The organism is Nocardia sp. NPDC059691 (genome assembly GCF_042733915.1).
In the GTDB taxonomy this organism is placed as follows: domain Bacteria; phylum Actinomycetota; class Actinomycetes; order Mycobacteriales; family Mycobacteriaceae; genus Nocardia; species Nocardia sichangensis.
In genome coordinates, this window is the sequence record NZ_JBHWFB010000008.1 from 168,290 (window position 1) to 371,267 (window position 202,978).

The 202,978-nt window shown below is 69.3% G+C and carries 182 protein-coding genes, 1 other RNA gene, 1 pseudogene and 1 riboswitch (1 of these 185 only partly in view); of the genes and pseudogenes, 85 read left to right on the top strand and 99 right to left on the bottom strand.

Annotation, left to right across the window (positions count from 1 at the left end; all coding sequences use genetic code 11):
- The 7 genes from cobC to ACFV2O_RS19370 form a co-directional block, all read left to right on the top strand.
- On the top strand, window positions 1–815 hold the 3' portion of the coding sequence (gene cobC, locus ACFV2O_RS19340) for an Rv2231c family pyridoxal phosphate-dependent protein CobC (protein WP_379252986.1). The gene continues 226 nt to the left of window position 1, outside the view; the window shows 815 of its 1,041 coding nt (coding positions 227–1,041); its start codon lies beyond the left edge, outside the window; its stop codon occupies window positions 813–815.
- 337 nt (window positions 816–1,152) lie between these two features.
- Entirely contained in the window at window positions 1,153–2,265 is a 1,113-nt protein-coding gene (locus tag ACFV2O_RS19345; protein WP_379252987.1) for a Nif3-like dinuclear metal center hexameric protein, read from the top strand.
- 136 nt (window positions 2,266–2,401) lie between these two features.
- Window positions 2,402–3,046: a hypothetical protein gene (locus ACFV2O_RS19350; RefSeq protein WP_364427725.1), complete on the top strand. Its 645-nt coding sequence runs from the start codon at window positions 2,402–2,404 to the stop codon at window positions 3,044–3,046.
- 72 nt (window positions 3,047–3,118) lie between these two features.
- Complete coding sequence (locus tag ACFV2O_RS19355) at window positions 3,119–3,856, top strand: C4-type zinc ribbon domain-containing protein (protein WP_356965065.1); 738 nt, start codon at window positions 3,119–3,121, stop codon at window positions 3,854–3,856.
- Window positions 3,857–3,887: 31 nt separating this feature from the next.
- On the top strand, window positions 3,888–5,081 hold the full coding sequence (locus ACFV2O_RS19360; RefSeq protein WP_364427731.1) for a bifunctional RNase H/acid phosphatase: 1,194 nt from the start codon (window positions 3,888–3,890) through the stop codon (window positions 5,079–5,081).
- Between the two features lie 314 nt (window positions 5,082–5,395).
- On the top strand, window positions 5,396–7,867 hold the full coding sequence (locus ACFV2O_RS19365) for an FAD-dependent monooxygenase (protein WP_379252988.1): 2,472 nt from the start codon (window positions 5,396–5,398) through the stop codon (window positions 7,865–7,867).
- A gap of 178 nt (window positions 7,868–8,045) precedes the next feature.
- On the top strand, window positions 8,046–15,281 hold the full coding sequence (locus tag ACFV2O_RS19370) for an amino acid adenylation domain-containing protein (protein ID WP_379252989.1): 7,236 nt from the start codon (window positions 8,046–8,048) through the stop codon (window positions 15,279–15,281).
- A gap of 7 nt (window positions 15,282–15,288) precedes the next feature.
- Here ACFV2O_RS19370 and ACFV2O_RS19375 read toward each other — a convergent pair whose 3' ends face one another.
- Complete coding sequence (locus ACFV2O_RS19375; RefSeq protein ID WP_379252990.1) at window positions 15,289–16,104, bottom strand: helix-turn-helix domain-containing protein; 816 nt, start codon at window positions 16,102–16,104, stop codon at window positions 15,289–15,291.
- Window positions 16,105–16,233: 129 nt separating this feature from the next.
- Between ACFV2O_RS19375 and ACFV2O_RS19380 the strand changes: the two genes are divergently transcribed.
- From ACFV2O_RS19380 to ACFV2O_RS19390, 3 genes are all read left to right on the top strand, one after another.
- Entirely contained in the window at window positions 16,234–16,641 is a 408-nt protein-coding gene (locus tag ACFV2O_RS19380; protein ID WP_379252991.1) for a hypothetical protein, read from the top strand.
- A 184-nt stretch (window positions 16,642–16,825) separates the two neighbouring features.
- On the top strand, window positions 16,826–17,407 hold the full coding sequence (locus ACFV2O_RS19385) for a GNAT family N-acetyltransferase (protein WP_379252992.1): 582 nt from the start codon (window positions 16,826–16,828) through the stop codon (window positions 17,405–17,407).
- Entirely contained in the window at window positions 17,404–18,363 is a 960-nt protein-coding gene (locus ACFV2O_RS19390; RefSeq protein WP_379252993.1) for a hypothetical protein, read from the top strand. Before ACFV2O_RS19385 ends, ACFV2O_RS19390 begins: the two co-directional genes overlap by 4 nt.
- A 4-nt stretch (window positions 18,364–18,367) precedes the next feature.
- Here ACFV2O_RS19390 and ACFV2O_RS19395 read toward each other — a convergent pair whose 3' ends face one another.
- From ACFV2O_RS19395 to ACFV2O_RS19410, 4 genes are all read right to left on the bottom strand, one after another.
- On the bottom strand, window positions 18,368–18,829 hold the full coding sequence (locus ACFV2O_RS19395; RefSeq protein WP_355072794.1) for a GNAT family N-acetyltransferase: 462 nt from the start codon (window positions 18,827–18,829) through the stop codon (window positions 18,368–18,370).
- 48 nt (window positions 18,830–18,877) lie between these two features.
- Window positions 18,878–19,450 carry an NUDIX hydrolase gene (locus tag ACFV2O_RS19400; RefSeq protein WP_379252994.1) on the bottom strand — a complete coding sequence of 191 codons (573 nt, stop codon included), beginning with the start codon at window positions 19,448–19,450 and terminating at the stop codon, window positions 18,878–18,880.
- 32 nt (window positions 19,451–19,482) lie between these two features.
- Entirely contained in the window at window positions 19,483–19,770 is a 288-nt protein-coding gene (locus tag ACFV2O_RS19405) for a hypothetical protein (protein ID WP_355072797.1), read from the bottom strand.
- Between the two features lie 93 nt (window positions 19,771–19,863).
- On the bottom strand, window positions 19,864–20,751 hold the full coding sequence (locus ACFV2O_RS19410; RefSeq protein ID WP_355072799.1) for an alpha/beta fold hydrolase: 888 nt from the start codon (window positions 20,749–20,751) through the stop codon (window positions 19,864–19,866).
- A gap of 36 nt (window positions 20,752–20,787) precedes the next feature.
- On the opposite strand from ACFV2O_RS19410, the gene rnpB reads away from it, so the two are divergent.
- Window positions 20,788–21,201: RNase P RNA component class A (rnpB, locus tag ACFV2O_RS19415), an RNA gene on the top strand.
- A 97-nt stretch (window positions 21,202–21,298) separates the two neighbouring features.
- On the opposite strand, the gene ACFV2O_RS19420 is transcribed toward rnpB, so the two are convergent.
- Window positions 21,299–21,667 carry a hypothetical protein gene (locus ACFV2O_RS19420; RefSeq protein ID WP_379252995.1) on the bottom strand — a complete coding sequence of 123 codons (369 nt, stop codon included), beginning with the start codon at window positions 21,665–21,667 and terminating at the stop codon, window positions 21,299–21,301.
- A 452-nt stretch (window positions 21,668–22,119) separates the two neighbouring features.
- Between ACFV2O_RS19420 and ACFV2O_RS19425 the strand changes: the two genes are divergently transcribed.
- Complete coding sequence (locus ACFV2O_RS19425) at window positions 22,120–22,434, top strand: hypothetical protein (RefSeq protein ID WP_228827325.1); 315 nt, start codon at window positions 22,120–22,122, stop codon at window positions 22,432–22,434.
- Window positions 22,435–22,450: 16 nt separating this feature from the next.
- Window positions 22,451–23,902 (top strand): RNB domain-containing ribonuclease, encoded by a 1,452-nt coding sequence (locus ACFV2O_RS19430; RefSeq protein ID WP_379252996.1) that lies wholly within the window; start codon window positions 22,451–22,453, stop codon window positions 23,900–23,902.
- A 294-nt stretch (window positions 23,903–24,196) separates the two neighbouring features.
- Here the strand turns inward: ACFV2O_RS19430 and ACFV2O_RS19435 are convergent, their stop codons facing one another.
- From ACFV2O_RS19435 to panB, 5 genes and pseudogenes are all read right to left on the bottom strand, one after another.
- Entirely contained in the window at window positions 24,197–25,084 is an 888-nt protein-coding gene (locus ACFV2O_RS19435; protein WP_379253114.1) for a CHAD domain-containing protein, read from the bottom strand.
- Window positions 25,085–25,105: 21 nt separating this feature from the next.
- Window positions 25,106–26,053: pseudogene (pip, locus tag ACFV2O_RS19440) on the bottom strand (prolyl aminopeptidase); the annotation flags it as partial.
- 13 nt (window positions 26,054–26,066) lie between these two features.
- On the bottom strand, window positions 26,067–26,516 hold the full coding sequence (locus ACFV2O_RS19445) for a hypothetical protein (RefSeq protein ID WP_379252997.1): 450 nt from the start codon (window positions 26,514–26,516) through the stop codon (window positions 26,067–26,069).
- 91 nt (window positions 26,517–26,607) lie between these two features.
- Complete coding sequence (locus tag ACFV2O_RS19450; protein ID WP_379252998.1) at window positions 26,608–27,465, bottom strand: phosphotransferase; 858 nt, start codon at window positions 27,463–27,465, stop codon at window positions 26,608–26,610.
- A gap of 17 nt (window positions 27,466–27,482) precedes the next feature.
- Entirely contained in the window at window positions 27,483–28,337 is an 855-nt protein-coding gene (panB, locus tag ACFV2O_RS19455) for a 3-methyl-2-oxobutanoate hydroxymethyltransferase (RefSeq protein WP_379252999.1), read from the bottom strand.
- Window positions 28,338–28,524: 187 nt separating this feature from the next.
- Between panB and ACFV2O_RS19460 the strand changes: the two genes are divergently transcribed.
- From ACFV2O_RS19460 to ACFV2O_RS19470, 3 genes are all read left to right on the top strand, one after another.
- A complete protein-coding gene (locus ACFV2O_RS19460) occupies window positions 28,525–30,063 on the top strand; it encodes an alpha/beta hydrolase (RefSeq protein WP_379253115.1) in 1,539 nt (512 codons plus the stop codon).
- Between the two features lie 164 nt (window positions 30,064–30,227).
- The gene (gene glnA / locus ACFV2O_RS19465; protein WP_379253000.1) at window positions 30,228–31,565 is read left to right on the top strand and encodes a type I glutamate--ammonia ligase; all 1,338 of its coding nucleotides are present in this window, start codon (window positions 30,228–30,230) and stop codon (window positions 31,563–31,565) included.
- 58 nt (window positions 31,566–31,623) lie between these two features.
- Window positions 31,624–34,635: a bifunctional [glutamine synthetase] adenylyltransferase/[glutamine synthetase]-adenylyl-L-tyrosine phosphorylase gene (locus ACFV2O_RS19470; RefSeq protein ID WP_379253001.1), complete on the top strand. Its 3,012-nt coding sequence runs from the start codon at window positions 31,624–31,626 to the stop codon at window positions 34,633–34,635.
- 57 nt (window positions 34,636–34,692) lie between these two features.
- Here ACFV2O_RS19470 and ACFV2O_RS19475 read toward each other — a convergent pair whose 3' ends face one another.
- Window positions 34,693–35,028, bottom strand: coding sequence for a helix-turn-helix domain-containing protein (locus ACFV2O_RS19475; protein WP_355072814.1), 336 nt, complete (start codon window positions 35,026–35,028; stop codon window positions 34,693–34,695).
- Between the two features lie 106 nt (window positions 35,029–35,134).
- Between ACFV2O_RS19475 and ACFV2O_RS19480 the strand changes: the two genes are divergently transcribed.
- From ACFV2O_RS19480 to ACFV2O_RS19500, 5 genes are all read left to right on the top strand, one after another.
- Entirely contained in the window at window positions 35,135–35,461 is a 327-nt protein-coding gene (locus tag ACFV2O_RS19480; protein ID WP_040865768.1) for a hypothetical protein, read from the top strand.
- A gap of 2 nt (window positions 35,462–35,463) precedes the next feature.
- Complete coding sequence (locus ACFV2O_RS19485; RefSeq protein WP_379253116.1) at window positions 35,464–36,111, top strand: cysteine hydrolase; 648 nt, start codon at window positions 35,464–35,466, stop codon at window positions 36,109–36,111.
- A 572-nt stretch (window positions 36,112–36,683) separates the two neighbouring features.
- A complete protein-coding gene (locus tag ACFV2O_RS19490) occupies window positions 36,684–37,382 on the top strand; it encodes a class I SAM-dependent methyltransferase (RefSeq protein WP_379253002.1) in 699 nt (232 codons plus the stop codon).
- Window positions 37,383–37,520: 138 nt separating this feature from the next.
- On the top strand, window positions 37,521–38,465 hold the full coding sequence (locus tag ACFV2O_RS19495) for an endonuclease/exonuclease/phosphatase family protein (RefSeq protein WP_379253003.1): 945 nt from the start codon (window positions 37,521–37,523) through the stop codon (window positions 38,463–38,465).
- A gap of 294 nt (window positions 38,466–38,759) precedes the next feature.
- Window positions 38,760–40,196, top strand: a complete 1,437-nt coding sequence (locus ACFV2O_RS19500) for a metallopeptidase (protein WP_379253004.1) — start codon at window positions 38,760–38,762, stop codon at window positions 40,194–40,196.
- Window positions 40,197–40,199: 3 nt separating this feature from the next.
- Here the strand turns inward: ACFV2O_RS19500 and ACFV2O_RS19505 are convergent, their stop codons facing one another.
- From ACFV2O_RS19505 to ACFV2O_RS19520, 4 genes are read right to left on the bottom strand one after another with little or no spacing between them, the layout of a single operon-like run.
- The gene (locus ACFV2O_RS19505; RefSeq protein WP_355072822.1) at window positions 40,200–40,652 is read right to left on the bottom strand and encodes a 6,7-dimethyl-8-ribityllumazine synthase; all 453 of its coding nucleotides are present in this window, start codon (window positions 40,650–40,652) and stop codon (window positions 40,200–40,202) included.
- Between the two features lie 9 nt (window positions 40,653–40,661).
- Window positions 40,662–41,549, bottom strand: a complete 888-nt coding sequence (locus ACFV2O_RS19510; protein WP_379253005.1) for an alpha/beta hydrolase — start codon at window positions 41,547–41,549, stop codon at window positions 40,662–40,664.
- Window positions 41,546–42,916, bottom strand: a complete 1,371-nt coding sequence (locus ACFV2O_RS19515) for a M20/M25/M40 family metallo-hydrolase (protein ID WP_379253006.1) — start codon at window positions 42,914–42,916, stop codon at window positions 41,546–41,548. The genes ACFV2O_RS19510 and ACFV2O_RS19515 overlap by 4 nt, the downstream gene beginning before the upstream one ends.
- On the bottom strand, window positions 42,913–44,580 hold the full coding sequence (locus tag ACFV2O_RS19520) for a CocE/NonD family hydrolase (RefSeq protein ID WP_379253007.1): 1,668 nt from the start codon (window positions 44,578–44,580) through the stop codon (window positions 42,913–42,915). Before ACFV2O_RS19520 ends, ACFV2O_RS19515 begins: the two co-directional genes overlap by 4 nt.
- Before the next feature lie 111 nt (window positions 44,581–44,691).
- Between ACFV2O_RS19520 and ACFV2O_RS19525 the strand changes: the two genes are divergently transcribed.
- Window positions 44,692–45,606 (top strand): DMT family transporter, encoded by a 915-nt coding sequence (locus ACFV2O_RS19525; protein WP_379253008.1) that lies wholly within the window; start codon window positions 44,692–44,694, stop codon window positions 45,604–45,606.
- A 331-nt stretch (window positions 45,607–45,937) separates the two neighbouring features.
- Here ACFV2O_RS19525 and ACFV2O_RS19530 read toward each other — a convergent pair whose 3' ends face one another.
- Both ACFV2O_RS19530 and ACFV2O_RS19535 read right to left on the bottom strand, forming a co-directional pair.
- Entirely contained in the window at window positions 45,938–47,047 is a 1,110-nt protein-coding gene (locus ACFV2O_RS19530; protein ID WP_379253009.1) for a glycosyltransferase, read from the bottom strand.
- 8 nt (window positions 47,048–47,055) lie between these two features.
- Window positions 47,056–47,796, bottom strand: coding sequence for a DUF2334 domain-containing protein (locus ACFV2O_RS19535; protein ID WP_379253010.1), 741 nt, complete (start codon window positions 47,794–47,796; stop codon window positions 47,056–47,058).
- 614 nt (window positions 47,797–48,410) lie between these two features.
- Here ACFV2O_RS19535 and ACFV2O_RS19540 point away from each other — a divergent pair.
- Together ACFV2O_RS19540 and ACFV2O_RS19545 are read left to right on the top strand one after the other, a co-directional pair.
- Entirely contained in the window at window positions 48,411–48,854 is a 444-nt protein-coding gene (locus ACFV2O_RS19540) for a hypothetical protein (protein ID WP_379253011.1), read from the top strand.
- Between the two features lie 62 nt (window positions 48,855–48,916).
- The gene (locus ACFV2O_RS19545; protein WP_379253012.1) at window positions 48,917–49,651 is read left to right on the top strand and encodes a DUF4191 domain-containing protein; all 735 of its coding nucleotides are present in this window, start codon (window positions 48,917–48,919) and stop codon (window positions 49,649–49,651) included.
- Window positions 49,652–49,725: 74 nt separating this feature from the next.
- On the opposite strand, the gene ACFV2O_RS19550 is transcribed toward ACFV2O_RS19545, so the two are convergent.
- Complete coding sequence (locus tag ACFV2O_RS19550; protein WP_364427805.1) at window positions 49,726–50,181, bottom strand: RDD family protein; 456 nt, start codon at window positions 50,179–50,181, stop codon at window positions 49,726–49,728.
- Window positions 50,182–50,433: 252 nt separating this feature from the next.
- On the opposite strand from ACFV2O_RS19550, the gene glnA (ACFV2O_RS19555) reads away from it, so the two are divergent.
- The 6 genes from glnA (ACFV2O_RS19555) (at window position 50,434) to ACFV2O_RS19580 (ending at window position 56,826) form a co-directional block, all read left to right on the top strand.
- The gene (gene glnA, locus ACFV2O_RS19555; RefSeq protein ID WP_355072839.1) at window positions 50,434–51,870 is read left to right on the top strand and encodes a type I glutamate--ammonia ligase; all 1,437 of its coding nucleotides are present in this window, start codon (window positions 50,434–50,436) and stop codon (window positions 51,868–51,870) included.
- A 375-nt stretch (window positions 51,871–52,245) separates the two neighbouring features.
- Window positions 52,246–52,575, top strand: coding sequence for a hypothetical protein (locus tag ACFV2O_RS19560; RefSeq protein ID WP_379253014.1), 330 nt, complete (start codon window positions 52,246–52,248; stop codon window positions 52,573–52,575).
- Between the two features lie 21 nt (window positions 52,576–52,596).
- Complete coding sequence (locus tag ACFV2O_RS19565; protein ID WP_379253015.1) at window positions 52,597–52,944, top strand: hypothetical protein; 348 nt, start codon at window positions 52,597–52,599, stop codon at window positions 52,942–52,944.
- Window positions 52,945–53,029: 85 nt separating this feature from the next.
- Complete coding sequence (locus ACFV2O_RS19570; RefSeq protein WP_364427816.1) at window positions 53,030–53,350, top strand: hypothetical protein; 321 nt, start codon at window positions 53,030–53,032, stop codon at window positions 53,348–53,350.
- A 256-nt stretch (window positions 53,351–53,606) separates the two neighbouring features.
- The gene (locus tag ACFV2O_RS19575) at window positions 53,607–55,781 is read left to right on the top strand and encodes a hypothetical protein (protein ID WP_379253016.1); all 2,175 of its coding nucleotides are present in this window, start codon (window positions 53,607–53,609) and stop codon (window positions 55,779–55,781) included.
- Between the two features lie 13 nt (window positions 55,782–55,794).
- Complete coding sequence (locus ACFV2O_RS19580) at window positions 55,795–56,826, top strand: hypothetical protein (protein ID WP_379253017.1); 1,032 nt, start codon at window positions 55,795–55,797, stop codon at window positions 56,824–56,826.
- 4 nt (window positions 56,827–56,830) lie between these two features.
- Here the strand turns inward: ACFV2O_RS19580 and ACFV2O_RS19585 are convergent, their stop codons facing one another.
- The 4 genes from ACFV2O_RS19585 to ACFV2O_RS19600 form a co-directional block, all read right to left on the bottom strand.
- On the bottom strand, window positions 56,831–57,574 hold the full coding sequence (locus tag ACFV2O_RS19585) for a hypothetical protein (RefSeq protein ID WP_379253018.1): 744 nt from the start codon (window positions 57,572–57,574) through the stop codon (window positions 56,831–56,833).
- 252 nt (window positions 57,575–57,826) lie between these two features.
- On the bottom strand, window positions 57,827–60,022 hold the full coding sequence (locus tag ACFV2O_RS19590) for an elongation factor G-like protein EF-G2 (protein ID WP_379253019.1): 2,196 nt from the start codon (window positions 60,020–60,022) through the stop codon (window positions 57,827–57,829).
- Between the two features lie 96 nt (window positions 60,023–60,118).
- Complete coding sequence (locus ACFV2O_RS19595; RefSeq protein ID WP_379253020.1) at window positions 60,119–61,609, bottom strand: serine hydrolase domain-containing protein; 1,491 nt, start codon at window positions 61,607–61,609, stop codon at window positions 60,119–60,121.
- Window positions 61,610–61,739: 130 nt separating this feature from the next.
- Window positions 61,740–63,164: a WGR domain-containing protein gene (locus ACFV2O_RS19600; protein WP_355072853.1), complete on the bottom strand. Its 1,425-nt coding sequence runs from the start codon at window positions 63,162–63,164 to the stop codon at window positions 61,740–61,742.
- A gap of 135 nt (window positions 63,165–63,299) precedes the next feature.
- On the opposite strand from ACFV2O_RS19600, the gene ACFV2O_RS19605 reads away from it, so the two are divergent.
- The gene (locus tag ACFV2O_RS19605; RefSeq protein WP_379253022.1) at window positions 63,300–66,743 is read left to right on the top strand and encodes a phosphotransferase; all 3,444 of its coding nucleotides are present in this window, start codon (window positions 63,300–63,302) and stop codon (window positions 66,741–66,743) included.
- A gap of 13 nt (window positions 66,744–66,756) precedes the next feature.
- On the opposite strand, the gene ACFV2O_RS19610 is transcribed toward ACFV2O_RS19605, so the two are convergent.
- Window positions 66,757–66,978: a hypothetical protein gene (locus ACFV2O_RS19610; RefSeq protein WP_355072857.1), complete on the bottom strand. Its 222-nt coding sequence runs from the start codon at window positions 66,976–66,978 to the stop codon at window positions 66,757–66,759.
- Window positions 66,979–67,000: 22 nt separating this feature from the next.
- On the opposite strand from ACFV2O_RS19610, the gene ACFV2O_RS19615 reads away from it, so the two are divergent.
- Window positions 67,001–67,204 (top strand): hypothetical protein, encoded by a 204-nt coding sequence (locus ACFV2O_RS19615; protein ID WP_355072859.1) that lies wholly within the window; start codon window positions 67,001–67,003, stop codon window positions 67,202–67,204.
- A 1,011-nt stretch (window positions 67,205–68,215) separates the two neighbouring features.
- Here ACFV2O_RS19615 and ACFV2O_RS19620 read toward each other — a convergent pair.
- Entirely contained in the window at window positions 68,216–68,686 is a 471-nt protein-coding gene (locus tag ACFV2O_RS19620) for a MarR family transcriptional regulator (RefSeq protein WP_355072861.1), read from the bottom strand.
- A gap of 181 nt (window positions 68,687–68,867) precedes the next feature.
- Between ACFV2O_RS19620 and ACFV2O_RS19625 the strand changes: the two genes are divergently transcribed.
- Window positions 68,868–69,302 (top strand): hypothetical protein, encoded by a 435-nt coding sequence (locus ACFV2O_RS19625; RefSeq protein WP_379253023.1) that lies wholly within the window; start codon window positions 68,868–68,870, stop codon window positions 69,300–69,302.
- Between the two features lie 189 nt (window positions 69,303–69,491).
- On the opposite strand, the gene ACFV2O_RS19630 is transcribed toward ACFV2O_RS19625, so the two are convergent.
- The 7 genes from ACFV2O_RS19630 to ACFV2O_RS19660 all read right to left on the bottom strand — a co-directional run bounded on the left by ACFV2O_RS19630 (window position 69,492) and on the right by ACFV2O_RS19660 (window position 73,740).
- Window positions 69,492–70,253, bottom strand: a complete 762-nt coding sequence (locus ACFV2O_RS19630) for an ESX secretion-associated protein EspG (RefSeq protein WP_379253024.1) — start codon at window positions 70,251–70,253, stop codon at window positions 69,492–69,494.
- A 61-nt stretch (window positions 70,254–70,314) separates the two neighbouring features.
- Complete coding sequence (locus tag ACFV2O_RS19635) at window positions 70,315–71,592, bottom strand: hypothetical protein (protein WP_379253025.1); 1,278 nt, start codon at window positions 71,590–71,592, stop codon at window positions 70,315–70,317.
- Window positions 71,593–71,606: 14 nt separating this feature from the next.
- Window positions 71,607–71,975 (bottom strand): hypothetical protein, encoded by a 369-nt coding sequence (locus ACFV2O_RS19640; protein WP_379253026.1) that lies wholly within the window; start codon window positions 71,973–71,975, stop codon window positions 71,607–71,609.
- A 21-nt stretch (window positions 71,976–71,996) separates the two neighbouring features.
- Window positions 71,997–72,503 (bottom strand): DUF3558 domain-containing protein, encoded by a 507-nt coding sequence (locus ACFV2O_RS19645; RefSeq protein ID WP_379253027.1) that lies wholly within the window; start codon window positions 72,501–72,503, stop codon window positions 71,997–71,999.
- A gap of 191 nt (window positions 72,504–72,694) precedes the next feature.
- Window positions 72,695–73,204, bottom strand: a complete 510-nt coding sequence (locus ACFV2O_RS19650) for a DNA-directed RNA polymerase subunit beta (protein ID WP_379253028.1) — start codon at window positions 73,202–73,204, stop codon at window positions 72,695–72,697.
- Between the two features lie 114 nt (window positions 73,205–73,318).
- Window positions 73,319–73,528: a hypothetical protein gene (locus tag ACFV2O_RS19655; protein WP_379253029.1), complete on the bottom strand. Its 210-nt coding sequence runs from the start codon at window positions 73,526–73,528 to the stop codon at window positions 73,319–73,321.
- On the bottom strand, window positions 73,525–73,740 hold the full coding sequence (locus ACFV2O_RS19660) for a hypothetical protein (protein ID WP_355072875.1): 216 nt from the start codon (window positions 73,738–73,740) through the stop codon (window positions 73,525–73,527). The genes ACFV2O_RS19655 and ACFV2O_RS19660 overlap by 4 nt, the downstream gene beginning before the upstream one ends.
- Before the next feature lie 276 nt (window positions 73,741–74,016).
- On the opposite strand from ACFV2O_RS19660, the gene ACFV2O_RS19665 reads away from it, so the two are divergent.
- Both ACFV2O_RS19665 and ACFV2O_RS19670 read left to right on the top strand, forming a co-directional pair.
- Complete coding sequence (locus tag ACFV2O_RS19665) at window positions 74,017–75,237, top strand: helix-turn-helix domain-containing protein (RefSeq protein ID WP_379253030.1); 1,221 nt, start codon at window positions 74,017–74,019, stop codon at window positions 75,235–75,237.
- Between the two features lie 552 nt (window positions 75,238–75,789).
- Entirely contained in the window at window positions 75,790–76,479 is a 690-nt protein-coding gene (locus ACFV2O_RS19670; RefSeq protein WP_379253031.1) for an esterase/lipase family protein, read from the top strand.
- A 185-nt stretch (window positions 76,480–76,664) separates the two neighbouring features.
- Here the strand turns inward: ACFV2O_RS19670 and ACFV2O_RS19675 are convergent, their stop codons facing one another.
- The 7 genes from ACFV2O_RS19675 to sucB all read right to left on the bottom strand — a co-directional run bounded on the left by ACFV2O_RS19675 (window position 76,665) and on the right by sucB (window position 84,872).
- Entirely contained in the window at window positions 76,665–77,243 is a 579-nt protein-coding gene (locus ACFV2O_RS19675) for a transglycosylase SLT domain-containing protein (RefSeq protein ID WP_379253032.1), read from the bottom strand.
- A gap of 669 nt (window positions 77,244–77,912) precedes the next feature.
- Window positions 77,913–79,346 (bottom strand): ATP-binding protein, encoded by a 1,434-nt coding sequence (locus tag ACFV2O_RS19680; RefSeq protein WP_379253033.1) that lies wholly within the window; start codon window positions 79,344–79,346, stop codon window positions 77,913–77,915.
- Window positions 79,347–79,472: 126 nt separating this feature from the next.
- Window positions 79,473–80,513 carry a lipoyl synthase gene (gene lipA / locus ACFV2O_RS19685; protein WP_379253034.1) on the bottom strand — a complete coding sequence of 347 codons (1,041 nt, stop codon included), beginning with the start codon at window positions 80,511–80,513 and terminating at the stop codon, window positions 79,473–79,475.
- Window positions 80,514–80,523: 10 nt separating this feature from the next.
- Window positions 80,524–81,270, bottom strand: coding sequence for a lipoyl(octanoyl) transferase LipB (lipB, locus tag ACFV2O_RS19690; RefSeq protein ID WP_355072887.1), 747 nt, complete (start codon window positions 81,268–81,270; stop codon window positions 80,524–80,526).
- Between the two features lie 359 nt (window positions 81,271–81,629).
- Window positions 81,630–82,166 (bottom strand): GNAT family N-acetyltransferase, encoded by a 537-nt coding sequence (locus ACFV2O_RS19695; protein WP_379253035.1) that lies wholly within the window; start codon window positions 82,164–82,166, stop codon window positions 81,630–81,632.
- Complete coding sequence (locus ACFV2O_RS19700; protein WP_379253036.1) at window positions 82,163–83,071, bottom strand: TIGR01777 family oxidoreductase; 909 nt, start codon at window positions 83,069–83,071, stop codon at window positions 82,163–82,165. Before ACFV2O_RS19700 ends, ACFV2O_RS19695 begins: the two co-directional genes overlap by 4 nt.
- Before the next feature lie 19 nt (window positions 83,072–83,090).
- Entirely contained in the window at window positions 83,091–84,872 is a 1,782-nt protein-coding gene (gene sucB, locus ACFV2O_RS19705) for a 2-oxoglutarate dehydrogenase, E2 component, dihydrolipoamide succinyltransferase (protein ID WP_379253037.1), read from the bottom strand.
- A 260-nt stretch (window positions 84,873–85,132) separates the two neighbouring features.
- On the opposite strand from sucB, the gene ACFV2O_RS19710 reads away from it, so the two are divergent.
- Window positions 85,133–85,495 carry an oxidoreductase gene (locus ACFV2O_RS19710; protein ID WP_379253038.1) on the top strand — a complete coding sequence of 121 codons (363 nt, stop codon included), beginning with the start codon at window positions 85,133–85,135 and terminating at the stop codon, window positions 85,493–85,495.
- Window positions 85,496–85,698: 203 nt separating this feature from the next.
- On the opposite strand, the gene ACFV2O_RS19715 is transcribed toward ACFV2O_RS19710, so the two are convergent.
- Together ACFV2O_RS19715 and ACFV2O_RS19720 are read right to left on the bottom strand one after the other, a co-directional pair.
- A complete protein-coding gene (locus ACFV2O_RS19715) occupies window positions 85,699–87,210 on the bottom strand; it encodes a leucyl aminopeptidase (RefSeq protein WP_379253039.1) in 1,512 nt (503 codons plus the stop codon).
- A gap of 9 nt (window positions 87,211–87,219) precedes the next feature.
- Window positions 87,220–88,020, bottom strand: coding sequence for a TetR/AcrR family transcriptional regulator (locus tag ACFV2O_RS19720; RefSeq protein ID WP_379253041.1), 801 nt, complete (start codon window positions 88,018–88,020; stop codon window positions 87,220–87,222).
- 110 nt (window positions 88,021–88,130) lie between these two features.
- Here ACFV2O_RS19720 and ACFV2O_RS19725 point away from each other — a divergent pair, with 110 nt between their 5' ends.
- The 3 genes from ACFV2O_RS19725 to ACFV2O_RS19735 all read left to right on the top strand — a co-directional run bounded on the left by ACFV2O_RS19725 (window position 88,131) and on the right by ACFV2O_RS19735 (window position 91,085).
- Window positions 88,131–88,736 carry a GNAT family N-acetyltransferase gene (locus tag ACFV2O_RS19725; RefSeq protein ID WP_379253042.1) on the top strand — a complete coding sequence of 202 codons (606 nt, stop codon included), beginning with the start codon at window positions 88,131–88,133 and terminating at the stop codon, window positions 88,734–88,736.
- 44 nt (window positions 88,737–88,780) lie between these two features.
- Entirely contained in the window at window positions 88,781–89,881 is a 1,101-nt protein-coding gene (gene gcvT / locus ACFV2O_RS19730) for a glycine cleavage system aminomethyltransferase GcvT (protein WP_379253044.1), read from the top strand.
- A gap of 106 nt (window positions 89,882–89,987) precedes the next feature.
- Complete coding sequence (locus ACFV2O_RS19735; RefSeq protein ID WP_355072901.1) at window positions 89,988–91,085, top strand: branched-chain amino acid aminotransferase; 1,098 nt, start codon at window positions 89,988–89,990, stop codon at window positions 91,083–91,085.
- Between the two features lies 1 nt (window position 91,086).
- On the opposite strand, the gene ACFV2O_RS19740 is transcribed toward ACFV2O_RS19735, so the two are convergent.
- The 5 genes from ACFV2O_RS19740 to ACFV2O_RS19760 all read right to left on the bottom strand — a co-directional run bounded on the left by ACFV2O_RS19740 (window position 91,087) and on the right by ACFV2O_RS19760 (window position 95,987).
- Complete coding sequence (locus ACFV2O_RS19740) at window positions 91,087–91,800, bottom strand: MBL fold metallo-hydrolase (RefSeq protein WP_355072903.1); 714 nt, start codon at window positions 91,798–91,800, stop codon at window positions 91,087–91,089.
- A 98-nt stretch (window positions 91,801–91,898) separates the two neighbouring features.
- Window positions 91,899–92,654, bottom strand: a complete 756-nt coding sequence (locus ACFV2O_RS19745) for an adenosylcobinamide-GDP ribazoletransferase (RefSeq protein WP_379253045.1) — start codon at window positions 92,652–92,654, stop codon at window positions 91,899–91,901.
- Between the two features lie 166 nt (window positions 92,655–92,820).
- Window positions 92,821–93,900 (bottom strand): nicotinate-nucleotide--dimethylbenzimidazole phosphoribosyltransferase, encoded by a 1,080-nt coding sequence (gene cobT, locus ACFV2O_RS19750; protein WP_379253046.1) that lies wholly within the window; start codon window positions 93,898–93,900, stop codon window positions 92,821–92,823.
- Between the two features lie 154 nt (window positions 93,901–94,054).
- Window positions 94,055–94,615 (bottom strand): bifunctional adenosylcobinamide kinase/adenosylcobinamide-phosphate guanylyltransferase, encoded by a 561-nt coding sequence (gene cobU, locus ACFV2O_RS19755; protein ID WP_364427899.1) that lies wholly within the window; start codon window positions 94,613–94,615, stop codon window positions 94,055–94,057.
- 403 nt (window positions 94,616–95,018) lie between these two features.
- Complete coding sequence (locus ACFV2O_RS19760; RefSeq protein WP_355072910.1) at window positions 95,019–95,987, bottom strand: helix-turn-helix domain-containing protein; 969 nt, start codon at window positions 95,985–95,987, stop codon at window positions 95,019–95,021.
- 85 nt (window positions 95,988–96,072) lie between these two features.
- On the opposite strand from ACFV2O_RS19760, the gene ACFV2O_RS19765 reads away from it, so the two are divergent.
- Window positions 96,073–96,234, top strand: a complete 162-nt coding sequence (locus ACFV2O_RS19765; protein ID WP_379253047.1) for a hypothetical protein — start codon at window positions 96,073–96,075, stop codon at window positions 96,232–96,234.
- 28 nt (window positions 96,235–96,262) lie between these two features.
- Here the strand turns inward: ACFV2O_RS19765 and ACFV2O_RS19770 are convergent, their stop codons facing one another.
- Window positions 96,263–96,877 (bottom strand): DUF3043 domain-containing protein, encoded by a 615-nt coding sequence (locus tag ACFV2O_RS19770; RefSeq protein ID WP_355072997.1) that lies wholly within the window; start codon window positions 96,875–96,877, stop codon window positions 96,263–96,265.
- 256 nt (window positions 96,878–97,133) lie between these two features.
- Between ACFV2O_RS19770 and ACFV2O_RS19775 the strand changes: the two genes are divergently transcribed.
- Both ACFV2O_RS19775 and ACFV2O_RS19780 read left to right on the top strand, forming a co-directional pair.
- On the top strand, window positions 97,134–97,484 hold the full coding sequence (locus ACFV2O_RS19775) for an iron-sulfur cluster assembly accessory protein (protein ID WP_355072914.1): 351 nt from the start codon (window positions 97,134–97,136) through the stop codon (window positions 97,482–97,484).
- 252 nt (window positions 97,485–97,736) lie between these two features.
- Window positions 97,737–98,705, top strand: a complete 969-nt coding sequence (locus ACFV2O_RS19780; RefSeq protein WP_355072915.1) for a carbohydrate kinase family protein — start codon at window positions 97,737–97,739, stop codon at window positions 98,703–98,705.
- A gap of 58 nt (window positions 98,706–98,763) precedes the next feature.
- On the opposite strand, the gene asnB is transcribed toward ACFV2O_RS19780, so the two are convergent.
- Complete coding sequence (gene asnB, locus ACFV2O_RS19785) at window positions 98,764–100,707, bottom strand: asparagine synthase (glutamine-hydrolyzing) (protein WP_379253048.1); 1,944 nt, start codon at window positions 100,705–100,707, stop codon at window positions 98,764–98,766.
- A gap of 364 nt (window positions 100,708–101,071) precedes the next feature.
- Between asnB and ACFV2O_RS19790 the strand changes: the two genes are divergently transcribed.
- The 3 genes from ACFV2O_RS19790 to ACFV2O_RS19800 all read left to right on the top strand — a co-directional run bounded on the left by ACFV2O_RS19790 (window position 101,072) and on the right by ACFV2O_RS19800 (window position 103,373).
- Window positions 101,072–102,163, top strand: a complete 1,092-nt coding sequence (locus ACFV2O_RS19790; protein ID WP_379253049.1) for a cytochrome c oxidase subunit II — start codon at window positions 101,072–101,074, stop codon at window positions 102,161–102,163.
- A gap of 13 nt (window positions 102,164–102,176) precedes the next feature.
- Window positions 102,177–102,593 carry a cytochrome c oxidase subunit 4 gene (locus tag ACFV2O_RS19795; RefSeq protein WP_355072918.1) on the top strand — a complete coding sequence of 139 codons (417 nt, stop codon included), beginning with the start codon at window positions 102,177–102,179 and terminating at the stop codon, window positions 102,591–102,593.
- Window positions 102,594–102,716: 123 nt separating this feature from the next.
- Window positions 102,717–103,373, top strand: coding sequence for a TetR/AcrR family transcriptional regulator (locus ACFV2O_RS19800; RefSeq protein WP_379253050.1), 657 nt, complete (start codon window positions 102,717–102,719; stop codon window positions 103,371–103,373).
- On the opposite strand, the gene ACFV2O_RS19805 is transcribed toward ACFV2O_RS19800, so the two are convergent.
- From ACFV2O_RS19805 to ACFV2O_RS19880, 16 genes are all read right to left on the bottom strand, one after another.
- Window positions 103,370–104,467 carry a CSLREA domain-containing protein gene (locus tag ACFV2O_RS19805; protein ID WP_379253051.1) on the bottom strand — a complete coding sequence of 366 codons (1,098 nt, stop codon included), beginning with the start codon at window positions 104,465–104,467 and terminating at the stop codon, window positions 103,370–103,372. The two genes, ACFV2O_RS19800 and ACFV2O_RS19805, sit on opposite strands and share 4 nt — an antisense overlap.
- Before the next feature lie 290 nt (window positions 104,468–104,757).
- Complete coding sequence (locus tag ACFV2O_RS19810) at window positions 104,758–105,057, bottom strand: YciI family protein (RefSeq protein ID WP_379253052.1); 300 nt, start codon at window positions 105,055–105,057, stop codon at window positions 104,758–104,760.
- Window positions 105,058–105,156: 99 nt separating this feature from the next.
- Entirely contained in the window at window positions 105,157–106,434 is a 1,278-nt protein-coding gene (locus ACFV2O_RS19815; RefSeq protein WP_355072926.1) for an FAD-binding oxidoreductase, read from the bottom strand.
- Window positions 106,435–106,486: 52 nt separating this feature from the next.
- On the bottom strand, window positions 106,487–108,052 hold the full coding sequence (locus ACFV2O_RS19820; protein WP_379253053.1) for an alkaline phosphatase D family protein: 1,566 nt from the start codon (window positions 108,050–108,052) through the stop codon (window positions 106,487–106,489).
- Window positions 108,053–108,122: 70 nt separating this feature from the next.
- Window positions 108,123–108,887, bottom strand: coding sequence for a sporulation protein (locus ACFV2O_RS19825; protein ID WP_379253054.1), 765 nt, complete (start codon window positions 108,885–108,887; stop codon window positions 108,123–108,125).
- 72 nt (window positions 108,888–108,959) lie between these two features.
- Window positions 108,960–109,631, bottom strand: a complete 672-nt coding sequence (locus tag ACFV2O_RS19830) for a phosphoribosylanthranilate isomerase (protein WP_379253055.1) — start codon at window positions 109,629–109,631, stop codon at window positions 108,960–108,962.
- Window positions 109,632–109,674: 43 nt separating this feature from the next.
- On the bottom strand, window positions 109,675–110,406 hold the full coding sequence (locus ACFV2O_RS19835; RefSeq protein ID WP_379253056.1) for a lysophospholipid acyltransferase family protein: 732 nt from the start codon (window positions 110,404–110,406) through the stop codon (window positions 109,675–109,677).
- A gap of 178 nt (window positions 110,407–110,584) precedes the next feature.
- Complete coding sequence (locus ACFV2O_RS19840; RefSeq protein WP_355072938.1) at window positions 110,585–111,595, bottom strand: ROK family protein; 1,011 nt, start codon at window positions 111,593–111,595, stop codon at window positions 110,585–110,587.
- Window positions 111,592–112,008 (bottom strand): hypothetical protein, encoded by a 417-nt coding sequence (locus ACFV2O_RS19845; RefSeq protein WP_379253057.1) that lies wholly within the window; start codon window positions 112,006–112,008, stop codon window positions 111,592–111,594. The genes ACFV2O_RS19840 and ACFV2O_RS19845 overlap by 4 nt, the downstream gene beginning before the upstream one ends.
- On the bottom strand, window positions 111,998–113,299 hold the full coding sequence (locus tag ACFV2O_RS19850; RefSeq protein WP_379253117.1) for an ArsA family ATPase: 1,302 nt from the start codon (window positions 113,297–113,299) through the stop codon (window positions 111,998–112,000). The genes ACFV2O_RS19845 and ACFV2O_RS19850 overlap by 11 nt, the downstream gene beginning before the upstream one ends.
- A complete protein-coding gene (locus ACFV2O_RS19855; RefSeq protein WP_355072941.1) occupies window positions 113,296–113,730 on the bottom strand; it encodes an SRPBCC family protein in 435 nt (144 codons plus the stop codon). Before ACFV2O_RS19855 ends, ACFV2O_RS19850 begins: the two co-directional genes overlap by 4 nt.
- 37 nt (window positions 113,731–113,767) lie before the next feature.
- Window positions 113,768–114,151, bottom strand: coding sequence for a polyketide cyclase / dehydrase and lipid transport (locus ACFV2O_RS19860; protein WP_379253058.1), 384 nt, complete (start codon window positions 114,149–114,151; stop codon window positions 113,768–113,770).
- A 29-nt stretch (window positions 114,152–114,180) separates the two neighbouring features.
- Window positions 114,181–115,308, bottom strand: a complete 1,128-nt coding sequence (locus ACFV2O_RS19865; RefSeq protein WP_355072945.1) for a glycosyltransferase family 4 protein — start codon at window positions 115,306–115,308, stop codon at window positions 114,181–114,183.
- A gap of 194 nt (window positions 115,309–115,502) precedes the next feature.
- Entirely contained in the window at window positions 115,503–116,504 is a 1,002-nt protein-coding gene (locus tag ACFV2O_RS19870) for a hypothetical protein (RefSeq protein ID WP_379253059.1), read from the bottom strand.
- A gap of 141 nt (window positions 116,505–116,645) precedes the next feature.
- On the bottom strand, window positions 116,646–117,710 hold the full coding sequence (locus ACFV2O_RS19875) for an NlpC/P60 family protein (RefSeq protein WP_355081455.1): 1,065 nt from the start codon (window positions 117,708–117,710) through the stop codon (window positions 116,646–116,648).
- A 219-nt stretch (window positions 117,711–117,929) separates the two neighbouring features.
- Window positions 117,930–118,499, bottom strand: coding sequence for a C40 family peptidase (locus ACFV2O_RS19880; protein ID WP_355081457.1), 570 nt, complete (start codon window positions 118,497–118,499; stop codon window positions 117,930–117,932).
- A 596-nt stretch (window positions 118,500–119,095) separates the two neighbouring features.
- Between ACFV2O_RS19880 and ACFV2O_RS19885 the strand changes: the two genes are divergently transcribed.
- Window positions 119,096–120,889 (top strand): DEDD exonuclease domain-containing protein, encoded by a 1,794-nt coding sequence (locus ACFV2O_RS19885; RefSeq protein ID WP_379253060.1) that lies wholly within the window; start codon window positions 119,096–119,098, stop codon window positions 120,887–120,889.
- A gap of 5 nt (window positions 120,890–120,894) precedes the next feature.
- Window positions 120,895–121,170, top strand: a complete 276-nt coding sequence (locus ACFV2O_RS19890; protein WP_067800602.1) for an Lrp/AsnC family transcriptional regulator — start codon at window positions 120,895–120,897, stop codon at window positions 121,168–121,170.
- 4 nt (window positions 121,171–121,174) lie between these two features.
- Here ACFV2O_RS19890 and ACFV2O_RS19895 read toward each other — a convergent pair whose 3' ends face one another.
- The 3 genes from ACFV2O_RS19895 to ACFV2O_RS19905 all read right to left on the bottom strand — a co-directional run bounded on the left by ACFV2O_RS19895 (window position 121,175) and on the right by ACFV2O_RS19905 (window position 123,547).
- On the bottom strand, window positions 121,175–121,456 hold the full coding sequence (locus tag ACFV2O_RS19895; RefSeq protein ID WP_355081461.1) for a hypothetical protein: 282 nt from the start codon (window positions 121,454–121,456) through the stop codon (window positions 121,175–121,177).
- Window positions 121,457–121,691: 235 nt separating this feature from the next.
- Window positions 121,692–122,753 carry an anthranilate phosphoribosyltransferase gene (gene trpD, locus ACFV2O_RS19900; protein WP_379253061.1) on the bottom strand — a complete coding sequence of 354 codons (1,062 nt, stop codon included), beginning with the start codon at window positions 122,751–122,753 and terminating at the stop codon, window positions 121,692–121,694.
- Between the two features lie 362 nt (window positions 122,754–123,115).
- On the bottom strand, window positions 123,116–123,547 hold the full coding sequence (locus tag ACFV2O_RS19905) for a hypothetical protein (RefSeq protein WP_379253062.1): 432 nt from the start codon (window positions 123,545–123,547) through the stop codon (window positions 123,116–123,118).
- A gap of 196 nt (window positions 123,548–123,743) precedes the next feature.
- On the opposite strand from ACFV2O_RS19905, the gene ACFV2O_RS19910 reads away from it, so the two are divergent.
- From ACFV2O_RS19910 to ACFV2O_RS19925, 4 genes are all read left to right on the top strand, one after another.
- Window positions 123,744–124,355 carry a heme-copper oxidase subunit III gene (locus ACFV2O_RS19910; RefSeq protein WP_039797061.1) on the top strand — a complete coding sequence of 204 codons (612 nt, stop codon included), beginning with the start codon at window positions 123,744–123,746 and terminating at the stop codon, window positions 124,353–124,355.
- 86 nt (window positions 124,356–124,441) lie between these two features.
- On the top strand, window positions 124,442–125,305 hold the full coding sequence (locus tag ACFV2O_RS19915; RefSeq protein WP_355079581.1) for a cytochrome c: 864 nt from the start codon (window positions 124,442–124,444) through the stop codon (window positions 125,303–125,305).
- Between the two features lie 26 nt (window positions 125,306–125,331).
- The gene (locus tag ACFV2O_RS19920) at window positions 125,332–126,507 is read left to right on the top strand and encodes a ubiquinol-cytochrome c reductase iron-sulfur subunit (RefSeq protein WP_355079687.1); all 1,176 of its coding nucleotides are present in this window, start codon (window positions 125,332–125,334) and stop codon (window positions 126,505–126,507) included.
- On the top strand, window positions 126,504–128,123 hold the full coding sequence (locus tag ACFV2O_RS19925; RefSeq protein ID WP_355079583.1) for a ubiquinol-cytochrome c reductase cytochrome b subunit: 1,620 nt from the start codon (window positions 126,504–126,506) through the stop codon (window positions 128,121–128,123). Before ACFV2O_RS19920 ends, ACFV2O_RS19925 begins: the two co-directional genes overlap by 4 nt.
- 67 nt (window positions 128,124–128,190) lie before the next feature.
- Here ACFV2O_RS19925 and ACFV2O_RS19930 read toward each other — a convergent pair whose 3' ends face one another.
- Window positions 128,191–128,691 carry a polyadenylate-specific 3'-exoribonuclease AS gene (locus ACFV2O_RS19930; protein ID WP_355079585.1) on the bottom strand — a complete coding sequence of 167 codons (501 nt, stop codon included), beginning with the start codon at window positions 128,689–128,691 and terminating at the stop codon, window positions 128,191–128,193.
- Between the two features lie 376 nt (window positions 128,692–129,067).
- Here ACFV2O_RS19930 and ACFV2O_RS19935 point away from each other — a divergent pair, with 376 nt between their 5' ends.
- Window positions 129,068–130,453 carry a class II 3-deoxy-7-phosphoheptulonate synthase gene (locus ACFV2O_RS19935; protein WP_355079587.1) on the top strand — a complete coding sequence of 462 codons (1,386 nt, stop codon included), beginning with the start codon at window positions 129,068–129,070 and terminating at the stop codon, window positions 130,451–130,453.
- Window positions 130,454–130,507: 54 nt separating this feature from the next.
- Here ACFV2O_RS19935 and pknB read toward each other — a convergent pair whose 3' ends face one another.
- Window positions 130,508–132,469 carry a Stk1 family PASTA domain-containing Ser/Thr kinase gene (gene pknB / locus ACFV2O_RS19940; protein ID WP_379253064.1) on the bottom strand — a complete coding sequence of 654 codons (1,962 nt, stop codon included), beginning with the start codon at window positions 132,467–132,469 and terminating at the stop codon, window positions 130,508–130,510.
- A 118-nt stretch (window positions 132,470–132,587) separates the two neighbouring features.
- Here pknB and ACFV2O_RS19945 point away from each other — a divergent pair, with 118 nt between their 5' ends.
- On the top strand, window positions 132,588–132,956 hold the full coding sequence (locus tag ACFV2O_RS19945; protein ID WP_355079591.1) for an Rv2175c family DNA-binding protein: 369 nt from the start codon (window positions 132,588–132,590) through the stop codon (window positions 132,954–132,956).
- A gap of 648 nt (window positions 132,957–133,604) precedes the next feature.
- Here the strand turns inward: ACFV2O_RS19945 and ACFV2O_RS19950 are convergent.
- From ACFV2O_RS19950 to ACFV2O_RS19965, 4 genes are all read right to left on the bottom strand, one after another.
- A complete protein-coding gene (locus tag ACFV2O_RS19950) occupies window positions 133,605–134,624 on the bottom strand; it encodes a phytoene/squalene synthase family protein (RefSeq protein ID WP_379253065.1) in 1,020 nt (339 codons plus the stop codon).
- Window positions 134,621–136,342, bottom strand: coding sequence for an alpha-(1->6)-mannopyranosyltransferase A (locus ACFV2O_RS19955; RefSeq protein WP_379253066.1), 1,722 nt, complete (start codon window positions 136,340–136,342; stop codon window positions 134,621–134,623). Before ACFV2O_RS19955 ends, ACFV2O_RS19950 begins: the two co-directional genes overlap by 4 nt.
- Window positions 136,343–136,405: 63 nt before the next feature.
- Window positions 136,406–137,989: a phytoene desaturase family protein gene (gene crtI, locus ACFV2O_RS19960; protein ID WP_379253067.1), complete on the bottom strand. Its 1,584-nt coding sequence runs from the start codon at window positions 137,987–137,989 to the stop codon at window positions 136,406–136,408.
- 22 nt (window positions 137,990–138,011) lie between these two features.
- Window positions 138,012–139,145, bottom strand: a complete 1,134-nt coding sequence (locus ACFV2O_RS19965; RefSeq protein ID WP_379253068.1) for a polyprenyl synthetase family protein — start codon at window positions 139,143–139,145, stop codon at window positions 138,012–138,014.
- A 185-nt stretch (window positions 139,146–139,330) separates the two neighbouring features.
- On the opposite strand from ACFV2O_RS19965, the gene ACFV2O_RS19970 reads away from it, so the two are divergent.
- A complete protein-coding gene (locus ACFV2O_RS19970) occupies window positions 139,331–140,332 on the top strand; it encodes a methylenetetrahydrofolate reductase (RefSeq protein WP_379253070.1) in 1,002 nt (333 codons plus the stop codon).
- Between the two features lie 363 nt (window positions 140,333–140,695).
- Here ACFV2O_RS19970 and ACFV2O_RS19975 read toward each other — a convergent pair whose 3' ends face one another.
- The 14 genes from ACFV2O_RS19975 to ACFV2O_RS20040 form a co-directional block, all read right to left on the bottom strand.
- Window positions 140,696–141,853, bottom strand: coding sequence for an LLM class flavin-dependent oxidoreductase (locus tag ACFV2O_RS19975; RefSeq protein ID WP_379253071.1), 1,158 nt, complete (start codon window positions 141,851–141,853; stop codon window positions 140,696–140,698).
- Window positions 141,850–142,656, bottom strand: a complete 807-nt coding sequence (locus ACFV2O_RS19980; protein ID WP_379253072.1) for a DUF1684 domain-containing protein — start codon at window positions 142,654–142,656, stop codon at window positions 141,850–141,852. The genes ACFV2O_RS19975 and ACFV2O_RS19980 overlap by 4 nt, the downstream gene beginning before the upstream one ends.
- On the bottom strand, window positions 142,653–144,023 hold the full coding sequence (locus ACFV2O_RS19985; RefSeq protein WP_379253073.1) for an NtaA/DmoA family FMN-dependent monooxygenase: 1,371 nt from the start codon (window positions 144,021–144,023) through the stop codon (window positions 142,653–142,655). Before ACFV2O_RS19985 ends, ACFV2O_RS19980 begins: the two co-directional genes overlap by 4 nt.
- The gene (locus ACFV2O_RS19990; RefSeq protein ID WP_379253074.1) at window positions 144,020–145,153 is read right to left on the bottom strand and encodes an LLM class flavin-dependent oxidoreductase; all 1,134 of its coding nucleotides are present in this window, start codon (window positions 145,151–145,153) and stop codon (window positions 144,020–144,022) included. The genes ACFV2O_RS19985 and ACFV2O_RS19990 overlap by 4 nt, the downstream gene beginning before the upstream one ends.
- Window positions 145,153–145,485: a hypothetical protein gene (locus ACFV2O_RS19995; RefSeq protein ID WP_379253075.1), complete on the bottom strand. Its 333-nt coding sequence runs from the start codon at window positions 145,483–145,485 to the stop codon at window positions 145,153–145,155. The genes ACFV2O_RS19990 and ACFV2O_RS19995 overlap by 1 nt, the downstream gene beginning before the upstream one ends.
- A gap of 176 nt (window positions 145,486–145,661) precedes the next feature.
- Entirely contained in the window at window positions 145,662–147,284 is a 1,623-nt protein-coding gene (locus ACFV2O_RS20000; RefSeq protein WP_379253076.1) for a dipeptide ABC transporter ATP-binding protein, read from the bottom strand.
- Entirely contained in the window at window positions 147,281–148,078 is a 798-nt protein-coding gene (locus ACFV2O_RS20005) for an ABC transporter permease (protein WP_379253118.1), read from the bottom strand. The genes ACFV2O_RS20000 and ACFV2O_RS20005 overlap by 4 nt, the downstream gene beginning before the upstream one ends.
- Before the next feature lie 143 nt (window positions 148,079–148,221).
- Window positions 148,222–149,226: an ABC transporter permease gene (locus tag ACFV2O_RS20010; RefSeq protein WP_355079611.1), complete on the bottom strand. Its 1,005-nt coding sequence runs from the start codon at window positions 149,224–149,226 to the stop codon at window positions 148,222–148,224.
- A 2-nt stretch (window positions 149,227–149,228) separates the two neighbouring features.
- Entirely contained in the window at window positions 149,229–150,848 is a 1,620-nt protein-coding gene (locus tag ACFV2O_RS20015; protein WP_379253077.1) for an ABC transporter substrate-binding protein, read from the bottom strand.
- Complete coding sequence (locus ACFV2O_RS20020; protein WP_379253078.1) at window positions 150,845–151,957, bottom strand: LLM class flavin-dependent oxidoreductase; 1,113 nt, start codon at window positions 151,955–151,957, stop codon at window positions 150,845–150,847. The genes ACFV2O_RS20015 and ACFV2O_RS20020 overlap by 4 nt, the downstream gene beginning before the upstream one ends.
- Window positions 151,954–152,469: a GNAT family N-acetyltransferase gene (locus tag ACFV2O_RS20025; protein WP_379253079.1), complete on the bottom strand. Its 516-nt coding sequence runs from the start codon at window positions 152,467–152,469 to the stop codon at window positions 151,954–151,956. The genes ACFV2O_RS20020 and ACFV2O_RS20025 overlap by 4 nt, the downstream gene beginning before the upstream one ends.
- 4 nt (window positions 152,470–152,473) lie before the next feature.
- Entirely contained in the window at window positions 152,474–153,436 is a 963-nt protein-coding gene (locus tag ACFV2O_RS20030) for an ABC transporter substrate-binding protein (RefSeq protein WP_379253080.1), read from the bottom strand.
- A 14-nt stretch (window positions 153,437–153,450) separates the two neighbouring features.
- Window positions 153,451–154,218 (bottom strand): amino acid ABC transporter ATP-binding protein, encoded by a 768-nt coding sequence (locus ACFV2O_RS20035; protein ID WP_379253081.1) that lies wholly within the window; start codon window positions 154,216–154,218, stop codon window positions 153,451–153,453.
- Entirely contained in the window at window positions 154,215–155,222 is a 1,008-nt protein-coding gene (locus tag ACFV2O_RS20040) for an amino acid ABC transporter permease (protein ID WP_379253082.1), read from the bottom strand. The genes ACFV2O_RS20035 and ACFV2O_RS20040 overlap by 4 nt, the downstream gene beginning before the upstream one ends.
- 27 nt (window positions 155,223–155,249) lie before the next feature.
- Window positions 155,250–155,343: riboswitch (SAM riboswitch) on the bottom strand.
- Between the two features lie 385 nt (window positions 155,344–155,728).
- Here ACFV2O_RS20040 and ACFV2O_RS20045 point away from each other — a divergent pair.
- Complete coding sequence (locus tag ACFV2O_RS20045) at window positions 155,729–156,436, top strand: hypothetical protein (RefSeq protein ID WP_356965187.1); 708 nt, start codon at window positions 155,729–155,731, stop codon at window positions 156,434–156,436.
- Window positions 156,437–156,462: 26 nt separating this feature from the next.
- Here ACFV2O_RS20045 and ACFV2O_RS20050 read toward each other — a convergent pair whose 3' ends face one another.
- From ACFV2O_RS20050 to ACFV2O_RS20070, 5 genes are all read right to left on the bottom strand, one after another.
- The gene (locus ACFV2O_RS20050) at window positions 156,463–157,629 is read right to left on the bottom strand and encodes a glycosyltransferase (RefSeq protein ID WP_379253083.1); all 1,167 of its coding nucleotides are present in this window, start codon (window positions 157,627–157,629) and stop codon (window positions 156,463–156,465) included.
- A 35-nt stretch (window positions 157,630–157,664) separates the two neighbouring features.
- Window positions 157,665–158,447, bottom strand: coding sequence for an LppM family (lipo)protein (locus tag ACFV2O_RS20055; RefSeq protein WP_379253084.1), 783 nt, complete (start codon window positions 158,445–158,447; stop codon window positions 157,665–157,667).
- 80 nt (window positions 158,448–158,527) lie between these two features.
- Complete coding sequence (locus ACFV2O_RS20060) at window positions 158,528–159,367, bottom strand: carotenoid biosynthesis protein (protein ID WP_379253085.1); 840 nt, start codon at window positions 159,365–159,367, stop codon at window positions 158,528–158,530.
- Window positions 159,364–160,929: a phytoene desaturase family protein gene (locus ACFV2O_RS20065; RefSeq protein ID WP_379253086.1), complete on the bottom strand. Its 1,566-nt coding sequence runs from the start codon at window positions 160,927–160,929 to the stop codon at window positions 159,364–159,366. Before ACFV2O_RS20065 ends, ACFV2O_RS20060 begins: the two co-directional genes overlap by 4 nt.
- 7 nt (window positions 160,930–160,936) lie before the next feature.
- Window positions 160,937–161,548 carry an N-acetyltransferase gene (locus ACFV2O_RS20070; protein ID WP_355079632.1) on the bottom strand — a complete coding sequence of 204 codons (612 nt, stop codon included), beginning with the start codon at window positions 161,546–161,548 and terminating at the stop codon, window positions 160,937–160,939.
- Between the two features lie 170 nt (window positions 161,549–161,718).
- On the opposite strand from ACFV2O_RS20070, the gene ACFV2O_RS20075 reads away from it, so the two are divergent.
- The 23 genes from ACFV2O_RS20075 (at window position 161,719) to ACFV2O_RS20185 (ending at window position 189,175) form a co-directional block, all read left to right on the top strand.
- Entirely contained in the window at window positions 161,719–162,159 is a 441-nt protein-coding gene (locus ACFV2O_RS20075) for an SAV_6107 family HEPN domain-containing protein (protein ID WP_355079634.1), read from the top strand.
- A 329-nt stretch (window positions 162,160–162,488) separates the two neighbouring features.
- The gene (locus ACFV2O_RS20080) at window positions 162,489–162,896 is read left to right on the top strand and encodes a DUF3040 domain-containing protein (protein WP_039797093.1); all 408 of its coding nucleotides are present in this window, start codon (window positions 162,489–162,491) and stop codon (window positions 162,894–162,896) included.
- Window positions 162,897–163,299: 403 nt separating this feature from the next.
- A complete protein-coding gene (mraZ, locus tag ACFV2O_RS20085) occupies window positions 163,300–163,731 on the top strand; it encodes a division/cell wall cluster transcriptional repressor MraZ (RefSeq protein WP_379253088.1) in 432 nt (143 codons plus the stop codon).
- A gap of 184 nt (window positions 163,732–163,915) precedes the next feature.
- On the top strand, window positions 163,916–164,890 hold the full coding sequence (rsmH, locus tag ACFV2O_RS20090) for a 16S rRNA (cytosine(1402)-N(4))-methyltransferase RsmH (protein ID WP_379253089.1): 975 nt from the start codon (window positions 163,916–163,918) through the stop codon (window positions 164,888–164,890).
- A 121-nt stretch (window positions 164,891–165,011) separates the two neighbouring features.
- Complete coding sequence (locus tag ACFV2O_RS20095; RefSeq protein WP_379253091.1) at window positions 165,012–165,788, top strand: hypothetical protein; 777 nt, start codon at window positions 165,012–165,014, stop codon at window positions 165,786–165,788.
- Window positions 165,785–167,680: a peptidoglycan D,D-transpeptidase FtsI family protein gene (locus ACFV2O_RS20100; RefSeq protein WP_379253093.1), complete on the top strand. Its 1,896-nt coding sequence runs from the start codon at window positions 165,785–165,787 to the stop codon at window positions 167,678–167,680. The genes ACFV2O_RS20095 and ACFV2O_RS20100 overlap by 4 nt, the downstream gene beginning before the upstream one ends.
- Before the next feature lie 293 nt (window positions 167,681–167,973).
- On the top strand, window positions 167,974–169,548 hold the full coding sequence (locus ACFV2O_RS20105) for a UDP-N-acetylmuramoyl-L-alanyl-D-glutamate--2,6-diaminopimelate ligase (RefSeq protein ID WP_379253095.1): 1,575 nt from the start codon (window positions 167,974–167,976) through the stop codon (window positions 169,546–169,548).
- Window positions 169,545–171,083 (top strand): UDP-N-acetylmuramoyl-tripeptide--D-alanyl-D-alanine ligase, encoded by a 1,539-nt coding sequence (gene murF / locus ACFV2O_RS20110; RefSeq protein WP_355079643.1) that lies wholly within the window; start codon window positions 169,545–169,547, stop codon window positions 171,081–171,083. Before ACFV2O_RS20105 ends, murF begins: the two co-directional genes overlap by 4 nt.
- The gene (gene mraY / locus ACFV2O_RS20115; protein ID WP_039797126.1) at window positions 171,080–172,156 is read left to right on the top strand and encodes a phospho-N-acetylmuramoyl-pentapeptide-transferase; all 1,077 of its coding nucleotides are present in this window, start codon (window positions 171,080–171,082) and stop codon (window positions 172,154–172,156) included. Before murF ends, mraY begins: the two co-directional genes overlap by 4 nt.
- A gap of 47 nt (window positions 172,157–172,203) precedes the next feature.
- Window positions 172,204–173,661 (top strand): UDP-N-acetylmuramoyl-L-alanine--D-glutamate ligase, encoded by a 1,458-nt coding sequence (gene murD, locus ACFV2O_RS20120; RefSeq protein WP_379253119.1) that lies wholly within the window; start codon window positions 172,204–172,206, stop codon window positions 173,659–173,661.
- A 133-nt stretch (window positions 173,662–173,794) separates the two neighbouring features.
- Window positions 173,795–175,291 (top strand): putative lipid II flippase FtsW, encoded by a 1,497-nt coding sequence (gene ftsW / locus ACFV2O_RS20125; protein ID WP_379253096.1) that lies wholly within the window; start codon window positions 173,795–173,797, stop codon window positions 175,289–175,291.
- Window positions 175,288–176,391 (top strand): undecaprenyldiphospho-muramoylpentapeptide beta-N-acetylglucosaminyltransferase, encoded by a 1,104-nt coding sequence (gene murG / locus ACFV2O_RS20130; protein WP_355079645.1) that lies wholly within the window; start codon window positions 175,288–175,290, stop codon window positions 176,389–176,391. Before ftsW ends, murG begins: the two co-directional genes overlap by 4 nt.
- Window positions 176,388–177,911, top strand: a complete 1,524-nt coding sequence (gene murC / locus ACFV2O_RS20135; protein WP_355079647.1) for a UDP-N-acetylmuramate--L-alanine ligase — start codon at window positions 176,388–176,390, stop codon at window positions 177,909–177,911. The genes murG and murC overlap by 4 nt, the downstream gene beginning before the upstream one ends.
- Before the next feature lie 6 nt (window positions 177,912–177,917).
- The gene (locus ACFV2O_RS20140) at window positions 177,918–178,640 is read left to right on the top strand and encodes a cell division protein FtsQ/DivIB (RefSeq protein WP_379253097.1); all 723 of its coding nucleotides are present in this window, start codon (window positions 177,918–177,920) and stop codon (window positions 178,638–178,640) included.
- Window positions 178,641–178,993: 353 nt separating this feature from the next.
- Window positions 178,994–180,238, top strand: coding sequence for a cell division protein FtsZ (gene ftsZ, locus ACFV2O_RS20145; RefSeq protein ID WP_379253098.1), 1,245 nt, complete (start codon window positions 178,994–178,996; stop codon window positions 180,236–180,238).
- A gap of 407 nt (window positions 180,239–180,645) precedes the next feature.
- Entirely contained in the window at window positions 180,646–181,374 is a 729-nt protein-coding gene (pgeF, locus tag ACFV2O_RS20150; RefSeq protein WP_379253099.1) for a peptidoglycan editing factor PgeF, read from the top strand.
- 52 nt (window positions 181,375–181,426) lie between these two features.
- Entirely contained in the window at window positions 181,427–182,188 is a 762-nt protein-coding gene (locus tag ACFV2O_RS20155; RefSeq protein WP_355079653.1) for a YggS family pyridoxal phosphate-dependent enzyme, read from the top strand.
- Window positions 182,189–182,293: 105 nt separating this feature from the next.
- On the top strand, window positions 182,294–183,076 hold the full coding sequence (locus ACFV2O_RS20160; protein ID WP_355079655.1) for a cell division protein SepF: 783 nt from the start codon (window positions 182,294–182,296) through the stop codon (window positions 183,074–183,076).
- An 89-nt stretch (window positions 183,077–183,165) separates the two neighbouring features.
- Window positions 183,166–183,468 (top strand): YggT family protein, encoded by a 303-nt coding sequence (locus tag ACFV2O_RS20165; protein ID WP_039797136.1) that lies wholly within the window; start codon window positions 183,166–183,168, stop codon window positions 183,466–183,468.
- A gap of 69 nt (window positions 183,469–183,537) precedes the next feature.
- Window positions 183,538–184,395, top strand: a complete 858-nt coding sequence (locus ACFV2O_RS20170; protein ID WP_355079657.1) for a DivIVA domain-containing protein — start codon at window positions 183,538–183,540, stop codon at window positions 184,393–184,395.
- 78 nt (window positions 184,396–184,473) lie between these two features.
- A complete protein-coding gene (locus ACFV2O_RS20175; RefSeq protein WP_355079659.1) occupies window positions 184,474–184,674 on the top strand; it encodes a hypothetical protein in 201 nt (66 codons plus the stop codon).
- A gap of 270 nt (window positions 184,675–184,944) precedes the next feature.
- On the top strand, window positions 184,945–188,079 hold the full coding sequence (gene ileS / locus ACFV2O_RS20180) for an isoleucine--tRNA ligase (protein WP_379253100.1): 3,135 nt from the start codon (window positions 184,945–184,947) through the stop codon (window positions 188,077–188,079).
- Between the two features lie 550 nt (window positions 188,080–188,629).
- Entirely contained in the window at window positions 188,630–189,175 is a 546-nt protein-coding gene (locus tag ACFV2O_RS20185; protein ID WP_379253101.1) for an NlpC/P60 family protein, read from the top strand.
- Between the two features lie 179 nt (window positions 189,176–189,354).
- On the opposite strand, the gene ACFV2O_RS20190 is transcribed toward ACFV2O_RS20185, so the two are convergent.
- Window positions 189,355–190,242, bottom strand: coding sequence for a UTP--glucose-1-phosphate uridylyltransferase (locus tag ACFV2O_RS20190; protein WP_355079665.1), 888 nt, complete (start codon window positions 190,240–190,242; stop codon window positions 189,355–189,357).
- A gap of 403 nt (window positions 190,243–190,645) precedes the next feature.
- Here ACFV2O_RS20190 and ACFV2O_RS20195 point away from each other — a divergent pair, with 403 nt between their 5' ends.
- Entirely contained in the window at window positions 190,646–191,968 is a 1,323-nt protein-coding gene (locus ACFV2O_RS20195; protein WP_379253120.1) for a DNA polymerase IV, read from the top strand.
- Between the two features lie 194 nt (window positions 191,969–192,162).
- Window positions 192,163–192,663 (top strand): hypothetical protein, encoded by a 501-nt coding sequence (locus tag ACFV2O_RS20200; RefSeq protein ID WP_379253102.1) that lies wholly within the window; start codon window positions 192,163–192,165, stop codon window positions 192,661–192,663.
- Between the two features lie 88 nt (window positions 192,664–192,751).
- Here ACFV2O_RS20200 and ACFV2O_RS20205 read toward each other — a convergent pair whose 3' ends face one another.
- Window positions 192,752–193,258 (bottom strand): PaaI family thioesterase, encoded by a 507-nt coding sequence (locus ACFV2O_RS20205; RefSeq protein WP_379253103.1) that lies wholly within the window; start codon window positions 193,256–193,258, stop codon window positions 192,752–192,754.
- Window positions 193,259–193,356: 98 nt separating this feature from the next.
- Window positions 193,357–194,301 carry an EamA family transporter RarD gene (rarD, locus tag ACFV2O_RS20210; protein ID WP_379253121.1) on the bottom strand — a complete coding sequence of 315 codons (945 nt, stop codon included), beginning with the start codon at window positions 194,299–194,301 and terminating at the stop codon, window positions 193,357–193,359.
- Between the two features lie 32 nt (window positions 194,302–194,333).
- Between rarD and ACFV2O_RS20215 the strand changes: the two genes are divergently transcribed.
- Both ACFV2O_RS20215 and ACFV2O_RS20220 read left to right on the top strand, forming a co-directional pair.
- Window positions 194,334–196,757, top strand: a complete 2,424-nt coding sequence (locus ACFV2O_RS20215) for an HAD-IC family P-type ATPase (RefSeq protein ID WP_379253104.1) — start codon at window positions 194,334–194,336, stop codon at window positions 196,755–196,757.
- A gap of 81 nt (window positions 196,758–196,838) precedes the next feature.
- A complete protein-coding gene (locus ACFV2O_RS20220; protein ID WP_379253105.1) occupies window positions 196,839–197,657 on the top strand; it encodes a PhzF family phenazine biosynthesis protein in 819 nt (272 codons plus the stop codon).
- 10 nt (window positions 197,658–197,667) lie between these two features.
- Here ACFV2O_RS20220 and ACFV2O_RS20225 read toward each other — a convergent pair whose 3' ends face one another.
- The 3 genes from ACFV2O_RS20225 to lspA are packed head-to-tail and all read right to left on the bottom strand — an operon-like array spanning window position 197,668 to window position 199,845.
- Window positions 197,668–198,333: a hypothetical protein gene (locus ACFV2O_RS20225; protein WP_379253106.1), complete on the bottom strand. Its 666-nt coding sequence runs from the start codon at window positions 198,331–198,333 to the stop codon at window positions 197,668–197,670.
- Entirely contained in the window at window positions 198,326–199,252 is a 927-nt protein-coding gene (locus tag ACFV2O_RS20230; protein ID WP_355079679.1) for an RluA family pseudouridine synthase, read from the bottom strand. Before ACFV2O_RS20230 ends, ACFV2O_RS20225 begins: the two co-directional genes overlap by 8 nt.
- The gene (gene lspA / locus ACFV2O_RS20235; RefSeq protein WP_379253108.1) at window positions 199,249–199,845 is read right to left on the bottom strand and encodes a signal peptidase II; all 597 of its coding nucleotides are present in this window, start codon (window positions 199,843–199,845) and stop codon (window positions 199,249–199,251) included. Before lspA ends, ACFV2O_RS20230 begins: the two co-directional genes overlap by 4 nt.
- Before the next feature lie 210 nt (window positions 199,846–200,055).
- Between lspA and ACFV2O_RS20240 the strand changes: the two genes are divergently transcribed.
- The 3 genes from ACFV2O_RS20240 (at window position 200,056) to ACFV2O_RS20250 (ending at window position 202,213) form a co-directional block, all read left to right on the top strand.
- A complete protein-coding gene (locus ACFV2O_RS20240; protein WP_379253122.1) occupies window positions 200,056–200,946 on the top strand; it encodes a hypothetical protein in 891 nt (296 codons plus the stop codon).
- Window positions 200,943–201,662 (top strand): hypothetical protein, encoded by a 720-nt coding sequence (locus tag ACFV2O_RS20245; protein WP_379253123.1) that lies wholly within the window; start codon window positions 200,943–200,945, stop codon window positions 201,660–201,662. Before ACFV2O_RS20240 ends, ACFV2O_RS20245 begins: the two co-directional genes overlap by 4 nt.
- Window positions 201,663–201,745: 83 nt before the next feature.
- The gene (locus ACFV2O_RS20250) at window positions 201,746–202,213 is read left to right on the top strand and encodes a VOC family protein (RefSeq protein ID WP_355079683.1); all 468 of its coding nucleotides are present in this window, start codon (window positions 201,746–201,748) and stop codon (window positions 202,211–202,213) included.
- A gap of 15 nt (window positions 202,214–202,228) precedes the next feature.
- Here the strand turns inward: ACFV2O_RS20250 and ACFV2O_RS20255 are convergent, their stop codons facing one another.
- Window positions 202,229–202,681: a ubiquinol-cytochrome c reductase iron-sulfur subunit gene (locus ACFV2O_RS20255; protein ID WP_379253109.1), complete on the bottom strand. Its 453-nt coding sequence runs from the start codon at window positions 202,679–202,681 to the stop codon at window positions 202,229–202,231.
- Between the last annotated feature and the right edge of the window lie 297 nt (window positions 202,682–202,978).

Sequence of the window (202,978 nt, forward strand, 5' to 3'; positions counted from 1 at the left end):
AGGTGCTGCTGCTGGCCGGCGCGGCGGAAGGCTTCGCCATGCTGCCTCGCCTCGCGCCGCGGTCGGCCGCGGTGTTGCATCCGTCGTTCACCGAGCCCGAACTCGCGCTCCGGGAAGCGGGCGTTCCCGTCACCAGGGTGGTACTCGAACCGCCCTACCGGCTCGATTCCGCCGCGGTGCCCGCCGGAGCCGATCTGGTGGTGCTCGGGAACCCCACCAACCCGACCTCGGTACTGCACTCGGCCGCCGCCATCCGCGCCCTGCGCAGGCCAGGGCGCGTCATCGTGGTCGACGAGGCCTTCGCCGACGCGGTGGCCGGTGAGCCGGAATCCCTCGCCGCCGACCCCGCACCCGACCTGCTCGTCCTGCGCAGCCTCACCAAGACGTGGGCGCTGGCGGGGCTGCGCTGCGGTTACTTCCTCGGCGCGCCCGAGGTGCTGGCGCGCCTCGGCCACGGGCGACCGCACTGGCCGCTGGGCACCCTGCAGCTGGAGGCGATCACCGCGACCGCGAGCCCGGCCGCCGTGGCCGACTCGCAGCGCCGCGCCGAAACGCTCGCCGTGCATCGTGCCGCGATGATCGAGCGCCTGAGCGGACTCGGCGTGGCGGTCCACACTCCGGCGGAAGGCCCGTTCCTGCTGCTGCGCGTGGCGGACGGTGAATTGCTGCGCAAACATTTGGCCGCGGAGGGGATCGCGGTCCGGCGCGCGGACACCTTCCCAGGCCTGGGCCCGGATCACCTGCGCGTCGCGGTCCGTGGCCCCGCGGAAGTCGACCGGCTGGTCGCGGCGATCCGGTCGGCGGATGTCCGATGAGTACGAGGCTCCGGCCGTGCCACGCCGATCAAAGATCCGATCCCGCGCGCAGGCGCACTGGCCGGGCGGAGATTTCGCCTGTCGGACGTCTCGCGGCCGGTGGCCGATCTCCACGTCCGCCGCATGGTGGTCGCCGCACCGGGCATCAGGGCGAACAAAGGGTCCGGCCCACTCACCACGACGGACGCGGTGTTCGTGGCGCTGGATTGTGCCCTTCGTACCGTCCGACCACGCGAATCACCGGCACGAGACGGGCGAGCGCACGCAGCCACGCAGGCACGTCCGGCGGTGAATCCACTGCCGCACAGTGCGGAACCGAAGCGAAGGAAGGTGGACGATGACCACGCTCGCGGATCTCATCGGGGCGCTCGACGCGGCCTACCCGCCCGCGCTGGCCGAGCCGTGGGACTCGGTCGGCCTGGTCTGCGGTGACCCGGCCGAGGAGCTGACCCGGGTGTTGTTCGCGGTGGACGCGACCGCCGCGGTCGTCGACGAGGCGATCGACTGGCGTGCGCAGGCGCTGGTGGTGCACCACCCGTTGCTGCTGCGCGGCGTCGACACCGTCGCCGCGAGCACGCCGAAAGGGGCGCTGCTGCATCGGCTGATCCGTTCGGGCTGCGCGCTGTTCACCGCGCACACGAACGCCGACTCCGCCGATCCCGGCGTCTCCGACGCGCTCGCCGCGGCCATCGGCCTGACCGTGACCGGCCCGCTGGACTCCAAACCCGAAGCAGCCGTGGACAACTGGGTGATCCAGGTGCCGCGCACGCACACCGACGCGGTGCTCGCCGCGCTCTTCGCCGCCGGTGCTGGCGCGAGCGGGCACTGTTGCGACCGTGCGGTGCGTGTGCCCGCGACCGGCCAGTTCCGTCCCGAAGCCGCGGAACAAGGCTCCCTGACCGAACTCCAGTACGTCGAGGAGGAGCGGATCGAGGTGGCCGCCCCGCCCGCCGCGCGCTCGGCCGTGCTCGCCGCGCTGCGGGCCGCGCATCCCGGTGACGACCCGGTGTATCACATCGGCGAACGCGCCCAGCTGCCGTCGTCGCTCGGCATCGGCCGGATCGGCACCCTGCCGCAACCGGAATCCTTGCGCGACTTCACCGATCGCGTGGCCCGCGCCCTCCCGCCCACCGCGTGGGGCGTACGCGCCGCGGGCGACCCGGATCGCACCGTCTACACGGTCGCGGTGTGTGGCGGCGCGGGTGACTCCTACCTGAACAGGGCCAGCGGGCTGGGTGTCGATGTGTATCTCACCTCCGACCTGCGCCATCACCCGGTCGACGAGCACCTGCGCAAGGGCGGCCCCGCCTTGGTGGATGCCGCGCACTGGGCGACCGAATTCCCGTGGTGCGCGCAGGCGGAAGCGGTCGTGCGAACCGCCCTTCCCGGTTTGGAGACCAGGGTGTCCACGCTGCGCACCGATCCGTGGACGGTGCGCGCGCCCGGCTGAGCGTCGCACGTCCGCGTCCGAACCCGTTGTCTCGGCGACGAACTGGCAACGGCGTGTCGGGGCGTGTCCGCGCCGGGCCGGAACGGGTTGGGCGTTTCGGGTGAATCGAGTAGTTCGCGCGGGGTACAACTACCGCATGAACTTCCCGGTGGATTTCGGGCTCGTGCAGATCGGGCTGATCCTGCTGCTGGTCGTCGGTGTAGCGCTGATCATCTCCGGTCTGATCGCCGCGCGCCGGGTGGGAATGCGGCCGCTGCTCGCACGCGGAACGGGCGGGCTCGCGCTGCTGCTGGTCGCCGCGGTGCTGTTGTGGATCGCGACGCTGCTGCAGACCTATCTCGGATTGACCGGCGAGATCAAAGCGGCGCATGTGGTGGCCAAGCCGGTGGCGGGACAGGAACACCTGCTCGACGTCGATGTCACCCTGTACGGCGACGACGACCACCCCGAGCAGCGTCTCACCCACCAGGTCGAAGGCGACATGTGGGTGCTGCAAGCGGGCATCGTCGAGTTGGAGCCGTGGGTGAACGCGCTGGGCTTTCACTCCGGCTACCGGATCAGCCGCCTGTACGGTCAGCGTCTGGACGGCGTCGCGACCAAACAGAACCAGATCTTCCTCAACGACGGCGACCGCGACTTCTTCGCCGACATGCGCGCCGGCCGCTGGTGGACCCAGCCGTTCGTGCGCTCCGCCTACGGCAACGCGGTGATCGCGGTGCCCGGCGAATACGACGTCTACATCTCCCGCGACGCCATCAAAACTCGCACGGTCGGCGGCTGACGCCGGTCCGCCGATCCGGCGGGGTACGGTTGAACACCAGTCCCGTCCACCCCGTCCAGGAGTTTGTCCGCGTTGAATGTCGAACCCCCGATCCAGGCCGAGCTGCTGCGGCTCGCCGCCGTCGACGCCGAGCTGACCCGGATCGCGCACCGCCGCACCGTGCTGCCCGAGCAGCAGGAGGTGGCGCGGCTGGAGGCCGAGCGCAACGCGCACTCCGACGCCGCGGTGGCCGTGGAGATCGTGCTGGACGATCTCGACCGCGACATCCGCAAGCTGGAGGGCGAGGTCGAGGCGGTGCGCAAGCGCGAGGAGCGGGACAAGAGTCTGCTCACCGCGGGAACCGTGAACGCCAAACAGCTTTCGGAGATCCAGCACGAGCTGGGCAGTCTGGAGCGCCGCCGCTCCGTGCTGGAGGACGAGCTGCTCGAGGTGATGGAGCGGCGCGAAGCCTCCGCCGCCGACCATGAGCACGCGGGCGCGCGGTTGAGCAAGACCGACGAGGAACTCGGCGATGCCAGGCGACAGCGGGACGAGGCGCTCGCGGACCTGGACGTGGCGCAGACGCGCTGCGAAACCGATCGCGCGGGCGTGGTCGCGAAGCTGCCCGGCGAACTGCTGGCCATCTACGACCGTCAGCGGGAACAGCACGGTGTCGGCGCCGCCCTGTTGCAGGCGCGTCGCTGCGGCGCGTGCCGCATCGAACTCGATCGCGGCGAGATCGCCCGTATCGCCAAGACCGCTCCCGACGTGGTCGTGCGCTGCCCGGAGTGCGGCGCCATCCTGGTCCGGACCAGGGAATCGGGGCTGTGAGTTCGCCGCGACCGACTGACCGGGAAGTGCGATGAGTTTCCCGGAGGTGATCGTCGAAGCCGACGGCGGCTCGCGGGGCAATCCCGGTCCGGCCGGGTACGGCGCGGTGGTCTACGACGCCGATCACGTCCGGGTGCTCGCCGAGCGCCGGGAGTTCCTCGGCATCGCCACCAACAACGTCGCCGAATATCGCGGACTGATCGCCGGGTTGGCGGCGGCCGCGGAGCTGGGCGCCGAATCGGTCGTGGTGCGGATGGATTCCAAGCTGGTCGTCGAGCAGATGTCCGGTCGCTGGAAGATCAAGCACGCGGCCCTGATCCCGCTCGCCGACCAGGCCCGCAGGATCGCGGCCGGGTTCGCCCGGGTGAGTTACCGCTGGATCCCGCGCGCGCAGAACTCGCATGCCGACCGGCTCGCGAACGAGGCTATGGACGCCGGAGCCGACGTGGACGAGGGCCGTGCTCAGGCCGCCTCCACCCGGTCGGTGGAGGCCGCCGATCCGGCTCTCGCGGACACCGAGCGCGATCTGCCGAGCTGGATCGACGAAGCCAGGGAAGCGAACGCCGAGCAGTCGAAGCCCGCGCAGCACGGTCCCGGCTGGACCCGTGCCACGGGTCGGCCCACGCGTTTGCTGCTGCTTCGCCACGGTCAAACCGAGTTGTCGGTGCAACGCCGCTATTCCGGTCGCGGCAATCCGCCGCTCACCGCGCTGGGCCGCGAGCAGGCCGCGCGCGCCGCGAAAATGCTGGCCGCCAAAGGCGGCATCGCCGCGGTGGTCAGCTCTCCGCTCGGCCGGGCCAGGGAGACCGCCGAGGCGGCCGCCGCCGCGCTCGGGGTCCCGGTCGAGATCCACGACGGGCTGATCGAGACCGACTTCGGCGCGTGGGAGGGATTGACCTTCGCGGAGGCCGCGCAACGCGACCCGGATCTACACGCCCGCTGGATCGGTGACCCCACCGTCGCCGCGCCCGGCGGGGAGAACTTCGAGGAGGTCCGCGCGCGGGTGGACGCGGCTCTGCGCGACCTGCTCGAGCGGTACCCCGGCGCCAATGTGGTCGTGGTCAGTCATGTGACCCCGATCAAGACGCTGCTGCGGCTGGCCCTCGATGCCGGCCCGTCGCTGCTGTATCGCTTGCATCTGGATCTGGCGTCGCTCTCGATAGCCGAGTTCTATCTCGACGGCGGGTCTTCGGTGCGTCTGGTGAACGATACGTCCTACCTCTGAAGCCGACGACGAGCCCGATTCGAGGGCGAACGCGGTGCGTGGAGGGCGAATTATGCCTCATTGCAACACATTTCCGTTTCACAATCGCGCGATGCGGTGAATCTCACTTCAACTCGGCCTTGCGCGCCGAGTAGCGGTAGGCTTCCGGACGGTCAGGCACAGGCGTCCTAGCTGCCTGCCTGGTCGGGGTCGACGCAGTGACCTCGGTCAGTGCTGCTCAGCGGGACGGTTTCGCGCGGGCAGAGTGGCCCGCGGGCCGCGTCGCGGCGGGAACCACCTGTGCCGTCGAGTGGTTCGATGAGAGTGCAGGTTCGATGAGCAGTCCGATCAAGGTTGTCGTTCTCGGGGCAGGGATCGGAGGACTCACCACCGCGGCCGCCCTGCGGCATGCGGGATTCGGCGTCGAACTATACGAAGCGGGCCCGGAACTGCGGGCCCAGGGCTTCGGACTTTCCGTGCAGGCCAACGGAATCAACGCACTGCGCACGTTGGGTCTCGGCATCGACGAGCAGCTGCTCGACCGCGGCGGCCGGGTCGAGACCTTCCGTTTCTGCAACCCCGACGGCAGCCCGATCCGGGTGCTCCCGGTGCATCGGCTCGACGCCCAGCTCGGCGCACCCGCCGTGGCGCTGCACCGCACCGACCTGCACGACGTGCTGCTGAGCGCGATCGGCGACACGCCGACTTTCGTCGGCGCGCAGGCCACCCGCTTCGTCGACGACGGCGAGCACGTGCGCGTCGAGTTCGCCGACGGCCGGGTCGCCGAGGGCGATCTGCTCGTGGGCGCCGACGGTATCCACTCGGTGGTGCGCGCCCAGTTGCACGGTCGCGCCGAGCCGCGGCCCGGCGATTTCGTCTGCTGGCTGGCCTGCATCCCGTTCGAGCACCCCAATGTCGCGCGCGGATTGTCGGCGCACTTCTGGGGCACCGGAATGCGTTTCGGCATCCACGACATCGGTCACGGCCGGGTGTACTGGTGGGGCACCAAGACGCTCCCCGCCGACGAGGCCGCCAACTGGCAGGGCGACAAGGAAGACCTACTGCGCTTGTACGCCGACTGGGCGCCGGAGGTGCGCGCCTGCATCGAGCAGACCGACGAAGCGGCGATCCTGGCCGTGCCCGCTCAGGACCGCCCGCCGCTGGCGCAGTGGGGCCGCGGCCGGGTGACGCTGCTCGGCGACGCGGCGCACCCGATGCTGCCCAGCCTCGGCCAGGGCGCCAACGCCGCGATCGAGGACGCGGTGGTGCTGGCCAGTGTGCTGCGCAACTCCCTGGATCCGGTCGCGGGCCTGCGTCGTTACGAGAAGTTGCGCGCCGACCGCACCGCCATGTTCGTGAACGGATCGGCTTCGCTGGCGAAGATCGAGCAGACCACCGACCCACGCCTGGTGCGGGTGCGCGACACCTACTTCCGCCACGCGCCCACCGAATTCTTCCTGCGTGAACTCGGCAAGCCGATGTCGTTCCCGGCGCCGGACGGGCCGACGGCGCGGCTGCCGCGTCCGCTCTCGCCGGTCGAGCGCTGGCACTGGATCGCCGATCAGCTGGCACCGCTGCACATCCTGTCGCGGGTGCGCATTCGTGGCCACGTCGAAGCCGACCGGATTCGCGCGGGCTTGGACGAAGTACAGCGCCGACATCCGCTCTTGCGGGTCGCCGTCGCCGCCGAACCGGACGGCACCGCACCGCGTTTCGTGCCGGTGCAAGCGCCGATCCCGCTGCGCGTGATCGAATCCGAGGACAGCACGAACTGGCTGACCGAGGCCGACGAGGTGGAGCTGCGCGAGCCGTTCGACTGGCGCACCGGCCCGCTGGCCAGGGCGGTGCTGATCAAGGAGACCGACGGCACCAACGAGCTGATCGTCACGCTGCACTACGCCATCGCCGACGGCGAGAGCGCGTTGTCGGTGGCCAAGCAGGTGCTCCAAGTGGCCGCCGGGGAAGGGGGCGACTTCTCGCCCGCGCCGGTCCGGCCGGGCCCGGAAGAACTGTTCCCCCCGCGCTTCCAAGGTGCGGGCGGTGCGCTGCGCACCGCGGGATCTTTCCTGCGCGACCAGAAGTCGCAGCTGCGCAAGCCGCGCAGGCTGGAGCCGACCAGGCTCGCCCCGCCCGCACAGCGGCGCAGCCGGGTGGTGCACCGCAGCCTCGACGGCGACCAGTTGGAGGCGCTCACCGCGGGCTGCGCCCGCCACGGCGTCGGCCTGCAGGCCGCACTCTCCGCCGCGCTGCTGACCGCGGCGGCCAGGGAGGCGGGCACCGACAAGGCCGCCTGGTACACCGTCGGCAGCTCGGTCAACTTCCGTGACCATCTCGACGGCGCCGCGGGCGACACCGAGGTCGGCACCTATCAGGGCATGATCGCCACCCCGGCGAAGTACGCGCCGTGGGCTTCGCTGTGGGAGATCGCCACAGAGATCGAGCGCGAGTACGGTGCGCGGATGGACCGGCGCGATCACTTGTCCGCGTTGAACCTGCTGAAGGTGGCCGCGCCGAAGTCGGTGGCCGCCAGCGCGTCCACGGTGAAACTCATGGACACTCGCGGCCCGGGACATCTCTGTATGACCTACCTTGGCGACTACCCGTTCCCGGCCAAGATCGGCTCCTGGCAGCTGGAGGGCGCGCAGTTCGTCTCCGGCATGTCCGTCAGCGGCTTCATCATGGCCACCGCCAATGCGACGCACAACGAGCTGTCCCTCAACATCGGCTACGTCGAGCCAGCGGTATCACGTGACCGCGCCGACCGTCTGGCCGACGAAAGCGTGCGCGCGCTGCTGTCAGCTTGCTGACCGGCCCGCATACACCGCGATAACAACAGCAGAGTCGCGGCATCGGCAGTGCCGATGCCGTGATTCGCGATATCGATAACTGGATAAGTGTGGTAGCAGCTTTGCGTGTCAGCGATCAGGGTGGGCTCGAGTAGATCCGCGCACGGCCGGTGCCGCGACTGTCGCGATAGGAGTGACTGTGACATTCGAACCGAGTGCTACTTCCGAGAGACCCCCCGAAGCCTGGCCGGTCAGCGCGTACCAACGCGATGTCTTGTCGGTCGCCTACCGGTATGCCCCGGCGCCGGTCACCCGAAACGCCTACTGCGCGTTCATGGACGAACCGTTCGACATGGACCGGTTGCGGGCCGTGGTGCGCAGGGCGCTGCTCGCCGACGAGGCGCTGCGCCTGCGGTTCGAGTTCTCCGAAGGCCGCTTCTGGCAGTGGGTCTCCGACGAGCTACCCGAGGTCGAGCTGGTCGATCTCAGTTGGGCGTCGGACCCGGCCGCGGCGCGCCGCGACTGGGTGAACCGGGCCAATGTGACGCCGTCCCCGCCCCGGCAGCCGTTCCGGATCGCCGCGCTGGTCGACGGGCCCGACCACTTCCATCTCTACGTGGCGATGCACCACGCGATGATCGACGGCTGGGGCGTGAACGCGCTCTGGAGCGCCCTGGTCGACAACTACAGCCGCACCGACCTCTCGCTCGAGCAGCTCGCCGAGCCGGATCCGTTCACCGAGCAGACCGACCGCGGCGCGGCGACCTATCGCGAGATCGCCGCCGAGCACGAGGAGTATCTGTCCTCCCCGCAGTGGGTGGCGGACCGCGACGCGCTGGTGCGTCGCTTCGAGGGAGTGGTCCCCGCGCTGTTCTCCGGACGTGCGAGCACCCCCAACGTCGACCGGGGACGCCGGCGCGTGGTGGTGGAACCCGCGTTTCTCGACCGCATTCGCGCCACCGGCTTCTCCGTCTTCGCGTTCACGGTTTCGGCGCTGGCCGCCTACCTGACCACCATTCACCGCTCCGAAGAGGTGGTGATCGGCGTCCCGATGCTCAACCGGCACAGCGCGGAGACCTTCCGCACCGCCGGGCACCGGACGAATGTGGTGCCACTGCGCATCCGGGTCGACCCCGCCGAGCCGCTGTCGGCGGTCGCCTCGGAAGTGGCCGCGCAGATCCGGGAACTCAAGCGCTACGAGCGTTTTCCCTACGGTGACCTGGCACGTGCCCTCAGCAGCGATCCCACGGCGCCGCCGCTGTTCGACGTGGCGTACTCCTATATCAAGATGCCGCCGTCGGATCACCTCGACAAGATTCTCGGCACCCTCGACATCGTCAACCCGGGCACGGTGCTCGAGGCACTGAACATCCTCGGCGTCGAGCACGCGCGCGACGGCTCGCTGAACCTCCAGCTCTACTACGACAAGGACGTCTTCGACGAGAATTTCCCGTTCGAGTCGGTCGTGCGCGGCGTCGGTGCGCTGGTGGTGGCGGCGCTGGACCGGCCTGAGGCGCCGATCTCGGACTTGCCGCTGATGTCGCGGCGGGAGCAGGCGGCCGTCGCCGCGTTCGAATCCGGACCGCGCGAGGAATTCCCGTACACGACGATCGACCGGCTGATCGCCGACGCGGCCGCGCGGCATCCGGACCGGATCGCGATCGAACCGGTCGCCGGGTCCGGGGAGCAGCCGCTGCGCTACGCCGAATTGTCCGCGCTGGCCGACGGTTTCGCCGCGAGGCTGCACGCGTTGGGCGCGACCGGCAACGAATGCGTCCCGGTGGTACTGCCCCGCTCGACGGAGATGCTCGTCGCGATCTTCGGTGCGCTGCGGGCCGGTTGCGCCTATGTGCCGCTCGACCCCGACTTCCCGGCCGCTCGTATCGAGACCGTGCTCGCCGACTGCGGGGCACGATTCGTCGTGGCGGGGCCGGAGCATCGAGCGGTTTTCGACAGGCTGGGCGTCACGAGGATCACGGTGGCCGACACCGTCCCGGCGCGGGGTATCGAAAACGTCTCGCATCCAGCGGATCTCAGCTACCTCATCTACACGTCCGGTTCCACGGGCGTGCCCAAGGGCGTGATGATCGAGCACCGGTCGGTGGTGAACCGCCTGACCTGGATGCAGCGACGCTACCCACTACACGATTCGGACGTGATCCTGCAGAAGACGCCGGTGACCTTCGACGTCTCGGTGTGGGAGCTGTTCTGGTGGGCGATCACCGGCGCCAAAGTGGCGCTGCTGGAACCTGGCGGCGAGCGCGATCCGCGCCGCATCGCCGACGCGATCGCCGCACACGGCGTGACGGTGCTGCACTTCGTGCCCTCCATGCTGGCCGCGTTCGTCGACGAACTCGCGGCCGACCCCGCCACGGTCGCCCGCATCGGCAGCGTGCGACGGGTCTTCTGCAGCGGCGAGGCGCTACCCCCGGCGCTCGTGCGCCGGTTCCACGCGGTCTTCGCCGCGGCCGGGGCGTCGGCGCCGCAGCTGGTGAATCTCTACGGACCCACCGAGGCCACCGTCGACGTCTCCTATTTCGACTGCCCCGCCGACGATCCGCTCGACGTGGTGCCGATCGGCCGCCCGATCGACAACATCGACTTGCTCGTGCTCGATCACATCGGCCGCCGGGTGCCGGTCGGCGTGCCGGGGGAGCTGAACATCGCGGGTGTGGGCGTGGCCCGCGGCTATCGCGGCAGGCCCGAGCTGACCGCGGCGGCGTTCGTCGACGATCGCGCGGTGCCGGGGCGCCGCCGGTACCGCACCGGTGACCTGGCGCGCTGGCTGCCGGACGGCAATCTCGAATACCTGGGTCGCTTCGACGATCAGGTGAAGATCCGCGGCAACCGGATCACCCTCGGCGAGGTGCAGAACGCGATGCTCGGCTGCGCCGGGGTGCGTGCGGCGGCCGTGGTGGACGAGGTCTCGGAAGCGCACGGCGTGCAACTGGTCGGCTATTTCGTCGGCGCCGATGTCTCCGGTGAGGAGATCGCCGCGCAGCTGGCGGCCCGGCTGCCCCGCTACATGGTGCCGTCGCGACTGATCCGGGTGGACCGGATTCCGCTGACTCGCAACGGGAAACTGGACCGGCGCGCCCTCGCCGAGCAGCTCGTCCTCGGCCACGGCGGCGAGCCGGTCGCGGGCGCGGAGCCGCGCACCGATGTCGAGACCAGGCTCGCGCAGGTCTGGCGCACCGTGCTGGGCGTCGAGTCGGTCGGCGTGCACGACAACTTCTTCACCCACGGCGGCGATTCCATCCTCGCGCTGGCCGTGCGCACCGCAGCCGAACGCGCCGGGCTCTACTTCGACGTGGACGCCTTCTACCAGGCGCCCACCATCGCGGAGCTGGCCCGCGTCGTGCGCGACGACCGCCACGACGAGCGTGGCCGCGTCGCCGCGCCCCTGGAGACGGTGCCGCTGATCGACCGCGCCGCGCTGCACCAGGCCGAGGACGCGTTCCCGGCAACGGCCCTGCAACTGGGCATGCTGTATCACAGCATCGAGCGCGCCGACTCGGTCACCTACAAGGACGTGTTCCGCTATCGGCTCGAAGTACCCTGGGACGCTTCGCAATTCAGGGATGCCGTGGACCGGCTGGTGCGGCGTCAACCCGCGCTGCGCTCGTCGTTCGAGCTGAGCAGGTATTCGGTTCCGTTGCAGATCGTGCATGTCGCGCCGCCCTACGAACTGGAGATCATCGATCTCGGCGAGATGGACGAGGCGGACGGCGAGGATCTGATCGAGATCTATCTCCAGGAGCGGGCCCACGCCCAGTACGACATCTCACGCGCTCCGCTGTTCGCGATCCGGGTGTTCGTCCGTCCCGGCTCGCAGCAGCCGGTCGGCACGGTGGACCTGGTGCTGAGCTTCCACCACGCCATCCTGGACGGCTGGAGTGTCGCCACGTCGGTGCTGGAACTGCTGCTGGACTACCTCCACCACATCGGCATGACTCGCAACCGAGTCGAGGCCACCCCGCATCCGGCCACCGTGCTCGCCGAGTACGCGCGGGCCGAGCAGAGCGCCGCGCGCGACAGCGCGGCCCGCGCGTACTGGCTGACCGCCCTGGAAGGCGCCGAACCCACCGCGCTCACCGCGCTGGGGGTGCACCAGCCGGTGGTGGCGGGCGTGCCGCAAGCGCGGGCGCTGGTGCCGCGCAGGCTGGCCGAACGGGTCTCCGCGTTCGCCACGCGCCACCAGGTGCCGGAGAAATCGGTGTATCTGGCCGCGCACTGCCTGGCGTTGCGGGCGCTGACCGGCCGCACGGACGTCACCACCGGCGTGGTGAGCCACGGTCGCCCGGACCGGGCCGGCGCCGAACGAGTGGCGGGCCTGTTCCTCAACACGCTGCCGATCCGGTTGGACGGCACCGCGACCACATGGCGCGCGGCGGTAGAGCAGATCGCGCGACGCGAACGCGAGGCCTACCCGTTCCGCCGCTACCCGCTGCGGTCGATCCTCGCCGACGGCGGGCCGGTCTTCGAGACGGCGTTCAACTTCGTCAACTACCACGTCTTCCAGCCCATGCTCGTGCTGGACGGCGTGCGCCTGCTCGATTTCGACGCCCGCGAGGAGACCAACTTCCAACTGCTGGTCACCGCGGCCACCGACCCGCGCGACGGCCGGATGTGGTTGCGGGTGGACGGCGACCACACGCTGACCCCCGAGCAGTGCGAGACCGTGGCGCTCACCCAGTTGCGCATGCTGGCCGGAATCGTCGCCGACCCGGACGCGGCGATCGACCGTGGCGTCGGCCCCGCGACCGCCCGCGACGTGGGCACGCTGGTGGCCGAGGCGGCCGCGCTCGACCCCACCCGCATCGCCCTGGCCGGTGACGAGGAATCGGTCACCTACGACGAGCTGATCGATCGCTCCGACCGGCTGGCCCGGCGTCTGGTCGGGCTCGGGGTGTCGCAGGGCGACCGGGTCGGCATCCTGATGGGGCGCCGCCCGCGGCTGGTGCTGCTCGTGCTCGCGCTGACCAGGATCGGGGCCGCGTGTGTTCCGCTGGATGTCAGCTACCCGCGAGCCAGGCTCAATCTGATGATCGACCGAGCTCGCCCGCACCGGGTGATCGCCGACGCCGCCTATCGCGACATCGTCGACGACGCCGCCTTGGTGCTGGACACCGCCGCGCTCTTCGACGACTCCGTGCCCGACGCGGAAGTGGCGCTGCCCGAACACGTCCCGCCCGACGCGGTGGCCTACGTGCTGTTCACCTCCGGGTCGACCGGCGAGCCCAAGGGCGTCGCCATGCCGCATCGCGGCCTGACCTCTCTCGTGGACTGGCAGAATCGCGCGGCCACCGGCACCGGCCTGCTGAGCACACTGCAGTTGGCGCCGTTGAGTTTCGACGTCTCGTTCCAGGAGATCTTCACCACCCTCGCGGCCGGGTCCACCCTGCGGGTGAGTTCGGCCGATCTGCGATCGAACGTCGAGCAACTGCTGACCACGGTGGTGGAAGAGGGCATCGAACGACTCTTCCTGCCGTACGTGGCCTTGCAGGCCTTCGCCGAGGCGGCCGTGGCGCACCGGATGTTCCCGACCGAACTGAAGGTGCTGATCTCCTCCGGCGAGCAGCTGCGCATCACCGACGAGATCCGCGCCCTGTGCAAGGTGGTTCCCGGCCTGGTGCTGGAAAACCAATACGGTCCCACCGAGTCCCACGTCGCGACCAAGTTCACGCTCACGGGTCCGGCCGACGAGTTCCCCGCGCTGCCGCCCATCGGGCGCGCCGTCGACGGCGACACCGTCGAACTACTCGACAGCGCCCTGCGGCCGGTGCCGGACGGCGTGATCGGCGAGATCTATCTCGGCGGCCGCAGCATCGCCCGCGGCTACGAGGGCAGGCCCGCGCTCACCGCGCAGCGGTTCGTCGCGACGCACGCGGGCGGAATCCGCTACCGCACCGGCGATCTCGGCGTCCGGCTGTTCTCCGGCGACATCGTCTGCCTGGGACGCAGCGACAGCCAGGTGAAGATCCGCGGGTTCCGGGTGGAGCCGGCCGAAGTCGAGCTGTGCATCCTGAGCTTGGTCGAGAAGTTCCCCGGCATCACCGAGGCCGCAGTGGTGGCGCGCGGTTTCGGCGGCATAGACGGCTCGCTGATCGCCTTCCTGGTCGGCGCGCCCGAGCAGACCGACCTCGCCGCGTTGCGGCACGACCTGCGCTCGATGCTGCCCGCGCACATGGTGCCGTCGCGGTTCGCCTGGCTCGATGAGCTGCCCCGCACGCCCAGCGGCAAGCGCGACGACGCGACGCTGCGCGCCTACGGCGAGGACGCGACGGAAACCGTGTCGGCGCGGCGGGAGCCCGCCGACGAGTACGAGCGGTCGGCGGTCGAACTGCTCGCCGAGTACGCGGGACTGCGCGCCATCGGTGTGGACGACGACTTCTTCGCGGCGGGCGGCACCTCGATCGGGGCGATGCGCGTGGTGATGGCGCTGTCGCGCCGGTGGGGCGTCGAGGTGCCGCTGGACGCGTTCATCGGCGCGCCCACCGCCGCCGGGATCGCCACCCTGGTGCGGGCGGGCGCCGTGCAACGCACATTCGACCCGCTGGTGCCGATCAGCGTCGGCGGCAGCAAGCCACCGCTGTTCCTGGTGCACCCGATCGGCGGAAACGTGCTGTGCTACCTGGCCCTCGCGCGTTATCTGGATCCGGATCGCCCGATCTACGGGTTGCAGGCGGCAGGCGCGGATTCCGGTAGCGCCCCGGAGAAGACCATTCCCGCGATGACGGAGTCGTACCTGCAGGCGGTGCGGCGGGTGCATCCGAAGGGGCCGTATCACTTGGCGGGTTGGTCGTTCGGCGGCTACGTCGCGTTGGAGATGGCCCGCCAGCTGCCCGAGCACGAGGTCTCGAGTGTGACGCTGCTGGACACCATGGCGCTGCGCGCACGCACCCGGACCCCGATTCCGGAGGAGAAGCTCATCCGGTGGTTCTTCCTCGAGCTGCTGTGGTACGCGCGGGGAAGCCGCTCCGCCCTGGTCGATTTCGAGCCCGGCGTGCACAATTCCGAGGATCTGTTCGCGGCGATGCTGGCGGAGTCGGTGCGGTCGGGCATCCTGCCCGCCGACAGTTCGCCGCAGGCGATCCGGCGGCTCTACGAGGTGTTCTTCGCCAACTACTCGGCCATGCTGGACTACAAGCTCGAGCCGTACCAGCGCGACATCACGCTGCTGCGCGCCACCGAGGGTCTGCCGCCGGGCGTCGACCTGGCGCACAAGACCGTCGGCAGCATGTTCGACAGCGCCGACAACGGCTGGAAGCTGTACGCGGCGCGCAGGTTCACGGTGATCGATGTGCCGGGCGATCACCTGAACATGATGACCGAGCCGAACATCGGCGAGCTGGGGCTGCGGTTGGACGAGGTGCTGTCGGCCGCCGATCCCGACCTGGACCGCGAGTGGGACGAGTCCATGCTGGACGCCTGAGGTCCGCTCACGACTTCGCCGCGGCCGCCGCCCCGCGCAGCGCGGCCGCGGTGAAGTCGTCCAGGGGATAGAACAATTCGATGGCCAGCTCCGACAGCGTCACGTCGGCCGGAGCGCCGAAGGTCGCCATCGTGCTGAACATCGACAGTTCGCCCGCCGGGGTGCTGATCCGGATCGGCACCTCGAACGGGCTGGACGGTAAGCCGGTCCGCGCCTCCGCCTCCGTCCCCGGCGGATCGGGGTAGCCGGAGACCTCGTCGTAGAGTGCGGTCAGTTCCGCGTCACCGCTCGCGCTGACCTGCCTGGCCAGCCGCTCCAGGAACAGCTCGCGCACCTGGGTGCGGTTGGCCAACCGGGCCGAGAGCCCGTCCGGGTGCAGCACCAGCCGGTAGACGTTGGGCCGGGGCGCGCGGACGTGCTCGGGGACGCCGTCCATCAGCACGCGCATCGCCGCGTTGCCCACCACCACGTTCCACAGCCGATCGATGACCACCGCCGGATACGGTTCGTGGGCGGTCAGCATGGTGTCCAGCGCGGAGCGGACCGACGCGAGATGGGCGTCTTCGAGGCTGCTCTCCCGGTAGGCGGGCGCGAAACCGGCCGCGACGAGCAGGGTGTTGCGTTCGCGCAGCGGCACCTCCAGCGTGTCGCACAGCCGCAGCACCATCGCCCGGCTGGGCGCGGCTCGGCCGGTCTCCACGTAGGACAGGTGCCGCGCCGAGGTGTCCGCGGCCAGCGCCAGGTCGAGCTGGCTCAGCCTGCGCCGTTGCCGCCATTCCCGCAGCAGGATGCCCGCTCTCGACTGTGTCCGCACCGAAGTCACCCGGTCAGCTAAGCATCCCGGCGCGCGGTGCGGCCATGACCTCGGAGGTTATTGAGACGCCCATCTCCGGGCAGCAGGGTTGGTGCCGGGAGCCGATCGGCCCCGCCGGATCGACCACGGGAGTACGACATGAGACCCACCACCCTGGCTCGCCGCGACGGCGGCGCCGCGTTCCTGTGCTCCGCATTGCGCGTGGACGGCTGGAGCACCGGGATCTTCGGCGGGGTGTTGCTCGCCGGAGCCGGACTGCTGCGCGACCCGCTGGGGGTACCGACGGGCTGGTGCCTCGCGTTCGGCGTCGTCATGCTCGGCGGCGCGCTCGCGTTGCTGTCGATCGCCCGGCGCCCGGCGGTCGCCGCGCGCTACGCGGGGGCGGTGGTCACGGTCAACGCGCTCTCCGCGGCGGGGATGATCGGGCTGGCCGGTTCGGGATTCTTCGCGTTGACCGGGCTCGGCGTCGCATTCCTACTCGTCGGAGCGGCGGCGGTGGCGACCTTCGCCGGGCTGGAGTTCGCCGGACTGCGCAGGCTCGGATGAGCGCCGTGCTCGATGACGACCGGTCCCGCCGCGCCGACGAAGCGACCCGCGCGGCTGCTCCGGACACCCTTGCCGGTTCGAGGTTACGAGGATCGGGTTGCTCGTCGCCGATGTCGCGGTGACAGCGCCTCGCCGTGGTCGAATTCCGTTGTGCACGAACCGTGGACCGGGTAGAGACGTGCGGATGGACGTTTCGATATTCGGGATCAGATTGCTCGCGCCCGATGACTGGGCGGTGTTCCGGCGCGTCCGGCTCGCGGCGCTGACCGACGCGCCGCAGTTCTTCGGTACCACCCTGGCCGAGGCGCGGGCCCGCACCGAAAGCGACTGGCGGCGCGCCCTGTCGGACCGGGCGCAGTTCGTGGCTGAGTCGGGCGGGACCGAAGTGGGCACCGTCGCGGGCATGCTCGACCCGGAACACGGTGGCGTGCACCTGATCTCGATGTGGGTGGCGCCGCGGGCACGGGGGACCGGCGTGTCCGACCGGCTGGTCGGCGCGGTGCTCGACTGGGCGGTCGCGGGCGGACACGACGTCGTCCGTTTGGAGTTCGCCGAGCACAATGCCTTCGCGGAGCGGCTGTATCTGCGCAATGGCTTCGTGCGGACCGGGGTGAGCGGGCCGATGGCCCCTGGCGACCCGCGACGGGAATTCGAGATGGCGTGGCGGCCGTCCCGTTTGTCCGCCCCTTCGCAGGGTATCCGGGCCGCGACGGCATCCGAGACGCCCGTCCCGCACCGCGACGCCGAGCACAGGAGACAGCCATGAACAAGCGCAAGCCCACGGACAAGGGACCCGACGACGTGCAGGACACCGCCGACGTCTCCGGTAACCGGTCGGCCGGAACCGGGCAACCGGCCGAGGGTGCGGCGCACGGGGGCCGGGAGCCGGAGCCGGGCGCCACTCGGCGCGCGGCAGGCACGCCCGGCGACTCCGACGAAGGCGGCGCGGGAGCACCGGCCACGGGGAGTGCGGCGCAGGTCTCGGAAGACGCGTCCGTGCAGGTCACCGTCGCCGCCGACGCGGCGGCGACGGTGACCTCGGGGAAGGTTCCGACCGGCACGGCCCCGCAGGCGGGCGGCACGCCTGATGCGGAGGAGTCCGTGACTGCCGGTACGGCTTCGCAGGCGGGCAGCGCGTCTGGTGCGGGGGAGCCGCTGTCTTCGGGGGAGGTTCCGACCGGCACGGCCCCGCAGGCGGGCGGCACGCCTGATGCGGGCGAGTCCGTGAGTACCGGCGCGGCCCCGCAGGCGGACAACGCGCCCGGTGCGGCGGAGACGGTGTCTTCGGCGGAGATTGCGACCGGTGCGGCCCCGCAGACTGGCGGTACCGCCGATGCGGCGGCGGTGTCTGCGGCGGCGGCTGCGCAGGAGGGCCGCACGACTGGTGCGGCGGAGCCGGTGACTCCGGCCGATGCGGCTGCGCAGGCGAGTAGCGCTCCTGGTGCGGCGGAAAAGCCGGAATCCACCGGGAGGCACGCGGCCGGAGCCGGGAGTCGTGAGCAGACGCCGGTCGGGGAGTCGGTTCGACGCGCGGCCGAGCGCGCCGAACGAGTCCAGGCGGACGCCGCCACCGCCGCCGAACGCGGCGCGGCGGGAATTCCCGGCCCGGTGGCGCACCCGGGCCGCACCCTGTTGGAGACGCTCCGCGACAAGCCCGTCCTCGCTGCGATTCCCGCCTCGGTCCTGGCTTTCATTTTCTGGCGCGCGTTCCGTCGAGGCTGACCCCTTACACGCGCCGCCGGTAGAACTGCCGAGATCCGCCCTCTGGCCCGGGATCCGCCTCCTCCGCGGGATGGAAGCCCAGGTTCTCGTAGAACGCGCGCGCACCACTGGCGACCGCGCCGGGATGGTCGGGCCCGAAGGTGACCACTTCGAGCGTGCCGGGAGTCGGCACGTAACGGCGGATCGCGTCCGTGGTCAGCGCCCGGCCGATCCCGTGCCCGCGCGCCTGTTCCGCGACGACCAGCCAATGCACCCGGTAGGTCGGCGGGTTCGAGCCGAACAGGATGCCGCCGAGCACTTCCGCCCCCGCGGACCGGGCGACGAGCGCCGTACCGCGCCGCACGTGCCGCAGCACCGCGGCGCGAAATCCGGCATCGTCGGCGGACGCGCCGAACCAGTGCTCGACCTGCCCCGCCAGTTCGAGAAAACCGGCGAGGTCGTCCTCGCGCGCAAGCCTGACAATCATCCGCGCCATCGTGACACCATCGGCCGCCGCCGTCGACTCGAAGGGACCTCAGTCGGCGGCGGGTCGCAGAGCGATGTCGAGCTTGGTGCGGAAACGTCCGAAGTGGGGGTCGGTGTCGTGGAGGGTGAATTCGTCCAGTTCCCACCATCGTTCACCGTCGAACTCGCGCGGATCCAGGGCATGGTCGTCGGCGCGGTCACCGCGGATGACATACCAGAGGCTGACGTCCTCGTGACCGGAGTCCGAGCCGACCGTGGTGGTGACGGTGAGGAACAGCGGGTCGGGCCCGCTGACGTCGAATCGGGCCTCGACGCCGATCTCCTCGGCCGCTTCACGCCGCGCGGTATCGAGCGGATGCTCGCCCGGATCGACGTGCCCTCCGGTCGGCAACCACAACCCGGCGAGGCGATGCTTGCCCAGCAGCACCGCCCGTGCCGCCGGATCGACCAGCACGACATAGCAGACCAGGTGCCGCGGCGGGGTCGCCGGTCTGGCCCGCCGGAAGATGTCGTCGGTCGACGCGAGCCAGGCCAGCGTCGTGTCGATGTGCCGTCGCTCGAGCTCGTCGAGGGGCGCGATCCGACGCACGATCTCGGCGATCGCGGCGGTGGAGGGCTGCATGGCACGGACTGTAGCGCCGGGCACCGACAGGTTCAGCCGTCCAGCACAACGGGTTTCAGCCGGGCCGTGTACGCCGCGGCGCGGTCGAGCGCGTCGGCGGCCGCCGCGAGTTCGATCAGCGCTTCTTCGAAGACTTCGCGTGCCCCGGCGACGCAGTAGCCGGGGGTGGTGAGCGCGCCGATCCCGTCGGTGTCGATCAGCAGCCCGGAATCCGGCAACGCGCCGTAGTCGTCCGCCAGCGCCGCGAGGTCGCGCCGCAACTCGCGTACCCGGTGCAGCAATCGGCCGCGCCGTTGTTCCAGGATCAAGGGATCGATCATCGGTGCCTCGTTTCGATCGACGCGTGCTCTTTCGCAATCTACCGAGCGCGGCACCGATGTGCGGCCCGGCCGCCGGGCCGGGCCGCGAACGCCCTATGGTCGCAGCACCGACACCAAGAATTCGGTTTGGTCGTACACGGTCTTCTCGAAGACCTCGTCGAAATAGATGTCGAAATGCTTGGCGGGATAACGTTTCACCACCGCGTGCTTGGTGCGTTCGGCGGCGCGCAGCGCCGATTTCACCGGCGCGACGGAATCGTCATCGCACAGCGCGTACAGCACCGGCATCTTCAATGCCTTCGCGCGCCGCGCGGGTGCGTCGAAGAGTGCCGAGAACGCCACTCGCGCGGCCACTTTCGGCTCGTAGGTCTCGCTCTCGTCGGTCAGCCTGCGGAAGCCGTCCGGTACGTCGGGCGCGCTCATCAGCGCCGCGGCGCCGCGGCGTCCGGCCAGCCGAATGCCGACCGGCTTGCGCCGGAGCGTTCCGAGCAGCAGGTCGGTGGCCGCGATGGTGGTGACCTTGACCAGGCTGATCGGCCCCTTGGCCAACGCCGAGGACAGGCCGCTGGTGAACGGCACCTGCGCGACCACGGCCGCGATGTAGGCATCGTCCGGTGCGACCGAAAGCACGTGGCCGCCGCCGAACGACGTGCCCCACAACGCGATCCGGGTCGCGTCGATGCCGCGCAGCGTGCGCGCGAACGCGATGGCGGCATGCCAGTCCGCGCGCTGGCGCGCGATGTTCAGCAACTGGCGCGGCGTGCCCTGGCTGGCGCCGAAATGCCGATAGTCGAATACCAGGACCGCCATTCCCGCGGCGGCGAAACGCCGCGCGTACCGATCCAGTCCCATTTCCCGATTGGCCCCCAGGCCGTGTCCCATCACCACTAGCGGGCGGGGTTTGGGTGCGCCGTCCGGGCGATATAGCCACGCCGCGCACTGTTCGCTTCCGGATGGGAAGCCGACCTCGACACGTTCCATGGCCATCAACCGTACCCAGTATCCTGTTCTGGCGGACGAGTTGGTCGGGCGGCCGCGGCGCTGGGAACGGGCACGGCTGTGCCGCCGCCCGGCGCCGAGGAAAGTCCGGACTCCACAGAGCAGGGCGGTTGTTAACGGCAACCCGGGGTGACCCGCGGGAAAGTGCCACAGAAAAGAGACCGCCCACGGCCTAGCGGTCGTGCGGTGAGGGTGAAACGGTGCGGTAAGAGCGCACCAGCGCCCCGGGTGACCGGGGCGGCTCGGTAAACCCCGCCCGGAGCAAGGTCGAAGGCCGCACCGGTTACGGTGCGGCTGCGCAGGCGCTCGAGGGCTGCTCGCCCGAGCCTGCGGGTGGACCGCTCGAGGTACCCGGCAACGGAGTGCCCAGATGGATGGCCGCCTCCCGGCTCAGGCCGGGGACAGGATCCGGCTTACAGACCAACTCGTCCGCCCGCCGGCGCGTGCTCCGCACTCCGGCTCGACTCCGCGCGAGGTCGCGTTCCGCGAGCTCGGCGGGTGTGCGAAGCACGCCGGGATAGCGCGGGGGTCAGCACATCAGTTTGGCCATTTGGTAGATCGCCTTGGCTTCCTCGGCGCTGGGCTGGGTGGCGCCGCCCGCGCGCTTGGTGATGTTCTTGACGACGTCGTCCTCGGATTTGCCCGCTTTGATGTCCCCGCAGGTTTCGGTCAGGATGCTCGCGATCTTCGCGTCGTCCTTGCCCTCGGCCAGCTTGGGGAACGCGCCGCGGAAGCTGACGAGGAACGCGCCCGCCTTCACGCTGTCGACCTGGGCGGCGGCCTGTGCCGTGGTGGTGGCGGACGAGGTGGCATTGCTGGTCTTGTCGTCCCCGCACCCGGTGAGGAGCAGGGCGAAGAGGGTGGCGCTGGCCGCGATGGCGGCGGTAGTTCTTGTCACGGAGCGGCATGCTAGCCGCCTATAACCACCGCCGCCTCCCGTCAGGTTAACGGGAGGCGACGAGCAGTGGGAAAAAGAATCGCGCGGTCAGATCGGGTTGATCACGAAAACCTGCGCCCAGTACGCGGCCTGCTCCGGGCCCAGCAGCGGCAAGAGGTAGTCGAACAAAATCGATGACATAGGTGCGGAGCTCCCAAATTGTCGACGTGCGGAACATTTCCAAACGTGCGGGCGAACCCACGCCCGTCACGGCGGGCCACGTTAGCAGCGCCGCCCGGGTCGTGTCGCGGGGCGAGAATTTCCGCTGTCCGATTCGTGCGGAACTGGCCCTGATCGTGATCGACGTCATAAAGTAGTCGCCGTTGGTAAGGGCCGGTGCGGGGCAGCACCGGGCCATTCATACTTCGATCGCGGGAAAGCAGGTCTCAACACATATGCGAGTAGTTCGCTCCATGGTCGCCGGCGCATTGGTCGCAGGCGCCGCTTCGGTTTTCGCGGTGCTGGGTGCGGGGTCGGCCGGCGCGGTCGCGGTCACCCCGCTGCCGGGCGGGGTTCAGGTCGACCTGAGTCCCGCCGACACGGTATGGGTGCACCAGAATCATGTCGGTCTGGCTATCGCCGGGCTGCCGCATCCGTCCGCCGCCTCCTTCGGCGAGGCGCTGGACGCGGCGGCTCAGGTGTCGTCCTCGGTGCCGAACGGCCGGGTCACGTTCACCGTCTACGGGCCGTTCGACCAGTTGAACGGCTCCATGCTGGCGCTGCAGTAGGACTCGGCGCCGCAGCGTGGAACTCCACCAGCGGATCGTGTCGGCGCCGGTCGATTTCGGCGCCATCCGGTCCGAGTTCGGCCTGGCCTCGGCGTACCCTGCCGAGGCCAGTGCCGAGGCCCGCGACGCGGTCGACGCGTTCGCGAGTAACCGGGTCGATCGCACGGACATCCCGTTCGTGACGATCGACCCACCCGGGGCCATGGATCTGGACCAGGCCCTGCATATCGAACGCGGCCCCGGCGGCTTCCTCGTGCATTACGCCATCGCCGACGTGGGCGCCGTGATCTTCCCCGACGGCGCGCTCGCCAAAGAGTCCGGCGCCAGGGGCCAGACCTTCTATCTTCCCGACGGCACCGTGCCGCTGCACCCACCCGCGTTGTCGGAAGGGTCCGCCAGCCTGCTTCCGGACCGGACGCGCCCGGCCGCGCTCTGGACGATCGAACTCGACGAGCAGGCCGAACCGGTGCGGTACTCGGTTGTCCGCGCCCTGGTGCGCTCCCGTGCCCGGCTCGACTACTCCCGCGTGCAGGCCGACGCGGAGTCGGGTCGGCTGCATCCCTCGATCGCGGCCCTGCCGGAATTCGGCACGCGGCGCATCGAGGCCGGGCTGGCGCGCGGCGCGATCGGGCTGCGGTTGCCCGCGCAAAGCGTGGTCCAGGACGAGCACGCCGACGGGCACTGGCGACTGGTGGTGGAACCGCGCACCGCCGCCGACGACTGGAACGAGCAGGTCTCGCTGCTGACCGGCATGTGCGCGGCGCGGATCATGCTGGACGGGCACGAGCCCGCGCTGGACCGGGTCGCGCTGCTGCGCACCATGCCGCCACCGTCGGAATCCGCGATCCAGTCGATGCGCCGGACCGCGCAGGCGCTGGGCGTGGCCTGGCCCGACGGCGAAGCTGTCGGCCGGATGCTGGCCCGGCTGGACACCGGCACTCCCGCGGCACTGGTCCTGATGTCCGAGGCGACGAGCTTGCTGCGCGGCGCCTCCTACACCGTCGTCGACGGCGCGGCAGGAGTGCCGCACGCGCCGGAAGCTCTGCGGCACAGCGCGATCGGCGCGCCGTACGCGCACGTCACCGCTCCGCTGCGGCGGTTGTCGGACCGGTTCGCGACCGAGATCTGCCTGGCCCGGTGCGCGGGGGCCGAGGTGCCGCGCTGGGTGCGGGAGGGGCTGGGGAGCGCCGCCGAGACCATGCGGCGCAGCGACAGCGTCGCGGGCAAGATCGAACGCGCCTGCATCGACCTGACCGAATCGACCCTGCTCGCGCAACGTACCGGCGCGACGTTCGACGCCGTCGTGGTGCGCGAGGCCAACGGCAACCGGCCCGCCGTTGTCTTCGTCGCCGACCCGCCGGTGCTGGGCCCGTGTGAGGGGAGACCGCCGGAAGGCGAGACCGTGCGGGTGCGGCTGCTGTCGGCCGACCCGAGGGAGCGGAAGGTGTCCTTCACCTACCCTGCGTGAACGACAGCGGCGGACGCGCCGTGCACGACCTCGTCTCGCAAGCGTGCCGGTGAGCAGAGGTTTGCACCGCGGCGGCCGTGTTGTCGACTATGAGCCAGCGAGCTGGGTTGATCGACCGCGGGCGGGTGGCCGCGTTGCCGACGGACGCGAGGCGGCCCGAGTTGCCGACTCCGGACGCGCGCCGGCGTCGTATGCCGGCTGCGGACGACCGCTACCGGTCACGGCACCGCCCGCGGCGCTGCTGGTCGGCGAACGCGGTGATCGGCTCGACCGGCTCCACGCCGGGACGCCGGATCACCCCGTGATGACGGCCGCTCCGAACAGCGCCGCGGCGGTGGCCGGATAGCGGCTCAGTTCACGGCCCGCCGCGGCGTCCTCCGTGGCCGCGAGGGCCTCGTACAGGCCGGCGTGCTCGCCCGCCGCCGCGGCCTCGGCCGCCCGGTGCAGGATCGCGCCGTGCGACTCCACCGCGTCCCGATGGTCGCCGAGCACGGTTTGCAGCTTCTTCGCCCGGACGCCGCGCTCGGCGGCGTCGTCGCCGAGGACCTGCTGCGCCGCCTCGCACGAATACCGCAGCCGCTTGGCGCTCTTGCGGATGTCGTGCAGCAGTTCCACCCGTTCGAGCGGATCGACGGTGGGCTCGGCGCGGATCAGGGATTCCACTCGGTCGAGGTCGCGCTGCAGCACCTCCCGGAAGACGTCCGGCGCCGCCGCGTCGGCGCGTGAGTGGCGCAGCGGCGGGTCGGTGCGCCATCGGGACAGCTCGTCGCGCAGCTCGCGGTAGCGGGCGCCGTCCAACGCGGTCAGCACCTCGTCGTGCGCCGCGCGATAGCGCTCCCGCTCGGCGTCGACCAGCCGCGCGGTGACCGCGTCGAGCTCCGCCGGGTCGGCTCGCTCGGCATGATCGGCCAGCAGCGTGGCGAACCGATCGGCGCGCACCTCCGCGTCCCGCGCTTCACCGAGCAACCCGGCCAGCCACTTGAGTTCCGCGCCCATCGCGGCGGCGGGCTTCTTGGCGAGCAGTTTGCCGTAGGACCGCAACACGCTGCGCAGCCTGCGGGTGGCCACCCGCATCTGATGGACCGAGTCCTCCGCGTCCGCGCGGACTTCGGGTTCGGCGGCCGCGAGCCGGTCGATGTCCTCGCGCAACGCGTCCACCAGAGCGGACCCCGCCGTGATCACCGTGCTGGTCCGCGCTTTCGCGAATCGGTCGGTGGCCTCGACCAGGTGATGTGTGATGCCGGGCTCGTTCGCCGCGTGCCCCGCGTCGTCGACGATATGCAGGACCGACCCGGGCCAGGCTCGGTGCAACTCCCACGCGCTGACCGCGGGACAGACGATGTCGTGGCGGCCCTGCACGAGCACGGCCGGGATGTGCGCGATGGCGTCGATGTCACGCAGCAGCTGGCCCTCTTCGAGGAACCCGCCGTGCCGGAAGTAGTGATTCTCGATCCTCGCGAACGCCAGCGCGAATCGCGGCTCCGACGTCTCGGCCACCCGATCCGGATGCGGCAGCAGCGAACTCGTCGCGCCCTCCCAGCTGGACCAGGCGATCGCGGCCTCGCGGGCGAGGTCTTCGTCGGCCGAGTGCAGCAGGCGGTGATAGACCTCGACCAGGTCCTGATCGCGTTCGTCTTCGGGCACCGGCGCGAGGAACTTCTCCCACTCGTCCGGATAGACGTAGCCCGCCGCGCCGTTGTAGTACCAGTCGATCTCCTTGCGGCGCAACAGGAAGATGCCGCGCAACACCAGTTCGGTCACCCGGTCGGGGTGTCGCTGCGCGTAGGCCAGCGCGAGCGTGGAGCCCCATGAGCCGCCGAACACCTGCCAGCGATCGATGCCGAGATGTTCGCGCAGCGCCTCGATGTCGGAGATCAGGTGGCCGGTGGTGTTGTGTTCCAGACTCGCGCCGTCGGCCAGGTGCGGGGTGGAGCGGCCGCAACCACGCTGGTCGAACAGGACGATCCGGTAGGCGGCCGGATCGAAGAAGCGCCGATGGAACGGCGCGGTGCCGCCGCCGGGCCCACCGTGCAGGAAGACGACCGGCTTACCGGCCGGATTGCCGCTGACTTCCCAGTAGACCGACTGGCCGTCGCCGACCGCGAGCATGCCGGAGTCATGCGGCTCGATCTCGGGATAGAGGGTGCGCATCCGGCCGCCCGGCTCAGAACGCCAGGCCCGAGGCCAGATCCGGGATGCCCAGCGCCTCCACGGCCTGCTGACGGACATCCGGGCAGCTCTTGACGGTGGCGCGGTCGACGATCGGCTTGTCGGCCAGTACCGCGCCGTTGATGCCGCCGTTGCGCAGCGCCCACTCGTGCACCAGGGCGTTCAGCCCGATCTTGCCCAGCGTCCCGCCTTGGATCCGCCAATTGGACAGCTCCGGCCGGATCATGTCGCACAGCTGGATCGCGGCCGCGTCTGAGATCTCCGGGCTCGTCGGCGTGACGCGGCCGGAGGTCGTGCCGGGAGCGGCGGTGGCCGACACCGTGGTGGAACTCGAGCTGCCGGTGGGCGCCGGGCCCGAGTCGCTGCCGCAAGCGGTCAGCGCGGCGGCGGTGAGAGCGCCCGCCACCAGCAGGGTGCTGCGTGAAATCCAACGGCTGTACGGCATGGGTACCTCTGGTCGTGTCGGTATTGTCGGCATCGAGTCTGCCATTGATTCCGCCGACCGGCCCGAACCGGCCGTTTTCGGTGGGAAGAGTTCAGCCGAAGTGCGCGCGCAGCTCGTCGAGCAGGTCCTGGCGGACGCGGTCGAAGGCAGGCTCGGCGCTTTCCACGGTGCGCCACGGATGCAGCGCGACCAAAGGGGCCAGGCGTTCGGCCGTGGCGATCTCGGCTTCGGATACGTGCTCCAACTGTCGCCAGTGGGCGAAGTACTCCGCGCGATAAGGGCTGTGCAACACGCGGTGGGATAGGAACGGATGGGTGATCACCGCGTCACCCCAGTCGAACAGCAGACCAGGTCCAGGCTCGCGCGCGAAAACATTGCCTGGGTGCAGGTCGTTGTGTTCGATGCTGAGTCTGCCGGATTCGGCCAGAGCGGCGGCGGCCGCTTCGATGCGGTCGCCGAGCCCGGGTGCCCGCGACTCGAAATGCCGGTAGATGCCGATCAGTTCGCCCGGTGGCAAGTAGGGGATGCCGGTGGCGCGCATGTCCTCCACGTGCGCGGCGAGCGAGTGCTGGAGATCGGCGTAATGGCGGACAAGCGCGGGCCAGCCGTCACCGAAGCCGTCAGCGGTCGCGCCGCCGTCCGGACTGAGCAGCCAGCCGTTTTCCGCATGCACCGCAAGCGGTTGCAGCACGCTACCGGGACGGAGGCGGGCGAGTAGCCGCAACAGCGGACCCTCGTGGGCGAAGGCGCGAGCGTTCGCCTTCACCCACATCGTGCCCGCGTCGGTGGGGATGCGGGCCAGCAGCGACCAAGCGCGCCGCTTGGTCTCGACCGCTGTACCGGTGATCTCGATGTTCCGGGCGTGCAGCACGGTGTGCGCCCAGCTGACCATAGGGTCCAGCGGTTGGCCGAGCAGCGCGACCGGTGCGCGCGCCGCCCGACCCGTCATCTCTACGGAATCGCCGTTCAGAAGCTGTGCTCCGCCGCGGGGAAGGTGCCCCGGCGCACTTCGTCGGCGTAGGCAGCGGCGGCGGCACGCAATTCGTCGCCGACGTTGCCGAAGCGCTTGACGAACTTCGCGGTCTTGCCGCTGGTGTAGCCTGCCATGTCCTGCCAGACCAGCACCTGCGCGTCGGTGTCGGCGCCCGCGCCGATGCCGACGGTCGGAATGGTCAGCTTGCGGGTGACCTGCCCCGCCAGTTCGGCCGGGACCATCTCCATCACCACGGAGAACGCGCCCGCCTCCTGAACGGCGATGGCGTCGGCGATCAGTTGCTCGGCGCCGTCGCCACGACCCTGCACGCGGAATCCGCCGAGGGTGTTCACGCTCTGCGGGGTGAAGCCGATGTGCGCCATGACCGGGATGCCCGCCGCGGTGATCAGCGCGATCTGCTCGGCGACCCGCTCGCCGCCTTCCAGCTTCACCGCGTGCGCCCCGCCCTCCTTCATGAACCGGGTCGCCGTCGCCAGCGCCTGCTGCGGGGAGGACTCGTAGGTGCCGAACGGCAGGTCGGCCACGACCAGCGCGTGCGGCGCGCCGCGCACCACCCCGCGCACCAGCGGGATGAGCTCGTCGACAGTGATCGGCACGGTGGTGTCGTAGCCGTACACCACGTTGGCCGCGGAATCGCCGACCAGCAGCACGGGAATGCCCGCTTCTTCGAACAGCCGCGCCGAGGAATAGTCGTAGGCGGTCAGCATCGCCCAGCGTTCACCGTCGGCTTTCATCTGCTGCAGGTGGTGCACCCGGGTCTTGCGCATCTTCTTGGGCTCGGCGGGCGCCGCACCGTAGGCAGGGGTTTCCGAGTCGGATACGGACATCATCGTCCCTTTCGTCTGTGTCGCCTCGGGGCCCGTCCGGGTCCCCGGGAGTGTCTGACGATTTCAGTGTGCCACCCGCCACCGAGGCGGATTAAGGCCGATGACCGGTGCGATTGGTCACAGCACGGCGCGGGTTTGCCCGGGGCGGCCACCGCGTTCGCCCGATGGCAGTATCGACAGCATGTCGATGGTGCGGAATGGGCGCGGTGCACTCCCGGTGGCGGTGCTGGCGTCGCTGGCTGTGCTGGTTGCGGGGTGCGCCGTGACCCGCACCGAAACGGGGCAGCCTGCGCCCACGCCGCCCACCGGGCTGGAGAAGTTCTACGGCCAGGCGGTGCAGTGGGGTGACTGCACCGGATTCGGCGGGCCGGACGACCGGCTGCCGCCGAGCACCGAGTGCGCCCGGATCACCGTGCCGGTGGACTACGCGGCGCCCGACGGGCCGACCGCCCAGATCGCGATCTCCCGGACGCGGGCGACCGGGCGGCGGGTCGGTTCGCTGGTGATGAACCCGGGTGGCCCGGGGGAGTCAGGTCTCGGCCTGTCGTCGCTCGGCAACAAGACGGAATTGGCCGAGCGCTTCGACCGGATCGGCTTCGACCCGCGCGGCGTCGGTTCTTCCACCCCCTCGATCGTCTGCCAGACACCCCAGGAGCAGGACTCCGAGCGCGCCGAGCCGGAGGACGACTACACCCCGGCGGGCATCGCCGACGCCGAGGCCGACAACCGCCGGTACGCGGGCCGCTGCGCCGATCGGACCGGGAAGGAGTTCCTCGCCCACGTCGGCACCCGCGAGGTCGTGCAGGACCTCGACATCATGCGCGCCGCGCTCGGCGACGCGAAGCTGACCTACGTCGGCTACTCCTACGGCACCAAGATCGGTTCGGCGTACGCGGAGCGGTTCCCCGACCACGTGCGCGCCATGGTGCTGGACGGCGCCATCGACTCCTCGCAGGATCCGGTGCAGGAGTCGCTGCGCCAGGCGGCGGGCTTCCAGAAGGTGTTCGACGCCTACGCCGCCGACTGCGCGCGGCAGCCCGACTGCCCGCTTGGCGCCGACCCGGCGCAGGCGGTGCCGCGGTTCCGCGCGTTGGTGAACCCGCTGTGGGACAAGCCGGCGCCGACCACCGATCCGCGGGGTCTGACCTACGGCGACGCGCTCACCGGCGTGCGCCAGGCGCTCTACACCGACGAATTGTGGAAGGTGCTCACGCTCGGGCTGTCCGAGCTGCGCGACGGGCGCGGCGATACGCTGCTGGCCCTGGCCGACCTGTACGACGGACGTCGCGACGACGGCACTTACGCCAACACCAGCGACGCGTTCAACGCGATCCGCTGCGTGGACGATCCGCGCATCACCGATCGCGGGGTCGCCGGACGCCAGGACGCCGAATACCGGAAAGCGGCCCCGTTCCTGGACGACGGGCGCGGCACCGGCGCGGCGCCGCTGGAGCTGTGCACCGCCTGGCCGGTGCCGAACACGAGTGAACCGCATCGCATCTCGGTGACCGGTCTGCCGAAGACGGTGGTGGTGTCGACCACCGAGGACCCGGCGACGCCGTACCAGGCCGGAGTCGACCTGGCCGACCAGTTGGGCGCCGCGCTGATCACCTATCAGGGCAACCGGCACACGGTGGCGCTGGCGGGCGGCGTCCCCTGCGTCGACGACGCGGTGATCGCCTATCTGGTCGACCTGACCGAGCCCGCCTCCGGCCTCACCTGCTGAGCCGGGCGCGCGCGGTTGCTGATCGGTCACGCGATGCTGCCCGGTCCGGAAGAATCTCACAAACCGGACGATCCGACTGTGCGGAGTCTTCCGAAAAAACCAGGTCAGCAATCTTAAGCGTGTATGTAACACAGATTTAACGCCGGATGCTTACGCTCGCGGACATGGATCGCCAGAAGGAATTCGTGCTGCGGACGCTCGAAGAGCGGGACATCCGCTTCGTACGTCTCTGGTTCACCGACGTCTTGGGTTACCTGAAGTCCGTCGCGATCGCGCCCGCCGAGCTGGAGGGCGCGTTCGAAGAGGGTATCGGTTTCGACGGCTCGGCCATCGAGGGCTTCGCCCGTGTCTCGGAGGCCGACATGGTCGCCCGGCCGGATCCGTCGACCTTCCAGGTGCTGCCGTGGGCCACGAGCAAGGGCCATCAGCACTCCGCGCGCATGTTCTGCGACATCACCATGCCGGACGGCTCGCCGTCCTGGGCCGACCCGCGCCACGTGCTGCGCCGTCAGCTGAACAAGGCGGGCGACGTCGGCTTCAGCTGCTACGTGCACCCCGAGATCGAGTTCTTCCTGCTGGAGAACGGCACGCGTGACGGCGTCCCGGTCCCCGCCGACACCGGCGGCTTCTTCGACCAGGCCGTGCACGATTCGGCGCCGAACTTCCGCCGCCACGCCATCGACGCGCTGGAGTCCATGGGCATCTCCGTGGAGTTCAGCCACCACGAGGGCGCTCCGGGTCAGCAGGAGATCGACCTGCGCTATGCCGACGCGTTGTCCATGGCAGACAACGTGATGACTTTCCGCTACCTGATCAAGGAAGTGGCCATCGACGAGGGCGTGCGCGCGACCTTCATGCCCAAGCCGTTCGCCCAGTACCCGGGCTCGGCGATGCACACGCACATGAGCCTGTTCGAGGGCGAGACCAACGCCTTCCACGACCCCGACGACCCGATCAACCTGTCGGAGACGGCGCGCGCGTTCATCGCGGGCATCCTCGAGCACGCCCCGGAGATCAGCGCGGTCACCAACCAGTGGGTCAACTCCTACAAGCGCCTCATCCACGGCGGCGAGGCGCCCACGGCGGCCTCGTGGGGCCGGTCCAACCGCTCCGCCCTGGTCCGTGTGCCGATGTACACACCGAACAAGGCCTCCTCGCGGCGCGTCGAGATCCGCAGCCCCGATTCCGCGTGCAACCCCTACCTGGCCTTCGCCGTGCTGCTCGCGGCCGGTCTGCGTGGCATCGAGAAGGGCTACACGCTGCCGCCGGAGGCCGAGGACGACGTGTGGTCGCTGACCGTCGCCGAGCGGCGCGCGATGGGCTTCCGCGAGCTGCCCGGCACGCTGGACGAGGCGCTGCAAGCGATGGAGCGCTCCGAGTTGGTCGCCGAGACCCTGGGCGAGCACGTGTTCGACTTCTTCCTGCGCAACAAGCGCCGGGAGTGGGCGGACTACCGCAGCCAGGTCACGCCGTTCGAGCTCAAGGAATACCTGGGGTTGTAATCCGAGCGATGCCCCGGGGGCGGCGTGCCCCCGATCGCGGCCAGGTAATTTGAGAACCATGGTCCGGCCCCCCTCTGCGCGCTCCGCTGTCCCCGGTGTCGGTCGGCTCGGATTGCTCGAGCCGTCCGCCGCCGCGTCGCTGCGCGAATTGGGCTGGGACAACGTCGAGAGCATTCCCGTGCTGTGGTCGCTGTCCCGCGCGCCGGACGCCGATCTCGCGTTGAGCACGCTCATGCGATTGCGCGAGAGCATCGGGGACGGTTGGGACGCGATCGATTCGGCCATCCGTACGGATACGTCGCTGCGGGGCAGGCTGTTCGCGCTGCTCGGCTCCTCCAGCGCGTTCGGCGATCATCTCGTCGCGGCGCCGGAGTCGTGGGAAGGCTTGCGCCGCAAGGAGTTACCTGGACGCGACGAGCTGATCGCCGATCTGCTCGCCGTGGTCGACGCGGCACCGGAGGAGGGGCCGAACGCGACCCCGATGCTGTTCCGCGCCGCGATCTCGGGGCCCGAAGTGGCGGCGTCGCTGCGCAAGCGGTACCGCGATCACTTGATGCTGCTGGCCGCGCTGGATCTGGCGGCCACGGTGGAGAACGAGCCCGTGCTGCCCTACCAGGTGGTCGGCAGGCAGCTCACCGACCTGGCCGACGCCGCGTTGACCGCTGCGCTGGCGGTGGCGGTGGCGCGGGTCTGCAAGGACGAGCCGGTGCCGGTGCGGCTGGGCGTGATCGCGATGGGCAAGTGCGGCGCGCGCGAATTGAACTATGTCAGCGACGTCGACGTGGTGTTCGTCGCCGAGCCCGCCGACGCCACCGCCACGCGTCTGGCCGCGGAGATGATGAGCGTGGCGAGCCAGGCGTTCTTCGAGGTAGATGCGGCGCTGCGGCCGGAGGGCAAGGCCGGTGCGCTGGTGCGGACGCTGGATTCGCACATCGCTTACTACAAGCGCTGGGCACGCACCTGGGAGTTCCAGGCGCTGCTGAAGAATCGTCCGGCGACCGGTGACATCGCGCTCGGCGAGCAGTACCGAGCCGCGCTCATGCCGATGGTGTGGTCGGCGTCGGAGCGTCCCGATTTCGTCGCCGACGTGCAGGCGATGCGCCGCCGCGTGGAGGATCTGGTGCCCGCCGATCTGCGCGAACGCGAACTCAAGTTGGGGCGCGGCAGCCTCCGGGACGTCGAATTCGCCGTGCAGCTCCTGCAATTGGTGCACGGGCGGGTGGACGAGACGCTGCACGTGCAGGGCACCGTCGAGGCGCTGACCGCGCTGGCCGCGGGCGGCTACGTCGGTCGCGACGACGCGGCCAATCTCACGGCTTCCTACGAGTTCCTGCGGCTGCTGGAACACCGGCTCCAGCTTCAGCGGTTGCGTCGCACCCACACCCTGCCGGCCGACGACGACGAGGAGGGCATGCGCTGGCTGGCCCGCGCGGCGCACATCCGGCCCGACGGCAGGCAGGACGCGGTGGGTGTGCTGGGCAGCGAGATCCGCCGGAACGCGGTGCGCGTGCGGCGCTTGCACGCCAAGCTGTTCTACCGGCCGCTGCTGGATTCGGTGGTGCGGCTGGAACCCGACGCGCTGCGCCTGAGCCCCGAAGCCGCAATCCGGCAGCTGGCCGCTCTCGGCTACGCGGCGCCGGAACACGCCCTCGGCCACCTGAAGGCCCTCACCGGCGGCGTGTCGCGCAAAGGGCGCATCCAAGCCCTGCTGCTGCCGACGCTGCTCGAATGGCTCGGTGAGACACCGAATCCCGACGCGGGCCTGCTGGCCTATCGCCGCGTGTCGGAGGGGCTCGCCGACCAGATCTGGTTCCTGCGCGAACTGCGCGACGAGGGGGCGATCGCCCAGCGGCTGATGATCGTGCTCGGCTCCTCCGAGTACCTGCCCGATCTGCTGATCAACGCGCCGGAGACGATCCGGATGTACGCCGACGGCCCGAGCGGCCCGCTGCTGCTCGGACCGCAGCCCGACGAGGTGGCCCGCGGCATCCTCACCGCCGCCGCGCGCTACGAGGACCCGAAACGCGCCGTCGCCGCGGCCCGTTCGCTGCGCAGGCACGAACTCGCGCGGGTGGCGTCGGCCGATCTGCTGGGCATGCTCGAAGTGCCGCAGGTGTGCCGGGCGTTGTCGTCGGTGTGGGTGGCGGTGCTCGAGGCGTCGTTGCGTGCGGTGATCCGGGCGGGCGAAGCGGAGCGGGGTGCGCCCGCGCCTGCCGACATCGCGGTTATCGGCATGGGCCGACTCGGTGGCATGGAGCTCGGGTACGGCTCGGACGCGGACGTGCTGTTCGTCTGCGACCCGCGGCCGGGCGAGGACGAGACCAAGGCGGTGAAGTGGGCGATCGGGGTGGCCGACCGGGTGCAGCAGCTGCTCGGCGCGCCGAGCACCGACCCGCCGCTGCACGTGGACGCCGGGCTGCGTCCGGAGGGGCGCAACGGCGCGCTGGTGCGCACGTTGGCCGCCTACGCGGCGTACTACCAGCAGTGGGCGCAACCCTGGGAGGTGCAGGCGTTGCTGCGCGCGCACCAAGTGGCCGGTGACCAGGAACTCGGGGTGCGTTTCCTGCACGTCATCGACAAGGTGCGGTACCCGGAGGGCGGTGTGTCCGCCGAGGCGGTGCGCGAGATCCGGCGGATCAAGGCCAGAGTGGACGCCGAGCGGCTGCCCCGCGGCGCCGATCCGGCCACGCACACCAAACTGGGGCGCGGGGGCCTGGCCGACATCGAGTGGACGGTTCAGCTGGTGCAGCTGCGGCACGCCCACGAGGTGCCCGGCTTGCACAACACCTCCACACTCGAGGCGCTGGATGTGATCGAGCGGACCGAGCTGCTGGACGCGCAGGACGTGGCGCTGCTGCGCGACGCGTGGCTGACCGCCACCAATGCCCGCAACGCCTTGGTCCTGGTACGCGGCAAACCCAGCGATCAGCTACCGGGTCCGGGGCGGCTGCTTTCCGCCGTCGCCCGCGTCGCGGGGTGGCCCAACGACGACGGCAGCGAATTCCTCGACCACTACATGCGCGTCACCCGGCGCGCCAAAGCGGTCGTCGAACGAGTCTTCGGCGCGTGAGGTTCCTGTCCGCGCGCACGTCCCTTTCGGCCTGACGAAATCGAGCCCGCGGCCGGCTCAAGGACCGACGGTGAGACCCGCGCGGGCCGCGCGCTGTTCGCCCCAGTCGTAGAGCGCGGTGAGGACCGGGACGAGGGTGCGGCCCTCGTCGGTGAGGGTGTATTCGACCTGCGGAGGCACCGTGTCGAAGGTGGTGCGCCGGACCAGGCCGTCGGACTCCAGTTCGCGCAACTGCTGGACCAGCATCTTCTCGCTGGTGGTCGGCATCCGCCTGCGCAACTCGCCGTAGCGGTGCACACCCTCCTTCAAGTGGGCCAGGATCACCGGCTTCCACTTGCCGCCGATCAGGTCGACGGTCACCTCCACGGCGCAGTTGTAGCGCTTGTCGGGCACCTGTCCTCCGGGTACTCACTGAAAAGTGCGTTCTTGTAACACTGTAATCATCGCGATTCCATGAATGCCGTTCGTATCGACCACCGCAGACATGGAGCGAAACATCGTGAAGGTCATCGTTTTCGACCGCTTCAAGCCAGGCGTCACCCTGGAGACGATCAACCCGTACCTGCCCGAGGAGGTCGCCAACGTGTGGCGGCTGTGGAAGGCGGGCATCGTCCGGGAGAACTACGCCCGCGCCGACGAGCCCGGCGTGGTGATCGTATTCGAGGTCGACAGCGTCGAGGAGGCGCGGAAGTACGTCGCGGACTTCCCGCTCACCAAGGCCGGATACCTGGAATGGACGTTCGTCCCGGTGCAGGCGCCGTTGCCGCTGGAGGCGCTGATGGATCCGGCCGTGGACGTCGCCGAGCCCTACGACCGGACCGCGTGAGCATGCGCCACGCCTTCGGCCTGAGCATCCCGCAGACCGTGCCGGAGGCCTGCGATCCGGCGCGGATGGCGCTGCTCATCTACGACATGCAGGTCGGCATCGTGCGGCAGATTCCCGGCGGCGAGGAGATCGTGCGCGCGTGCGTGCGGCTGCGCGACGCCGCCCGGGCGGGGGGTTTCCGGGTGTTCTACACCCGGCACATGTCCTTGCCGGTGGCGGCGTCGGGCGTCGCCCAGCTGCGCACCGCGATGTCCTGGCAGCGGGTGGACGACCCGGCGGACGTGCGTTCGAGCTTCCCGCAGGGTTCGCCGCAATTCCACTTGGTGCCCGAGTTGACGCCGGGTCCGGACGAGGTGGTGTTCGACAAGATCACCATGTCGGCGTTCGCGGCCACCCCGCTGGACTTCGCGCTGCGCGACTGCGGCATCGACACCTACGCCGTGGCGGGCATCGCCATGGAGGTGGGGATCGAGCCGACGGTTCGGCACAGCCTGGACCTGGGTTATCTGCCGATCATCGTCACCGACGCGTGCGGCGCCGGTCATCCGGCGGCGGCCGAAAGGTCGCATGCCACACTCGAATTCACCGGCGGATCGCTCACCACGGACACCGCCGCGCTGACCGAGGCCATGAGTCGGCACGCCCACTGAGGCTACGGCCGCCGAACCGGTGCGCGCGGCGTGCCGGTTCGTGGCCTTCAGCTTGCTCGCCCGGCCGAATGCGCCGCTATATCTCGGCAGGGAGCGAATCGGCCGATCCACGTTCCTGCGCGCGGTCTCCAGCGGCGCCCAAGTCGACCACCGGCCAGGACGAGGCGCTGCTCGGTGTGGGATCACCACCAGGCCCGCGCGGTGATCTCCACTGCGCGGGCCGGGTCACGGACTCCCGCACGCCAGGTCGTCCTGCGGTGGGGTGTTCGCGGCGCCGGTCAAGGTCTGGAAGCGATCGACGAACCGGCGTAAGGCGAGCCGGTCTTCGTCGCCGAGCCCGTTCGCGGTCGTGACGGTGACCTCGCCATCAGTTCTCGGCCAAGGGTAGACCGGCCGACCTCGTCATGGACGACGATCCGCCGCCCAGCCCACGGTCCGGTCTCGATCAGTGGCGTGTCGAGCGGTGCGGGAGATCTCGCCCAGCCCCGGTGTCATCCCGCCCGTCGAGCGGATCGAGCGCGTCGTGGGCGAGGGTCCGCGACATCGGGCAGATGCACTGATATTCGTTTGCTATGACGACGCCAGAGGATTTCGATTTCGATTTCGATGCCATCTATAGGGGCACCGGCGGCCCGTTCGGTCCGGGTGTCAAAGCACCGTGGAGTATCGGCGAACCCCAACCCGAACTCGCCGCCCTGATCGACGAAGGGAAATTCCACGGTGACGTGCTCGACGTCGGCTGCGGGGAGGCGGCGATCTCGCTGTATCTGGCCGAGCGGGGTTACACCATCGTGGGATTGGATCTGTCGCCGACCGCGGTCGAGCTGGCCCGTGCCGAGGCAACCCGGCGCGGCCTGACGAGCGCTTCGTTCGAGGTCGCCGATATCACTTCTTTCACCGGCTACGACGGCCGCTTCGGCACCATCGTCGACAGCACGCTGTTCCATTCGATCCCGGTCGAGTCGCGGGATGGTTACCAGCAGGCGATCGCACGCGCCGCCGCGCCGGGTGCGTCCTACTTCGCGCTCGTGTTCGACCGGGCGGGCCTGCCCGAAGTGCCCCAGCCGGGACCATCGCCGGTCACCGCCGATGAGCTTCGGGAGGTGGTGTCGAAGTATTGGACGATCGATGAGATCAGGCCGGCCCGAATTCACGCCAACTTGCCCGCGGAGTTGCCCGAGGGCGCGCCTGTCCGCTTCGAAGGGATACGCGACGAGCCCGGCGGCCGCAAGTCGGTTCCGGCCTGGCTGCTGTCGGCCCACCTGGGCTGATTCTCCGACAGCGAAGTCGCGAGGTGCGTCGCCCGGGCGAGGGACATCGCCAGGCATCGAAGTGGCCGGGTTTCCTCTGTGCCGGTCTCGAGCTGCACCGGATCAAGGGCTTCACCGGCATTGCCTAGGCTCGACCGCATGCGTAGATGGATGGACCGGGCATTGTTCGGTGTGGGGTGGTGCGCAGTAGCCGCAGGCGCCGTCGGGATAGCGCTGCACTTCGCTGCGTGGCAGCGGCGAGTGCTGGTGTTGCTCGCATCGGGGGCGTCGTACTTCATGATCGGCGCGATCGTGGGCCTGGTGCTCTTGCTGATCGCGCGCGGATGGCGCAGCGCCGCTGTCGCCGGGGTGCTGGCGGCGGCGACGCTGTGGACGCTGGTGCCCGCGTTCGTGCCGCAGGGCCGGGCAGCCGACGGTCCGAAGCTGACCGTCATGCAGTCGAATCTGCTGTTCGGCGGCGCCGACCCGGCCGCCGTTGTGCGCGCGGTGCGGGACGACCGGGTCGACGTGCTGACCGTGGACGAACTGACCGACGCCGCGCTGGAGCGGTTGGCGGGCGCGGGCCTGCTGGGTGAACTGCCCTACCACTACACCGAGCCCACCCGCGACGGCGGTGGCGGCACCGGCATCTACAGCCGATATCCGCTGCGCGACACCAAGAAATACGACGGATACATCCTCAACAACATCTCCGCGACGATGGATCACCCCGAACGGGGACCGATCACCGTCTTCGCGTTCCATCCGGTCCCGCCGCCGTTCGATTTTCCCGCGTGGCAGACGGAGATGCGCAAGACCAGGGAAATCCTCGACGCGCAACGGGGCCCGGCCATCGTGGGCGCGGATTTCAACGCGACCCGTGACCACGCCGCCTTCCGCGACCTGCTACGCGGAAGCTTCGCCTCGGCGGCCGACCAGGCAGGCGCAGGCCTGCTGCCCACCTTCCCCGCCGACCGCGCGTGGGGACCGGTGATCGGCATCGACCACATCCTGCTCGCCGACGCCACCGCCGAAGAGGTGCGCACCCTCTCGGTCCCCGGCTCCGATCATCGAGCGCTGCTCTCCCACATCCACCTTCAGTGACCCCACACTGTCGGGCGCGCACAGACCACGCGCGACGGCCGCCACATCGAACTTCGCCGCCGGCAAGTCGCGATGCGCCCCGGCCGGCTTCTGGTGATCTTCGATTGTCGCGCTGAGGCCGCTCCCATCATCGACCGCACCCGACCTGCTGCGCGCTTGACCAGGTGTGAAAGTGCTGCGCGCCTTGCCGATCCGGAGACGATCGTGGCGCTGTGATGCGCGCAGCGCGCTCGCGGCGATTACGATGTGAGCGCTCGGCGAGCCCGAGACGCGGTACTCGGGGAGGCGAGTTCGATGAGGAAGTACAGGCGATTCGGTGTGGCCGTGCTCGCGGTGGTGGCGCTGGTGTCGGCCGGATGCGCGCAGGGCACGAACGACCGTGCCGCACGGCAGGTCTCGCCGCCCGCCGACACCTGGGAACTGGCCGGGTCGATGACGGCTTCGGGCCCGAACGGTCCCCGCAAAGGTGTGCCGGACGCGCCGCTCACGGCGGAGAACGGTGATGGCGGCGTCATCGACAAGCTCGCCCTCAATACCATCGCCGACGTGCAGGACTTCTGGACCAAGGAGTACCCCGCGCACTTCCCCGGCACGTTCAAGCCGGTGACCAGGTTCATCTCCTGGGACGCCAAGGCGCCCAGAACGCAGTCGGTCAAGTTCTGCAAGTCCGACACCTACCAGGTGGTGAACGCGGCCTACTGCGGCGGTGACCACACCATCGGCTGGGACCGGGGTGTCCTGCTGCCGAAACTGGTGCAGAAGTACGGCGAGATGGCGGTGGTGATGGTGCTCGCCCATGAGTACGGGCACGCCATCCAAGGGCAGGCCAGACTCGCGGGCCTGCTGACCCCGCCGCTCGTGCAGGAACAGCAGGCGGACTGCCTCGGCGGTGTATTCCTGCGCCATGTGGCCGAAGGGAATTCGGCGCACTTCACGCTCAACACCACCGACGGCCTCAACGCCGTGCTCGGCGCCACGGTGGCGGTGCGCGACCGGGACCCGAACGATCCGGACAACGTGCACGGCTCGGCCTTCGAGCGAGTGACGGCGGTGCAAATCGGTTACACCGACGGCGCCGACGGGTGCAAGAAGATCACCAGGAAGGAGATCGCCCAGCGCCGCGGCAATCTCCCCACCACCTTCGAGCCCGGTGAGGAGCAGGCGCAACTTCCGGTGGACGCCGCCGCGCTGACCAGCCTGAGCCAGGCGCTGACCAAGATCTTCCCGGTCACGCGGACGCCGCAGTTCGACTACTCCGGGGTCGGCCGCGGTTGCTCGGACGGCACCGTCACCCGGCCGGTGTCGTACTGCCCGAGCGCGAACCGGATCGGCACGGACGTGCCCGCCTTGGCCCGCCGCGGCGGAACGATGACCGACGGCGACCCGCTGTCGGCGGTCGTGGACGGCGACTACAACGCGTTCGTCGTCTTCGTCTCGCGCTATGTGCTCGCGCTGCAACAGGATCGCAAGCTGTCGCTGACCGGCGCGGAGACGGCGGGCCTGCGCACCGCGTGCCTCAGCGGCGTGGTGACCACCAAGTTGAGCGAGCCGGGCAGCGACCCGCACCTGTCCGCGGGCGATCTGGACGAAGCGGTCTCCGGCCTGCTCGCCGACGGCGCGGCGGCCGCCGACGTGAACGGAAAGGTAGTGCCGAGCGGCTACCAGCGGCTCGAAGCGTTCCGCACCGGCGTCCTGGACGGTGAGAGCGCCTGCCTGGCCAGGTTCCGGTAGTCGCTACACCGGCAGCGATCGCAGCGAGCTGAGCGTGCCCGCCAGCGCGCGGGCCGCCTCGGCGCCCTTGGTGACGAAATGCTCGGTGAAGTACGTGACGTGCTCGCTGTGCTCGTGGAAGTGGTGCGGGGTGAGCACGACCGAGAACACCGGCACGTCCGTGTCCAGCTGGACCCGCATCAGCCCGTCGATCACCGCCGAGGCGACGAAATCGTGCCGGTAGATGCCGCCGTCCACCACCAGCGCGGACGCGACGATCGCGGCGTACCGGCCGGAATGCGCCAGGCGCTTGGCGTGCAGCGGGATCTCGAAGGCGCCCGGCACCTCGTAGACGTCGATGCCGGCGGGATCGAAACCGAGGTCGGCGTATTCGGCGCGGAAGCCCTCGTACGCCTTCTCGACGATCGAGCTGTGCCAGCTGGCGCGGATGAACGCGATGGATCCGGTAGTACTCATGGAGAGATACTACTGTTCGGTAAGGTGCGCTTCCAGCCAGCCGACGACGTCGTCGAGCACCTTCTGCTGCTCGGGCTCGTTGAACACCTCGTGGTAGAGGCCCTCGTAGCGGATCACCGTGAGGTCCTCCGACCCGGCGCCCCGCTCGATGAGATCGGAGCTGGACGGCGCGGCGATCGCGTCGGCGGTGCCGTGCAGCACCAGCAGCGGCACGGTGACCTTCGCCAACCGCTGCTTGACCGTATTCGTCGCGCTCAGCATCTCGGCGCCGGTGCGCGCGGGCAGCATGCCGCGATAGACCAGCGGATCGTTGTCGTAGGCCGCGACGACCGCCGGGTCCCGGCTGATCTGCGACGAATCCAGTTTCAGCACACCCAGATTCGGGGTGAGCCTGCTCAACACCGGTGCGAGCATGCGCTGCACCGGATTGCCCACCGGGATGTCCAGCGGCGGGGCGGACAACACGATGCCCGCCACGTCGATCGGCGCGCGGGTGGCCAGATACAGGGTGATCAGGCTGCCCATCGAGTGCGCGACCAGGAAGCGCGGCACGCCGGGCTGCTCTCGGGTCGCGATGTCCAGCATGGCGGCGACGTTGTCCGCGGCGCCCGCCATGGAGCCGATGTTGGCCTTGCTGCCCGCGGACTTCCCGTGCCCGATGTGATCGAGCGCGTAGACGGCGAAACCGGCGCTGACAAGACGCTGTCCCACATGGGCATAGCGGCCGGAATGCTCCGCCACGCCGTGCACCAGGACGATCACGCCCCGCGCCGCGCCCTCCGGCAGCCACGCCCGCCAGGCGACTCCGCTGCCGACACCGTCGAACTCACCGGACTCGGTGCGGATCGCGGTCGGCTCGGTGGACGCGGTGTCGCCCGCCGTCGGCTCGGTCGTCATCCCTGCGCTCCTGACGTCGATGGCGCGCCGACCGTCGCGAAATGCTCGATCAGCCGCCGGTTGAACTCGATGAGTCGAGCGTAGTTGACTCGCGAGATGCGCTCGTCGGTTCCGTGGATCGAGGCCAGGTCGCGCTCGTCCAGCACGATCGGGGCGAAATTGCACCGGGTGCCCGCCAGGTCGTCGTAGTGCCTGGAGTCGGTGGCGCCGGGCACGATGCCGGTGGTCACCGCGATGCCGGGAACGACGGCGCGGGCGAGATCGGCGATCAGATCGAATGCGGGGCCGGGCCGCGTGATCCGCGACGGCTCCGACGACATGCCTACCAGGTCGAATCGAATCCCCTTGTCGCGCACGACTTTCCGGCAGTGCGCCAGCACCGAGGCGACGGTGTCGCCGGGCAGGATGCGGAAGTTCACCATGGCCTCGGCCCGCTGGGGCAACACGTTCGCCCGCACTCCGCCGCGGATCACCGTCGGCGCCGTGGTGGTGCGCACCATCGCTTCGGTCTGCGGCTGGGCCGCCATCACCCGGGTGACCACCGGTGCGGCGAGATTCGCCAGGCCCAGCAGCAGTCGCCGCGGCGCGGGCATGACCTCGCGCACCCTGGTCAGCATGTCCGCGATCACCGGGGTCAGGCGCAGCGGCATCGGATGGTCCTGGATGCGGCCCACCGCCCGCGCGATCCGTCCGACCGCCGTCTGCCTGCCCGGCATGGACGAGTGCCCGCCGACCTCGGTGACCGACAACCGGACCGTCGCGTAGCCCTTCTCCCCGAGCATGATCGTCGCCACCGGCTGCCGCACGCCATCGACGACGCCCGCGGTGATCACCCCGCCCTCGTCCAGCAGCAGATCCGCGCGCACGCCCGCCTGCCGCAGATGCTCGGCCATGCGCTCGGCGCCCTCGCCGCCGAAGACCTCCTCGTCGTGCCCGAAAGCCAGGTACACGGTGTGCCGGGGGCGCAGGCCCGCGGCGAGCGCCGATTCGGCCGCCTCCAGGATGGCGAGCACGCGGCTCTTGTCGTCGATCGCCCCGCGGCCCCAGATGAACTCGTCGTCCACCACTCCCGCGAACGGCGGGTGGGTCCAGCGCTTGGCGTCGTCCACCGGGACCACGTCCTGATGCGCGAGCAGGATCGCGGCCACCCGGTCCTGGTCGGCGCCCGGCCAGCGGTAGAGCCTGCTGTGCGCGAACTTCCGCAGTTCGAGTTCGGCGTGCACCCGGGGGAACGACGTCCGCAGGTGCGCGTCGAGGCGGTCGAACGCCGCGCTGTCGGTGTCGCGCGGGTCGTCGGTGGACACCGTCGCGCACCGCAGCGCGGTGGCGAGGCGTTCGGCGGTCAGGTCGTCGACCGGCTCCGTCATCGGTCACCGGCGCGGTCGGGCAGATTCATGGACACCGTTGCATTGTTCAACATGCTCGGGTCGAGGGCGATGGTCTTCTCGTTTCGCCACTTCACGATGCCTTCGGTGAGCTCGCCCGGCAGGTCGGGACGGCGCGTCGCCGTCAACAAGGGCAACTCGATGCTCGCGGAGGTCACCGTGACCGCGGCGAGGGCGGGGGAGTGCGACCACACGTCGTCGACCACGTCGGTGATCCGCACGCCGATCCGGTGGCCCGCGGCGATCGGCCAGTCCTGCGCGAGCAGCCTGACCTCGGCGGTGTCGCGCACCGGGGCGATCCCTCGGGTGATGACGGTCGCGCGCAGGTCGGGCGCGATGTCGTAGAGCTCGACCGCGACCGTCGCGTTCGGCGGGCCGCTGAGCCGGAGGGTGGCGGTGGGAATGCCGGACAGATGCTGCTCGCCGGTCAGCGGCGCGGAGACCGACCAGATCTCGCGATCGGGTCCGGGAATCAATCCGCGATCGGTGTAATCACCGGTCCGCAGCTCGACCGGAACCCGCCGGGCGTCGGCGGGCGGCCAGGCGCTCTCCGCGCGCCAGCGGCCGTCGAACTGGCCGACGGTGATCCGCGGGCCGGGCACCCGCACGTCGCGGGCGGCGACGTGCTCGTCGAAGAACGCGAGCAGTTCGGTGTCGAAGTGGGGCGTGCCGCATTTGTCGTGGCAGGTGCGGTGTCCCCACTGGCCGAACCAGGCGCGGTGCTCGCCGGGCCCGAGGCCGTTCCACAGATCGAACACACGGTAGGCACGGGTGTTGTAGTCGACGAAGCCTTGACCGAGGAACAGCGGAATGGTGGCGCCGCGCAGCCGCGCGACGAGGTCGCGATCACGCCAGAAGGCGGTGTCGGGGTTGTGGTCGCCGATCTGGGTCAGGTACTGCTGGTAGCACTGCCACGGCAACTGCGTCGCGTTCGCCTGATATTCGCCGGAGTCTTCCGGACGCGGTGGCGTCGAGGCGATCAGCAGGTGCTCGAGTCCCGCGAAGTCGGCGGGACGCACGCCGCTCTCGGTGATCGGTTTGCCGGAGAACTTCCACGAGACGCCCTGCATGTACAGGTAGGAGTACGGGTCGACGACCGGCTCGAACGCGCCCACCGCCGCGAGGCCCTTCGGGGCGGCGGCCAGGCCCATCAGGCCGGTCCAGGCTTCGTACGACGTGCCGAACAGCCCGACCCTGCCGGTGGACCACGGCTGGCTCGCCGCCCACTCCACGGCCGTGGCGACGTCGGCTCGTTCCCCCGGCCCGCCGAAGTCCGGGCAACCGTCGGAGCCGCCGAACCCGCGCAGGTCGACGATGACGTAGGTGTAGCCCGCGTTCAGGAACAGGTCGGCGGTGAGGTTGTCGGTGGACGGGCCGCCGGTCAGGCGCGGCTCGCTCAGGTAGGCCAGGTGCGCGCGATACGGACTGACGGTCAGGATGACGGGTGTGCGGCTGTCGTCGGAGACACCGGCTGGGCGCAGGATGTCCGCGTGCAGCCGGGTGCCGTCCGTGCCGTCGATGAACGCTTGCTTCCACTGATAGGGCACCGGCAGCGGTTCGGCGGCCGCTCGCATCGGGGTGAACGCGGCCAACAGCAACAACAGGCCGCATAGGGCACGAGACAGGACGGCTCGTTCGATCACCATAGGACTATCGAGTCTGCCCGGACGGCCGTCCAGCCCCCGGAACCGGGGTGGTCGTCCAGTAGCCAGGCGAACGCCATCCGGTGTTCATCCGGACCGGCGAGCATCGAGGCCATGCCGGAGCGCGGTTTCGGGTCCGTCGACTCGGTAGGGACGGTCGGTTCGGCGTTGTCGGCCGCGTTCCTGTTCGCGGTGTCGGCGTTCCTGCAACAAGGCGCTGCCAGGCAGGCGGCCACCGCGTCCGGGCAGGGACGATTCCTGGTGATCGCCGCGATCGCTCGTCGTCTGATCACCGACCGCCGCTGGTTGGCCGGACAGGGCGCGAACGTAGCCGGATTCGTCGTGCACGCCGTCGCGTTGCGCTTCGGCGCCATCGCGGTAGTGCAGGCGCTGCTGGTCGTGCAGTTGTTGTTCGCGCTGCCGTTCGCGGCATTGCGGCGTGGTCGCGCGCTGCTCGCCAGAGACTGGGCGGGGACGTCGGCGGTGTGCGCGGGGCTGATGCTGCTCGTCGGGCCGGGGATTCCCGAGCATTCGGCGGTGCGCACGCAGCTGCTCCCGGGGGCGTGCGCGGGGGTGTTCGGCACGGTCGTCGTGTTGTTCGGTCTGTCCCGGACGGTCCGCTCCACCCAGGTGAGGTCCGCGCTGGTGGCGGTGGCGGCGGGCTGCTGTTTCGCCACTACGGCGGTCCTCGTCGTGGTGGCGACGAGGACGCTGCCGGACCCGAGCTGGGCACTGCTGGGCATTCCGGTGTCCACCGTCCTCGGCGGCATCCTGACCCAGGAGGCGTACGCACGCGGGTCACTGCCCACGGCGCTGACCGCGATGACGATCACCGACCCGGTGCTGAGCTACCTGGCCGGTCTCACGCTGTTCACGGCGACGATCCACCCGCGCCCCGCGCTGCTTGCCTGCGCGGCCACCGCGGTGATCGTCGGTGTCGCACTGCTGGCGAATTCGCCGACGCTGCACGACGAGCGGGAGATGTCGGCGGAAGCGACCCGCCCGGCGGTACGGGCGAAGGCCGGGTGAACTCCGGCGCAATGCGGGGGCGCTGACCGGAGGAAGGGGATCCGACGGGCACGAGCGGGGCGAACCACGGGCCGATGCGGGCATCCGGCGCGACACCGGTCGCTGGGCATCCTGCGCGGTTGGAACCGGCGAATCATTCGCCGTGAGCGGGCATTCGCACGCCGAGGCGCGGTGACCCGCACTTCCCCCATCGAGGTCAGCGCACGTGCCTTTGCCCGGCTCGTCGACGCCGGGAGTTCTGCGCGGAATCGGCGGCACGCAGGCCGACGCGCCGGGTGGGTGACTTCAGCGGTTGGGTCAGCGCGATCGTGCCAAACGCCGAGGTTGTTCCTCAGGCCGAGCGGGCCGGAGTCTCGTAGTCGGCGTAGAGCGCGAGCATGCTCTGCACCGTCGCCGACCACGGAAAGCGTTCCGCCGCGGCACGGGCCGCGCGACGACGCTGGGCCGCGGGCAGGGCGAGCAGTTCACGCACGCCGTCGGCGAGGCCGCGCGGAGTCCCGTCGCAGACGAGGCCGGAGCCGGGGTCGCCGACGAGTTCGCGAGCCGCGCCCGCCGCGGGAACGACGACCGGAGTCCCGCAGGCGAGCGCCTCCAGCACGGCGAGGCCGAAAGTCTCGGCAGGGGAGGGAAACACGGCGACGTCGGCCTCGGCGACCAGGGTGGCCATCGCGGTCCGGTCGGTGAGATGGCCGTGGAAGACGACCGGAAGCCCTGCCGCCAGCTGCTCCAGGCGAGAACGCAGCGGGCCGTCCCCGATGACAGACAGCACGCAGCGCACACCGGATTCGACCAGGACGCGGACCGCCTGGATGGCGCGTTCGGCTCGTTTCTCCCGGGACAACCTGCTCACCAGGACCAGCCGCACCGGATCGTCGGAGCGGTCGTCGCGCCGGTTCTCGGTCGACGGGCGAAAGGTCGTGAGGTCGACGCCGAGCGGGATCCTGCGCACGTTGCGCGCGCCGACCCGGTCGAACTCGGCGGTGGCGAAACGCGAAGTGACCACGACCTTCTCGGCGCGCACCCACAGCCGCCGGTTGGCCAGGTCGGCCGCGGCGGTGAGCGGGAAGCCGCGCGGCACCCGCGAGCGCAGGATGGCGTCGATGCGTTCGTGGGAGAACAACACCAGCGGAACGCCCGCCCCGCGCGCCCACGGCGCCAGCCAGCGGACGCTGAGTTTGTCGCTGCACTCGAGCACGTCCGGGGCCAGCCGGTCGAGCACGGCACGGGTGCGCCGGGCGGTGAGCACGTGATAGCCGGCATCGCCGAACTTGGGGCTGCGCACGGTGATCCGATGCCCGGACGCGGTGTGCTCGTCGGCGTCGCGCGGACCGGGCACGACGAGGACCCGGTCGTGACCCGCCGCCGAATAGCCGCGTCCCATCTCGTCGAGGCACGTGCGTAAACCGCCGGAGGCGGGAGTGTAGAAGTTGGCGATCTGCACGATCCGCACTAGTCGACCGCCGATCCGACCAGCTCGCGATAGGTGATCGCGTGCGCGCCGGTGCGCAGCACCGCGTCAATGGCGCGCAGTGTGGTGTCGCGCAGGCCCGGTCTGCTCAGATCGTCGGGATGCAGCGCCAGCCGGACCAGCCCGCCGCGTTCGGCGGTGCGGCGCGCCGCCGTCTCCAGCAGCGCCGCGCCGAACCGCTCGGACCAGCCGCCGCCCGGCCGGTGCGAGAGCGCGAATCCGCGGAACCGGCGTCCGGTGCGCAATTGCTCGGCGCCGAAGTGGGAGGTGGTGTAGGTGAACCCCGCCGCGCGCAACGCCTGTTTCGCGCCGGGCGAGGCGAGCCAGCCCGGCGGCGTGAAACCGGTAGTCGGCAGACCGGCTTCGATCATCACTTCGGTGGCGGCGCGCAGTTTCACGGTGGCCGTGCCGACGTCGATGGCGGCGAACTCGGCCGCGCCGCGCGCCACCGCATGCGCTACCGCGCGGCGCGGCCGATCACCCTCGGGGCCCGCTCGGTGCGACCACCCGTGCACCAAGACGTCGTCACCGGCCTGCCTGCGCTCCCGCAGGAACGCCGCGTAATCGGGTTCGTCGGCCAACCGCCTGCCCCGCCACGGCCCCGGTATCACCAACAACGACACGGGAATTCCGAACCGATCGGCATCGGCGCACCAGCGCGCCGTCTCCGCCGCACTCGCCGGTGCGACGTCATGGACGCTCACCACCAACCGCGCACACACGTCGGGGAAGCTAACACCGCACGGTGGCCGTCAGCTGAACAGCGCGGTGCACTCGGCTGAAAGATGCGTACCGCCGATCACCAGATGTCCGTCCAGGCGGGCCGCACCGGCAGATCGAAGGCGACGGAACGCTTGCACCAGCAGGGGCGCCTATGCGTTTTCCGGAACCCGGGCATGCGACGACTCGGCCCGTGGTCGAGGTGAACAGGTACTGGGTTCCCACCCGATACCGCTCCTACTCGTCCCACGCCGGACTTCATGCCGCCGAGACGAAATCCATAGCGCGATTCCAAGCGCGAACCCGAACGCTACGGTCTCCCATCGAAAGCATTCCGCCGGACCCATTCCTGCGTCGGCGGAAAACGCCGGGGCGGAAACGAAAACCTCAATTGCGCTCGGGGGTTTCCGCTGCCTGATCCGTGCGCGCCGCACCGGCCCGACTCGGTGTCGCCGGTGGAGACGCCGCAGGTCCGGCTGGTGCTCGGCCGAGAGCCGATACGGGATATGGCAAACGGCTATAGCCCGAATGAACTACGCAACGTCGCAACGAGTTTCGTCTGGTGTCCCGGCCGGGTCGGCGTATGATCAGGCCAGTGCGAATACCCGGGGGAAGAATGAGCGAGCCGGCGACAGCGGACTGGGAACGGTTCGTGCAATCGCTGGCGCACTGCCTCTCGGAGCTGCCCTCGCGGGCAACCCTGATCATCGCCGCCCCCGGAAATCGCTATGTCCAATTTGTCCAATACGACATCAAATTGTCCGCCGAACTGGCCGGGAACAATTACCTGAGCAACCCGATCCCGGAGACCGCCGCGCAGGAGTTGCGCGCACTGGGCTGGCACGAGCCCGCGGATCGGCAGGACGCGGACAACTGGACCAGGATCCTCTTCTGGCCCATCGCGCCGAGCGGCTTGCTCGAGTTCGCGCGCTCGGTCGCCGTCGGCCTGCGCGACGCCCTGGGTGTGGCGGCGCCGGTCGAGTTGCGCGCGATGGGCTGGACCGAGGCCTCGGGTGACCTGGATCTCACCGTGCTCGGATCGATCGCGCGCCGCGGGTAGCGCCCGGTCGGGCCGCTGTCCCACGGCGAAGCCGCGACTACCTGGGCACTATCCTGAGAGTCATGGCAGCAGGTAAGCCCACCAAGGAAGCGAAGGCCGCGGCGAAGGCGGCCCGCAAGCAGCAGTCGAGAGAACGCCGCAAGCAGTTGTGGCAGGCGTTCCAGATGCAGCGCAAGGAAGACAAGCTGCTGCTGCCGCTGATGATCGGCGCCCTGGTCGGCATCACCGCCGTCTTCGCCGTCATCGGCCTGATCTTCGGGCTGACCTGGTTCCTGATCCCGCTTGGCGTGGTGCTCGGCGCGCTGGTGGCGTTCATCATCTTCGGCAGGCGGGTACAGAAGAGCGTCTACCGCAAGGCCGAGGGGCAGGCGGGCGCCGCGGCCTGGGTGCTGGACAACCTCCAGGGCAAATGGCGGGTGAGCAACGGCATCGCCGCCACCACGCAGTTGGACGCGGTGCACCGGGTGATCGGCCTGCCCGGCGTGGTGCTGGTCGCCGAGGGCTCACCGCAACGGGTCAAGTCGCTGCTCGCCCAGGAGAAGAAGCGCACGGCTCGGCTGATCGGCGACACCCCGATCTACGACGTCGTCATCGGCAACGACGAAGGTCAGATTCCGCTCAAGGACCTGCAGCGTTACCTCACCAGGCTGCCGCGCAACATCGACACCAAGCGGATGGACCTCATCGAAGGCAGGCTGGCCGCCCTCAGTGCGCGCAGCGGGCCCGCCCTGCCGAAGGGGCCGATGCCCGCGGGCGCCAAGATGCGCGGCGTGCAGCGCACCATCCGCCGCCGCTGACCTGCTCGCTCGAAAGGCCCGCCGCTCCGCCCGGGGTGCGGGCCTTTCCGGTCGTCACCGCGCGGGTCGGAAGATCAGCGTGAACGCACCAGCGCCGTTCCGGTCGCGCGGTCGTGCATGCCGCGCCCGTCGGCGTCGGTGAACAGCGCGGGCACCACGAACACCAGCAGTACCTGCCTGGCCAGCGCCCGTACGAAGCCGACCGGCGCAGCCGCGTCGATGCGCACCGTGCGCAGCCGCAGGAAATACTGCCCCGGCGTGAACCCGAAGAGCGTGACGGCGCCGACGCCGATGACGAACCAGATCAGCAGCGTCAAGCTCGACGCCGAACCGCTGCGCGTGATCAGCGCCGCGATGCCGAGGGCGATCAGCCAGTCCACGAACAGGGCGGCGATGCGGCGGCCCATACCGGCCAGCGAGCCCGCTCCGGCCTTCGGCAGGCCGAGTTGCGCCCCGGGGAACTCGGTGGTTGCCGGGCCACCGGAGTCGGCAGGAGGTCCGGAGAGCCAGGAGCCGGTGATGCGTGCCATGCACCCCAGAATAGGCGCGCCCGGACCGGCGCCCGGTACCGCATAAGCGGAGTTCAGCCTCCCCGCGCACCGCGGCGCGGGCAGGACTACCATGCATTTCGAGTCATGGTGGTCAGTACCACGCTGCCGGACGCACGTGTAACACCGGCGAAACAAATCCTTGACTGCCGGGAAACACGGCATCCATAGCGTCTGGTCGCGACGAACCCATGCAAGCGACACTGGCTGGGAACCGATCCGTAAGGAGAACAAGTGACGTTCAGCACGGCCGACGAGGTCATCAAATTCATCGCTGACGAGGACATCGAGTACGTCGACATCCGGTTCAGCGACCTGCCCGGTGTGCAGCAGCACTTCTCGATCCCCGGGAAGGCCTTCACCACCGACCTCGCCGAAGAAGGGCTAGCGTTCGACGGCTCCTCAGTCCGTGGGTTCCAGTCCATCGACGAGTCGGACATGCTGCTGCTGCCCGACTTCTCCACCGCGCGTGTCGACCCGTTCCGCGCCGCCAAGACGCTGAACCTCAACTTCTTCGTGCACGACCCGTTCACCCGGGAGGCCTACAGCCGCGACCCGCGTAACGTCGCGCGCAAGGCGGAGGAGTACCTGCGTTCCACCGGCATCGCCGACACCGCGTACTTCGGCCCCGAGGCGGAGTTCTACATCTTCGACTCGATCCGCTACGACTCGGCCATGAACGGCGCCTTCTACGAGATCGAGTCGGTCTCGGGTTCCTGGAACACCGGCGCGGAGTTCAACCCGGACGGCACCCGCAACCGCGGCTACAAGGTCCGCAACAAGGGCGGCTACTTCCCGGTCGCGCCCTACGACCACTACGTCGACCTGCGCGACAAGATCTCGACCAACCTGCAGAACTCCGGCTTCGAGCTGGAGCGCGGCCACCACGAGGTCGGCACCGCCGGTCAGGCCGAGATCAACTACAAGTTCAACACCCTGCTCGCCGCGGCCGACGACCTGCAGCTGTTCAAGTACATCGTCAAGAACACCGCGTGGCAGGAAGGCAAGACCGTCACCTTCATGCCGAAGCCGCTCTTCGGTGACAACGGCTCGGGCATGCACGTGCACCAGTCGCTGTGGAAGGACGGCAAGCCGCTGTTCCACGACGAGGCCGGCTACGGCGGCCTGTCCGACCTGGCCCGCCACTACATCGGCGGCATCCTGCACCACGCGCCGTCGCTGCTGGCGTTCACCAACCCGACGGTGAACTCCTACCACCGCCTGGTCCCCGGCTACGAGGCCCCGATCAACCTGGTGTACTCGCAGCGCAACCGCTCCGCCGCGGTCCGCATCCCGGTCACCGGCAACAACCCGAAGGCCAAGCGCCTCGAGTTCCGCGCGCCGGACTCCTCGGGCAACCCGTACCTGGCCTTCGCCGCCATGATGATGGCCGGCCTGGACGGCATCAAGAAGAAGATCGAGCCGCTGGCCCCGGTCGACAAGGACCTCTACGAGCTCCCGCCGGAGGAGGCCAAGAACATCCCGCAGGCCCCCACCAGCCTCTCGTCGGTCATCGACCGCCTCGAGCAGGACCACGACTACCTCACCGAAGGCAACGTCTTCACCGAGGACCTGATCGAGACCTGGATCACCCTCAAGCGCGAGGGCGAGATCGCCCCGGTGAACCTGCGGCCGCACCCGTACGAGTTCGAGCTGTACTTCGACGTGTAAGTGGTAAGTTCCGCCGACCTGTGACGGAGCGCCTGTGCCAGGCGCTTCGTAGGCAGTGCGCACGGTAGACGAGCCCATCTGTTTCGTGATCATCCAATGGTTGCGATCGGATGGGCTCGTTCGTGTTCTGCGTCGAAACTCGCACTCCGACTGTCATCGGCAAGCTCTGTTGCTCCTTCTCATGCGTGGGAAGTCGGCTCGGAGTGTGAAGAATGGATACGTATCGTCCATGGCAGGAGGTGGCATGCGGAGAGAGCTGGGCTCCGGTCGGATCGGGTGTCGGGCGACCATATGGCCCGCTCGGATGCTGCTAGGTCTCCGCGTTGTAGCGGGGAGTGATTTCCGCCTGCACGGCGTTCCTGGTGGGAGGTCCGCATGATGCATCCATACACTGCGGCGGCGCTGGAATCCGGCCGCGAGTTCGTGCATACCGTCGATGACATGATGGAGCGGATCAAGGCCGTCCGCGCTCGACGGCCCTCGCCCAGCGCCAGAGTGATTCCGGAGGTCGACGGGGAAGGTCGCCTCACCGACCTGTACATCGCCGAGGGAACGATCGCGCATTCGTCGAGTAGCCAGGAATTGGTGGCCGACATCATGGCGGCGATTCGGGACAGCACCGAAGACGCCCTCCGGCAGCACCGGCTCGCCATCCAGCAGACGGCGTGGCCTCCAGCGGTATCGCTGCCGGAACCGAAACTCTAGACGATACCCAGGAGTGTTGCCGTGGTAGAGCTGGGCATCTCGGGGGCCGTCGAGGGCGAAGCGCCGCCCGATTGGCTGAATTTGATCTACGAGGTGTTCAATCCCGACTATTCCGTCGGCGTCGCCTGCGATCGAAGCGGCACGATCGTCGGTTTGCACCTCGGCGACGAGGTGTGGGAGAACACCGACAGCTGGCTCGCGGCCGAAATCGTTCGAGTTGCTCGCCTGGCCTACCAGAAGTCTCGGGTGGGGCGGCGTGCGGAGTTGCTGTACAACGGCGCGTTGCCGCGCCTGGCCGACTCGTTGGGTTTGCCCACCGAGGCCGACTACAACCTCATGGAGAAGACGGAGTTCGGCGCCGGGTACTGAACCCGTCCAGACTTGCTCTCGATATCCCCAGAGATGGGGATGCTGAAGAATGGGGAAGTCGGTCGGAATGGAGAGGTTCGTCGATATGACCAGCGAGTTCGATCAGGATTCACAAGAGTGGCGCCGAGTTCGCGACGTCAACCAAGACATGGTCCCCGGCCTGCGGGAACGCGCGAAGAACGATCCTGATTACGAACCCAATTTCATCGCGACGAATGGTTGGGCGGCCTACGGGTTCCTGGAGAATTACGGTCGACCGTACCGGCGTGATCGTGCGGTCGGCTGGACCTCGGTGGCCGATGGTCGTCAGGGCACGAGCGATAATTCCAACACGACCGCGGGGGCGATCGAGGACACCGACGGAGCGGGTGGCGCGGCGGTTCGGAGTGCGTCGGCGGAGGTCTGAGCTTCAACGGCCGGCAGGTATCCGGCGGGCGGATTCAGAATGGCTGCAATCGGCTCGCGACCGTTCGGAACCACGATTCTGATCGTGGGTTCTGCTGAAGGGTGTGCGAAACGATCCGGGCTTCGTCGGCCGGGTCCAATGCCCGTGATGCCCGTGATGCGGGTTGGCGGCGGCACTTCCCCTGATCGGCGATCGAGGCAACGGCACAGGGCTCTCGCGACAGGCGCCGCGGTGAACCGCCCGTCTAGGAGGACGCATGACCAACTACTTCACTTATGACAAGAACGGCAACTATACAAAATCGACGAGCCGTCCTGAGTCTGGCTTCTACACCGCGCAGGAAGAGCCCGGTGGCGCAGTAACCCTGTATGAGGCAAAACCAGGTGGGGAACCCAAGAAAATCGACTCTTGGGACCACGCCCGGGACATGGATTACGTGGTCACCCCGGATGGTACCGCATACAAAGTCAAGCTGGTCGACGGTGTATATCGTGCCGACCCGGACAAGCGCGACGAAAAACATGATCACAAGCCCGCCGACACCGGTCCCTCGGCAGAGCAGAGGGAGGCGGACGAGAAGAAAAAGTACATGGAGGGTCTGGAGAAAGATCCAGAAGAGGGCGATAAATTCGATGACTTTCCGCTGAAGATCAAACTCCCTCCCGGTAGCCCTTCGGACGACCTGACGACCTATATCAGTTTGGCGAACCACCAGCTCAAGTACCTCGAGAAACAAATGGGCGACAAGAAGAAGCCGATCGCCTTGACTTCCCCAGAAAAGGGCAAAGATACTCTTATTTGGGACAACAACCTCAGTAAATCGTTCACGGATTCGATGGGCAAAGGCGCGGAGGCGCAAGCCGGGGGAAAGGGCGAAGCAGTCGATGCTTACAAATCGGCTTCCGCATTCCTCGACGAGTTGGACGCCCAGTGGTCGGCCAGGGACGACGACTTCAAGACGGAGAATCTGAAGCTCACCGCCGACAACGATCGTACATATCGGAAGATGTACGACAAAGTTCAATCGGCGCATGAGGACATCTGGGCGGCACTCAAGAAACCTCATGCGGGATACTTCGGCGGAAGTACTTTCAGTGACAGCAACTTCACAGCTCCCGGTATTCAGAATGTAGTGGAAGAGGAGCCGGTCTACGGAATCGTCCGTGAGACCGTTCAGTTCTGTGTAGATCAGGTCGCCGATTACGCGACTCGAGCCGAGAGCGCGGGGAAGAAATACGGCGATTTCCCGGGATTTCCCACCGACAAGGGTGACAAGGGCGATAAAGGCGACGACAAGGGCGATAAAGGCGACGACAAGGGCGATAAAGGCGACAAGGGCGACAAGGGCAACAACAACGCGAACAACAACGGCGCGACCAACAACGGCGGTGTGAACAACGGCGGTTACAACGGCGGCTATAACGGTGGGTACAACGGCGGCGCCAACAACGGCACTCAGGGCACCGCGGGCACCAACGCACAGCAGGCCAGTCAGAACGAGGACTTCAGTTCCACCTACGACGACCTGCTCGGGACGGACACCACGGGCACGGCGGACACCACCCAGACCGCCCTCGACAACACCGGTACGGGCGGCACCACCGGGTCGAGCGCGGTCACCGCTGTGCCGACCACGGCGATGCAAGGCGGAACAGGATCGGGATCGGGGTCGGGCGGCACCACGGCCACACCGGCCGCCACTGCCACTCCGGCCAGCACCGGAAACGATATGTCCAGTCTGATGACACAGATGGCCCTGATGAATGCCCTGCAGGGCAACCAGACCCGTCAGCCCACCGGCGACGACAGCCGCTACGACGACGACCGCGATTCTCGGCATGAGCGCGACCGGCGGGAACGAGAGCGCGCCACGCAGGCGTCGACCACCCAGCAAACCGCTCAGCCCTCTCCTGCCGGTGTGACCGCGCCGACCTACGCGGGCACTCCGCCGCCGGTGACGACGCCGGGCACCACGGTGGATGTCCCCATCGACAACACGAATGTCAAGGCAGCCCCGCCGGTCGCGGAGGCCTTGCAGAAGCAGGTGCAGAACGTCGCCCTCGACGCGGTATCCGCGTACAAGGGGACTGCGGGTGAGTTGACAGCGGACCATCCGCCCGCAGTGGTCAACGGCCCCGGCGAGTTGAAAACGGGCGATATTCTTCAGTGGGAGCGACACAGCGCGTTGATCGTGCGGGATCAGGAGCAAAACCGGTTGTACGTCCTGGACGGCGGCCATCTCGTTCCACTGGATCCCAACAATCCACCGTTGAAAGAAAAGTACGGTGATTTCACGGGATACGTGCATCCAACCGGTTTGGATGCCGGCAACGCCAATCTGGGTGCCGCGGCGGCACCGCCGCCCACCACGAGCCAGGCACAGCAGCCGACCGCTCCACCGCCCGTAGGGCCACCACCGCAACAGACCTGAGCGGCCGGACAGCATGGCCGCACAGAAGGACATCGTCATCGCGGCGGCGACCGGCTATGGGTGGCCCGATGTCGAGCCGTGGGCAAGGAGCCTCGCCGCGAGCGATTTCGCCGGTGTGGGTGCGGTCATCGTGTACGACCGCGATGTCCGCGGCGACGCCATCGCCGATAACCTGGAATCACTGGGGTTGTATCCGATACGCATGTTGCTTCGCGGCAGTATCTACAATCAGCGGTTCGAAGATGTCGCCCAGGTATTGCGGACATTCAGGCATTCGCTTCGATTCGCCGTGGTCACCGACGTGCGTGATGTGTACTTTCAGGCGGACCCGATCCAGTGGTTGGAAAACCACTTGAGCCGCACCTTCGTCGCTGTCAGCGAGGGGGTGCGGTACTGCGACGAAGGGTGGAACCGGGACAATCTGCGCCATGGCTTCCCCGAACTCGCCGAGCGCGTGTGGTCGAAGGTGGTCTGCAACGTCGGTGTCCTTGCCGGTCGAGCCGATGCCATATCCAATCTGTGTGTGGCCATTTCCCGTGTCGCCGCCTCGTCTGGAGTGCCGGTCGCGGATCAGAGCGGGTACAACGTCCTGCTCGACATGGAACCGTTTCGTTCCGCGGTGCAGTTGGTGACATCCGACGACGGATTCGCCTGTCAGGCTGGGACGTTGGCGGATCCGAACCGGGTCGGAGTGCTGCGCCCGTTTCTCCTCGAGCCCGAGCCGATCTGGTCCGGAGCGGACGTGCGTACGTCCACGGGCAAGTTGTATCCGATCGTGCATCAATACGATCGGGTGCCCGAATGGAAACGGGCGTTTTCGGCCGAAGTGCGGTCTACTCCTGTGCGGAGGCCGGGTTCTTCTCGAGCAGCCCTGGTTCGCGTCCTCGGGGATGCCGACGGCGCGTCGGTCTCGGATGTCGCCCGAAGCTTCGGGGTGCCTCGGGATAGATCAGCGATACCACTGTATTCCGCAGACCAGAAGATGGATTCGGCGGCGCGTCGACCGAGAGTGAAGCCGGGTCGGCCAGGTAGCGCGGGCGGATGAGCCGTCAGCTCGCCTTATCGATTATCGGGTCCCCGTCGGCCAGATCGTCAGCAGCCACGGAACGTTGCCGGATGGTGAAGTCGAAGCTGCTGTAACGATCGCGACCGTTCCCGGCATCTTCCCAGGTGAAGCCGTACTTGCCGATATGTTCCAGGCGGATTCGAGTGTCGGCGTGGATGGCGAAGCCGCTTTTTCGCGCGCGTTCGCAGAAGGAGTAATCCTCGCCGAGGTACCAGTGGTTCTCGCCGTCGGGAATGATCATGGGCAGGAAGAACGGGATGTTGGCACGGCCGAACTGTGTATTGCAGACCGGAAGCTTTTCTCGTTGCAGGATCTTCTCGTAGACATTTCTTCTGGTGAGCAGGAACCCGCAGGCCGCATAGCGGATCTCGATGACGCCGCCGCCTTCGCCGAATGTGATTTTCGTGGTGCCGGGCAGAAGACTGCAGACCAGTTCGCGCGCCATTTTCTTGGCATAGATACCGCCCACCACCGGCAAGTCGTGCGATCGCAACATCTCGACGGATTTCGGTTCGAAGCGAACGTCCGCATCGATCCACATCAACTCTTCGAAGCCCTGTGCCAAAGCATCCGTGGCGATTTGGCTGCGCGCTTGGTCGATCGCGGAACAGCCGTATACGCGCCAGACCGGATATCCGCGTCGTTCGAGTTCCGCCAATCCTTCCGCGCATCCGGGCTCGATGTAGTCGTGCACCGGGACCAGCACGACACAGCGGGAAGGATCCATTTTCTCCACCTGGTAAGGGCCTCGTATGCGGGGCCAACTGTACTGTGCGGCCGGAGAACCACACTCTGTGGGAAGGAGGGACTTCAGGGCATCCGGCGGGCAGAGTAGTGCACCCCGGTCGAGCTTTCGGACGCCTCTCACAGGCTGATCTGCCGACGGACGTCACCGGACGATGCGATGGACGTGCGCGGACAGCGGCGGTGGCTGGCGCCCTGGTGCATCGGCGAGGCCGAGTGGGTCAACAGAAGCGGACTACGCTCGTGCCTTTTCGCCCCGCACCGAGGCGGCGACCTGGTTCGGCATCGGTTCGTGGCGTGCGTACCTACGGGTGAAATCGCCGGTGCCGTGGGAGATCGAGCGCAGGTCGATGGCGTAGCGGCTGAGTTCCAGCTCGGGGACTTCGGCGTGGATCCGAGTGCGTCCGGAGCCGTGCGGCTCGGTGCCGAGGACGCGACCGCGGCGGCTGGACAGGTCGCTCAGCACCGGTCCGACGTATTCGTCGGTGACCAGCACCCAAACCTCGGCGAGTGGCTCCAGCACTTTGATTCCCGCGGTCGCCGCCGCCTCTCGCAGGGCGAGGGCACCCGCGGTCTGGAAGGCGGCGTCGGAGGAGTCGACGGAATGGGCCTTGCCGTCGAACAGGGTGACGCGCACGTCCACGAGCGGATATCCGGCGGTCAATCCGCGGTTGGCTTGCGCGCGGACGCCCTTCTCCACCGATGGAATGAACTGGCGCGGGACCACTCCGCCGACCACCTTGTCCACGAACTCGATCCCGGACCCTTCGGGCAGCGGTTCGACTTCGATCTCGCACACGGCGTACTGGCCGTGCCCGCCGGACTGCTTCACATGCCTGCCGCGCCCGGTCGCCTTGCCCGCGAGAGTCTCTCGCAACGCCACCTGGTGATCGGTCACGTCCACCTGCACGCCGAACCGGGTCCGCAATCGTTCCAACGCTACGTCGCGGTGCGCTTCGCCGAGGCACCACAGCACCAGCTGGTGGGTTTGCGCATTGTGCTCCAGCCGCAGCGCCGGGTCCTCGGCGGCGAGCCGGGCGAGGCTCTGCGACAGTTTGTCCTCGTCGGCTTTGCTGTGCGCGCTGATGGCGATGGGCAGCAGGGGATCGGGCATCGGCCACGGCTCGATCCGCAAGGGGCTGTCGGTGGACGAGAGGGTGTCGCCGGTTTCGGCGTGACCGAGTTTGGTGACGTAGGCGATGTCGCCCGCGATGGCCTGGCGTAGCGGGCGTTGCTGTTTGCCGAACGGAGCCGAGATCGCGCCCACCCGCTCGTCCAGCTCGTGGCTCTCGTGGCCGCGATCCTCCAAGCCGTGTCCGCTGACGTGCACCGTGTCGTCGGCATGCAAGGTGCCGGAGAAGACACGGACCATGCAGACTCGCCCCACGTACGGGTCGGACGCGGTGCGGATCACCTCCGCGGCCAGCTCCGCGCCCGGGTCGCAGCGCAGCGGGTGCGGCTCGGCGCCGTTGCTGGCGGTGATGAGGTGTTCGGCGGGCGTCGGAAAGCCGCCGGTGATCAGGTCGAGAAGCTCGACCGTGCCGAGGCCCTGCTTGGCCCCTTCGGGCGCGGGCGCGGCGAACAGCACCGGATGGAAGCTGCCCCGCGCGACCGCGCGCTCCAGGTCGGCGACCAGTGTCGCCAGGCTGATCTCCTCGCCGTCGAGGTAGCGCTCCATCAGGCTCTCGTCTTCGCTCTCGGCGATGATGCCCTCGATGAGGCGATTGCGCGCCTCCTCCAGCGCGGGCGCCTGATCGGGCGAAGGGTCGCCCTGGACCTCCTCGCCGGAGGAGTAGTCGCCCACGCAGTGCGGCAGCAGCTCCACCATGCCGGTGACCGGCCGGTGACCGTCCGGATTCTTCGGGCCGTACACGGGCAGGTGCAGCGGCAGGATGCTCTCCGACGAGCCGCCGCCCAGCACGGTGCGGCAGGCCTCGGTCATCACGTCGTACTCGTCACGCGCCGTGTCCAGATGGGTGATCACGATCGCACGCGGCATCCCGACCGCGGCGCACTCCTCCCACAGCGCCCTGGTCGCTCCGGCGATCCCGTCTACGCCCTCGGCCGCCGAGATGACGAACAGCGCCGCATCCGCCGCGCGCAGCCCTGCCCGCAGTTCGCCGACGAAGTCCGCGTATCCGGGCGTATCGATCAGGTTGATCTTCATGCCGCCCCATGCCACCGGCACCACCGACAGCTGCACGGACCGGTGCTGGCGATGCTCGATCTCGTCGTAGTCCGACAGCGAGGTGCCGTCCTCGACCCGCCCGGCGCGATTGACCGCCCGCGCGGTGAGCGCCATGGCGTCGACCAGCGTGGTCTTTCCCGACCCGCTGTGCCCGACCAGGACCACGTTGCGAATCTGCTCGGGCCGGTCCGCCGTCATCACGCCGCCGTCGCCCGCGGCAGCTCCGTTGGTCTTGTCCACCATGTGTCTCGCTCCTTCGCCCGACACCTGCCGTACATCCACCTTCCCACCGGGCGTTGCGTTCCGTCGACGAATCGGCAGATCAGGGCGCGGAGCCCGTCATTCGCAGGCGGGCGAGGGCGGCCCGGTCCCGGCGGTGTTCTCGCACGCCCAGTACCGGTCGATACGCCAGGAGCCGTCGCGCGAGACGAACGGCACGATCGTCGGACGGCGGCCGTTCGGTCCGGTGAGAACGACGGTCGCGAGGAGGTAACCGCCCGCGCCGGTCACTTTGCCGACCGTCGTGGTGATCGAGGTGAAGGCCTGAGCGACCCGGGTGATCAACTCCGGGTCCTTGTCGTCGTCCGCGACCCGCAGCGGTTTCCGCTCCGTGGGAATCGCCGGGTCCAGCGTCTGACGTAGTCGACTGTCGAGATCGGTGACCGTGGGCACCGGTGGATCGGGCTGGGTGTTCGCCGGGGCGTCGGGCACCGTGCCCGGATACAGCTGACGGACGATGCCGAACCAGATGACCGAGGCGGTCACCCCGAGCAGGGGTGGAGAAGTGAATTCGTTGACCGCGACGGTGACGCTGACGTCCTGCTCGGGGAGATAGCCCATGTGGGTGGTGTAGCCCAGCACCGCGCCGCTGTGGCCGAGCCAGCGGCCGGACTCCACCATGCCCAGTCCGTAGCGCAGGTCTCCGGCGAACTGGGTCCTGGCCCGGAAGGTCTCCGGTTTCAGCAGATCGCCGCGGCCCAGCATGCGGGCGTAGTCGGCCAGGTCGGAGATCGTGGACACCATCGTGCCCGCCGCACCGAAGAGCGCCGGGGTGGTCCGCGCGGTGACGTCGGTGGGCGCTTCGTCGAAGTAGGAGTACCCGCGACTCTCGGGCGCGGGCATGGTGGCGTCGGTGGGATATGTCGTGGCGCGCAACCCGTGCGCGGCGACGACTTCACCGATGACTTGGGGCACCGGCTTCCCGAAGACCTTCTCGAGCACCAGGCCCAGCAGGTAGAACTCGGAGTTCGAGTACTCCACGCGGGTACGCGGTGGCTTCGCCCGCTCCGGCTGAGCGATGATCGCGCGTAACCGGTCGCCGTCGTGCCATTCGGATGCCGAAGGCGTCGCGTCGAACTGCTCGGCGAAGGCCGGATAGTCCCGGAGATCCCAGACGCCGCCCTGCATGCCGAGCAGGTCGCGGAGAGTGATGGTGCCGCCGTTGGGCACTCCCGGCACATATCGTTCCAGCACGTCGTCCAAAGAGAGCTTGCCCTCGTCGGCCGCGCGCAGCACCGCGGTCGCGGTGAACGTCTTGGTGATGCTTCCGATCCGGACATGATCCGCTACATCCATCGGACGACCTGTCGCGAGATCCGCTGTGCCGTAGGCCCTGACGAAGGAACCCCGTTTCGGGTCGTGCACCGCGACCAGTACCCCGGGGGCCAGCCGCGCGTCCATCTGCGGCCGTACGATGCGGTCGATCTGCTCGGCTGCCTCGGTTGGAAAGCCTCGTTCCTCGCGCTCGTCCGACGCGCATCCGGCCAGCAGCGCGGCCACCGTCGTCAGCGCCACGGCGACCGCACACAACGATGTGAATCGTCCCCTCATCGAGCCCCCTGTTCGATAGCGCTTTTGTCAGTGTGTCAGGTCCACCGAACAGCCGTGTTCCCATCAGGGACGTCCCTCGCACATCTCGCGCCGACGTGCGAGGAACGCCTCCTTCGGGAACGTCTGCCGCTCAGGACAACCGGCGGATGTCGCCACGGACGCGGTAGAAGCCGCCGCGCGCCGACTCCGCTATGCCGTCGACCACGTAACGAGCCCCTGCCAGACGAATATCCTTGGGGAACTGCACATTCCATCCCTGGTGATATCCAGGCGAGACGACTCGCACGCGCAGCGAACTGCCCTGGCTCACGCACTCCACGACGATTCCGCTGCCCGCTTCGGAGGTGATCTCGACGGTGTCGCTGGGCACCACCGCCGAGATCTCGGGAGCCTTCACCGACACCGTTTCGGGCAGCACACCCTGCTCGGCGTCGCGGATGGCGGCCTCGCCGACATCGAGACAGGCCAGCGTGCCGGTCGTGGTGACCAAGTACAGCTTCTCGTCGTGATACTGCATGGAATACGCCGAGCCGCAGCCGGTGGCGAGCTTCCACACGCGGTTCCCGGCGGCGTCGAAGCAGTACACCGAGGAGTAGTTGTCGCCGGCGAAGACATACCGGCCGTCGGGCGAGGTGGCGCAGGAGAAGACCGCGGCGTCGCACTGATAGACGCGCTCGGCCCGGCCGCTCTTGGCCACCATGCGGACCTGGTTACGGGCGGTGCCCGCGTAGACGGCGTCGGATTCCTGCCAGCCGAACAGGACGCCGCCGCCGGTGCCCATCTGCCACAGGGTGCTTCCGCTGTCCAGGTCGTACTTGGTGACGCCGGCGGAATGCCCGTGGTAGACGCCGTTCGCGTCGATGCGCACCATCCAGCCCGAATCGCCGGTGCTGCGCCGCGTCCACAGCGACTCTTCCTCGTAGTCGATCACGGTGATCCCGCCTTGGCGGTCGGAGACGCCGAGGATGCCGTCGTGGATGTCGAGCCAGTAGATGTCGACATCGGCCGCGATGTCGTAGGCCGCCCGCGGCACCTTGCCCGAGAGGTCGTAGACGCGCCCGTCGTCGCAGCCTGCGTAGATCCAGAAGTCGTCGGCCACGATGCACTTGACCGAATCCGGCAGGCGGTACCGGCCGGTGACCACACCGTCGGGAGTCAATGTGAACACGTCGCCGCTCTCGTTGCCGACCCAGCAGCGGCGCTCGTCGACGAAGATGCCGAAGGCGGCGGCGCCGGAGTCGAAACTCCACAGCACGGGCGCCGCCTTCGCCGTGGAGCGGCCGCTGCTGATCGCGCGCCTGGTCACCGGACGCCTGGCCCGCGCGCCCAGCACGGCGGGCGCGTAGCCCTTGCGCACCTTCTCGCCGATCTTCTTCGACGCGGCCGCCTGCGCCTTCTCCTCGGAGGCGAACGAACTCACCTTCGTCTGCCCTTGTTCCCCGATGCGACCGAAACGGACGCTCACTTGCGTACCCGCGACGATCACCTCGTAGAACTTGTGCGCGGTACCACTGTCCTCGGACAGTTCGAGATAGGTGGTTCCCCCGATAGTCATAGCGCCTCGCCTGTTTTCGTCAGATCAGAACGAGACGAAAGTTAGCAAGAGGCACCGACATTCGACGGCGCGTGCGAGATCGCCGGTGGCCGGCTCTGGCACAATCGTGCCGGGCTCGTCAGGAGGGGGTAGGCCATGGTGTTGACCGCGCGGTTCCAGCCGGGATCGACCAGCCGTCCGTTCGTCGACCGCGCGCCGGTGCTGACGCGGTTCGACGAACTGCTCGCCGAGGCCGCAGGGCATCCCCGCGTCATGCTGCTCGGCGGTGTCGGCGGGATCGGCAAGTCCCGGCTGGTCACCGAACTGCGGTCGCGGGTCGGCAAGAAACATCCGGCGGCAGTGCTCGACCTGCAGGTTCCGAGTCATCGCCAGGCCGCGGACGGACTCGCCGTGCTGCGCATGCAGTTCGGCGCGCAGAAGATCAAGTTCCACCGCTTCGACATCGCCCGCGCGGTGTTGTGGCAGCGCATGCACCCGCATCTGCGCCTGACCTCGGACGCGCTCGCGCTCGCCGAGCACAGCGAGATCCTGACCGAGATCCTCAACGACGCCACCGGCATCCCGGTCTTCGGCACCGCGACCCGGTTGCTCGAACTCGGCGCTCGCAAGGTGATCCGCACCCACCGGATCCGCCACGATCCGGTCCTCGGGGAACTCGACCGGTTGAGTCTCGCGGGCCTGGAAGAAGCCGTCTCCTACCTGTTCGCGGAGGATCTGAAGAGTGGGACGGAGGGGAAACCGTATGTGGTCTTCCTGGACGCCTACGAAGCGCTGATAGGCGGCGCCGATCGTGAAGGCCGCGCGGCGGCGTCCGATGCCTGGCTACGCGATGTGGTCGCGCAGCTGGACACCGGGTTGGTGGTGATCGCCAGCCGCGAGCCGCTGGGCTGGGAGCGGCACGACTCGGAGTGGTCGGCCCGCATCCGGGCCGTGCCCGTCGACGACCTGCCGATGGACGCCCGCTTCGAATTGCTCGACTCCTCCGGCATCGAGGATCCCGACGAGCGCGCGGCGATCGCCGCTTCGAGCGCGGGTGTCCCGTTCTATCTGCATCTGGCCATCGATGCCCGGACCCGCGCGGGTTGGGTGACGCCCGCCGAATTGGTCTCTCCGGAAACGATTCTCGAGCGTTTCCTCCAGCACGTGCGCCCCGACGAAGTTCGCATGCTGGAACTGCTGGGCCTGCCGCGCACCTTCGATCGGGAGATCTTCACCGCGGTCGCCCGGCAGTTCGAGCTACCGCACCACATCGCCGCGTGGAAGTCCCTGGTCGCGTACTCGTTCGTGTACGCGGCGGACGAGAACGACGAGGGTGAGCGCTTCCAGCTGCACCAATTGATGGTGGACGCGTTGCAGTGGCGTTTGGATCCGGACGTCCGGCGCACTCTGCACGGCGTGCTGCACGACCTGTGGTTCGCACGCGCCGAACGGTCGCTCGGCCGGGTCGCGGCCTTGCGGGAGGCGGGATATCACGGTGTCCGGTCCGGGCTGCTGTCCGCGGTGACGTTGCTGGGATACGTCGACCGGATCGAGGCGGCGGGTGGCAGCCAGGGCATCGGCGGAGTGATCAGCGATCTGGACCGATATCTGAGCGATCCGCATGAGAACCTGACAGGTATGGCGGAACTGTCGGAACTCACGCGGTGCCTGGAAGCGGAAGCGGCGGTGCTGCTCGGCGACGCCAAACAAGCCGATCGGCTCACCCGGGACGTCGCTTTGGACCGGACCGGCCCGATCGCGGAGCGGTTGGCAGTCGCCGCGGCGAACGCACGCCGCATACTCGGCGACACCGACGACGCGTTGGCCATCTATCACGACGTGTGGTCGCGCGGATCGGGGCGGGCCCGGCTCGTCGCGGGGCAGTGGGCGGCCGATTTGCACATGTGCCAGGGCCGATTCGGTCAGGCCCTGAGCATGTGCGAGGAGCTCGTCGCGATGGCGGAGGACGACCACGAGTTCCTCGGCGACATCGCCCGGTTGCGTCATCTCGCCTACCGATTGGCGTTCGACACCGAACGCGCCGCCCGGTATCTGACGGAGGCCGACACCCACTATCGAGCCGCGGGCAGCGTTGTCGGACAGGCGAATGTCGCGACGAACCTGGCGGAACTCTTGGCGCTCACGGACCCGGCAGGGGCGATCGAGGCCGCCGGAGCGGCGATCGTGCGGCAGCGTGAGCTCGGCGCGTTGCACGAACTCGGAAAGGCCTACACCGCATTGGGTCTGGCGCGGTTGTCGCTCGGGGAACTGGATGCCGCCGAGCACGCGCTCGCCGAAGCGTGCGAGATTCTCGAGCAGGCCGGGTACCGCTCCGGTCGGGCCAGGGCCGAACTGTTCCGCGCGGGCGTCTTCGCGCGTCGCGGGAGGCGCGACGATGCCGTCCGCAGTGCGCGCTGGGCCATCGCGGAATTCCAGGGGGCGAACGTCTATCCGGGGCTGGTCCTCGTCGCGCGAGCGGTCCTGGCGCTGTACGGCTGGACCGAACCCGACATCTCCGAAGCCGCGGCGGCCGCGCGGTCGCGCATTCAGCCGCCGACGCCCGGATCGGGATTGGACCGCGACGCGGCACGCGTGATCGCCCGGGTGATCGGTGTCGACGCCGAGGCGATGTACGTCGAAGCGCTGTCCCGATCGCAGTCGGCTGCGGGGTACTACAACCACAACGTCCGCGTCGACGGCGTCGCCGGTGCGGTGAACGTGCGGATTCCGGTAGCCGGCGCCGATGTGATGGACCTGCGGCAATGGCCCGAACCCGCGGTGCTGATCGCGATCGAGCCCTTCGTCGCCGCGGCGCCGAGACTGCGCTGGGAATCGGTTCACCCCGCCTATCAGATCCACGACTACATCGACGGCGACCTGCTGGATCGCATCGCGCCGCGCGGGGTTCGAGTTCCGGCTCATGTACCGGCTGATGTGGCGGCGCTGTTCGGGGAACTTCGGCGCATCCCCCGAGATCTACTGCCGCCGGTCGAGCCGGACTGGGGTGACGAACCCGCTGGGTTCGCGCGCCGATTGTCCGCCGTCACCGCCCGCGTGCACCGTGACAGCAGTGCGGAGTTCGGCGAGCTGTACCGCCGCTTGGGTGTGCCCGATCAGCCGCTCGAGCACATCCTCGCGGCGTGGGACACGCTCGAGGCCAGGCCTTTTCGAATGCTGCACGCCGACGTGCACCGGAAGAACATGATCGTGCGAAACGATCGGGTCGTATTCCTGGATTGGGAATTCGCGCTGTACGGCGATCCGGTCTACGACGTGGCCACGCATCTGCACAAGATGGGCTACCTGCCGGAAGAGCAGGAGGCGTTCCTCGCCGCGTGGGTCGCCGCCGAGCCCGAGGCCGCGATCGGGCGATGGCGTCGCGACCTGCGGACCTACCTCGCACACGAGCGGGTCAAATCGGTTGTCGTCGATGCGGTCCGCTACCGCAAAGCAATCGGGCAGGGCGGGGCCGACGCGGCGGCTGAGGCGGCGTTGGTGGCCAGCATGTGCGGAAAGCTGCGGCTGGCGCGAGACGTGTGGGGACAGACCGAGCCGGTCGACGACGCGGCGGTGGAAGCGGCATTGCGCGGGCGTGATTGACGCGGCGATCCGCTCACCGGGTCGGGGCCCCGATCGAAATGCCGGTGATGAACTCCGCGACGATCGTGTGATCGGGATACTGCCGTCCGTAGACGGCGACGATAGCGCCGACGCGGATGTCCGTCGCCTGTTTGGCAACCAGGACGTTCACCTTGGTGTTGGCGTCGGCGCGGACCTTGACGCTGCTGCTGGTGAACGCGTTTCTGACCACCAATGTCGTGCCGTCATTGGCCACGACCTTTCCGAAGGTGACACCGATGCCCGTCCGGACGGGCGGGGGAGCGGCTACCGGCGCGGTCGTTCGCACGGTGGACGTAGGTGCCGGAGTGCTGGGTGCGCTGGTGCGCAGCGCCGTGGATGACGCCGACGTTCCCGTCGGGTGGTTCACCAGTAGACACCCCGACACCAGCAGGAGCACCACACCGACGCAGAGTCCGACGAAAGCGGCCGCGCCCGAGTGATGCAGCCGGTGCGGCTCGTCGTCCTGACGTGGTGGTGGCAGCGGAGGCATCGCCATCACTGTGGTCTGCGAATCGGATTCGCTCTTCGGTGCGACTGCGCCCGGATGTACTCGTGGCTGCGGCGGTGCTTGGTTGTGCGCGTTCGACGATGCGCCGGGCCCACTCGCGGCGGCGGTGATGGATCTGGTTATCGATCTGGAAAGTGTTGCTGCCGAGAATGATTCGGGATCCCCGCCGACTCGTGCCAGTCGGCCCACCTCCGCCGGCTTCCGTCGGTGCGTACTCCAGCGAGGCATAGGGCAAGGTTATGTTCACCCGGCGCTGTGTTTGTTGTCACTGGCGGGAGTAGCGGTGTGACCTGCATCGATGGGCCGTCGTCGGGCCGATGGGCCGTTCGCGTGGCGACTACGTGGCGCAATCGGCACCGCGGTTGATGCCGAAATCGTCTGTGGGGCAGCATACGTCGCTTATCGACCACAGCACCGTTGCGCGGAATACGGCCGCTCGTATGGGTCTGGCGGATTGTGCCGGTGATATTCGAGGCCGCACGAGGTGTGCGGCCGCCATCTTTCGCCAGGCGCGAGTGCCCCGCAAGCTCCGGTTCCAGCTGGACTCGCACCGGTGGGTCGTCTTCGGCTTGCTTCGCCCCAGTGACCGCGGCGGTGATGGTGGACATTCTCGGCCGAGTCGTCGAAGCGCCTGCCGCTGTGGTGGCCCTTCCCGCATCCTGGACAAACTTGCTCCGAGCAATGGCGTCGTTGCGGCGTCCGATCTTGAAACCTGAGGAATATCCCGAGGTTTGGTGTCAGTGTGTCCCGGCCGGATGTGCTGCGCGCCGCCTGCGGACAAGCGCGGCCGCAAAGCGAACCCGTTGCAGCCCTAAATGCCGCAGACATGTCCAATACGCCCGCGCAGCCCGGAACGGCTCAGGAGCGGAATGAAGGATGCTTCAGGCCGAACGTGACCAACCTCCGCACTGCAAGGAGGGCGCCCATTCTGAAGTGCTGATGCTCATTGTTGTCCGCGGCCGGGCAATGGTGCGACGTCACTGGGTGCAACGTTCACGAATTTTCCCAGGAGTCGTTTGAATTGCGCGCGCTCAGCGGCATCGAATCCCTCGAGCAGGTCGTCGGCGGCGGCCTTGGCGATCGTTTCCGCCTGTTTGAACGCCTTCGTGCCGGACTCGGTCAGTGTGACGGCGACCGCTCGCCGGTCGGCAGGGTCGTCGCAGCGTTTGACGAATCCTCTGGACTCGAGATCATCGATCATTCGGACCATAGCGGACTTGTCCGCGCCGAGATGTTCTACCAGCCGTGTCTGATTCATCGGGCCGAGGCGCTGCAGGGTCATCAGCACTCCGAAATGCCTGCCCTGTATGTCCAGTGCCGTGAGCGCCGAGTTGAACGCGTCAGCCGCATGCCGGTGCGCTCGCTGCAGGAGAGGGCCGATGGCGTAGTCCGGTGTCGCGTCACGGATAGGCATGGCGGGAGGCTACCTCTCTGGTCGATCACTCGACCAGATGTATCTCACTTGATACTATCTCGATTGAGATAATATCCTGTCATGAACTCGGAGGATACCGATGTCCGATCACACCACCACCGAACGAGCCGCGGTCCGCTCGGATCCACCGAGACGCACCCAGGTACCCCACGTCGGGCGGGTGCTGCTGGTTGTCGTCGGCATCGCCACGGTCGTTGTCCCCGTCCTGCTCGACGGAGTGATCCTGGCAAGCAGACATATGAACAATCCCGCTTGGCTGCCGCACGCCAAGCTGCATACCGCGATGGGTTTCTTCGCCGCCATCGGCCTGGGCGTAGGTGCGCTGATATGCTTGCTCGGCCGCCCGGTGACCGATCGCTTCAGCATGGCAACCGGCGCCTACCTCGCCGGCGCCTTCTGGATCGCGGTGCTCGCCGCGGGTTGCTGGCCCGGCACCTCGTATTTCTTCGTCGATGATCCCGTCTACAGCCATCCCCTCTATCGCCCCGAATTCCTGGGAATGCCCGACAACGTCGCCACCGCGGTTCTCATGATTGTGCTGGTCGTCATCGGGCTAGCGCTGGTCCTGAGGCGTCAGAAGACATCCACCCACTGAGCGCGCTGCCACAAGGTCGACGCGCCCGAACTCGGCGCGCTCGTCCGCGCCGGTGCCCTGTGCCACAAGGGCAAACCGCTCGGACTCCCCGGAGAATCGGGCTGGTGAACTCCGGTGCGTCTGCGGCGCTGGATCGTTGGCTCACTTCTCTGACCCGCCTGGTCCCGGTTGCGTGTGTGGAGGGTGGCGTCAGGTGTAGCTGGGATCGTTTTCCTCGCGGAAGGCCGCGACCGTTGCGTGTACGACCCGGTCGAGTTGGGACCGTACTTCCGTGGTGTCGGCGGGGACGGCCTTGATGGTGGTTCCGCTGCGGACGAGGTAGCGGCCGTCGGGGTAGTCCATCACGTGGAAGCCGCGGGCGGGCGCCGGGCGGTTGTCCCAGGCCGGGCCCGCGTAGACCGCGACGTGGGCGATGGTGGTGCGGGGGCGTTCGAAGAACTGCTCGGCTCGGGCCCGGGGCGGGGCCGGTGCGCCCACACGGTACGGTTCCTCGTCCTCGGCGTCGAGTTCGTGCCGGGAGATCTCGATGCCGGGGCCGCTGCCGCGTGCGGCGTCGGGTAGGTGGTCGATGACCCGACGGCTCACGCTCTCCGCAGCGATCAGTGACATGTGCACGGCTCCACCGCGATCCGGCGATGCGGTGGGCTCCTGTACGAGCAGCACGGCATGCCGATAATGGACGGCCGCGTGGACGCGCAGTTTGTCCTCCCCGCTGAATCCCGCCATCTCGATGCGTGCCTCGGGTTCGGCCAGCACACGCAGAGCGCTGTACAAGGACTCGTCGAGGCGACGGTGCAGTCCGGCGGCTTCGGACTTCCACTCCGACTCGTAATCGGCGACGGTCTCCGCCGTGGATCGGTACTGCAAGGGGTAGGGCAGCACGTCGCGCTCGACGGCCCGCCACAGCACCGTGAAGCCGAGCGCGGTGAACGACCAGTCCCGTCGGCTCATGCAACCGGCTCCTTCGTCATGGACCCCGCGCGTGGTGGCGTGGCGTCGAGACCGGTCCGGCTCATTCGCCGATCACCGGTGGCACCGATTTCACACTGTTCTCCGCACCGAGACCGGTGAGTTCCTCACCGTTGCGCTGGTTCACCAGGTAGTCCTTCGTCTGGTGCTCCTTGTCGTCGTCGCCCTTGCCGCGAGTGCCCGGCGCCATCATGCCCGGCATGCCGCTCGTTCCCGGTCGACCGGTGCCGGGCCGCGCGGAAGCGGCGGCGGGAACGCCGCCCGGGACACCGTTGATGCTGCGACCCGGTGCGGGAGCGCCGAGGCCGGGAGCATTCGGGTTGAGTGTGCCCGGGCTGTGCGTGCCGGGAGATCCGGGACTCGGTGTTCCGGGGCGGGTCAGCGATGGATCGGTTCCGGGATTGGTGCTCGCCGGTTGGGTCGACGGGTTCGTGCTCGCGGGTGTGGTCGCGCTCTGTTCGGTCGTGCTTTTCTGCTCGGCAACAGGATTCGTGCTGGACGGGACGGTGGTCTCCGGCGTGTTCTCGGTACCCGGTTGCTGTGCTGGGTCCGCCGTGGTGGCTTTGTCGGCGGTGCCGGTGCCGGACGACGACGGCTGCCAGCCGTTGTTCGGCGTGTACGGCTGATCGCTCGAATTGTGCACCGGGTTGTACGGCTTGGGCACCAGTGGAACGCCGGTATCGGCTTCCCGGACGGCAGGGTAGAAGACGTTCTTGACGACGTTCACGGACGCGTCGTGCGCGGCGTCCTCGCGATGCTGGTTCAGCTTCCAGGTCGGGCCCGGCACCCAACTCGCGACGTTGCTGGTCCACGTATGGGCGGGCGCTTCTTGCACGGCGGGCCGGGTGACCTCGATGCCCGACCGGATGATCTTCACCTTCTCGGCGACGATCTGCACCGAACTGATCAGTCCGCCGGACTTGTCGACATATTCCTTGATCCCGTCCGCCGCGGCCTTCGCCGCCGCCCCCTCCCATTTGCCTTCCATGGCCTTGCCGATCTCCGGGCCGAAACCTTGCAAACCCTGCTCGAGCCGGTTGCGAATGGACTCCCACCGCTGGTGCAGCGCGACGACTCCATCGATCGACATCGCCTGCACGCGTTGATAGAGATCGTCCATGCCGTCCGGGTTCTTGTACGCGCTCTCCGGAACTTTCGGCGACTGGGTCTGCAAATCACTACCGGCGCGCATGATTTCGGTGATGCGGTTCCGCGCGATGGCCGCGTCGGGGCTCTCGTCGCGCGAACCGCTGTCCGGCGGGCCGGATTTCGACTGCTCGTACAGCGCGGCGCCAATCGCTACCAAGAACGGCAGGCCCATGATTATCCCCCCGGTCAGTTCAGCAGATTGCTCGTGTCTTGCGCGTTGGAGTCGTCCGTCGCGCCGATACGGTCCACGGAAATCTGGATCGTATCACGCATCAGGGTCAGTACTTCGATGTGCTCTTTGAGGGCGGAGTCCACATCCCCGTCGCCGCCGATTGCCTTGGCCCCCAGCATGTTCGCTAGATCGTTGGAGCAGTCGAAGTCGCCGAGGCCGGTTACCCGGGCCATCATCTTCAGGTCTTCGAGGAGAGTGACATACAGATCGATCTGACGGTTACAAGCATCCCGGCAACTCTCTGCGACCGCGCGGTCAAGATAGAGCCTGCCAGCATTGGCCTCATCGGCAAGGTATCGCCACCGCGATACCTCTTCGCTCATCGACATAGTGCATTCTCCGGATCAGCGTGGAAACGTCGGAACAAGAACTGCCGCAGCGTTCGTGGCCCGATCGCATGGCGATACGTTGCTCTTAGGTGATGTATTGAAGACAGTGATCTGTAATACGCCCTGACCAGCGGGGAACGCCAGATCGCAATCTTCGCCGTCGACATCGGATGTGTTTCTGAAACGAAATCCGTCGCGTCCGCCGACATTGATGCTCACGAAGTCAGTATTATCGGGCTTCTTCTTGAGATCGTCGATGGAGTAGATCGTCGACCACACTCCTAGCGAGTAATTCCACTGAGAAGCCGCATCATGCCAAGAGCAGACCTTCCATCCCGGCTGCTCGACACCGGCGATGCCCGACTTCTTCGTAGACGAGACCACGCCGATCCGTTGCAGTTGCTGATCCGACACCTGCGTGCACGGATCCCACAGGGCGGCCGTGGCCGCCGAGGTATCGGTCGTGCTGGGCGTGGCAGTCCCGTTCGTGCCCGAATCGCACCCCGAAGCGACCAGCGCCATCCCAGCGAGTGCTACAACTGTCGCCGTCGTCCGTCGTCCCACGAAGCCTCCCGATCCGGGCCGTCAAAGTCGTCCTGAAGTCTATGACGCATATACAGGGTCTCCGGTTCCACCGGATTCGGTTCGTTCGGATCAGGAGCTTCGGGTCGTTGCGTCATCTGATCGACGGGCGCGCAGGTGAGTGGGTGTTGCTAGGGGTGTTCTCGCGGCTGGTCGGGCTTTTGGAACCCATAGTGGTGGTGTGCAGTTCGGTCCGCGCAGATGATGATCGACTGGACGACGGTGCTGATGTGCGGGCGGAACGCGTCGCGTGGTGCGACGACCCACCGGCGGTATCCAGTTCGTTCGTCGGCGGGGGAGGGCAGCAGGATCTCGCCGCCGTCGGGGACGATCGTCGCGGAGGCGCGCAGCAGTGCGACGAAGATGTCGGTGTCGTTGGCGAGCTGGTGGGTGTCGTCGGGGCGGACGAGGATCGTCCAGCGTCCGGAGCCGTGTGCGATGACGGGGCCGAGCAAGTATTGCCCGGCGAGGTCGGTGTGGACCATTCTGCCGAGCTGTTCGGGCACGGTGACCGCGCCTACGTCTCCCGCGCGCAGGGTGATTCGCCGAGTTTCCTCGTGTACGTAGCACGGCAGGCCGTAGACGTGCCGGTAGCGCTGGCAGCGGGTGAGTGTGGGATCGGAGGCGGGATCTGTATTCATGGCCGCTCCGTCAGCACGAATCGGGGTGGAGTCGGCCTCGTTCGAGTTGGGCAGATCGCATCGTTGCACTCTCCGTTCGCATTTCGAGGATGAAAAGGTGGCGGGGCGGAGCGATCAGTCCCACAGCTGTGCGCAAGGAAGGTGCGGGAGATCGTCGTCCAGGTCGTCGTCCACAGTCACCGTGATTTCCGGGAACCGTTGCGCCAGTGCGCGTGCGACGCTTTCGGCCTGTTCGGCGCTCGCCTGGTAGTCCAGGCGCAGCGGACCGGTTTCGATTCGGATGTGGCGGCGTCGGTTCGGCGGCCCGGGAGCAGCTGCCGTCACTGCGGCCTGCTCGGGTCCGGCACCATCCGTCCGCTGTCGACCAGCACCTGTCGCGCCGCCGCTTTGCGTGCGCAGTATTTTGCGCGGCAAGCCACATGGATCTGCATCACCTCATGGGCCTGGCGGATACTGAGCGGCCGCATCGGCGCTTGGTGGGCGGCCGCGTCACACAGGGCGATGAGTTGGTACATGGCGAGGGAATGCGTGGACACGGGAAACCTCTCTGTCTCGCGGATCGACCGGTGCCCGGTACCGGGGGCTGTCGCCACCGGCCCGCCACTCTGGCGGGCTGGTGCGCCGCGCAGAGTGCGGCGTCGCCCCGGTACCGGGCATCCGCGAGCGAACGTAGGTCGCGCGAACACCGAGGTGGGAGCACGGATCGCGATTTCCGTTCCGGCTATGCGAAGGGCCGTATATCCTGCCGGTGCAATCGCTTTCGGGGTAAAAGCTGTGGGGAAATTCGACAAACGATCGGGGGACGCTCGGCCATGTACATGACCACGGGCGAAGTGATCCGGCGCATCAGGAAATCCGTCGGCATGACGCAGACGGAATTAGGTGCGCTCATCAACTTCTCGCAGCCCGCTGTCTCGGGTCTGGAGCGCGGCGGCCCGGCCTCGCACGATGTTCGCGTCCTGCGGCTCGTAGCCCGTGCACTGGACGTTCCGCTTGCCATACTGGTAGTGGAGTCGGACCGGGAGGCAGATGTGGACCGTCGCAACTTCTTCAAAGCAGGGGCATCAGTAAGCGCGGGGGCCGCCATGATGTCGGTTTCCGCCCCCGCGAACGCCGCGTCGGCGTCCGCAGGGAAAGTCGGCGCGAGCGATGTCGAAGCCATCATCGACAGCGTGAATCAGATCCACGAACTGGATCTCGTGGTCGGCGGCGACCGTTTGTGCCGGGTGGCGGCCAATCAGGTCCGCTATGTCGAGCAGCTTCTCGACCAGGGGAGTTACACCGAGGCGGTCGGGCGTGCGCTCACCAGCGCCGCCGCCGAGATGATGACCGCCGCCGGTTGGGTGCACTACGACGCCGGGCGCCTCGACGATGCTCGGCGGTATTACGCGGACGCGGCGAACGCCGCCAATGCGGCAGGTGACGGGGTCGCTGCGGCGCATGCACTGGGGAATGCCAGCTGTCTGATGATCAGCCTTCCCGGAGATATGCGAAAGAACCCTTTGGCGGTGCAATACGCGCAGGCGGCCTCACAGGCATCCCTTCGTCAAGGCGGGCCGAAACTGCGTGCGCTGATGGCAGTTCGGGAAGCCGAAGCCCACGGTGCGCGTGGAGACAAGACCGCGATGACGACGGCGATCAGCAGGGCCTTCCGTGCGTATGAATCTACTCGGGGGCATGATCCGGAGTGGGTGTTCCTGCCCGAGGCCGAACTGAACTTCATCACCGGCAAAGCCCAAATGTGGGTCGGAGAGCACGCGGCAGCAACGACACACATGCAAGCTGCCATCGACGGCTCATCGGCTTGGCCGAGGGAGCGGGCAGCGTGGCAGCTCAACCTCGCGCGCAACTTGGTCAGCGCCGGTGACGTCGCACGAGCATGCTCACTGCTCGCCGAAAACTACGACACCATCGCCGGACTCGCGTCCACGCGCCTGCATCAACGCATCGATGCCATCGCGAATAAGGTTCGCGGTCATTCCCGGGTTCCAGAGGTTCGAGACTTCTTGGCCCGGCGTGCGGCACAAGCCTGATACCTCGTATCCGTTCGTCGGCATCGACCAGCTCGTGGGAAGCGCGACCCAGGACTCGCCGCATCGAGGTCTAGCTCGAAGGTGGGTCTTGGCGCGGTGCGCCGTCCCTGGTGCCGCGTCCGGAATTTGATGCGGTACCCACGGTCCGGGGTGGCAGCCGCAAGCTGGCCCATATCCCGCTGCGCGGCAAGCGGCTGGTCCGGATTCAGCGGGCAGTGGTGATGGCGTCGGCACAAGCATCAGCCGGTCGGATTCCTTGCCGAGCTGACGCGAGTATCCGGAATCGTATGCACGGTAGGCGGCCCGCGACTTCAACGGGCACGGGTTCGAGGCACTGGACTCCTCTCCCGAGGACTCCTCTCCCGACCTGCCCTCTGCTGTCAGCTCGTCGGCGCGGCGTAGCTTCGCCCAGGACCTTCTGCGCGGAATGTCGTGAGAGATCCAAGGACTCGGCGGCGAGTTGAAACAACCAAATCTCACAATGCCCCGGATGAGCCTCGAGGCGCTACCTTCTGTCTGCTCGCAGTGCAGCGAGCAGATCGGAGTCAAATCATGCGCATCACATCGATCACGCGCCGCCTAGGCATGGCCGCAATCACCCTGGTCACGACGGCTACGGCCGCACTCGGCATCGCCACGCCACAGGCGGCTGCGGCGCCGGCGCGGGATCCTATCCTTTTCGTCCACGGCTGGCACGGATCGGCGGCGGACTGGGATTACATGTGGAGCAGATTCCTGGACGCGGGGTACTCCGCAGAAGAGATGGCACGATTCAGCTACGACACCACACAGTCGAACAAGGACATCGCACTACAGGTGAAAGCGCAGGCTGATGCGCTGCGCGCGAAAACCGGCGCCGCCAAGGTCGACATCATCTCCCACTCGATGGGCGGCCTCAACAGTCGCTGGTACCTGAAGAAGCTGGACGGCCTGAATGTCGTCGACGACTGGGTCTCCATCGCCGGCCCCAATCACGGCACCGACGTCGCCAACGGATGCTTCGACGCCTCCTGCGTGGAGATGCTGCCTGGCTCAGCCTTCCTCGCCGAACTCAACAGCACCGACGAAACCCCCGGCCGGGTGAACTACGGCACCTGGTGGTCGCCGTGCGATGAGATCATCAACCCCGATCAGAGCACGATTCTCAGCGGTGCCACCAACACCCAGACGGCGTGCCTCGGCCATATCGCGCTGCTGTCCTCGTCGACGGTTTTCGAGGGCGTGCGCGACTTCGTGAAGTAGTCGGCTGAGCCCGGCCCGGCAAAGCTGTCCGCAAGCGTCGACGTCCTCCGCGTCGAGGAAGTCCAGCCCGAGTCGTGGGGACAGGGCTGAAACAGCGGTGCCGCGGTGGTGCGGTCGCACCCGGAAACGGCAGGGCCTCCGCGTCGAGGAGACGAGGAGGCGCTTGCCGGATCCGAGTTCGAGGCTCAGTAGGCCCCGTTGACGTTGTCCATCGAGCCGTACCGATGAGCCGCGTAGTTGCAGGCGGCGGTGATGTTGGCGACCGGGTCCCAGATGTCGAAGGCGGTGCCGTCGACGTGGTAGGCGTTGAAGGTCGGGTCGATCACCTGGAGCAGGCCCTTGGAGGGGGTCCCTTTGGCGGCGTTGGAGTCCGACAGGTTGATGGCCTTGGGGTTGCCGCCGGATTCGCGCATGATGTTGCGGTGGATGCCCTCGTAGCTCCCCGGAATGCCGTGCAGGCGCATGACGTCGAGGGACTGGCGGATCCAGCCGTCGAGGTTGTTCTCGTAGACCTGCGGCGGGGCGGGCACGAGACCCTCGGGCGCGGGCGCGGGCAGCCCTGGCAACGCGGGCAGCGCGGGCAGTCCCGGCAGAGCCGGGAGGTCGAACGGCGCGGCGACCGGCGTAACGGGCGCCGGAGCGCTGTCGTCGGCCACCGCCACACCGGCGGAGAAGCCGACGGCGATCACGCCGACGGTGGCGGCGAGGGCAGCGCCCTTACGAAGGGACGGGCGGCGGAGAAAAGAAAGGCGTGCGTCAGACATCGAGAAATCAGTTCCTTGTTCGTGCGGCGATCCGGCCGGGAAAACCCAGCGCGGATCCACGGCGGGCACCAGGTAAGGTGTTCGCCATCTCGGCTCGTGTGCGGTTTTCGGATTTCGTTGTGAAGGCCAGGGTTCGAATTCCTGGCGGCGCGACGCGGTGCACGACTCGGGGGCGATGCCCGTCGGTGCCGCTGCCGTACCCGAAGAGAAACAAGCCGTGGGCTGTGGAGCTGTTTCCCAGGTCCCTCTCAGACCTGATCTCAGCTTGATCACGGCTGGTTAACGCACGGCAAACAGTCAGTTAATGATCCGGATAAGTGATCTTGTAAGCGCCTATCGGCTATACCTATCAACGCCACTACCAGGCATTATGCTAGCAAACGTGATTTGGACCACAAATTCGCATTTTGCAGTAACGAGACCAACTTTGTCTCGATCCGATTACTGGAACTCGGTATCCACCCTTGTGCTGACAACTCGAAGCGGGCATGGGCAATTACCTCGCGACTACCTCGCAACCAGTCCTACCGGCTTGCAAGATCGCGCTCCGCGAAAAGTTCCGCCCGTCTCCTGAGTCGATTCCGTTCGCATCGCTCGGCATCCTCGAGTCGTGGACGCAGATTATCCGGGCGTCCGCTCGGGGCTGAACAGGCCGATTCGGATCGAGATTCACTCCCATGCTCGAACGAGATCCTCTGGCCCCCAATGCAATGCCAGCGGCAAGTTCTTCGCGACGCCGGATCGCGAGACGGCTACGAGTGCGGTGCCGTGATCGGTTCCGGGCACTGCGGACAGCGAACGGGCGAGACTGTCGTAATCATGGCGGTCGAACGGGCGATCTTCGAGCCACTTGATCGAGCCGACGAAATGCACCGCCCTGGCGACCGGTTCTCGATCGGCCCCGATCAAGTCGATTTCGGGATTGTTCTGCCGGTTCCACCAGCCACCGACCGCCTCGGTGTCCGGCCACCTCGCATCGGGCAGCAGACGCATGAGGGATTCGCGGACCAGCGGTTCGATAGCACGTCCGCGCCAGGTGGTCCAGGAACGTTCGATCCGGTTCAGTGCGACATCGCCACGGCCGCGCTCGATGAGTGGAATGCCGCGTTCCAGGAAGGCGAGCCAGAACCGGAGATAGGGGTCGGCGATTCGGTAGCGTTTGTTCTTGGTATCCGGCTTCGTGGACAGCGGAAGATCGCCAGCAACGATTCGCTTGTCCTGCAACATGTTCAGCAGCGGATTGAGGGTGCCCGCGGGCAGTGCGTTCGTTCCACCGGCTTGGGCGGCGATGGTACTGAAGGTTCGTTCTCCGCTGCCGATGGCTTCCAGGACCGCGCGCGAGCGCATTCCCTCCGGAAACTCCCCCAGCAGCGACAGCTCGCCTGCCACGAGCAAAGGGGCCAGTGGATTCGCGGCCGCGTCACGCAGGAAGTCGGCACGGCTCATTCCTGGGCGCCACGAACTCACGATCTCGGGGAATCCGCCGGTGATCAGCACCGCGTCGACGCTGTCGGCGGCGTCGAGGCCGGTCATGGCCTGCACATCGGCCAAATGCAGCGGTTCGACGGTCATTTTCGTCGCGCGCCCGAAGAACGGCCGGTCGCGTGATCCGAGTGCCTCCATGACGGAGATGTCGCTGCCGACCAGGAGCAGTAGCACCGGCTTGGCCGACAGGTGGCGATCCCACACCGTCTGCAACGCGCCTTCGAACTCCGGATCCTGTTCGACCAGCCACGGCACCTCATCGATGACCGCGATACAGGGCGCGTCATCGGGTAAGGCGATCGCCAGGGACCGGAGAGCTTGATTCCAGTCGCCGGCTTGCAAGCCGCTGACCAATTCCGCGCGTCCGAACCCGGACTGGGCGACCGTAGCGGTGAACTCCTCCCGCTCGGCAACGGGATTGCGCCCGCGCGTTGCCTGAAAGACCAGGTAGCCGTGGTTGGAACGATCGCAGAATTCCTGGACGAGCCGCGATTTACCGACCCGTCGGCGACCGGTCACGATGACACCACGGCCCCGGGTGGTGCCGGCGCCCTCGATCACCGAGTTCAGTTGACGAGTGAGCAGGTCGAGGTCTGCGGACCTTCCGGTGAACTCCACACCCGCCTCCTGAACTAAGGTGACAACTTACTAAGAATCAATCTTAGTTTAAGCACAGTGTGGTCTGCTTCGGACACGCGTCGGGCCTCGCGCGCGAAGGCTGGGCGCGAGGGCCGACGGTAAGGATCAGTTGCCGAAGCGGGCCAGCACCGAGCTGGCTTCCTGGGAGGCGGTGCCCTCCTCAGCGAGGTGCGCCATCTCGGGAGCGATCTCGCGGCCATGGTGGGCCATCGCCTGGGCATACAGCCGCCCGGCCCGGTAGGAGGAGCGGACCAGGGGGCCTGCCATGACGCCCGCGAAGCCGATTTCCTCGGCCGCCTCGGAGTGCTCGACGAATTCCTCCGGCTTCACCCAGCGGTCCACGGGATGGTGGCGGGGGGAGGGGCGCAGGTACTGGGTGATGGTGAGGATGTCGCAGCCTGCCTCGTGCAGGTCGCGCATGGCCTGGGTGACTTCCTCGGGGGTTTCGCCCATGCCGAGGATGAGATTCGACTTGGTGACCAGACCGGCTTCGCGGGCGGCGGTCAAGACCGCGAGGGAGCGCTCGTAACGGAAGGCCGGGCGGATGCGCTTGAAGATGCGCGGAACCGTTTCGAGGTTGTGCGCCAGCACTTCCGGGCGCGCGGAGAAGACCTCGGCGAGCTGGTCGGGGTTCGCGTTGAAGTCGGGGATCAGCAGTTCCACGCCCGTGTGCGGGTTCAGACGCTTGATGGTGCGGACGGTTTCGGCGTAGAGCCAGGCGCCGCCGTCTTCCAGGTCGTCGCGGGCGACGCCGGTGATGGTCGAGTAGCGCAGGCCCATGGCCTGGACGCTCTCGGCGACGCGGCGGGGCTCGTCGCGGTCCAGGGCAGCGGGCTTGCCGGTGTCGATCTGGCAGAAATCACAGCGGCGCGTGCACTGTTCGCCGCCGATCAGGAAGGTGGCCTCGCGGTCTTCCCAGCATTCGAAGATGTTGGGGCAGCCCGCTTCCTCGCAAACAGTGTGCAGGCCTTCGCGCTTCACCAAACCCTTGAGTTCGGAGTACTCGGGCCCCATGGTGGCGCGGGTGCGAATCCACTTGGGTTTGCGCTCGATGGGGGTTTCCGCGTTGCGGGCTTCGATGCGCAAGAGCTTGCGGCCGTTGGGTGCGGACGCGTTGTGTGGTGTCGGGGTATCGACTGAGGTCACTTGATCGACCTTACGCCGTCGCGTTCGTGGTACGCGGGGTGGTGTCACCAGGAGTGACGCGGGAGATATCGTGCTCGCCGACCGGCAGGTCGCCGTCGAGCGCGCGGATGATGGCGTCGGCCACCAGCGGCTTGATCTCGGCGACGGTCACTTCTCGACCGAGTTCGCGGGTCAACGTGGTGACGCCCGCGTCGCGGATGCCGCAGGGGACGATGGCCTGGAACCCGTCCATGGCGGCGTTGCAGTTGAACGAGACGCCGTGCAGGGCCACGCCACGCTGCACGCGCACCCCGATCGCGGCGATCTTGCGTTCGGCGTACAGCTCGGTGGCGGGCAGCCAGACGCCCGAGCGGCCCTCGACGCGGCCACAGACCAGACCGAGGCCGGTGCACACGGTGATCAACGCCTCCTCGAGGCGGCGCACGTAGTCGACGACGTCGACCGGCTCGGCGAGCCGCACGATGGGGTAGCCGACCAGTTGGCCCGGACCGTGCCAGGTGATCTTGCCACCGCGGTCGACCTGCACCACCGGACTGCCGTCGATGGGCAGGTCGTCGGCCTCGGTGCGGCGGCCCGCGGTGTACACCGACGGATGTTCGAGCAGCAGCAGATGATCGGATCCGTTGCCGTCGGCGCGCTGCTCGGCGATGCCGCGTTGCAGGTCCCAGGCGGCGTGATAGTCGATGAGTCCGAGATCCTCGACCACGATCGGGGTCGTATCGAATCGGGCGGACCGGGTGGTGCGCGGGTTGATCACAGCGACGACGGTACGCCCACGGGGACGGCCGGTTCCAGCACCTCGATGTGGGAACCCCCACAGTCGTGGCGGGGTTGCCAGGTGGAGAGCTGGAGGGTTGCCCTTATGCTGACCGGAGGAGGTTCCCGGTCCTTGTTCGGCCTGATCCCAGACAGGCGATCTCGCATCCCGGAGGCTGTCGCCAGGTCCATGCGATGGGGTCTCGCGGGCAGGTGCCGAGACCGCAGGATCTGAAAGACGCGCGCGCAGCGACGCCGAGGCTCGACTACGGACCGGCCGCCCTGCGTAGACGAGCGCATTGCCGCGCGAACAACTGGTATTCCGCGCGAGATTCGGCAGGTGAGGTGCGAAGATGCGGGTCAGTCGACCTCGACCGGCAAGGTCAGCTGCATGAGGGTCAGGTCCATCCAGCGGCCGAATTTGTGGCCCACCTCGGGCAGCACGCCGACGGTGCGGAAGCCGAAGCGTTCGTGCAGCACGATCGAACCGGTGTTGGACGATTCGATGGCGGCGATCATGGCGTGCACGGCGCCCGCGCGGCGCGCACGGTCGATCAACTCGGTGAGCAGGGCGGTGGCGATGCCGCGACGCTGGAAGCGTTCGTCGACGTACACGGAGTTCTCGACCGTGTAGCGGTATCCCGATTTGGCTCGCCAAGGCCCGTAGCTCGCGTAACCGGCCAGCTCCCCGCCGATCTCGGCGACCAGCACGGGCAGGCTCGCGCCGGTGCGGGCACGGAACCAGCCGAGGCGTTCGTCCAAGCCGACGCGCTCGGTGTCCCAGATCGCGGTGGACGTGGCGATATTCGCGTTGTGGATGTCGAGGATCGCCGGAAGATCGTCGGTGGTGGCGTCGCGGATGACGGTGGCGGGCCTGGTGTCGAGTCGGTCGGTCATCGAACATCTCCGGGTCGTCCCACCGCGGCCGCGAGCGCGGCGCCGATGGTGGGGTGGTGGAACTGGTAGCCCGCTTCCTCGAGCGCGGTGGGAATGGCCCTCGGGCCGTGCAGGATCGCCTCCCGCGCCATCTCGCCGACCAGCGCGTGCAGCGCGAATGCCGGGATGACGAGCGGAGTCGGGCGATGCAGCGCCCGGCCCAGCGCGCGGCTGAACTCGGCGTTGGTGACCGGTGCGGGACCGACCACGTTGATCGGACCGGACATCGTGTCATGGGTGAGCGCGAAGACGATCGCGCCGATCTCGTCGGCCATCGAGATCCACGGCGTGTACTGGCGACCGTTGCCCAGCCGCCCGCCCAAGCCGACCGCATAGAGCGGGTGCAGCATGCCGAGCAGGCCACCGGCCCGGGACAGCACCACGGCGCTGCGCAACAGCACGGTGCGCGCCCCGGCCGCCGTGGCGGGTTCGGTCGCCTTCTCCCAGTCACGGCACAGCGCGGCCAGGAATCCGGAACCGGCGGGCGATGACTCGTCCACTACCCGATCGCCGGTCGCGCCGCCGTAGTAGTGCACGCCGCTGGCGTTGAGCAGCACGGGGACACCCGCGTCGGCCACCGCCCCGGCCAGCACGTCGGTGGGCGTGATCCGGCTGTCCCGCAGCTCTTGTTTGAAGCTGCCGTTCCAGCGGCGCCGTCCGACGCCCGCGCCGCACAGGTTGACCACGGCGTCGGCGCCGCGAAGCGCCCGCTCGTCCAGGTGGGCGCGGGCCGGGTTCCAGGCGAATTCGTCCGGACCCGCGGTTTTCCTGCGCACCAGCCTGGCGACCTCGTGCCCGTCGCGGCGCAGAGCCGCGACGAGCGCCGTCCCGATCAACCCGGACGAGCCGGCGATCACGACCTTCATACGTGCCGCGGGACCTTCCTCACAGGCCGAGATCGGCCTCGAACGCCGCTTCCTCGAGCCGGTGACGGATCGTGGTCAGGAAGCGCCCGGCGTCGGCGCCGTCGATCAGGCGGTGGTCGTAGGTGAGCGGCAGGTAGCACATCGAGCGGACGCCGATGGACTCGTTGCCGGTCTCGTCGGTCACGACGACCGGACGCTTGACGATCGCGCCCGTGCCCAGCATGGCCGCCTGCGGCGGAACCAGGATCGGGGTGTCGAACAGCGCGCCCTGGCTGCCGATGTTGGTGATGGTGAAGGTGCCGCCGGCCAGCTCGTCGGGCTTGAGTCCGCCGTTGCGGGCCCGGTTGGCGATGTCGGCGATGGCGCGCGCCAGCCCGGCCAGCGACAGGTCGCTGGCGTTGTGGATCACCGGGGACAGCAGGCCCTGCTCGGTGTCGACGGCGATGCCGAGGTGCACCGAGGCGTGGTAGGTGATCTCCTTGCTGGACTCGTCGTAGCTGGCGTTGACGTTCGGGTGCACGCCCAGCGCCTCGACCACGGCCTTGGCGAAGAAGGGCAGGAACGTCAGGTTGACGCCTTCGCGCTCCTTGAACGCGGCCTTGGCCTGCTTGCGCAGCGCCGCGATCTTGGTGACGTCGGCCTCGTGCACCTGGGTCAGCTGCGCGGTGGTCTGCAGCGACTCGCGGGTCTTGGTCGCGGTGATCTGGCGGATGCGGTTGGCCTTCTGCACCGTGCCGACCAGGTGGGCCAGCTGGGAACGGGCGGCGGCGGGCGCGGCGGGCGCCTGTGCGGCGGGCGCGGCCGCGGCGGGAGCAGCCGCCGGAGCAGGAGCCTTCTTGGCCTCGGCGGCGGCGAGCACGTCCTGCTTGCGAATGCGGCCCCCGACACCGGAACCGGTGATCGCGGCGAGGTCGACGTTGTGCTCGTCGGCCAGCTTGCGGACCAGCGGAGTGACGTACGGGGTTGCGCCGTTGGAGGATTCGGCGGCCGCCGCGGCGGCGGGCGCGGGAGCCGGTTCGGGCTTGGGCGCCGGAGCCGGAGCGGGAGCCTGGGCGGGTGCGGGAGCCGGGGCGGCGGCGACCGGGGCCGGTTCGGGCTTCGGGGCCGGTTCGGGCTTCGGAGCAGGTGCCGGGGCGGGCGCGGGAGCCGGGGCGGCGGCCGCCGGTGCTCCGCTGCCGATGACGCCGAGCTGCCCACCGACGGCCACGATGTCGTCTTCCTGGGCGGAGATCTCCAGCAGGGTGCCCGCGACGGGCGAGGGGATCTCGGTGTCGACCTTGTCGGTGGAGACCTCGAGCAACGGCTCGTCGACGGCGACCTCGTCACCGACCGCCTTCAGCCAGCGGGTGACGGTGCCCTCGGTGACCGACTCGCCGAGTTCCGGCATCTTCACCGGCGTGCCGTCACCCGACGACGCGGGAGCGGCCTGGGCGGCGGGCGCGGGCTGCTCGGCGGGAGCGGGCTGGGGCTCGGCGGCAGGCGCTTCCTCCGAAGGGACCGGGGTCTCCTGCGCGGGCGCCGCGGCTTCGGGAGCGGGCGCGGGAGCGGAAGAAGCCGCCTCACCGGGCTCGCTGATCACGCCGAGCTCGCCGCCGACCTCGACCACGTCGTCTTCGTTCGCGACGATCTTCGACAGCACACCCGCCGCGGGGGACGGGATTTCGGTGTCGACCTTGTCGGTGGAGACTTCGAGCAGCGGCTCGTCGACCTCGACCGTGTCTCCTTCCTGCTTCAGCCACCTGGTCACCGTTCCCTCGGTGACGCTCTCACCAAGAGCGGGCATCTGGACGGAGAAGGCCATGTCCGTTGACTCCTCTGACTGCTCGACGGGGTTCTACAACAGTTGATCTCACTGCGGACGCCCGGCGCGGGTCGCGACGGGAGTCCGGAAGCCACCGATCATTGTGCGTGGCACCGGAGATCCGTGTGGTTCTTGTACCGCGGTCCATCCTTGCACTCGCGCGCAAGCCATGTAGCACAGGGCGGCGTACTGCGCGGAGCTGGCAGTATGGGAAGACCGGCGGTGAACATTCTCCGGTGCAGGAAAGGAGGTCGGCGTCGTTGGGTTTGCTGGATCGTTTCCGCGGCGGCGCTGCCCGGGGTGGCGGCACTTCACGTGGGGGTTCGGTGTCCGGGCCGGACGCTCGTCATCTGGCCGACTGGGTGCGCACGCATGTGGGCGTCGAGGGCTACATCGAACCGAAGACCACGGTGACAGATGTCACAGTTGTCCTTATTGCCGCGGATGGTGAATGGACACGCCGGATCGTCGGCGAGCGCGGGGCGCAACGGCTTGCCAAGGATTTGCACATCCCCGTCTACGACGTCCGCAAGACCGGGTATCCGCAACGCATGCGCGACTACGACGCGCGTAAGCGAGTGGAGCGGCAGCGCGAAATGGAGCGGGATCTGTACGACCTCTGAGCCGTCGGATTGTCCGTTGCGCCCGATTCCCGCCGGACCCGTGGGGGTGCCGCGGAGCCGTCTCGCTTGCCGTCAGTGACGCGAGCCGGACGCGCCGGAATGTCGGTCCGGAGTCCGGCCAGGAGCATGGAACACGTGATGCGGTCGGGCGGGGTGGCCTGTGCGCGTCGTCCGGGAGTCGTCCCGGACGACGCGCGTCGCGCTCACTCCCCGGCGATGTCCTGGAGCACGGCGATCAGCGTGCGAACGGGGACGCCGGTGCCGCCCTTGCCGATGTAGCCGAACGGACCGCCGGTGTTATAGGCCGGGCCCGCCACGTCGAGGTGGGCCCACTGCACGTTCTCCGGGACGAACTCCTTGAGGAACAGCCCGGCCGACAGCATGCCGCCCCAGCGGTGCGGCGCGACATTGGCCAGGTCGGCGATCTTGGAGTTCAGGTCGCCGCGCAGTTCGGCGGGAAGCGGCATGGCCCAGCCGTTCTCCCCGACCTCGCGGGAGATGCGGGCAACCCGGTCGCGGAACTCGTCGGTGCCCATCACGCCGGGCGTGCGGGTGCCGAGCGCGACCATCTGCGCCCCGGTCAGGGTGGCCACGTCGATCAGGTACTCCGGGTCGTCCTCGCTCGCGCGCACGATCGCGTCGGCGAGGATCAACCGGCCCTCGGCGTCGGTGTTGAGCACCTCGACGGTGATGCCGCCGTACTGGGTGAGCACGTCGCCGGGGCGCTGCGCGGTGGCCGACGGCATGTTCTCCGCCATCGGCACGGTCGCGGTGACGGTGATCGGCAGGCTCAGCCGCGCGGCCAGCAGCGTCGTGGCGATCACGGCGGCGGCGCCCGCCATGTCGGAGGTCATGTTCTCCATGTTCTGCGCGGGCTTGATGGAGATGCCGCCGGTGTCGAAGGTGATGCCCTTGCCGACCAGGGCGACCTTCTTCGGGCCGCCCGCGTAGGTGATCCGGATCAGGCGCGGCGGGCGCGAGGAACCCTTGCCCACGCCGAGCACGCCGCCGTAACCGCCCGCTTCCAGCGCTTTCTCATCCAGCACCTGCACGGTGAGGCCCGCGGCCTCGGCGAGTTCCTGAGCACGCGACGCGAACTCGGCCGGGAACAGATGGCTGGGCGGGGTGTTCACGAAATCCCGTGCGGTGGCGACGGCCTCGGCGGTGACCTGCGCGCGGAACAAGGCTTCTTCGCCGAATCCCGGCTCGGGCACGAGCAACTCGACGCGGGCCACGGGCCGCTCGTCCGGCTTGGGCGCCGACTTGTCCGAGCGGAACGGGGTGAACGAGTAGGCGCCCAGGTAGAAGCCCTCGGCGGCGGCGCCGATATCCAGCCCGGACAGCGTGGTCACCACCAGTTCGGTGCCGGACAGCGAGCGGGCTGCCACACCGGCCGAACGGCGGATCTGCTCGGCGTCGAGCTTCTCGGCGGAGCCGAGGCCGACGGCCAGGACGCTGCTCACGCCGTCCAGCCCGACCGGCGCCGGGATGCGGGTCAGCTCCTCGGCTTTGCCCTTGGCGCCCACCACGCCGAGCTGATCGAGCAGTTCCGCGCGCACGTCGGCGGTGAGCACGTCGCCGAACAGGTCCTCGGGCACGATGGCGGGACCGTCCTCCGAGGAGGTCAACCCGATGACGAGCACATCGGTGTCCGCGCCGATGGTCTCGGTGCGTGCCAGTTCCGGTCCGAGCGAGCGATCTGCAACAGCGGTCATTGGCACAGGCTATTCGCTTCGTTCCGGATGGCGCACCGCGACGCCGTCGAGCAGGAGTTCCACCGAGGTCGCGAGCAGGTCGTCGAAGTCCATCTCGAAGGTGGAGAGGTCGGTGAAGTAACGGTGCAGGACGGGACGCAGCGCCGGGTCGAGCAGTTCGGCGAGATCGCGCGGCGCGGCCGTCTCGGCGGCGTCGCGCGGATCGCCGAGGCGGTCGGCGCGCTCGGAACTCCACAACAGCGCGAGCCCTTGGACCAGGCCCGACAGTGCGAGGTAGATCGCGAATCCGGTCTGCCGGGTCAGGCCGGGATGGTCGAGGGCGGCGAAGTTGCGCTCCAGGACGTCCAGCAGCGCCGGGCCCAGGGGCGGACGGACGCGCGCCAGCAGCGGCAGCATCCACGGATGCCTGCGGTAGAGGCGCCACTCCTCGTGCGCTTCGTGCCGTAGCCGGGGACGCCAGCCGCCGCACTCCGTCCCGGGCGGCGGGATCTCGTCGAGCGCCAGCTCCGCCATGCTCGCCAGGAGCGCTTCGCGGTCGGGGAAGTGGCGGTAGAGGGTGGCGGTCGCGACGCCGAGCGCGCCGGCCAGGCGGCGCATGGTGAGACCGTCGAGCCCGTCGCGGTCGGCCAGCTCCACCGCCGCGCGTGCGATGCCGACGGTGGTGAGCCGCGCCGGACGGGTGGGGCGGCGCACCGGAATCGCCGCGCGGCGGGCGCGATAGGCGCGGGCCTGGCAGGAGCGCGAGCAGTACTTGCGCCGTCGGCCCCGGCTGGGCTGGGCGAGGTCGCCGTGGCAGATAGCGCAGGTCATCCGGATTCCGTTTCGACACACGAACAGGTGTGACGAAATGGTAGTGATACGGCTTCGACCTGCCTAGATTCATGCGTGAGTACGGTGTTCGCAGGGAAAGGGGGAGGCGGATGGAGATCACCGCTCGCCAGGCGGGTGTCCAGGACCGTGACGCGCTGATCGAGGCGTTCGGCATCGCCAGCGCGGACGAGGTGGTGACCGCGTGGGTGCTCGAAGGACAGCCCGATACGGGTTTCCGTACCGCGTTCGTGCCCGGTCTGGTCGATCGAGCGTTGCGCGACGACGAGATCTGGGTCGCGGGCGCGGGCGAGGAGATCTGGTCGATGTCGATCTGGCAGCACGTCACCTCGGTCGAACGATTCGCCGACGAAGCCGCCGAGGCGCGGACCATGCTCGAGCAGGCTCCCGATCTGCGCGTGGCGCAGCGGCTGGTGATCGTCACCGACCTGCTCGCCCGCGAACACCCCCGGGAGTTCCCGCATCGGTACCTGCAGGTGATCGTCACGGTGCCGGAGCATCGCGGAAAGGGAGCCGGAGCGGCGATTCTCGCCGATCGCTTGAAGGCGGCGTCCGAAGCGGACGTCCCGGCGTTCCTGGAAGCCAGCACCGAACGATCCGCTCGGCTCTACAGCCGCTGCGGATTCGCGCCGACCGGAACGACGCACACTTTGCCGCAGAACGGCCCGACGCTCATCCCGATGTGGTTCCGGCGTTAGCGCGTGCGAGCGTCGGACGCCCTGGTCCCGGATAAGCTCGGCTGGTGACCGAGACGAACCTGCTGCAAGGACCCATCCACGCCGTGCACGTCGAGCTGGGGGCGACCTTCGCGCCGTTCGGCGGCTGGGAGATGCCGGTGTCCTATGCGGGCACGGTGACCGAGCACCAAGCGGTTCGCACGACGGTGGGGCTGTTCGACGTCAGCCATCTCGGCAAGGCGACGGTGCGCGGCCAGGGCGCGGCGGCGTTCGTGAACTCGGCCCTGACCAACGATCTCGGCCGGATCCGGGCGGGCAAGGCGCAGTACACACTGTGCTGCGCCCCGGACGGCGGAGTGATCGACGACCTGATCGCCTACTACGTCGGCGACGAGGAGATCTTCCTGGTGCCGAACGCCGCCAACACCGCGGCGGTCGTCGCGGAACTGAGCAAGGTCGCGCCCGAGGGCATCACGGTGACCGACGAGCACCGCGACTACGCCGTCTTCGCCGTGCAGGGCCCGCGCTCCGGCGAGGTGCTGAGCGCGCTCGGGCTGCCCACCGACCTCGAGTACATGGCCTACGCCGACGCCGAGTGGGACGGCCGTCCCGTCCGGGTCTGCCGCACCGGATACACCGGCGAGCACGGCTACGAATTGCTGCCGCGCTGGGCCGACGCCGAATCGCTGTTCCGCGCCTTGGTCGAGCGGGTGCGCGCCGCCGAGGGGCAGGTGGCCGGGCTCGGGGCCCGCGACACCCTGCGTACGGAGATGGGCTATCCGCTGCACGGGCACGAACTCTCCCTGGACATCTCCCCGGTGCAGGCGCGCTGCGGGTGGGCGGTCGGCTGGCAGAAGCCGGAGTTCTGGGGGAAGGCCGCTCTGGAACAGGAGAAGTCGGCCGGTCCGCGCCGAATCCTGCTGGGGCTGAAAGCACTCGACCGGGGTGTGCTCCGGCAAGGGCAGACCGTGCTGCGTGATGGCGAGCCCGTCGGCGAAACCACTTCCGGCACCTTCTCGCCCACCCTCAAGGTCGGCATCGCGCTGGCATTGCTCGACACCGCGGCGGACATCCAACCCGGCGCCGAGGTCGAGGTCGACGTGCGCGGCCGCCGCGTGCGCTGCGAAATCGTGCGCCCGCCGTTCGTGCGGACCAGCACCAAGTGACCCGTCCTTCTCCCGGACGCATGGGCGATCGGCTGCGGGCGGCGCCGCGCTGAGGGGTGTGGACCAAGGCGAAATGGGCGGAATCGGGCCGGATAGGATCGTCGCCATGACCGCTGCCGCACAGTTCACCCGTATTCCGCACCCCGCGCCGCTTCCGGCGCAGCGGCGACAGGAGGTACTGGCGGAGCCGGGGTTCGGGCGGTACTTCACCGATCACATGGTCTCGATCGATTACGTCGGCGGCACGTGGACGAACGCGCGGGTGGAGCCGTACGGGCCGCTGGCGCTGGACCCCGCCACCATGGTGTTCCACTACGGCCAGGCCATCTTCGAGGGACTCAAGGCCTACCGGCACGGTGACGGCAGCGTCTCCTGCTTCCGCATCGACGCCAACGCCGCGCGTTTCCGCCGGTCGTCTCGCCGGATGGCGATGGCCGAGCTGCCCGACGAGCTGTTCATCGAGTCGGTGCGCCAACTGCTCGAGGTGGACCGCGAGTGGGTGCCCGCGGCGGGCGGCGAGGAATCGCTGTACCTGCGGCCGTTCATGTTCGCGACCGAGGCCGGACTCGGCGTGAAGCCCGCCGCGGCGTACAAGTACCTGCTGCTCGGTTCCCCGGCGGGGGCGTACTTCCCGCGTGGCGTCAAGCCGGTGCGGGTCTGGCTGTCCACCGAATACGTGCGCGCCGCGCCGGGCGGCACCGGCGAGGCGAAGGTCGCCGGCAACTACGCGGCTTCGCTGCTGGCCCAGGCCGAGGCGTCGGCCAAGGGCTGCGACCAGGTGGTGTGGCTGGACGCGTGTGAGCGCCGCTACGTCGAGGAGATGGGTACCAACAACCTGTTCTTCGTCTTCGGTTCGGGCTCCGACGCGCGGCTGGTCACCCCGGAACTGTCCGGCTCGCTGTTGCCCGGCATCACCCGCGACTCGCTGCTCACCCTCGCCGCCGATTCCGGCTTCCCGGTCGAGGAGCGCAAGATCTCGGTCGAGGAATGGCGCAAGGGCGCCGAATCCGGTGAGATCACCGAGGTTTTCGCGTGCGGCACCGCCGCGGTGATCACGCCGGTCGGCTGGGTTCGCTCCGGTGAGGGCGAATTCACCATCGGCGGTGGCGAGCCCGGCGCGGTCACCATGGCCCTGCGCGACACCCTCACCGGCATCCAGCGCGGCACCTTCGCCGACAAGCACGGGTGGATGCGGCGGATGTGACTCAGCCCGGCATCAGCATGTGCCACTGCTCCAGCGTCTGCGGACGCATGACGTAGTTTTTGTCCCGGACAGTAGACAGCGCGGCGCTGGGTTCCTGCGAGTACCAGTGGCCCGGATAGACGACCGGGTCGCCGGCGAGTCCGGCCAGGTAGCGCAGGCTGCGGAACATTTCGTCCGAATCGCCGCCGGGGAAATCGGTGCGGCCACAGCCGTCGACGAACAGGGTGTCGCCCGCGATGAGGCGGTTGTCGAACAGGAAGCACTGACTGCCCGGCGTGTGGCCGGGCGTGTGTAGTAACTCGATGTCGAAAGCTCCGACGGTGACCTTGTCGCCGTGCTCGTGGCCGGTGAACTCGCTCTCGGCGATCCCGGTGACGTTGGCCACCCACGGCAGTTCTTTGGCGTTGACATGCACTGGGACGCTTGTCTTTTCGAGCAGCTCGCGCACACCGCGCAGGGTGAAGCCGAGCATCGTGCCGCCCACGTGATCGGGGTGGTGGTGGGTGGCGAGCACCCCGCTCAGCCGCAGGCCGTCGCCCTCGGCGATGTCCACCAGATCACCCGCGGCGTAGGCCGGATCGATCACCACGCAGTCGCCCGTTTCCCGATCGCCGATCAGATACGCGAAGTTGCGCATCTGCGTCGCGATCGGATCGCCCACGGCGTAGTCGCGTCCCGACAACAGCTGGCGAAAGTACAGGCGCTCAGAAGACATACCGCCCACCTTATTGCCCGACCCAGACGATCCGCGCGCCACCGCCGGAAAAATTCCAGTGACCCAGACTCTCGCCCCCAAAGGCCCGCCGGAGACGGTCAGCCGGGCTGGATCGTGAGGGACAGCACGGCCGCGGTGAGGGCCACCGTGGTCTCGATCGCGGCGCCGAGGACGTCACCGGAGAGCCCGCCGAAACGGCGCGCGCAGTGCCGGACCAGAACCCTCGACGCGGCCAGTCCGAGCGTCACGGCCAGCGGGCCGAGCCACGGGCGGCCCGGCACGGCGAACACGGCGAGACCCGCCGCGGTCACCGGCCACATGACCGCGGCGGCGGCCGATTGCGTGCCTGCCACCAGAACACCGAACCCGGTGCCCGGCGCGGCCGGGACACCCCGGCAAGCGAGGATCACCGCGACACGGCCGGTCACCACGGCGAGAGCGGCGGCGAACCACCGGCCCGAATCGGCCAAGGACGCGAACGAGAACGCCTGTATGCCGATGACGAACGCCAGCCCGGCGACGCCGAATGGTCCGGCCCCGCCGGTTTTCATGATCTGCCTTGCCCGCTCCGGCGGCCCATAGCTGCCGAGCCCGTCCAAGGTGTCGGCCAGGCCGTCGAGATGCATACCCCTGGTGATCAACGCCAGCGCGCCGACCACCAGCAGCCCGGACAGCGCGGCGCTCGCCCCGGCCCTGGTCAGCGCCCAGAGCAGGCCCGCCGCCCCGGCCCCGAGCAGGGCGCCGACCAGCGGCGCCAGCAGAATCGCCCGCCCCGCCGCCGCGCGGTCCACGGCATCCGGCCCGCGCACCGGGAGCACCGTGAGCCAGGAGATCGCCAGCCGAACCCCGTTCACGCCGGTCCTCCGCGGACGGGCGGCGCTTCCCTGGGGGCCGGGTGCCGCGGGCGGACTGCCGACGCCTGCGGATCACCGCTCGAAGCACTGAACTGTCCCGCAGGAACCAGGTCACGGCAGCCGCGCCGAGTCGGAGGCAGGCGGCGGCCTCGCGGCAGGGCGGACTTCACTTGCGCAGGTTCGGCGGGGCGCTCGCCGGTTCGGCGTCGGAGGTGCTGACGCCCGCTTCGGCGAAGGTGGACATCTCCGCGAGCGCGGCCACCGCCGAGCGGAGGATCGGAAGGGCGGTCAGCGCGCCGGAGCCTTCGCCGAGGCGCATGGTCAGGTCGAGCAGCGGATCCAGGCGCAGGTGCCGCAGCGCGAGTTCGTGTGCCGGTTCGGTGGAGCGGTGACCGGCCAGCCACCAGGCGCTCGCGCCCGCGGCGAGATCCTCGGCGATCATCGCCGCGGCCGTGACGACGACGCCGTCCAGGACGACGGGCGTACGACGGGTGGCGGCCTGGGCGAGGAACGCCGCCATCGCGGCGAAGTCGGCGCCCGCGGCCACGCGGAGAAGTTCGACCGGGTCCTTCACCACCGGGCGGGCGCGGCGCATCGCGTCGCGGATCGCGGCGACCTTGCGGATCCATCCGGCGTCGTCGACGCCGGTGCCGCGGCCGACCGCCGCGACCGGCTCGGTATCGGTCAGGCTCGCGACGAGCACGGTGGCCGGAGTGGTGTTGCCGATGCCCATGTCACCCGCGATCAGCAGGTCGGCGCCCGCGTCGATCTCCTCGTCGGCGATGGCACGGCCTGCTTCGATCGCCGCTCGGACCTCCTCGGCGGTGAGCGCGTCCTCGCGATCGATCGCCCCGCTGGAGCGGCGCACCTTGTGCTCGGACACCTGCGGATCGGTGTCGGCGTCGACGGAGATGTCCGCCACCCGAACCGTCGCGCCCGCCACCGCCGCCAGCGCGTTCACCGCGGCGCCGCCACCCAGGAAGTTCGCGACCATCTGCGCGGTGACCTCACTCGGATACGCCGACACCCCGTGCCGCGCGATGCCGTGATCCCCGGCGAAGACCACGACCCTGGCGCGCTCGAACTGCTTCGGCGGGCACGTGCCCTGGCAGGCCGCCACCCAGTTGCCGAGTTGCTCCAATCGGCCCAGTGCACCAGCGGGTTTGGTCAGCTGCGCCTGCCGTTGCTCGGCCGCCGCACGAAACTGTGTGTCCGGAGGCGCTACCGGTCCGAATCCGTGCGTCACTATCGAGCCTTTCGGTCATGGCGGTTCCGCCGACTACGCCGCCCAATCTTGCCATTGCCCCTTCGCGCCGTGGGTCCGTGACCTGATCTCCGGCGGTGGGCGGTGCGACCGATCCGCGCGGTTCACCGCCGGTCGTCGCTCGTCGTCGCGCGGGCTACTTGAGACGGAGGGGAAGGCCCGCTACGACCAAGAAAGCCTCGTCGCAGACCTGGGCCAAGCGCTGGTTGAGGGTGCCGATCTCGTCGCGGAAGAGGCGGCCCGAACGCGTGGCCGGGATGACGCCCATGCCTACCTCCGGGCTGACGATCACGAGATCACCGGTGTAGGCGGCGACGGCCGCGACCAGTGCGTCGGTGTCGGGGGAGACCGTGCCGCGCGGAGCCTCCCAAGCCTCGCGCGCGTCGATGCGGGCGGTCAGCCAGGTACCGATGTCGTCGATCAGGGTCACGTCGGGCGGCGTGGGCATGAACGCGGTGAGAATCGCTGTCGGGTCGGCGCTTTCGATGGTCGACCAGCCCGCCGGGCGTCGGCCGCGATGCTTGGCGATGCGCTCGGCGAAATCGTGGTCGGCGGGATCGGGCACGGCGGTGGCGAGATAGCGCACCGGGCCGCCGGCCCGAAGCGCGAGGTCCTCCGCGAACGCCGACTTTCCGGACCGCGCGCCACCCAGAACAAGGATGCTGCGCGCCGCCGCGGGCGAGGGACTTTCCGACACGAGTGCACGGTATCAATCGAACGGCGGATTGCCGCGTGACTGCCGATGCCCGCCCGGCGTGTGCCGTGCTCCGGCGAACTTCGGAATGCGGCCTGCGGCGAGACGTGCCGAGCGGGCGCGGCGGTAGGCCCGAACAGATGGTGGCGGCGGGTCCGGTCCCAGGCGGGATCGTCGGGCACCTTACGGGCTAGGGGGTCGTCGAGGCACTGCGTATCGGACGCGAGTCGTGTTCTTCGATGTCGCAGGCCAGTCAGCCGGTCATGCTCGCCAGGTCGGCCGTAGCGATCCACATACGTGTTCGATGTCCGCGGTTCATGCGGTGCCTTTCAGCGCGCGGACTCGGTGCAGTTGGGTGAGTGCCGCGGTCCGGCAGATTCCGCCGGGTCCCATCGCCGTTCCGTCATCAGGCGGGAGTGTCCGAGCTGCGACCGAAGCGGCGGCGGTACTCGGTGGGGGCGATGCCGACGAGACGCTGGAAGTGGTGGCGCAGGAGGGCGCCGGAGCCGAAGCCGGAGCGGTCGGCGATGTGTTCCAGCCCGAGGTCGGTTTCCTCGAGCAGTTGCTTGGCCAGCAGCACGCGCTGGTTGGTGAGCCACTTCACGGGGGTGGTTCCGGTCTCGGCGGCGAATCGGCGCGCGAAGGTGCGGGTGGACATGTTGGCGCGGGCGGCCAGGTCTTCCACTGTGTGCGGCAGGTCGAGGTGCTCGTTCATCCACTCCAAGGTGGGGATGAGGCTGTCGGACGTGCAGGCCGCGACGGGGCGTTCGATGAACTGGCGCTGCCCGCCGTCGCGCTGCGGGGGGACCACCATCCGCCGCGCGATCGCGTTGGCCACACCACTGCCGAGTTCGCGCCGCACCAGGTGCAGGCAGGCATCGATGCCCGCGGCGGTGCCTGCGCTGGTGATCAGGTCACCCTCGTCGACGAACAGCACGTCCGGATCGACAGTTGCCTCGGGGTACTCGGCCGCGAGTTTCTCCACGTAGCGCCAGTGCGTGGTGCATTTGCGGCCGTCGAGCAACCCGGCCGCCCCGGCCAGGAACGCTCCGGAACACACGGTGAGCACGGTCGCCCCGGCGGCAGCAGCGTCGCGGATGGCCGTGACGACCCGCGGATCGAATCCGTGGTCGGCCGCGGCGGCGGGAATGGCCACCAGATCGGCCGCCGCCAGTTCCTCCAGCCCGTACTCCGGTGTGACTGTGATGCCAGGGCTGGTCGAGTGCAGCGGGACACCCGGCTCGGCCCCGCACACCCGGAAATCGAAGGCGGGCAGTCCGTCGGCCGTGCGGTCGAGGCCGAAAACCTCACAGATGACCCCGAATTCGAACATGGCCATGCGTTCGGACAGCACCACGGCGACCTTCGACAGCATGCGCCCAGTCTAGTGGCCGTATTTTTGCGAACAATGTCAGTACCGCCACTTTCGGCGGTAAATCACTGACCGCAAAATTACTGCCATGGTTACTTTTCTCATCACCCTGGCGGTCATCGTGGCTTTCGCCACACTCATCGCCCGCGGCACCGACCGCGCGGGATCCGCGCAAGTGATCGACCGCGACGTACAGCGGCTGCACTCCGAGCTGACGGCGATGCTCGGCCGCAACACCCACCACCGCTGACCGGCCAGCGCCGTAGGCGCTGGCAAAACTACACAGCTTCGCCGGGGGTTACTCGCGGCTTCGGGGCGCGCATCTTGCGGATCTGCGAGGCGCGGACGAAGGCGTACCAGCCGAGGCGGTAGCCGCCGTCGGTGGTCTCCGGGAAACGCTCCCTGACCCGGTTGTTCACCACGCGGCCGAGCAGGACGCCCTCGATGCCCATGAACAGCATCATCACCAGCATGGCCAGGGTGACGACGGTCTGCAGCGCGGGCGCGAGGAACATCGAGAAGATCAGCACCAGCGCCATCGGCATGAACAGGCCGACCAGGTTGCGCCGGGCGTCGACGATGTCGCGGACGAAGGCCCGGACCGGGCCCTGGTCGCGGGGCGGCAGGTATTTGTCCTCGCCCGCGAGCATGCGCTCCCGTCGATCCGCGGCGGCCTCGCGCCGCTTCGCGGACGCCGCCTTGCGCTCCGCTCTGGTGCCCCGCGCGGCCTTGCGCCGGGCGCGGGCCTCCTTCGCGGTGAGCGGAGCGGGTGCTATCGGGCCGCGGCGCTTGCCTTGCGCGTCACGGCGTTTCGGGGTGGGACGGCCCTTGCCCGCGGTGGCCGTGGCCGCCGCGCGGGTGCTGCTTGCGGCCGAGTCACCGTTCGTGACCACCGTCGATGCGGCGGTCGCGTCGGTGGTGCTGGACTCGCCGCGACGGAACAATTTCACACCGACCAGGCTATTCGATGGGTGGCGCGGCGAGAAATGCGGTCCGATTCGCCCGGAGTGTGCGGGCTCACGGAGGTTGCGTGTCACCGCGGACCGGCTGGTGGCAAGATGGAGGAATAGCAGCCCGCCGAGTGGTGTTTACCGACACGACCCGTGCGCTGTTCCACGGGTTCGACCACAGGTTCCTCGAGGAGAGTTCATGACTGTGCAGAACGAGACCGCCACCCACGGTGTGACTCTGACCGACGCCGCCGCCACGAAGGCGAAGGCCCTGCTCGACCAGGAGGGCCGCGACGACCTGGCGCTGCGGATCGCGGTGCAGCCGGGTGGTTGCGCCGGCCTGCGTTACCAGCTGTTCTTCGACGACCGCTCGCTCGACGGCGACCTGACCGTCGACTTCGGTGGCGTCACGCTGGCCGTCGACCGGATGAGCGCGCCGTACGTGCAGGGCGCCTCGATCGACTTCGTCGACACCATCGAGAAGCAGGGCTTCACCATCGACAACCCGAACGCCACCGGCTCCTGCGCCTGCGGCGACTCCTTCAACTGAGGTAGTAGCGTCCCGGCGCGGTCGCGGAGATCGGCCGCGTTCGATCGGAACAACTGATCTCGTAAGGACATGGGTAACTCGTCGGGAACGCCCAGGACCCGAGCGGCACTTGCGCAAGACCTGAACGCAAATCCGGTGCCGCTCAACTAGTACGGCCTGAAGACCCGGAGAGGCGGCATCAGCTACGGTGAGATCGGGACTCGCGTCCCGGTCTGCACCGCCTGCCGCCTACCGTTGAAGGGGCTCAGCCACGTGTCCATCGCCGTTTCCGCGTCCATTGCGACCGACCACCTCATGCGTTTTCCCGGACGGTTCGCCGACGTACTGCTGGCCGATCAGCTCGACCACGTGTCGCTGAGCTTCCTCGTCGACGATCTGCAGATCCGTCGCGGAGGCGTCGGTGGCAACATCGCCTATGCCATGGGCCTGCTCAATCGGACGCCCCTGCTGATCGGAGCCGTCGGCGCCGACTTCGGCGAGTACCGCGCCTGGTTGGAGAAGCACGGGGTCGACTGCTCCACCGTGCTGGTGTCCGACCGCGCGCACACCGCGCGTTTCGTCTGCACCACCGACGACGACATGGCCCAGCTCGCGTCGTTCTACCCCGGCGCGATGAGTGAGGCCCGCGACATCTCCATCGCCGAACTCGCCGAGACGCGGGACCTCGACCTCGTCCTGATCGGCGCCAACGACCCGGAGGCGATGCTGCGGCACACCGCCGAGTGCCGCGAATTGGGGATCCCGTTCGCCGCCGATCCCTCGCAGCAGCTGGCCCGCTTGGACGGCGACCAGTCCGTGCAGCTGATCGACGGCGCCGCATATCTTTTCACGAACAAGTACGAGTGGGGCCTGCTGCTGCAGAAGACCGGCCTGACCGAGGAAGAGGTCGCCCAGAAGGTCGGCGTCCGCGTCACCACCCTGGGCGCGGACGGCGTGCGGATCGTCGATCGCGACGGCACCGACGTGACCGTCGGCGTCGTGCCCGAGATCGAGAAGGTCGAGCCGACCGGCGTCGGTGACGCCTTCCGCGCAGGCTTCCTCACCGCGCACACCGCCGGGCTGAGCCTGGAGCGTTCCGCGCAGCTGGGCTCGCTGATCGCCGTGCTCGTGCTGGAGACCATGGGCACCCAGGAGTGGACGCTGACCAAGGAGTCCGCGCTCGAGCGCCTCAGCCAGGCCTACGGTCCCGAAGCCGCGGCGGACATCAAGACGCTGCTGTAGACCGTGCGAACGAAAGGCGCGCACCCGGCCGGGTGCGCGCCTTTCCCGCGTTTCCGGGTCAGAGCGAGACCGGGTAGACCGGCTCCTGGATCTCCGGCTTGATCCGGTCCTCGACGAAGATGCCGTGCCACACCATGAACACCAGCAGTGTCCACAGCCTGCGGCTGTGATCGGCGGTCCCGGCCCGGTGCGCGACCAGCATCTCGCTGATCGCGGCCTTGTTCAGCAGGTGGTCGGTCTGCGACTCCGCGATCTGCTGCTGCGCCCAGTCGTAGAGTTCCGTGCCGCGCAGCCAGTGCCGCAGCGGGACCGGGAAGCCGAGTTTGGCGCGGTGCAGCACGTGCGGCGGCACGATGCCCTCCAGCGCCTGACGCAGCGCGTACTTCGTGGTCTCCTTGGTGATCTTCTGGTCGAACGGCAATCCCTCGGCCGCCTTCAGCACCTCGGAGTCCAGGAACGGCACGCGCAGTTCCAGCGAGTTGGCCATGGTCATCTTGTCGGCCTTGACCAGGATGTCGCCGCGCAACCAGGTGAACAGGTCCAGGTGCTGCATCCGGGCCACCGGATCCCAGCCGCGCGACTGCGCGTAGAGCGGCGCGGTGACGTCCTGGTGGGTCCATTCCGGCCGGAACTCGCGCAGCACGGCGCGCAGCTGGGCGTCGCTGAAGCTGCGCGCGTTGCCGTAGTAGCGCTCCTCCAGCGTGAGCGAGCCGCGGTGCAACAGGCTCTTGCCCCTCGTGCCGTCCGGAATCCGGTCCGACAGCTTGCCCGCCAGCCTGCGCAGGCCGCGGGGCAGCTTCTCGAACGGCTTCAGCGACAGCGGCTCGCGGTAGATGGTGTACCCGCCGAACAGCTCGTCGGCGCCCTCACCCGAGAGCACCACCTTGACGTGCTTGCGGGCCTCCTTGGCGACGAAGTACAGCGGGACCAGCGCCGGGTCGGCCACCGGGTCGTCGAGGTACCAGACGATCTCCGGGATCGCCGCGGCGAACTCGGCGGGGGAGACCACCTTCACCACGTGCCGCGCGCCGATCGCCTCGGCGCTCTCGGCGGCCACGTCCACCTCCGAGTAGCCCTCGCGCTCGAACCCGGTGGTGAACGTGATCAGCTTCGGGTTGTGCCGCATGGCCAGCGCCGCGACCGCGGTGGAGTCGATGCCGCCGGACAGGAACGAGCCGACTGTCACGTCGGCGCGCATGTGCTTGGCGACGGAGTCCTCGAGCGCCGCGGCGATCTCCCGGTAGCGGGACGCCGCCGAGCCGGGGGTGAACGGGCGCACCGGGAACTTCGGGGTGAAGTACCGGGTGACGACCGGCGCCGCGCCGGGCCGCACGGTGGCGTAGCTGCCCGATTCCAGCCTGCGGACGTCCTTGTGCAGCGTCTCCGGCTCGGGCACGTATTGCAGCACCGTGTAGTGCTCCAGCGCGCGCGGGTCCAGCTCGTCGCTCAGCCGCAGCGCGGGCAGCAGTTCGAGCAGGCTCTTCTTCTCGCTGCCGAACGCGGTTCCGCCCGGCCCGGTGGCCAGGAACAGCGGTTTGATGCCGAACGGGTCGCGGGCCAGGAACAGCTCCTTGGTCTCGGCGTCCCAGATCGCGAAGGCGAACATGCCGCGCAGCCGCCGCACTGCCTCCGGACCCCAGTAGTGGAACGCCGCGACGATGGCCTCGCTGTCGCCCTCGGTCTGGAAGATCTTGCCGTCCGGGAACTCGGCGGCGTGCGCCTCGGCGAGTTCCGCGCGCAGCTCGAGATAGTTGTAGATCTCGCCGTTGAAGGTGAGCGCGTAGCGGTCGGGCCGCTCGGGCGGGCCCCAGCGCAGCGGCTGGTGCGAGTGCTCGATGTCGATGATCGACAGGCGGTTGAACCCGAAGATCACATGGTCGTCGTGCCAGGTGCCGCGCTCGTCCGGGCCGCGGTGGCGCACGCAGTGCAAGGCCTCGTAGACCTGCTCCACCGTGCCAGGTGCCGCCTCGTCAGATGCCAGGAATCCGAGCAGTCCACACACGGCGTCGGCAACCTCATTTCTCACAGTCGGGATACGCGCGCACCGGATGGGGCGCAAGGGGACGAAATCTAGTGTCCGAGTATGCCGCACCTAGGGCGTCCGCGCGTCGCGCGCGTCACGTCAGGGCGGAATCGCTGGTGACGATGATCCCGGCGGGCCCGGTGAGGTGTCGAAGCCGACCCGACGACAAAGGGGGGGTGCGTTTGGTCTACGCTGCGTAGTACTCAGGTCTCTCTCAGGCGACCCGCGCGCGACTGCGCCGGCCCGGGGAGTGCCCTGATACGAGCTTAGGACGTATCGTCGGGGCCCATCGCAGCCCGGACGATGCACTGTCGGAATGTGTGGCGACCAGGAAGGCGTGAGCGTGGCGCACAAGGCGAGCGAAGAGATCGGGGCACGACCCGCCCGGGGTCGGCAGGGCCGTATCCTTCGGCGGGCCGGGCTGGCGGTGTCCTTGGGGATCACCGCGCTGCTCGTCTCGGGCTGCTCGATCGACACTGTTTGGCTGCGGTTCGGCTGGCCGTCCGGCATCACGCCGCAGGCCACCCGGATGCGGGAGTTGTGGACCTGGTCGGTCATCGCCGCGCTGGCGATGGGCGTGCTGGTCTGGGGTCTGACCTTCTGGACCATCGCGTTCCACCGCAAGAAGGCCGACTCTCCGGAGTTCCCGCGCCAGACCGGCTACAACGTGCCGCTGGAGCTGACCTACACGGCGATTCCGTTCGTCATCATCGCCGTGCTGTTCTACTTCACCGTGGTCGTGCAGAACTACGTGCACGAGAAGGTGGACAACCCCGACGTCACCGTCGACGTGACCGCCTTCCAGTGGAACTGGAAGTTCGGCTACCGCAACGTCGACTTCAAGGGCGGCTACCGGTTCGACGGCGTCGACGCCTCGCGTGAGGCGCTGAACCAGGAGCAGCTCGAGGGGTACAAGGAACGGACCAAGGACGGTCACCCGCAGCCTGGCCCGGTGCACGGCAAGCCGGAGAACGACATCCTCTCCTACCTGCACTACGACAAGGTCGAGACGATCGGCTCGAGCAACGAGATCCCGGTCCTGGTGCTGCCGACCGGCAAGGTCATCGAGTTCCAGCTCGCCGCCGCCGACGTGATCCACGCCTTCTGGGTGCCGGAGTTCCTGTTCAAGCGCGACGTGATGCCCAACCCGAAGGAAAACCACTCCGACAACGTCTTCCAGATCTCCAAGATCGAGAAGGAAGGCGCGTTCGTCGGCCGCTGCGCCGAGATGTGCGGCACCTTCCACTCGATGATGAACTTCGAGGTCCGCGCGGTCACGCCGGAGAAGTTCACCAAGTACCTGGACGCGCGTCAGGCGGGCAAGACCAACGCCGAGGCGCTCGCGTCCATCGGGGAGTCTCCGGTCGCCACGTCCACCGCGCCGTTCAACACCAGGCGCGACACCAAGAGCGCGGCCTCGGCCGAGAGCAAGTGAGGATTGATCTGACATGAAGATCGAAGCGCGGATTTTCGAACTGCTCACGGTGTTCTTCATCATCATCGCGGGCGTCTACGGCTTCTTCACCGGTCAGTCGCGTACGGGTGTCGAGTGGGCGGGCACCACGGCCATGGTGTTGACCGCGGGTCTGTCGCTGATCATCGGGACCTACTTCCGGTTCGTCGCCCGTCGTCTCGACCTGCGCCCGGAGGACTACGAGGACGCCGAGATCGTCGACGGTGCGGGCGACCTGGGCTTCTTCTCGCCCGGCAGCTTCTGGCCGATCACGCTGGCCGCCGCCGGTTCGGTGACCGCGCTCGGCCTGGCGTTCTTCCAGTTCTGGCTGATCGGCATCGGCGTCGTGTGCGTCCTGACCGCCGCCGCCGGGCTGGTGTTCGAGTACTACCTCGGCCCCGAGAAGCACTGAGCCGAAGATCTGCCGAAACGGCCCCACCGGAAAAATCCGGTGGGGCCGTTTCGCGTGTGCGACGAGCTGCCGAAGCGGCGGAGTCCGGGTAGCTCCGGGCCCGCACCTGCTATGAAGGTGCGGGTGGGAGAGAAGTTGCTGGAACCGACCTTGAAGGCGTTACCGCACGGACCGCACGGCCTCGCTCGCGACCTGGTGACGGGCTCGCAACGGCAGCGCCTGCTGTACGGGGTCACGGTCGTCGTCGCCGACCGGGGCTACCTCGATGCGACGATCGCGGATATCGCCGCTGCCGCGAAGGTTTCGCGTCGGACGTTTTATCAGCACTTTCCGGACAAGGAAGCCTGCTTCCTCGCGGCGGCCGAGACCGGCCGCGATCTGATGATCGATCATCTCCGGCAGGTCATGAGGCAGATCTCGTCCGAGCCGGTGACGCCACTCGAAGCGCTCCGCCGCGGCATCCGTGAGTACCTCACGCTGCTGCGCGACGAGCCTTCGTTCGCCCGTGCCTTCTACCTGGAAACCGCGGTGGCCGGGTCGCGCGCGATCGAGTCGTTCGAACGATGCCAGCAGTGGTTCGCCGGATTCATCCGATCTTGGCGTGCGGCAGCGGGCCCCGTCGACTCCACCGTTCCCGATTGCGCGTACCTGGCGGTCACCGACGCGACCAACGAGGCCGTCCGCCGAACCCTCCGTGCCGGAGGAGACTTGCTCGAGCTCGAGGAAGCCGTTGTGTACATCCACCGCGCCTTGCTCGGGCCGCCGACGCCCGCCGACTAGGACAGAACTCTGTCGCCGGCCCCGGTGAGGTTGCAGGATGCGTCGTCGCTGGTGTTGCCACCTTCCGAGGCAATTCTCGCGAACACCTCGGCGCAGTTGACCACAGCTGTCCCGGACCTGTTGCCGAGAACCGTGGAGTCCCGCAGGAGGACGGTGCCGAGAGGGACGTCCACCAGGTCGGTCAACCGGCGTGGAAGGGTGTCGAGGTAGGCCGGCGCGACGTTGATGCCACTGCCGCCGTCGGATGCGGTGTTCCCGGTGATCGTCGCGCGATCGAAGGTCACCACGCCCCTTCCCCGAACGTCGACGCCGCCGCCGCGTCCGGCGAAACCGCCGGGGCGGTACCAGACTCCGGGGTCGACCACGTGGTTGTCCGCGATGGTGGTGTCGGTGAAGGTGCAGGTGTTGTCGCACCGCACACCACCCGCCTCGCCCGCGGAATTGCCGGAGATGACCGTATTCCTCGTCTTCAAGTCCGAGCCGGGCACGTTGAAGATGCCGCCGCCGTATCCGGCGCTGTTGCCCTGGACCACGACGTCGTCGAGAACGAGATCCGACGAATTCGCGATGCCGCCCCCGCCGGTGTCGTAGAACGGGATCTCGTGCTGGGCGGCGACTCCGCCGGTCACCGTCAATCCCGCCAACGTCACGGGCGCGGCGACACTGAGCACCCGGTCGATCCCGCCCGCGTCCAGAACTGTTCGATCGCGGCCGGCGCCGCGCAGCGTCGTGGGGGCGGTCAGGTTCAGGTCGCCCGTGGTCGGATCAGGGTTGCGACCCTGTACTTTCCGCTGGTCGGGGGCGATCGTCAACACGTATCGACCGGCGGGAACCACGATTGTGCTGCCTGGACGGGCATTGGCCGTCTGCACCGCGGCGCGCAGCGTGCAGGCGCCGGAGATCGTGCGGCATTGCCCGCTGCCTGGGTCGGCCGCTACGTCGTCCGTCGTGGAGTCCACCGTTATCACACCCGGCGCACCCGCGGTGGGTGAGGTGTCGGCGTCGGCCGCTGCGGGAAAACCGGCCACGGCTCCCGCGACCAGGGCTGAGATGGCGAATGCGCTGATCGCCGCGGCAGATGTGCTCGTCCTCATGAGGTCTCTGATCCGATCACGAACATGGAGTAAGGTACGCCCGCGTATAAGTAGGGAACGTGAGCGTTTACAACTATGTCGCATCAGAACCCGCTACCGGTGGCGTTTTCCGGAATTCGGTCCGCAGTCGCTGATCGGCATCGGCGTCGTCCGCATCCTGACAGCCGCGGCAGGGCGGTGTTCGAGAACTACCTCGGGCCCGAGAAGCGCTCAGTCGGAGTTTCACCGAGTGTGAGTGGCGAATTCGGCGGTGCGTGCTCGCGAATCAGACCCGCTGTGTCCGGCTCACCTCAGGCTCCGTTGCGGTCGGAGGCCGCGATCACCTCGGGCGCGCCGAGTAGTGGCGTGAACTCCACGATCTCGTGCGTCGCGACGCCGTGGAGCAGGTACGGATCGGTGGCAAGGATCGAGTCGAGCCGATCGCGCGGCATATCGGTGGTCAGGTAGACGCCGCCCACCAGTGGAACGCGGCGTCCCGCCAGCACGAGGCGCCGGTCGGTGATGAGCTGCTCCAGCCAGCGACCGTGAGCGGGGCGCAGGGGGTCCACTTCGGCGAGCGGAACGGTGTAGGTGACGGTCACGACGAACATGAACGCAACGCTAGCGCTGGCCCTGATCGGTGGTCACGGCGATTTCCGGCGGCACGCGCACCAGCGGCCCTCGACCGAGGGATGGTGCGGGCCGAACCGCTACTCCGCTTCGTACCGCAGCGAGTTCTCCGAACGGCAGATCTCCTCGATGCCGGAGACGATGTCGCGCAACTGTTCCGACGGGAGCGCGGCAGGGCGCAGGCGGCAGGTGAAGGTGATCAGGCCGTGGTCTTCGGCGGGCAGGCCGCGGGCGGCGGATTCGGCGCGCAGGTAGCGCGAGCGGACGCCGTAGGTCATCGCGGAGATGACCGTGAAGCAGCCGGTGCGTTCCCGGTGTCCCGAGAACAGATCGTGGAGGCGGTAGAACACCGACGTATAGCTCGACAGGGGCGCGAAAATGCCCACCCGGTAGGCGGGACCACGCTCGGACGAGCTGAGCGCCGTATCGGCCAGATACTCCGCATCGCGGAGGGTTTGCACCTTCGGCGCGAACAGCACCGCGCCCGCGGCCGCGTTGCGCACAGGCATGCCCGCCTTGCCGGGCGCGGCGGAGGCGATGGCGCCCAGCGATTTCCGCGCGCGCGACCCGACCTCGCGCCGGGCGCGCAGTCCCCTGGTGGGCGCGGTGGGGTACAGGCTCGACCACTGCCCGAAGCGCACGGTGCCCAGCTGTACGTGACCGGTGCCGACCGGGCGCGCCACCTTCAGCGGCGCGGTATCGACCCAGCGGCCGACCTGCAGTTCGGCGTTGCCGGGCCGCAAGATCTCCGCATAGGCGTGCTCGACGAAGGAGTCGAAGTCCAGGAACCGGTCGGCGTCGGTGGTCAGCCAGGTGCGTTCCTTGTCGATCTCGATCGCGTCCAGGGTGAGCGCGGTGATGATGCCCGCCCGGCCGCCCGCGCCCAGGATGCGCTGGAACCGCTCGGTGTGGTGGGTGCGCCCGCAGGTGCCGATGCGCCCGTCGGTGTCCACGTACTCCAGATCGACGATCTGGTCGATGAACAGGCCGTGTTTGTGCGAGGCCGCGCTGACGCCGCCGACCGAGGCGAAGCCGCCCGCGGTGATGTCGCGGTGATCGCCGACGACGGGCAGGCCGAGGCCGTGCGCGCCGAGCCTGCGGTCGATATCGGAGAGTTTGGCGCCCGCCTGCACCCGGACGGTGCGCCGGCCCAGGTTGATGTCCAGCACCTGATTCATCCGGCGCAGCGACACCACGGTCGGCTGAGCGGGCAGCGCGAGGCCCTCGTCGAGCAGCTCGCCGCCGCGCACCATCAGCCGTTCCGATCGCCCACGTGAATCCCGCACCGTGCGAACGACATCGGCGGTATCGCGGGGGAGGTATTCCTCGGCGTTGGAGACAATGTGCGGCGTGCTCATGGCAGAAGAGCTAACCACAGCGCGGCCCGCGCCGCTCCCCCGAAGCGGGGTGTCACCGCGACGCCGGCGCAAGGCTCTTGCTGAACAGGACGGATCCGGCGGCGTCGCACAGATCTACGGTCAGTTCCCTTGACCTTCCGTCGATGCGCACCTCGCCGAAATGCTGGAAGGCGTCCAGTGGCGAGCTGTTCTGCACCGGCGGGGCGTGCACGTAGACCGCCTCCGGACCGAACGTGCCGTCGAGCTGGTTCGGGCCGAACGCGCCCGCGTTGAGCGGACCGGAGACGAACTCCCAGAACTCGTCGAAGTCGGTGAAGGCCGCCCGCTCGGGCGAATAACGGTGCGCCGCCGTGTAGTGCACGTCGGCGGTGAGCCAGACGACGTTGGCCACCTTGTTCGCCTTGATCGACGACAGCACCTGGGCGATCTCGCGTTCCCGGCCCGACGGCGCGCCGGGATCGCCGTTGGCGGGTCCCTCGAAGGCGGTGGTGTTCTTCTGTTCGCCGTCCGGGACGACCAAGCCGAGCGGCAGGTCGTTGGCGATGATCTTCCAGGTGGCGGTGGACTCGCGCAGGCTGTCGACGAGCCACTTCGTCTGCGCCGGACCGAAGATGCGGCCGTCGGGGCCGTTGTTCGCGTTGTTGGCGTCCTTGTTCGCGCGCATGTCCAGCACGAAGACGTCGAGCAGCGGACCGTAGGAGATCTTGCGATACAGGCGGCCGTCCACCGCTTCCCTCGGCTCCAGCGGCATCCACTCGTGGAAGGCCTGCCAGGAACGGGTGGCCAGGGTGTCCATGGAGCGTTCGGTGTAGCCCTTGGACTCGCCGACCAGTCCGCCCGGGTACCAGTTGTTCACCGTCTCGTGGTCGTCCCACTGGACCACTTGGGCGACCGAACTGTTGAAGCGGCGGTAGTTCTCGTCGGTCAGGTTGTAGGCGTAGTTGCCGCGGAACTGGTCGAGGGTCTGCGCGACAGCGCTTTTCGCCTCGCTCACCACATTGCGCCAGATCCGCCCGTCGGGCAGGGCGACCGATTCCCGCAGCGGTCCGTCGGCGTAGATCGAGTCGCCGGAGTGCAGGAACAGATGCGGGTCGCGGGCGGCCATGACGGCGAAGATCCTCATGCCGCCCAGCTCCGGGTTGATGCCGTAGCCCTGGCCCGCGACGTCGCCGGACCACTGGAGCCGGATGTCCGACGCGGCGGTGGGCGCGGTGCGGAAGACGCCGGTGACCGGTTCGGAGGTGGCGCCGTCCTCGCCGCGCAGCGTCACCCGGTAGTGCACCTGCGTTCCGGCGGGCAGGCCGTTGACCCGCACCCGGCCGGTGCCGTCGGAGTCGGGTGTGAGCAGCGGTCCGGTGAAACGCTTGGGATCGGTGAACGATTCCGTGGCGGCGGTTTCCACCAGCAAGGTGGCGGGGCGATCGGCGCGGGCCCAGATCAGTGCGCCGTCCGCGCGCGGATCACCCACCGCGACACCGTGTGTGAGCACCGGCCGCCCGCGGACCAGCGCGGGGCCGTTGTCCGGCGAGCATGCCGCCAGTGCAGGGGCCGCCACCAGTCCGAGCGCGGAGGCGCGCAATACGGTGCGCCGGGAGGGTCTCGAGTCCGAGCCGGTCATGAGGCAACCCTGACGCAACTACGTCAACGGCGCGTGAACGGGCCGGGTCCGTGTGGACAACAAGCAAGAGTCAGTGCGCCAGGCGCGCTATACGGTGGTGCAGTTCGCCCGCCCAGTCCACGCCGGCCAGGTGCTGGTAGTCCACCCACAGCGCGTCGAACACGTCGCGGCCCTCGGAGAGCCAACCGCCGCGCTTGTCCGCCTCCAGGACCACGCTCATGCCGGTCTCGGTCGGAACGAAAGTCACCTCGAGCTGGTTCAGGCCCGGGTAGTGCGGTGCGCCCGCGAACTCGATCTCCTGGTAGAACGGCAGCGTCTGGGGCGTGTCGTGCACCCGGCCGGATTCCACGTCCGCGCTACGCAAATGGAATCCCAAGCGTTCCACCGCTTCCAGCAGCACGTGCTGAGCGGGCAGGGCGCCGACGCCGATCGGGTCGGTGTCGGCGGCGTCCACCGCGCCGTGGATCTCCACGATCGTGCGCAGCGAGACCACCGTGCCGGGCAGGTGTCGTCCGTTGTAGAACGTGATCGGTGTTTCCATCGGCGCGCGGGCCGCGAACCGGAACTCCAGCGGCGCCCCCTCGGGCAGATGCAACGGTCCGTGCACCCCGGTACGTCCGAACGCGACGTCGCGCACGCCCTCGTGATCCTCGTACTCCTGCTCGGCCCTGGTCACGAACTCGACGGCCACCTGGGTGATCTCCTGCGCGACCGCTCCGCCCCGCAAACGGATCACGCCCTCCACCGTGCCCCCGGGCTGCACACCCGGCGTGAACAACTCGGTTTCCACTTCGGCCCCACCGACCCCGGCCACCGCCAGCAACTTCTTGAACATGCCCGTACTTTCGCCGCGCCGTCTTACCGAAGGCTTGTCATTACCTTGTCGCTGTGGACGACTCGGCCGAGTCTAGGGCAGCGCCGATCGAGCGGCGGCGACGAAGGCGTCGCAAGCAGCGGGATCCTTGTCGCCGCCGGGGTATTCGACGCCGCTGTTGACGTCGACGGCGTACGGGTGGACCTGCCCGACGGCCGCGGCGACCGTCGCGGGCGTGAGGCCGCCTGCCAGTACGACGGGACGGTCGAACTCGGCCATCGCGCCGACGATGGTGGCGCTGATCGACCAATCGTGTGCGCGTCCGGTGCCGCCCAGCCGGTCGGGGGTGCGCGAATCGAGCAGCACCGCATCGCAATACGGAGCCATGGCGCGTGCGGCGCCGACGGCCTCCGGACCGGTCACGTGTACGGCGGCGAGAACCGGCCGCCCGGCCGCGCGTTCGTGTACCCGGGCGACCACATCGGCGGAGACCAGCCCGTGGACCTGGATCGCGTCCACACCCACCCGGTCGGCCAGTGCGATGATCGCCGCCGGGTCCTCCAGATGTGTGACCAGCACCCGGGTGACGAACGGCGGGGTGGCCGCCGCCAGCGTGGCAGCGCGACGCCGGTCGAGCGCGTCTTCACTGACATGCGTTACGCCCGAGATGAATCCGACCGCGTCGGCGCCCGCGGCGACGGCGGCGCGCAGGTCGGCCTCCGATCGGATGCCACAGATCTTCGTCCGTACGGTCGACGGGCGCACGTCAGCCGGCTCGAGGGGACCTTGATCGTCCTGGATGGAGTGATCAGCCTGCGGCGGTGTCCGGGATGCGGACGGGGACGGCGGCGGGGTGGCTGCCGCTGGGGACGCCCTTCTTCAGGCTGTGGGCGTAGACGTCGACGTACTCCTGGCCGGTGAGCTGCATGAGCTCGTACATGACCTCGTCGGTGACGGCGCGCTCGACGAAGCGGTTGCCGCCCATGCCGTCGTAGCGGGAGAAGTCGATGGGCTCGCCGAACTTGACTTTCACCTTCCTGCGGCGCCAGCGGAACGGTCCGGGCGGGCTCACCTCGTCGGTGCCGATGACGGCGACCGGGATGACGGGGACGCCGGTCTCCAGCGCCAGGCGGGCCAAGCCGGTCTTGCCCTTGTACAGGCGGCCGTCGGGGGAGCGGGTGCCCTCGGGGTAGAGGCCGACCAGACGGCCCTGGTCGAGCAGCTTGCGGGCGGCGTTGAGCGCGTCCTCGGCGGCGTCGGCGCCGCTGCGATCGATCGGGTACTGGCCCGAGGCGCTGAAGAAGAACTTCTGGAGCCGGCCCTTGATGCCCGGGGTGTTGAAGTACTCGGCCTTGGCGAGGTAGCTGATCCGCCGCGGGCTGAGCAACGGAGCGAACAGCCAGTCGGCGAAGGAGAGATGGTTACCCGCCATGATGGCCGGCCCGTCCGCCGGAATGTTCTCTACGCCTTCGACCGTAGGCCGGTTGTAGAGATGAATGAACGGTCCCAGCAGCACGAACTTCAGCAGCCAGTAGAACATGACGTCCTTCCCCCGGGACCGGGATAGTTGCGGGCACCTGCTTCAACTGCCGACTTTACCGCCGGTGCAAGATCACATCCAACCGCAGCGGCGAATCTCACCACACTTCGGCCCCGACGCCGAGCGATGACGACGACCGGCGTGTCGCGGCAGGCCACGAGGGGTCGTGGCGGCGTGGTCAACGACTGGTCCGCGCGACGCGCGCGGACTTACGCGCGCCCGAGGGCAGTGCCGCCCTCGCGAGGTCGGCCGCGCCGATCATGCCCGCGGCCTCACCCAGTTGGGTGGTTCGTATGCGGGCCAGCGGCCGGTGTCCCGCGCCCGTGATCGCGCGCGCGTACTCTTCCCGCGCCTCGTCCAGGAACAACGGCGCCGAACTGCTCACGCCGCCCGCGATGACCACCAGGTCCGGATCGAAGATGTCGCTGACGAACGCCAGCCCGAGCCCGAGCCAGCGCGCGAAGTCGGCCATCACCCGCACGGCGAGCGGGTCGCCGTCCTGCGCGGCGCCCGCGACCCGCCGTCCGGTCAGCGAGCCGGGATCGCGTGCCACATCCCTGGCCAGCACGGAGCGCAGGGTATCGCTGGCCAGCATCTCGATCGCGGTCTCTGCCAAAGCGGTTCCGCTGCAGTAGCGCTCCCAGCACCCGCGTTTGCCGCACGGACAGGGCCGCCCCTGCGGAACGACTTGCAGATGACCCAGTTCGGGTGCGACGCCGTGCGTGCCCCGATACAGCTGGCCGTCGATCAGCAGGGCGGCGCCGATGCCGGTGCCGATCGCGATCAGCACCACGTTGTGCCCGCCCGCGGCGGCGCCGAACCGATACTCGGCCCACATCGCCGCGTTGGCGTCGTGTTCCAGGATCACCGGCAGTTCCAGCCGTTCGGTGAGACGCTGGGCGACCGGGGCGTCCTGCCAGGGTAGATGCGGGGCGAACCGGACGGTGGAGCGATCGCCGTTGATGAACCCGGCGACCGCGAGGCCGACCGCGCCGATGGGATGCCTGCCGGACAGGTCGCGCACGGCCCGGTCCAGCGCGTCCTCCAGCGCTCGCGCGGAATGCGGCGTCGGCGCCTGGACCGTGTCCAGCACCTCGCCGCTGTCATCGATCACCGACGCCCGAATGTTGGTGCCGCCGACGTCTATTCCGACGGTCAGCGGTCGCGTACCGGCCATCTGGTGCGTCATACCTTGATCGTCACGGGAATGTCGACGTAACGGGGACCGTCGTCGTCCCCGGGCCGGCCATGGCGATGCGGCGCGCCGGTCTCCGGGTCGGCTTCGGTGGGCATGACGGGTTCGACCGGCACTCCGGCCAGCGCCTCGCGCAGCACGGTGACGATCGCGGTGCCGTGCTCGGCGACCGCGGCCAGCACGTCGTGGTGCTCCCCGCGCACCAGCGCCGCGGCCGCGCACACCGGACACCAGCTGCAGTTGGACCACTCGACCTGTCCGTCGGCCGCGCGCCGCAGCACCGGCTCGACCCGTTCCAGCACCGCCTCGGCCAGCAGCTTCAATTCCTCGGCGAATTCGGCGACACCGTCCGGCGCGGTGTGGCCGCCGACCTCCTCGCCCCTGGGCGAGTGCGGATCACCGGTCATGGTCGCGACTTTCGGACGCGTGCGCCCAGACCCGCGGATCGGGCCGGAAGCGGACCACCAGGTATCCGTCATCGAGTTCGGCGCCGTCGACCGTGCACCGCCGCAATACCGGCGCCAGGCCAACCCGGCGCCGGACACCGTCCGCTCCCACGATCAAATCGTCCTCCACTCGGCCAAGGCGCAATGTGGCGGCGTCGACCACCGGCAGGTGCATGCGCAGCGCGTACACCGACTGCAATCCGGTGCCGGATTCCAGGAGAACCAGCGGTTCGCCGGAACTCGCGTCGACCTCCGTCTGATTGTCGCTCAGCATAAGCGCAGCGTCCCCGGTGTCGCCCGCCGAGTCCATCGCGTACGACAGCGCGGCCAGCGAGTTCAGCCCGATCGGCTCCGGGCCGGTGTGCCGCGCGATCACCACCGGTATACCCGGCATCGTGCTCCGCAACTCGGCGATGACGTCGGATTGCTCGCCGCGCCGGTTCGAATACCACTGCACCGCCGGATGTTCGGCTCCGTCGGGCGTCGCGAGATCGGGCAGCACCTTGTTCACCACGACGGCGTCCAACCGCAGGCCCAGCAGCGCCGCGGCGGAGCGCACCCGCTGCGACTCGGCCACCGCGACGCGCTCGGCGAGGGTGACCAGCCGCGCCCGCGTGCGCCGGTGGTCGGCGAGCAGATCGCGAACTTCCGTGACCGCCCGCACGATTCGTTCCACCGTTGCCGCGAGCACGGCGCGCCGCAGGTCGGTGCCGACGGCGCTCATCGCCCGTGCGTGCGGTGGCCACATCCGTTCCACGTAACCTAGCAGCGTGCCGGGCGCGGTGACGATGCGCAGCATGTCCGCCGAGGGCGGGCAGTCGACGACGATCAGATCCCAGTCGTCCTCGGCGGCGAACTGGGCGATCTCCACCAGCATCAGCAGTTCCTGCACGCCGGGCAATCCGGTCAGTTCCGCCGGGTCCAGCGCGGCGAGGTCGAAACCGTGCTCGTGCCCGCGGCCGGCCGAGATCACCCGCACCACGTCGCGGAACCGGTCCTCGAGCAGCGCGAGCGAATCGATCTCGATCACGTCCAGTCCGGGCAGCACGGTGGCGACGCCGGTGACGGTGCCCGGATCGTGCGGGAAGCGGAAGCCGAGCGCGTCGCCGAGCGAATGCGCCTGATCCAGCGAGGCGATCAGCACGCGACGGCCCGACCTGGCCTCGGCCATGGCGGTGGCGCACGCGAGCGTGGTCTTGCCCACCCCACCCTTGCCGATGAACAGCTCGACCCGGGTCTTGTGCGCGGTCAGCCTTCGACCCGTTTCTTCAGTTCCTTCAGCGCGGTGTCGGTGATCACTTTCTCGGCCTTGCGCTTGAACATGCCGATCATCGGGATGTTCAGGTCGACGGTGAGCGTGTAGACGACCTCGGTGCCGCCGGGCCGATCGATCAGCTCGTAGGTGCCGTTCTGCGCCTTCTGCAACTCGCCGCTGAGCAGCCGCCAGCTGACCGCCTTACGGTCGGCGCGCCACTCGTAGGACAGGACGTAGGTGTCCTTGACCACCCCGGCGTCCAACACGAACCGCGCGGTCTTGGCCAGACCGTCCGGCCCCACCTCCAGCACCTCCACCGACTTCGCCGCGGATACCCACTCGGGATAGGACTCCAGATCGGCGATGACGGACATCACCTGCTGCGACGGGGCCTCGATGACGATCGATCTCTGGGTCCGGTCGGCCATGCGGACAGCGGTTCCTTTCAGCGTCGGTGCTGGTAGATCAAGGCTGGAGCGCGGGACTGACACCGGCGGGGCGGCCCGCCTCCAGCCGGGACTTCACCTCGAACGACATGTTCTTGCCCGCGACCCGGCGCGCCCGGTTGGCGGCGGCGAGCTTGCCCGCGGGCAGCGCGGGCTCCGGCTCGGCGTGCAGGAAGTAGTGCAGGATCACCCCGTCGAGCGCGGGCTCCAGCCACACCTCCATGGTCCCCGTCAGGCCACCGGACACCGACCAGCGGATACCCTTCTCGGCTCGATCCTCACGGACATCCAGGGCCAGGTCGGGCCACCAACGGCGCCAATTGTTCGGTCCCGCCAGCAGCTCGGCCACGGCGGCCCCCGGTGCGGCGACGAAGGTCTGATCTGCGACCTGGATACTGCTCACTCCGCTGAGCGTAGTAGATGCGACGCGGATCACCGCAGCAGCTGTCGCAGGCGCGCGCCCAAGCTGTCCCAGCGCCACTGCTGCTCGACGAACGCGCGGCCCGCCGCGCCCATCCGCGCGGCGGCATCCCGGTCGGACAGAATGTCCACCAGGGCGTCGGCGATCTGCTGCACGGAACGCCCGTCCACCACGCGACCGGTCTTGCCCTCGATCACCGTCTCCGGCGCGCCGCCGGAGTTACCCGCCACCACCGGGACACCGGACGCCGACGCCTCCAGGTAGACGATGCCGAGCCCCTCCACATCCAGCCCCGCGCCCCTGGTCCGGCACGGCATCGCGAAGACGTCCGCCAGCGTGTGATGCGCGGCCAACTCACCGGACGGGACGCGGCCGGTGAACACCACGTCCTCGGTGACGCCCGCGGCGACCGCCAGGGCGCGCAGCTTGTCCTCGAAGGGGCCGCCGCCCGCGATCACCAGGACCGCGCCCGGCACACGCTCACGGATATCGCGCATCGCCAGGATCAGCGCGTCCTGCCCCTTGCGCGGCACCAGCCGGGACAGGCACAGAATGGTCGGCCGGTCGCCGAGGCCGTATCGTTCGCGCAGTTCGGCCCGCGCGGCCGGATCCGGGCGGAAGACCTCGGAGTCCACCCCGGGCGGCAGATACTCGAGCGCCGCGTTCGAGCCGAACGCGGACGCGAACCGGCGGCGGGTATAGCGGCTGACGTAGGTGACCACATCGGTGTGCTCGCCGATGGCACGCAGCGCCTGCCTGGCCCCCGGCAGCATCGACCAGCCGACCTCGTGGCCGTGGGTACTGGCCAGAATCCGTTCCGCGCCCGCGCGACGCAGCGCGGGCGACAGCAGCGCCAGCGGCGCCGCGGCCCCGAACCACACCGTGTCGCACTGCTCGCTGCGCAACAGTCGCGCGGCTCTGCGCAGCACCAGCGGAGTCGGCAGCATCAGCGTGGTGGGATGGCGAATGACCTGGAACTTCTGCCGGGCATCGAACTTCAGATGGCTGTCGCCACGCCAGCGCGGAGCGTAGACCACCAGGTCGTCCGGCGGCAGCTCACCAGCCAACGCCTGCAGATACGACTGGATACCGCCCGGCCGCGGCGGGAAATCATTGGTAACCAGCAGAGTTCGAGCCATGCGCAACAAAATACTGGGTCTGATTTGCAGCGCCTGCGGCGCTGCGTGTTCGCGGCCCCTTTGTGGCCGCGAACGGAAGAGGCTCGGTCTCGCTTCGCTCCAGTTGCCACGCGACGCCTTCCTATTCCGCGCCGACGTCCGCTGACCCTGCGTAACGGGTGCGGTACCGGTGCGCTCGCGGCTGTCGGTAGGGGTCAGGCGGTTCGGGTTCGGAGCCACTCGCGCCAGTCGTCGACGAAATCGGCGCGGGGGGTGCCGAGGACTTCGCGGAGGATGCCGTCTTCGGTGGTGGGGTCCTGTTTGCCCGCCGCGATGCGGTGGTAGAGCTGGACGAGGCGGGCTCGGTCGTACTTCTCGGCGACGAAGGCGCAGATCGACCAGGCCTTTTCGTATGTGAAGGCGGCGTCGGGGCCGGAGAAGTCGGTGTCGGGCGGCAGATCCTCGGGGATCCGGCCCGCGTGGGCATGCGCGGTGAGCGTGGGAGCGATGTCGGAGAACCGCTGGTCCTCCCCGTGGTGCGCGGTGTAGTCGGCGAAACCCTCCAGCATCCACAGCGGGGCGCCGTCGACGGTGTCGGCGCGAGCGGCGATGTGGGTGAGTTCATGCCGCAGCAGGGTGGCCATGCCCTCGGGATCGAGGCGGCGTCCGGTGTCGGGGCCGAAGACGACGCGCTGGCCGGTGGGCCGACTGCCCGCCGTGAACGGATCGGCGACGGAGGCGGCGGCGACTTCGGTCGGCAGGAGACCGGGTGAGCGCAGCAGGGCCGCGAACTCGGAGGGCGACGAGGCGACGACGACCAGCGCGGACTGCGCCCAGCCGGGACCCCAGACGTCGGTCACCGCGGCGGTGGCCTCGGCGAGTTCACGTTCCAGCACGTCGATTTCGATCCGCTGGTCGGGATGGCCGACGACCAGGGATCGTCCCCCGTCTCCGGTCGGCACTTGGCGGGCGATGATCGACCCGAACGGTTCGACGATGCGCCGCACCTCGGCCAGCCGGGGATCGGTGGCCGCCGCCTGACCCACCGCCTCGGTCGCTCCCGGCTCCGCGGCCCGCAGTTTCGGCAGCACCGTGTTCGGCAACATGATCAGCGCGACGCACACGCCGGTGAGTGCCACCACCATCGCGACGGTGAGACAGAACTCGAAGCGTCGCCGGGCCGAGCACCACGCGCGCAATCTCCGCATGCCGTTCATCGGCGCGCCCTGGCGGGGGATACGGCTGTGCGGCCGACGGGGTAGGCGCCGCGCCGCCCGCCCGGGTGGGTCACCGTTGCCCGTCGCGGGTTGGCTGGGCTTCGAGTACTGCGGTGCCGCTGGTTGGCTCGCTCACGGCCTCTAGTATCGCCGAGCCGAATGGAACGGCGTCGAGCTCATGGGTGCGACCGCGACGGGCACGCCGAAGGTGGAGGCGTGCAGCATGAGCCCGTTGCCCGCGTAGATGCCGACGTGCGAGATGTCGGAGTAGAAGAACACGACGTCGCCGGGCTGCAGATCCTCCTTGGCCACGGGTGTGCCGTAGGTGGCCTGCTGCGAGCTCGTCCGGGGCACGTTCTTGCCGACCTGCTTGAACGCCCACTGGACGAGGCCGGAGCAGTCGAACTGGTCCGGACCGGTGGCGCCCCAGACGTAAGGGTCGCCGATCCGGGTGAGACCGGCCGCCAGCGCGCTGGTCCCGCTGCCGGGGACGAGGCCCTGCAAGAGACTGTCCCGGTCGAAGCCGGGCGGGAACGGCGATCCGGCGAGGGCCGACTTGTCCTTGGCCGACAGCGACCCCCAAGCCTGCACCACCTGGGCGATGGCGCCGCCGAGGTCGCTGCGCTTGTGCTCCAGTTCGATGCGCACCGCCTCGGCTTTCTGCGCGGCGGAACGGGCGGCGTCGGCGGCGGTGCGGGCCGCCGATTCGGCGGCGGTCGCGGCGTCGGTGGCCTTCGAGTAGTGGTCGAGCTGCTCGGAGGTCTGCGCGGACACCACGTCCAGCGTGGACATCTGGTCGAGCAGTTGCTGCGGTGAGTCGCTGACCAGCACGGCGAACAGGCGGTTGGTGCGGGCGCCCTGGTAGGCGGCGATCGCGGTGCGGTCGATGACCGGTCGATACCGGCGGATCTCGTCCCTGGCCTGGTTCACCAGGTCGGTGCTGGCGGCCAGCCGAGCGTCGGCGTCACGCTGGACGGCGAGCTTCGCGTCCAACTCGGCTTCCACGCCCAGAGCTTGCTGGTTGAGCTGTTCGGACTGACGAGACAGATCGATCATCCGCTGCACCGCCTCCGTGGCGGTGGAGGGAAGCGCCACCGGATCCGCTCCGGCCGGGCCGCCGCCGTAGAGACCGGCGGCCAGCAATCCCGCTGCCAGCGTCCCTCCCACCAGACGTTTGGTCTGCTGTCCCCGGTGATGCTCAGCCACAGCCCGCGGTGCCCCGTTCTCTCGTGCAGCGATCTCTCGCGAAACCGACGCGGAAGCCTTCGACGAACCCCGAGGTTTGCGCCGGGCGAACCCGGGGTAATCGGTGGAAGGTCTCGGTTAGGTTACGGAACGGCCCTCATCGATGTCCAGTAGAGAACGAATTGATCACAGGGCCGTGGTGCGGTCGGGCCGCGATCTCGCGGCCCGACCAGCTGCTGCTCAGAAGCGGCGAGCGCCTGCGATCGGCATGGAGGAGATCGGCGCCACCTTCACGGGCTGGCCCGAGGTGGACGCGTGCACGACGTTGCCGTCACCGGCGTAGAGGCCGGAGTGGCCGCCGCCGTAGAACGAGACGAGGTCGCCGGGGCGCAGATCGTCCAGGGACACGGGGCTGCCCGCGGCGAGCTGGGCGCCGCTGGTGCGGGGCAGTTCGATGCCCGCTTGGCGGTAGGACCACTGGACCAGGCCGGAGCAGTCGAACGCGTCCGGGCCCGCGGCGCCGTAGACGTACGGCGAGCCGACCTTGCTCAGGGCGGCGTCCAGCGCGATGTCACCGGAGGCCTTGGGTGCGACGAAGGGCAGGGGAGCGGGGCCGGGCAGCTCGACGCCCGGAATGCCCGGCGGAACCGGCAGCTCGTTCGGAACGTCGAAGGTTCCCACGCCGGGGACGGTCACCGGCTGGGCCGACGCGGGGGCTGCGGGCAGCAGGAACGCGCCGATGGTGGCAGCGCCGACGGCCCCGGCGGCAACAGCGCGCTTCGCCTGACGCTTGGCGGCGTTGGTCGTCATGATGCGGTACTCCCAATCTGCCTCACGACGCCGCACCCGGTGGTGCCGCGGACTTCGTCGGCGCCGCACCGGTCGGCGCGGCGGGACTCCGTGAGGTCTCGAAAAGGTTACGAACACATCACGGTCGTTTGTAAAGCGTCGACGAAGCGAAATGGGGTTGCTCAACAATTTCACCGGCTAATGGATGTGAGATGCGTCCCACCGAATCACGAAAAGATAACGGCGGGGTAATCGTGCGAGAGCGCGCCTTCGAGCAGGGTCGCGCGGCGGGGTGGACCGGTCGGCTACCCCGGGTGGGTCTGCGGAGTGTTTTCCCAGGTAGTGGCGGATAATGTGCCATAGGTTCCGATATGGTCGGTCGTTCGTACACCGTAGAGCCGGGGGTTGCCGACACGCCCGGGGTCGGCAGATCGCTTTTCGCGGGACTCGCCGCAATGTTTGATACAGTTTTGAACCGTATGTGATCTGAGTCTCTTTTCCGCATTTCTAGATCATTTCCCGGGTATCGCCCCGAAATCTCCACGGTGTCATTCGGACATTTCGCGGCGTATTCGCGTGCTCGGTTCCTGTCGGACCGTGGCCCTACGCTGCTCGCCGTGTCCGATCCCGTGCCGCGCCCGGCCGTCCAGCAGCTGGCTTTCGACGAGCTCGACACCCCCTTGTACGACACGACTTTCGTGGTCGTGGACCTGGAGACCACCGGGACCAGTCCCGGGGCCGACGGCATCACCGAGATCGGAGCGGTGAAGGTGCGCGGCGGGGAGGTGCTCGGCGAATTCGCGACACTGGTCAACCCGGGACGAGCGATACCGCCCGCGATCGTGCACGTCACGGGCATCACCACCGCGATGGTGTACGCCGCGCCGCGCATCGAGGCGGTGCTGCCCGGCTTCCTGGAGTTCGCCGCGGGCGCGGTGCTGGTCGCGCACAACGCACGGTTCGACATGGCGTTCCTGCGTGCCGCCGCGGCGCAGTGCGACACCGCATGGCCGGCCGCGCAGGTGCTGTGCACCGTGAAACTGGCGCGACGGGTGCTCGGGCGCGACGAGGCGCCTTCCGTGCGGCTGGGTTCGCTGGCCCGGCTGCTCGGCGCCACCACGCAGCCGACGCACCGGGCACTGCAAGACGCGCGCGCGACCGTCGACGTGCTGCACGCCCTGATCGCGCGGGTCGGGAACCAAGGTGTCCACAGTCTCACCGAGCTGCTCGACTACTTGCCCGACGTCACGCCCCGGCAGCGCTCCAAACGCGTCCTCGCGGCCGATCTCCCCGCCGCTCCGGGGGTGTATTTGTTCCGCGGTCCCTCGGACGAAGTCCTATATATAGGCACGGCTGTGAACCTGCGCCGCCGCGTCCGTAACTACTTCACCGGTTCGGAGACCAGAGGGCGGATGAAAGAGATGGTCTCGCTGGCGATTCGGGTCGACCACGTGGTGTGCGCGCACGCGCTCGAGGCGGGGGTGCGCGAACTGCGGCTGTTGGTTGCGCACACCCCGCCCTACAACCGCCGGTCGAAATTCCCGAAACGGGCCTGGTGGCTCACTCTCACCGACGAGCCGTTCCCGCGGTTCTCGGTGGTGCGCGAGCCCGGCCGGGACGCGCTGGGGCCGTTCCACTCCCGCAACGACGCCGCCGACCTGGGCGTGATCATCGCCGAATTCACCGGGTTGCGCACTTGCACGGCACGGCTGTCAAGGAACGCGGCGCACGAGTGCCCGCCCGCCCTGGTCGGCGGCTGTCCGGCGGGCTCCCAGGGAAAGCCGCTGAACATGGCGCAGTACGCGCCCGCGCCCGCGCTCGTGCGCGCGTTGTTCGCCGGGCGCAGCGACGCGCCGATCCGGTTCATGCTCGACCGCATCGAAACTCATTCGCGCGCGGAACATTTCGAGGCGGCGGCGCGGCTGCGCGATCGCGCGGCGCGAGTGGTGCGCGCGCTGCGGCGCACCCAGCGACTGGCCGCGGTGGCGCGCATCGCCGAGCTGATCGCCGCGCATCCCGACGGTGACGGCGGGTGGGAGTTCGCGGTCATCCGGTACGGCCGCCTGGCCGGTTCCGGTACCGCCCAGAGGGGCGTGCCGCCGATGCCCATCGTGGAGCAGATCGTGGCCGCCGCCGAAACAGTGGTTCCGGCCGGGGTCGCCGGACCGCATGTGCAGGACCACGCCAGGTCTCCGGTCGAGAACCCCCCGCCTTTACGCGGCGCGTCCCCCGAGGAAGTGGCGCTGGTCGTACGCTGGCTGGCCCGGCCCGGCGTCCGCATCGTGCGGACCACGGACGGGTATCACGAGCCGCTCTTCGGCGCGGCGCGCTGGCTGGGCTGGGCGGAACTGGCCGACGCGGCGGTCCGCGCCCAACCGACCGAGGAAGGTTATCTGGACCGCTTAGGCTGAGCGTCATGATTACCGCGATCGTCTTGATCCACGCCGACAACGGCCGCATCCCGGAGACCGCGCAGGCGGTCGCGGACACCGACGGCGTCGCCGAGGTCTACTCCTGCGCGGGTGACGTGGACCTGATCGCGATCGTGCGGGTACGTGACCACGAGCAGATCGCCGATGTGGTGACCGGCCGGATCGACAAGACACCGGGTGTCCTGCGCACCACGACCCATATCGCGTTCAAGTCGTATTCGCGCGCCGAAGTGGAGGCGGCGTTCTCGCTCGGCGAATAGTCCCTCAGTCCCGCACCCGGACACTGCGCACGGCGAAATAGGCGCCGTCGTTCGGTGGCAGCACGACGACGTCGCCCGAGCAGTCCGGCGACTCGTACAAGTGCGCGACTCCATCGGTGCGGTTGCGGATCTCCACGTCGGACCCGTCGCCGACCTCGACGCAGCCGACCGGGTTCTCGTACACGACGCCGTCGGCGAACAAAACGCCTCCGGCCGCATTCGCTCCTGGGGCGGCGGCGATGCCTGCGGTGGCGAGGACGGCGAGTAGCGGAACGAAAAGTCGCATGTCGGTGCTCCTCGTCGGTCGAACCGATCGGCGCGGTGCCCGACTCGGCATGCGCCGAATTGTCCGGCCGACGTTACCGGCCGCGACGATCGCGGCCGCGGCCCTCGCTCAGGTCAGCGTGTCGGCGCGTGTTCCCAGCGGCGATGTCGGAGAGCATCGGCACGGCCAGGTCGGCGCCGAAGCCGCGGCAGCGTGCACGAGCCGGGCATCGCTGCGGGCACCGAGCCAGCCCGCGTCAGTTGTCGCCGAGCGTCTGCGTCAGCTTCGCCCAGCGCTCCAGCAACGCCGTGGCGGCGCCCGTGTCGATCGCCTCGGCGGCGCGCTCGACGCCCGCCGCGAGCGCGGCGTGCAGGTCGGAGTCGGGATCGCCGACGCCGCGCGACCAGTCGTAGGTCAGGATCGCGGCGGCCGAATTCAGCAGGACCGCGTCCCGGACCGCGCCACCACGACCGGCGAGCACGTCGCGGGCCACGCCCGCGTTCACCTCGCTGTCGCCGCCGCGCAGCGCGTCCAGATCGACCCGCGGGATGCCTATGCGGGTCGGATCGATGGTGGCCCGGCGCGTTCGTCCACCCGACACGATCCACGCCTCGGTGGTGTCCGAGGTGGTGATCTCGTCGAGGCCGTCGTTGCCGCGCACCACCAGCGCGCTCGCGCCGCGTTCGGCGAACACGCCAGCGATCACGGGCAGCAGGTCGGCGAACGCGCAGCCGACCAGCCCGGCGCGCGGCTGCGCGGGGTTGGTCAGCGGCCCCAGCACGTTGAAGACGGTCGGGATGCCGATCTGGCTGCGCGCCGCGCCCGCGTACCTCAGGGCGGGATGGAACACGGCCGCGAAGCAGAAACCGATGCCGACTTCCCGCACGCAGCGAGCCACCGCCTCGGGACCGAGGGCGAGCTTCACGCCCAGCGCCTCCAGCACATCGGCGCCGCCGCTCTTCGACGACGCGGCCCGGTTCCCGTGCTTGACCACGGGCACCCCCGCCGCGGCCACCACGATCGAGGACATGGTGGAGATGTTCACCGAGCCGGACCGGTCGCCTCCGGTGCCGACGATGTCGACCGCGTCGCCATCGATCCGCACCAGCCGGGCGTGCTCGAGCATGCCGCTGGCCAGGCCGGTCAGCTCGGCGGGCGTGGGTCCCTTGATCTTCATGGCGACGCCGAACGCGGCGATCTGCGCGGGGGTGGCGTTGTCGGACATGATCTCGCTCATCGCCCACGCCGTGTCGTCCGCGGCCAGGTCGCCACCGTCGGCGAGGGTTCCGAGCACCTGGGGCCAGCTGCGCACGCTCATTCCACACTTCTCCCGTCACACTGGTTCGCGCACCAGTTTGTCCGCAAGCAGCCTAGCTGTGTTAGTTCTTCCAGCGCCTGCGGCGCTGGGTGTTCGCGGCCCCTTTATGGCTCGCGTGTGCGCGACCGCCGCTTGCTCCTTCGTCGCCTACGCGGCGGCCGCGCACACGCGAGCCGGGCCGCGAACGGCGGATGCTCGGTCTCGCTTCGCTCGAAAGACGTGGTTGGGGTGCGCTGGGCGCGTTGGTGGTCGAAGTCGGGCGGGGCGCGCGGTTCGGGAGTTGTGTTCGCTCGGCCACGGCTTCGTCACACGTGCGAGTTGTCGCTGCCGGAGTCGTCGGGGAACCCGGGTCGGCAGGGCTGTTACGGCTGTGGGCTCGGTTGCAGGGCGTCCCAGCCGTCGGCGTGGCCGTCGTGACGTTGGGCGAGACCGGCCATGCGGGAGCGCTCCTGGGAGCAGTGCAGGGCGTCGAGCAGTTGCACGCGCCGCAGGATCAGCGGCTCGAACTCGTCGGTGCCCGGGCCGCTCACCTGCGGTGCGGGGGAGTAGCCCTCCTGCGCGGCGAGCGCGCAGACGGCCTGCACGTGCCGGGGCGGGATGCGCAGGTGATGCCGCAGCACGGCGGGAGCATCCGGTGCCAGTCCGGTCGCGCGCGCCAGCGCGGCCGAACACGCCTCCGCGTCGTCGAAGCTCGACGCGACCACGACCAGGTCCGCCCGGTCCGGGTCGAGAGCGGTGACCCGGTCCCGCCGGAACAGTCGCCGCCACAGTCCCGGCGTCGCCTTCACCTTCATCTCAGCTTCTCCTTACCCTCGCCTGTCATGCTGGCCGGGCGTTCGTCCGCGCGTCCGACTCGTTCCCGGTTCGCGCATCCGGCTCGTACCGGCCCTGCCTGGTCGAGAGCCCGCTCTCCCTGCGTTTTCCGACACGGAGGAACGAGTTTCGTACCCGGCTACTGCCGTCGTACTACGACGAGTCATACTTACCCCCGTGACGACCGCAGTAGGGACCCCAGGATCGGCCATTACCCAGCGTGTGCATTCGCTGAACCGGCCCAACATGGTCAGCGTCGGTACCATCATCTGGCTGTCGAGCGAGCTGATGTTCTTCGCCGGCCTGTTCGCGATGTACTTCGTCGCCCGCGCCCAGGCGCACGGTAACTGGCCGCCGGAGCCGACCGAGCTGAACCTGAAGCTCGCAGTGCCGGTCACGACCGTGCTGGTCGCGTCGTCGTTCACCTGCCAGATGGGCGTGTTCGCCGCGGAGAAGGGCGACGTGTTCGGCCTGCGCCGCTGGTACGTCATCACTCTGATCATGGGCGCGTTCTTCGTCGGCGGCCAGGGCTACGAGTACATGAACCTCGCGCACGAGGGCACCACGATCTCCAGCAGCTCCTACGGCTCGGTGTTCTTCATCACCACCGGCTTCCACGGTCTGCACGTCATCGGCGGTCTGATCGCGTTCGTGTTCCTGCTCATGCGCACAAAGGTCAGCAAGTTCACCCCCGCGCAGGCCACCGCCGCGATCGTCGTCTCCTACTACTGGCACTTCGTCGACATCGTGTGGATCGGGTTGTTCGCCACGATCTACTTCGTCCGCTGATCGTGGTCGCCGCGCCGCCTCGGCGGGCGCGGCGCGACCCGAGATCTTTCGCACAAGTCGGTTCCGTCTACTCCAAAGGGACACAGATGAGTTCATCTCCCCCGTCAGCGCCAGAGCCCGCCAGCCCCGGGAACGGCCAGGCCAGCAAGACGCGCAGGCAGCGGCGCGTTCGCCGTCGCATCGCGGGCGGACTTGCGCTGCTGGTGGGCCTCGTCGGAGCAGGCTTCCTGGCATCGGCCCTCACGCCGGACCCGCAGCGGGCCACCGCGCACGAGGACCAGTCCGCGCTCATCCGCGAGGGCGAGCAGCTCTACGACACGTCCTGCATCACCTGCCACGGCGCGAACCTGCAGGGTGTGGCCGACCGTGGTCCCAGCCTGATCGGCGTCGGCGAGGCCGCGGTCTACTTCCAGGTGTCCTCCGGCCGCATGCCGATGGCCCGTAACGAGGCCCAGGCGCAGCGCAAGCCGCCGAAGTTCGACGCCCACCAGACCGACGCGCTGAGCGCGTTCGTGGCTGCCCACGGCGGCGGTCCGACCGTGGTCCGCGACGCCAACGGCGAGGTCGCCCAGGAGTCGATGCGCGGCGACGACATCGCCCGCGGCTCGGAGCTGTTCCGCATGAACTGCGCGTCCTGCCACAACTTCACCGGACGCGGCGGCGCGCTGTCCTCCGGTAAGTTCGCGCCGCCGCTGGAACCGGCGAGCGAGCAGCAGATCTACGCCGCGATGATCACCGGCCCGCAGAACATGCCGAAGTTCTCCGATCGCCAGCTGAGCGCGGAGGAGAAGCGCGACATCATCGCCTACGTCAAGAACGCGACCGAGGAGCACAGCCCGGGCGGCTGGGATCTCGGCGGATTCGGTCCCGCGACCGAGGGCCTGGCCATCTGGGTGGTCGGCATCACGCTCGTCGTCGGCGCCGCGATGTGGATCGGATCCAGGTCATGAGCAATAGCGAGAAGGAGCGAGACGACATGGGTCGGCCGGATGAGGGCCACGACGCGCATCTGTCGAAGGAGCAGTCGGTGAACGCCAACCCGGCGGAGCCCACCGAGGCGGACCTCGACAAGATGTCGCGCGACGAGCTGGTCAAGCTCGGTACCGAGCGCGACGGCGTCGACGTCGCCTACCGCCGCGAGCGCTTCCCGATCCCCGGGACCCGGGCGGAGAAGCGCGCCGAGCGCGCGGTCACCTTCTGGTTCGCCGTGTCCGGCATCGCGGCCGCGGCGCTGGTCGGTGTGTTCCTGTTCTGGCCGTGGGAGTTCAAGGCCAAGGACGAGGAGGGCCACGGGCTCTACTCGCTGTTCACCCCGCTGGTCGGCCTGACCTTCGGCATCTCGGTGCTGGTCATCGGCGTCGCGGTGGTGCTGATCCGCAAGCTGTTCATCCCCGCCGAACTCTCCATCCAGGAGCGGCACGACGGTCCGTCGCCGGAGGTCGAGCGCCGCACCCTGGTCGCCGAGCTGCAGGACGCGCTGGACACCTCCACGCTCGGCCGCCGCAAGATGATCACCCGCACCGCGGGCGCGGGCGTCGGTGTACTCGGCGTCGGCGCGCTGCTGGTGTTCGTCGGCGGTCTGATCAAGAACCCGTGGGCCAAGGGCGACAAGTCGCCGCTGTGGGTCTCCGGCTGGACCCCGGACTACCCGGGCGAGACCATCTACATCCGCCGCGACACCGGTCGCCCGGAGGACGTGGTGCTGGTGCGTCCGGAGGACCTGGACGCGGGCGCCATGGAGACGGTGTTCCCGTGGAAGGAGAAGTGGCGCGGTGACGAGCACGCGACCCTGCAGTCGCTGCGCGGCATCCGCAACGCCGTCATGCTGATCCGCCTGCGTACCGAGGACGCGCAGAAGGCGATCAAGCGCAAGGGTCAGGAGAGCTTCAACTACGGCGACTACTTCGCCTACTCGAAGATCTGCACCCACCTCGGCTGCCCGACCTCGCTGTTCGAGCAGCAGACCAACCGGATCCTGTGCCCCTGCCACCAGTCGCAGTTCTCCGCGACCGAATGGGGCAAGCCGGTCTTCGGTCCCGCCGCTCGCGCGCTGCCGCAGCTGCCGATCACCGTCAACGCTGAGGGCTTCCTGGTCGCCAACGGCGACTTCATCGAGCCGCTCGGCCCGGCCTACTGGGAGCGCCGTTCATGAGTCCTTCAGTCGCAGCCCAAGCCAGCGAGGCGGACGAGCGCTACCGCGCCGCCGCGTTCATGAAGCGGTCGATCAACAAGGTCTTCCCGACGCATTGGTCGTTCCTGCTCGGCGAGATCGCGCTCTACAGCTTCATCATCCTGCTGCTGTCGGGCGTCTACCTGACCTTGTTCTTCGATCCCTCGATGAGCGAGGTCGTCTACAACGGCGCCTACCAGCCGCTGCGCGGCGTGACCATGTCGCGCGCCTACGAGACCGCGCTGAACATCACCTTCGAGGTCCGCGGCGGTCTGTTCGTCCGCCAGGTCCACCACTGGGCGGCCCTGCTGTTCGCGGCGTCGATCATCATCCACCTGTTCCGTATCTTCTTCACCGGCGCGTTCCGCAAGCCGCGTGAGGCGAACTGGGTGATCGGCTCGCTGCTGCTGATCCTGGCGATGTTCGAGGGCTTCTTCGGTTACTCGCTGCCCGACGACCTGCTCTCCGGCACCGGCCTGCGGGCCGCGTTCGGCGGTATCACCATGAGCATCCCGATCGTCGGTACCTGGATGCACTGGCTGATCTTCGGTGGTGACTTCCCCGGCGAGATCATCATTCCGCGGCTCTACATCGCGCACGTGCTGCTGTTCCCCGGCATCATCCTGGCGTTGATCGCCGCGCACGTGGCGCTGGTGTGGTACCAGAAGCACACCCAGTTCCCCGGGCCAGGCCGCACGGAGAACAACGTGGTGGGCGCCCGGATCGTGCCGGTGTTCGCCGCCGACCAGGGCGCGTTCTTCGCCTTCACCCTCGGCATCGTGGGCATCATGGGTGGCGTGTTCCAGATCAACCCGATCTGGAACCTGGGTCCGTACAACCCGTCACAGGTGTCGGCGGGTTCGCAGCCGGACTTCTACATGATGTGGACCGACGGCATGGCGCGATTGATGCCGCCGTGGGAGCTGTACCTGGGCCGCTACACCGTGCCCGCCGTCTTCTGGGTCGCGCTGATCATGGGTCTGGTGTTCACGGTGCTGATCGCCTACCCGTGGATCGAGAAGCGGCTCACCGGCGACAACGCCGCGCATCACAACCTGTTGCAGCGTCCGCGTGACGTCCCGGTCCGGACCGCGATCGGCGCGATGGCCATCGCGTTCTATGTGGTGCTCACGCTGTCGTGCGTCAACGACATCCTCGCGCTGAAGTTCGACATCTCGCTGAACGCGACCACCTGGATCGGCCGCATCGGACTGCTCGTCGCCCCGCCGGTGGCGTACTACCTCACCTACCGGTTCTGCCTCGGCCTGCAGCGCAGCGACCGGGCGGTGCTCGAGCACGGTATCGAGACCGGTGTGATCAAGCGCCTGCCGCACGGCGAGTACATCGAGGTGCACCAGCCGCTCGGCCCGGTCGACGACCACGGCCACCCGATCCCGCTGGAGTACCAGGGCGCGCCCGTGCCGAAGAAGATGAGCAAGCTGGGTTCGGCCGGCAAGCCCGGCACCGGCAGCTTCCTGCGCGCGGATCCGCAGGAGGAGAGCGATCGGCACTTCGAGATCGAGCACGCCGAAGAGCACAAGCAGCTGAAGGTGCTGCAGCAGGCGCAGGAGGCGGCGAACGGCAAGCACGGCCACTGACGCCCCGGCCACGGAAAGCCCCGAGTCGAATACGACTCGGGGCCTTTTCGCGTCTATGCCGCCTATGTCAGAGGCGTGGCGCCGCGCGGCGTGCGGCCTCGATTGCCTCGAATTTGGCGAGGTTGTGCCGGGCGTCGGCGAGCGCGTCGTGCGCGTCCGGCGGGATCGGCGGAAGTTCGGGACGGCCGTGCGACTCCCAGTGCTGGCGCAATTCGTTGGTGTAGCGCGGCAGCGCGTTGGGCAGATCGACCATCGAGCCCCACAACTGGCACAGGGCGACGTGATCGTAGGCGGACACCCAGGCCCACAACTCCGGCTGCACGGTCGGCCGCGGCACCAGGAACGCGTACAGCTCGTCGCGGATCCGGTCGCGGCTGCGCCACAGCGGAGAGGAGGGCGAAGGCAGCTGCGGCAGTACGAATTTGCGCACCCAGGGCCCCGCACGTTCGGCATCGAATTCGGTGGACACCGCGTAGTACTCCCGGCCGTCCTCGCAGACGACGCCGATGGAGACCAGATCGATGGTCACTCCGTCCTCGATGAATTCGCAGTCATAAAAATATCTCAAGCACTGTGCCTCTCTGATATCTGCGCTGGCAGGGATTTCGGCAGCAATTGGGTGCGGAATGGCTGGTGTTCTCGTATGCAGTGTAGAAGGTCGTGCACGGAGGGCACGAGCGCGAGGGCGTGTGGCAAGGAGAGAATCCTGCCCTGGAAACTGGATAGAAGAATCCTTCGGAAATGGATTTTCGCCATATCGCCGGTATCGAGTAGGGCAACCGAAAATCCTCGAATTCCGCGATGGCGCTGAAGACGACAAATCGAACCACACGGTCTTGCTCCGCGGCGGCACCCGCTGGGCAGAACACATTCACCCTGGGTGGAGCGATTCCAGCCCTGGGACTGGGTGTCCCCAAGGGGCGTGCGGTCCGTATTCTGAAATCGTGAACTGGACCGTCGACGTACCCATCGATCGCCTGCCGGAACTGCCGCCGCTGCCCACCGAGCTGCGCAGGCGGTTGGACGACGCGCTGGCGCGGCCCGCGCTGCAGCAGCCGTCCTGGGATCCGGAGCAGGCGGCCAACATGCGCACAGTGCTGGAGAGCGTCCCGCCGATTTGCGTGCCCGCCGAGGTGGAGGAGCTGCGTGGCCAGCTGGCCGAGGTGGCCCGCGGTGAAGCGTTCCTCCTGCAAGGCGGCGACTGCGCGGAGACCTTCGCCGACAACACCGAGCCGCACATTCGCGGCAATATTCGTACTCTCCTGCAGATGGCGGTGGTGCTCACCTACGGCGCGAGCCTGCCGGTGGTGAAGGTCGCGCGGATCGCGGGCCAGTACGCCAAACCGCGCTCCTCGGACACCGATTCGCGCGGGCTCAAGTCCTACCGCGGCGACATGGTGAACTCGCTGGTCGCCGACGCCGCGCTGCGCGAGCACGACCCGTCGCGCTTGGTCCGGGCCTACGCCAACGCGAGCGCCGCGATGAACCTGGTGCGCGCGCTGACCGGCGCGGGCATGGCCGACCTGCACAAGGTGCACGACTGGAACCGTGACTTCGTGGCCAAATCGCCCGCTGGCGCGCGCTACGAGGCGCTGGCCGAGGAGATCGACCGCGGCTTGAGGTTCATGACCGCGTGCCGGGTGAACGACCCGAGCCTGAAGTCGGCCCGCATCTACGCCAGCCACGAAGCGCTCGTGCTGGACTACGAGCGCGCCATGCTGCGCCTGAGCGAGAACGCGATCGGCGAGCCGGTGCTCTACAACCTGTCGGCGCACTTCCTCTGGATCGGCGAGCGCACCCGCCAGCTCGACGGCGCGCACATCGCGTTCGCGGAACTGCTGGCCAACCCGATCGGCCTGAAGATCGGTCCGTCCACCACGCCCGAGCAGGCCGTGGAGTACGTCGAGCGGCTCGACCCGAACAACGAGCCGGGCCGGCTGACCATCGTGTCCCGCATGGGCCACAGCAAGGTCCGCGACGTGCTGCCGCCGATCATCGAGAAGGTGCAGGCCACCGGTCACCAGGTGATCTGGCAGTGCGACCCGATGCACGGCAACACCCACGAGTCGTCCACCGGCTTCAAGACCCGCCACTTCGACCGCATCGTCGACGAGGTGCAGGGCTTCTTCGAGGTGCACCACGCGCTCGGCACGCATCCCGGCGGCATGCACATCGAACTCACCGGAGAGGACGTCACCGAATGCCTCGGCGGCGCCCAGGACATCTCCGACCTCGATCTGTCCGGCCGCTACGAGACCGCCTGCGACCCCAGGCTGAACACTCAGCAGTCGCTGGAGTTGGCGTTCCTCGTCGCCGAAATGCTGCGCTGAGGTCCGATCCCCGGCCGCGCGGTCTTCCCTGACCCGCGGCCGGTGCGCTTCCCGCTAGGGAAGGGCCACGATGGTGACCGTGTCGCCCGCCTCCAGGTTGACCCCGATGGCCGGAGTCTGTGAGACCACCAGGGAGCTGTCCGCGCGCGCCAACTGCTTCACCTCGACCCGCAAACCTAGGCTCTCCAGCTTGGCGCGGGCGTTGGCCACGGTCCACCCGCGGACGTCGGGCATCTTCAAAGCGTTGGAGATCAGCAGGACGACGCCGTCGCCCGATTGGATGGTTGCGCCCGCGCCCGGCTGGGTGCCGATGGCGTTGTCCGCCTCGACGCTGCGGTCGAACTGAGGTTTGGTCTCACGCACCGCGATGCCGGCGGCGGTGAGGATCTTGGTGGCTTCGTCGGTCGACTTGCCGCGCACGTCGGGAACCTTCACCGGCTGGGAACCCTTGCTGCGGTACACCTTCACCTGCGCGCCGAGCGGCAGCACGGTCCCCGGGTTCGGTTCCACCCGGGCGACCGTCCCCTTGGGCGCGGTATTGGACACCTCGCCCGCGTCGACCGGTTGCAGGCCGTTGTCCCTGATCAACTGGTTGACCTTCGACACCTGGTCACCCGCTTTGACGTCCGGTACCTTCGGCTTGCCGTTGGAGACCAGGACGGCGACCGTCGACCCTTTGGTGATCTTGGATCCGGCCGAAGGGTCGCTGCCGACCACGCCGCCGACCGGGATCGCGTCCGACGCCTTCTGGCGGATCTCGGTCTCGAAGCCGGCATTCTGCAGGGTGGCGACCGCCTTGTCGGTGTCCAGCCCCGCGATGGGTGGCACCGCAGAATAGCGACCGACACCGAGCCACCAGCCGCCGATGCCGACCAGCAGGGTGAGCACCGCGACGATGGCCACCCACACCCAGACCGTCCGCCGCGAGCGGTTGATGTCGTCGGAGTAGGGCGGATACGGCGCCGCGGGATGCGCTTGGCGCACCGGTTGCGGCCGGTCGTAGGCATCCGGCGCGTCGTGGTCGATGCGGGGCCGCTGGGCGGTGACCACTCGGGTGTGCTGCACCGGCTGCGGCGGGTGGGCAGACGCCCCGGCGAAGCCAGGCTGGTCGTCGCGATCCGGCTGCACGGCTCGGTAGCCGGCGCTGAGATGCTCGGCGGAGTCCTGCGGCGCGGGCACCCGATAGGCGGGTAGCCGCAGCTCGGCGCCGATCAGCCGCAGCGCGGCCGCCATCTCGTTCGCGTCCGCGAACCGGTGGGCGGGTTCGCGCGCGGTCGCCTTGGCGACCAGTTCGTCGAACTCGGGCGGTACCCCGGAGATGAAAGCGCTCGGACTCGGCACATCGTTCTCGATGCGTTGATAGGCCACCGAGATCGACGTGTCGCCGGTGAACGGAACCCGGCCGGTGAGCAACTCGAAGATCAGCACGCCGAAGGAGTAGACGTCGCTGCGCGAGTCGGCGGAGCCGCTGGTGACCTGCTCGGGCGACAGATAGGCGGCGGTGCCGAGGATGACGCTCGCCGATGTGGTGTTCGCCGCCGCCACCGCGCGCACCAGACCGAAATCGGCGATCTTCACCTCGCCCGCGTCGGAGATCAACACGTTCTCCGGCTTGATGTCGCGGTGCACCAGTCCCGCGGAGTGCGCGACGCCGATCGCCGCGAGCACGGGTTCGGCGACAGCGCGCACGGCGTGCGGCGGCATCGGGCCGCGTTCGCGCAGCAACTCGCGCAGCGTGCCGCCCTCGACCAGCTCCATGATCAGGAAGGGGTGATCGCCGTCGATGCCCTGGTCGTACACCGCGACCAGAGAAGGATGCTTGAGTTTGGCGACCGCGCGCGCCTCGAACTCGAATCGGGACAGGAACTGGGGGTCGCCCGCGAACTTCGGATCCATCACCTTGATGGCGACCGGCCGGTCCAGGCGGGTGTCGACCCCGCGGAAGACCATCGACATTCCGCCGCGGGCGATCGGCGCATCGATCCGATAGCGCCCTTCCAGCATCTGGCCGATCAAGAGAAGTCCTCCGGCTTTCACAAAGTCAGCCGCTCCGTGCGGCCCCCACGATGGTATCGACTCGCACCACCCCGGGTGTCTCACGACGTGCGGCGCGCGACCGTCTACCGTTGTCCGGGTGAGTGCATTTCCCTGCAGTGACGACGTCCTTCCGCAGTCGGTGACCCTGGTGTCGCTGCCGGAGGTGGCCGAGCGACTCGGGCTTGTGGTAACCCGGGTGCACCAGATGTTGCGCGACCATCAATTGATCGCCGTCCGCAGAGAAGGCGTGGCGGGTGTCCCCGAGCGGTTCTTCGACGACACCGGCGCGGTCGTGAAGCCGCTGCCCGGCCTGATCACCGTGATGCGCGACGCCAAGTACACCGACGAGGAGATCCTGGAGTGGATCTTCACCGACGACGACACCCTGCCCGGCAAGCCGGTCGACGCCCTGCACGGGCCCCTTGCCCGTGAAGTCCTGCGCCGGGCCGCCGCGGATCCGTTCTGAGTTTTTGGCCGCGCGGGCGCGGCGAACGGAACAGGCTCGGTCTCGCTTCGCTCGAAACCTGTGGTCGAGGTGGTGTGCTTGCGTCCGGTGTGACCTCGCTACCAGGGGTTTCGCTGTTGCCGCGGGCCCGATGTCCGCGCTGGTGGGATTGCTGCCCCTGTTGTGCCGGTTCTACCGGGCTTGCGCGGCGCATGCTCGGTCTCGCTGCGCTCGAATCCTGTGGTTGAGCTGGTGTGCGTCGGGTGGTGACCTCGCTACCAGGGGTTTCGCGGTTGTCGCAGGGCTGATTTCCGTGGGGGTGGCATCGGTGCGGCTGCTGTGCCGGTTCTATTGAGCTTGCGTGGTGGTGCTCGGTGTCGCGTCGCTCGGATCCTGTGGTCGAGGTGTGTGTGGTTGTGTCGGGTGGTGACGTCCCTACCAGGGGTTTCGCGGTTGCCGAGCGGCCTGGAGGTCCTCGCTGGGGGCACCGCGGCGCGGCGTGTCGGTTCGGCCGCGCTCGGAGGTTGGGCTGGTGCTCTTACGTTGGACAGGGCGAGGCCTCGTTGGCGGTGGCGGGGCGCTGATGGCGTCTTGTCCGGGCCGTCGCTCGGAGGAGGGATGGATCGTGAAGCTGCGATCGGACGAGTGCCGAAAGAATCGGGGCCGTGGTCAGCGCGTGAGGCGGCCACGGAGTGTGGCGGTGGTGAATTCGGTGGCGGCTATGCGGAGGCGGTGGTGGCGGGGGACTACCGCGCGGTGGTCGAAGACGGCGTAGTCGCTGCGCTCGATGTGGTGCAGGATGTCCGCGTAGAGGGTGGCCGCGGTGCGGATGGCGGGGCGTACTCGCGGTTCGAGCAGGTCGATGCCGGGTTCGGCGCGGCGGTAGAGGTCGCGGTTGACCGCGATGAGGTGGGCGAGGGCACGCCGGACGCGCGGATCGGTCCGGCCGGTGCGGCGACATTCGAACAGCAGGGCGTCGTCGACGCCGAACGCGGCGAGGGCGTCGGCGGGCAGGTAGACGCGGTCGCGGTCGAGATCCTCCGCGACGTCGCGCAGGAAGTTGGTCAGCTGGAACGCCTCGCCCAGCGCGGCGGCGGCGGGCTCGGCCGCGGACACCGGGACGACCGTGCCGAGCACCGGCAGCAGCTGCAAGCCGATCGCGGCCGCCGAGCCGCGCATGTATTCGCGCAGCTGCGCCATGGTGGCGTAGCGATTACGGAACGCCGGGGCGCCCGGCGCGTCCATTCGCATGGAATCCAGGAACGTCCAGAAGTGCTGCGCGGCAATGTCGTAACGGTGGATGGTGTGGGTGACCGCCGCCAGGACGAGGGCGCGCGGCCGCGGGCCCGATTCCCAGCTCCGGTCGTTCTGCCGGTCGGCGGAAGAAGCGTGCGCTGCCGCGCTCGCGCTGCCGAGGCGCGATTCCAGTGCGGCCCGCAGGTCCCGTTCGATCTGATCGAGTTCCGCGGCCGGGTCGCGATCGTGTGCCGCGGCGGAACGGCCCGCCCGGTCGACGACGTCGTCCACCATGCGCGCGAACGCGTACAGCGCGTGCACGGCGGGTCGTCGTTCGGCCGACAGCAGCCGGGTGGCCAGGAAATAGGTGCGGCCATGGGCGGCCGCGATCTGCCTGCACTCGCGGTAGGCGAGCGGCAGCAGCGCGGAACCCGGTAGGCGGTCCTCGGTCATGGGGTGGCGGCGCGCGAAGCGGTGGCCTCGCCGGGCGTGGCCGCGACATCGCCCGGCGGCGTGGCGCGCAGGCGCAGCGGGTCCACTGTGCGCAGCGACAGCGCCGCCACGACCGCGGCGAAGGTGGCGGCGACGACATGCCAGAAGTTGTACAGGCCGATCGAACCGTCCGGCTGGAAGACCAGCATGAGCCAGGTGCACACGCCGACCAGCGCCATCAGTGTCGTGGTGGACAGCGCGAACCCGGCGGCCAGCGCCAGCGGCCACGAGTAGTACCAGGGCAGTGCGGCGGGCGACAGGATGACGATCGCGACGAACGCGATGAGGATGCCGAGCACCGCCTCCCGCTCGCTGTGCCGGAACCGCCACCAGGTCCACGCGAGCACCGCGACCAGGGCCAGCGCGCACATCGCGCGGGTCACCTCGAGCACCGATTCCAGCCGCAGCGGGGTGATCCAGGTGACCGCGTGCGCCATCACGGTCGGCAGCGACAGCCAGTTGATGATCTTCTTGGACCCGGACAACGCCGTCAGCCAGCCGATGCCGACGCCCGCGATGGCCGAGGCGGCGACGAAGACGACCGCGAACACGCTCAGACCGAGCCCCGCGATCTTGCCGAACATGAGTGCGGGATGCGGCATGTCCTCGGTGGGCTCCGCGGCGTCGCCGGGTTGCTCGCTGGCGGGCAGGTGCGCCGGGTCGCGCCCGACCCGCTGCGCGGCGCGGCGTTCGCGTTCGTGCAGCATCCAGATCCAGACCAGGAACGGCAGCGCCACGCCCGCGGTGGCCTTGATGGCCACGCCGATGGCGACGACGACGATGCCCGCCACATGGTGGCGCTCCAGCACCAGCGCGATGCCCGCGCACATCAGGCCGACCATCAGCATCTCGTTGTGCACGCCGCCGATCAGGTGGATGAGTACCAGCGGGTTGAGCACCGCCAGCCACAGCGCGACGGTCGGCTTGCCGCCGAGGTGCTTGGTCAGATACGGCACCGCCCACATCATCAGCGCCAGGCCGGGCAGCATGACCAGCCGCATCGCGATGGTGCCCGCCACCACGTTGTCGCCGGTCACGGCGGTGATCGCGCGCCCGAGCAGCAGGAACACCGGGCCGTACGGCGCGGTGGTGGTGGTCCACACGGGGCTCACGTTGTCCAGCAGCACACCGGGATTCGCCACCGGACCGACCCGGTAGGGGTCGAAGCCGTCGCGCAGCAGCGCGCCCTGCGCGAGGTAGGAGTAGGCGTCGCGGCTGAACATCGGCACGGCGAACAGCAGCGGCGCGATCCAGATGCCGACGATGGCGCGCAACTCGTTCAGCGTCACCTCGGCGTCGGTCCGGTCGCCCGTGCCGATCGTGGCGCGCCCGAGCCGCACCCACGCGGTGACCATGAGCAGCACGCCGATCCAGATGCAGATGGTCGACAGCGCGTAGCCGTGCCCGAACCGCAGCCAGGACAGGTGCATGGCCTCGAGCAGCGGGTCCCGCTTGCGGACGCTGCCCGCGCCGAACCCGCCGAACATGATCATGATCGCGCCGAAGAAGCCGAGCAGCGCGGCATGGCCCTCGGGGCTTCTGGCGAAGTCGGCGGAGGTGCGGACCCACCACAGGACACCGCGGGGGGTGGCCGATTCGCGACCTGCGGAGGCGGGCGACGAGGAGTGGATGTCACCGGCGGAGGCGGCCTCTGCGGTGCGCGTTTCGGGGGATGCCATCTGGTGTCGGTCCCCCCGAATGGTCGGCGGTCGCAACCGCGAGCGAATAGGTCGGCGCTTAGTTTACGGCGTCGCCTCGAACACTATCCGGCTGGTGCGCGGGGTTCCAGGCGAAGTGGGCGCGATCGCGCGGGCAATACGGTTTGCCGCCAGTTTTCCGGAGAGCAGGGCGGTCGGCACGCCCACACCGGGAGTGGTGCCGCAACCAGCGATAACCACGTTGTCGCTGGAACGCGGGAAATTGCTCGGCCTGAAGGGACCGGTCTGGCGGAAGAGGTGAGCGGCGGAGAACGGTGTGCCCGCGAGCATGCCGCGGTCGAGCCACGTCCGCGGTGTGTCGAGCCGGTCGACGGCGAAATGCTCGGCGATGCCCCGATAACCGCGCGCTTCCAGCACGGCGAGCAGCTCGCGGAGATAGGCGGGGCCGAGACGCGGCCAGTCCAGCGGCGCCGCCGAAAGATTCGGGCACGGCGCCAGCAGGGAGAACGGCTCGTGACGTCCGTCGGCGCGTTCGATGAACAGGCTCGGATCGGTCAGCGCGGGCCGGGTCAGCAGCAGCGAGGGGTCGCTCATCAGCCTGCCGCGGCCCCGGCGGGCCGTGATCTCGGCGAATGTCCGATCCCAGGCCTGCCCGAACTCGATGGTGTGGTGTGCCTGCACCGGCCAGTCCGCCGCGACGGCGGCGGGGACGGTGCCGTGCGCGACGACCGCCGACGGCGAAGCGCGCAGCCCGCGCCGGGGCCGCACGCCGAGCCGGTCGAGCGAGCCGAGATCCGCGGTGAGCACCAGCGCGTCACAGTCGAACGAACGCCCGTCGGCGGTGCGAGCGCGCCGGGCGCGGCGGTCCGCGTAGTCGATACCGACCACTTCGGCGTTCAGTTCCAGCGTGCCGCCCGCCTCGGTGAACGCCTGCGCCAGCGCGGCGGCGATCGCCCGCATCCCGCCCTCGGGGAAATACACGCCGAGCGAGGTGTCCATGTGCGGGATCGCGCCGTACACGGCGAGCGCCCGCGCGGGCGGCATGCCCGCGTAGAGCGCCTGGAAGGTGAACAGTCGCGCCAGGCGCGGGTCCCGCAGGAACCCGCGCACCCGGGGACCGAGCCTGCCGAAGCCGCCGAGTCGCACCAATTCGGCCAGGGCGCGGCGCTTCTCGGGGACGCGCACCATATCCAGCGGCGAGTCGAAGTTGGTGTCCATGAACTCGGTGAACTCGGCCGCGTAGACCCGCGCCAGCCAGGCGCGCAGCCGCCGGTATCCCCGTGCCTCGGCCGGGCCGCAGGCCCGCTCGACTTCAGCGGCCATCGCGTCCGGATCGGCGAAGACCCTGATCTCGGCGCCGTCGGCGAACCGGGCGTGATAGCCAGGAGCCAGCCGGTGGATGCGCAGCGGGGGCACGCAGGTCTCCGGGGCGCGGCCGACGGCGGCGAGCGCGTCGGTGATCAGTTCGGGCAGCGTGAGGACGGTGGCGCCGGAATCGATGTCGTAGTCGGCGCCCCGATAGCGTCCGACCCGGCCACCGGGGTGGTCGGCCCGCTCGAGCAGCGTCACCGTGCGACCCGCACCGGTCAGATACAGGGCGGCCGAAAGCCCGGCCAGTCCCGCACCGACCACCACGACGCGATCGGTCGGTCCCGCAACGGTTCTCATCGGAGTCTCCTCGCCGTGGCGCTCACGCGGCACGCTTGGTGGCGGCCAGCGCCATGGCGCGCAGCCGTTCCTTGGCCGCGGGCGTCGCCGAGCTGGCCTCGATGGCCGCCAGGCCGGTGTCGGTGAGTTCGGTGATGCGGCGCTCCACTTCGTCGACCGCGCCGAGTTCGACCAGCAGCGCGCGCAGCCGCTGCACCTGCTCCGCGCTCAGGTCGGTGCCGACGCTCGAGCGCAGCAGCGCGGCCGCGGCGGGATCGGCGTCGTCGGCGCGCCGCAGCGCCTCGGCCAGCAGCACGGTGCGCTTGCCCTCGCGCAGGTCGTCGCCGGAGGGCTTGCCGGTGACCGCCGGATCGCCGAACACGCCGAGCAGGTCGTCGCGCAGCTGGAAGGCGATCCCGATCGCGGTGCCGAACTCGCGGTAGGCCTCGATCAGCTCCTGACCCGCTGCGGCGATCGCGGCGCCGAGATGCAGCGGGCGTTCGACGGTGTAGGCGGCGGTCTTGTAGCGGTTGATCCGCAGCGCGGCCTCGACCGATTCGTCGCCGCCCGCCTCGCCGCTGATGTCGAGCAGCTGGCCGCCGAGCACCTCGGTGCGCATGTCGGCCCACACCGGCGCGAACCGGGCGATGGCCGCCGGGGCGAGGCCGGACGCGTGCACCATGTCATCGGCCCAGGACAGCGCCAGATCGCCGATCAGGATGGCTACGCTGGCGCCGAAGTGCGCCGAGTCGCCGTACCATCCGCGGTCGCGGTGGCGCTGCTCGAAGTCGACGTGCACGGTGGGGAAGCGGCGGCGGGTGCGGGAGGAGTCGATGATGTCGTCGTGGACCAGCGCGCACGCCTGGACGAGCTCGAGCGCGGAGCACGCGGTGAGCACCGCGGCGGCGTCGGGGGCGTGCGGATCGCCGCCCGCTCCGAGCCAGCCGGTCCACGCGAACGCGGGCCGGGTGCGTTTCCCGCCGCGGAGCACGAACTGCTCGAGTGCGTCGGTGGCCTCGACGAAGACCGGGCCGAGGCGCTCGGTCGTCGCGCGGCGGGTGGTGAAGAAATGGGTCAGGGCGTCTTCCACGGCGGTGACGAAGGCGGGGGTGCCCGGCTGCGGCACCGCTGGGCGCGGCGTCTGAGTACCGGTTGCGGCGGACAGAGGAGCCTCCAAGGTCGTGCGGATGGTGGACGCACGGGGTCGCGGAGGGTGCCCGGGCGCTGCGGATGATTCGGGGCCGAGCGAGGGGCGGTCGCGCGTGTCGCTCGGCGTGGCGAACAACTCGCCCGATGCGAAGAATACGCGGAGGGTCCGAGCGACCCGACAGGGCCGCCACCGGCCACCTCTACACTGAACCGGTGACTTTCGACAACGTGCGGGGCGGCTCGACCCCTGGCCGGGCGTCCCGGACGCACCCGAACGTCTCCGCCACACCGTCGGTCGTGGAGAGTCTGCGGGCGCACGCGGGGCACGCGGTGCCGTTCTCCGTGGAGTTCAATCCGCCGCGCGACGCCGCCGCCGAAGCGCGGCTGTGGCGCGCCGTCCGGCAGTTCGAGTGCATGCACCCCGCGTTCGTATCGATGACCTACGGCGCGGGCGGTTCCACTCGCGACCGCACTGTCCGCGTGACCGGGCAGCTGGCGCAGGAGACGACGCTGCTGCCGGTCGCGCACCTGACCGCGGTGGAGCACAGCGTCGCGGAGCTGCGCTCGCTGGTCGGCGCGTACGCCGACTCGGGCATCCGCAACATCCTGGTGCTGCGCGGCGACCCGCCCGGTGACCCGCTCGGCGAGTGGCACAAGCATCCCGACGGCGTCTCCTACGCCGAGGAGCTGGTGCGCATCGTGCGCGACCTCGGCGATTTCCACGTCGGCGTGGCCTCCTTCCCGCAGGGCCACCACCGCTCGCCGGACCTGGCGACCGACACCGCGTTCCTGGCCGCGAAACTGCGAGCGGGAGCGGAGTATTCGATCACCCAGATGTTCTTCGACGTCGAGCACTATCTACGTCTGCGCGATCGCCTCGTCGCGCTCGACCCGATCGAGGGCGCGAAGCCGATCATTCCGGAGCTGATGCCCATCACGTCGCTGCGCACGGTGCAGCGCGCCGAGGAACTGTGTGGCAGGCCGCTGCCCGCCGCCGTGCTGGACCGGCTGCGCAAGGCGGCGGGCGACGACGGTGCGGAGAACGCCGCGGCGGTGCGCGCGGCGGGCATCGAGATCGCCACCGAGATCGCGCAGCGGCTGATCGACGAGGGCGCGCCCTGCCTGCACTTCATCACGCTCAATTTCGCCAAGGCGACCAGCGAGGTGCTGACCAACCTCGGTTACGGCGTCACGGCGACTCCGGTCAGCGCCTGACCGCGCACGGGGCCCTCTGAACAGGGCGCGCCGAGCCGACGGTGTTCAGCGGTGCGTACGGGCGGTCGTCCGGAACGCATGTCGAGTCGAACGGCCCATCACCGGTTGGGTGGTCGTCCGGAACACGCGTCGGGCCGAGTCGGCGATCACCGGTTGGGTGGTCGTCCGGAACACGCGTCGGGCCGAGTCGGCGATCACCGGTCGGGCGGTCGTCCGGAACACGCGTCGGGCCGAATCGCGTTCAGCGGTAGCGTGCGGCGCTCCGGTGCCGGTGCGGCCCGGGCAGACGCCGATCGATGTAACCCAGGCGAATGATCCCGGAGTCTGCCGGTGCGCACGAGGACGCACCGGCTAGGGCCCCGGTCAGGCGGCGCGAGCCGCGCGCAGTCCCCATGCCTCGGCGAGCAGCCGATACGATTCCAGGCGATCGGCGTGCTGATGAGTGATCGTGGTGACGAGCAACTCGTCCGCCCCGCTGACGCGTTGCAGCGCGGCGAGCCGTTCCGCGACCGTGCCGGGTGATCCCACGAACTGGGTGGCAAGGCGGTCGTCGACCAGACGCCGCTGCTCCGCGGTGAGCGGCGCGATGGTCGCCGGATCGGGATAGTCGGCCGCGCCCGCCCCGCTGCGGATGCTGTGCACCCAGTGACCGTAACTGGCGGCCAGCCGCTGTGCGGTCGCGTCGTCCTCGGCCACGACCACGTCCGCGGAGATCACCACGTACGGCTCGGCCAAGTCGGCGGACGGGCGGAACGCCGCGCGATACGCCTCGATCGCGTCCAGCGCGGTGCCCGGCGAGACGTGATAGGCCGCGGCGAACGGCAGCCCCAGCCGCCCGGCCAGCTCCGCGCTCTCGCCGCCGGTACTGCCGAACAGCCACAGCCGCACCTGTGCGTTCTCACCGGGAACAGCGTGCAGCGCAACGCCTTCCGGGCTGACGAAACTACCGGCCAACAGGGCGCGCACCTCGCCGATCTGCTCGGCGAAATCCAGCGGCTCCGCGCCGCGCTGCTGCAACGCGCCCACCGAGGCGATGAATTTCGATCGGTCCAGGATGCGGCCCGGGTCGAACGGCGGCGGAACGACCACGCCGTCGCGGATCTCGGTGCGCCCCGTCACCGCGTCGACCACCGGTTTACCGCCCTTGTTGCGCCCGGCTTCGGCCCCGAACTGGCTGCGCCGATGACCCGACCGGCCCAGCCCCAGGTCGAGCCGGCCCGGGTACAGCGCGTCGATCGTGCCGAACGCTTCCACGATCGAGGCCGAGGTGTGATGACCCACCTGCACGGCCGCCGAACCCACGCGGATGCGCTTGGTGGCCGCGGCGACCAAGCCGATCAGGGTGATCGAGGAGGAACTTGCCACCCTGACGAAGTGGTGCTCGGCCAGCCAGTACCGGTGGTAGCCCCACTGTTCGGCGTGCTGGGCCAGATCGACGGTGTTGCGCAGCGCCTGCTGCGCGGTGGAGCCCGCGCTGATCGGGGACAGGTCCAGGATCGATAGGGGAACGGACCCGCTCATGCCGCACGCCCCTGCCGCGGATCCTGCTCGCCCGCTTCGATGGCCACGCGCAGCCGATTCTGCGCGGGCGCCACCGGGCAGGTCGCGAAATCGGTGAATGCGCACGGCAGATTCGCCGCGCGGTTGAAGTCCAGCACCACCGTGCCGTCCGCCTCCGGTGCGCCCACGGTCAGTGACCGTGCGGCCGGGTAGGTCGTCACACCGCTGGTCGCGTCGGTGAACAGCACGCGCAGGTCGTTCCGGTCGCCGAACGCGACGACCCGTTCGGTCACCTCGCCGATGCGGAATTCGATGGTGCCCGCGGCGCTGTGGTGGTGTTCGAGTCCCTCGATCACCGCGCCGGTGACCACGGTCCGCTGTTCCTCGAACGGGGTGAACCGCCCGGAGAGCACCCAGCGTGGATCGGGTCGATACGACGGGATGCCGTCGAAGGTGAGCAGGGCGGGGGAGGCCGGGTCGTGCACCCGGACGGCGTAGCGACCTGTGCGGCGGATCACCTCGAGCACCCGGCGCTCCTGCCGGACGTGCAGTCCGGGCGCGCCTTCGGCGGGGGTGACGATCTGCACGCCGGCGATGCCGAGCCCGTCGTACTCCAGCCGGTCGGCGGGCTGGGCGGTGATGAACACCTTCTCGTCGGTGACCCACCAGGTGCCGGGGACATCCGGCAGCCGCTCGGGGCGGTCGGTGAGCCAGTGCAGCCCGGTCAGGCTGAGAAAGCCGAGCGGGTCGCGCAACTGGTCCTCGCGCGCGTGGTGCCAGCGCGCCCACTCGGTCTCGAAAACGCTGGTGATGCTGGTGGTCATGACGCTATGGCTCCTTCGTGGGCGGTGGTGCGACGGTGGGGATGGCGCAGGCCGAGGTGGTCGCGCAAGGTGGTTCCGGCGTACTCGGTGCGGAAGCTGCCGCGCTCCTGGAGTTCCGGGACGACCCGGTCGACGAACTCGTCGAGCCCGTGCGGGGTGAGGTGCGGGACCAGGATGAATCCGTCGGCGGCGTCGGATTGCACGTAGGTGTCGATCTGCTCGGCGACCGACGCGGGCGTGCCGATGAACTGCTGGCGCGCGGTGACCTCGATGATCAGCTCCCGGATGCTGAGCCCGCCCGCTTCCGCCTTGGCCCGCCAAGCCTCGGCGACCGCCCGGGGGTCCTTGGCGTGCCGTACGCGGCCGCGGGTGACGGTGACGTCGTCGGCGGGCTCGACGTCCGGCAGCGGGCCGTCCGGGTCGTAGCCGGAGAGGTCGCGGCCCCAGACCTGCTCGAGGAAGGCGATCGCGGTCTGCGGACCGACCTGCTGCAGGCGGATGCGCCGGGCGCGCTCCTCGGCTTCGGCCTCGGTGTCTCCGAGGACGAAGGTCGCGGCCGGGAGGATCTTCAGCTCGTCGGGGGTGCGCCCGTATTTGGCCAGGCGGCCCTTGAGATCGGCGTAGAAGCGCTGCCCGTCCGCCAGTGTGCCGTGGCCGGTGAAGATCGCGTCGGCCGTGGCCGCGCCGAATTCCCGGCCGTCGTCGGAGTCGCCCGCCTGCAGCAGCACCGGGTGGCCTTGCGGGCTCGGCGGGAGCACGAATCGGGCGGCGATGTCGAATTGCGTTCCGCGATGCCGGGTTTCCGGGATGTCGCGGGCGAACACCCCGGCCTCCCGATCGACGACCAGGGAGTCCGCGGCCCAACTGTCCCACAACGCCCGGGTCACCTCGACGGTCTCGGCCGCGCGGCGGTAGCGCTGCCCGTGCTCGAGATAGCCGCCGCGCCGGAAGTTCGCACCGGTGAACGCGTCGGAGGAGGTCACGACGTTCCAGGCCGCGCGCCCGCCGGAGAGGTGGTCGAGCGAGGCGAATTGCTTGGCCAGCTCGAACGGTTCGTTGTAGGTGCTGTTGATGGTGCCCGCAAGCCCCAGCTTCTCGGTCACCCCGGCCAGCGCGTTGAGCACGGTGAAGGTGTCCGGCCTGCCCACGACGTCCAGATCGTGGATGCGGCCGAGGTGTTCGCGCAGACGCAGTCCTTCGGCGAGGAAGAAGAAGTCGAACAGGCCGCGCTCGGCGGTCCGCGCCAGATGCTCGAACGACGCGAAATCGATCTGGCTGCCCGACTCGGGATCGCTCCAGACGGTGGTGTTGTTCACGCCGGGGAAGTGGGCGGCGAGGTGGACGGGCTTGCGGGGCTTGTCGGTCACGACGGCGTGCCTTCCGTGCTGGTGGCGTAGCGGCTCGCCGGGCGGGGCAGGCCGAGGCGAGCGCGTAAAGTGCTGGCGGGCTGCGGTTTCCGGTCCAGTGCGGACAGCTGGCGCACGGCGGAGGGAAGCGCGAGGGGGCGCAGGACCACGCCGTCGGCGGCCTCGGCGGCGGCCACGTCCGCGAGCAGTTCACGCAGCGTCGCGGTGGTCCCGACGTGGCGCAGGGCGGTCGGCGCGGGGGTGCGGACCGGGTCGGCCCAGCTGTCCAGAGTGTGGACGTCCACGCGTGCCGTGTGCGGGGAGTCCGCCAGATGAATGTCCAGATCAAGCAGCACCTGCACGCTGTCGGGGTCGCGTCCCGCGGCCGTCAGCGCAGCACGCACTTCGGTGCGCCGCGCTCGCGCCGCGTCGAGATCCGCCGCGTCGATCCGGACCAGGTCGGCGCGGCGCAGCGCGACCTCGGTGTCGGCCGCGCCGTCCGCGCGCACCGCGACGATCGGCTGACCCTGGGGCGAGCGCGGAGTGATCGATGGCCCCTTCACCGCGAAGTTGTCGCCGGTGAAGTCGATGTAGTGCAGTTTGTCCCGGTCGACGAAGCGGCCGGTCGCGGCGTCGCGGATCTCCGCGTCGTCCTCCCAGCTGTCCCACAGCCGGGTGACGACCTCGATCGCCTCGTCGGCCTCGTGCCACAGCGCGGCCGCCTCCTGTGCCGGTTTGCGTCCGAACGCCCGCGCCTGCTCGTCTCCTTCGGAAACGGTGACCTCCCAGCCCGCCCGGCCGAGCGTGGCGAAATCCAGGCTCTGGAACGCCTTCGCCAGATGGAACGGCTCGGTGTGGGTGACCGGCGCCTGCGGGATCAGGCCGACGCGGTGAGTGGCGGCGGCTACGCGGGCGGCGATCGCGACCGCGTCGAGCCTGCCCCGGGTGGCGCCGGGGCCGCCGGGCTGCAAGCCGAACGAGTCGGGCAGGAACACCGCGTCGACGCCCGCCTGCTCGGCCGCGACGATCAGATCGACCCAGTACCGCCCGGTGAACAGGTCTTCGGCGCGTGAGTCGGCACGCCGCCAGGACGCGGGGTGCGCGCCGGTCCCCGCCGCCTCGACGGCGAGGAAGAGGCCGGAATCCGTCATCAGGCCGTGCCCTCCGCGTCGATCTGCTGCCGCAGCGCCGGGTGCGTGCCCGCTCCCGCGACGTCGGGGGCCGAGAACAACGCCTGCTGCCACAGCGCGGCGCGTATGCCGGGCGAGGAGCGGACGACGCGGCGGTCCCGCTCGGCGCGGACCGGTGCGACCGCGTGTACCCGCGCGTTACCGGCGATCTCGGCGGCGCGCGGGGCGCGCAGGCGGGTGCGCCACCAGCGGGCCGGGTCGGCTTCGAAGGCGGCGGGGTCGGCTGGAACGTCCGGCGCGGCGGCCGGTTCGGCGTCGGCGTCGGGCTTCCGGTTGAAGGCGGAGTACACCATCAGGGCGATCCTTTTCGGTCGGTGCCACCACGTGCTCGGCTTGTGGCCGGTAGTGGGCTCCGGTGAGCGGGGAGGGGTAATCGCGGAGGACGAGACGGCGGGTTCCGGGCGGCTGCGGCACGGAGCCCAGCGCCGCCGGTTCAGCACGCGGCTGTGGCGGTAGGTCGGATTCGGCATCAGGACACGCCTTTCGCCAGGGCGGGCGCCGGTATGGCCGACAACAGTTCACGGGTGTACTCGTGTCGCGGATCGCCGAAGATCTCGGCGGTGCGGCCGGATTCGACGATGCGGCCGTGCCGCAGCACCGCGACGTGATCGCTGATGCGGCGCACCACAGCCAGATCGTGCGAGATGAACAGGTAGCTCAGCGACAACTCGGCCTGCAGCTGGTCGAGCAATTCGAGAATCTGCGCCTGCACCGAGGCGTCCAGCGCGGAGACCGGTTCGTCGAGCACCAGCAGTTCCGGATGCAGCGCCAGCGCCCGGGCGATGGCGACGCGCTGACGCTGTCCTCCGGACAACTCGGCGGGCCTGCGCTGGGCGAAACCGGGCGGGAGCGCGACCTGCGCGAGCAGTTCCGCCACGCGGTCGCGGCGCTGCGCGCGGTTCCCGACGCCGAACGCGCGCAACGGTTCCTCGACGATCGCACCGACCCGCCAACGCGGATCCAGTGAGGCGTAGGGGTTCTGGTACACCACCTGGAAGCGTTTGCGCAGTGCGCGCAGCCGCGACCCGCGTGCCCGCGACAGCGACTGCCCGTCGAAGGTGACCTCGCCGCGGTCGGGTTCGGTGAGCCGCAGCGCGATCCGCGCGGTGGTGGACTTGCCCGATCCGGATTCACCGACCAGCGAGAGGGTCTCGCCGCGACCGAGTTCGAAACCGACCCCGGCCACCGCCGTCACGCTGTCGCCCCCGTGCGCCCGGAAGGTCTTGTGCACCTCGCGCAAGACCAGTAGCGGCTCGCCCGTCCTGGGCTTGGGCTCGCGGTAGCCGTCGGCGGGCGCGAGGCTGGGTGAGGCGGCGAGCAGGCGCTTGGTGTACGGGTGGTGCGGCGTGGCCAGCAGTTCGGCGGTGGCGCCGCTTTCCACCACCTCGCCGCCGTTGAGCACGACCAGACGGTCCGCGCGTTCGGCGGCGACGGCCAGATCGTGGGTGATCAGCAGCACCGCCGTGCCGCGCGCCGCGATCTGCTCGGCGAGCCGATCCAGTACCCGGCGCGCCACGGTCGCGTCGAGCGCGCTGGTCGGCTCGTCGGCGATGACCAGGTCCGGTGCGCAGGCCAGCGCCGAGGCGATCAGCACCCGCTGGCGCTGCCCGCCGGAAAGCTCGTGCGGGTACTGGGTGGCCCGTAGTTCGGGCCGGTCCAGTCCGGCGTCGGTCAGCAGCTCGATCGCCCGCGCCCGTGCCGCTTTGCGGTCGGCCAGTCCGTGTACCAGCAGCGATTCGGCCACTTGGTCGCCGATTCGCCGGACCGGATTCAGCGACAGCCCGGGGTCCTGCGGGACGAAGCCGATGCGCGCTCCCCGCAGCCGCCGCAGCGCGCGTTCGGAGCCCGTGTCGACCACGGCGCCGTCGAAGGTCACGGTGCCACCCGCGATCTCGGCGTTCGCGCCGAGCAGGCCGATCACGGCGTGGGCGAGCGTCGACTTGCCGGAACCGGACTCGCCGACCAGCGCCACCACCTCGCCGCGGGCCACGGTGAGTGACACACCGTCGAGCGCGGTGACCGGGCCGGTGTCCGAGCGGTAACGAACCCGCAGGTCCTCGACGTGCAGCAGTGGAGATTCGGGGGCGCTCACGCGCGTTCTCCCTTCCCGATCGCGCGGCCGAGGCGTTGCGCGGCGAGCACGACGGCGATGATGACGAGACCGGGGAGGGTGGTCATCCACCACGCGGTCGCGAGATAGTTGCGGCCCTCGGAGATCAGCGTGCCCCACTCGGGCGTGGGCGGCTTCGCGCCGTAGCCGAGGAAGCTCAGCGCCGACACGGCCAGCACCGCCATGCCGAATTCCACCGCGGCCAAGGCGAGTACGGGCTGGATGGAATTGGGCAGCACGTGCCTGGCCAGCACCGTGTACCAGCGCGCGCCCGCGGCGTGGGCGGCCTCCACGTACACCGCCTGGCGCACCCGCAGCACTTCCGATCGCATCACGCGGGCGAAGTTGGCCACCAGCGAAATGCCCACCGCCAGCGCCACGTTGCGGGTGCCGAAGCCGAGCGCGGTGACCAGCGCGAGCGACAGCAGCAGCGAGGGCACCGACAGCAGCACGTCGACCAGCCGCATGACGACGGCGTCCACCACGCCGCCGACCGCGCCGGACAACAGCCCGAGCAGCGCCCCGGCGACCAGCGCGATGCCCACCGCGGCCAGGGTGGCGGTCAGCGAGAGCCCGGCGCCGTGCACCATCCGGGTGTACAGATCGCGCCCGAGATTGTCGGTGCCGAACCAGTGTCGAGCGCTGGGGCTCTGCAACTTCTGCGCGGGCACGCCGGTCAGCGGGTCGCCACCGGCGAAGACCGAGGGCGCCACCGCCCACCCGACGGCGAGCAGCGCGACTGCGCCCGCCACCAGCAGTCCGGCGTTGCCGCGCAAAGTCTTCCACCGCACGGCCGGTCGTCGCAGACCGGTCAGCACCGCTGCGCGCTGTTCCTCGGTGACGTCAACCACGAGTCCGTACCCCCTCGGCGAGTGGTGCGCCGAGCAGGAGCCCGGCGGTACGAATGACGGGAGCGGGGTCAGGCACGGACGATCGCCTCCTCGGCGGTGTCGGCGGCGGTCTGCTCGGACTCGCCGCGCACACCGCGAGAGCGGGCGGCGATGCGCGGGTCGAGCAGCGGATACAGCAGGTCCACCGCCAGATTCACGCTGACGAACACCACCGAGGTGAGCAGCACGATGCCCTGCACCACCGGGATGTCCTGCGCCAGCACCGCGGTCTGGGTCAGCCGCCCGACGCCTTGGCGGGCGAAGACCGTCTCCACCACCACCGATCCGGCGAGCATGTTGCCGACCAGGACCCCCGCGATGGTGAACGCGGGCACACTGGCCGGGCGCAGCACGTGCGTGCGCCGCACCCACCAGCGCGACCCACCCTTGGCCAGGGCCACGTCGACGAACGGCTGACGCCAGGTCGTCTCCAACCCGGCGGTGAGCACTTGTGCGATGACCGCGCCGATCGGCAGGGCCAGGGTGAGGGCGGGCAGCACCGTGCCGGCGAAACCGTGTCCGCCGAATGCCGGAGCCAGCCGCAATTGGAACGAGAACACTTGCAGCAGTAGCAGTCCGGTCCAGAAGGTCGGCACCGAGACGCCGAGTGACGGCAGCGCGGCCAAGGCGTTGCGCAGCCACGGCCGCCGGGTCTGGGTGGCCGCGAACGCCAGCGCGACGCCGCCCACGACCGCGAAGAGCAATGCGGTGCCGGTCAATTCGAGCGTGGCGGGCAGCGCGTCACCGATCGCGCCGGTGACCGGCTGCCCGGTCGCGATGGAATGCCCGAGGTCGCCGCGCACGGCGTGGCCGAGCGCGGTCGAATACTGTTCCCACAGCGGCCGATCCAGCCCGTAGCGGGCCTGCATCTCGGCGATGGCGGCCTTGTCCACCGGCGTGCCTGCGCCGCCGCCGTCGGCCGCGATCGAGATCGGGTCGGCGGGCAGCAGGTACAGCACAACGAACGACAGCGTGAACGCCGCCCACAGCACCCAGATCGCCTGCAGTGCCCGCAGGGCCAGATAGCGCGCCATGACTATCGTCCGCTCAGCCAGGTGTCGAAGAACTGCAATCGGGCGGAGGCTTCGAACTTCAGATCGCGCGTGTTCGCGCTCGCGCCGATCGCCTGGGACAGCTCGACGGTCGGGAGCTGCAGTCCGGCGTCGAGCACCTGTTCCTGCGCGGTGCGGATGAGCCCGTTGCGTGTCGCGGCGTCGACGGTGCTGACCTGCCCGTTCAGCGCGTCGTCCAACGCGGGGACGGGGCCGCGCGCGTTGAGATTGCGCCCTTCGAGGCCGAAGGTGGTGCGCAGAATGTCACCGTCGGCGCGGGTGGTGTTGCCGTAGAAGGAATCGAAATCCTTGCTGCTCTGGCGCGCCGTGGCCTCCGCCGACGACACCAGGTCCAGCTTCAGCTCGACGCCGACCTGCCGCAACTGCTGCTGCACCAGTTCGAGAATCGCTTGGTTGCCCGCGAACACCTGGCTGAACAGCACCGAGAACGACAACCGCTCGCCGTTTTTCGCCCGGACGCCGTCCGCGCCGGGCAGCCACCCGGCCTGATCCAGGAGCGTGCGCGTCTTCGCCGGGTCGTAGGCCAGACGCGCGGAGAGGTCGGTGTAGCCGGGTGTGGTGCTGGCGAGTGTGCTGGTGGCGGGCTTGAACTGGGGGCCGAGCACGGTGTCGACCAGTTGCTTGCGATCGATGGCGGGCAGCAGGGCCCGGCGAACCGCCGGATCGCGCAACGGACCTCTGGTGACGTTGAGCTGCAAGCCGAACGGCACACCCGGGTTGGCGGTGCTGAGCACCCGGCCACCCGCCGCCTCGATCTGCGGAGCGTCCTGCGGCAGCGCGTCGCTGATCGCGTCCAGCTGCCCGGAGGCGAGACTGCCGGTGCGGACGCCGGATTCGGGCACCACGGTGAACTCGATCTTGTCCAGGTAGGCCTCGCCCCGATGGGCGAACACCGCCGAACCCCAGTGGTAGCCGGTCCGTTTGGCCAGCGTCACCGCGGCGTCCTGGCGGTAGGCCGCGTAGGTGAACGGTCCACTGCCGACGTTGTCGCCGAGGCAGCGCTGCTCGGCAGGCTTGGCCGTGGTCACGTCGGCCAGGATGCCGAGCGCCGCGGTCGAGGACGCTTGCAGGAATGGTGCGTTGGGCTTGCTGAACTCGACCCGGGCGGTGAGCCGGTCCACGGCCGTGGTCCCGACGTAGCCGGTGAGGTAGCTGCTGCCCAGCGGCGCCTTGCCCGAGCCGATCTTCACGACCGAATCGAACGTGTTGCGCACCGAGTCGGCGGTGAGCGGCGTGCCGTCGCTGAAGGTGACGCCGTCGACGAGGTGGAAGGTGAAGACTTTCGCGTCGGGGCTCGTCTCCCAGCTCTGCGCCAGCCACGGCTTCAGCTCGCCGGTGGCCGGGTCCTGGTCGGTCAGCGAATCCACGATCTGCCGGGCGACGTAGAGCGTCTGATTGGTGCCCGCCTGGGCGGGATCCGAGCAGGTCGGCGCCTGGGAAAGGCCGTAGCGCAGTACACCGCCCGGCTGGGGCGGGCCCGCGTCGCCGCCGGGCGCGGCCGAATCACTGCCGCAGGCGGCCACGGTGGTGGCCGCGGCGAGCGCGCCGGCCAGCGCGACGATTCGGTGACGGGTTCGGATCACGGGGCAACTCCAGATACTTCGGGGCGGGCGAGTTCCTCGCCCTGGTCGGGGTCGGTATCGGCGACACCGGTCGCCAACGGTCGGCTGGGGATGCGGCGGCGCAATTCGGGCGCCACCTCGGCCTGGAACAGCTCGAGGCCGTCCAGGTACTGCCGCTCGGGGCGGCCGTCGCGTTCGGCGGACAGGTGGATCACCTCGTGGCCGAGGCGCTCGTGCTGGCGGCCGACCTTGTCGATCACCTGCTCCGGGCTGCCGATCAGCGCCGAACTGCGGGCCACGTAGTCGTCGAGGGTCTCGAACACCACCGGCAGCCCCCGTTCGCGCGCCAGCGCCAGCCGCGCTTCGAAGATCGGCGCGTAGGCCGCGAGCGCCTCCTGCGAGGTGCGCGACACCTGGAATCTGGCGGTGCCCGCGCCGACCAGCGCGTCGGCGGGGTCGTGGCCGTGGAACGCCCAGCGTTCCCGGTAGTGGCGCACCAGCTCGGCATACGGCTCGATCGGGTTGGTGACGTTCGCCGAGAACAGCGGATCACCGTGGCGCGCGGCCAGTTCCACCGATTCCCGGCTGGTGGCGCTGCCGTGCCAGATCCGGATCTTCGGCTGCCACGGCCGCGGCAGTGCTTTGGCCTCGCGCAGCGGCGGACGGAAGCGCCCCGACCAGGTCACGTTGTCACCGGCCCACAGGGCGCGGAACAGTTCGTAGCCTTCGCGATTGCGGTCCCACTGGTCGTCGGGCGTGACGTGGTACAGCTGCGCCTGTGCGGCGCCGTTGCCCTTGCCGATGATCAGCTCGAGCCGCCCGCCGGACAGGTTGTCCAGCGTGGAGTAGTCCTCGAAGGCGCGCACCGGGTCGAGCAGGCTCAGCGTGGTCACCGCGGTGAACAGCGTGATCCGCGAGGTGAGGGCGGCCAGGTGGGACAGGATGACCGGCGGCGCGGCGGACAGGAACGGCTCCTCGTGCCGCTCGCCGACGGCGAACCCGTCGTAGCCCAGTTCCTCGGCCAGTCGCGCCTGGCCGACGACGTCGCGCAGGCGTTCCCGGGTGCCGGGCAGGCGGCCGGTCCGCGGGTCGGGTACCCGGGTCACCAAGGTGAACAGCAGGAACTTCACGCGATCGCTCCCAGTGCGGGCAGCTGCTTCTCGAAGGGATGCGGCCCGATCTGTTCCGCGGGCAGGTCCGGGTCGTAGAGCGCGCGGTAACCGGCGGCGAGATAGAGGGCGACCGCTTCGGGCTGACGCGGTCCGGTGGTCAGGTAGATCCGCCGGTAGCCGCGGCGCGCGATCTCGGCTTCCAGCTGCTCGAGTACGAACAGCCCGAGCCCTTGCCTGCGGTGCTCCCGCGAGGTCCAGATCCGCTTCAGCTCCGCGGTGTGCGCGTCGTAGCGCTGGAACGCACCGCCCGCCACCACTTCTCCGTCGCGGGTGACGACCAGCAGCGCGCCGTGCGGCGGCGCGAACGCGGTGGCCGGGTGCTCGCGCAACGAGGCGTGCACCTCGCCGGGCGTGCGACCGTAGCGGCTGCTGTACTCGAGGGCGAGTTCGGCGAGCAGGGGCGCGGCCAGGGGGTCGTCCTGGGCGACGCGGTGCACGCGCAGCGTCGGGGTCGAGAGCGGTTGTGTCATCGGCTCAGCGCTTCTTCGGCAGGCCGGGCGGGTTGATCCGCGATTCGGTGACCTTCTCGCTCTGCAGGCCCCAACGGTCGATCACCTGCTGATATGTGCCGTGCTCGATGGCGTAGGCCAGCGCGTGCTGCACGGCGGTGATCAGCCCGCTGTCCTTCTTGGTGAGCACCGCGATCTCGCCTTGCAGCGCCTCGCCCGCGCCGGAGAAGGTGCCCACGATCCTGGTCTGCTTCGCGGTGGCCGCGTGGTAGATCGCCGTCGGGTTCGGGCCGAGGTAGCCGTCGAGCCGCTGCGAGGCCAGCGCCAGGTAGTAGTCGGTGGTCTGCTGGAAGTAGGCGATGTCGATCGGGGGCAGGCCCTCGGCCCGGTTCTGCTCGTTCCACTTCACCAGCAGCTGCTCCTGGTTGGTGCCGCTGCCGACGCCGATCCGCTTGCCCGCCAGGCTCGTCCGATCCTTGTATTCCAGCTTGCTCTGGATCGGCACCTCCAGCGCGACGTTGTCCTTGCGGTAGGTCGCGAAGTCGTACTTCTCCTTGCGTTCCTCGGTGACGGTGACGTTGGAGATGAACGCGTCCACCTCACCGGAGTCCACCCGCACGAAGTTCTGCGACCAATCGGCCACCTGCGCGTCGAGTTTCAGGCCGAGGATGTCGGCGACCAGCGAGGCGAAGTCGATCTCCGAGCCGACCACCGTCCGGTCGTCGGTGGCGTAGAACCGCAGCGGCGGCGCTGCCCCGGACGTGCCGGTCACGACCAGCGTGCCGCGGTCGCGGATCGCCTTCGGCACCTCGGCGGCGATGGCATCGACCTTGGCGGTGCGAACGCGGCCGGACTGGGCGGGGGAGAGGTCGAAGGTGACCGAACCGGCGGGCTGCGCGGCGCTGTCCGCCTCGGGGTCGGTGCAGCCGGTGGCCAGCAGCAGCACGACCGCGGTCGCGGCGGCGGTGACCAGGGCGGAGAACTTCATCGGATACCTGTTCGTCAACGGACTCGGGAAAGGAACGCGCGAGTGCGCGGGTGTTCGGGATGATCGAGAACGACCGAGGGCGGGCCCTGCTCGACGATGACGCCCTCGTCGAGGAACACCACGGTGTCGGCGACCTCACGAGCGAAGCCGATCTCGTGGGTGACGATCACCAGCGCGGTGCCGCCGTGCGCCAGATCGCGGATCACGTCGAGCACTTCGCCGACCAGTTCCGGGTCCAGCGCGGAGGTGGGCTCGTCGAACAGGATCACGCGGGGGCGCAGCGCCAGCGCGCGGGCGATCGCCACCCGCTGCTGCTGCCCGCCCGACAGCCTGCGCGGATACGCGTCCGCCAGGTGTCCGATGCCGACCCGATCCAGCAGCAGGCGTGCCTCGCGCTCCACCTCGGTCCGATCGCGCCGCTGCGCGGACAGCGGTGCGAGCGTGACGTTGTCGAGCACGGTCAGATGCGGGAACAGATTGAACTGCTGGAAGACGAAGCCGATCCGGGAGCGCTGCTTGCGCACCGCGTGGTCGGGCAGCGCGTGCAAGCGGTCGCGGCGCAGCCGATATCCGATCAGCTCGCCGTCGATGTGCACGGTGCCCGCGTCCAGCGTCTCCAGATGGTTCACCACGCGCAGCAGGGTCGACTTGCCCGACCCGGACGGGCCGATCACGGCCACCACCTCGCCGGATCGCACGGTGAGATCGATGCCGCGCAACACTTCGTGCGAGCCGAAGGATTTCCGGACGCCGCGGACCTGCACGGCGGGTGTGGCGTTCATCGGGTCGCTCCGCGCGGTGCGGCGGGACCGGCCTCGGCGACCTCGCGCAGCTTCCGCCACGCGCGTTGCAGCGGCGTCGGCGGCGGCGTGCGGTGCGCGCCCTTGGCGTAGTGGCGTTCGATGTAGTACTGCGCCACCGAGAGCACCGTGGTGAGCACGATGTACCAGACCGTCGCGACCATCAGCAGCGGCACCACCCGTCCGTTGCGCCCGTAGATGACCTGGACCTGGTAGAACAGCTCGGCGATCGCCATCACCGACACGATCGAGGTGCCCTTGAACAGGCTGATCACCTCGTTGGCCGCGTTCGGCAGGATCGAGCGCATCGCCTGCGGCACCACCACCGTGCGGAATTGCCGCAGCCGTGGAATCCCCAGGGCGGCGGCGGCTTCCAGCTGACCAGCGTCCACCGAGATGAACCCGGCCCGGATGATCTCGGCCGAATACGCCGCCTGATGCAGCGCCAAGCCGATCACGGCGGCGGTGAAACCGCTGATCACCCCGTTCACCTCGAAGGTGAACAGCGCGGGCCCGAACGGGATGCCGACCGAAAGGGTCCGATACAGGTAGGCGATGTTGAACCAGAACAGCAGCTGCACGATCAGCGGGATCGAGCGGAATGCCCAGATGTAGACCCACGCGATCACCCGCAGCACCGGATTGTTCGACAGCCGGGCGATCGCGAGCGCGGTGCCGAGCAGAAAACCCAGCGCCGTGCCCCACGCGGTCAGCTCCAAGGTGACCCGCAGCGCCGACAGCACCGACTCGGCCGTGATGTACCGCGCGAACGTCGGCCAATCCCAGCCGGGATTGGTGGCCAGCCCGTGCACGAACTGGGCGAGCAGGATCAGCGCGACGGCACTGATCACCCAGCGCCAGGGATGCCGGGTCTTCGCGACGGTCGGCGTCGTGCCGGTCTCGGCGGGGGCCGGTGTTCCGGTCGGGTCCGGTTCGGTCGGCGCGGCGGCCTCGGGGGCGGCGTCCGGCGCGGTGGACGCGCTCATGACGGGTCCTCGATGATCACTTCGGTTCCTCCATCGGTCCCGGCGGAAGCACCCGCACCCGGTGACCGGGGGGTTGCTGCGACGTCGACGAGCCAGGTCTCTCGGTCGCTCTGGATGGTTGGCGCCGACCCCCCTCCAACGGATGTCAGGGGCGAGCCGAATCATGATGCCCAGCAAGGGAAGCCTGGAACAAGAGAAGTAATCACCGTGAGCGTAGATCTTGTCGACGCCGATTCATCGGATCTTTGTAGTAACCGGGCGTGCGCTGCTCTGCCGAGGGCGAGGTGAGTTTCCGCGCTTCGCCGATCCAGGGCGCGTGGCGCCGGACTGGGATGGTCCGATGCAGCATACGGCTATCGCCGACGCTGGGGAACGCCGGTGGGCGACGCGGAGGTCCGTTCCGGGCAAACAGGACTCGCCACGAAATTGCTGTGTGCAATCTCGGCTGCTGATTGCGTTTGCCGGAGTACTGTCCCCCTCGATCGTTCCGCCGATGAGGAGGTTTCGTGACCATATTGCGCCGTCTGACCCAGTTGTCCGCTGTCGCGACCAGTTCGATCGCCTTCGTGCTCGCCGGGCCGGGGGCCGCGTTCGCGGCTCCGGATGCCACGATTCCCGCGTTTCCCGAGGACTCCGTGCCGATCGCTGCCCCCGGTGACCTGTTCGGCGCGTATCAAGCCGCGCTCGACGCGTTGCGCGCGCTCGGTATCCAGCCGTTCGCCTACCCGAGCGCGTCGGCGTTCTGCCTCGACAACACCACGGCCGGTCTGGCGCCCGCCGTGGCAGGCGCCATTCCGGGGCCGTGGCCGAAGACCACCGTCCAGATCCCCGGCCAGGACCTCAGCGCCGTCAAGGCCGGGCAGGCCATGTTCACCTTCGTGCCCTACGGGCTCGGACCGGACGGCCCGAATACCGCCGGAATGCAGGTGAGCTGGCTGAACCTGAGTACCGGTCGCAGTGGCACCGCCGCCATGGGGCCGCTGCCCGAGGTCGCGCGTTCGATGGTTCCCGCGGCCGTTCCGCCGGACCAGCGGCCCGCGGCCGAGCAGGCGATCCGGGACTTCCTCGTCGCGTCCCTCCCGATGGGCGGGGTGCGCGCGGTCCCGGTGGACACCGGGAAGGGCACCGTGCTCGCCGCGATGTTCGGCACGGTGCAGAACGGCGCCAAGTCCTGCTTCTTCCTGCCGACGGTGGGAATCACCCCGGTGCCATGAGATTTCCGTCACCGCGGCACGGCTGCTCAGGGAAGCGGCCGACCTTTCCAGCGCGCCGTGCCGCGGCGCCGGGCCAGGTGTGACCGCACCCACAAAAGCAGATACACCGCCACCGACACCGGATGCGCGACGGCGGCAGGCAGGTCCGAAGGTTTCAGCGGGCCGCCGGTTTCGGTCGAGCGGGCCAGCAGTCGCCCGGCGACGGCGGCGAGCCAGCCGACCAGGCCCGCCCGGCGGTGCGCCCCGCGGCCGAACACCGCCACTGCGGGCGGCACCCAATAGGCAAGGGTGGCAACCAGTCCCACCGCCGCTCCACCCGTTATCGTGCCGTCGTAGGCCGACCAGAGCCAGCGGGAGTAGCCCGCGTCCAATTCCGCGGCGTCGCGATACATCCTGGTGCGGGCCAGCGGTCCCGCGGCCACCAGAACCGTGGAATGACCGGCTCGTCGCAGCGTACGGGCGATGTCGAGGTCTTCGGTGACGCTTCCGGCCACCGCCGTGTGGCCGCCCACCGAGCGGTACGCGGCGTTGTCGAACACGAGGAACTGCCCGCAGGCCACCGCCGTGGCGGGCCGCAGGCTCCGGTCGGCCGCGGTGACCGGCAGCGTCGAGGCCCACGACCAGCACAGCAGGGGCTGCACCAGCGCCTCCGACACCGAGCCTGCCACTTGCAGGGGCCAGGGGGAGACCAACGCGGCGCGTCGTTCGCGCAGCGCGCCGACCGCCGCCGCGAGCGCCGTCGGAGCCAGCCGCACGTCGGCGTCCAAGAAGATCAGCACCGGCGTCGACACCTCCTCGGCCAGCCGGACGCAGGCGGCGGCTTTTCCGGTCCAGCCGGGGACGGGATCGGACTCACTGTGCAGCAAGGTGAAACGCGGGTCGCCGTCGATCGCCGCGCGGGCCGCGGCGCCGGTGTCGTCGGTGGACGCGTCGTCGAGGACGCGTACCGCCATGCGCGGCACGCCCACCTGGGCGCGCAGGTCGCCGATCAGCTCGGGTAGCCGGTCGCCCTCGTCACGCGCCGGGATACAGACGGTGACCGGTTCGATCACCGTCGTCGGGGTGTTCGTCAACCGCCGTACGGTGATCCGGTTGTACAGCGCGATGCCCGCGCCCAACACGGCGACCGCGGCGGCGAAGGACGGCAGGATCGAGTTCGCGCGCAACGTCTTCGGCAGGTCGGCACTCACCATGCGGGCCACGCTATCGCGGCACACCGACCTGTCGCTCAGCGATTCTGCGTCACCGAGCGCCACCAGCGGCTGAGCGAGAAGCCGACCTCCGGCGCGCCGGGCGCGGCGGGATTGCGGTCCATGTACGCCATGGCCGCGACGATGGCGGCCACTGCGAGCGTGATGCCGCCCGCGATGCCCGCCCAGCCCGCGAACGAGCGGGTGTTCGGGTCGGCGTAACTGACCTCGGCGCGCAATGTGGAGACATCACCGGGCGGCAGCTTCCAGGAGACGACGTTGTCGCCCTCGCGGCTGCCGTTGGTCTTGGCGACGCGGGCCGGGAACGCGATGGTGAACTGCACGTCCGAGCCGTGCGGCGGCACCGATTTCAGATCGACCCGCCCGCTCAGGCTGACCAGGTCGCCGGTGCGCTGGAATTGCAACTGGAACATGCCCTGGGTCTGCTCGGACAGCCCGCCGAGCTGCTGCACCTCGCCGAACGACAGATCCTCGAAGAAGACCTGGCTGCCCATATATCCGTCCTGGGCGTACGGCTCCACCCGCACCTTGGCGGCCAGCGTCTCGGGCGCCTTCAGCTGCGGGCCCTTGTCCCCGGCGTCGGCGGGCACCACGGCGGCGACGATCCGTCCGGACACCCGGTCGTTGGACGAGACCCCCATCGAAACCTGCACCCGCAGGCACGCTGCGAGCATCGGGACCAGCATCGCCGCGAGCAGGACGACCGAAGCGGCACGCGCGGCACGGCGTGGGACCCGCCGCGGCGGGCGATCCGGGGTATCGAGCTTCGTGGTGACGGGACTCGGCTGCACGGGTGACATCGTGCCAGGCCGTCCGCCCGGAATGAAACGCGCCACTCATCGCGCGCGTCGGCGCGCCGAGTGCGGGGAATCACGCCGGGTCAGCGGCGCGCGCGAGCCAGGACGACGAGCAGGGGAACACCGAGCACACCCATACCGGCGAAACCGTATCCGGCCGACGGCAGCAGACCGAGGAACACCGCGTGGGCCAGCGCCGACCCCAGCCAGGTCCACAGGAAGAAGGCCACCGGTACGGCGACCGCGATCGCGCGGCCACCCGGTCGCGCTACCCGTACGGGATCCGGAGCCGCTCGCTCCCAGAGCGCCAGCAAGCAGCCCATCACGAGCGCGACAGCGAACCAGCCCAGGTAGTTGGTCACCGGAATCAGGTCCAGCCCGGGCAGGCCGGAGTGGGTGTCACACCAGGCCCACTGCCCGTCGGTCACCATCTGCGAATCCAGGAAAAGATCCCAGCCCACCGCGCCCACCGCCGTCGCAAGGACCCGCGTGACCGTGTGCCGTGACAACAACCCGGCCACCACCCACACCGGATACATCCCGCCGGTCCAGGCCAGCGGGACGAGCAGCGGCACCGTGAGCAGAGCGGGCCCGAGCCGGTCGGTCGCGTACTCGTAGCAGCCGAACGGTATGCCGGTCGCGGTACCGATCACCTCGGCGGTGAGCCCGACGCCGGAGACGATGATCAGGAAACCGACGGCATAGCGGAACCCCCTGGTCGCGGTCGCGTGCGCCAGCGCGGCGGCGGCGGAGAGCAGCACGACCGCGACGGTGACACGGTCGCGCGCACCACCCGCGGCGAGTGGGTAACCGATCTGCGCGACGATCGTCAGCACGACCAAGGCGAGTGGCAGCAGAAAACGCGCCGAGCGGTATCGGAACCGTTCTGTCGCCTCGAGCGACAGTTCGCCCGAATCCGTCATCGTCGCAGCCACCGCGACAACCTGGGCCGGTTCAGGTCGCGCAGCGCGAGTGCTGCGGCCGTCCGTCCGCTGGCGCCGGAGACGCCGCCGCCGGGATGGGTGGACGCGCCCGTCAGATACAGTCCCGGCGCGCCGGGCACCCGCTGCCCCGCCAGCTCGGGCAGCGGACGCCACAGCATCATCTGGTCCAGCGACATCTCCACGTGCATCACGTTGCCGCCGACGAGCCCGAGTTCGCGCTCGAGGTCCACGGGTGTCTGTACGTGTCTGCGCAGCACCGTCTCCGCGAAACCGGGCGCGTAGGAATCGACTTCGGCGATGATCCGTTCGCCTTCCCGCTGCGCGAGGCCGGCCCAGTTCGCCCCGGAGGCCGGTCGGTACGGGTGCCATTGCGCCCACAGCGACAACTGGTGCTCGCCGGGCGGCGCGATGGTCGGATCCACGGCGCTGAAGCTCATGGCCAGCACGACCGGTCGCGGCGGGAGGTCACCCGCCAGCGCCGCGCCGTGCGCGCGACGCAACTGCGCGCGATCGGACACCAGCAATTGCAGGCCGCGGGCGGAGTGATCGATCGGACTGCCGGGATAACGGGGCAGCGCCGAAGTGGCGGCCCGCACCACCATCCCGATCCCGGGACCGACGCGGATGCGCGTGCGCCAGTCGTCGAGCACCGCGCCGTCGAAGCCGCCGTCGCGGAGCAGATCCAGAGTGGTCAGCACGTGGCAGCCCGCGATCACGGTGCTCGCGCGCAACTCTCGGCCCGAGGCGGTGCGCACCCGCCAGCGGTCCCCGTCGCGATGCAGGGCGGACACCGCGTCGCCCGCGGTCACCACCCCGCCGTCGGACCGCAGCCGCGCCACCAGCGCGGTGGTCAGCGCCCCGCTGCCGCCGACCGCGCGTCCCGGCGGCAGCGTGTGCATGAGCGCGGCGAAGCCGACCATCGGCGCCGTGCCCGGCTCCGACATCGGCGGCCCGGACTGCGCGCCGAACCAGGCCAGCGACGCCTTCAACCGTTCGTCCTCGAAGAGCGCGTCCAACAGGGCGTCGCCGGATTGCAGGAACTCCCGCGAGAGTGCGCTGCCGCCGTTCCTCGCGTCCAGTCCCCAGAACGACCGCACCAGCCTGCCCGGCGTCGGTGCGCCGCCGAACGCCCGCATCACCCTGGCGCTGCGCGGACCCCACACCCGGACGAACCGGCGGTAGGCGTCCGCGTCCCGCGGGCCGCAGGCCACGGCGATGGAGGCGCAGGTCGCATCCAGGTCGCGATGGAACACCAGGGCGGGGCGATTCGCGTGCGCGGGCGTGAAACCCCATGGGTCGCAGTCGATGTACCGCAGGCCGAAACGATCGAGTTCGAGGTCCTCGACGATGCCGGTGTGGCGGATCATGATGTGCGCCGACGAGCCGCGATCGACCCGGTGGCCGGGGAACCGCTCGACCGTCGACACCGCTCCGCCGAGGACCTCGTCGCGTTCGAGCACTTCGACCTCGTGCCCGGCGCGGGCGAGGTAGCACGCGGCCACCAAGGCGTTGTGGCCCGAGCCGACGACGATCACCGTCACGTGATCCTCACAGCGGCAGCCGCCTGCCGAGGATCGCGAACGGCCGGTTGTCGCCCGCGAAGACGAAATTGCGGACCACGTCGGTGAATCCCTGCCTGCGATACAACCGCCAGGCGCGGTTGTCCTCACCGGCGACCTCGGGCGTCGACAGCAGCACCGCCCGCTCGGTGCGGTCGCGCAGCAGCCGTTCCAGCAGCGTGCCGCCGATGCCGCGGCCCTGCGCGGCTGGATGCACATGCAGCTCGGTGAGCTCGAAGTAGTCCGAGAGCAGTTCGCGCGCGGAATGTTCCGGCCAACCCGAACGCCGCATTCCGCTGTGCACCTGCTGATGCCACCACTGGTGCGCGGCGCCGCGATAGCCGTAGGCGATCGCCACGATCGGCGCGTGGCGCAAATCGATCCGGCCGGAGTCGTCGGGCAGCACCGCGGCGACCGCCTGCCAGCCGGGCCGGGTGGTGTGCTCGGTCCACATCGGCGCGCGATGGTTCTCGGTCCCGCGCGGATAGTCCATGGCGGCCACGTAGACCGCCAGCGCGTCGTGCAGCCGGGAGCGCAGGGCCGCCACCGAGAGATCGATGACGGCGGGTGCGGGAGTGTGATTGGGCTTGACGGCGGTCATGGCTCTCGTCGGTCGCGCGGACGCGGAAAGTTGTCGGTGGGCGTCTCTATATTGAAGCTCAATTCAAACGTTCGAATACCTGTTCGGTCCGGGCGGTGCTGGAAAGCGGTGGGGCACGCCGTCTCCAGCGCCGCATACGGGCCAAGGTACGCGAGGGTGGAGGGACGGCGATGTCTGGTCGAGTGGAACATCCGGGCCGGCCCGGCCGGGCCGGCAAGTTGCTGGAGCGCGCGGACGGGTTGCTCATGCAGGCGGCTGGGGAACGAGATCCGCGGGAACGGTTCCGCACCGCCTACCTGGCGGCGCTGCGCGGGGCGGGCGCGGTGATCGCGCTCACGGGCGCCGACACCGCGCCGAGGGCGCGCTCGCGCAACGCGTGGGTGCTGATGCAGCGCGCCGCGCCGGAATTCGTGATGTGGGCGGACTACTTCAGCGCGCGCTCGGAGATCCGGGCGGCACTGGAGGCGGGCCTGGACCGGAATGTCGACGAACACGAGGCGGACGAGTTCTCTTCGCGGGTGGCGGCATTCCTCCACGACGTGGAAGATCTCCTCGCGGCATCGGCCCGGTTGCGGCCCGCCCCTGGAATGACCGGCGGTATGACCGCTTAGTTATCGGCGTGTTGGCCTACCTTCACCTTCGCCCCGGCGACGGGCGGGCTGGTTACGGACGAGGTCCGACTGTGCCCATTAGGCGTACCTTCGCCTTCGCTGCGGCCATGCGCGGGCTGATGACGGACTACGTCCGACTGTGCCCATTAGGCGTACCTTCGCCTTCGCTGCGGCCATGCGCGGGCTGATGACGGACTACGTCCGACTGTGCCCATTAGGTGGTCTGGCCCTGATCGAACTCGTATCATTGGTGACAGATGGCCGCCAAGGTCGGCTATCTGTCGTCTACCCGGAGGCGACAGCCACGTCCTAGTGCCGGGGGAGGTACCGTGCCACTCTCCGAGCACGAGCAGCGCATGCTCGAACAGATCGAGAGCGCTCTCTATGCTGAGGATCCCAAGTTCGCCTCGTCCGTCCGCGGCGGACGGCTACGTTCGACCTCGAGTCGTCGCAGACTCCAGGCCGCGGCGTTGTTCGTCCTCGGCCTCTTTCTCCTCGTCGCAGGCATCGCAGCGCCCGTGAAGCCCGGCGGCTTTCCGATCATCAGCCTGATCGGGTTCATCGTGATGTTCGGTGCAGGCGTGCTCCTGCTGCTGGGCACTTCCAAGAGCATCGCCAAGAACGACCGGTCCGGCGGGCAGGCGTCCTCCGGCGGCGGGCGAGGGCGCCAGCGCAAGTCCGGCGGTTTCTCCGAGCGTATGGAGGATCGCTTCCGGCGGCGGTTCGAGCAGGAGTAGCTCGCCCGTAGCCTGACAACTTCAGCACGACCGGCGACGCCGCACCGCGATGGTGCGGCGTCGCCGGTTCGTGTGTGCAACCGATCACGCCGCGAATGATCTTCGGGTCCGACTTCCCCCTCGCCCCACACCTCCCCACGAACTTCCCCCACTTCGCCCCCTCCGGTGCCACACCAGGGGGTTTGCTGGGTGTTTTCGGGCGTTTGTCGCCTGGGGCGGCGCGTGTCGGCAGAACTCGCGAAAGTTCTCCACGTCGGTGATAGCTGACATGACCTGCGGAATCGTCTGAGTCGGGAGCCAGATCACCGCTTGTTTCGATTGAAAGTGGGGGAAAGTGGGGTAATGTGGAGCGCGCAGTACTGAAGGGCCGACCATCGAGGTGATCGAATAGGGAGGTATCGAGATGTTTCTCGGTACCTACACACCTCGCTTGGACGACAAGGGGCGACTCACGTTGCCTGCGAAGTTTCGAGACGATCTGGCGGGAGGGTTGATGGTCACGAAGGGGCAGGACCACAGCCTTGCCGTGTACCCGAAAGAGGAGTTCACCGCGCTCGCCCGGCGGGCCGCGGCCGCGTCTCGAAGCAATCCGCAGGCCCGTGCGTTCGTCCGGGCACTCGCGGCCGGAACGGACGAGCAACGTCCGGACGCGCAGGGCCGGATCGTGTTGTCCGCCGACCATCGTCGCTACGCCAACCTGAACAGGGATTGCGTGGTGATCGGTTCGGTCGACTTCCTGGAGATTTGGGACAAGCAGGCGTGGGAGTCCTACCTCGCCGAGCACGAGGAGGACTTCTCGCAAGCCAGAGACGAGTCGCTGGGCGGAATCTTCTAGCCGCGGGCGCGCGAGTGCCACGCGGTCTCTGCCCGGACGCGGACCCTGACGTACTTCCCCGACGCCAGGTGCCGAAAGTTCGGTCAGAGACCACGGGGCATTCGTGTCCGTATGGAAAGCACTGTGTATCAAGGCGACCCGTGTGCGGTGCGCGACGACGCGAGGCAGACTCCGGGAGGTCTAGGTGAACCGTGAACAGCGCGGTCCCCGCCATGTTCCGGTTCTGCTGGAGCGAGCCGACGCGCTGCTCGGTCCGGCCTTGGCCGAGCCGGGCGCGGTCTACGTCGACGCGACACTCGGCCTCGGCGGTCACGCCGAGCATTTCCTGAGCACCTACCCGGGGCTCCGTCTCGTCGGGCTCGACCGCGACACCACCGCGTTGAAGCTGGCGGGCGAGCGGCTCGAGCCGTTCGCGGACCGAATCACGTTGGTGCACACCCGCTACGACGGCATCGTCGACGCGTTGGCGGAGGCCGGCTTGCCCGCCACCGGTTCGGTCTCGGCGATCCTGATGGACCTGGGCGTCTCCTCCATGCAGTTGGACGAGGCCGACCGCGGCTTCGCGTATTCCGTCGACGCCCCGCTGGACATGCGGATGGACCCGACCAGCGGGCCCACCGCCGCCGATGTGCTCAACACCTACAGTCACGGCGATCTGACCCGGGTACTGCGGACCTACGGAGAGGAACGCTTCGCGAGCCGGATCGCCGCCGAGGTGATCCGGCGTCGCCAGAGCAAACCGTTCCGCACCAGCGCCGAGCTGGTGGAGCTGCTGTACGCCACGATTCCCGCGGCGACGCGCCGCACCGGCGGGCATCCGGCCAAGCGCACGTTCCAAGCGCTGCGGGTGGAGGTCAACGGGGAGCTCGACTCGTTGCGGGCCGCGCTGCCCGCCGCGCTCGCCGCGCTGCGGGTGGGCGGCCGCATCGTCGTCATGTCCTACCAATCGCTGGAGGACAAGGTGGTCAAGCACGAGCTCGCCGCCCATACCGCGTCCAGGACGCCGGTGGGCCTGCCGGTCGAGCTTCCCGGCATGGGACCGGAGTTCCGGATGCTGACCCGTGGCGCGGAGAAGGCGACCGAGCAGGAGGTCGAGGACAACCCGCGGGCGGCCCCGGTACGCATGCGCGCCGCCGAGCGGATCCAGGAGGCGCGGTGAGCGAGCAGTGCCCACATCGCGCCCGCCGGGTGCGGATGTCCCGCAGCGGTAGCGGAGGCCGGATGAGACAGCGGAGCGCTGTGCTCGCCCGGCATCCCCGGAGGACAGAGGAGGGGAATCCATGAGCGTGCGGACGCGGACCGTCGAAGCGCCGGGCCGGGTCGCCCGGCGGGTCCAGGACGCCGAGCGGGTGAAGTCGGGCGCGGCGCAACGCGCCTACGCCCGGCGGCGAATGCGCGAAAGTGGTTCGGACAGCGCGTTCCTGCCCACCGTGCGGCGCTCGGCGATGGCGGCGCGCATCCCGTTCGTCACGGCGATCATCGCCCTGCTCGGTTGCGGCCTCGCGCTGACCTTGCTGCTGACCACCCGTGCCGCCGAGGACAGCTATCAGCTCGGCGACGCGCGAGCGACGAACCGGCGGCTGGCCGACGAGCGCGCGGCCCTGCAGCGCGAGGTCGAGGTCGCCGATTCGGCCCCCGAGCTGGCCCTGCGGGCGCGTGAACTGGGCATGATCCCGGCCAAGGACCCGGCTCGCCTGCTGGTCGGTCCGGACGGCTCGGTCACGGTGATCGGCAAGCCCGCCCCGGCCGAGGGCACTCCCGTGCCGCCGCTGAACGCCTCGCCTTCCGCGCGGTCGCCGCGAGGGGAGCGGGTGGTGCCGGTCACCACCACGCCCGGTGCTCCGGTGCCGGGTCAGCCGAACACGGGATCGCAGAACAACGCGCAAGTGAACCCGGCGCCCCCGGCCGCGACTTCGGCGATCAACCCGCCGCAGCCCGGGGTCCCCGCGGCTTCGGTCACACCGCAGGCCACTTCGCCCCAGCCGCCCGCGGAAGCGTCGCCGCAGCAGGAAGCCGCGCAGGCCCCGGAGGCGGTGCCCGACGGAGCCTCGCAGTGACGCATCCCAGGCCCGCGCCGCGCAGGCGCGGGCCCTCGGCGCCCCGCACCACGGGCGGGCCGCGGCCACCGCGCTCAGCTGTCTCGGACGGCCCGCTCCGGTTGCGCCTCGGCGTCGGACGAGTGGTCATGTTCGTCGCGCTCGCGGTCGTCGCGCTGCAACTGCTGTGGGTGCAGAGCGTCGCCGCGCCGGGACTGTCGGCCCAAGCGGCCAGCCAGCGCACCACCCATCAGCCCGATCCGGCCATCCGCGGGCCGATCACCGACCGCTACGGCAAGGCGCTGGCCTTCACCGTGTCGGCCAAGGCGCTGCATTTCCGGCCGGTCGCGGTCCGGAAGGAACTGGCGGACGCCAAGGCCAAGAACGACAAGGCGCCCGATCCGGATCAGCGGCTGCGCGACATCGCGCGCACCATCCACGAGAAGCTCGGCAAAGACGCGCCCGCGGAAGCGGACCTGCTGGCCAAGCTGAACAGCGACGAGCAGTTCGTGTTCCTCGCCCAAAATGTCGATCCGCGCATCGCGGACGAGATCACCGATAAATATCCGCAGGTGGGCTCCGACCAGCAGAGCCCACGGGTCTACCCCGGCGGGTCGCTGGCGGCGAATGTCGTCGGCGCTGTCGGTTGGGACGGTCACGGGCAGATCGGGCTGGAGTCGTCGCTCGACTCGGCGCTGGCCGGTACCGACGGATCGCACACCTACGATCGCGGCTCGGACGGCGCGGTCATTCCCGGCAGTTGGCGCGACGAGCAGCCCGCGGTCAACGGGTCCGCCGTGGAGCTCACCTTGGACTCCGACCTGCAGTACTACGTGCAGCAGCAGGTGCAGCAGGCCAAAGACGTCTCCGGTGCGGGTTCCGCTTCGGCCGTCGTCCTGGACGCCAAGACCGGGCAGGTCCTGGCGATGGCCAACGACAACACCTTCAATCCCGACCTGGGACCGCAGAAGTGGGCCAATGCCCAGCTGAGCAACCCGTCGGTCACGGACGTGTTCGAGCCCGGCTCGGTGAACAAGATCGTCACGGCGGCCGCGGCCATCGACTACGGCCTGACCGATCCCGACGAGGTGCACCAGGTGCCCGGCGCGATCCAGATGGCGGGTGTCACGGTGCACGACGCGTGGTCGCACGGCGTCGAGCCCTACACGACCACCGGAATCTTCGGCCGCTCTTCCAATGTGGGCACGCTGATGCTCGCGCAGCGCGTGGGCGAGGATCGCTTCGCCGACATGGCGCACCGGTTCGGGCTCGGGCAGCGCACGGGCATCGGCCTGCCGGGCGAGAGCGCGGGCCTGATGCCGGACCGGGATCAGTGGTCCGGCGGCACCTTCGCCAATCTTCCTATCGGCCAAGGTCTTTCGATGACGACGCTGCAGATGGCCGGGATGTATCAGGCGATCGCCAACGACGGTGTCCGCATTCCGCCGCGGATCGTGCGGGCGAGGATCGCGCCGGACGGCGCCCGCACCGAGGAGACCCAGCCGGACGGCGTGCGGGTGGTGAGCAAGCAGACCGCCGCCACCTTGCGGACGATGTTCCAGGCGGTGGTGCAGCGTGACCCCATGAACGCCAACCAGAACGGCACCGGATGGCCAGCGGCCATCACGGGCTACCAGGTGGCGGGCAAGACCGGTACCGCGCAGAAGGTCGATCGCAATTGCCGGTGCTACTCCACGTCGTCGTTCTGGATCACGTTCGCGGGCATGGTTCCCGCGGAGAATCCTCGGTACGTGATCGGCCTCATGCTCGACGCGCCCGTGCGCAGTTCGGATGGCTCCGGGGGCGGTTCGGTGGCTCCGCTGTTCCACAACATCGCCTCGTGGGCCCTGCAGCGCGACCGCATCCCGCCGTCCGTCCAGCCGTCCAGGCAATTCGTCTTGCAGGCAGGGTGATCGATCCGTTCCGGGGATGTGCGGTCGGTAGCGAAGACATCGGATCGGTGTGGAGGAAGCAGCGGGTGAGTGCGGTGTTCGAGGGGCATAGGCCGACGACGGCCCGCCGTGCGCGCCGCGTCCTCGCCCGGCGGCGTCCGAGTGCCGCGTGGCGCGGTCCGGGCCGGGCGGGCGAACCCGTAGGGTGCGGTGGGCGACCTCCCCGGCGTTGCGACGGGGCGCATGGTCCCGCCGTGACCGGTCGCCGGTAACCTGACACGTCGATCGCCGCCCCCGAAAGGAGCCTGGTTTCTGTGCAGTCCGGTCAACCGCGCGCATTGCGGCCAGAGCATTCGCCGTCAACGCCGCTGGCGTCGCTGGCCGCCGTCATCGGGGCCACGACGAGCTCCGAATCGGACGTGGCGGTCACCGGCATCGAGCAGCGCTCGGATGCCGTGCTGCCCGGTGACCTGTTCGCCGCGCTGCCCGGGGCCCGCGCGCACGGGGCGCGTTTCGCGCGCGACGCCGTCGCCCGCGGCGCGGTCGCGGTACTGACCGACGCGGCGGGTGCGGAACTGGCCGGTCCGCTCGAGGTGCCGGTGCTGGTGCGGGAGAATCCGAGGGCGGTGCTCGGCGAGCTGTCGGCCACGATCTACGGCAATCCGTCCGAGCGGCTGCGCATCGTCGGGATCACCGGAACCTCGGGCAAGACCACGACCTCCTACCTGGTGGAGGCGGGCCTGGCCGCCGCGGGGCTGTCCACCGCGCTGATCGGCACGATCGAGACCAGGATCGGCGGCAGGCGGGTGCCGAGCGCGCTGACCACTCCGGAGGCGCCGCAGCTGCACGCGATGTTCGCGCTGATGGTCGAGCAGGGCGTGGACGCGGTGGTGATGGAGGTATCCAGCCATGCGCTGACGCTGGGTCGGGTGGACGGAGTGCGGTTCGCGGTGGGCGCGTTCACCAATCTGTCCCAGGACCACCTCGACTTCCACGCCGACTTCGAGGACTACTTCGCCGCCAAACGCAAGCTGTTCGAACCCGATTCGCCGGTCGCGGCCCGCACCGCCGTCGTCTGCGTGGACGACGAGTGGGGGCGGCGGCTGGCCGCCGGCCTGCCGAACCCGGTCACCGTCTCGACCACCAGGACCGCCGCCTGGAGCGTCACCGGCGCGGTGTCGGCGCACGGCGGCGAACAAGACTTCACCGCGGCCGGTCCGCAGGGCGAAACTCCCGTACGCCTTCGGCTTCCCGGCCGCTACAACGTCGCCAATGGCCTGCTCGCGGTGGCGGTGTGCGCCGCGGCGGGCGTCGAGCCGTCGATCGCGGCTCCGGCGCTGGCGACCGTGGACGTGCCCGGCCGCATGCAGCGGGTGGAGCGCGGACAGGACTTCTTGGCGATCGTCGACTACGCGCACAAGCCCGCGGCGTTGGAGTCCGTGATCGCCACGCTGCGTGGTCATCTCGCGGCCGACACCGCGGGACGGCTCGCGGTGGTGGTCGGCGCGGGCGGCGACCGGGACGCGGCGAAGCGGCCGCTGATGGGCGCCGTAGGCGCGCGGGGCGCCGATCTGCTGATCATCACCGACGACAACCCGCGCACCGAGGATCCGGCGGCCATCCGCGCCGCCCTCGGCTCCGGTGCACTGGAGGTCCCGGAAGCCGAACGCGGCGAGGTGCGGGAGATCGGAGACCGAGCGGAGGCCATCGCCGCGGCGGTGGCGTGGGCGCGCCCCGGTGACGTGGTGCTGATCGCGGGCAAGGGACATGAGGCAGGGCAGGAGATCCAGGGCGTGAAGCACCCGTTCGACGACCGCGACGTACTCGCGGCCGCATTGGAAAGACGCAGTCCGCAAGGTAACCACGCGGAGGACTTGACGGTTTCATGATCGAGATGACACTGCGGGAGATCGCGGAGGTCGTCGGCGGCACGCTGCACGACGTCGCAGACCCGGAGGTGCGAGTGACCGGCGCGGTCGAATTCGACTCGCGCCGAATCGGTTCCGGCGATCTGTTCCTGGCGCTGCCGGGTGAGCGCTCCGACGGCCACGACTACGCGGGCGCGGCCGTCGCCGCGGGCGCGGTGGCGGTGCTGGCGGCGCGGCCGGTGGGCGTGCCCGCCATCGTGGTCACGCCAGGCGGCGGCGACGTGCCGTCGAGTTCGGTCGCGCTCAGCCACGATGCGGACGGATCCGGCGCCGCCGTGCTGACCGCGCTCGCCGCGCTCGCCCGCGCCAGCGTGTCGCGTCTCGCCGCCGACGGCGGGCTCACCGTCGTCGGCGTCACCGGCTCGTCCGGCAAGACCTCCACCAAGGACCTGCTGGCCGCCGTCCTGGCGCCGCTGGGCACGGTGGTGGCCCCGCCTGGGTCGTTCAACAACGAACTCGGCCACCCGTGGACGGCGTTGCGCGCCGACGCGGGCACCCGCTTCCTGGTGCTGGAGCTGTCCGCGCGCGGGCCCGGGCACATCGCGGCGCTGGCCGAGGTGGCGCCGCCGAGCATCGGCGTGGTGCTCAACGTCGGCACCGCGCATCTCGGCGAGTTCGGCAGCCGCGAGGCCATCGCCAAGACCAAGGGCGAGCTGGTCGAGGCGCTGCCGCCCACCGGGCTCGCCGTGCTCAACGCCGACGATCCCCAGGTCGCCGCGATGGCCTCGCGCACATCGGCGCGGGTGGTGACCGTCGGGCAGGCCGCGACCGCCGACGTGCGGGCCACCGACATCCGGCTCGATGACCAGGCCAGGGCCGCGTTCACCGTGCACACGTCCGCGGGCAGCGCCCAGGTGCGCCTGGCCGTGCACGGCGAGCACCACGTGGGCAACGCGCTGTCGGCGATCGCGGTCGCGCTGGAATGCGGCGCCGATCTGGACACCGCCGTCGCCGCGCTGTCCGACGCGCGCGCCGCGTCCGCCCGCCGGATGGACGTGCGGACCACCGCGGACGGGATCACCGTCGTCAACGACTCCTACAACGCCAATCCGGACTCGGTCCGCGCCGCGCTCAAAGCGCTGGTGAGCATGGCGCGCGCGGCCGAGACGCCGCGGCGCAGCTGGGCGGTGCTCGGCGAAATGGGCGAACTCGGCGAGGAATCCGTCCTGGAGCACGACGCCATCGGGCGGCTCGCGGTGCGGTTGGACGTCAGCCGGGTGGTCGCCGTCGGCACCGGCAGGCCCGCCCGCGCGCTGCACCAGGGCGCGGTGATGGAAGGCTCCTGGGGCGAGGAATCGGTCCTCGTGCCCGACATCGCGGCCGCGATCGCGCTGCTCGAGCAGGAAGTGGCCCCCGGCGACGTGGTGCTGGTCAAGGCATCGAAGTCGGTCGGCCTGTGGGAGGTCGCCGAGCATCTGACCGACCCGGCCGCCGTGGCCGCACGCGGCGGCGCGGCGGACAACGGGGTGGGACAGGACACGGAGGCAGCAGGATGAGACAGATTCTCTTCGCCGCGGCGATCGCGCTGACGGTCTCGATCCTGCTCACCCCGCTGCTGATCCGGTTGTTCGCCAAGCAGGGCTTCGGGCAGGAGATCCGGGTCGACGGTCCCGCCAGCCATCAGGCCAAGCGCGGTACGCCGACGATGGGCGGCGTCGCCATCCTGGTCGGCATGTGGGCCGGTTACCTGGGCTCCCACCTGATCGGCATCGGTTACGACGCCGACGGGCCGTCGGCCTCGGCGTTGCTCGTGCTCGGGCTGGCCACGGCGCTGGGCGCGGTGGGTTTCGTCGACGATTTCATCAAGATCCGCAAGCAGCGCAACCTGGGCCTGACCGCGGCGGGCAAGTATCTCGGCCAGCTGTCCTCGGCCGTGATCTTCGGCATCCTCGCCTTGCAGTTCCGCGGCGGCAGCGGGCTGACGCCCGCCAGCAGGCACCTGTCCTACGTGCGCGACATCAGCACGGTGACCATGGGCGTGGTCGTGTTCCTGGTGTTCGTCTGCTTCGTGGTGGTCGCCTGGTCCAACGCGGTGAACCTCACCGACGGCCTGGACGGGCTGGCCGCCGGATCGATGAGCCTGGTGCTGGGCGGATACGTGATCATCACGTTCTGGCAGTACTACCACGCCTGCGAGACCAAGCCCGAGACCGGCTGCTACAACGTGCGCGATCCGCTGGATCTCGCGCTGGTCTGCGCCGCGGGCGCGGCGGCGTGCGTCGGGTTCCTGTGGTGGAACGCCGCACCGGCCAAGATCTTCATGGGCGACACCGGTTCGCTCGCGCTGGGCGGCCTGCTGGCAGGCCTGTCCATCACCACCCGCACCGAGCTGCTGATGATCGTCATCGGCGCGCTGTTCGTCGCCGAGACGGCGTCGGTGGTGCTGCAGGTCGCGGTCTTCCGCACCACGCGCAACCGGCTGTTCAAGATGGCGCCGTTCCACCATCACTTCGAGCTCAGCAAATGGGCCGAGACGACGGTGATCATCAGATTCTGGCTGCTGGCCGCGATGGCCTCCGCCGTCGGGCTCGGGCTGTTCTACAGCGAATACCTCTCCGCGGTCGGGTGAACGAGATGGTCGAACATTCTCCGCGGGCTCTGCGCACTCCAGGGCCCATGCTGGAATTCCTACGCGGACGCGACGTTCTGGTCGCGGGCTGGGGCGTGTCGGGACGCTCGCTGGTGGAACCGCTGCGCGACATCGGCGCGCGTCCGGTGGTGACCGACGGCGGCGCCGCGGCCCTGGCCGAGGCGGCCGGGCTCGGGCTGGACGTCGCCACCACCGCGGAACTGGAGAACGCGGACTGGAGCCGGTTCGCGCTGGTGATCACCAGCCCGGGCTGGCGGCCGGACTCGCCGGTGCTGGCGTCCGCGGTCGCGGAGGGTACGCCGGTGTGGGGCGACGTGGAGTTCTCCTGGTGGGTCGATCAGGCCAGGATCTACGGTCCGGTGCGCAAATGGCTGGTCGTCACCGGCACCAACGGCAAGACCACCACGACCCAGATGACCCACGCGATCCTGCGCGCGGCGGGCATCGCCAGCGTCGCGTGCGGCAACATCGGCCTGCCCATCCTGGACGCGTTGCGGCGCAACCCCGGTCCGCAGGTGCTCGCGGTGGAGCTGTCGTCGTTCCAGCTGCACTGGGCGCCGTCGGTGCGTCCGGAGGCGGGTGTCGTGCTGAACGTGGCCGAGGATCACCTGGATTGGCACGGCGGCCTGGACGCCTACGCCGCGGCCAAGGCCAGGGCGCTGGTCGGCCGGGTCGGCGTGGTCGGCCTGGACGATCCGGTCGCGGCCTCGCTGGCCCGCAAGTCCAAGGCGCGCCGGACCGTCGGATTCCGGGTGGGCGTGCCCGCCGACGGCGAGCTCGGCGTGGTGGACGGCAAGCTGCTCGACCGCGCGTTCACCAAGGCCGCGATCCTGGCCGAGGTCGGCGACATCAGCCCGCCCGGCCCCGCCGGCGTCGCCGACGCACTCGCCGCCTCCGCGTTGACCAGGGCGATCGACGTCGCGCCGCAGTTCGTCCGGGAAGGCTTGATCGAGCACAAGGTCGGCCCGCACCGCGCGGCGTTCGTCCGCGAGCTGTCCGGCGTCGAGTTCGTCGACGACTCCAAGGCCACCAATTCGCACGCCGCGCGCTCATCGATCCTGGCGCATCCGCAGGTGATCTGGGTGGCCGGTGGCCAGCTCAAGGGCGCGCACGTCGACGACCTCGTCGAGGAGGTCGCCGACCGCCTGGTCGCGGCGGTGCTGATCGGCGCCGACGCACCGGTGCTCGCGGCCGCGTTGGCGCGACACGCGCCCGAGGTCCCCGTCGTCGAGCTGATCGCGGGAGACGATGCAGGGATGGGTGACGAAGCGTCGAGGGCCGCCGCGGCCGACGCCGTCATGGCGCGGGCCGTGCGAGCGGCCGCCGGGTTCGCCCGCCGCGGCGACACCGTGCTGCTGGCTCCGGCCGCCGCGTCGCTGGACATGTTCGCCGATTACACGCATCGGGGTCGCAGTTTCGCCCAGGCGGTGAACGCCCTGGAAGACGGTGACCTCGGAACCACCGATATCGGGGGTTTGCGATGACTGCCGACCGGGGCGGGCGGGGTATCGACATCCGCCTCGGTCGGTTGAGTCGCTGTCGCGGACGCGCAATCATCCTCCGCGTCCGCTGGTTCGCTGTCACAGTGGTGCTACCGGCGCGGGCCGCGGGTGTCTCGTGACTTCGGGCAACGGCAGGCGGTGGACCGGTAAGGCGGCCCGGACCTCGGGCGCACGAGAAGCCGGGTCGCCATCCCGGCGTGGCCGCGGCGTAGGGGCGGGTCCCGGTTCATGGCTGGCACGGCCGCTCGCGTCGTTCCATCTCGTCGTCACCATCGCCACGCTGCTGACGGCCCTCGGACTGGTCATGGTCCTGTCCGCGTCCGGCGTCGTCGAGTACGCCGAGGGCGGGTCGGCGTACTCCCTGTTCATCCAGCAGACGTTGTTCGCGGCGATCGGCGCGGTGCTGTTCTATCTGGCCCTGCGCGTTCCGCTGCGCCTGTTGCGCCAGGCGTCGTTCCCGCTGTTCGCGATCTCGGTACTGGCGCTGGTGCTCGTGCTCATTCCGGGCATCGGCACCAGCGTGCAGGGCGCGCGCCGCTGGCTGATCCTCGGTCCCGTCTCGGTGCAGCCGTCCGAGGTCGTGAAGGTGACCTTGATCGTCTGGGGCGCGCACTTGCTGGTTTCCCGGCGAGCGATGGGTTCGAGTCTGCGGGACATCCTGGTGCCGCTCGTCCCGGCGGGTGTGCTGGTCTGTCTGTTGATCGTGGTCCAGCCGAATCTCAGCACCACGGTCGCGGTGGGCATCATCCTCGGCGCCTTGCTGTGGTTCGGCGGACTTCCGATCCGGCTGTTCGTGACGATCGCGGTTTCCGGCGTCGTCGCCGCGGGCGTGCTCGCGATGTCCGCCGGTTACCGGTCGAATCGGGTCCGGTCCTTCTTCAACCCGGGCTCCGATCCGCAGGGCGACAACTATCAAGCTCGACAGGCCCTGTATTCCCTTGCCGACGGAGGGATCTGGGGCAGGGGCCTGGGACAGAGCCGGGCCAAGTGGAGCTACTTGCCGAACGCCCACAACGACTTCATCTTCGCGATCATCGGGGAGGAGCTGGGCTTTCTCGGCTGCGCACTGGTGCTGGGCCTGTTCGCCTTGTTCGTCTACACGGGACTGCGCATCGCCAGCCGGTCGGCGGATCCGTTCCTGCGACTGCTGACCGCATCCGCGACCACGTGGATCGCCGGACAGGCCATGATCAACATCGGGTATGTCGTCGGTCTGCTGCCGGTCACCGGGCTGCAGCTGCCACTGGTGTCCGCCGGCGGCTCATCGCTCGCGATCACCTTGCTGATGTTCGGGCTGATCGCCAACGCGGCCAGGCACGAGCCGGAAGCCGTCGCGGCGCTGCACGCCGGACAGGACGGTCGTTTCAGTAGGCTGTTGCGGTTGCCCAAACCCGAGGTGTACGCGCCGGCTCGGGCGAGCGCCCGACGTGGCCGGGCGCCGCGGCCGTCCGATCGAGGATCTTCGGCGCTGCCGCAGGGCAGGCGGGGGCGTGCGGAACCGGCGCGCCGCCGCTCGCCGGAGAGTCGCGGCACCAGCTCGGCGCGTGCCACCAGGGCTTGGGAACCCAGTTATCCGGTCAATCACGCAAGAGAACGGGGAAGATCCAGGTGATCTCGGTAATCGTCGCGGGCGGCGGCACGGCGGGCCACATCGAACCGGCACTGGCGGTGGCCGACGCGTTGCGGCGGCTCGACGATTCCATCCGGGTGACGGCGCTGGGCACCGAACGCGGTCTGGAGACCCGCCTGGTTCCCGAGCGCGGCTATCCGCTCGAGCTCATCCCTCCGGTTCCGCTGCCCCGCAAGCCCACCGCCGATCTGCTGCGGTTACCCGGTCGGGTGCGCGCCTCGGTGGCGGCCACCAGGGCGGTCATCGATGCGGTCGAGGCCGACGTGATCATCGGTTTCGGCGGGTACGTGGCGCTTCCGGCGTATCTCGCCGCCGGCGCGGGCGTGCTGCGCCGCAGACGCCCGGTGCCGGTGGTGGTGCACGAGGCCAACGCCAAGGCCGGTATCGCGAACAAGGTCGGTGCCCGCCGCGCCGCTCGGGTGCTCGCGGCGGTCCCGGACTCCGGCCTGGCGGACGCGCGGGTGGTGGGCATTCCGGTGCGCGAATCGATCACCGGACTGGACCGCGCCGCACTGCGGGCCGAGGCGCGGGAGCACTTCGGCCTTCCGTCCGAAGGCCCGGTGCTGCTGGTCTTCGGCGGTTCCCAAGGCGCGCGGACGCTCAACGACGCGGTCTCGGGCGCCGCGCCCCAGCTGGCCGCCGCGGGCATCTCGGTGCTGCACGCGCACGGGCCCAAGAACACCATCGACGTGGACGGATCCGCCGCGGACGGCGCTCGCTACGTCGCCGTGCCGTACCTGTCCCGGATGGACCTCGCCTATGCCGCCGCCGACGCGGTGGTCTGCCGATCGGGCGCGATGACCGTCGCGGAGGTCTCGGCGGTGGGGCTGCCCGCGTTCTACGTGCCGCTGCCGCACGGTAACGGGGAACAGGAACTCAACGCTCGGCCCGTGGTGCGCCAGGGCGGTGGCAGAATTGTCCCCGACTCCGAGTTGACGCCGAAGTACGTGATCGATGAGGTGATTCCGCTGCTCATGGACTCCGCACGGCTGACCGAGATGGGCCGGGCCGCCGCAGGCGCCGGGCACCGCGACGCCGCCGACGAGGTGGCGCGGATCGCGCTGGAGGTGGCGCGCCGATGAGCGACACGACCGCAGATCGGGTGGTCCAGGACGCGGGCGTCGAACGGACCGCGCTGCCCCCGGAGCTGGAGCGTGTGCACATGGTCGGCATCGGCGGGGCCGGGATGTCCGGCATCGCGCGGATCCTGCTCGCCCGCGGCGGCGCGGTGTCGGGGTCGGACGCCAAGGAGAGCCGGGGCGTGCTGGCGCTGCGCGCTCGCGGCGCTCAGGTGCGGATCGGGCACGACGCCACCGCCTTGGACCTGCTACCCGGCGGCCCGACCGCGGTGGTCACCACTTACGCCGCCATTCCGAAGACCAACCCGGAGCTGGTCGAGGCCAACCGGCGCGATATCCCGGTGCTGCTGCGCCCCACGGTGCTCGCCTCGCTGATGCGGGGGCATCGCACCTTGCTCGTGTCCGGTACGCACGGCAAGACGTCCACGACCTCCATGCTCATCGTGTCGTTGCAGCACTGCGGGTTCGATCCGTCGTTCGCGGTGGGCGGCGAGCTGAACGAGGCGGGCACCAACGCCCACCACGGCACCGGTGACATCTTCGTGGCCGAAGCCGACGAGAGCGACGGCTCGCTGCTGCAATACGACCCGGACGTCGCCGTGGTCACCAACATCGAGTCCGATCACCTGGATTTCTTCGGCTCCGACGAGGCCTACGTGCAGGTCTTCGACGACTTCGCCGACCGCCTCGCCGCGGGCGGCCTGCTGGTGGTGTGCCTGGACGATCCGGGCTCGCTGGCACTGGCCGAGCGAGTCGGTGCGCGCTTGGCCGAGCGAAACGTCCAAGTCCTCGGCTACGGCTCCGGCGAACTCGCCGACGCGCCGGTCCCGGTGGGCGCCCGGCTGCACAGTTGGGAGCCGCGGGACGTCGGCGGCATCGCGCAATTCCAGCTCACCGACGAGGCCGCGCCGCGCACGCTGCGCCTGTCGGTGCCGGGCAGGCACATGGCGCTCAACGCGCTCGGCGCCCTGCTCGCCGCCCGGGCCACCGGCGCCGATGTCGGCGAGATCATCCAGGGCCTGGAAGGGTTCGGCGGTGTGCACCGCCGGTTCCAGTTCGCCGGTCGGGAGAACGGGGTGCGGGTGTTCGACGACTATGCCCACCACCCCACCGAGGTGCGCGCCGTGCTCGGCGCCGCCGCCGAACTGGTCCAGCAGGAGGCGCGCGACGGAGCCCGGTCCAGACAGGGCCGGGTCATCGTGGTCTTCCAGCCACATCTCTACAGCCGGACCGCGACCTTCGCCCAGGACTTCGGCGCCGCGCTCAGTCTGGCCGACGAGGTCGTCGTGCTCGATGTCTACGGCGCGCGGGAGAAGCCGCTGCCGGGCGTGAACGGAGCGCTGGTGGCGCAATCGGTGACCAAGCCGGTGCACTACCAGCCGGACATGTCCCGGGTCGGGCGCCAGGTCGCGGGGCTGGCGTTGCCGGGCGACGTGGTGATCACCATGGGCGCGGGCGACGTGACGATGCTGGGCGGTCAGATTCTCGACGGATTACGGGCGCGTCCCCAGCACGGACGGTGACCCGGCGTGCGCGGGGTCGGGTCGGCGCGCGCGGCCGGGCGCCGCGCGGGTGATCGGTTCGGCGAGCTCGACTGGCGCCGAATTCGCCTGTGGGGATTGCTGAGCGTGTGCGTCCTTGCAGTGCTCTGTGTTCTCGCCTGGTTCACCCCGGTGCTCTCGGTGCGCAGCGTGCGAATCGAGGGCGCGGTGGCGGTGCCCGAACAACAAGTGCGGGATGTGCTCGAAATTCCTTCCGGCCGCTCGATCTTGCGGATCGACACCAATGCCGTGGCACGCCGGGTGGCGAGCATTCCGAAGGTACGCACGGCACGGGTGCAGCGGGTGTTTCCGTCCTCGGTTCGGGTGACGGTCGTCGAGCGCGCCGCGGTGTTGTTCTACGACAGCAGGGAAGGCGCGCATCTGCTGGACGCGGACGGCGTGGAATTCGCGGTCGAGCCGGCTCCGATCGGCGTGCCGAAGTTGATCACCGATCATCCCGGCGGCGCCGATCCGGTGACCAGGGCTGCGGTCTCGGTGATCGCCATCGTGCCGCCTGCGCTGGCGGTTCAGGTGAGCGAGGTTGTGGCACGGTCCATTTCGGATATTTCGCTGAATCTGAAGGGCGGCCGCACGGTACTCTGGGGCGGGAGCGACGACGCCGAACGAAAGGCGGCGGTCGTGTTGCCGTTGTTGACGCGCCCCGGAACGGTGTTCGATGTGTCGAGTCCCAATCTGGTCACGGTAAAGTGATCCACACCCATTGCGCCCACGTAATTTTCGGCGGTCCGGGAGTTGTTCCGGCGCCGAGAAGGGAGCCGGGGGGCAACCGTTCACCATACGACGTGTGGAGCGGCGAGACGAGCGGGATCACGCAAGATTCTGGCTCTCGTTTCGGCGCGCCTGCGCGCGTATCGCGTCGGCTGCGAATAGCGTTCCGCACCAGTCGGATACTTGACATAACGCTAACCCTATGGTTGAGCTTTAGGGTTTGCCCGAGCCGCGGTTCGCTCCTCGTAGCGACCCGACCCCCGGACCGGGCCGAAAAGGCGGTGTGCCGAGCATCCGGAAACGACAGGCTTTAGATCGAAGGAAGGCGAGAGCCCATGACGCCCCCGCACAACTACCTTGCGGTGATCAAGGTCGTCGGTATCGGCGGCGGCGGTGTGAATGCCGTCAACCGGATGATCGAGCAGGGACTCAAAGGTGTCGAGTTCATCGCGGTCAACACCGACGCCCAAGCGCTGCTGATGAGCGATGCCGACGTCAAGCTCGACGTCGGCCGCGAGCTGACCCGAGGTCTCGGAGCAGGCGCGGACCCCGAGGTCGGCCGTAAAGCCGCCGAGGACCACAAGGACGAGATCGAAGAGGTGCTCAAGGGCGCCGACATGGTCTTCGTGACGGCGGGTGAGGGCGGCGGCACCGGCACCGGTGGCGCCCCGGTCGTCGCGCAGATCGCGCGCAAGCTCGGCGCGCTCACCATCGGCGTGGTCACCCGCCCGTTCTCCTTCGAGGGCAAGCGGCGCGGGAATCAGGCCGAGGTCGGCATCAATCTGCTGCGCGAGTCGTGCGACACGCTGATCGTCATCCCGAACGACCGGCTGCTGCAGCTCGGCGACGCGGCGGTGAGCCTGATGGACGCGTTCCGCTCCGCCGACGAGGTGCTGCTCAACGGTGTGCAGGGCATCACCGACCTGATCACCACCCCGGGTCTGATCAACGTCGACTTCGCCGATGTCAAGAGCGTGATGTCCGGCGCGGGCAGCGCGCTGATGGGTATCGGTTCGTCGCGCGGCGAGGGCCGCTCGGTGAAAGCGGCCGAGGCGGCGATCAATTCGCCGCTGCTGGAAGCCTCCATGGACGGCGCGCACGGCGTGCTGCTGTCGATCGCGGGCGGGTCCGATCTCGGGCTGTTCGAGATCAACGAGGCGGCTTCGCTGGTGCAGGAGGCCGCGCACATCGAGGCCAACATCATCTTCGGCACCGTGATCGACGACTCGCTCGGCGACGAGGTGCGGGTCACCGTGATCGCGGCGGGCTTCGACGGCGGCGGCCCGGCCCGGCGCACCTTCGAGACGTCGGGTCGCAGCACCATCGGCACGGCGCGGTCAGGTGAGATCGGGCAGAGCCGAACCAGCGAGTTGACCGCGCGAAGCAGCGACAGCACGCCGAGCACGTCCGTCACGGGTACGGCTGGCCGCGGCACGTTGCCGAGCTACCGGGACACCGAACGGCCGCGCCCCCTGGGCGAGCCGTCGGTGACGAGCGGCACGCGACCGCACATCACGCCGCCGGATGCCGACGACGATGACGACGACGTGGACGTGCCTTCGTTCATGCGGAGGGGCTAGGCGTACCTCCGCCTTCGCTCCGGCCATGCGCGTGCTGCGTACCTCCGCGTTCGCTCCGGCCATGCGCGTGCTGCGTACCTCCGCCTTCGCCCCGGCCATGCGCGTGCTGAAGACGGACTGCGTCCGGCAGCACCCATCAGGCGCTGGAATCCGGTTCCGGCGCAGGCCGGGACCGAGCTGGAAAGAGCGATCCCGGCCCGCGCCGGGACGCGTCGGAGGGATACGCCGAAGCGGTCCCGAAGCACGACTGTGCACAGGAATTCGGGGGACGCCGGTGCGGGGGCCGGCCGGGCGGGACCGGGCGCCGAGGCGCTCGATACGACGCGACTGATTCCGTCCCGGGGGAATATTCGCTCTCTACCTGGGCATTTCGACGCCCTTCACCGAGCGCCACTACGCTCGTCGCCATGACTATCGCGCCGACCATCACTGTCCGACGGGTCACCACGACCAGGTCCGGAGGCTTCTCGGCGCCACCCTACGACTCGTTCAATCTGGGCGACCACGTCGGCGACGATCCGACGGCCGTGCGGCGCAACCGCGACCGGCTGGCCGAGGGCATCGGCCTGCCGCCGGAGCGCCTGGTCTGGATGGAACAGATCCACGGCCGCAACGTGGAGATCGTCGACGGGCCGCGCGCCGAACCGGTCCCGGCCACCGACGCGCTCGTGACCACCGTGCCGGGTCTCGCGCTGGTCGTGCTCACCGCCGACTGCGTGCCCATCCTGCTGTCCGACGACGAGGCGGGCGTGATCGCCGCGGTGCACGCGGGGCGGATCGGCGCTCGCATCGGCATCGTGCCGCGTGTGCTCGACGCGATGGTCTCGGTCGGCGCGCGCCTGGAGCGGGTCGGCGCGCTGCTCGGGCCCGCCGCCTCCGGCCGTCAGTACGAGGTTCCCGCCGCCATGCGCGCCGACGTCGAAGCGCATCTGCCCGGCAGTGCGACCACCACGGTCCGCGGCACGCCGGGCCTGGATCTGCGCGCGGGCATCTCCCGGCAGCTCACCGAGGCAGGCGTCGGCGCGATCGCGGTGGACCCGAGGTGCACCATCGAGGACCGCACCTTGTTCAGCCATCGCCGTGGCGCGCCGACCGGCCGGATCGGCGGGGTGATCTGGATGGAGGCCGCCGCGTGACCGCGCGAATCGCCCGTCTGGTCGACGCGCCGTGCGCCGGGGAGGCGCGCGCATGAGCGCCGAAGCCGGGACCGCGGTGGACGGCGCACTCGCCGCCAGGACCGCCGAGCTGTCGGACAACCTGGCCGGTCTGCTCGCTCGCATCGACGCGGCGTGTCGCGCCGCGGGTCGGTCGCCGGATTCGGTGCGGCTGCTGCCGGTGACGAAATTCTTCCCGGCTTCGGACGTGGCGATCCTGCATCGGCTCGGCCGGCGCGAGTTCGGCGAGTCGCGGGAGCAGGAGGCGGCCGCCAAGGTGGCGGCGTTACGTGAGGAAGACCTCTCCGGCATCCGCTGGCACATGATCGGGCGGTTGCAGCGGAACAAAGCGCGCAGTGTCGCCCGCTGGGCGCACACCGTTCACTCGGTCGACAGCGAACGTCTGGCAACCGCTCTGGACGCCGGCGCGGTGGCTGCGCTGGAGGCGGGCGAACGCACCGAACCGCTGCGGGTGTTGCTCCAGGTGAGCCTGGACGACGACCCCGCGCGAGGGGGTGTCACGGCCGCTGATCTTCCCGTGCTCGCGCAACGGATTGCGGACGCTCCGGGATTACGTTTGTCGGGTCTGATGGCCATTCCACCCTTGGGTTCGGAGTCCGATGCCGCATTTGCGCGACTTGCGATGTTGCACACGTTGTTGGTCGCCGATCATCCGGACGCGACAGAGCTTTCCGCGGGAATGTCGGGGGATCTGGAATGCGCGATCGAACACGGTTCGACGGTTGTGCGTGTCGGTACCGCCTTGATGGGTATGCGACCGATAACCTCGGGCTAGCAAAGAAACCTCATCAGTCACATTCGACACATATGCTGGGATCTGACGAGGGCTGAGCAAGACTTCAACACCCGGCCGCCACCGGGGCCGAAGGAAGGTCGACCAATGAGCACGCTGCACAAGTTCAAGGCGTACTTCGGCATGGTTCCGCTCGAGGATTACGAAGACGACTACGTCGACGATCGCGCTCCCCGAGGGGTGGACGAGCGCGGCGCTCGCCGGCCCCGGCCCCGTGACTACTCCGACCGCGACGGCTACGTCGATCGCTACGCCGACGATCGATACGGCGCAAGCCGTTTCGACGACGTCGACTATCCCGAGCCCGCGTACAAGTCGCCCTACAAGGCGGGTTACTCGGTGTCGCGGCGCGACGACTACGCCGACGAGCCCTACGGCGACGACCGCTACGACGCGCCCCGGCGTCCGACCCGGATCGACTCCGCGCCGTCGGGCCGGTTCCGCGCGGGCGGGAGCCCGCCTCCGCTGCGCGGTACGACCCGTGGCGCGCTCGCCGTCGATCCCGACGCCGAGGAGCGCAGGCTGGAGGAGCGCGTGCGTCCCGAGCCCGCCCCGGTGCGGCGGCCCGGGATCTTCGAGGACGGAGGCCCCTTGTCCAAGATCACGACGCTGCGCCCGCGCGATTACAGCGAGGCTCGGATCATCGGCGAACGCTTTCGCGAGGGCAATCCGGTGATCATGGACTTGGTGGATCTGAGCAACGCCGACGCCAAGCGGTTGGTCGACTTCGCCGCGGGCCTGGCCTTCGCGCTGCGCGGATCGTTCGACAAGGTGGCGACAAAAGTGTTCCTGCTCTCACCGGCCGATGTCGACGTATCAGCGGAAGAACGCAGACGCATCGCGGAAACCGGCTTCTACAACCAGAAATAAGCTCGTGATCTGGGGGGTGGAGCAGACCGGTCGCAGGTTGTGCGGCGCGGTCATTTTGCGCGAAGCGATTTTTACGGCAGAGTGAACTCGTGGCCTTGTTCGCGGTGCTGTACTTCGTACTGTTCATCTTCTGGCTGTTGCTGATCAGCCGGGTGATCGTCGAGTTCATCCGTAGCTTTGCCCGAGACTGGCGTCCTACCGGTGTCGTGGTCGTCGTCCTGGAGGTGATCTTCACGATCACCGATCCTCCGGTGAAACTGCTCAGGCGCTTGATACCTCCGGTGTCACTGGGCGGAATTCGCCTGGATCTGTCGATAATGGTCCTGCTTTTCATCGTCTTCATCCTGATGTCGATCGTGGGCAGGCTCGGGCAGCCGGTAGCTCCGGTGTGACAGAATGGGCCGTGAAGACAGCTTGCTAGATCTGCTAGATCTCCAAAAGACGCGTGAAGGGATCCTTCCATGCCGCTGACCCCAGCCGATGTGCACAACGTCGCGTTCAGCAAACCGCCGATCGGGAAGCGCGGCTACAACGAGGATGAAGTCGACGCGTTCCTGGATCTGGTGGAGCAGGAGCTCTCGCGTCTGATCGAGGAGAACGCCGATCTGCGCCAGCGGGTCGCCGAACTCGACGCGGAATTGGCCGACGCGAAGAAGAACCGCGGCCCGGCCGGAGTGAACAGTCCGAAACCGCCGATTCCGCAGGCCCCGCCGCCGCAGCCGGAACCGATCAAGCCCCCGGTTCCCGTCGCCCCGCCCGCTCCGATGCCCGCCGCGCCGGTGGCCAAGGACGCGCCGGGCGCGGACGCGAACCTGCAGGCCGCCAAGGTGCTCAGCCTCGCCCAGGAGATGGCGGATCGGCTGACCAGCGACGCCAAGAGCGAGGCGGAGAGCTTGCTGTCGAATGCCAGGGCGAATTCCGAGCGACTGGTTGGAGACGCCAGGACGCGGTCGGAGGCCATGATCGCCGACGCCCGTCAGAAGTCGGACGCGATGCTGACCGACGCGCAGAGTCGTTCGGACAGCCAGCTGCGCCAGGCCAAGGAGAAGGCCGACGCGCTGCAGGCGGACGCCGAGCGCAAGCACACCGAGATCATGGCGACCATCACCCAGCAGCGCAGTGTGCTGGAGAGCCGGATCGAGCAGCTCAAGACGTTCGAGCGGGAGTACCGGGTGCGATTGAAGTCCTACCTGGAGTCGCAGCTGGAGGAGCTGGAGAACCGTGGCTCGGCCGTTCCGGTCGACGGCGGCGAAGCCTTCGCGGATGCCAACACGGCGAACAACCTCGCGCCGGCGTCATTCGCCAAGGGCGGCAAGTAGCGCGCCGCGCCCCAGCACAGCAGTTCGCATACCGTTTAGAGGAACTGTCGAGCCGCCCGGCATGCCTTGGGGGTCACCATGCTCGTCTTGACACTCGTCCTTGCCGCGATCGGCTTCGCCCTGCTCGTGGCCGCGCTCACCACCGGATCGGTGATCTGGGCGTGGGGCTGCATCGTGGTGTGCGTCATCGGCGCGATGCTCTTGTTGGTGAGTGCTTTGTCCATGCGGAGTCCGGATAGTGATTCCCCGCCGCCTCCTGGTCGTCATGCCAAACGCTGACCTGCCTCACAAAGTGAGTTGACCGCTCCGGCTAGAATCAAACATGAATACGGCGTCGATCCGGCCATCACCGGGGAGCCTTCGGAAGAACGGCGGCACGGCCTGCGGGCCGGGCGCTCAGTAGAACCGAACGGGTGAGCCCGTCACAGCTCGCGAATGAGAGGTCCGGTGTCGCCACGCCGGACAAGCGGGGTGGTACCGCGGTTTCGGCGCACCGGGCGCCGTCATCGTCCCCGTGCCAACGACTCGGCACGAGGAGACGTATCCGCGATGGCGGACCAGACTTCCAGCAACAGCGCGTACCCGCGCGTCGACCTGAGCGTCGGCAGCGGGGCGTCGTTCCCCGAGATGGAGCGCCGCGTGCTCGACGCGTGGGCGGCCGCCGACACCTTCCGCGCGAGCATCGAAAACCGTTCCGGCGCAGCCGAATTCGTCTTCTATGACGGGCCGCCCTTTGCCAACGGTCTGCCGCATTACGGACATTTGCTCACCGGATACGTCAAAGACCTCGTCCCGCGTTTCCAGACGATGCGCGGCAAGCGGGTCGACCGGCGATTCGGCTGGGACTGTCACGGATTGCCCGCGGAAATCGAAGCCGAAAAGCAGCTCGGTATCACGGACAAATCACAGATCGACGCGATGGGGCTCGCGGAATTCAACGCGGCCTGCAAAACATCGGTGCTGCGCTACACCGGGGAATGGCGCGACTACGTGACGCGCCAGGCTCGCTGGGTCGACTTCGACAACGACTACAAGACGCTGGACACCGACTTCATGGAGTCGGTGATGTGGGCGTTCAAATCGCTGTACGACAAAGGGCTGATCTATCAGGGCTTCCGGGTGCTGCCCTACAGCTGGTACGAGCAGACGCCGTTGTCGAATCAGGAAACCCGCCTCGACGACGCCTACAAGATGCGCCAGGACCCGGCGGTCACCGTCGACATGGCGTTGCGCGTGCCCGCGGAGCATCCGCTGCACGAACTCGACGGCGCCAACGCGCTGATCTGGACCACGACGCCGTGGACGCTGCCGTCCAACTTGGCGATAGCGGTGCATCCCGACGTTCGCTACGTGCACCTGCGCGCGGCCGACGGCAAACGCTATGTGCTCGCGGCCGAACGGGTTTCGCACTACGCGCGGGAGTTCGGCGCGGAGCCGGAGGTGCTCGCCGAGTTCGACGGCGCCGCGCTGGCGGATCTGTCCTACGCGCCGCCGTTCGACTTCTTCCTCGGTCATCCCCACGCCCACCGCGTGCTCACCGCCGACTACGTGACCACCGACTCCGGCACCGGCATAGTGCATCTCGCACCCGCCTTCGGTGAGGAGGACATGGACGTCGCCTCCGCGCACGGCATCGAGCTGGTGCAGCCGCTGGACCCGGGCGGCAGGTTCACCTCGATGGTTCCGCCGTACGAGGGCCTGATGGTGTTCGACGCGAATCCGGTGATCATCAAGGACCTCAAGGCCGCGGGAAAGCTGTTGCGGCACGAGACGATCGAGCACTCCTACCCGCACAGCTGGCGCTCCGGGCAGCCGCTGATCTACATGGCCGTGCCGTCCTGGTTCGTGGCGGTCACCAAGTTCCGCGACCGCATGGTGGAGCTGAACAAACAGATCACCTGGGTGCCCGAGCACATCCGCGACGGCCAGTTCGGCAAGTGGCTGGAAGGCGCGCGCGACTGGAACATCAGCCGCAATCGATACTGGGGCAGCCCGATCCCCGTGTGGGTGTCCGACGATCCGGCCTACCCGCGCGTCGACGTGTACGGCTCGCTGGACGAGCTGGAGCGCGACTTCGGGGTGCGCCCGGCCGATCTGCACCGCCCGATGATCGACGAGCTCACCCGGCCGAATCCCGATGACCCGACGGGCCGCTCGACCATGCGCCGGGTGCCGGAGGTGCTGGACTGCTGGTTCGAGTCCGGCTCGATGCCGTATGCCCAGGTGCACTATCCGTTCGAGAACAAAGAGTGGTTCGACAGCCACTTCCCGGGCGATTTCATCGTCGAGTACAACGGCCAGACCCGCGGCTGGTTCTACACGCTGCACGTGCTGGCGACGGCTCTGTTCGACAGCCCGGCGTTCAAGACCGTCGCGGCGCACGGCATCGTGCTCGGCGACGACGGCCTGAAGATGAGCAAGTCCAAGGGCAATTACCCGGACGTCAACGAGGTGTTCGACCGGGACGGCTCGGACGCGATGCGCTGGTTCCTGATGAGTTCGCCGATCCTGCGCGGCGGCAATCTCATCGTCACCGAGCGCGGCATCCGCGAGGGCGTGAGTCACGCGCTGCGGCCGCTGTGGAACGCGTGGACGTTCCTGCAGCTGTACGCGTCGAAGCCCGGTGTGTGGCGCACGGATTCGCCGCACGTGCTGGATCGATACATCCTGGCGAAGCTGGCGCGAACCAGGGACGTGATCACCGAGGCGCTGGAGACCTACGACATCGCGGGCGCCTGCGATGAGCTGCGCTCGTTCGCCGACGCGCTGACCAACTGGTACGTGCGGCGCTCTCGCTCGCGGTTCTGGAGCGAGGACCGCGACGCGGTGGACACCCTGCACACGGTGCTCGAGGTGGTCACCCGGCTGGCCGCGCCGCTGCTGCCGCTGATCACCGAGGTGATCTGGCGCGGGTTGACCGGCGGTGACTCGGTGCACCTGGCGGACTGGCCGAAGGAGGGCGAGCTGCCGGACGATCCGGAGCTGGTCGCCGCCATGGACGAGGTGCGCCTGGTGTGCTCGACGGTGCTGAGCCTGCGCAAGGCGCAGAACCTGCGGGTGCGGCTGCCGCTGGCCGAGGTCACCATCGCCGCGGCCGACGCCGAGCGGCTGGCGCCGTTCGCCGACATCGTCGCCGACGAGGTCAACGTCAAGAAGGTCGACCTGACCACCGACGTGGACGCGCACGGCCGGTTCGAGCTGGTGGTCAACGCCCGCGCCGCGGGGCCGCGGCTGGGCAAGGACGTGCAGGCGGTGATCAAGGCGGTGAAGGCCGGTGACTGGGCCGAGGACGCCGACGGCACGGTCCGGGCGGCCGGCATCGCCCTGCTGCCGGAGGAGTACACCCAGCGTCTCGTCGCGGCCGAGCCCGAGTCGACCGCGGCGCTGCCAGGGAACGCGGGTCTCGTGGTACTGAATTCGGTGGTCACCGAGGAGCTGGAGGCCGAGGGCTGGGCGCGGGACCTGATCCGCGACCTTCAGGAGACCAGGAAGTCCGCCGGGCTGGACGTCTCCGACCGCATCACCGTGGTCCTGGACGTTCCGGCGGACCGGGCCGCGTGGGCCGAGACGCACCGTGACCTGATCGCGGGGGAGATCCTCGCCACCACGCTGACCTTCGGCGACGCCGGAGCGGAGGCCGCCGATCTGGTCGGCGGAGTGCGGGCGCAGATCACCAAGGCCTGAGCGCCGGGTTTCGAGCCGGGGCGGGACCGAAAGGTCCCGCCCCGGTTGCTGTTCGAGCGGTCTTCGTGCCGTTTGTTCCGAGCCGATCGGTGGCAGCGATCCGAGCCTGCAGGAATCGGTCCGCTCGATGTTCTCGGCGGGGCCGGACAGGTCTGGGCGCGGTCTGTTCGGTCGCCGACGCCCCGGGTCGCTCACCTTGCGGCCGCGTACCGTACGCGACCGGTCGGCAACCCGATGGCAGGGTTTTTCCGATCTCAAACCTGGCATTCACGGCGCAGTCTAGTGATTTAGATCACATGCTGAGAATTTGCTGATTCCCGACAATTCGCCGATCTCCCAGGCACAATCTGCGGTGTCGCTGCTGTTACCCAGGTGATCTCCGGGGCGGCAGTTTCTCTTTTCGGCGTGTCCTACTTGGAATTTGGCCGTGCTGGGAATGTGACCGGCGCGGGTGGCCGCGGCTCCGCATCGGAGGCCGCTGCTGATGCCATGTATTAGCCAGGCTGCCGATCGGCGGCCAGTCAACCGCGCCCATGGAAGGGGCGAGCACGTGCCGAGAAAATCGTTGCACCGCATCGCACTCGGATTCCTGCTCTCGATCATCGCGATCCTCCTGTTCGCCGGCCCCGCCTGGGCCGACACCGGCAGCTCCTCCGGCAGCGGGCCGGGCAGCGCGTCGTTCGGCTCGGCGGGTAGCGGCAGTTCCTCGTCCGGCAGCGCCAGCGGCTCGGCCGACCTGCCGATACCCAGTGTGTTCGGCGTCGGCGCGCTGGCCGCGGCGACGACGCAGATCGGCAAGCCGTACGAATGGGGTGGGACCGGCCCCGACAGCTGGGACTGCTCGGGCCTCGTGCAGTGGGCGTACCGTCAGGTCGGCGTGAGCCTTCCGCGGACCACTTGGCAGCAGGCGAAGGTAGGCGCGCCCGTCCCGCGGGGCTCGCTGTCGCTCGGCGACGTGATCGTGCTGAACAGCGATGGCTCGCATGTCGGTATCTACGCAGGAAACGGCCGGGTGCTCAACGCGTACGGTCAGGGCGTGCCGGTCGGCTTCACTCCGCTGGACGAATTCGACATCTACGCCATCCGTCGCTTCTGAGCGCGGCTACTCCAGCGCTGAAATGGCCCCGACCCGCGAATTCGGGTCGGGGCCGTGGCGAATCGCCGGACGTCGCGGGCGGTCTGCCGGTCGGAGCGGAGCCGGTCGCCTGGAACCGGGCCGGGGTGCCGATGCAGTTACCGTCCGGTGTGCGGGCTGCGATATGGCCCGGATGTGCGCTAGTCGCCGAGTCCGTCGGCGAGGGTGCGCAGCAGCGGTCCGTACTGCTGATGGGCCAGCGCCGAGGCGAATTGCGCCACCAAATAGTCGGCCGGGTTGCCGGTGTCGTACCACCGGCCGCGGATCACCTGGCCGAAGACCGGACTGTTCGCCGCGTGCACGTTGATCGCGTCGGTGAGGTACACCTCGCCGGTGCGGTGTTCGTACCACTCTTCGGTCTGCCTGCGCAGCTCGTCGATGATGCCGGGGGTGACGACATAGCCGCCGATCGCGGCGAAGGACGACGGCGCGTCCTTCGGCTTCGGCTTCTCGCGCAGGCCGGTGATGCGCAGCAGCCCGTTTCCGTGGTCGTCGGCGACCACCGGCACGCCGTAGCGCTGCGACTCGGCGGGATCCATCGGCATCAGCGCGAGGACGGGGGCTCCGGTGGCCTCGTAGGCGTCGATGAGCTGCTGAGCTCGGGGCACCTCGGCGACGAACACGTCGTCCGGCCACAGCACCAGCATGGGCTCGTCGCCGAGATTGCGGGCGGCGTTGAGCACCGGGGTGCCGTTGCCGTACGGCCCGTGCTGGTCGAGGTAGGTGATGTGGCCGAGCCGGGACAGCTCGCCGACCTCCTCGACGGCATCGGCGAACGCGGTCTTGCCGTCCGCGCGCAGCTGGGCGACCAGCGCGGGATTGGGTCGGAAATGGTCCTGGATCAGTGATTTTCCGCTGCTGACCACGATGGTGATGTCGGTGATGCCCGAAGCGACCAGCTCGCGGACCGTGTGCTCGATCACCGGCTTGTCGCCGACCGGCAGCATCTCCTTGGGGATGGCCTTGGTCAGCGGAAGCAGCCGGGAGCCGATACCGGCGGCCGGGATGACGGCCTTGCGGATATTCATGGGTCCGATCATCACATATCGGACCGTGGGTCAGGCCCCGTCCCCACGGCACGTCGGCGGTTATTTCGAGACCGCGCGGTACTTGTTCCGGCACGGAAAAGCGCAGATCAAAGCCGTCGCGACCGGGCCGGACGGTCCCCGGGGCGCGAGACGGAGTCGGCCCCGATACCGGCAGGTAACCGGCAGCTAGCGCACAGCCACCTGACAGCGTCACCGCCTGCTCCGCACTGTCGGTGGACGGGCGTACATTGCAGCCGTGCGTACCGAGAAGCCGAGCGTCGAGCGCCCGGCCGCGCCCTCGACCGGGGTCGGGACCACCCGCGCCGAAAGCTCGGTGGGCCGGCGGGCACCGGTGCTCGCCGACGCGGACAGCGCCGCTCGTCGCTGGGTTCTGCACATCGACATGGACGCGTTCTTCGCCTCGGTCGAGCAGCTGACCCGGCCGACGCTGCGGGGCAGGCCGGTGCTGGTCGGCGGGACCGGCGGGCGCGGCGTCGTCGCCGGAGCCAGTTACGAGGCGCGCGTGTTCGGCGCCCGGTCGGCGATGCCGATGCATCAGGCGCGCCGGTTGGTCGGCGTCACGGCGGTGGTGGTGCCGCCGCGCGGCGCCGTCTACGGCGTGGTCAGCGGGCAGGTCTTCGACGCGTTGCGCAGCCGGATCCCGGTGCTGGAGACGCTGTCGTTCGACGAGGCGTTCGGCGAACCGGCCGAGCTGGCCGGCGCGACGGTCGCCCAGGTGCACGCGTTCTGCGCGGACTTGCGCGCGGTGGTGCGGGAACGGACCGGGTTGACCGCCTCGGTGGGCGCGGGCACCGGAAAGCAGCTGGCCAAGATCGCCTCCGGCTTGGCCAAACCCGATGGGATCCGGGTGATCTCGCCGGTCGAGCAGCCGCGACTGCTGGCAGGTCTGCCGGTGCGCAAGCTGTGGGGGATCGGCCCGGTCGCGGAGAGCCGGTTGCGCTCGTTGGGCATCGAGACCGTGGGCGCCTTCGCCGCGCTGCCGGAGTCGGAGGCGATGTCGATTCTCGGCGGCAGCGTCGGCGCCGCGCTGCACCGACTGGCGCGCGGCATCGACGACCGTCCGGTCGCCGAACGCACCGAGGCGAAGCAGATCAGCGCCGAGACAACCTACGAAACCGACATCGTCAGCCTCGAGCAACTGCGTCCGGCCATCGAGGATATGGCCGCCGCGGCGCACCGGCGCCTGACCGGTGACGGGCGCGCCGCGCGCACGGTGGTGCTCAAATTGAAGAAGTCCGATATGAGCATCGTCACCCGCTCCTACACCCTGCCCTACGCCACCGAGGATTTGGCCACTCTCGCCGCCGCCGCGCAGCGTTCGGCGCTCGACCCGCGGGAGCTGGGCCCCATCCGCCTCGTCGGCGTCGGCTACGGCGGCCTGTCGACCGTCCGTCAGGAATCGCTGTTCCCCGAACTGGATCGCGCTCCGGCCGCCGAGATCGCCTCGGTGCAAACGGAACCCGAGCCGGCCGCCGCCGACCTCGGCGCTGCCGCGCGCACCGCGCCGGTCCTACCGGTCGCCCTCTGGCGTCCCGGCATGGACGTATCGCATCCCGAGCACGGTCACGGCTGGGTGCAGGGCGCCGGGCTCGGCGTGGTGACCGTCCGCTTCGAAACCCGTTCCACCGGTCCGGGTCCCGCGCGCACCTTCGCCGCCGACGATGCCGCCCTCACCCGTGCCGATCCGCTGGGCAGTCTGCTCTGACGGCCGGGGCCCGAGGCTCGACATCGCCGGGCCGGACGCGTACGTTCGCTGCCGACGACCATCGCCGGTCCGATGTGGATCCGGGTGCCGCCACCCGGGGCCGGTAGCCTGGGACCTCGTGCAGCGCCGCCGGTTCGGGGGCGGCTGCCATGGTGGAACACGACACGGACCTCTCGAACGCAAAGGACGAGCAGTTGAAGCTTCGTAAGACTGGACGCATCGCGATCGCCGGACTGGCCATCGTCGCCGCGCTTGGCCTGACCGCCTGTGGTGGCGACGACAAGGACAGCAAGCCCGCCGCCAAGACGTCGACCAGCGCCAAGGCGTCGGCGACCGCGAGCGCGAACCTGCCGCCGGTCCCGACCTCCGCGGAGCTGAACACCGCCCTGGCCCGTGCGCTCGACCCGTCGGTGCCCGCCTCCGAGAAGCTGGACAACGTCCAGGGCGCCGAGGCCGATCCGACGCTGCCGGACCGCCTGTCGCAGGCCGCGGCAGGCGCCGACGTGAAGATCGTGGTCACCGACGTCACCTCCTTCGGCGACAGCGTGAACGCGAAGGCCAAGTTCATCCTCAACGGCCAGGAGAACATCGTCGACGTGCCGTTCGTCGCCGACAACGGCAAGTGGAAGATCCAGAAGACCTGGGCCTGCACCATGCTGACCAACCTCGGTCAGCAGTCGGCGGCCTGCAGCTGAGTTCACCCGACGGGCCGGTCGTCGCGCTTCGCGGCGCCCGGCCCGTCGTCGCGCGAAATGCTCTGCCGCATTTTGTAGTACGCGCAGGTCAGAGCATGCGCAGAATCGCGTACATCGAGGTGGCGTGTGCGTACAGTTCGCCGTCTTCGGCGCCGATCAGGCGGGCCTCGGCGCTGGCCGTGGTGGTGCCGACGTGGATCGCGGTGCCCTCGCAGCGCAGCGTGCGCGTGTCGCTGCGCACGGCACGGTGGATGTCGATGCCGATCTTGACCGAGGTGGAGCGCGTGCCGCCGGCCAACTGCGTCAGTACCGCCGAGCCGAGGGCCGCTTCGAGCACCGTCGCCACGAAGCCGCCGTACACCCCGCCCGCCGGGTCGAGCAATTGGTCACCCGGCTCGCCCTCGAAAACCACGGTCCCATCGCCGACCTGGGCCAGCCGGAAACCCAGCGCGCTCAGAATCGGTGCGCCCGGGAATCGTCCGTCGAGCGTTCCCTGCAAAATCTCCCGTCCGGTCATACCGAGCGGGTCGGGTGTCTTCTCAGCCGGTGGCCGCCCCGCGTCGGTGCGGGCGCGAAGGGGTCTGGGCGCGGTCATACATCGACGCTACGGAGAAGGCGAAGCCCGCAGAAGTGTCGGATCCGACACCTTCGCGACCAATTCCGACGAACTCGAGTTGTCGGAAAGCGGGAAGCTCACGGTGTGGACCGTGTTTCGCTCGCGTGGGAGCCGGATTCGCTGGTGACAGGGCGCGATGTGCGCCGCGCGCGACGGGTTCGTAGCAGGGCGTCGGTGGTGAATATCACCAGCGCCGCCCAGATGAGGGCGAAACCGGCCCAACGGGAGGCGGGCATCGGCTCGTGCGCGACCGCGACGCCCCAGGCCATCTGGAGCGCGGGGGTGAGGTATTGCAGCAGGCCCATGGTGGACAACGCGACGCGCTGGGCCGCGACGGCGAACAGCAGTAGCGGAACCAGGGTGACCGGTCCGGTGGCCACCATCAGGGCGGTATGCGCGGGGGCGGAGGCGAATTCGCTGTGCCCGGCGAGCGCGAGCGCGATCGCGAACGCCAGCGCGAAGGGCGCGGCGACGACGCCCTCGGCGGCGATGCCGCGCAGCGCGTCCAGCGGGATCACCTTCTTCACCAAGCCGTAGGTGGCGAAAGAGCAGGCCAGGGCCAAGGCGATGATCGGTGGTCTGCCGTAGTCGACCGTGAGCACGGCCACCGCGGCCGCGCCGAGCCCGAGGGCGGCCCATTGGGCGCCGGTCAGCCGCTCACGAAAGAGCACCACACCGAACGCGACGGTGACCAGCGGGTTGATGAAATACCCGAGCGCGCACTCCACGACGTGGCCCGAGGTGACCCCATAGACGTACACGCCCCAGTTGAGCGCGATCGCGGCGGAGGCCACGGCCGCCAGCCGCCAGACTCGGCCGTCGATGCCGCGCAGTTCGCGGATCCGGCCGCTGACGGCGAGCACCGCGAGCACGACCACCAGCGTCCAGACGATCCGCTGCGCGACCACTTCCCCCGGACTGGCGAACGCCAGCAGCCCGAAGAACGCGGGGAAAAGTCCCCACAAGAAGTACGCGCTCGCTCCGAACGCTACACCGGGGATGGACCTGCTTCGCCGCACGATGACGAACGTAGTTGTCCCGTAGCCTTGCGGTCATGTCGATTACCGTGCAGGCATCGGGCGCGACCGGCCTCACCGCGACCGAGGTCGAGCAACGTCGTCATGATGGACTGACCAACGACGTCCCGGATCGCGCGAGCCGTTCGGTTCGCGACATCGTGCGCGCGAACGTCTTCACCAGGATCAACGCCATCCTCGGCGTCCTGTTCGTGCTGGTGCTGGCCACCGGATCGATCATCGATGGCATGTTCGGCCTGCTGATCGTCGCCAACAGCGCGGTCGGCATCATCCAGGAGATCCGCGCCAAGCGCACCCTGGACCAGCTGGCCATCGTCAGCCAGGCCAAGCCGACCGTCCGCCGGGACGGCAGGGCCGTCGAGATCGCGCCGCGCGAGGTGGTGCTCGACGACCTGATCGAGCTCGGTCCCGGCGACCAGATCGTGGTGGACGGCACGGTCGAGGAGTCCGCGCAGCTCGAGGTGGACGAGTCGTTGCTCACCGGCGAGGCCGACTCGATCGAGAAGGCGGTCGGCGCCACGGTGATGTCGGGTAGTTATGTGGTGTCCGGGTCCGGCGCCTACCGCGCCACCAAGGTCGGCCGGGACGCCTACGCGGCGCGGCTGGCCGAGGAGGCGAGCAAGTTCACGCTGGTGCACTCCGAACTGCGCAGCGGTATCGACAAGATCCTGAAGTTCATCACCTACCTGCTGATTCCCGCCGGACTGCTGAGCATCTACAACCAGCTGGTCTCCAGCAAGGAGTCGTGGCGGCCCGCGCTCACCGGCATGGTGGCCGCGCTGGTGCCGATGGTGCCCGAGGGGCTGGTGCTGATGACGTCGATCGCGTTCGCGGTCGGCGTGGTGCGGCTGGGCAGGCGCCAGTGCCTGGTGCAGGAGTTGCCCGCGATCGAGGGGCTGGCCCGCGTCGACGTGGTCTGCGCGGACAAGACCGGCACGCTGACCGAGAACGGCATGCGGCTGTCGGACCTGAAGACGCTGGACACCTTCGACGACACCGAGGTACGCACCGCGCTGGCCGCGCTCGCGGCCGACGACCCGCGCCCGAACGCGAGCGTGCAGGCGATCGCCGAGGCTCTGCCGGACGGTCCCGGCTGGCAGCGCACCGCCGTCGCGCCGTTCTCCTCCGCCAAGAAGTGGAGCGGTTGCTCCTACGGCGAGCACGGCGACTGGCTGCTCGGCGCGCCGGACGTGCTGCTCGACCCGGGATCCGCGGACGCGCGGGTCGCGGAGGAACTCGGCGCATCCGGCCTGCGCGTGCTGTTGCTGGCGCGCGGCGACCGTCCGGTGGACGCCGCGGACGCCCCGGGGGGCGTGCGGCCCGCCGCTTTGGTCGTGCTGGAGCAGAAGGTCCGGCCCGGCGCGCGCGACACACTGGATTACTTCGCCAGCCAGAGCGTCTCGATCAAGGTCATCTCCGGCGACAACGCGGTGTCGGTCGGCGCGGTGGCCTCCTCGCTCGATCTGCCGGGCGGTGACCACCCGATCGACGCGCGGGAGCTGCCGGAGGACGGCGACGAATTGGCCGCCGTGCTGGACGGCAACACCACCTTCGGCCGGGTACGGCCGGATCAGAAGCGCGCCATGGTGTCGGCGTTGCAGTCGCGCGGGCACACGGTGGCCATGACCGGCGACGGTGTGAACGACGTACTCGCCTTGAAGGATTCGGACATCGGCGTGGCGATGGGCTCGGGCAGCCCGGCGACCAGGGCGGTGGCGCAGATCGTGCTGCTGGACAACAAGTTCGCCACGCTGCCGTACGTGGTCGGCGAGGGACGCCGGGTGATCGGCAACATCGAGCGGGTCTCGAATCTGTTCCTCACCAAGACCGTGTATTCCGTGCTGCTCGCCTTCCTGGTCGGCATGGCCGGCATCGGCTCGCAGATCTTCGACTACGAGCCCATCGGCTACCCCTTCCTGCCGCGCCACGTCACGATCGCGGCCTGGTTCACCATCGGCATTCCGGCGTTCATCCTTTCGCTCGCGCCCAACAACGAGCGTGCCCGCACGGGTTTCGTGGGCCGCGTCATGCGGTTGGCCATCCCGTCGGGCGTGGTGATCGGCGCGGCCACCTTCGTCTCGTACCTGATCGCCTACGCCGGGCCGCACGCCACCGAGGAGCAGAAGGTCCAGGCGGGCACCACGGCGCTCATCACGTTGATCATGATCGCGGTGTGGGTGCTCGCCATCGTCGCGCGGCCGTACGTGTGGTGGAAGGTGATGCTGATCGCGGTGTCGGTGGCGGCGTACGTGTTCCTGTTCACCGTTCCGTTCACCCGCGAGTTCTTCAAACTCGACCCCTCCAACCTCGCGCTCACCGGTGCGGCGGTGGTCTGCGGCGTGGTCGGGATCGTGCTCGTCGAGGCGGCCTGGTGGGTGAGCGCTGCGCTGCGCGGCGAGAAGCCGCAACTGCTGCCCAGCTCGCCCGGCGGAGCCGACTGACAGACTGGACGCCTGACTCGCCGCGCCACGAGAAGCCTTGTGCGAAGCGGCCATTCAGACTTGGAGTACCTTCTGGAGATTATGGAGGTACTGCTGCACCAGATCGACGCGTTCGCCGACGCACCGTTCTCGGGCAACCCGGCCGCGGTGATGCCGCTCCCGTCGTGGCTGCCGGATGCGTTGCTGCAACAGCTGGCCGAGGAGAACAACCTCGCCGAGACCGCGTTCTATACCTCGCGGTTACCTCCAGAGGCGGGCGTGCCGCCGGGCGAGTGGCCCGCCTTTCACCTCCGGTGGTTCACCCCGAGGGTGGAGGTCGCGCTCTGCGGGCACGCCACTCTCGCCAGCGCCGCGCAGATCCTGGCCGACATGCACCCCGGTGAGGACCGGGTGAGCTTCTACACGCGCAGCGGCTGGCTGCACGTCGACCGCACCGACGACGACGAGTTCGTCCTCGACCTGCCTGCCGTGCCGAGCATTCCGGTGCAGCCCGATCCGGCGCTCGTCGCGGCGCTCGGGGTGCGTCCGGTGGGCGCGTATTCCGGCACCGACGAGGTGATCGTCGTGGCGACCGAACAGGAGGTGCGCGATGCCGCGCCCGTGCTGGCGGCGTTCCCCGCGCTGCCGCGCGCCGCGATCGTCACCGCGCCCGGCGATTCGGTCGACTTCGTCTCCCGGGTCTTCGCCCCGGCCGTGGGCGTCCCGGAGGACCCGGTGACCGGGTCCGCGCACGCGCAGCTGGTTCCGCTGTGGAGCGAGCGGCTCGGCCGCACCGAACTGCACGCCAGGCAGCTGTCCCGCCGCGGCGGAAGCTTGCGCTGCGAACTGACCGGCGAGCGCGTGCTGTTGTTCGGACGGTGCCGCCGCTACCTCGACGGCGTCGTCACCCTGCCGGAGTAGCTCCGGCCGCTCACGGCTCCGGAACCGGTCCGTCGTCGGGGCCGGGCGCGACGACATCGCGGTAGTCGGGCAGCAGCGGGGCCACCGCGAAGCTTCCCGCCACCGCGTCGGCGGGCAGCGCCTGGACCGCGCGGACGCCGTTCTGCCCGGTCAGGTTTCGCAGTCGCACCGGGGTGCCACGCACGACGAGCCCGACGACGCAGCCGCAGCCGCTCCGCAGTCGCGCGGCCGAGAACGCGACCACGCGGGCGGAGCGGTCATCGACGGGGCGAGGAAGCAGCCAGGACGCGTAAGACGCCGAATCCACCGCCGCCTGAACGCCTTCCGGTACCGGCACGGCCACCAGCGGCGTCTGCACGCCGGGCGCGGGCACCCGGTAGAGCACCTGCGCGATCCGCAATCCGTCGCTGTGCTGCGGAATCTCGCCGGGCGCCAAGGGTTCGGCGAACGACACCAGCGCCCAGCGCGGTTCGTCGCCGCCCGTGTCCAGCGAGTCACGAGACCGGGCGAGGTAGTCCGCGACCTGCTCGCCCTGGTCGGGCCCGAGCCGGTCGGTGGACACCGGGGCGCGGTACGGCGGTTGCAGCGCGCCGAGCGCGAAGATCAGTGCGATCAGCCCGACGGCCGCCGCGCCGAGCAAGATCCCGCGCCAGGGCGGCACCCGGCGGTCAGGCATCGCGCAGGACGTCCAGCGCGTGTTTCAGGTCGTCCGGGTATTCGCTGGTGATCTCCAGGTAGCGGCCGTCGGCGGGGTGCTGGAACCCCAGCGACCGGGCGTGCAGCCACTGCCGTTGCAGTCCGAGACGCTCGGCCAGGCGCGGGTCGGCGCCGTAGGTGAGATCACCGCAGCACGGGTGGCGGATCGCGGAGAAATGCACGCGGATCTGATGGGTGCGGCCGGTCTCCAGGTGGATGTCGAGGAGGCTGGCCGAATGGAACGCCTCGACCGTGTCGTAGTGCGTGACGCTGGGACGGCCGTCTGCGGTAACGGCGAACTTCCAGTCGTTGCCGCGGGCCCGCCCGATCGGGGCGTCGATGGTGCCGCTGCTGGGGTCAGGATGCCCCTGCACCAGGGCGTGATACCGCTTGTCGACGGTGCGCTGCTTGAACGCGCGCTTCAGCACCGTGTACGCGTGCTCGGACTGTGCGACCACCATCACGCCGGAGGTGCCGACGTCCAGGCGGTGCACGATGCCCTGCCGCTCGTGGGCGCCGGAGGTGGAGATGCGGTATCCAGCGGCGGCGAGTCCGCCGACGACGGTCGGGCCGCTCCAGCCGACGCCGGTGTGCGCGGCCACGCCGACCGGCTTGTCGACCGCGACGATGTCGTCGTCGGCGTAGAGGATCTTCATGCCTTCCACCGGCTCGGCCTCGATGGTCAGCTCCCGCTTCGGCTCCGGGAAGATCACCTCCAGCCAGGCTCCCGCGGTGAGCCGGTCGGATTTGCCCGCGGCGACGCCGTCGAGCTGCACCGAACCCTCCTCGGCCAGCGTGGCCACCGCGGTGCGGGACAGGCCGAGCAGACGGGACAGGCCCGCGTCGACGCGCATGCCGTCGAGCCCGTCGGGGACGGGCATGGTCCTGGTCTCCCTCATGCCGCGCTGCCCTCGCTCGCGCCGGTCTTGCCGTGGCCCACCCGGGTGCCGTTCGGTTCGAAGCCGAACACGGTGAGCACGACCAGCAGGATCGCGCCGCACACGATGGCCGAGTCCGCGACGTTGAACACCGGCCACCAGCCGATCGCGACGAAATCCACCACGTGCCCCTGCAGCGGGCCGGGCGCGCGGAACAGCCGGTCGCCCAGATTGCCGACCGCGCCGCCGAGCACCATGCCCAGTCCGATCGCCCACCACAGCGAACGCAGGGTGCGGCCGATGCGCACCACGCCGATGACGACGGCGGCGGCGACCAGGGTCAGCAGCCAGGTCATGCCGGTGGCCATGGAGAACGCCGCGCCGGGATTGCGCACCAGGCTCAGGCGCGCGAAGTCGCCGATGATCGGTACCGGATCGCCCGGCGTCAGCTTCGCCACCGCGAGGGTCTTGGTGAGCAGATCCAGACCGAGCACGACCGCGGCGAGGACGAGTAGCGTACGCAGCCGCTGCGGCGGAGCCTGCTCGGTCGTCGGGTCGGCGGTGTTCGCTGGGTTTTCCTCGGGCGGCCGGTCGTCACTCACACCGACCATCATCTCTCGAGCGGAATCGAGTCCGGTGCGCGCGTCCGATTGCCCCGGCCCGCGCCCGCGGCGTTCGCGTGCCACGCCGATCGGTTCGCGGTCGAATGTCCCAGCTGACACTCAGGAATCGGTCGTACCCTGTTGCTCGTGACGGTGTTGTCTTCTCCCCGCCTGGCCCGAAGCGCGAGCCTAGCCCGGAGCGCGCGCTCGGGTGTGCTGCTCATGGTGCTCGCGCTCGGGCTCTCGGCCTTCGGGGTCGGTTGCGGCGACGGCGCCGAGTCGAGCGGTGAGGCCGACGGAACGGAGCCGCTCGGCATCGGCAAGGAAGTGACCGTGCCGATTCCGGCCGCGGTGACCACGGTCGAATCGGCCGGTGCCGAGCCCCGATCGATGCTGCGGCCGGAGTATCCGGCGGGCACCGTGCAGCGGGTCACGCTGTACACCGCCCATCACATCCAGCAGCAGATCGATGGGCAGCCCAAGCCCGACTTCTCCACCCCCGCGCTGACCATTCCCATGACCGCGGAGACCACCGTGGAGGGCATCGATCTCACCCTTGGCTCGGTCACCTCGCCCGATCCCACGCTGGCCAAAGCGCTCACCAAGATCGGCGGCTCGCACGCGGGCTTCGACCTCAGCGATCTGGGCGCGATCACCGCACTGCGGCTCGAGCCGGCGCCCGACGCGTCCAACACCGCGCGCGCCGCGCTGGAGCAGGCGTTCTACCAGGCCGTCTACCGTTCGATCGCGTTTCCCGACCAGCCCGTCGGCGAGGGCGCGGTCTGGACGGTGCGCCAGGAGGTCAGCGGCGGCGTCCTGCTCGACCAGGTGACCACCGCGACGCTGAGCAAACGCGACGGTGACCGGCTCACCATCGAGCTGCACGTCACCCAGAAGCCGAAGTCGCCGGTGTGGAACCTGCCGAACAACGCGGGCACGCTTGACATCGACGACTACGTCATGCAGGGCGCGGGCACCATCACGGTGGATCTCGGCTTGCCGCTGCCGGTGGCCGGGTCGATCACCGTCGGCGGGCACCAGGCCTACCGCGATCCGCACAGCGACAGCACGCTGCAGCAGGCGATCGAGACGCAGGTGTCGTGGACCGAATGATCCGTGCGTGCGGACTGCTGGCCGCGGTCGCGTCCCTCGTCGTCGCCACCGGATGCGGCTCGGGGGACCACGCCGCGCCAGGACAGCCCGAGCTTCCCGCGCTCGGACCCGTCGTGGCCGCGGCCCCGGTGACCACCGCCGCCGAGACCGATTCCGCTCGGCTGCGCGGGCTGTTGCTCGCCGACAGCGATCTGCCCGCCGGTTTCACCGCGCTCGCGCCGCCCGCCGACACCGGCGGAGGCGCTACCGGCGCCTCGCCGACGAATCCGGCCGAATGCGTGAAAGTGCTCGCGCCGCTCGGTGCGCAACGCTCCGGCGCGCTGGCGCGGGCGTCCACGCAGTACACCGGGCCGAATTTCTCCAGCATCGATATAGACGCGGCCAGTTATCCACCGGACGCGGTCGCGGCCGCTTTCTCGGAAGCGCAGGAAATCCTGCGTCGCTGCGCGCACTATGCCGGGGCCGACGGCTCCGACATTCCGATGGATTACCGCGTCGGCGGGCTCGTCCAGCCGCCCGCGGGCGATGCCTCCGCGCCCTTCCAAGTGCGCACCACCAGTGACGACCTGACCCTCCGCTCGTCCGTCGCGATCGTTCAGGTGGGAAGCACGTTGGTGCAGGTCGCGGTGACCGCGCCGGAGGCGGTGGACCCGGGTGTGCTCAGCGCGCTGACCGCGGCCCAGGTGCGCAGGCTGCAGGGCGTCGCCGGACCGTGATTTCCCGCGATCCGGCCGAATCGCGCCTGTCGCCGGAATAGGCTCGGCATGATCCGACACAACGCCTCGACCGGAGGTTCCCCATGTCTGATGTCAAACCCGTTCCCGATGGATATCCGGTGGTGTCGCCCGGGCTCGCGGTCGACGGCGCCGCGGCGGCGATCGATTTCTACAAGAACATTTTCGGTGCGACCGAGCGTATGCGGATGCCCGGTCCGGACGGCAGAATCGCGCATTGTGAGCTGATGTTCGGCAATTCCGTCGTCATGCTCGGCGATTCGGCGCCCGATATGGACTTCCTCGACCCGAAGACGGTCGGCGGCACCCCCGTCAACCTGTATGTGTACGTCGAGGACGCCGACGCCGCTTTCGCCGCCGCGTTGTCAGCGGGCGCCAGGGAACTCACGCCCATGACCGATCAGTTCTACGGCGATCGCAGTGGCGCCTTCGAGGATCCGTGGGGACACCGATGGACGGTGGCCACCCACGTGGAGGATGTGCCGCCCGACGAGATGGACCGCCGGATGGCCGAGCGGTTCGGCGGTTCCTGATCCCGGCGGGTCTGCTCATTCGGCGACGACCGAATCCCCGTTGACCCGGATGCCTTTCGGGGCGAGTGGTTTGCTCGCCGGGCCGTGGGCCACCGAGCCGTCCAGCGCGAACTTGCTGCCGTGGCAGGCACAGTTGATGGTGCCGCCGGACACCGTCGCGACCTTGCATCCCGCGTGCGTGCACACCGAGGAGAGCCCGATAAAGGTGCCCGCGCTGGGCTGGGTCACCACGGTGTCGCCCACGATCACGCCGCCGCCGACGGGAATGTCGGCCGTCTTGGCGAGCGCGTTCGCGGGACTGTTTCCATCGACGGGCCGGTCTGCCTGCGCGGCGGTGGCGTCATGCGGCGCGGGAGCGTCGTCGCCCTTGCCATAGGCGGTGCAGGCGGTGACCGCCGCCGCGGCGGCGACCCCCGCACCGGCGACGACCACACTGCGGCGGGTGCGGAGTTGTTCGTGGAATGTCATGTCGGTCGGATCTCCCTCGAAGGCGCGGCCGGCCTTGCGCCGGTTTCCGCTTCGCCTTGTTCACGGAGAGAATGATCAGGCGGTTCAATCTATGATCCGATTCGATTCGTATGACAGAGCGGCGGACCCGGACCCCCTCATCTGTTTGTGGCCGGGTCCGCCGTTCTTTGTGGTTACCCGCGGGCGATCGATTCGAACACCTTCGGGTCGACGAGGGTGGAGGTGTCGCCGAGTTCGCGTCCTTCGGCGACGTCGCGCAGGAGTCGGCGCATGATTTTGCCGCTGCGGGTTTTGGGG

What these genes read in the sequence shown, in the direction of transcription:
- ACFV2O_RS19345 (WP_379252987.1), top strand. Translation starts at nt 1,153, where the DNA reads ATGACCACGCTCGCGGATCTCATCGGGGCGCTCGACGCGGCCTACCCG.
- ACFV2O_RS19350 (WP_364427725.1), top strand. Translation starts at nt 2,402, where the DNA reads ATGAACTTCCCGGTGGATTTCGGGCTCGTGCAGATCGGGCTGATCCTG.
- ACFV2O_RS19360 (WP_364427731.1), top strand. Translation starts at nt 3,888, where the DNA reads ATGAGTTTCCCGGAGGTGATCGTCGAAGCCGACGGCGGCTCGCGGGGC.
- ACFV2O_RS19365 (WP_379252988.1), top strand. Translation starts at nt 5,396, where the DNA reads ATGAGCAGTCCGATCAAGGTTGTCGTTCTCGGGGCAGGGATCGGAGGA.
- ACFV2O_RS19380 (WP_379252991.1), top strand. Translation starts at nt 16,234, where the DNA reads ATGAGACCCACCACCCTGGCTCGCCGCGACGGCGGCGCCGCGTTCCTG.
- ACFV2O_RS19385 (WP_379252992.1), top strand. Translation starts at nt 16,826, where the DNA reads ATGGACGTTTCGATATTCGGGATCAGATTGCTCGCGCCCGATGACTGG.
- ACFV2O_RS19390 (WP_379252993.1), top strand. Translation starts at nt 17,404, where the DNA reads ATGAACAAGCGCAAGCCCACGGACAAGGGACCCGACGACGTGCAGGAC.
- ACFV2O_RS19395 (WP_355072794.1), bottom strand. Translation starts at nt 18,829, where the DNA reads ATGATTGTCAGGCTTGCGCGCGAGGACGACCTCGCCGGTTTTCTCGAA.
- ACFV2O_RS19400 (WP_379252994.1), bottom strand. Translation starts at nt 19,450, where the DNA reads ATGCAGCCCTCCACCGCCGCGATCGCCGAGATCGTGCGTCGGATCGCG.
- ACFV2O_RS19405 (WP_355072797.1), bottom strand. Translation starts at nt 19,770, where the DNA reads ATGATCGATCCCTTGATCCTGGAACAACGGCGCGGCCGATTGCTGCAC.
- ACFV2O_RS19410 (WP_355072799.1), bottom strand. Translation starts at nt 20,751, where the DNA reads ATGGAACGTGTCGAGGTCGGCTTCCCATCCGGAAGCGAACAGTGCGCG.
- ACFV2O_RS19425 (WP_228827325.1), top strand. Translation starts at nt 22,120, where the DNA reads ATGGTCGCCGGCGCATTGGTCGCAGGCGCCGCTTCGGTTTTCGCGGTG.
- ACFV2O_RS19445 (WP_379252997.1), bottom strand. Translation starts at nt 26,516, where the DNA reads ATGCCGTACAGCCGTTGGATTTCACGCAGCACCCTGCTGGTGGCGGGC.
- ACFV2O_RS19450 (WP_379252998.1), bottom strand. Translation starts at nt 27,465, where the DNA reads ATGACGGGTCGGGCGGCGCGCGCACCGGTCGCGCTGCTCGGCCAACCG.
- panB (WP_379252999.1), bottom strand. Translation starts at nt 28,337, where the DNA reads ATGTCCGTATCCGACTCGGAAACCCCTGCCTACGGTGCGGCGCCCGCC.
- ACFV2O_RS19460 (WP_379253115.1), top strand. Translation starts at nt 28,525, where the DNA reads ATGGTGCGGAATGGGCGCGGTGCACTCCCGGTGGCGGTGCTGGCGTCG.
- glnA (WP_379253000.1), top strand. Translation starts at nt 30,228, where the DNA reads ATGGATCGCCAGAAGGAATTCGTGCTGCGGACGCTCGAAGAGCGGGAC.
- ACFV2O_RS19470 (WP_379253001.1), top strand. Translation starts at nt 31,624, where the DNA reads ATGGTCCGGCCCCCCTCTGCGCGCTCCGCTGTCCCCGGTGTCGGTCGG.
- ACFV2O_RS19485 (WP_379253116.1), top strand. Translation starts at nt 35,464, where the DNA reads ATGCGCCACGCCTTCGGCCTGAGCATCCCGCAGACCGTGCCGGAGGCC.
- ACFV2O_RS19490 (WP_379253002.1), top strand. Translation starts at nt 36,684, where the DNA reads ATGACGACGCCAGAGGATTTCGATTTCGATTTCGATGCCATCTATAGG.
- ACFV2O_RS19495 (WP_379253003.1), top strand. Translation starts at nt 37,521, where the DNA reads ATGCGTAGATGGATGGACCGGGCATTGTTCGGTGTGGGGTGGTGCGCA.
- ACFV2O_RS19500 (WP_379253004.1), top strand. Translation starts at nt 38,760, where the DNA reads ATGAGGAAGTACAGGCGATTCGGTGTGGCCGTGCTCGCGGTGGTGGCG.
- ACFV2O_RS19505 (WP_355072822.1), bottom strand. Translation starts at nt 40,652, where the DNA reads ATGAGTACTACCGGATCCATCGCGTTCATCCGCGCCAGCTGGCACAGC.
- ACFV2O_RS19510 (WP_379253005.1), bottom strand. Translation starts at nt 41,549, where the DNA reads ATGACGACCGAGCCGACGGCGGGCGACACCGCGTCCACCGAGCCGACC.
- ACFV2O_RS19515 (WP_379253006.1), bottom strand. Translation starts at nt 42,916, where the DNA reads ATGACGGAGCCGGTCGACGACCTGACCGCCGAACGCCTCGCCACCGCG.
- ACFV2O_RS19520 (WP_379253007.1), bottom strand. Translation starts at nt 44,580, where the DNA reads ATGGTGATCGAACGAGCCGTCCTGTCTCGTGCCCTATGCGGCCTGTTG.
- ACFV2O_RS19525 (WP_379253008.1), top strand. Translation starts at nt 44,692, where the DNA reads ATGCCGGAGCGCGGTTTCGGGTCCGTCGACTCGGTAGGGACGGTCGGT.
- ACFV2O_RS19540 (WP_379253011.1), top strand. Translation starts at nt 48,411, where the DNA reads ATGAGCGAGCCGGCGACAGCGGACTGGGAACGGTTCGTGCAATCGCTG.
- ACFV2O_RS19545 (WP_379253012.1), top strand. Translation starts at nt 48,917, where the DNA reads ATGGCAGCAGGTAAGCCCACCAAGGAAGCGAAGGCCGCGGCGAAGGCG.
- ACFV2O_RS19550 (WP_364427805.1), bottom strand. Translation starts at nt 50,181, where the DNA reads ATGGCACGCATCACCGGCTCCTGGCTCTCCGGACCTCCTGCCGACTCC.
- ACFV2O_RS19560 (WP_379253014.1), top strand. Translation starts at nt 52,246, where the DNA reads ATGATGCATCCATACACTGCGGCGGCGCTGGAATCCGGCCGCGAGTTC.
- ACFV2O_RS19570 (WP_364427816.1), top strand. Translation starts at nt 53,030, where the DNA reads ATGACCAGCGAGTTCGATCAGGATTCACAAGAGTGGCGCCGAGTTCGC.
- ACFV2O_RS19575 (WP_379253016.1), top strand. Translation starts at nt 53,607, where the DNA reads ATGACCAACTACTTCACTTATGACAAGAACGGCAACTATACAAAATCG.
- ACFV2O_RS19580 (WP_379253017.1), top strand. Translation starts at nt 55,795, where the DNA reads ATGGCCGCACAGAAGGACATCGTCATCGCGGCGGCGACCGGCTATGGG.
- ACFV2O_RS19585 (WP_379253018.1), bottom strand. Translation starts at nt 57,574, where the DNA reads ATGGATCCTTCCCGCTGTGTCGTGCTGGTCCCGGTGCACGACTACATC.
- ACFV2O_RS19590 (WP_379253019.1), bottom strand. Translation starts at nt 60,022, where the DNA reads ATGGTGGACAAGACCAACGGAGCTGCCGCGGGCGACGGCGGCGTGATG.
- ACFV2O_RS19595 (WP_379253020.1), bottom strand. Translation starts at nt 61,609, where the DNA reads ATGAGGGGACGATTCACATCGTTGTGTGCGGTCGCCGTGGCGCTGACG.
- ACFV2O_RS19600 (WP_355072853.1), bottom strand. Translation starts at nt 63,164, where the DNA reads ATGACTATCGGGGGAACCACCTATCTCGAACTGTCCGAGGACAGTGGT.
- ACFV2O_RS19605 (WP_379253022.1), top strand. Translation starts at nt 63,300, where the DNA reads ATGGTGTTGACCGCGCGGTTCCAGCCGGGATCGACCAGCCGTCCGTTC.
- ACFV2O_RS19615 (WP_355072859.1), top strand. Translation starts at nt 67,001, where the DNA reads ATGCCCGTCCGGACGGGCGGGGGAGCGGCTACCGGCGCGGTCGTTCGC.
- ACFV2O_RS19620 (WP_355072861.1), bottom strand. Translation starts at nt 68,686, where the DNA reads ATGCCTATCCGTGACGCGACACCGGACTACGCCATCGGCCCTCTCCTG.
- ACFV2O_RS19630 (WP_379253024.1), bottom strand. Translation starts at nt 70,253, where the DNA reads ATGAGCCGACGGGACTGGTCGTTCACCGCGCTCGGCTTCACGGTGCTG.
- ACFV2O_RS19635 (WP_379253025.1), bottom strand. Translation starts at nt 71,592, where the DNA reads ATGGGCCTGCCGTTCTTGGTAGCGATTGGCGCCGCGCTGTACGAGCAG.
- ACFV2O_RS19640 (WP_379253026.1), bottom strand. Translation starts at nt 71,975, where the DNA reads ATGAGCGAAGAGGTATCGCGGTGGCGATACCTTGCCGATGAGGCCAAT.
- ACFV2O_RS19645 (WP_379253027.1), bottom strand. Translation starts at nt 72,503, where the DNA reads ATGGCGCTGGTCGCTTCGGGGTGCGATTCGGGCACGAACGGGACTGCC.
- ACFV2O_RS19650 (WP_379253028.1), bottom strand. Translation starts at nt 73,204, where the DNA reads ATGAATACAGATCCCGCCTCCGATCCCACACTCACCCGCTGCCAGCGC.
- ACFV2O_RS19665 (WP_379253030.1), top strand. Translation starts at nt 74,017, where the DNA reads ATGTACATGACCACGGGCGAAGTGATCCGGCGCATCAGGAAATCCGTC.
- ACFV2O_RS19670 (WP_379253031.1), top strand. Translation starts at nt 75,790, where the DNA reads ATGCGCATCACATCGATCACGCGCCGCCTAGGCATGGCCGCAATCACC.
- ACFV2O_RS19675 (WP_379253032.1), bottom strand. Translation starts at nt 77,243, where the DNA reads ATGTCTGACGCACGCCTTTCTTTTCTCCGCCGCCCGTCCCTTCGTAAG.
- ACFV2O_RS19695 (WP_379253035.1), bottom strand. Translation starts at nt 82,166, where the DNA reads ATGACCGACCGACTCGACACCAGGCCCGCCACCGTCATCCGCGACGCC.
- ACFV2O_RS19700 (WP_379253036.1), bottom strand. Translation starts at nt 83,071, where the DNA reads ATGAAGGTCGTGATCGCCGGCTCGTCCGGGTTGATCGGGACGGCGCTC.
- sucB (WP_379253037.1), bottom strand. Translation starts at nt 84,872, where the DNA reads ATGGCCTTCTCCGTCCAGATGCCCGCTCTTGGTGAGAGCGTCACCGAG.
- ACFV2O_RS19715 (WP_379253039.1), bottom strand. Translation starts at nt 87,210, where the DNA reads ATGACCGCTGTTGCAGATCGCTCGCTCGGACCGGAACTGGCACGCACC.
- ACFV2O_RS19720 (WP_379253041.1), bottom strand. Translation starts at nt 88,020, where the DNA reads ATGACCTGCGCTATCTGCCACGGCGACCTCGCCCAGCCCAGCCGGGGC.
- ACFV2O_RS19725 (WP_379253042.1), top strand. Translation starts at nt 88,131, where the DNA reads ATGGAGATCACCGCTCGCCAGGCGGGTGTCCAGGACCGTGACGCGCTG.
- ACFV2O_RS19735 (WP_355072901.1), top strand. Translation starts at nt 89,988, where the DNA reads ATGACCGCTGCCGCACAGTTCACCCGTATTCCGCACCCCGCGCCGCTT.
- ACFV2O_RS19740 (WP_355072903.1), bottom strand. Translation starts at nt 91,800, where the DNA reads ATGTCTTCTGAGCGCCTGTACTTTCGCCAGCTGTTGTCGGGACGCGAC.
- ACFV2O_RS19760 (WP_355072910.1), bottom strand. Translation starts at nt 95,987, where the DNA reads ATGCTGTCGAAGGTCGCCGTGGTGCTGTCCGAACGCATGGCCATGTTC.
- ACFV2O_RS19765 (WP_379253047.1), top strand. Translation starts at nt 96,073, where the DNA reads ATGGTTACTTTTCTCATCACCCTGGCGGTCATCGTGGCTTTCGCCACA.
- ACFV2O_RS19775 (WP_355072914.1), top strand. Translation starts at nt 97,134, where the DNA reads ATGACTGTGCAGAACGAGACCGCCACCCACGGTGTGACTCTGACCGAC.
- ACFV2O_RS19795 (WP_355072918.1), top strand. Translation starts at nt 102,177, where the DNA reads ATGAAGATCGAAGCGCGGATTTTCGAACTGCTCACGGTGTTCTTCATC.
- ACFV2O_RS19805 (WP_379253051.1), bottom strand. Translation starts at nt 104,467, where the DNA reads ATGAGGACGAGCACATCTGCCGCGGCGATCAGCGCATTCGCCATCTCA.
- ACFV2O_RS19810 (WP_379253052.1), bottom strand. Translation starts at nt 105,057, where the DNA reads ATGTTCGTCGTGACCGTCACCTACACCGTTCCGCTCGCCGAAGTGGAC.
- ACFV2O_RS19815 (WP_355072926.1), bottom strand. Translation starts at nt 106,434, where the DNA reads ATGAGCACGCCGCACATTGTCTCCAACGCCGAGGAATACCTCCCCCGC.
- ACFV2O_RS19820 (WP_379253053.1), bottom strand. Translation starts at nt 108,052, where the DNA reads ATGACCGGCTCGGACTCGAGACCCTCCCGGCGCACCGTATTGCGCGCC.
- ACFV2O_RS19825 (WP_379253054.1), bottom strand. Translation starts at nt 108,887, where the DNA reads ATGTTCAAGAAGTTGCTGGCGGTGGCCGGGGTCGGTGGGGCCGAAGTG.
- ACFV2O_RS19835 (WP_379253056.1), bottom strand. Translation starts at nt 110,406, where the DNA reads ATGTTCTACTGGCTGCTGAAGTTCGTGCTGCTGGGACCGTTCATTCAT.
- ACFV2O_RS19840 (WP_355072938.1), bottom strand. Translation starts at nt 111,595, where the DNA reads ATGACGCACCAGATGGCCGGTACGCGACCGCTGACCGTCGGAATAGAC.
- ACFV2O_RS19845 (WP_379253057.1), bottom strand. Translation starts at nt 112,008, where the DNA reads ATGACCGGTGATCCGCACTCGCCCAGGGGCGAGGAGGTCGGCGGCCAC.
- ACFV2O_RS19855 (WP_355072941.1), bottom strand. Translation starts at nt 113,730, where the DNA reads ATGGCCGACCGGACCCAGAGATCGATCGTCATCGAGGCCCCGTCGCAG.
- ACFV2O_RS19865 (WP_355072945.1), bottom strand. Translation starts at nt 115,308, where the DNA reads ATGGCTCGAACTCTGCTGGTTACCAATGATTTCCCGCCGCGGCCGGGC.
- ACFV2O_RS19870 (WP_379253059.1), bottom strand. Translation starts at nt 116,504, where the DNA reads ATGAACGGCATGCGGAGATTGCGCGCGTGGTGCTCGGCCCGGCGACGC.
- ACFV2O_RS19880 (WP_355081457.1), bottom strand. Translation starts at nt 118,499, where the DNA reads ATGACGACCAACGCCGCCAAGCGTCAGGCGAAGCGCGCTGTTGCCGCC.
- ACFV2O_RS19890 (WP_067800602.1), top strand. Translation starts at nt 120,895, where the DNA reads ATGATTACCGCGATCGTCTTGATCCACGCCGACAACGGCCGCATCCCG.
- ACFV2O_RS19895 (WP_355081461.1), bottom strand. Translation starts at nt 121,456, where the DNA reads ATGCGACTTTTCGTTCCGCTACTCGCCGTCCTCGCCACCGCAGGCATC.
- trpD (WP_379253061.1), bottom strand. Translation starts at nt 122,753, where the DNA reads ATGAGCGTGCGCAGCTGGCCCCAGGTGCTCGGAACCCTCGCCGACGGT.
- ACFV2O_RS19905 (WP_379253062.1), bottom strand. Translation starts at nt 123,547, where the DNA reads ATGAAGGTGAAGGCGACGCCGGGACTGTGGCGGCGACTGTTCCGGCGG.
- ACFV2O_RS19915 (WP_355079581.1), top strand. Translation starts at nt 124,442, where the DNA reads ATGAGTTCATCTCCCCCGTCAGCGCCAGAGCCCGCCAGCCCCGGGAAC.
- ACFV2O_RS19920 (WP_355079687.1), top strand. Translation starts at nt 125,332, where the DNA reads ATGGGTCGGCCGGATGAGGGCCACGACGCGCATCTGTCGAAGGAGCAG.
- ACFV2O_RS19925 (WP_355079583.1), top strand. Translation starts at nt 126,504, where the DNA reads ATGAGTCCTTCAGTCGCAGCCCAAGCCAGCGAGGCGGACGAGCGCTAC.
- ACFV2O_RS19950 (WP_379253065.1), bottom strand. Translation starts at nt 134,624, where the DNA reads ATGACCGAGGACCGCCTACCGGGTTCCGCGCTGCTGCCGCTCGCCTAC.
- ACFV2O_RS19955 (WP_379253066.1), bottom strand. Translation starts at nt 136,342, where the DNA reads ATGGCATCCCCCGAAACGCGCACCGCAGAGGCCGCCTCCGCCGGTGAC.
- crtI (WP_379253067.1), bottom strand. Translation starts at nt 137,989, where the DNA reads ATGAGAACCGTTGCGGGACCGACCGATCGCGTCGTGGTGGTCGGTGCG.
- ACFV2O_RS19975 (WP_379253071.1), bottom strand. Translation starts at nt 141,853, where the DNA reads ATGAGCGGGTCCGTTCCCCTATCGATCCTGGACCTGTCCCCGATCAGC.
- ACFV2O_RS19980 (WP_379253072.1), bottom strand. Translation starts at nt 142,656, where the DNA reads ATGACCACCAGCATCACCAGCGTTTTCGAGACCGAGTGGGCGCGCTGG.
- ACFV2O_RS19990 (WP_379253074.1), bottom strand. Translation starts at nt 145,153, where the DNA reads ATGACGGATTCCGGCCTCTTCCTCGCCGTCGAGGCGGCGGGGACCGGC.
- ACFV2O_RS19995 (WP_379253075.1), bottom strand. Translation starts at nt 145,485, where the DNA reads ATGGTGTACTCCGCCTTCAACCGGAAGCCCGACGCCGACGCCGAACCG.
- ACFV2O_RS20010 (WP_355079611.1), bottom strand. Translation starts at nt 149,226, where the DNA reads ATGGCGCGCTATCTGGCCCTGCGGGCACTGCAGGCGATCTGGGTGCTG.
- ACFV2O_RS20025 (WP_379253079.1), bottom strand. Translation starts at nt 152,469, where the DNA reads ATGACACAACCGCTCTCGACCCCGACGCTGCGCGTGCACCGCGTCGCC.
- ACFV2O_RS20030 (WP_379253080.1), bottom strand. Translation starts at nt 153,436, where the DNA reads ATGAAGTTCTCCGCCCTGGTCACCGCCGCCGCGACCGCGGTCGTGCTG.
- ACFV2O_RS20035 (WP_379253081.1), bottom strand. Translation starts at nt 154,218, where the DNA reads ATGAACGCCACACCCGCCGTGCAGGTCCGCGGCGTCCGGAAATCCTTC.
- ACFV2O_RS20040 (WP_379253082.1), bottom strand. Translation starts at nt 155,222, where the DNA reads ATGAGCGCGTCCACCGCGCCGGACGCCGCCCCCGAGGCCGCCGCGCCG.
- ACFV2O_RS20050 (WP_379253083.1), bottom strand. Translation starts at nt 157,629, where the DNA reads ATGGTGAGTGCCGACCTGCCGAAGACGTTGCGCGCGAACTCGATCCTG.
- ACFV2O_RS20055 (WP_379253084.1), bottom strand. Translation starts at nt 158,447, where the DNA reads ATGTCACCCGTGCAGCCGAGTCCCGTCACCACGAAGCTCGATACCCCG.
- ACFV2O_RS20060 (WP_379253085.1), bottom strand. Translation starts at nt 159,367, where the DNA reads ATGACGGATTCGGGCGAACTGTCGCTCGAGGCGACAGAACGGTTCCGA.
- ACFV2O_RS20070 (WP_355079632.1), bottom strand. Translation starts at nt 161,548, where the DNA reads ATGACCGCCGTCAAGCCCAATCACACTCCCGCACCCGCCGTCATCGAT.
- ACFV2O_RS20075 (WP_355079634.1), top strand. Translation starts at nt 161,719, where the DNA reads ATGTCTGGTCGAGTGGAACATCCGGGCCGGCCCGGCCGGGCCGGCAAG.
- mraZ (WP_379253088.1), top strand. Translation starts at nt 163,300, where the DNA reads ATGTTTCTCGGTACCTACACACCTCGCTTGGACGACAAGGGGCGACTC.
- ACFV2O_RS20095 (WP_379253091.1), top strand. Translation starts at nt 165,012, where the DNA reads ATGAGCGTGCGGACGCGGACCGTCGAAGCGCCGGGCCGGGTCGCCCGG.
- murF (WP_355079643.1), top strand. Translation starts at nt 169,545, where the DNA reads ATGATCGAGATGACACTGCGGGAGATCGCGGAGGTCGTCGGCGGCACG.
- mraY (WP_039797126.1), top strand. Translation starts at nt 171,080, where the DNA reads ATGAGACAGATTCTCTTCGCCGCGGCGATCGCGCTGACGGTCTCGATC.
- murD (WP_379253119.1), top strand. Translation starts at nt 172,204, where the DNA reads ATGCTGGAATTCCTACGCGGACGCGACGTTCTGGTCGCGGGCTGGGGC.
- murC (WP_355079647.1), top strand. Translation starts at nt 176,388, where the DNA reads ATGAGCGACACGACCGCAGATCGGGTGGTCCAGGACGCGGGCGTCGAA.
- ftsZ (WP_379253098.1), top strand. Translation starts at nt 178,994, where the DNA reads ATGACGCCCCCGCACAACTACCTTGCGGTGATCAAGGTCGTCGGTATC.
- pgeF (WP_379253099.1), top strand. Translation starts at nt 180,646, where the DNA reads ATGACTATCGCGCCGACCATCACTGTCCGACGGGTCACCACGACCAGG.
- ACFV2O_RS20155 (WP_355079653.1), top strand. Translation starts at nt 181,427, where the DNA reads ATGAGCGCCGAAGCCGGGACCGCGGTGGACGGCGCACTCGCCGCCAGG.
- ACFV2O_RS20160 (WP_355079655.1), top strand. Translation starts at nt 182,294, where the DNA reads ATGAGCACGCTGCACAAGTTCAAGGCGTACTTCGGCATGGTTCCGCTC.
- ACFV2O_RS20170 (WP_355079657.1), top strand. Translation starts at nt 183,538, where the DNA reads ATGCCGCTGACCCCAGCCGATGTGCACAACGTCGCGTTCAGCAAACCG.
- ACFV2O_RS20175 (WP_355079659.1), top strand. Translation starts at nt 184,474, where the DNA reads ATGCTCGTCTTGACACTCGTCCTTGCCGCGATCGGCTTCGCCCTGCTC.
- ileS (WP_379253100.1), top strand. Translation starts at nt 184,945, where the DNA reads ATGGCGGACCAGACTTCCAGCAACAGCGCGTACCCGCGCGTCGACCTG.
- ACFV2O_RS20190 (WP_355079665.1), bottom strand. Translation starts at nt 190,242, where the DNA reads ATGAATATCCGCAAGGCCGTCATCCCGGCCGCCGGTATCGGCTCCCGG.
- ACFV2O_RS20195 (WP_379253120.1), top strand. Translation starts at nt 190,646, where the DNA reads ATGGACGCGTTCTTCGCCTCGGTCGAGCAGCTGACCCGGCCGACGCTG.
- ACFV2O_RS20205 (WP_379253103.1), bottom strand. Translation starts at nt 193,258, where the DNA reads ATGACCGCGCCCAGACCCCTTCGCGCCCGCACCGACGCGGGGCGGCCA.
- ACFV2O_RS20215 (WP_379253104.1), top strand. Translation starts at nt 194,334, where the DNA reads ATGTCGATTACCGTGCAGGCATCGGGCGCGACCGGCCTCACCGCGACC.
- ACFV2O_RS20220 (WP_379253105.1), top strand. Translation starts at nt 196,839, where the DNA reads ATGGAGGTACTGCTGCACCAGATCGACGCGTTCGCCGACGCACCGTTC.
- ACFV2O_RS20225 (WP_379253106.1), bottom strand. Translation starts at nt 198,333, where the DNA reads ATGCCTGACCGCCGGGTGCCGCCCTGGCGCGGGATCTTGCTCGGCGCG.
- ACFV2O_RS20230 (WP_355079679.1), bottom strand. Translation starts at nt 199,252, where the DNA reads ATGAGGGAGACCAGGACCATGCCCGTCCCCGACGGGCTCGACGGCATG.
- lspA (WP_379253108.1), bottom strand. Translation starts at nt 199,845, where the DNA reads ATGATGGTCGGTGTGAGTGACGACCGGCCGCCCGAGGAAAACCCAGCG.
- ACFV2O_RS20240 (WP_379253122.1), top strand. Translation starts at nt 200,056, where the DNA reads ATGGTGCTCGCGCTCGGGCTCTCGGCCTTCGGGGTCGGTTGCGGCGAC.
- ACFV2O_RS20245 (WP_379253123.1), top strand. Translation starts at nt 200,943, where the DNA reads ATGATCCGTGCGTGCGGACTGCTGGCCGCGGTCGCGTCCCTCGTCGTC.
- ACFV2O_RS20250 (WP_355079683.1), top strand. Translation starts at nt 201,746, where the DNA reads ATGTCTGATGTCAAACCCGTTCCCGATGGATATCCGGTGGTGTCGCCC.
- ACFV2O_RS20255 (WP_379253109.1), bottom strand. Translation starts at nt 202,681, where the DNA reads ATGACATTCCACGAACAACTCCGCACCCGCCGCAGTGTGGTCGTCGCC.